The sequence below is a fragment of the Aliiglaciecola sp. SL4 genome (assembly GCF_041538045.1).
GTDB lineage: Bacteria > Pseudomonadota > Gammaproteobacteria > Enterobacterales > Alteromonadaceae > Aliiglaciecola.
This window is the reverse complement of record NZ_JBGOSE010000009.1, coordinates 1-168310: the sequence shown is the minus strand read 5'-3', so window position 1 is coordinate 168310 and position 168310 is coordinate 1. Positions and strand designations below refer to the sequence as shown.

The window sequence follows — 168310 nt, the reverse complement described above, 5'->3', positions numbered from 1 at the left end:
GCTAATACATCCCATGTAGCACGGGCTTTAGCCCGTGGGGAAAGAGCTTAAGGCAAATAACCAAGGCATAAATGCCGAGCTACAGGTTTTATCATCCATGGAAAACCTAATATACCCCCTGTAGCACGGGCTTTAGCCCGTGGACAATAGTCCGTGGAAAATAGCCTGCGACAAAATATTGTATCTAATCGGCAATCAACGTAAACTGCGCGCCAGAGCTGGTCAAGACAATCGCCGCTTTGTTACCTTTTAGGTTTTCAAAGGGGAGGAAAGTCCGGGCTCCAATGGGCAGGGTGCCAGATAACGTCTGGGCGGCGTGAGCCGACGACAAGTGCAGCAGAGAGGATACCGCCTAAGCGCGTAAGCGCCGGTAAGGGTGAAAGGGTGCGGTAAGAGCGCACCGGGCCACTGGTAACAGTTGGTTGCAAGGTAAACTCCACCCGGAGCAAGACCAAATAGGGTTCCTTATGGTGCGGCCCGCATCGGAACCGGGTAGGTTGCTTGAGCCAGTGAGCGATTACTGGCCTAGATGAATGATTGTTAATCTCTTTGAGAAATACAGAACCCGGCTTAATGACCAGCTCTAACTCTTCCTACTAATTCCTATTCTCGGTAAATTCACTTTTCTAAGTATATAAAAATTATAGAGTTAATCTAAATAATGGGGTAAATTCAATTAATCGGATTGATTTTAAACCTGTACCATTAACTCGTTGTATATTAGGAAGCTAAATGAAAGGAACCATTCTGGATTTTGAGCCCAACTCGAAAGAAGGGGTCATCTGCGCTGACAATAAACGTTTTACCTTTAATATGGCTGAATGGAAATACAGTCAGTCTGCGCGGCCGGGACAACATGTTGAATTTACTGGGCACTTGGGTAAAGCCAAAGATATTAAGGCACTATATAAAGCGCCTAATGCCATTGTTTTAGTGTCTGAAACTAACGCCCTAATTAAGCGATCTAAATGTGCTGTGGCATCGTTAATATTTGGTATTTTTTCGCTATTTTTGTTTAGTTCTTTGTTGGCGATAATTTTTGGTCATATTGCACGTTCTAAAATACGTCATAGTCATGGCAAATTAATCGGCAATAAAATGACAATCTGGGGATTATCTCTAGGCTACATAGGGCTGTTCATTAACATTATTTACTTTCTTATTCTTGCCGCAGAATCAACTCCTGGTTATTAGAATAAGGCAAGACATTGCCGCAATGTCTTGCCGATAGTGTTTTTTAGTGAGCACTCTGTGCCCTTATTCACCAGTTAAAACTATAACTAATAAATTATCACCAGTTAACATCCAGTTTTATTTCTTAATTCATTGATATTAATGAGTTAAATTGAATTCTATACCACTCTGGCGCTGATAATTAAAATACTTTCCTGTAAGCCTCAAAGTTATTTCAGTTGGCATTAATTCTGCTAAACCCATTAGTAATGCAATCCGTTTTGAAATGGTAATTAACATGGAAATTAACTCTCAACCTCTGTCTTTATTTGATTACATAGGTAACCAAGCTCAAGGAAATCAGGACCTAGAAAATATTGCGATCTCCGCCAAGCAAGACATTAAAGGTGGGTTGGCAGTATTAGACAGTGGGTTAGTCAATCAAGAATTCGAAGAGACACTGAGGTTGCTAGAAAAAGGCGAAATTGATTTAGACTTGAACACCGTTGAAAACTACTATCAATTCAATCAGGAAAGACTCAATAAAGAAGTCGAACAATTACTTGCACAATTTGACTCTGTTGATAGCCTTGAAATAAGCATTGAAAATGACAAGCTGACGGTGACAGGAGACGAGCAGTCAGCTCAGACACTGCAAAAGTATCTTGATCGTGATAATCGCCTCAACAGTTTAGTGCAACAAACTGCAAAACTTTCTCAATTTGTTGAGTGGGGAAAAGCTAAGGAGCAAGCGGCGGTTTATCAACAAGAAAATATGCCGGAAGAAACACTGATTGATTATTTAAAAGATGCTAGGGAAGTTATAAATAATACCAATGAGTGGGTCATCTCGCCTAAAGGCGGTTATTTTACATCCCATGGTCAAACTGACCTGTTAACTAAAAAATACTCCGGCACTGAAGATTAAGTGGGGTTGAGCAGGTTCACTTCATTTTTTGTCTCGCTTCTAACTTTCCTTGTTATTTATTTAATCAGAAGTTAACGTTTTTGATATAAGTTAATGTTAACGACAGATTAGTAGATTATTATGTGTCTTATTCTTTAGTCTAATTGTTAATCAATTATCAAGTAAGGTAAATTGATTAAAATATATACTTGCTCATTAGTGTTTATTTAAAGTCAGTCAGAGGTTGTTATTAACAAGACGATTATTCCTACAATTCTCGATATAGAGGCAAGTGGTTTTGGAAGCCACAGTTATCCAATTGAAGTGGGTGTTGTGACCTATTTGTCCCAACGTTACTGTCGATTGATACAACCTGAATCGAATTGGCAGCATTGGACCCAAGAAGCTGAAGACTTACATGGCATATCCCGTGACGTTTTGCTTCAAAAAGGTATTGCTGCATCTAAGGTATGTGAAGACTTGAATAACCTTTTAAGCGGTCAAACCGTTTATTCAGATGGTTGGGTCGTCGATTATCCCTGGTTAATAAAACTATTTAGCGCGGGTAAACAGGACATGAGGTTTAGGCTGAGTCCTTTGGAGAATATTCTATCTGAAAAACAGATGGAGCTTTGGCATGACACTCAAGAAAACTTGGCTAGAAGTATGGATTGTACAAGGCATAGAGCCAGTTGTGATGCAGAGTTAGTGCAGAATGTGTATGTACAAACCCAACACGATTCTGAATTGACTAACCCTGCAGCTTTTCATTTTTAGTGTTTTGCTGCGTACTCTTCTACTTCACTCCAAACTCGCAGTAAATTTGTACCAAGAATTTTAGCGATATCTGTTTCGCTGTACCCTTTATCCAATAGACCTTGTACTAAGTTAGGATAAGCGGATACATCTTTTAAGCCAATGGGCAACGAATCGCCAACACCATCGTAATCTGAACCAATTCCTACATGGTCAATTCCCACTAAATTCACCACATGATCGACGTGTTCAACAACGGTATCGACATTGGCATAGGGAAACGGGTTATTGGTTGAGTATTCTTCATCAAAGGCGGCTAATTGAGGGCTGTCGGCTCCAAATTCCTCTTCTACGGCTTTGCGTTTCTCACCCATAGTAATACGCCAGCCCCTAGATACTTGATCAACAAAAGTAGAGCCAAAGTTAATCATTACAACACCACCATTTTCGGCTAATGCGACTAGCATTTCATCGGTCATATTGCGTTCGAATCCGGGAGTGAATCGACGTAATGACGAGTGAGAAGCAATAACGGGTGCTTTACTTAGTTCTATGACTTGGTAAAAGGCATCATCAGAGACATGGGAGATATCTATCATAATACCGATATTGTTCATTTCGCCTACCAACTCTTTACCAAAAGGGCTTAGACCTTTCCATTTTTTTCGGAGATCGTATGAAGAATCGGAAATATGATTGGCTAATGAATGGGCCAAAGTGATGTAGCGAATACCACGGTCATAAAAGGTTTTAAGGTTGTCCATATCACCTTGTAGGGGAGAACCATTTTCCATTCCCATAGGCAGCGAAATCAAACCTTGCTCAAATTGCTTTTTAACATCATCGGGGGATTTAGCTATGGCAAACTTATCAGGGGCTCTGCCTACTATGGCTTCAACGTAATCAATTAATTTGTGCGCTAATTCCGTTGATTTAGGTGAGTCATCTAACGACGCGGGAATATAAATTGACATGAATGGTGCATTGAGTCCGCCGGCTTTCGCTCTAGGATAATCAAAATCGCCACTATCAGTAGCAAGGGTGACATCTTCCCACTTTTGCTGAAGACGATATGGCACGTCAATATGACCATCCACTAAAATATATTTTTGGCTTATTTCTGTAGCCTTCTGTGATGCATGGTATTCACCGTCAGAGGCAGTAACACAGCCGCTCAATGCCATTGCTGTGCAAATCCATAAACTCTTTTTCATACAATTTATCCTTATTATTCTGTGTATAAATGATTAACCAATTATGACTCTGATTTAAATGCCTAAGGTGATAAAGGGTATTTTGTCATGGTTAATATGCTAAACGAGTAGGCAAAACCTTTGTTTTGTTTATTGTGGCTGTGAATACGCGCCTCATTTTCGTTCCATTTGATTTCGCACATCAAACATAATGTTGTGTAACGAACCGCTAGTTTATCACTTTCTGCGGTATCAAATAATGGATTTTTTAAATCAAGATACTCTAATATTTGCTATAAAGGGGAAGTTTTCATTAATAAGTAAACTCGAAGAATACAATCGCTTAGTTGGCAATTTATTATTGGAATTATTCGCGTCCCTTTGCATACTGTTGGAATAACTGGAAACCATGAATTTACGTAAAAGTAATATTGCTAAGCTTCCTCAACATACTTTTGATGTGCTCATTGTTGGTGGTGGGATAAATGGAGCTGTGTCAGCGGCTGCACTATCAGCAAAAGGTGCTAGAGTGCGCTCATTGATAAAGGGGACTTTGCTGGCTTTACCAGCTCAAATTCATCCAATTTAGCTTGGGGAGGAATTAAATACCTAGAGACCTTTGAATTTGGAATAGTTAACAAGCTCTGTAAAAGCCGCAATCATTTAATGCGTCATTATCCGTCTACGGTTCAAGAGATTCGTTTCTTTACCAGTATTCAGCGTGGTTTTCGTTTTACGCCTGCGTTTATTTACATGGGTACCCTAGTTTATTGGTTGATGGGTCGGTTTTTCACAAAGATGCCTAAGTACTTATCCTCTGAAAAAATCAAACAAATGGAAGCAATTGTTAATACCGAGCATATCTCCGGTGGTTTTGAATACTCAGATGCCTATTTGCATGATAATGATGCTCGGTTCGTCTTTAATTTTGTGCGCTCTAGCATGAGTTATGGGTGTATCGCAGCTAACTATGTGGGCTTAGATCATTCTAAAAAGGTCGGGGAGGAATGGGTTAGCCAAGTCACGGATCAAATGAGTGGCGAAACCTTCAATATTCGCTCCAAAGCAATCATTAACGCAACCGGCCCTTTTGTCGATCAAGTGAATCAAATCAATCAACAAACAACCGAGCATCGTCATGTCTTTTCCAAAGGTGTACATTTAATCGTCGATAAAATCACCGACACTGAGAAGGTATTAACCTTTTTTGCTGATGATGGCCGCCTATTTTTTGTTATCCCCATGGGCCCTAAAACTTGTATTGGCACCACAGATAGCCAAGTCCCCAGTCCAGATGCTCAGGTAACCGATGAAGACAGAGAGTTTATTCTATCCAACGTTAATAAGCTTTTGGTCTTGCCTAAACCGTTGACGAAAAAAGACATTATCGCTGAACGCTGTGGGGTCAGACCCTTGGCGATAAAAGGCCATGAAGACAAAGCCGATTGGGTACAACTGTCGCGAAAACATGCCATTGATGTAGACAAAGACAGCCAATATTTATCAATATTTGGTGGCAAGTTAACCGATTGTATTAATGTTGGGGAGGAAGTCTGTCAGTGGATAGAAACCTTTGGCATTCCATTAACCTACCCTGACCACAAATGGTATGGCGAACCTGGGAAGGCAGTAAAACGAGAGTTTTTTCATCGCGCTAAACTGATGAGACTTGACGATCTTACTCCTGCAAGCTCTTCGGAACCTTTGACTCAACGATTTTGGCGAAGGTACGGACGCAACGCTATCAATATGTTGGAGAGTATTCGTGAAAATCCAGCAATGGGGAACTTATTGATTGAAAACAGTAAATACCTTCGGGTTGAAGTGGAACATGCGGCCAATCGTGAAATGATAACAACCCTAGATGATTTTCTGCGGCGACGCTCAAAAATCGCCTTAGTGGTTCCAAAACAAGATATTCTTCATGCTCCAGGATTAAAACAAGCCTGTGACATTTTATTTGCAGACGAGGCCGAGGCGAAGTTAGCTGAATATATCGCCACTGTCACCAATTCGCTTTAATTTCAGTGTGATGTGTATTTTTTAGCAAAGTATTTCTAATTTAACCAGCTAGGGTGGTGACTTCCCACGCCAAATAAAACATACTTGCACACTTTCTGGCACAAGCTGACTTATATTTTACCGTGCTCAGGTAGTGCAAAGAGCAAGTAAAGTGTTTGAAAGTGATTTTAATCTCCGTCGTGTTTTTTCCCACGGAGCATCATTTAAAAGAGAACAAGAAGTAATGAAAACGAATTATATTCCACTGGATAAAAATAAACATAGTGCGTTAAAAGTAAAAACGCAGCATAACTTTGAATTTGCCAAAGAAACCCATTTAGCATCCGCGACTCTTCGTGAGTTCGCTCAAATTGCTAGCTGTATGCCTATTGCTTTTATCAAGGATCAAGCTTCAGGTAACTTCCACTCAATAGCGATGTTAGGTTTGGAGCAAGGCACCAACTTATACTTCAAAGATGACAAATGGTTAGGCCATGTTATGCCTTTGAATATTCAACGTTACCCTTTTGATGTTCGCCCTGATGGTGACAAGTTAGGTGTTTACATCGACGAAAACAGTGCGTTGGTAGGTGAAGAAGAAGGTGAAAGTTTATTCACTGCAGAAGGCGAACCAACGGATTACTTAAAAAACCGTCAGGACCTTTTAGGCGATATTACTAACAGCGAATTGGCAACCCAGCGTTTTATCAAACGAATTGTAGAATTAGAATTGTTTGATGCTGTGCAACTTAATGTTCAGTACGCAAATGGCGAAAAGCGCAATGTGACTGGTATTTACGGTATCAACGAAAAACGCGTAAATGAATTATCTGACGAAATTATTATTGAGTTGAAAAACAATGGTTACCTTGGTGCTATTTACACTGCAATGTTGTCACTTACTCAATTGAATCGTTTAGTTCAACTGTCTGCCAATACGGATAAACCCATTCGCGCTATCCAAATTAGTTTAGTGGAAGATACGCAGCAAGAAGCGGCTAAAAACGAAGACCCAAGCGCTTAATTCTTAGCAACTTAGTTAGCTAAATAAACTAAAGCCAGCAGTGTGTTATTGCTGGCTTTTTTGTTTAATTTGGTAACTTGTTTTTGACACGAAAGGCGTGTTGGCAGGTAAAGTAGCACTCGGAAATTCTGCTTGATTTGGACTATTTGGGTAAAATTGCGATTCAATACAAAAGCCGTGATAAGGCGCGTATTTTATATTGTTTTTACCTAGGGTAGCCTCCCCAATGAAATTACCAGTATATATTTGTACACCAGGCATGGTAGTGTGAGTAATCAATATTCGCCCAGACTTTGGCTCAATCACATCGGCAACCCATTGCAGTTTATCCTGTGCTGCTGAAAATCCTTCTACACACCAATTATGATCAAGTCCATTAGCCGCTTTTATTGCTTGGTCTTGTCGATTAATTGCTTGTCCAAAAGAGGTTGGTTGGCGTAAATCGAACGCCGTTTCGTTTACAGGTTTGATTTCACCCGTGGGAATTGCATTTTCATCGGCTGGCGTATAGTTGTTCGCGGATAACTGAATTTGCTGATCAAAAATTGTTCCCGAATTGTGCCCTGCTAAATTGAAGTAGCTATGTTGGGTAGGATTGAAAACCGTATCTTGGTTACTGAGGGCATGATACTCAATGGTTAAGCGATCTTCCTGATCAAGGCTGAACGTCACATCAAGATTTAAGGTTCCTGGAAAACCTTGATCACCATCCTCACTGGTCAAGTTTAAGGTAATACTTGGATATAAATCGTCCTCTGTGTTAACCACAGACCAAAGCCGATTGTGAAAACCCTCAACGCCACCATGTAAGCAGTTTCCTTGTAAGTTGGTACTTACCGAATAGCTTTTATCAGCAATTTTAAATTCACCATCTTTAATGCGATTCGCATAACGTCCTACGGTTCTGCCCAAATAACTTTGATCGGACAAATAATCTGTCGCATTATCGAAGCCTAAAACAATATCTACACTGGGATCTGTCGCTAACCTCCACGAGCGAATAATTGCTCCTAAAGTCAATATCTCAACGGACATGCCATTATTATTGGTCAAAATATAACTATCTATTATTTGGCCGTCGGGCATTTGTCCAAATTGACTTTTATCGATCATAGTTCATCTCTCCATTGCATAGATTGATTGTTTATAGGCTCATCTTTGTCAGCCAATCATTAACATTAGGCTATGAAAACCTCAATAATCGGCGTGCTAGAGAGTATCTTATTATAAGTTGACGACCAGCTTATTATAAAAACTACTATCCTCATGATTATTTTGCGTTTTTAAGTATAAGGGAGGGCGCTTTAGTTTAGATTTTTTAGCTTATTTTGAGCTTCATCGAACCCCGATTTTCACTGTATATAAAAACAGCTTTGAAAGCTTTCTTTATATATATCAGCCGCTTTCGTCTAGCCCTTAATTTAGTTGGCATTCATGGCTTCTGTTTAACCCGTTTTTTGTCCTTGACAATGGGGTTAGTGGAAACCTAAACTCTCATTTGTGGGTAATTGTGGCAGAAAGTGGATCAAAGTGATCTTAATGTGTTGCAAACTGATGCTACCAAAACAATAAAAGCAAACTAATAAAAAAGGCTAGGGGATATGTTCCGCGGCGCTAATGCAATCAATCTAGACGTAAAGGGCAGGGTGGCGATACCAACACGGTATCGACAGTTGTTGCTAGATGATTGTCAGGGACAACTGGTTTGCACAATCGATACACAGCAAAGCTGTCTGCTACTTTACCCACTTCCTGAATGGGAAGAGATTGAACTTAAACTTAGTAAACTTTCTAGCATGATACCTCAAGAACGCCGCTTACAGCGACTTCTTTTAGGATATGCCATGGAAGGTGATATGGACAAAAATGGTCGCTTCTTATTGTCAGCACCACTTCGTCAACATGCCAACTTAAATAAAGAAATAATGTTAGTTGGGCAACTCAATCGCTTCGAAATTTGGGATGCAGAAACATGGCAGCAACAGGTTCATCAAGATATTGAAACTGAGAAAGGCGGCGAATTTGAATTAACTGAGCGTTTACAGGACTTCTCACTTTGATAACTGAAAATCCATCGTCCCAGGAATTGCACCGCTCAGTGCTGTTAGAAGAGTCCATAGTAGGGCTAGATATTAAACCCGATGGTGTTTATATGGATGCGACCTTCGGGCGTGGTGGGCATACAGAAAAAGTGTTGCAGAAGTTATCAGCTAAAGGTCGTTTGATTGCTTTAGATCGCGACCCATATGCCATAGAAGCGGCTAAAAGATTTGCTGATGATGAGCGTTTTTGTATTGAACACGAGGCATTTTCGAATATTGAAGAGGTGGCTCAAAAGCATCAAGTATTCGGCAAAGTCGACGGTATTTTAATGGATCTTGGTGTGTCGTCACCTCAATTAGATGATGCCGAACGAGGATTTAGTTTCATGCGTGAAGGTCCATTGGATATGCGCATGGACACCAGTAAGGGAATCAGTGCAGCCCAATGGCTGGCAAAAGCCGATGAAGATGACATCACTCAGGTGATTAAAGAGTTTGGTGAAGAAAAATTCGGCAAGCGCATAGCCCATGCAATTGTGAATAGTCGCGATGAATTTCCTCTGACGACAACATTGCAATTAGCAAAGTTAGTGGATGAAGCAGTGCCGGTTAAAGATAAATTTAAACATCCTGCTACACGGACTTTTCAGGCAATTCGTATTTATATTAATAGCGAATTAGATGAAGTTCGTGACGGACTTAAAGGAGCATTAGCGTGCCTTTCTTCAGGAGGGCGACTGGCAGTGATCAGTTTTCACTCCCTAGAAGATCGATTGGTAAAACGCTTTATGCGCGAACAAAGCCGCGGAATGCAGGTGCCAGCCCGAATGGCAATTACTCAGGCACAAATAGATGCAACCCGAGCAATGAAGTTAATAGGAAAGGCGACTAAGCCTAGTGAGTATGAAATTAAAGTGAATGCGAGGTCGCGAAGTTCAGTGTTAAGGGTGGCTCAGAAGCTGTGACAGATACTAGGACCAACTTTAATTTGGTCAACTTAATCTTCACCGAACTAGCCCGTCATCCGATACGGGTTTTGTTGTTTTTAATGGTATTGATAAGTGCGTTCGCGGTGATCATGAGTGCGCACCATAATCGACAGATGTCGATGGCCTTAGAGCAACTAATGCAAGAACAAGATCAGCTAGATATTCAGTGGCGTCACTTAATCCTAGAACAAGGGGCGTTAACTGATCATAACCGTATTGAAGTTGCTGTGAAGAAGCAACTTAATATGCATAGACCAAGACCAGAAAATGAAATTGTGGTGCGTTTGAAATGACCAAGGTTAGAACTAAACAAGCTAAGAAAAACATTGCTCCAAGTTTGGTGCAGTGGCGTTTCATAGTGGTTGTTGGTGCTATTCTCGCGGTGTTTTCCGTACTCACGGTCAGAGCTGCCTATATTCAAGTCATCAACCCCGATCAGCTGATCGAAGAAGGTGATAACCGTACTTTAAGAGTGCGCAATAATGAAGTTTATCGTGGTTTGATCACCGATAGAAATGGAGAGCAACTAGCGGTAAGCGTTCCTGCAAAAGCTATCTGGGCCCATCCGCCAACGGTTACAGATCCTGAAAAAGGTGCGTTATCTGACACCCGCAGATGGCAAGCCCTTGCCGAAGTCTTAGGTCAAGACGTTGATAAACTAATTAAAAAAGCGAGTAACGAAAATAGTAAGTTTGTTTATTTGCAACGCCAAGTGTCGCCGGCCATGGCAACCTTTGTGAAGAATCTGAAAATTCCAGGGGTTTATTTGGTGAATGAATCTCGCCGTTATTATCCAGCGGGTGAGGCTTCGGCTCATGTGGTTGGTTTTACCAATGTGGATGATCAGGGAATCGAAGGGATTGAAAAGTTATATGACGAATATTTGTCTGCGACACCTGACTCTAGAACCATTCGTCGCGATGCAAAAGGCCGTCAAGTTGAAATATTAGAGCAGGAAGAAGGTAAAGATCCGCAAAATATTCAATTGACCATAGACCAACGAATCCAAGCTCTTGCCTACCGAGAATTAAAGTCTGCGGTACATTTTTACCGTGCAACATCAGGCTCAGTTGTCGTGGCAGATGTGAATACTGGGGAAATATTGGCGATGGTGAATAGCCCGTCATTTAATCCAAATAACCGTAAAGGTGTCTCTCCTCGTAAAATTAGAAATAGAGCGATTACAGATACCTTTGAACCGGGCTCTTCGGTCAAACCTCTGGCAGTGGTAAGTGCTCTAGAATTTGGCTCTGCAGATACAGAAACCATTATAGATACTTCGCCGGGTTGGCGACGTTTAGGTGGAAGTATTGTTCGTGATTCCCGCAATTACGGTAAATTAACGTTGCAGCAAATCATCAAAAAATCCAGCAATATTGGTACTTCAAAGTTGGCTTTGTCTGTTCCTAAAGAGTTTCTGCTCGACACCTATTACAACATGGGATTGATGAGTGAAACCGGAACTAATTTGATTGGCGAACAAGGCGGACTTTTCAACGAACAACGAAGATGGTCGAAATTTGAATTATCTACCTTGTCCTTTGGTTATGGTTTATCTGTTACTACCATGCAATTAGCGCGGATGTACTCCATTTTAGGTAATGGCGGTATTAAACAACCCCTTAGTATTGTCATGTCAGATGAGCAAAAAATAACCGAAAGGGTTATTAGCGAAGAAAATGCTCACCGTGTATTGAATATGATGGAAAGTGTACTTGAAGATGGTGGTTCAGGCCGTAAAGCGCGGGTGCCAGGATATCGTGTTGCAGGTAAGACCGGTACCAGCCGTAAAGCCATCAAAGGTGGCTACGGTGAGCAGTATGTGAACATCTTTGCCGGTGTAGCGCCAGTCTCGGACCCGCAACTGGCAGTAGTTGTACTGATCAATGAGCCAAAGGGTGATTTATACTATGGCGGTGATACAGCCGCTCCAGTTTTTAGCTCGGTTATGGCCAACACCCTGCAATTATTGAATGTTCCGCCTGATGCTAAAAATGTCTCCTCAATCGCTAAACGAGGAGAGCAATAATGCCGCATTCCCAAAACAGCATTAATATCAAAACCATATTGGCGCAATTTAAGATTGATGCTCCCGATGTAGAAGTTAGTGAGTTGGTTTTAGACAGCCGAGAAGTCGCTGTTCATAGTGTGTTTGTGGCAATAAAAGGCCATCAGTTAGATGGTCGTGACTTTATTCCTCAAGCGATTAGCCTTGGCGCGAAACTAATATTGCAAGAAGTTGAACAACCACAATGCCATGGCGAAATTGAAATGCGCGAACAAAGTATTTTGATCTCGTTTTATCGGTTGGGGCAAAAACTATCTCAGTTAGCCGCTGCATTTTATGGTTTGCCGGCACAACATTTAGATGTGATTGGCGTAACCGGTACAAACGGCAAAACCTCAGTAGTGCAACTGAGTAGTCAACTTCGCTTTTTATGTGGCGATAAATCGGCATCAATTGGTACCCTAGGTGCAGGACTATTTAGTGCGGATATCAGCCAATTAGAGAAAACCCTAAATACCACTCCAGACGCTTGCCAGGTACAAAAGTTACTAGGAAAATTTGTGGCCTCCGGTGCTAAACAAGTCGCCCTAGAAGCATCCTCCCATGCATTGGTTCAGGATCGTATTCAAGGGCTTAAAATGGACGTGGCGGTATTCACTAACCTAACTCGTGATCATTTGGATTATCACGGGGATATGCTTGAATATGCTAAAGCAAAGCGGCAATTATTAAATCAGCCAGAGCTGAATCAGGTGGTCTTAAATGCAGATGATCCAGAAACTATAAACTGGATAACAGCGGCATCAAGACAACAAAAAATTACCTTGTTTTCCACTCAGTTGGATGCCCGACAACTACCCGAACATCAACACTTTTGTTTGGCAAGCAATATTCAATATGACCATAGTGGCTTGTCATTTGATCTGCAATCTTCATGGGGCAGTGCGGCCATAAAATGTGGTTTATTCGGCCAGTTCAATGTTTCTAACTTACTGGCGGCTCTAGCCAGTTTACTCGTAATAGGTTTACCACTAAATGAATTAGCCAAGTCGTGCAATAAATTGAAACCCGTTGCAGGACGAATGGAGTTATTTGAACACCCCAGTGCGGGAAATTTGATTGTTGATTTTGCCCATACGCCAGATGCTTTAGGGAAGGCACTCCAGTCAGCAAGAGTGCATAGTCAAAAACAAGTTATTTGTGTATTTGGCTGTGGTGGCGACAGAGATAAAGGTAAGCGTCCATTAATGGGGGCGGCAGCTGAGCAATATAGTGATCAAATTATTCTTACTTCAGACAATAGTCGCTCTGAACCTTCTTCGACTATTGTTGCCGATATACTCGCCGGCATAAAAGATCAATCTAAGGTCAAAATTGAAACTAATCGTAGAAAAGCGATTCAACTTGCTATTGCGCAAAGTCAGAAAGGAGATCTGATCTTGGTTGCAGGTAAAGGACATGAGACCGAGCAAATTATCGGTGATCAAATTCTACCGTACGATGAAAGAAATTATGTAAACACGCTGAGTGTAGGGAAAATGCAATGATTGAAGTCTCTCTAGATTGGATAGCAGAACAAACAAGTGGGGAGTTGTTTGGTACCAATGGCAATGTCACTGGCGTTAGCACAGACACACGAAGTTTGAGTCAAGGGGATGTTTTCATTGCATTAGAGGGGCCTAATTTCGATGGTCATAAATTTATTAATGACGCCGCCAACAGGGGGGCTGTGGCATTCATTGTGTCGCGTAAAATCGATACCTTATTACCCTATATTTTAGTTGAAGACACAAAGCTTGCATTAGGAGCCTTAGGCGCAGCGGTAAAACAAAGAGTAGCTCCGAAAACCGTTGGCATAACCGGAAGTAGTGGTAAAACTACCGTGAAAGAAATGGTCGCTAGCATTTTATCTCGTATCGGCAATGTTTTGGCTACTGACGGCAATTTTAATAATGAGATTGGCGTACCTTTAACCTTATTAAGGCTTCAACAAGATCACGATTTTGCGGTCATTGAAATGGGCGCGAATCACTTAGGTGAGATTGCTTACACCACAAATTTAGTGAAACCTGATGTTGCCACTATCGTTAATGCAGCCGCCGCGCACCTTGAGGGTTTCGGAAGTTTACTAGGTGTAGCGCGGGCAAAAAGTGAGATTTTTAGAGGTTTAAGTAAATCAGGTACGGCAATTATTAACAAAGATAGCCAATTTAACGATTTTTGGTTGGGTAAATTGAAAGAGTGCCATGTTCAAGGATTTTCAGAAAGCAAAGAAACCGAGTTTTATGCTCAAGAAATCAGCCTTGGTATTGATGGATGCGCGCAATTCTTGATGTGCACACCAAAGGGCAATGTACAGCTTACATTGTCATTACCCGGTGCTCACAATGTGAGTAATGCCTTAGTTGCCGCAGCCTTGGCCATGAACGTTGGCGCTAACTTAGAAGATATTAAATTTGGTTTGCAAAACATGCAGCAAGTGAGTGGCCGACTGCAAGTCAAACAGCTAACCAATCAAGTTAAAATTTTAGATGATACCTATAACGCAAATGTTGCCTCTGTAAACGCTGCAATTGATCTACTAAGTAGTTTTAGTGGTCACCGTATTTTGGTGTTGGGTGATATGGGTGAGCTAGGTGAAAAAGCTCGCTATTACCATGAAATGGTTGGTGAGCATGCTAAACAAAAAGGTATAGATAACTTAATGACGCTTGGGGTGTTAAGTCAGGCGGCCAGCGATATTTTTGGTGGTAAACACTTCAGTGATATTGAGTTGTTAATTGAATATATTAACGACCATTTAGCCTCTGAGCAGCGCGACATTACTATTTTAGTGAAAGGATCGAGAAGCGCACGTATGGAGAATGTGGTTAAAGCGTTGGAGGAATCTCCTGTGGGAAAGTTTGAACGAGTTAGGGAGCGAATCGCATGCTAATTTGGTTGGCGGAGTGGTTGCAGCAATATGATGCTGGGTTCAATGTGTTCTCATATCTTACCCTGCGCGCAATCCTTAGCACACTTACAGCGTTGTTGATGGCCGTTCTTATTGGTCCAGGTATGATTCGCTGGTTGCAAACTATGCAAATAGGTCAAACCGTGCGCGATGATGGCCCGCAAAGTCATTTATCTAAGTCAGGCACGCCGACTATGGGCGGTTTGTTAATTTTAGCCGCGATTCTAACAAGTGCTTTGTTGTGGGCAGATTTAAGAAATCGTTACGTGTGGGTTGTGTTGTCTATCGTTGTTGGCTACGGATTGATTGGCTTTGTTGATGACTATCGTAAAGTGGTACGTAAAGATCCCAAGGGGTTAATAGCCAAATGGAAGTACTTCTGGCAGTCGATTATCGCCATCGCAGTGGCGATTTATTTGTATGCTAGCAGTCAAGATCCAGCTGAAACCGCCCTCCTAGTACCATTTTTCAAAGAAGTGATGCCGCAACTTGGGATGTTTTTCATGGTCGTGGTGTATTTCACTGTAGTGGGTACCAGTAATGCGGTGAACCTTACTGATGGTTTAGATGGATTGGCAATCGTCCCTACTATTTTAGTGGCCGGTGCATTGGCTATCTTTGCTTATACCACCGGAAATATTAACTTTTCGGCGTATCTAAACATTCCCTATATTCCTGAAACCAGTGAATTAGTGATTGTTTGTACAGCTATTATCGGCGCCGGATTAGGCTTCTTGTGGTTTAACACTTATCCCGCGCAAGTGTTTATGGGAGATGTTGGCTCATTGGCGTTAGGCGGTACCTTGGGAATTATGGCGGTCCTTGTTCGCCAAGAAATTGTATTAATTATTATGGGTGGGGTTTTTGTAGTTGAGACCTTATCGGTGATTTTGCAGGTGGGGTCTTATAAGTTGCGTGGCAAACGCATATTTAGAATGGCACCCATACACCATCATTTTGAACTTAAAGGCTGGCCAGAACCTAGAGTAATCGTAAGGTTTTGGATTATTTCATTAATTTTAGTGCTAATTGGTTTAGCTACATTGAAGTTGAGATAAATAAACGCAATGCAAACCCCTGATTTAAAAGACATGCAGGTTGTTGTGGTTGGTTTAGGACTGACTGGCAAGTCGTGCGTGTCATTTCTACAAGATCAAGGGGCTAACGTTATTGGCATGGATCGCAATGCAGTTGAATTACCTAGTGGGATCCAAACCCTCAGTGGTGACTTCAACCTAGAGGTATTATTAAACGCCGACTTAGTCGTGTTAAGCCCAGGTGTCAATCCACATGGGACTGAAATTCAAAATGCCGTTAAGGCTGGAGTAGAGGTAATTGGCGATGTGGAGTTATTTGCTCGCTTTAATACTCTTCCTGTCATAGCTATCACCGGATCAAACGGTAAATCTACGGTGACTTGTTTAGTCACTGAGATGCTCAATTGCGCAGGTATGAAAGCACAAATGGGCGGAAACATAGGTACTCCTGTGTTGGATTTACTCCAGTGTGATGCCGAGTATTTAGTGCTGGAGTTATCGAGTTTTCAGCTTGAATTACTGCATTCGTTAAAACCTGTTTGTGCGACTATTTTGAATGTCAGTGAAGATCACATTGACCGTCATCTAACTTTCATGGCGTATGCTGATGCGAAAAAACGTGTTTTTCAAAATGCCAAACATACTATTGCCAACCGAGATGACGTAAAAACTTGGCCACAAAATTATCTACCTAAATATAGCTTTGGCTTTAGCAACTCGCCTGTGGGTATAAGTTGGGATGCCCAAACAAAGACCATTTTAGCCGATGGTGAAGAGTTTATCTCTGCGCAACAATGTGCTCTGCAAGGGTTGCATAACATTTTAAATATTCAAGCAGCTATTGCTTGTGTTTTGCCGCTGGGAGTCAAACAGCCTGCTATTGCCCGAGCGGTTAGCCTATTTACAGGTCTACCCCATAGATTTCAATTAGTCAGCGATCACCAAAACGTGCGTTGGATTAATGACTCAAAGGCTACCAATATTGGCGCTACTATCGCGGCGCTACAAAGCCTCAAAAATAGAGGATCCAGCAAGCTCATTTTAATTGCTGGTGGTGACGGTAAAAAGGCTAATTTCACTGAACTACAACCTATGTTGTTAAGTGATGTGGATTTATTAATTACCTTGGGGAAAGATGGCAGAGAAATCGCGTCTTTAAAACCAGGTAGCATCGAAGTGGCCGATTTATTGGAAGCGGTGACCTTTGCAAATAATATTGTAGAAAGTGGCGATATAGTTTTATTGTCTCCGGCTTGTGCAAGTTTGGACATGTTTGATAACTATCAACATCGCGGCGAAGTGTTTAAACAAAGTGTTCTGGAGGTCACCCAATGAGTGATAGCAGAACCACCACGATGAATACAGAAAACGACTCAATGTTGCGTAGAATGTTTTCTCAACGCCATGATAGAAACCACACTAACGGTAGTGCTTTTGATGTTAACTTCATTCTAATTAGTATTGCCTTGATGGCGATTGGCTTAGTTATTGTGACGTCAGCCTCAATGCCTGTGGCTGCTCGTTTATTTGATAACCCTTTCCATTTTGCCATTCGCCACGGTATCTATTTGTGTTTGGCTGGTGTAGCTGCCTGTATTGTAATGCAAATACCCATGCAGTGGTGGCGGGTGAGTAACCCCTGGTTGCTGTTATTAGCGGTTATTTTGTTATTGTTGGTGTTGTTTGTTGGGCGCACGGTAAACGGTAGCCGTCGTTGGTTGGTAGTTGGCCCTATTACCATTCAAGTAGCTGAGTTAGCAAAGTTATTTTTCTTTTGTTATCTGGCTGGTTACATGGTCCGCAGGTATGAAGAAGTTACGGAAAACCTGAAAGGATTTATAAAACCGCTAGTGGTATTTTTTGTATTGGCGCTTTTAATCCTTATGCAACCAGATTTAGGCACAGTTGTAGTGATGTTTGCCACCACGGTAGGTCTATTGTTTTTAGCTGGTGCGAAATTATGGCAGTTCTTTGCGCTGGTGTTTACAGGTCTTACTTTGATTACCGTACTTATTTTAAGCGCTGATTATCGAATGGAACGAATGAGCTCTTTCTTAAAGCCTTGGGAAGATCCCTTCGGTGCCGGTTATCAATTAACTCAGTCTTTAATGGCTTATGGACGTGGTGATTGGTTTGGTCAAGGCTTGGGCAACAGTTTGCAAAAACTAGAATTTTTGCCTGAAGCCCATACCGATTTTATTGTTGCTATTTTAGCCGAAGAGTTCGGTTTTATGGGCGTGATATGCGTACTACTGTTGTTATTTGTGCTGGTATTCAAGGCATTAAAGCTAGGTAATTTAGCCTTAATCGCTGAGCGTCCCTTTGATGGATACCTTGCTTACGCCATCGGCATTTGGTTTAGTTTTCAAACTGCTGTTAATGTCGGCGCTAGTGCAGGCATTTTGCCCACAAAAGGGTTAACACTTCCGTTAGTGAGTTACGGTGGTTCAAGTCTTATCGTCATGGCCGTTGCTGTCGCCATTTTAATTCGAATTGATTTTGAAATTCGGGTCGATGGTGTTCAAGCCATGAGTAAAGGAACAAAGAAAAAAGCTAATAAAGCAAAGTCCAAAGTCAAAAAATTGCTTGCTGAAACGGCCCCACAAAGTAATGAAGGGGTAGCAGAATGAATGACATAAACAAAACCATTTTGATTATGGCTGGCGGTACTGGCGGACACGTTTTCCCAGGCATTGCGGTGGCAAAAGAACTGCAACAACGCAATTGGCGAATCCATTGGTTAGGAACAGCCGCGCGTATGGAAGCGGATATCGTGCCTAAAGCAGGGTTTGAGATTAGTTTTATCGACGTTGCTGGTGTACGTGGTAATGGCATCGTGCGTTTACTCAAAGCACCTTTTCAAATTATTCATTCTGTTTATCAAGCTTTGCAAGTGATCAAACAAACCAAGCCCGATGTGGTTTTGGGAATGGGGGGATTTGCCAGTGGACCGGGCGGCGTCGCAGCTTGGTTACGCGGTATACCTCTGGTTGTTCATGAACAAAATGCGCTACCGGGATTAACCAATAAGGTATTGGCTAAACTCGCTAAGCGAGTATTGACTGGTTTTAATCAGGCATTTGGTGAGCAGTCGGAAAAGAAATACAACTGGGTAGGTAATCCAGTTAGAAGTGATTTTGCTAATTTGCCTGAAAAACAAACTAGCGATGATACATGTAACATTCTTATTGTTGGCGGTTCCTTAGGCGCAAGTGCACTTAATACCTATGTTCCACCTGCCTTAGCTGGCATTGATAATGTGCAAGTACGTCATCAAACGGGTAAAGGACATCAACAAGCAGTGGCTGATACTTATCAACAAGTTTGGTCAAACAGTGCTAATTGGCAGGTCAGTGAGTTTATCGATGATATGGCAGAAGCCTATGCTTGGGCCGATGTGGTTATTTGCCGAGCGGGTGCATTAACGGTTGCTGAAGTTGCTATGGTTGGTGTGGCAGCGATATTTGTTCCTCTTCCCCATGCTGTGGATGACCACCAGACAATGAATGCAAGAGCTTTAGTGGATCATCATGCAGCGGTTTTATTACCTCAACCTCAATTAGAAGAAGGTGGTTTGAAAGTCATTATTCAACAACTTGTCAACGATGGAAAAAGTCGAATGATTATGGGCCAACAGGCCAAAGCCCTAGCGAAACCTCAAGCTACTAAAACAGTGAGTGATATCTGTGCTACGTTGGGAGGGATTGCATCATGATTAAGCCAGATAAAGCGAATTATCATGTACCAGAAATGCGTCGCATCAAGCAGATTCACTTTATTGGAATTGGCGGTGCTGGCATGGGCGGCATTGCCGAAGTTCTTCTTAATGAAGGTTACGCAATTTCTGGTTCAGACCAACAAACTAACGGCATGACCCTGAGGTTAGAGGGCAAAGGCGCTAAAGTGTTTATTGGCCACCGTCAGGAAAACATTAACAATGCCAATGTGGTCGTTGTATCCAGTGCCATTGATCATGCAAATCCAGAAATTATTGCAGCCAAAGAAGCGCGGATCCCAGTGATTCGCCGAGCGGAAATGTTGGCCGAGTTGATGCGTTTCCGCCATGGAATTGCGGTTGCCGGTACCCATGGGAAAACCACAACAACAAGCTTATTGGCGACTATATTTGCCCAAGCTGAACTTGATCCTACTTTTGTCATTGGTGGTTTGCTCAATAGCGCCGGTACCAATGCCAAATTAGGCAGCAGTCGATACTTAATCGCTGAAGCCGATGAAAGTGACGCATCCTTTGTGCACCTACAACCCATGGTGTCCATAGTCACTAATATTGAAGCTGATCATATGGAAACCTACGATGGTGATTTCCAACGAATGCAGGACACGTACTTAGACTTCCTGCATAACTTACCTTTCTATGGTTTAGCCGTGATGTGTGTTGACGACCCCGTTGTGCGCGCACTATTGCCCAGAGTGGGTCGTAAAGTGATGACTTACGGTATTGAAGAGCAAGCCGATGTGCGTGCTGTCGATATTGAAATGGGATTTAATCAGAGCCGTTTTGTCGCCCAACGAGCAGGCCGTTCCGATTTACAAGTGACCTTAAATATTGCTGGCAAACATAACATTTTAAATGCTTTATCTGCTATTGCTGTGGCCACCGATGAAGGGGTTGACGATCAAGCTATTGTTGATGCCTTAGGTGCCTTTGAAGGCATTGGCCGCCGTTTCGAGCAGCTGGGTTGTTTCGATACTGGTGAAGGCGAAGTTATTTTGGTTGATGATTATGGCCATCACCCCACGGAAGTGGCAGCAACCATTGCTGTTGCACGCAATAACTGGCCAGATAAACGGTTAGTCATGGCTTATCAACCTCATAGATTTACCCGTACTCGAGACTTATACGAAGATTTTGTACGTGTGCTATCTCAGGTTGACTGTCTTTTATTACTTGAAGTGTACTCTGCCGGTGAAGCCGCCATTGAAGGGGCTGACAGTAAGGCTTTGTGCCGCTCCATTAGACAACGTGGTCAAATTGAACCCATTTACGTTGCCAACAAAGACGAACTTCCAAAATTATTGTCAGAGGCATTAAGAGATCAAGACGTATTAATGACTCAAGGCGCAGGAAACATTGGCCAGATTGCTAAGTATTTGCAATCGGTTGAACTAAATAAAGAAAAAATGAATGTTGGATGTGCCGAATGACTGATGAACTAAACATTGATGTGAAACAGTTTGGTAAAGTGGCCGTATTATTTGGTGGTCATTCAGCGGAGCGCAAAGTGTCTTTGTTGTCCGGCAATGCTGTTCTTAGAGCCTTACAAAGTGCTGGCGTCGATGCCCATAAATTTGATCCTGCAGAACACCCGATTACCGAACTTGTTGAACAAGGTTTTCAGCGAGTTCTCATTATGCTGCATGGTCGCGGTGGCGAAGATGGCAGTATGCAAGGTGCATTACAAGTTCTCAATTTACCCTATACCGGTAGTGGTGTTCTAGGTTCCGCATTGGCCATGGATAAAATTAAAACCAAACAAATTTGGCAAACTTTAGGATTACCTACTGCAAATTATCAAATTGCAGAGAAAAGTAGCTTTGATGCCAGATCCTGCAAGGTTATAATGGAAGAGTTGGGGGACACAGTCATGGTTAAGCCTGCGCAGGAAGGTTCCAGCATAGGTATGACCAAAGTGACGAATGCTGCGCAATTAGAAGCGGCCATTCAAGACGCATTTAATTACGATAATACTGTCTTGTTAGAGCGCTTTATCCATGGTTCAGAATACACAGTGACAATTTTAAATGGTAGCGCTTTACCCTCTATTCGTATGTCTACGCCCCATACTTTTTATGATTACGATGCAAAGTACCTTTCTGATTCGACAGAATATTTTTGTCCTAGTGGTTTATCTGCTGAGGATGAAACTAGGCTTGGTAAGTTAGCGCTTCAAGCCTTTAATACTGTATCGGGTATGGGCTGGGGACGGATTGATTTTATGCGTGATCAAAGTGGCCAGTTCTATTTATTAGAGGCCAATACTGTTCCTGGCATGACTGAGAAGAGTTTAGTACCTATGGCGGCAAAGCAGGCCGGTATGACATTTGAAGAATTAGTGTTAGCCATATTAAAAACGGCGGATGAGCACTAATGCAACAATTAGCAGTGACAAACCAGCCCAATACCCGCTATCAAATAGTGGGAATGGTGTTTTTGGCCATTGTTCTGCTAAGTCTAGTGTATGCCATTTGGTGGTTGGATGATTGGTTGGAAGATGCTCAGCGAGCACCCATTCAGAAAGTTGTTGTTAGTGGAACGCGAGTTAATATTGAAGATGCATTGATCGAAAGTACTATTCGTTCAAAACATCCAGAGAGTTTTTTTGAAGTTGATGTTGATCGGCTGCACCGGGAGATTGAGGCGTTGCCTTGGGTTCACCGAGCCTCAGTACGAAAACGTTGGCCTAATAGCTTAAACATTCATGTAGTGGAAGAAATTGCCAGTGCAAGATGGAATAAGGATTCGTTGTTGAATCAATACGGCGAAATGTTTGAAGCGCAGTTGCCCAATGAAATATTGCCAGACTTGTTCGGACCAGGTGGCAGTGAGGAAACTGCGTTAAATGGATATCGTGATATGCAAACGTTACTGAATTCAGCCAGTTTACGTATCGATGAGTTATATCTCAGTGAACGTTTTGCTTGGAATTTACGACTTGAAAATGGCATTCGACTCAATCTCGGACGCTCGGAGTATGTCGATAGATTGCAACGTTTTGTAGACGTTTATCCGTTGTTAATGAAGCAGGATAAACAAGTAGATTACATTGATTTGCGTTACGACACGGGATTGGCCGTGGGTTGGAAAAACGCATCAACAAATGAACAAGAGAGTTAGTTAAAGTGGGTAGCAAATAATATGTCTAAGGTAACAGAAAGAAATCTAATCGTTGGCTTAGACATGGGCACAAGTAAAGTGAAAGCTGTGGTTGGGGAAATTCTCGACGACGGTGATATCAGCATTGTTGGTGTTGGCACTCATTCAGCCAAAGGCATGGATAAAGGTGGCGTTAATGATTTGAATTTACTTGTGCAGTCTGTGCAAAGAGCCGTTGGCGAAATGGAATTAATGGCAGATTGTCGAGTATCGTCAGTATTTATGTCGATCTCGGGGCGTCACGTGAAGTGTCAAAACGAGAGCGGTATGGTGCCAATTAATAATCAAGAAGTGACACAAGATGATGTGGACAATGTGGTTCATGCTGCTCGTTCAGTACCCATTGCGTTAGAACGTCGGTTATTACATGTGCTTCCTCAGGAATACACAATTGATGTGCAAGAAGGGATAAAAAACCCAATCGGTATGTCAGGGGTGCGAATGGAAGCCAGAGCACACATTATTACTTGCGCCGATGATATGGCTAAAAATTTAGTGAAATGTGTAGAGCGTTGTGAACTCAACGCCGACCAAATGATATTTTCCGCCCTCGCATCAAGTTATGCGGTATTAACCGATGATGAAAAAGAGTTGGGTGTATGTGTTGTTGATATCGGCGGTGGCACCATAGATATGGTGGTGTACACCGATGGTGCGATTCGTCATACCGCTGTAATTCCAGTAGCTGGCAACCAAATAACGAGCGATATCGCTAAGATATTTAGAACTCCAATAAATCATGCTGAAGAAATAAAAATTAACTATGCCTGTGCCCTTCGTGACATGGTTAGTATGGAAGAACAAATACAAGTGCCGAGTGTCGGAGGACGTCCCGCTAGGATGATGTCTCGACATACATTGGCTGAGGTGATTGAGCCTCGTTATCAGGAATTGTTTGAATTGATCCATGAAGAGGTCAAATCCAGTGGATTGGAAGAGCAAATTGCTGCGGGAATCGTCTTAACCGGTGGTTCGGCAAAAATGGAAGGAGCCGTAGAGTTTGCTGAAGAGTTATTTCAAATGCCTGTTCGAGTTGGAGAACCAATAGGCATGAAAGGTTTATCTGAATACGTTGAGGATGCGAGTTTCGCAACCGCCGTAGGACTTTTGCAATATGGTAAAGAATCCATGCAATCGAAATCTGCACAAAAAGCCGGAGCCAGTGAAGGTTTATGGCATCGTATTCAAAGTTGGTTTAAGGGGGAATTCTGAGGATGGAGAAATCTCGGGATCTTAAAAAATTGGAGCTGGGTTTTAACCGCCTATGTTCTATCGCGCAAAAATCGGAGAAAAATAATGTTTGAATTAATGGATAGTCACAGCGAAGAAGCTGTCATAAAAGTCATCGGCGTCGGCGGTGGCGGCGGTAACGCAATTGAGCATATGGTTGCACAAAGTATTGAAGGTGTAGAGTTTATCGCCGTCAATACCGATGCCCAAGTATTGCGTAGTTCTTCTGCTAATCTGACCTTGCAAATTGGCTCGGGTGTTACTAAAGGCCTAGGAGCTGGTGCTAACCCTAATATTGGCCGTCAAGCGGCTGAAGAAGATCGTGAAACCATTCGTCAAGCCCTAGAAGGTGCAGACATGGTTTTCATTACTGCCGGCATGGGTGGTGGAACTGGAACAGGTGCAGCACCTGAAGTGGCTAAAGTAGCAAAAGAGTTAGGTATTCTGACTGTCGCTGTTGTTACTAAACCTTTCCCATTTGAAGGCAAAAAGCGTACTGAATTTGCAGACCAAGGTATTGAAGAGTTGTCCAAGTATGTTGACTCATTGATTACCATTCCTAATGAAAAACTATTGAAGGTTATGGGACGCGGTACACCGCTACTTAAAGCGTTCAGTGAAGCCAACGACGTATTACGTGGTGCGGTTCAAGGTATTGCCGAGCTAATTACTCGCCCTGGTTTGATCAACGTTGACTTCGCAGACGTTAAAACAGTGATGTCTGAAATGGGGACAGCGATGATGGGAAGTGGTTCTGCCAGCGGTGAAGATCGTGCAGAAGAAGCCTCTGAAGCAGCGATTGCATGTCCATTGTTGGAAGATATCGATCTTTCTGGTGCACGCGGTATTTTGGTAAATATCACTGCTGGACCTGACTTTGCCATCGATGAGTTTGAAACAGTTGGTAACGCCGTTAAGGCCTTTGCTTCTGAGAATGCAACTGTCGTTGTGGGGACCGTAATTGATATGGAAATGAGTGATGAATTACGTGTGACCGTGGTAGCGACAGGCATTGGAGCAGAACGTAAACCTGATATTTCATTAGTTAGTAGCCAAGGTTCACGAGTCTCTGCTGAAGCTAAGCAATTCAAATTGCAACCTGATGGTGGTGATCGCATTGGCAATACAGCTACTGATATGAATAAGGCTGTTGCAACCGAAGAAAAAACGGAAGCAAATACAGATTATGAGTATTTGGATATTCCTGCGTTTTTACGTAAGCAGGCAGACTGATTTTTCAGCGAATGTGAATTATTCACTGAGTTTTAGGTCACAGTAAGATGGGTAATAGCGAATTTTGAGAGCGTAAAAACGCGAGGGGTTATACTGTGCTTGATCACTTATTGGGTGATACAGGTTTAATTTGAGATTGCGTGAGTAATTGATAAATTAACAAAGTGATTGGTTAGATTGAAAAAGCATGGCATAACAAATATGACAGTTTTTTGACATTAGACCAGCTGGTCAGTATAATACGCGCCGGTTTTTAGCTGATAATGTTTTTGGATAGGCAACGTTTAGATGATAAAACAACGCACAATCAAACATGCTGTGCAAGAAACAGGGATAGGTCTGCACAAAGGTGAAAAGGTCTCCATGACTCTCCGGCCTGCGCCGGCGAATACAGGTATTGTATTTCGCCGCATAGATCTTGAGCCCCATGTGGATATTCCTGCCAAAGCTAACGCTGTTGGCGATACAGTGTTGTGTACCTGTTTGAGTAATGAAGACGGGGTTTCTATCTATACGGTTGAGCATTTGTCTTCGGCATTAGCGGGTTTAGGTATCGATAACATTATTGTTGAAGTTGATAGCAATGAACTTCCGATTATGGATGGCAGCGCGAGTCCGTTCATTTTCTTATTGCAATCGGCTGGTATTGAAGAGCTAAATGCACCTAAAAAATTCATTCGTATTATCAAACACATACGTGTTGAAGACGGTGACAAATGGGCTGAATTCCATCCTTATGATGGCTTTAAAGTTGATTTTAAAATCGATTTTGAACACCCTGTAATTAGTCAAACTCGTCAACACATTGTGTTGGATTTTGATGCATCCTCTTACGTTGATCAGGTTAGTCGAGCAAGAACCTTTGGTTTCATGCGCGACTTCGAATATATGAATGCTAACAACTTGGCGCTAGGGGGCAGCATGGAAAATGCCGTTGCTCTCGATGAATATCGCGTATTAAACCCAGAAGGTTTGCGCTACCAAGATGAGTTTTTGAAACATAAAATTCTCGATGCGGTAGGTGATTTGTATCTAGGAGCCCACAGTATTGTTGGTGAGCTTAGAGCCTATAAATCTGGTCACGGTCTGAATAACAAATTGCTTAACGCGATGTTAAATGACCAGACTTGTTGGGAATACGTCACTTATGAAAGTCAAGATGAAGTCCCCATTCATTTTGCACCTGCAGTGTTAGCAAATTAGCTATCGAACATGAAAATGCCGCATTTGCGGCATTTTTTAGTTTGGCATCTAGCAAAAAGATAAAACACTTCATATAAATACCTTGATAACCTTATGTTCTACAAGGTATTGTTTGGGGTTAGAAAAAACGATACAAATGTTGGCAAAAAATAACTAACTAAAAGCCAATTATGACTGTATGAAAAGTAATCGGTTGGGTTGATTCTAGATACCTAATATAGCTGTCAACATAAGGCTATCAGGTTTAGAATCCAATGCAGCTAAAAAATCACGAGAATACCTTACATGAGTTTAACACTACATTATAAAGGCAAATCAACGGAGTTTTCCTATCAAATAGGTAAACAACGATTGGTTGTCGGCTTTGTTTTGGTATGCGGGCTGGTTATGCTATCAAGCCGGACTGATCATAAAATTGATGAGTCTCATGCTCGTATAGAGTATGCAAAAAGTGGCTTTATCGAGCAACAACGAGACGTAACAGAACTAAAATCTGCAACACAACAACAACTGGCTGGTATCATGCTTAACTTAGCTGATGTGCAAAGCCAGATTCAACGAATCAATGCTCTGGGCGCTAAATTAGTTGAGCAAGCCGGCTTAAATCAAGATGAATTTGGGTTTCAGGATTTGGACAACTTAGGTGGTCCAATGACAGATTCGGTTATTACTATTGAAGGTAGTAACGAGCTTCTAGCGCGAATGGATGCAATGCTTGAGAGCTTAGATAGTAAAACTCAGCAACTCAAAGCCCTTGAATCTATCATGATGAATCACCATATAGACGAACAGACTAGATTGGAAGGTCGTCCGATTACCACTGGCTGGTTGTCTTCTTATTATGGTGTAAGAAAAGACCCTTTTAGCGGCTTACCTACCATGCATAAAGGTTTAGACTTTGCAGGTAAACAAGGTGACTCGGTTGTGGCTACTGGCGCAGGCTTAGTGACTTGGGCTGGTGAACGTTATGGCTACGGTCATTTAGTTGAAATTGATCACGGCAATGGATTAATTACTCGTTATGGTCACAATCAAGGCATCAGTGTTAAGATTGGGGATGTGGTCACCAAAGGCCAAAAAATAGCCCTTATGGGTAGCACCGGGCGTTCAACAGGCGTTCATGTGCATTACGAAGTGATTAAAAATGGTAAGCAGCAAGACCCGTTGCCCTATGTTTATCGAAAGTGATAAGTAATTTAACCACGTAAATTTGAAAATCGGCTCCATTGGGAGCCGATTGTTTTATCTCTCTATTAGATTGGAAGCTTTAAAGCGATGTTTTCGAGTATATTCAGAAAAATTTTCGGTAGTCGTAATGACCGCCTGCTAAAAAAACTTAACAAACATGTTGTCGAAATTAACGCTCTAGAGCCTGAACTCGAAGCCTTAGACGATGAGCAACTTAAAGGGAAAACGGTTGAGTTTAAGCAACGTATTGAAGACGGCGCAAGTTTAGATGATATCTTGGTTGAAGCTTTTGCGGTTGTCAGAGAAGCCAGTAAACGTGTTTTCTCCATGCGTCACTTCGATGTGCAAATGGTTGGTGGACAGGTGTTGCATGAAGGCAAAATAGCCGAAATGCGCACTGGTGAAGGTAAAACCCTTACCTCAACTTTGCCTGCTTATTTAAATGGTCTATCCGGTAAAGGTGTGCATGTTATTACCGTTAACGACTATCTTGCTAAACGTGATGCTGACTGGAGTCGCCCATTATTTGAATTCTTAGGAATGACGGTTGGCTGTAATGTTCCTGGTATGTCTCATGCTGAGAAAAAAGAAGCTTACGCTGCTGATATTACCTATGGTACTAACAATGAATTCGGTTTCGATTACTTGCGCGACAACATGGCTTTCAGCCCTAATGACCGAGTTCAGAAGAAATTATATTTCGCGGTAATTGATGAAGTGGATTCCATCCTCATTGATGAAGCAAGAACGCCACTAATTATTTCTGGTCAAGCAGAAGATAGCTCAGAGCTTTACCGCCAAATTAATTTGATTATTCCTGAATTAATTCAACAGGCAGACGAAGATAAAGAAGGTGATGAAGCCGGACGTGAAGGTGAAGGTGATTTCACCATAGATGAAAAGGGTAAACAAATTCACCTTACTGAGCGTGGTCAAGTTCATGTGGAAGAAATTTTACAACGCAATGGAATTTTACCTGAAGACGAATCTTTGTTTGCCGCGTCGAATATTTCCTTATTGCATCACGTTAACGCGGCTTTAAGAGCTCATAAATTATTTAGTAAAGATGTCGACTATATTGTTAATGGCGATGAGATCGTTATCGTTGATGAGCATACTGGTCGTACAATGGAAGGACGTCGCTGGTCGGAAGGTTTACACCAAGCTGTTGAAGCCAAAGAAGGTGTAAAAATTCAAAATGAGAACCAAACACTTGCTTCCATTACGTTTCAGAATTACTTCCGCCTTTATGAAAAACTAGCCGGTATGACGGGTACTGCCGATACAGAAGCATTTGAATTTAATCATATTTATGGTTTAGAAACAGTAGTAATACCTACCAATAAGCCTATGCTGCGCGATGATAAAGCAGATTTAATCTACTTAACTGCCGAAGAAAAGTATGAAGCTATCGTCGAAGACATAAAAGAATGTGTTAAACGTGGTCAACCTACCTTAGTGGGTACAGTGTCTATTGAAAATTCTGAGCTTCTGTCTCGAGTTCTGAAAAAAGCTAAGATTCCCCATGAAGTATTGAATGCCAAACAGCATTTACGGGAAGCCGATATTGTTGCACAAGCCGGTCGTCCGGGTGCTGTGACTATCGCTACCAACATGGCGGGACGTGGAACAGATATCGTATTGGGTGGTAATTGGCAATCCGAAGTGGCTAAAATTCACGATCCTAAACCTGAGAAAGTGGCAAAGATTAAAGCTCAGTGGGAAGAAGATCATAAAAAAGTCCTTGAAGCGGGTGGACTACATATTATCGGTACAGAGCGTCATGAATCACGCCGTATAGATAACCAGTTACGTGGTCGTTCTGGTCGTCAAGGTGACCCAGGTTCTTCACGTTTTTACCTATCCTTAGAAGATGCATTGATGCGTATCTTTGCCTCCGAAAAAATGGGCAATATGATGAAGCGTCTAGGCATGGAACATGGCGAAGCCATTGAACATCCATGGGTTACACGTGCCATCGAAAATGCCCAACGCAAAGTTGAAGGACGTAACTTCGATATGCGTAAACAGCTGCTAGAATACGATGATGTCGCCAATGACCAACGTAAAGTAATTTACGAGCAACGTAATGAATTGTTAGATGAAGGGGATATCAGTGAAACCATTCAGGCTATCCGTGAAGATGTTGTTAGTAGTGTGATTGACGAGTACATCCCACCACAATCTCTTGAAGAAATGTGGGATGTTGCCGGCTTAGAAGAGCGTATTCAAGGGGATTTCTTATTAGAATTGCCAATCCAAAAATGGTTGGATGAAGACGACAAGTTATTTGAAGAAAAACTTCGTGAGCGTATCCACACCGGCGTAAATGATGCGTATAAAGAAAAAGAAGACGCGGTAGGTGCAGATGTTATGCGCCAATTTGAAAAAGCGGTCATGTTACAAAACCTCGATAGCTCTTGGAAAGAACATTTGGCCGCGATGGATCATTTGCGTCAAGGTATTCATTTACGAGGCTATGCTCAGAAGAATCCTAAACAAGAATATAAGCGTGAATCCTTCCAACTGTTTTCTGAAATGCTAGAAAATCTGAAAGTAGAAGTGATTAATATACTGAGTAAAGTTCGGGTTAAAGCCGAGTCAGATGTTGAAGCTGTTGAAGAGCAGCGCAGACAAGCAGATGAAGTGCAAAAGAGCTATGAGCACGATTCGGTAAATGAACCAGAGCAACGCGCAGATGCTGGACCAACCACGACTGTACGTGAAGGTGCCAAAGTGGGTCGTAATGACCCTTGTCCTTGTGGCTCAGGTAAAAAATACAAACAGTGCTGTGGTAAATTAAGTTAAGCACAAATAAATAAACAAAAAGGGCACTAGTGCCCTTTTTTTGTGGAAATTAGCAAATGAAAATTGTAGATGTAGCGGTTGGTGTAATTAAGCGCGATAACCTTATCTTTATCAGCAAACGAGCTGATGATTTGCATCAAGGCGGATTATGGGAGTTTCCAGGCGGAAAAATTGAAGCTTATGAGACAGTTGAGCAGGCAACGTCTAGAGAGTTACTTGAAGAGGTTGGCATAGACGTTATTTCGCAGTCTGAGTATATGTTCATTGAGCACGACTATGGCGATAAGCAGGTACGACTACATATCCAGCTAATTGAAAAATTTAACCATGAACCATCAGGAAAAGAAGGGCAACTCACCCAGTGGATTGCCATTAACAACCTTAGCAGTTTGACGTTTCCCGCAGCAAATCAAGCTATTATTGAGAGGCTTGAATCTGATTTTTAAGTGCGACATCGTAGCCTTTTTGTTTAATGACTTTAGCTAACTCTTGATTAATCGAACGAATTAAAATGATTAATTCTCTGTGTTCCTTAGTTTTACTTTTGAGTAATTGATCTATTTGCGAAAGTTGAGTTAAGCAACAATCCTTCACATCTTGGTTATATTGCTTTCCAAGAAACTCGACTAATTGTGCTGTATCATTTCCCCTTGCGCTATAAGGTTGGTTTTTCGCTTCTTCAATTTGCTTACGCAGTTCAATCGTGCGGTCTATGGTTTGATTCAACAATGTTTTAGCCTGAGTAACGAGTTCAGGTTCAAGTGCGCTAATTACCTCATCTAACTCTGTCAGCTTATTATCTTGGTAATGAGTTATATTATTATTTTTATAAACATGGCGGGCATCACGTAAGCCTTGATTAACAACAATCAAGGTGTCGAGGTTGGCCATAGGTAAGTTTCGTACTTCTGGAGTGAGTAAGCCTAAAGCCTTATCTAGGGGAACTTGAGCTTTAGCGATGGTGGTTTCTCTGAACAACATGGCATCTGTTTTAGCTGGCTCTTGCTGACAACCCATTAAACCTTGTGCAACACATACTAAAATTAGATTACAGCAGACTGTTTTAACCACTTTAAAGCCTTAAAAATACTTTGTTTTTATGAAGCTGAAGTATATCAAAGGCCTCTCTTTAGTCATACATATCAAATTAACTAAAGACCTAGGATGGAGACAAGCTAAGTTTACGATTAACTATGAACTAGCTTGTTTTTTAAGACCGTCAGTGGCTGTTTTTTTACCAGAACAGACTTTATTCCGTCCACTATTTTTGGCTTCGTATAAAGCCGCATCAGCGTTATTGATCAATTGGCTCAAATTTGACTTACCGGTATCTGCACTAACGCCAAAGCTTGCAGTGATTTGTATCACTTTATTATTGGCAACAAAAATATGTTTAGCAATAACCTGTCGAGCTCTGTCGGCAATACGATTGGCAATCACAATATCAGCCGCGGGCAGCAGAATAACAAACTCTTCTCCTCCCCACCTAGCGACAATATCAATATCTCTAAGTAGTGATTTAAGTAAGTTTGCAACTTCACACAATGCTTTATCACCGGTGTTGTGACCGTATGTGTCGTTTATTGCTTTAAAATGATCTAAGTCCACCATTATTACTGCAATGGACTTGTTCATTCGAGCAAATTTTTCATAGTGCCGAGCTAAATGAGCTCTATTGGGCAGTTGTGTTAATGGATCTTTTAGGTGTCGTCTTGCAAATTCGCCCTGCAAAGACTTACCGATTAACCAGATAATCAGAATGGCAGTAAATATTGCGACGGTTATATAGGTAGTTTGAATGGCAAAGTCATGATTAGCCGCGGTTTGACGCACTTTTAATGGATTGATTAAAAACATCTTCCAATTTAAAGGTTCAAAGTTTGCTTGTGCAATAAGAAGATCTTCTCCTTCCACATCAACTAAGAAATTATGATTTTGTTCAGTATCATGATACTTGGAAATATAAGGTGCATACCAAGGAAGTTGCTTCAGTTGTAAAATACGTTTTCCATCGGCCACTAAATTTGTATCAGAAGACAAAACAACGTTGTTATTATGATCAACAAAAACAAAATCATAGCCAAACTCTTTCTTAAAGTTATCGAAGGCTTTGAGAAAAGTGGTGAGCTTTTTATTTAAGCCGATAAACCCAAGAAACACTCCTTTATCGTTGTAGATTTTTACATCATAATAGATACGGATGTCTTCCCTATTGCCTAAAACACCAACGATATCCTGATTTGTATACATGGCACGAAAATACCATTCAACTTTATTGATATCTAAAGCCAAAGAAGAACCGTCCGAATTATATTGTGTACGATCACTTTCATTGGCGACAAAAAACTCTACTTGAAACTCTTTTCCGAGCTCATGCAATGTTTGTTTGATAGCCACTTCATCGGGCACTGGACTATTCATCAAATTTTTGAGGTTTGATGCGCGCGCTATGGTTTCAGCGACATATAGGGGTTTTATGATTTCTTGTGAAATTAAATTGAAGGCAGGGGTGAGGCTTTCTTGTTCTAATAAACTTTGTGTTTCCACTGATTTTAAAAGAGAAATAGTTGCACTTAGCGCCACCGCAAAAATGAATGCAACAATGGCGACTATAAACTTATTCTTGAAGTATCTACGCCACTTATGAAACATTACTTTAGCCTTCGTTTAGAGAGCCGCGATACTAGCAAATCTCAGTTTAAGCACCATTCAACTTTAGTCTGAAAATTATGCAGTTGTTATTAGGGAAAGTACTCACAGATGAGTTTTAAGGGCTAACTAGTAAGGATATCTTTGGCTTTTAGTTGTCTTTATCGGCGACCGCGATGTTAATTAGGCCTAAACACTAGATTACCTGCCTAGCAAGTGGCGATTGAGTAATATTGCCCATTTTTACACGGTAAATGTTATTATAGAGACGCTGCAACCACAGAAGGGGCGAGTAAAGGGGTAATATTTCGCCTTGAGTACATTTACTTAGCTTTGGTTTCCTTTATTTACCTTAAACATTTAGACTAAGAAGATTATGGCCAAATCCAACATTTCCAAGCTACTGGATAAACATGATAATTTGATTCATTCCGAGATGATGAAAGTAGTTTCTCATGTACAACGCAAAGATGAAGACTGGATCATGAATACAGTAATGGTTGAAGGACAAGATGTGCCTTTTAAATTCCGGCGAAAAAAACAATACAAAAATCTTAACGGTTGTCAGGTGAACCTAACCTATTACCCAATAGTGGAAACTGTTGCTGGAATAGAATTTGAAGCGATGAAAGTAGTTCGAATTAAAATAGCTTAGGAATTTTGGCGATGGCTGAGCCAAATGCAATGCTCAACGGGTTAGTACTTCATCGACGAGAGTATCGAGAGACGAGTTTTATTGTCGATTTTTTTACTAAACAACAGGGACGCATCTCAGCAGTTTGTCGTGGAGTAAGAGGCGGCAAGAGTACCAAGTCGAATGAAAAAAAGAGCCTACTACAGCCATTCCAACCTCTACTCATTTCGTTTAGCGGAAGACAAGAGTTAAAAAATCTCGCTCAAGTTGAAGGTGACGCCCGTGCTTTTTTAATGCAAGGTCCGGTTTTATTTTCCGCCATGTACTTAAATGAATTACTGAATCGGGTTTTACCAAAAGAAGTTTCATACCCTGAAGTATATGATCTCTACATGGCTAGCCTCCTTCGTTTAAATGAGCATGAACCCATTGAAGTTGTTTTACGTGAATTTGAAATTAGTCTGATTCACAACATTGGTTATGGTTTTGATTGGCAAACAGACTGCCTAACCGGCGACAAATTAGAAGCAAATGGCTATTATAGTTTTATAAATGACCAAGGATTTCAGCGACTCGGTCATGGTGAACAAACTGCGAACTGTTTTTTAGGAACAGATTTAAAAAATGTGGCAAGTTTCACTTGGGACAAACGAAGTTTATTAACTGCCAAACGTGTAACACGGATGGCATTTAAATCTATACTCGGTGATAAACCGTTAAAAAGCAGAGAATTATTTATTAAATTGGAGCGTACTGAATGAGTGATATCTTTTTGGGTGTGAATATTGATCACATCGCCACATTGCGAAATGCGCGAGGAACCCAATACCCTGACCCAGTGCATGCCGCTGATATTGCTGAACGAGCAGGCGCCGATGGGATCACTGTTCATTTGCGTGAAGACCGCAGACACATTAAAGATCGCGATGTCAGATTACTGCGAGAAACCATCAATACCCGCTTAAATCTTGAAATGGCGATGACGGAAGAAATGCTTGAAATTGCGATTCAGACACAACCTGAGTTTTGTTGTTTAGTACCTGAAAAAAGACAAGAACTAACCACTGAAGGCGGTTTAGATGTAGCAGGTAATCTTAGTAAACTTACCGACGCATGTGGGCGGCTAGCTGAACAAAATATTCAAGTTTCGCTGTTTATTGATGCAGAAAAGACGCAAATTGATGCCGCGTTAAAAGCGGGGGCTCCGTACATTGAAATACATACTGGTCAATATGCTGAGGCGAAAAGCGAGGAGCAAATGCTAGTTGAGTTGGAAAAGCTTAAAACCGGCATCAGTTACGCCCATTCTTTGGGACTAAAAGTTAATGCCGGTCATGGCTTGCATTACCACAACGTAAAACCTATTGCTGCACTTGATGAAATTATTGAATTGAATATTGGTCATGCAATTATTGCTCGGGCTGCATTCGATGGTCTTGCCGCTGCTGTCACAGATATGAAACGATTAATGTTAGAGGCGAGGGGATAAGTTGGCCGTTCTAGGTCTGGGTACAGACATCATTGAAATTGCACGATTAGAGAAGTTACTGGAAAAGTCTGACCGTCTGCCTTTGCGTATTTTAACCAGTAATGAAATGCAGATTTATCGAGAGCATCCTTTTCCACCTCGCTATTTGGCTAAACGTTTTGCAGCCAAAGAAGCAGCCGTTAAAGCCTTAGGTACAGGGATTGGCAATGGCGTGGGTTGGCAACAAATCGAAATTACTAATAGTGAGTTCGGGCAGCCGGAAATTCATTTTAGCGGACACTTCGCAAAATTGTGTGAACAGCGCGGTATTAATAATGCGTTGCTGTCAATTTCAGATGAAAAACACTATGCAATGGCCACAGTGATTTTGGAGCAAAGTAATTAATCATGGTTAACTTCTATTCACCAAAAAAGAATAAAAAAAGCGCTGCAGCCAATAGTCAATTAATTGGTCAACGAGTGACTGTGATGATTTCCCACCTTGATCATTTGGCTCAAGGGGTTAGTAAAGATCATGAGCCACTTATTTTTGTTGAAGGGGTCTTGCCCAATGAGGTCGTTGAAGTAGAAATAACAGAACATCGAGGCAAGGTTTGTCATGGGCGGTTATTAAACGTTGTCGAGGCCTCAGAACATCGACATCAGCCCTTTTGCCCACATATAAATATCTGTGGTGGATGCCAAACCCAACATTGTCAAACCGAAGCTATGTTGCAGTTCAAGCAGGCGGCCATTGAAAATCTTATATTGCATACAGCCTTAGAATCCAATCAATCTGTGGCTCAGCCTAAACGGGTACTTAGCAAAGCATCTCGCGGTGGAAGAAATAAAAAGTTACGCAAATTTAGCGATAAACAAGGCGAGTTAAATTGGCAGTCCGCGCTGTACTCTACTCCTACAGGCTATAGACGCAAAACCCGCTTGTCTGTGGATGCGAGAAACCCCGATGCCCTAAAATTAGGCTTTCGAAGCAAGGCAAGCAATAAAATATTTAGCTTGCAACAATGTCCAGTACTTAACCAAGATCTTGAGCAACTAATTGAGCCATTGCAGAGTATGTTTGGTAAATTTCAAACGCCGTCCAATATCGGTCATATTAGTTTGCTCAACGGCGATAATGGTGTACAAGTTAGTATTCGCACTATCCATACTTTGAGTCAGCATGACCGAGAGTTATGTACTGAATTTGCTAAAAAAAATGACTTACAGCTGATTATAGAAGACAAACAAAGTGGCTCAGACTTAGCCACTCAAGCTGATAAACAATTAGTTTATGAATTGAATGACTCGTTGAGTTTGCAAATTCATAACGATGACTTTGTGCAGGTTAACCCCGAAGTTAATCAACAAATGATTAAGCAGGCAGTGGACTGGCTAGGATTAAATAAAACCGATGTGGTTTTGGATTTATTCTGTGGAATTGGTAATTTTAGTTTACCCATTGCTGAACAATGTAAAACCCTAGTCGGTGTCGAAGGTGTACCTAAAATGGTGCATAGAGCCCAACATAATGCAAGCATCAACAAACTTAGCAATTGTCACTTTATCCATTCTGATTTGAATTGCACTAAATTGTCTGATGATATTCAAATGAAAAGCTGCAATAAAGTGTTACTTGATCCTGCTAGAGAAGGTGCCTTAGCGGTGGTTAAACAGCTAGCAGATTTGAAGCCATCGCACATTTTATATGTTTCCTGTAACCCCGCTACTTTTGCTCGGGATGCGGCACAATTAATTGAAAAAAACTATAGACTAGATAAATTATGTGTCATGGATATGTTTCCACAAACGGCACACACTGAATTGATGGCATTATTTGTGCCTCTGAATAAACGAAAGTAACGTTACTGGGCTATTATTATGGTTTCTATCCGAACAGTTCATCAACCCAAAAGACCTACATTTGATAAATGGCTTGATTGCCTGAACTTGTCAGAGAATACCAAACAAAAACTGCGAGATACTTCTGAGTCACCAGAAATTTTACTGGTGGGGCAAGAAATGGTGGAAATTCTCCATGAATTGAACATGGACGATGAAACTTTGCAGGCATCTTTGGTTTATCCATACTGTGAGATGCATGGTTTAGACGATGATCAGATAGAGGAAGAATTTGGCAAAGGCGTTCGCCAACTTATCACTGGTGTACGCAGAATGGATGCAATTAAAACCCTACATAGTCGCAGTAGTAAAAAGCCTGATGAAACACAAATAGATAACATTCGACGTATGTTATTAGCCATGGTTGAAGACGTCCGTACGGTGTTAATTAAGTTGGCTGAGCGTATTTGTACCTTGCAGAAAATGAAAAACGCCGACGAAGAAACTCGTGTCATTGTTGCTAGGGAATGTTCAACTATCTATGCTCCCCTTGCCAATCGGTTAGGGATCGGTCAGCTAAAATGGGAAATTGAAGATCTATCTTTTCGGTATTTGCATCCCGAGACCTATAAAAAAATCGCTAATTTATTAGATGAGAAGCGCACCGATAGACAGCAGTATATCGAAGCGTTTGTTAATAATTTACAAACTGAAATGGATAATGCGAATATCAAGGTAAAAGTCTACGGACGGCCTAAGCATATCTATAGTATTTGGAAAAAAATGCAGAAAAAGCATTTGTCTTTTGAGCAACTTTTTGACATTCGAGCGGTGCGCATCATCGCGGAGAGATTACAAGATTGTTATAGCGCATTGGGTATTGTGCATTCACTTTTTAAGCATATTCCTAATGAATTCGATGACTATATTGCCACGCCAAAACCTAACGGATACCAATCCATCCATACCGTAGTGCGAGGCCCTGAAGAACGACCTGTCGAAATTCAAATTCGTACCCAGCAAATGCATCAGGACGCGGAGTTGGGGATTGCCGCTCACTGGAAATATAAAGAAGGGGGGAGTACAGAGCGTTCTGCTTATGAAGACAAAATTAATTGGTTGCGTAAAATCTTGTTGTGGCAAGAGGAAGTGGCCGAATCAGGGGACTTGGTTGAAGAGTTACGTAGCCAAGTCTTCGATGATAGGGTTTATGTTTTTACGCCTAAAGGCGACGTTATCGACTTGCCCCTTGGCTCAACCCCCTTAGATTTTGCTTACTATATTCATAGTAATGTGGGGCACCGCTGTAACGGAGCCAAAGTCAATGGACGTATTGTGACCTTTACTTATCAGTTGCAAACCGGCGATCAGGTTGAAGTCTTAACCGGTAAAAATCTCAATCCTAGTCGTGATTGGATGCATCCTAGTTTAGGTTATGTGCACTCTTCTCGGGCTAGGGCAAAAATTCACACTTGGTTTAAAAAACAAGATAAAGAGAAGAACCTGCAAGCAGGAAAAGAACTGTTAGAACGGGAGCTCTCCAAAGCGAATTTAGTATTAAAAGATGCTTCAAAAGCCTGCGAACGCTTTAACATGAATCAGGTTGATGATTTGTATGCTGCTATAGGTGGCGGCGATCTACGTATTATGCAGGTGGTTAACTATTTACAACAACTTGATGCACCTCCTCCAGAAATCGACCCTAGAGTTAAAACGACTCAAAGTAAACCGGCCAAAGGGACGACAGATAGCATAGTCGTAGAAGGGGTAGGTAATCTCATGAGTCAGATTGCTAAGTGTTGCCAGCCATTACCCGGTGATGCAATACAAGGTTACATCACTATGGGAAGGGGGATAAGTGTACATCGGGAAAACTGCGATCAATTAAATCACTTGTTGGAACAACATCCAGAGCGAGAAATTGAGGTAAACTGGGCGAATGATTTAAGAGCCAGTTTCCAAACTGATTTAGACGTTTACACCTCAGACAGAGATGGAATATTACGTGATATCACTACAGTGCTGGCTAACGACAAGGTAACTTTGTTAGGTGTAAATAGCTTAAGTAATACCAAAGATCAAACCGCTAAGATTAAGGTGTCATTGGAAATCAAAGATCTGGCTAGTTTGTCTAGAACCATAGCCAGATTACAACAGGTTAAAGGAGTCACTGATGTCATCAGACTCGACAAATGAGTTGGATGACCTGGAGCAGGGGCGCTACCCACAAGTAGAGCGCTTGCTTAATATTATGGCGAAATTGCGTGATCCCGACACGGGCTGCCCGTGGGACAAACAACAGAACTTCGCATCAATAGTGCCATATACTATCGAAGAAGCTTATGAAGTTGCTGATGCCATTGAAAATGGCAGTATGCTGGATATTCAAGACGAGCTAGGCGATCTGTTGTTCCAAGTAGTGTTTTATGCCCAGCTAGGAAAAGAACAACAGGCCTTTGATTTTGAAAAAATTGCGCAAACTATTAGCGATAAACTCGAGCGTCGCCACCCCCATATATTCAGCAAACAAAGTGATCTCAGTGTTGAGCAGGTAAAGCTTAATTGGGATGCTATTAAACAACAAGAAAGGGTGCAAAAGGGCATTCCCGCTGCAATGAGTATTTTGCAAAATATTCCCCAGGGTATGTCACCTCTGATGGTCGCTGATAAGATTCAAAAAGCCTGCGCAAAAGTGGGGTTTGATTGGCCTAATGTTATTCCAGTGGTTGATAAAGTTGAGGAAGAAATCGCTGAAGTGATGGAGGAGGTGAAGCAACAGCCCCAAAATCAACAGCGCATTGAAGAGGAAATGGGCGATTTACTATTTGCTGTGGTGAATTTATCGAGGCACCTTAATGTGAACCCAGAAACGGCACTTAGAAAAGCCAACCATAAGTTCACCGCGCGCTTCACAAAGGTAGAGCAACATTTTGCTGAGCAAAACCGCGAAATTTCTGAGGCCACCCTTGGCCAGATGGAAGCCATCTGGCAAAAGGTAAAGCAATTAGAAAGCTAGTTTTCGCATACCTAAGCCAGAAAACATCAGTAAAAGTAACCAAGTCATAGTGCCTCCACCACCTGAACTGTTGTCAGTTGGTTGGCTTATTGGATTGGCAGCAGTAAATGTTAAGTTACGCACTTTGCCCTGATCATCACCGTCTGAGACATTGACGTCTTTGCGATAAGAGATTTCCACAAGGTTAGTCCCTTCACTAAGTGAGATGCTTTGTTCGGTGTAATCCACCTCTCCAGAAATAAATTCTATTTCTTCACCATTTATCAATAAATAAAGGGCGTCAAAGGGTTCGCTTGGTTCATCTTCGTTTTCTTCTGATGAAACTGCCCATTCAAACTCTAGTGTACCAGCGCCTTCAATACTGGCAATTAATATGCTTTCTTCGTTACCTGATATGTTGCCGCTGACTACCCCACCTAGAGAATTACTACGCCAAGACACGTCGCCTCCACTATATAAGCTTATGGCTGAACTTTGCGTGCCTATGGAACTGGCTAAATCAGAGGCTGCGCCAACAGCATAACCTTGAATGCTAATATTGCCAGTGGGTATACCTTGCACATCAGAGGTGATTGAGATGGTCGCGGATTTTAGTCCTTGGTTTTGTGCATTAAAGGTAACGAGTAGCTGACAGCTTTGTTGTGGGGTTAAAGTTGTACATTGTGAACTGTCGATACTAAAGTCACTGTTATTCGATAGGCTGATGGTTGGCACTATGGTGCTGGTGGAATTATTGGTAACTGTAAACTCTTGCTGGAAAGCAACATCAACCGGGGTGTTGGTGATTTTTGAATTGCCGGTGATACCCACACCTGAGCGGGTAGCATCAATAAAATCGAGTAACGCACCTACTCTGGCATATACGCCAGGGTAACCTTCAGCCGCGCAACCGATGCCCCAACTGGTAATACCCAGTTGCATGGGACCAGAATTGGTTTCAACAAATAAAGGACCGCCACTATCTCCTTGGCAGGCACTTGCTCCGCCAGAGTCTAGTGCGGCACAAATCATTTGTTCAGAAATACCCGTATTGGCTTGATTGATCCCTTGTGAACTGGCTAATTCATTGCGACATTGGCTATTGGTGAGTAGAGGAAGCTCGACTTCTTGTAATATATCTGGGAAGTTGCCTGTAGGACCTTCATTTGGCAAATAGCCGGTGCGTCCACCCCAACCAATTGAGGTGGCGATAGTATTTTCAATAGCTAATTGGTCAGTGGTGCTAGCATCTGCAAGCTGAATCGCCGTACCTTCGACACTTTCTACCAGCTCAATCAGCGCCACATCATTGTCTAATGAGTCTGAATCAAAGTTAGGGTGAGAATAAATACGTTTAATGGCGATGGCTTGTTCAGCGCCATCTCTGAGATCATATTCCCCTACGTTAACCTGATACTGATCTGCAATTTCAGAATCTACACAGTGAGCAGCGGTTAATATCCACTGTTCACCTAAAAAGGTTGCGCCACAAACGACATCTTGGGCAGTAGCTGCTAGAGTCGTTGAAGTGATGCTGGCTGTGGCATTTTGCAAGTCGATTAATGCTTGTCCATCTTGTTGTGAAATTCCTACAACCGGAATACTGCCGCTAAAGTCGTCCCCTAATGTACCTGAGTCTAAAGGGCCATCCACGTTGTTATAGATAATGGCACCAATGCCACCGCCGGATTCACAATTGAGCGCTTTTTCAGAGAAGTTAATCTCTCCACGTTCAATCAAACAAATGTTATTGCTGACTCCTTGGCACTGCGAATCACCAATTCCACAGTCAACTAACGAACCTGTTGCTTCGCCGTCTGGACCAAAACCGAATGAATTGGACTCGTAATCGCTACTATTTACCGAAACCGTGGTTTCTATTTCCGTGCCCACCACAACCAGTGCCGACATAAAGGGGTATTCTCCCTCATCTGCCGATGCACCTCCGACAATAAGAGGGGTGATAACCGAACTTTTCGAATCACTATTTTGCTTGCTTAATTGGATCTGCTCTGAGCGTAGGCTAGTCGCCATGGCAATATTTACTTGAGTGGCGGCAATGGCCAACAAAACCCACTTACTGTAATTCATCTAACGGACTCCATAGAAAAGTTGTAATAACTCAAAACACATATTCTAAATAGTGCAAGTTATGACCCTAGAATTTACCTAAGGTTTAATCATCTAGCGCAATATATCTTAAACAAGGTTATTTCCCTAATTCCGAGTAAATTTATGAGCTGGGTATGCATCGGCTGTTGTGCGCCCATTAGTGTTATTTTCAGAATTTATTTAATGTTATTGCAACGAGATTAGGGCATACAATGGATCAGATTAAATGAATAGAATATGAATTGATTACCATTATTGGCTAAAAAACTTGCAATACCCCCTCGCGTTTTATGAAAACTTCTGTATAATTCGCGCCCTGCCCAGTTACGCCCACTTTGGGAAAGTGGAAGAATCAATCGACTCGAAGGGGTCAAAATATTGATTTAAGAGGTTTTCTGGATGGCGAAATATCGATGCAATGCACTTGATATTTAACCAAAGCAGAAAATTAACCAGTAACAATTTATATATTTCGGGTATTTTAAAATGAAAACTTTTGTTGCAAAACCAGAGACGGTAAAACGCGACTGGTATGTGGTTGACGCCGCAGACAAAACACTAGGCCGTTTGGCCACAGAAATCGCGATACGTTTACGCGGTAAGCATAAGCCAGAGTACACTCCTCATGTTGACACTGGTGATTACATTATCGTAATCAATGCTGATAAAGTGACTGTTACTGGCCGTAAGGCACAGAACAAAATCTATTATTCCTACACTGGTTACCCAGGTGGATTGAAAGATACAACATTTGAGAAACTTCAAGCTCACAAGCCTGAAATGATCATCGAGAAAGCGGTAAAAGGTATGTTGCCTAAAGGTCCTCTTGGACGTGCTATGTTCCGCAAAATGAAAGTGTACGCTGGTACTGAGCATTCACATGCTGCTCAACAGCCTCAAGTTCTAGACATTTAAGGAGCAGAAAAATGGCAGATACTCAATACTACGGCACAGGCCGTCGCAAAAGCTCTACCGCTCGTGTTTTTCTACGTCCAGGTAGTGGTAACATTGTAGTTAACAAGCGTCCTTTGGATGTTTTCTTCGGTCGTGAAACAGCACGCATGGTTGTTCGTCAGCCACTTGAGCTAGTTGAAATGACTGATAAATTTGACCTATACGTCACCGTAGCCGGTGGTGGTATTAGTGGTCAAGCTGGTGCAATCCGTCACGGTATTACTCGTGCATTGATGGAATATGACGAAGCACTTCGTCCAGCGCTACGTAAAGCCGGGTTTGTAACTCGTGATGCACGTAAAGTTGAGCGTAAGAAAGTGGGTCTTCATAAAGCACGTAAGCGTCCTCAATACTCAAAACGTTAATTTTTACGTTACGAATATTTCAAAAAACCCAGCAACGCTGGGTTTTTTATTGTTAAAAATTTGTGTTTTTATGTCTATTACATTTAATTCAATTGCCTCAGAGTAGATTAATCCTATAAAACTTAGGAATATTTACTTAATTCCTTGTCTTTATTAGGGGTTTTCTTTTATCATTTCATGTTAATAGATAAATTCAACAAAACCGTAATTTCTTGTGCGAGTTACCTGTTAGCAAATCGCTATCGGAACCAACTTTTTATGTTCAAGAAGTATCACTAAATCCGAACTTGGAGAAGAGTGGATGAGCAATGTGTCTGTCGATACAAATGATTCGTCAAATAATGACAATCAGCCTCAAGACAACCCTAGGCGCCGTTTCCTTACCGTAGCAACTTCAGTTGTTGGCGCTGCTGGTGTCGTTGGTGTAGCTGTACCTTTTATTGGTTCATGGAGCCCTAGCGAAAGAGCTAAGGCCGCTGGTGCCGATGTGCAAATTGACATTGGCAAGATTCAGCCTGGGCAAATGATTCGCGTTATCTGGCGAAGCAAACCAGTTTGGGTTGTAAGGCGTACGCCAGAATTACTAGCTTCATTAGCTAAACATGAAGATATTCTTAAGGACCCTGATTCTGAGCAAGAGCAGCAGCCAGCATTTGCTAAAAACCGCTATCGTTCTTTAAAAGAAGAGTATTTGATTCTAGTGGGAATTTGTACTCACCTAGGGTGCTCTCCTCAGCATTTAACTGATGGCGCATTTGCTGAATACGTTGAAGGCGTCGACGAAGGATTCTTCTGTCCTTGTCACGGCTCTAAATTTGATATGGCTGGTCGTGTTTTCGACGGTGTACCTGCACCTTTGAATCTGGTTGTACCGCCTTATCAATATGTTGATGATAATACCGTAATTATCGGTTCAGAAGCCGAGGGGGCAGCATAAGATGTTTAAAGGTCTTTTAGATTGGATTGAATATCGTATTCCAATGATGCGCGTTGCAAATATGCACGCTATTCAATACCCCGCACCTAAAAATATGAATTTTTGGTACATCTTTGGTTTCTTAGCCACAATTGTACTAATCAACCAAATCGTTACCGGTGTATGGTTAACTATGAACTTTGTCCCTTCTTCTGAAGGTGCATTCGCTTCCGTAGAATACATCATGCGTGACGTGCCTTATGGAGACGTACTTAGGTATATGCACTCCACAGGGGCATCTGCATTCTTTATCGTGGTATATTTACATATGTTCCGCGGCATGATGTACGGCTCTTACCAAAAGCCTCGTGAGTTATTGTGGTTATTTGGTATGTTTATCTATCTAGCGCTTATGGCTGAAGCCTTCATGGGGTATGTATTACCTTGGGGACAAATGTCTTATTGGGGAGCGCAAGTAATTGTTTCCCTGTTCAGTGCTATTCCTGTGATTGGACCTGATTTAGTTGAGTGGATTCAGGGTGACTACGTTATCTCTGGCGCTACCCTAAACCGTTTCTTTGCCTTACACGTTATCGCTTTACCATTGGTTATTGTCATACTCGTTTTCTTGCACATTGTTGCATTGCACGAAGTGGGCTCAAATAACCCTGATGGTGTTGAAGTTAAGCGTAAAAAAGGTTCGTTGACTGAAGATCAAAAAACCAAGTTTGAAATGCATGAGTACTACACTAAAAAATACGACATCATTGATGATGTAGTGCCTTTCTTCCCGCATATAGTGTTGAAAGACATGGTTGCATTCGCGGCATTCTTATTTATCTTCTGTTACGTCATGTTCTTTGCTCCAGGTATGGGCGGCTATTTCTTAGAGCACCCTAACTTTGAAATTGCTAACCCATTGAAAACACCTGAGCATATTTTCCCTGTTTGGTACTTCACACCGTTTTACGCAATCTTAAAAGCGGTACCTGATAAGTTACTTGGTGTAATAGCCATGTTCGCTGCAATCGTTGCGTTGTTCTTATTACCATGGATTGACCGCGGCAAAGTGAAATCTTGGCGTTACCGTTGTGGTTTGCACCGTTGGAATCTACTGGTGTTTGCTGCAGTCTTTATTTTCCTAGGTTATCTAGGTGGCACACCGCAAGAGAACTGGAAGATTATTGCGTCTCGAATCGCTACTATTATGTACTTTGGATTCTTCGTTTTGATGTTCATATACAGCAGAAATGAGAATACTAAGCCGGTACCAGAGAGGATCACGAAATGAAAAAGTTTGTATTAGTGTTAACTTTATTGTTTTCGGGACTTGCTGGTGCAGCCAGTGGTGGAATCGAAAACGACCACATCGATATTGATTTGAACGATAAAGCTGCCTTACAAAACGGTGCTAAATTGTTTAATAACTACTGCTTGGGTTGCCATAACATGCAGTATCAGCGCTATGAGCGTAGTTTCAAAGATTTAGGTATTCCTAATGAATTGGGACAGGAATACTTGCAGTTTACGGGTGAGAAAGTATCTGACCACATTAAAAGTGCTATTCCTGCTGAGAATGCGGCTAAATGGTTTGGTGCTCCACCTCCAGATTTAACCTTGGTTGCTCGCGTGCGTGGTGCTGATTGGTTATATACTTATCTACGTACTTTTTATGTAGACGAGAGTAAAACCTTTGGGGTGAACAACAAACGCTTCCCTGATGTCGGTATGCCTCACGTGCTTCAAGAGTTGCAAGGTACTCCTCGCGAAACTCATGAAGAAAGAATGATCGACGGTGAAATGAAAGAAGTTTACGTTGGCATTAAAACTGACGGTAACGGTGAGTTAAATTCTGAAGAGTATGATAAAGCTGTGGGTGACCTTGTTCACTACCTTGTTTATGTAGGTGAACCAGGTCGTTTGAATTTGGAATCTACTGGACGATGGGTTTTAGCCTTCATCGTTGTACTGTTTATTTTCGTTTACCTACTTAAGAAAGAATATTGGCGTGATGTTCACTAATTCACCCAAAATTAAGGTATAATCAAAAAAGGGGCGGAATTGCCCCTTTTTTTAATCAGTCTAATTCCAAACTGGGGTTAGACAACCAATCAATCTGGTGGTTTTTAATCCTTGTATTGGTTGGCCTGTTTTGTTGATTCTGGAGGATAGTTAATGGCTGTAGCCGCGAATAAACGTTCAATCATGACGTTGTTCTCTGACACAAGTGATATTTACAGTCACCAAGTACGCATAGTACTTGCGGAAAAAGGAGTGGGCGTTGAAATCAGCTATACTGATCCAACCAACCTTCCTGAAGATTTACTTGATTTAAATCCCTATGGCACAGTGCCTACACTGGTCGATAGAGAACTAGTTTTATACAAGTCCCATATCATTATGGAGTACTTGGATGAGCGTTTTCCACATCCTCCTCTAATGCCTGTTTATCCTGTATCTCGCGGTCAAAGCCGTTTAATGATGCACCGTATAGAACAAGATTGGTATTCAGTTGCTGATAAGATTGTTGCAGGTAAAGGTGATGTGGATGCAGCGCGTAACGAGTTACGTGAAGCATTACTTAGTTTAGCGCCATTATTTGCTGAAACGCCATTCTTTATGAGTGAAGAGTTTAGCTTAGTTGATTGTTACTTAGCACCCCTATTGTGGAGATTGCCTGCACTTGGCATCGAACTAACCGGGGCAGGCAGTAAGGAAGTATTAGCATATATGAATCGCATATTTGCTCGTAGTTCTTTTAAAGCTTCGTTGACGGATCAAGAAAGAGAAATACACGATCCACTTTAAGTGGTTTAGGTAGCCTATTATGATGACTTCAAATCAGCCCTACTTGTTAAGAGCATTTTACGAATGGATCATAGACAACGATTTAACACCTTATTTAGTTGTTGATGCAACGGTTGCTGGTACTAATGTGCCGCAAGAGCATGTCCGAGATGGACAGATTGTTCTTAATGTGTCGCCAAGTGCATGTGTAAAATTAAACATTGGTGATGCAGATGTCAGTTTTGAAGCTCGCTTTGGCGGGGTGCCACGGCAATTAGTGGTTCCCACTCAGGCTGTTTTAGCTATCTATGCGAAGGAAAATGGTGCCGGTACCGTCTTTACGCCAGACGAAAGTCTAGCCGCAGACGGAGATAAGGAAGGGACTGCTGCTACACCTAAAGCAACCCCTAAGCCTGAACGAAAAGGACCTCCGAACCTTACGGTCGTTAAGTAATTTATGAGAGGCGCTATTTAGCGCCTTTTTTATCATCAAATAAAAGTACCATAAAATTCAATATTTCTAGGAAATCATATATGCGTTATTGGTTGATTTGGGTAAGCATTTTGATTGCTGGTTGTGACAACGATGGTGTCGCTGACGACTCTATGTGGCAAATTTGTGATACTTATCAAGATATCTGCGACAACACCCACTCAGGGGCGTTGTGTACGTTGCCACGAAGTGAAGTTATTCGAGACCTAGCCCGCCAACGGGAACAATTGAGTTCAATTAATACCTATGTGGCACTTAGAACCCTAGATGCTTATCGAAGTTGCTTAGAAGATGCATTTGTATCTGAAGCGGTTCGAAACAAAAGTGACAAACAGTCACAAATGACAACCATTAGAAAAATTCCTGAACTACAAAAAGAGTTAATCGCTAGTACACGATCAATTTTAAGACCAGAAGTGAACCTTTGGCTTTGGACAAATTCTCAGAATCAAGATAATTGGGAATCCATGGTAAATGGCTTTGAGACGGCCAAAGAAGTGCACGTTGATGTATATGTGGCTTTAATGACCCACTACGCTAAAAATAACCAAGAACAAGGTTTGAAGTACGCTCGCCAAGCACTTGAAAAAGCCGAAGTGATTAAAGATATACAGCCTTCTGTATATGAGTTTTACGTTGGTTATTATTTGCAAAAAAATGCTCTTGAGAAGGCTGCAATTTGGCAGGGTTTATACAGTGCTCTTGATGAAAATAAAGCACAAGTAAATGCCCATTACTTCAAGTTGCACGAAAAAATGACACCATCGCAAATACGCAGGGCTCAGAACAAAGTGAATGACTTACTGTTTGATGCTAAATGGTTGAATAAAGATATGGGGTCGTTTCCAAAAAGTTTGCAATAACTTGGAGCGGACCCTTTTCAGCTAGCGACATGGCTAGGACGTGTAACAGTTAGAAGTTCCTAGTTGTTTTCAAATGCTTTAATAACTCGGGCCACTCCATTAACGTTTCGTGCAACTTCAACGGCAACATCAGCTTCACTGCTGCTAACTAGTCCCATCAAAAATACTTCTGAGTCTTCGACTTCTACAATTATATTTAAGCCATCCACTCGTTTATCACCAATTAGCGCGGTTTTTACTTTGCTCGCTAACCACGTGTCATTAGCGATAACCGTGGCAGGAATAGGTTCGGCAATACGCATTTGATTGTGGATCTTACGCAGATTTTCAACGTTCTGGGCGGTAGTAGACACTTCCTCCTTAATCGACTCTGAAGGTGCTTGGCCAACTAATAATACTATGCCATTGAATACAGTGATATCGATTCTGGCAACGTCTAGGTTTGCGTTATTGGCAAACTTAGCCGCCAATCGAGCAGTCGCCGTTTTGTCATCTAGTTGTGTACCTAAAGTTCGTCTATCATGAGCGGCTGAAGCGGCACCGACACCAGCACCAACGACCAGGGCAGCACAACCTTGTAAAAACAAGGTGATAACAGCGATAAAAATAAGAGAGCGAGGCGTTGTAAACAACATGCTTTAATCTGCTCCTTGTTCTGGGAATAAACTATCATCGATACATTCACATAAATTGTGAATAACCAATAAATGGACTTCTTGAATACGCGCAGTACGGCTGGATGGAACACGAATTTCAACATCATTCGGACCCAATAAACCTGCCATCTCACCTCCGTCTTTTCCGGTAAGCGCCACTATGGTCATGTCCCTGCTTAACGCAGCTTCCATAGCATTAATCACATTTCTAGAGTTACCACTAGTGGAAATAGCTAACAATATGTCGCCGGCTTGTCCTAATGCTCGAACTTGCTTAGAAAAAACTTCATCATAACTGTAATCATTAGCTATTGAAGTGATAGTCGATGAATCAGTTGTTAAAGCCATGGCAGGTAAACTGGGGCGGTCCCGCTCATAACGATTAAGAAGTTCTGAAGAAAAGTGTTGTGCGTCTCCTGCTGAGCCTCCATTCCCGCATGATAAAATTTTATTGCCGTGAATAAGTGCATCAACCATCATCTGTGATGCTTTAAAAATCGACTCTGGAAGTACTTCTCCAGCGGCTATTTTAGTCTGGATACTTTCAGTGAAATTAGCTTTTATTTGTTCAATCATGACAATCTCAATTGTGTTTTAAATAGAATTCCAATGGCACTTTTTAGACCGACTTGAACCATTGAATTTGATCACCGTCAATTGCAACTAAATCAATCCTATGCGCTACCATTGCGGGGTTTAGATGGTGAAAGTGCATAAAATGTTTCACCGCCTGAGTAAATTTTTTTCGTTTGGCTGCATGAAAATATTCTGCTGCCGTACCATAATCAGAATTGCTGCGATATTTGACTTCAACAAATACCCATTCTTGGCCGTCTCGCATAACTAAATCAATTTCACCTGAGCGACAATGATAATTGCTCTGATGAAAATCCAGTCCATTTTCTTGCAAGTAATGGCGAGCTTTTATCTCTGATTGTTGCCCAGTTTCCCTGGCAAAGCGTTGCTTAATCCATTGCAAGCAAAATAACCTCTCTTTCAGTAATCTTACCAAAGGGTAGGACACGAATAACATTGCCGCTTTGGTCAACAGAAAGGGTGCCTGTTAGGCCCTTAACCGAAACCTGAGGCAAAGCTTCTAGACTCGCCAGTACAGGTACCAGAGTATAGGCATCAAAACCTAAAGCAAACAAACGTTTTAAGGTATCGTCTTGTTTCGGCCAAATCGCTTCAATCTCACTTTTCAAAGACTGATGCTCCCCATCTGGTAACATCCAAGGCATATCTGTAAAGGTGATGTTACGTAGGTCTCGTAGGGTATTGTTGCTGAAATTCTTACTGTAGCTTCGTGAAGAAGCGTAAACAGGAACAGCTTTGTCGTTAAAGGGGCTTAAACTGGTTTCAACGATGGGGTTAAGTAATTCCGTCTGCTCCGGTGAGGCAAATAACACTATTGCATCAATATCTCGGCGATTTCGAGGTACTGAATAAATTTTTTCGCTAGTGATACTTTCTAATTGGTTAATACGAGTTTTACTCTGAGAAACATCCAGTAACGTGGTTAGGCTGGTACGCATGCTCTTATTATCGGTAAAGGTAGCTACCCCAGGAGCTACACCATCACCGTCAGTTAATAGTTGCCAAGTTTGTAAAAAGGCATTCGCCATTCGTTTAGGTGCACCGCTTTGTTGGGTAACGACAATAGGGCTGAGTGCTCCAGTTTTGAATACTTTGTTAGCTAATTGCACGGCTTCGTCTTCTGGTGATAATGCAAAATATATGCGAATACCAGATTCATTTACGTCGTTAACCTGTTCTGTTTCTTCTGACTCTGCGTTGGCTAGTTCTGTACTTTGTTTATCATCAAGGAAGGACGGTTCTATAGTGCCGGGTTCAGATACAAGTTTGCTGTTATCGAGTCGATTTAAGCCGATGATATTTAGCTCTGGAGGAGCTAATTGAGTAAATTCTGCCAACTTGTCTTTTACCAAAGGACCTATCACCACATCATATTCTGATACTTCTGCTACCAGTTCCGTCATTGGTTTATTTTCAATATCGAAAAAATGCAGTGCAGGGAAGTCATCTTTTGCATCACTTGTTATGGATGTTTGATTTCCATAGTAGGCAGCCAAAAGACCTTGTTTTATGGCTAAACCTTGTTGAGATAGTCGGCCAGAAAGCGGTAAGAGTACCGCTATCTTTTGCATTTTTAACGGGCGTATATCTATCGCTCGCTGAATTTCTTCTGGTAAGTTAACACTCAAGGGGTGTGACTCGAAACGAGTTTGCCATTCATCCACTGCAACTTGCAATTGTTGTGGTTGCAGGCCAAAACGTTTAACAATTAAGCTCAATTGTAACCACGGAGATAATTCTGAATAGGAACGAAGTGCATTCTCTAACTCTTGTTCGTTCAACCGTTGTAGCAAATACCATATGTTTTGCTCTTGCAGATTTTCGGCGGGTTCAATTTTGTTCAAGGCCAGTGCTGCATTGAGCCACTGCTTTAAGTGCACGTATTGTCTATGCTGAATGTGAAACACGCGGTTCTTATGATTAATATTAGGGTTTATTTGCCCTAGCAGCGTGGCAACTTTTTCCCAATTAGTGGGGGTTTTAGTCAATTCACATTCAGCTAATAGAATCTGTGCTTGATTATGCAACGCCGGATCTGAGATTTCAGCCATAGTGAGCAGCACCACTTTTTCGCTTTGCAGGCATTGTTCGTGTTGCTTATATGACTCTGCTGCTTGCAATATCCATTGGTTACGCTGAGTTTTGTCTCCGCTTTCCGCATAAATGCGTTTTGCTTCATTTAAGTAAAAAATAGGATCTTTGGGTAACGCTTTTATTTGTTGCGTCGTTTGTTCTTTGGACTTATTGCTACTAGTCGTTTTGGTTGTTTCAGGTGTAGAGCCACAACCAATTAATGCCGCGGCAGCACTATAAACAACTAACCATTTTAACTTGCCCATTGATACTCTCAAAATTTTCCAACCCATTTATCTTCAGGTAGTTTAAAATGCCTAATGATGTAAAACAATCAAAGGCTGATTATAAGTGGCAAAAACTGGCACATTGTTCATTGTTTCAACACCCATTGGTAATTTGGACGATATTACGCACCGCGCAATCAAAATATTAAATGAAGTTGATTTGATTGCCGCTGAAGATACACGGCATAGTCAAAAGCTGTTACAACATTGGGGAGTAAACACCCGAATGACGGCAGTCCATGATCACAATGAGAAACAAATATCCGATCGTTTAATTGACCAGTTGAAAGGGGGAATGGATATCGCATTAATTTCTGATGCCGGCACACCTTTAATAAGTGATCCTGGTTATAATTTAGTGAATCGTTGTACAGAGAAAGAGGTAACTGTGGTGCCAGTACCTGGTGTTTGCGCTGCAATTGCCGCTTTAAGTGCATCTGGATTGCCGACCGATCAGTTTCTATTCTATGGCTTTTTGCCAGTTAAACAGGTGGCTAAACACAGTGTGTTAGAGCGTTTAAATAACGAAACTGCTACCACTGTGTTTTACGAATCGCCCCGCCGTATAGCCGATACCGTTAAGGCTATCATTGAGGTATTAGGCGAGGAACGTAAAATAACCATCGCCAAAGAAATCACTAAAGCATTTGAAACGTTTTATTCGGCATCGGCGGTTGAGGTGCTAGCCTGGCTTTTAGATGATGCCAACCATCAGCGTGGAGAATTTGTATTGATGGTTGCTGGAGCGCCAAAAAATGATACTGAGATGCCTCCCGAAAGTCTGCAATTACTGAAAACCTTGATTGCCGAGCTACCATTGAAAAAGGCCGCAGCCATTACAGCCTCCCATTATGGCCTTAAAAAGAATGCACTCTATCAGTATGGTTTAACCTTGAATGAATAATTTGAAGGCCATCTTTTTCGCGCTGCTGTTTGTGTGTGCGGGTATCAACTTTTCGGTTGTTAATTATGCTTATGGAGCGTCAGAAAAATCCTTACCTCACACTGAAAGTGAGGATAAAAGCGAGCACGGCGCTTGGTATTCCGATAGTCGCGGCATTATGGGTACCAATATCCACACCGAAATTTGGGCCCAATCCCCGCAATTAGGTCGCGCAGCTGTAGAAGCCGTTATGCAGGAAATGCAGCGCATAAATCAGCTCATGAGCCCCTATATCGACAGCAGTGAATTGTCCAAGTTGAATCGTTTGGCCGCACACTCGGAGGTGCCTGTTTCTAGTGAATTGTTTGAGTTATTGCAATTGTCTGTGGGCCTATCAGAAGAAACTCAAGGGGCATTCGATATTACCTTTGCCAGTGTCGGTTACCTGTACGACTATCGACAAAAGCAACGTCCCGACTCGCAAACTATTCAAAGTTTGTTAGATGCGATTAATTATCGGCATCTACAGTTAAATCCAAACTCCCAATCGGTGGCTTTTACTCACCCAAAAGTGAAAATTGATTTAGGTGGCATTGCCAAAGGGCACGCTGTTGATAACGCCTTATCTATTCTCAAAAACATGGGAATTGAGCATGCTTTGGTGACAGCTGGCGGAGATACAGGGTTGTTAGGGGATCGTAATGGCCGTCCATGGAAGGTGGGGATCCGCGATCCGCGAAATCATCAAAAACAAGCGGTGGTTTTACCCCTTGAAAACACAGCTATGTCCACTTCTGGAGATTATGAGCGTTACTTCGAAGAAGATGGCAAACGTTACCATCATATTCTGTCACCCAAAAGTGGTGAATCCAGCTATGAAGTGCAAAGTGTGACTATTATTGGCCCTAGAAGCACCTTGAATGATGGTTTATCCACCGCGGTGTTTGTATTAGGGGTGAAAAAAGGCATAAATTTAATTAACCGCACCCGCGGTTATGAAGCCATTATTTTGGATAATCAACGCCGTCTCCATTATTCCCGTTCATTTGAGGCCGTCAATGTCCAGAATTAATCCTGGCATATTCCTAGTAGTACTAGGTACTGTCCTATTTTCCAGTAAAGCGATCATGATCAAATACCTCTATCAGTTAGGTATAGGGCCATTGGAATTGCAAACACTGCGTATGTTGTTTGTTTTACCTTTCTATTTACTGATTTTAATCTGGTCGTTACAACGAACAGGTTGGGGAACCCTAAATGCAAAGGAGTTATTAGGGTGCTGCGCAGCGGGTATTGCTTGTTATCATTTAGGCAGCTACTTTGATTTACTCGGCTTGCAATACATTACTGCAGGACTAGAGAGAATTATTCTATTTTGTTATCCGGCGGTGGCTATCTTATTTGGTTGGTGGTTTTTGCAAGAAAAACCGGTGCCTAAAGTCTGGTTAGCACTAATATTATCTTATGCTGGCATTTTTGTGTTCTTCTATGCCGACCTTTCTTTTGGCGGTGAAAACCTCTTTTTAGGCAGTTTTTTGGTGTTTATTGCTAGTATTTTGACTGCCTGGTATTTGGTGGCGACCCAACGTTTTTCCCGTCAAATTGGTAGCCAACGTTTTGTCTGTTTAGCCATGATATCAGCCTGTATTACCCTGCTCATACACTCCTATGCCGCAGGTGTTGAAGACTTACTGGATTACTCAAATGAACTTTATATAGGTGGTTTGATTGTGGCCATCTTTATGACCTTGATCCCTTCCTTTATGATCAGTGCCGGGGTAAAACGAATAGGCGCAAGTAAAGCCTCTATTGTTGGGGCAGTAGGACCTTTATTTACCATTATTTTATCTAATCAGTTGCTGGATGAGCCTGTCACTCTTTTGCATATAACTGGATTATTGTTGGTAATTTTAGGTATGCGGCAACTAAAAAATTAATACCGCTTAAGGATATAAGTAAAGTGGGGATGAGGTTTAGTCGAGTTGCAAGGACTAAGAAAGCCGATTTTTGAAGTCTTGATAATTGAACTGACGAATGAGCTTAAATTCCCCGTTTTTTCCAATGATCCCAATGGCTGGGTGTTCAACACCGTTGAAGAACGTGGTTTTGACCATGGTGTAATGGATCATATCTTCAAACACAATCCGTTCGCCTACTGTTAATTGATGGTCAAAGCTATAAGTATCAATAACGTCACCGGCTAAACAGGAGTTGCCGCCAAGTTTATAATCAAAAGCTTTTTCACCTGGTTCCCCTGCGTCTGTCACCTCAGGCCGATAGGGCATTTCCAGCACATCGGGCATGTGACCGGTGGCAGAGATATCCAAAATGGCAATATGCCCGTCATTTTCCACTATATCTACTACTTCAGATACTAAACAGCCCGTTTGCCACGCCACTGCGGAGCCTGGCTCAAGAATAATATGAATATGTGGATGGCGTTGTTTGAATTGCATCAAGGTGTCAATTAGGTGCTCTAGGTTATAACCCTGTTTAGTCATCAAGTGACCGCCACCTAAATTTAACCATTTAATCTCTGGCAGCCATTTTGTGAAGCGTTTTTCTACTGCGAGTAAGGTTCGTTCTGTGGCATAGGAATCACACTCACATAAATTGTGCACGTGAAAACCCTCGATACCCGTTAAATCAGCCCCTTCTAAATCCGCCACTCGAATGCCTAAACGTGAGCCAGGTGCACTGGGATCATAGAGTTCAGTTTCCGCTTCGCGGTGTTCAGGGTTCAAGCGTATGCCAGCAGATATCCCGGCAGCCAAAACTTGCTCTTTATAACGCTGCCACTGAGTTAAACTATTAAATGAAATGTGATTCACTAACTGTAATAACTCGTGCATATCTGCCGGTTTATAGGCCGGTGAAAAAGCATGGACTTCTTGACCCATTTCATACTTGGCAAGTTTGGCTTCCCAAACTGAACTGGCGGTGCAACCTTTTAAATATTTACCCACCAGATCAAAGGTAGACCACATGGCAAAACCTTTGAGGGCAAGAATAATGTCTACCCCAGCTTCTCGCTGTACTCGTTCCATTATTTGTAAATTGTGTTCGAGTTTAGACTCTTCACACACATAACATGGTGAAGGGACTGTTGGGTCTAACATTTGCTCGCTCAAGGTGTGACTCCCAATTAGCGTTTAAACGGGCTTTGCTCGCACTCTAACACCTGCCAAGGCAGTCCGTGTTGATTAAGCATTTCCATAAACGGGTCTGGATCGAATTGTTCCATGTTCCATACCCCTTCACCTTTCCAGGTACCGTTTAACATAAGCGCCGCACCAATCATTGCCGGTACACCGGTAGTGTAGGAAACGGCTTGTGCGCCCACTTCCTCAAAACAGGCTGCGTGATCACAGTTGTTGTATATAAAAATGGTTTTTTCTTTGCCATCTTTAATACCTGTGATGTAAGTACCGATACAGGTCATGCCGGTGTACCCTTCGGCAAGTGAACCTGGATTTGGTAGCACGGCTTTTAAGAATTCAAGGGGCACAATTTGTTGGCCTTGGAAATCAATGGGTTCAATGCTGGTCATGCCAATACCTTCAAGCACCTTAAGGTGGTTCAAGTAGGCATCACCAAAGGTCATCCAAAAACGAGCACGTTTTAAACTCGGGAAATGTTTAACAATAGACTCTAACTCTTCATGGAACATCAAATATGATGCTCTGACCCCAATGTTTTGGTAATCCAGATCTTCTCTGACACTCAATGGATCCGTTTCTTTCCATTGACCATTCTCCCAAAAACGTCCTCGTTGCGTGATTTCGCGGATATTGATCTCTGGGTTGAAGTTAGTGGCAAAAGCTTGACCATGGTCGCCGCCATTACAATCGACAATATCCAAATAATGAATTTCATCGAAATAATGTTTAGCTGCATAGGCGGTGTAAACATTAGTTACACCGGGATCAAACCCACTTCCTAAAAGGGCCATTATGCCTTTTTGTTTAAATCTGTCTTGGTAGGCCCATTGCCATGAATATTCAAATTTGGCTTCATCTTTAGGTTCGTAGTTGGCGGTATCTAAGTAGTTCGTTCCCGTCGCAAGACAAGCATCCATAATAGGAAGATCTTGATAGGGCAGCGCTAAGTTAATAAGCAAATCAGGTTTTACTTTATTAATTAACGCTTCAACTTCTGCGGCATTATCAGCATCAATGGCAAAAACTGCTTTTACGCGATCTGCGCCAACTTCAGCTTGTAGCGCTTCGCATTTTGATACTGTTCTGCTGGCCAAATAGATTTCATCGAAATGCTCAGGCATACGGGCACATTTTTTAATGGTGACTGCAGCAACGCCGCCAGCACCGATGATCAAAACACGAGACATATTTGCTTCCTTTTATCCAAGCTGAAAATTTTGCGCATGCTAACACTGCTAGCAAAAGACGCAATAGGCGAATGCAAAAATATAGACACTTTATTCATCTAATCTAAGTTACTTAGACGAACTGTGCGGTATTTTTTTGATAAATCCGCCACCATTGATATTGACCAATACAAGCCATCACTAAAAAGCATAAATAGAGAACGGAGGTTGGGTACAAACCCTTTTGCCAATATACCCAGATGGCAACGACATCCACCACAATCCAAAAGCTCCAATTATATAGCTTCTTATGGGACATTAACCACTGAGCCATTAAACTGACGCAAGTGGTAAATGCATCGAAGTAGGGTAAGCTGGCATCGGTGTTGCTGGCCATAAACCAGCCCCAGAGCCCGGTTGCAACAATCGCCAAGGCTACGGCTAGCAGATACAACTGCCTACTGCCGTGATGGACAACCACATGACCACCATCATCTAAATTTTTAGACCAAATCCAATAACCATAGATTTGAAAGCCTACGTAAATCAGGTGCAGAATCATATCTGAGTAGAGTTTGACGTCGTAAAAAATATAACTGTATAAACTGACTTGGATAAAACCAAAGAAAAAACACCAAATACTGCGTTTTATGATCAGGAATACACACAAAAAGCCGCTGACGGTGGCTATCCATTCTATGGGAGACGCGCCTGCGAAACCTGCTAGCCATTCAGTCCACTGCATCTTGATTCCTTATTATCTTTGCGGGTTGTTGAACTCGTTTACCTTGCAGCCCACCGGTATGTAAGGCAAGGATTTTACAGCCTGGTGGAAAACTCTTATTTTCGATTAATTGGCGTAAACCCCAAAACAATTTGCCCGAATAAATGGGTTCGATGGGGATCTGGTAATCTTGCTCAAATTGTTCACAAAAAGTGACCAGTTCGGGTGTTTTCTTGGCGTATCCACCAAAGTGAAAGTCTGAATTGATTTGCCAGTTTTTTTGTTCTGTTGGTTCTTGTGCTGAAGAACCTAGTTGATGTATCTCACTGGGTAGAAGTCTAGTGACCAATTCTTGTAAATAGTCATGGCCTTTTAATACACCTAGGCCTAATACATCGCAGCGACTGTTGTGCGTACCTTGGATTAAACCAGCCATAGTGCCGCCACTGGCAACAGGTGTCACTATGATGTCATAGGGCCGGGTTAATTCTGCAACAATAGAGGCTACGCCGTTCAAGGCGTCAAGCTGTGAGCCACCTTCTGGAATAATCAAGGAATTGGGATGCTCTGCGTTAAGCTGATCTAAGTAGCTAGCGTCAGCCCGTTTCGCGTAAGTGATTTTATTCACCCATTCAATTTCTGCGCCCCAGTGTTTAATATCGCTGAGCATAGGGGTCATATGTTGTGAATAATCTCCCCTAACAATGGCCAATAACGGGATCGCTAATCTTTGGCAACTATAAGCTAATGCATGCAAATGATTTGAATGGCCGCCCCCAAAACTGATGATTTTAGACGGTGGTGAGTGTGCCGCGCGCAATAAGGTTTGGCTCAGTTTCCGCCATTTATTACCGGATATGACCGGATGCACCAAGTCGTCGCGCTTCACCCAAACACGCACATCATTCTCATTGCGCCAAGTAAGGTTTAATGGCTGCTCCGCAGAGGGCAGCTGAATACCGAGCTGCTGGGTTAAATCCCCTAATGTTAACTGGGTTAGATTCACTGGATGCTTACACTCGCTTGAAACGCAGTTCAGGACTATAAGGTGTGAAGTGCTGGACTGTCCCAGTTGCGGCTTTTTTTTGAGCTTCAACCCAGTATTTTGCCGTCATTAGGTCAGGGTGTAATTTTTTAAGGAGATCCTTTAAATGACGCTTTCCTACAATAAAATGTTCGAACTGCTCAGGAAAAACATCCTCCGGTGATACCGAAAGTGTATCCATGGCAAAAGGATCATCTGATTTTGGCAGTTCCCTAAAAGTGCGCTGATGCATCAAGCAAATTTCATCATAATCATAGAAAATGACGCGACCATTGCGAGTCACCCCGAAATTTTTGTGTAACATATCTCCAGGAAAGATATTTGCCGCGGCTATTTGTTTAATACAAAAGCCTAGATCATTAATTGCATTGTGGATTTTATTTTCATCGGTTTCTGTTTGTAAAAATATGTTCAACGGCGTCATTTTTCTTTCGATATAAACATGTTTAATGATAATTTCGTTTTCATTAACCTCGATGTTTTTACTTGCAACGTCCAGTAACTCTTCCAATAGCTCTGGCTCTACGCGGTCTTTGGGGAGCCGGAAGTTTACATACTCATGGGTATCTGCCATGCGACCAACACGATCCGTGGTTTTCACTAAACGATAGCACTCTCGTACCTGTTCACGAGTGACCCTTTTGCTTTCGGGAAATTCATCTTTGATTATTTTAAAGACCACTCCGTAGGAAGGTAAATGGAAAACGGCCATTACCAGCCCTCGAATTCCCGGGGCGATGGTAAATTTATCATCTGTATTGTCTAAATGTTGTAGGAAGTTTCGATAGAAGACGGTTTTACCGTGTTTGTAATGACCGATGGACATATACAATTCGAAGTTTTTTTTGTTTGGCATTAATTCTTGTAAAAATGCAACGATTTCAGCTGGATATAATGTATCGGCCATGAAATAGGCGCGGGCAAAACCAAAAATAACAGTCAAGTCTTTATTGCTGGTTAGCAGCGCATCGACTTGCAATTGCTTTTCGTCGTTAATTAATAACGCAATGACAAATGGGAGAGTTTCTTCCGGCATGCAGATACGGCCTACCAAATATGCCGCTTTGCCTCGGAAAAAGACCGGTTTTAGAATCTCTACAGTATGTACTGATGCCAGTTGAGCTTTATTTAGCCGCGCTCTTAGTGCTCGATCAAGTTGCTCTATATCACTTTGTTTATTTTCATAGGGAATGGAAAAGCGGTAGATAGCGAGAATTGCTTCCATCATTGAGCCAACAGTGCCGCTAGTGTCGAAGCTATTCACCACTTTTTGCTTGTCTTGTCCCGGGATATAACAACGGCTAGGCAGGACGAACATGATTTGGTCATCAATTTTATTGTGTTTATACAATCTGCCTATCACTGAGTTGTAAAAGGTTTCGGCTAGTTCGTATTGGGGGTGTTGTTCCAATTGCAACGCAAATAGATGTTTTACTTGGTGCCAGAATGCATGGCTTTGTTGGCGCGGATTTATAAGTGCATAGACTTCGGATATGGTATCCGCCAAACTTTGTTCGTAAATAGATATGCGTTCTTTTACTGCAAGTTGAGTTGCTTGCCACTGTGCTTGCTCAAACCGCTGTTTTGCTCCTGAGGTAATTCGACAAAACCAACGATAGTTTTTCTCAAATCCATAAAGTATCTGATAGGCGACTTTTTCTTGAATGCTTGGCATAACTTCGGTCACAGTATAATGTTGAAGAAAACACTATTGAAACATAAAACTATCCAATAATAATAACAAAAGGTGAGATGGTGAGCCTTCCGGTATTAATTTGTGAAGATTAGTGCGTTAGTGCGTAAAATGGTGGAGCGTTGCCTTCCTAATAACTTTGCCAGTGAATTCGAACTAGTCAGTAATGGCTAAGAAACCACCAATACGCTAATCGAGGGATCATTTGCATTAGTCATTCTTGACTTAGTCATGCCTAATATGAATGATATTGAGGTATTAGAGGCGTTAAATGAACAATGTATAGACGTTTTTGTAATTATTGTTTCAGGTGTGGTATTCAGTCTGAAATGAAATCGAGAGTGGCTAGATTTGGGACACTCGATTTTATCGAAAAACCGATAGATCAAACCAAATAGCAAAATGTATTGACGCGGTTTGGATTATTATTAATTAGAAAACGGTTTTCAAATGAGACTGAGGCTGTTTAGCACAATTGAATAAAAACCTAATGAATATATTCAAGGTCAAGAAAAAACTAAGCCACTATTATTCGCTGGTGGATGTCGCCACTTGTAGCCTGGCAACATCCTGACCGCAATTGTTTATTTTGCTAAGGCTTCAAGCTCATTAAAAACTAGCACGAAGGCCAAGGTTAATCGAGCGACCTTTACCTGCTAGCTGGGCAAAATCGGAGCTTTCACCCATTCTTATATCTGCTACGCTGACGCCACCTAGTGGCAATTCATAGTATTCATCCAGAAGATTATTGATACTCACACTTAAGGTCATATGTTGCCAATGATACTGACTTGCGATATCTACTAATGTGTAATTTACGGTGGTATTTTCGAGTCGACGAGAGTCAACACGCTCTTTGCTGTCTACCCACTGAACACTTAAGCTATTTTGCCAGTTAGCTAACTTGTGCTGCAAACTCAGTTTCGCTTCGATGGGGTTAATTTGATAAAGACTTTCGCCACTGTCGTCGCGAGAACCGCGCACACTGCTAATATCGGCTTGTAAGCTCCACTGGCCCAATTGCGCATCGTCTACAATTTGTTTACGTGCCTGGATATCCACACCATACAGAGTGGCGTCTTCGTTAATGAACTCAAGTAGGTTACGGGTGGCATCAGGGTTATCTGTTTGGCCAAATGCGCTAAAGCTACCGATAACTTGCGCATCAATATAGTCGTTTATTTTGGTGTAATAAGGGGTTATGGAAAACTGCCAACTTTCATCTGTACTAGCATATTGGTATCCGGCACTGATGGTTACTGCCGTTTCAGGGTCCAAATTAATGTCTCCCACATAGCCGTTACCATCGCCAAACCAGCCAATCATGGTCATAGCCATATTACCGCGGCCCCAACTATATCGTTCGTATAAGTTTGGTGCGCGGTTTTTGCGTGCGATACCCAGTTCTAAAGTTTGCTGGCTATTGAGGGGAATAGATGCAAGCAAGGATATGTCCACTAATGTATCTGAACGATCTCGTTCTGCTGCATTGAATGTCAGGCTGGCGGCATAGTCCTCATTCGGCATGCCCATCATCGACATAGAATTGTATGACTGCACTTCACCGGTATCGGTTGACACATTTTCAACCCGCACGCCTGCTGAGATTGTCCATTGGTTGGCTAACTGGGAAATGCTTTCTGCATAGATAGCCAAGCGGTCGCGCTCACCATCATGTATATTGTAGTAATCATTTGGTCCCATCATTGCAGAATCTGCGACGGCCGGCCACCAATCTTCAAGTCGATAAGCAAACCATTCTGCACCCAATAACCAAGTTTGGTTATCGGAGGTAGGGAGACGCCAGCGTAATTTCGCACTGTAGTCATCAGATTCAGTATTCATCGGCATCATGCCAGTTTTTTCTGGTGTAAAAAAGCCCATGCGATGTTCAACTTGGTGCCAATTGAATTGTGCCTGGAAATCGCCATTTTGTAACTCACGCAAATATTGTGTGGTTAGCCCATAACTTTGGTTGTAAGTCATATCCATGTATTGATTTGCAAAGCCCTGAAAAGGGATATATTGATGGGTTAGTTTAACTGCCAGTTGCTGTTGCTGATCTTTAAATGCGGCAGTTAGGGCATGGTTTTGTGCACGGTAAAGCGTATCGCGCACTTGCTCACCATTGCCATCATCATAACTTGATGCATCTTCATAGGCACCTTGATAATCCAGACTGATTGAATCACTTGACAAGTGTACGCCTAAACCAATTAGCATGGCGTCGTTAACACTGCGGTACTCCGCCGAAGCATAGCCTGATTGCCAGCCTATATTTTCACTGTCGCTATACTGAGGGTTTATGGTGTTCACTTCTATTACACCGGCAATATTGTCTCCTGCCGAACTTACCGGTGAAATGCCGGCAATTACTGAAATTGTCTTAATTTGATTGGCAGAAATATAGGATAGCGGTGGATTCATATGATTTGCACAGGCAGCGGTAACATCGGCACCATCTACCAACACCTTAACGCGATCCCCCATCATACCGTTAAGTACTGGTAAGCTGGACATCCCACCGGCTGCCGAAAAACTCACACCTTGTTGTTCTAGTAGCGCTTCTGGCGAACCCAAAAGCACTTTATCTTGGGGTTTATAGCCTATAACTTCTACGACTTCGGTTTCATCATTTGCATATACAGGGGAATTTAAAAAACATGTGCAGATGACTAAGGCAATAGGGGAAAGTTTCTGGAAATTGTTTAGATTACTGGTTGTTACTGACACTAATTTGAACCTTTTGAGTATAAAATAGTAGCAGTATAGCGGGGCAGTTCGCTCTCGAGAATGCGACATATTGTCGCACCTTTGTGTAATTCGAGCACCCCTGTAGCTCGGGATTTAATCTGAGCTACAGGTTCTGTGACTGTAGTGAGATAAGCGAATAGGTCTGTAGGCTGGACTTTAGTCCAGTGAAATGGTGAATTATCCCGGTGATAGCCAACAATCAATCCATGGCAACAAGTGTTTTTTCAATTTCAAACACATGTTCGTCCACTTCGTCTTGCTCTCTTAATGCTGCCGCGAGTTCATACACATAATCACGATTCAATCCACTTGGTCCAGATGAGTTGAAGATTTGCGTTGCAATGTCTTTTATACTTGCCTCCCCTAAGTAAGCTGCATTGTCTGGACTGGCGAGGTATATCAAACCTTTAACCGTTCGATTATCTGATAGATGGATAGGAATTTCATGGCGCAGGTAACCATTTTTCTCACGGTGATCTAAGTGCTCGAAAACCTCATGATTGACTTTAAATGCTCGACCAAAACACCTTTCACCAGAAGAAGGAGTTAAGGTTAGCACTCTTCCTGGGTATTCTGGTGTGCCTCGGTGATCATGACTGCCTTGCCAAAAACGCCGTGAAAATCCAGTAATATAAGCATATTCACTGGCAATAAACTCGAAGTCTACCTTATATATAAGGGAGCCATAACCGAACAGCCATATTTCATCATAGTCGGTTAAATTCTGGCGTGATTTATTGATTGCTTGGGTATCGAAAGCCATTTAAAAAGTACTTTCCTGTTATTCTGATTTGGATGTTAGCTGACACTTTACACCAGTTTTATGATTCACCGTACCCAATGTCTAGCGCATTACTTTTTCTGATTCCAGTAGGCGCTAGCGTACAGCTTTTGTTTGTCATATTGGCAATGTGCATTTAAATACGATTTGAATTGTCTGACTATGCCAGCTTCGGCAGCAATAAAAATAGCGGCGTTTCGCAGATCTGTCGGTTGTGACGACAGCGCTAATAAGAAGTCTTTAGTTAACTTATTAGGAGTGATTTGCCAGTTAATGCTAATACCGTCAGGGCCATGTAACACTTGTTTATCTGATTGTTCAGGCACTTGAGTCCAAGCAGAGCCTTGGGCATTTGAGGGCAATTTTTTCAATGTGCCGGCGATGGCGGGTAGGGCGGTTATATCACCGAAAAAAAGATGCCTAGGAGCATTTAAGTCAGCATGCTTAGTCTCTCCTGGTCCAGCAATCCCTAAAAAATCACCAGGTATTGCTGAGGCGGCCCAATTGCAGGCTAGCCCTTGGTGGTCATGTACAGCAAAATCTATAGTCAGTTGATTATTCCGTTTATCAAATTCCCGCACAGTGTATGAATGCATCCATTTTTTGAATCCAATATACATACCTAGTTTAGGCAATTTCTCAGTAGAGTTAGGATTTGGAAAAATAGCTTTCACGTGAGCACTTTTTTTATCATTAGGGAAGTCTTTAAGTTCCTCACCACTTAAAATTATCCGTCTCATGTGCGGAGATAAGTCAATAACTGAATGTACCGTCGTCCTGCGCATTCTAGGTTCCATAATTTTCTCCTCTTATTAAAGGTTATTGGTTGTTGGTTGAGCTAAAAATCGTTGCAGTTTGGGGCGGATCACAAACACCATTAAACATGAGAATCCTAATCCTATGGGCAAGGCATACAAAAAACTGCTGAACATTAAACGGCTATATTGTGCAAAGGTGACATATTCGTGATTGACCACAGTAGTTACTATTGCCATTACAGATTCCATGACTACCGCCATAAAAACACCATGGAGCAGCTTTTGCTGTATATTTGTGAGGGTTGAAAAAAGCAATTCGACCAATTTGTTCATGACAATAAAGATTAAACCACTAGTTGGCAGCATCACCACTAAGGCAAATATATAGGAGTTGAGCCAGCTGTTTAAAAAACTTTGTGTTGGCTGCAAATTTGCGTATGTCATAATAGCTGTAATTGCAGCAACTAAAGTGCTGAGAATTGTGAATATCACCAGCACATTTTTTAACTTAAGTTGCATTTTAGTATCCAATTAAATAAAGTTGATAAAGTCTACCATATTGATGTTGGTTGATAATATCAATTAATTTGCTGGTGGGTTTCTAGATGTGGAGAAATAATGGAATTAAATGAAGCGTTGTTTAGCCTTTTTCATACTGTACGCAATAAGATTATTGAGCAGGTTAAACAATTAGATTCAGACTTATCACCTATGCATTTAAAGTCATTAAAGGTGATCTCTAAGATTGAAAATTGCACGGGACAGAAACTGGCTACTTTTATGGCACGGGATAAAGCTCAAATTAATCGTTTGATTAAAGAGCTCGTCAATCAAGAGTTAGTCATTAAAACCAGTAATAAAAACGATGGCCGTAGTCAAATTTTGTCGTTATCTGGCAAGGGAACACAATATCTCGACAAATTTAACAAAATTGAAAAACAAGTTTTCAACACTATGCTCAAAGATATTGAACCGCAAAAGGTAGAACTCTTTATTCAACTGGCAAACGAGTTCAAAGGTAATTTGCACTAAATAACGTCAGATTTGAGTTTCGGGAAAAACTTAAACCCAGTTTGGTTGAATAGAAAGTTAGGGGCCGAAGAGACATTTCAACGTATCTGACCCCTTTGATTTTTTTATTTTTTCAATGTTTATTTGCTAGACTTTGCAATTCTTACTAATGAAACATCACAGTCTGCATAGTTTGCTACGCCATTCGCGGTAGAACCGATTAATGCCTGAATGCCTTTTTTAGAGTGTGTGCCTAGCATTATCAAGTCAGCTTTTCGTTTAATCCCTTCATTGCATATTAGCTCATAAGGTTTACCAACCTTAATGATTCGGTTCTTTTTAGGGACATTGAAGCCTGCGCACAATTCTTCAATTTTAGGAGATATCTTGTCTTTCAGTTCTTTTTGATAATCCTTAGGCAGTAACTTGTAGGGTAAAACATGCATAACAATTAACTTACTGCCATACAACTCTGCCATTTCAGCAGCTTTAGCGAGAACTTGTTTCCCTTCTGTAGACGCCTCAATTGCACACAGGATTGTTTTATACATAATTGCTCCTTAATCATTATCAATCTGAAGTTTTTATCAATTCTTATACTACCCATAAAATAGTGGCAAATATATGATTCACATCAATATTAGCTGAAATTTACCACCCCTAACCGGCTTCAGACAGCATGGGGAATAGAGTGAAGTCTTATTTTCAGATTCTAAACTCCTCAATAATAGATTAATCTGTTTGCTCGGACCCAGTCATTCGTTAACGAAGGATTCATTACAAAGTAAATTGCAGTAAAGGTTGAAAATTTACTCGTGTGAAGATGTGAAATACCTATTCAATCCATTAAATTCTACCTTAGAGTTATTAGAACAGCATAAATGATCATAAATCGCCAACAAATCACCCTTTGATGGTTGACATATAGACGTCTATACGGCAAATTGAAGCCCATGAAAATAATAATAAGCACCATCGGCATGATTATGATTACCACCTCAAACGAGTTGGTCGCTGGCTAGTGCTTAAAGAAATTTAAAAAAGCCCGCGACTCAAGCGGGCTTTTTGTTATTTACAGTAAAATTATTTGCCTACTTTATTTGGCTACACAACAAATAGTTGGCTTTAGAGTTGGGTTAAATTGCGAAATTAGAATGCGAATCTCAAGCAGCGGAACAGAAGTAAACAGGAGCAATAAATGAAGGTGTTGAAATTTGGTGGATCTTCAATGGCCGATGCTAAACGTTATTTGTCGGTTAAAGACATCAGTTTAGCTAGCCATGAAGAAAATGGTGCAGCAGTGGTTTTATCAGCTCCAAAGGGAGTGACAAATGCATTGTCGTTGTTATGTGAACAAGCGAGTGCGGGAAATGACTTTGGCGAATTGTATGCAAAATTAGACATGACGTTAAATGGTATTACTAGCGACCTAGCTGAGCAATTGCCTGCTTTCCGCAAAGCCCGTTTAAGTAGCTTTATAGATACAATTTTAGTTGAATTGAAGCAGCATTTAAATGGCATTCAGTTACTGCGTTGTGCTCCCGACCAAATTACCGCCAAAATTTTAAGTATGGGCGAATATGTCAGCGTCAATATTTTCAGTGAAATACTGAGCGCACTAGGCCAAAAAAATCACATTATTGATCCGGTTAATTATATCGTTGCCGAGGGTGAATACTTAGATAGCATTGCCGATGTTGCAGTGAGCAAAGCACGCTTTTCGGAGTTTGTTTACGATGAATCTGAAATATTAATTATGCCGGGTTTTGTTGCAGTAAACGCCGAAGGCGAGAAAGTGACCCTCGGACGTAACGGTTCCGACTATTCCGCGGCCATTCTTGCTGCGTGTTTAGACGCAGAATGTTGTGAGATTTGGACGGATGTGGATGGAGTTTACAATGCTGATCCTAACCAAGTGGATGGCGCAGTACTTCTCGACAAGCTCACTTATCAAGAAGCCATGGAGCTGTCTTACTTCGGTGCGAAAGTGTTGCATCCTAAAACTATTGGTCCTATCGCTCAACACCATATTCCCTGTTTGATTCGTAATACCTTAAATCCTGCTGCTCCTGGAACTTTAATTGGTAAAGAATCGAGTGATATTTGGACCAGCGTTAAAGGCATCTCTCATCTTGATGACATGACTATGTTTAATGTTGCCGGCCCTGGTATGAAAGGTATGGTAGGCATGGCGAGTCGTGTGTTTGAAGTGATGTCTAACGCGAATATCTCCATTAGCTTAATTACTCAGTCTTCTTCTGAATATAGCATTAGTTTCTGTATCCACAGCAAAGACGCCGAAAAAGCACAGAATCTGTTAGAAGATGCGTTTGCCCTTGAGCTTGCCAATAACCTATTGGATCCCATTGAAGTACGCCATGAATTGGCCATTGTAACTCTTGTGGGTGATGGTATGCGTCATTCTAAGGGCTTGGCTGCGAAGTTCTTTAGCTCTTTGGCGCAAGCTAGAGTGAATAACGTTGCGATTGCGCAAGGGTCATCTGAGCGTTCAATTTCCACAGTTATTGAGAGTAACCGTGCAAAAGAGGCAGTGAAGGTTGTGCATCAGAATTTTTTCTCGAATACCCACTCCATTGATATTTTCCTCGTGGGGTGCGGCAACGTAGGAAAAGAGTTACTGGAACAAATGGCTCGTCAACAACAACCGTTATTCGAGCGTGGTATTAGTTTAAAAGTATACGGAGTTGCCAATAGTCGTAAGTTATTATTACAAACTGGTGGTATTGACCTGCAAAGTGAATGGCAAGCAGATCTAGATAACTCAGAGAAAACTCTTTCGGTAGAGAATTTGAGCGAATTTGTTAAGCAAAACAGCCTAATTAACCCGGTCGTTGTTGACTGTACGAGTAATGAAGACATTGCTGGCCAATATGCTGATTTTATGTCTGCCGGTTTCCATGTAGTAACGCCAAACAAAAAAGCCAATACCCGCGAAATTGCTTATTACAAAAAACTGCGTTCCATGGCACAGCAAACCAACCGTCAGTTTTTATATGAAACCACTGTAGGTGCTGGACTGCCAGTCATCGATAATTTACAAAAATTGATTTACGCAGGTGATGAATTAAAACGTTTCGAAGGTATTTTATCGGGTTCCTTATCATTCGTATTCGGTAAGTTAGATGAAGGCCATAGTTTGTCAGAGGCCACTCAAATCGCTAAACAGAATGGTTTTACAGAGCCTGATCCGCGGGATGATTTGTCGGGTATGGATGTGGCTAGAAAACTGTTAATAATGGCTCGCGAATCCGACCTTGAGTTAGAGTTAAGTGATATTGAAATAGAATCTGTTTTGCCTGACTCTTTTGATGCAAGTGGCAGCATTGACGACTTTATGGCCAATCTACCAAGCTTGGATGGCCATTATTTAAAACTTGTCGAAGAGGCTAAAAACAAAGGGCAAGTGTTACGTTATGTTGGCTCAATTGAAAATGGCCAGTGTAAGGTTGCCCTAAAAGCCGTTGATAATACTCACCCTTTATATGCAATTAAAGAAGGTGAGAATGCCTTAGCAATCCATAGTCATTATTATCAGCCGATTCCTTATGTGATTCGCGGTTACGGCGCTGGCGCAACGGTAACAGCAGCTGGTGTATTTGCCGATGTACTTCGTACTATGCCATGGAAACAGGATATCTAATCGATGAATAAAAGCATTTCAGCTTACGCGCCTGCATCAATTGGCAATGTTAGTCTTGGTTTTGACTTACTAGGTGCTGCATTAACCCCTATCGATGGTAGCCCATTGGGTGATCAAGTGGATGTTAGCTCTGCTGATACCTTTAGTTTAAAGGTTGAAGGACGCTTTGCAGATAAGTTACCTGCAGATCCGCAATCAAATATTGTTTTTCACTGCTACACTTTATTCACTAAAAAATTGCTTGAGCGTGGCTTACCCACTGCGGAAGTGGCAATGGTTTTGTACAAAAACTTACCCATAGGTAGTGGGCTGGGTTCAAGTGCGAGTTCGATAGTGGCTGCGTTACATGGTTTAAATCAATTTTTTGATGAACCCTTTGAAGCAAACGAGTTACTATTGATGATGGGTGAATTGGAAGGACAAATCAGTGGTAGTGTGCATTACGATAATGTCGCGCCATGTTTTGTGGGTGGTTTAACGTTGATGAATAGCCAATCAGACAAAATCGTTTTGTCTTTACCGGTATTTGAGAACTGGTATTGGGTGGCATGTTTTTCAGGTATCAGTGTTTCGACGGCAGCAGCCCGAGACATTTTGCCTAAGCAGATCCCAATGGCACAAACCATCACCTTTGGACAACAACTTGCTGTATTTGTAGATGCAAGTTATCGAAAAGATGAAGCCCTTGCAGCCGCAGTAATGAAGGATGTAATAGCTGAGCCCTATCGTAAATCTTTGCTACCGAAGTTTGATGAAAGCAGAGACTATGTAATGAATAATGGTGGTCTAGCCTTTGGTATTTCTGGTTCGGGCCCAACCGTATTTGCAGTTTGTAATAATTTAGAGCAAGCACAAGGTATTCAAAATTGGTTATCTGAAAACTATATTCAGAATGACACTGGTTTTAGTCATATTTGCCAGATTGATACACAAGGTGCTGTGGTCTCTTAAACCGGCCCCAAGATGCTGGTAAACCGATAAAATAAAGGTAGTAATTAAGTGGAATTGTTTAATTTAAAAGATGACAGCGACCAAGTAAATTTCGCTGAAGCAGTAAAAAAAGGCTTAGGTAAAAACCAAGGGCTGTATTTTCCGAAGGAATTTCCTAAATTCGAAAATATTCAGGCAATTTTGGATATGCCATTCGTACCTCGTTCGGTGGAAATATTGTCCCAATTGATTGGTGATGAACTGCCAAAAGCAGAGATTCAAGGCATTGTTGAAAAAGCCTTTGCTTTTGGAGCCCCTTTAGCAAAAGTGACCGACGGTATTTACAGTCTAGAATTGTTCCACGGTCCGACGCTGGCGTTTAAAGACTTTGGTGGCCGTTTTATGGCCCATGTACTGTCAGTTATCGCTAAAGGTGAACCCATAACTATCTTAACCGCTACCTCAGGTGATACAGGTGCTGCAGTAGCTCATGCATTCCATGGTTTAGATAATATCAATGTGGTTATTTTGTATCCGAAAGGCAAAATTAGTCTTCTACAGGAAAAACTCTTCACAACATTGGGTGATAACATCCACACTGTGGCTATCGAAGATGACTTTGATGCTTGCCAACAGTTGGTGAAATCATCATTTGATGATGTTGATGTACGTCAAGGGTTGCACCTTAACTCGGCTAACTCTATTAATATAAGTCGTTTGCTAGCTCAAGTTTGTTATTACTTTGAAGCAGTTTCTCAATTATCAGCAGAAGAACGTGAAAACGTAGTGATTTCTGTACCAAGTGGTAATTTTGGTAATTTGACCGCAGGTATGATTGCTAAGGTGATGGGCTTACCTATCAAACGTTTTGTAGCGGCAACTAACTCAAATGATACAGTTCCCCGTTATCTTAGAACCGGCGAGTGGGATCCTAAAGCCACAGTCGCTACCTTATCCAATGCAATGGACGTAAGCCAACCCAATAACTGGCCAAGAATTGAAGCACTTATTGAACGTGGTTTAATTGATAAAGAGATGTTGCAAGGTGACGCCGTTGATGAAGACTACACTCAGGTTGCCATGAAACAGCTGGCTCAACTTGGTTATGTGAGTGAACCCCATGCAGCAATCGCCTATAAGTCGTTGACCCGTTTCATTGAGCCAGGTGAAACTGGTATTTTCTTAGGGACTGCTCACCCTGCGAAATTCAGAGAAAGTGTGGAAAATGTATTAGGCCAGCCTATTAGTTTGCCACAACCTTTAGCTGACTGTGCAGGTAAAGAAAGCTACTCAGTAGAGTTGCCAAATGACTATGAGCAACTTAAGGCTCATTTATTCAAGACTCTGCAAGCATAAATGCTGACTTGGAAAAAGATTATTGAGGCTGATAAAAAACAGCCTTATTTCCAACAGATTGAACAATATATAGCTAACGAACGTGGTGCGGGTAAAGTCATTTATCCGCCTACTGAGAGTGTTTTTAACGCATTCAAGATGACTCCCTTTGCCGATGTTAAAGTCGTTATTTTAGGGCAAGACCCCTATCATGGTCCTGATCAGGCACATGGCTTAAGTTTTTCGGTGGAATCAGCGGTTAAAATTCCACCATCCTTAAGGAATATATACAAAGAGTTGGCCCAGGATATCCCAGGTTTTGTTATTCCCTCCCATGGCAGTTTACAACAATGGGCAGAACAAGGTGTGTTACTGCTTAATTCGGTGTTAACGGTGGAGCAGGGGAAAGCCAATTCCCATGCAAAAATTGGTTGGGAAATATTCACAGATAAAGTGATTAGCGAACTAAACCAACACCGTGATGGTCTGGTTTTTTTACTGTGGGGCAGCCACAGCCAAAAGAAAGGTCAGTTAGTTGACCAAAATCGCCATCATGTGCTCAAGGCACCACACCCATCACCTTTGTCAGCACACCGGGGATTCCTAGGATGCAAACACTTCTCTCAGGCCAATCAACTGCTGAAAGAGCAAGGCCAATCACCAATAAATTGGCAAATTGACTAGTTTTTTAAGAGATAAAAAAAGCCCCACAATGTGAGGCTTTGATTTATCGATTATAGGTTAGCTAGTTCGGCTTCTAAAGACATGTCCATATCTTCGAGCTCTTTTCTTAGTTTGTAGCGATCTTGAATCGCTTCTATTTCTCTCCACTTACGCTTTTTGCTTTTAGTTTTAGATGGGCGGGATTCGGTGTCAATCATTGACATTAATTTTTTTGTATCCACTTTACGTCTCCATTTATTGTTTTTGGCGCAAATAAGGCTAGCCAGTCAATCAACATTTCCTACTTTGATTCTCCTGACCGAGTATTTTTTTATCACAGGCGCTATCAAAATAAAACTATTAGTTTTAGTTTTTGTTAATAAAGTATGAAATTTTGATGACAAAAAAGCCGAAATTAGACGGTTAAACAAGCAAATTGAGCTGAATATAAACAGATCTTAAACCCGTGGGGTATAAGAACAGAAAAAGATTTGCTACTTGGATTAACAAGCAGCAAATCGAATTTATTGAAGGGTGAAGTTATTTACTATTGGCCGCTCTAAAAGCAGAAATTAAATGATTGGTTGAGCTGTCAAAGTCCAATTGAGCGTCGCTATTCACCAATTTATCTAACACTTGGTTACCTAATACTTTTCCAAGTTCAACACCCCATTGATCAAACGAGTTAACCCCCCAAATAGCCCCTTGTACAAACACTTTGTGTTCATACATGCAAACTAATGCCCCTAAGGTCTTAGGATCTAGTTGATCAAATAACAAGGTATTACTCGGCTTGTTGCCGGGCATGGTTTTATGGGTGGCCAAAGATTGGCGAGTTTCTTCGTCTAAATTGGCACCTTCTAAATCGGCGTAACACTCTTCATAGGTTTTACCTTGCATCAATGCTTGGGTTTGACCAAAACAATTAGAGGCCAGCATTGCGTGGTGGGTGTTATCTTGATTGTTGACGTTCAATGGGAACATGAAATCAGCAGGAATAAGTACTTTTCCCTGATGGATCAATTGATGGAACGAGTGTTGACCATTGGTTCCCTCACTGCCCCAAATAACAGGCCCGGTGGCATAGTCGATTTTATCGTTTAAGCCAGCTACACCCTTACCATTACTTTCCATGTCCAATTGTTGAACATAGGCAGGAAAACCCCGCAGATAATGATAGTAAGGCAGCAGAACATGGCTTTGTGCACCGTGAAAGTTGGTGTACCACACCCCAAGAAGACCTAATAACATGGGAAGGTTTTGCTCTGCTGGTGCCTCTTTGAAGTGGCAATCCATTTCATAAGCACCCTCAAGTAACTCACGGTAATGTTGGTATCCAATAGTCAATGCAATAGGTAAACCTATAGCTGACCACAGTGAATAGCGGCCACCAACCCAATCCCACATAGGAAAGATGTTATTTTCATCCATACCAAATTCAACGGCTGCTTTGACGTTAGATGAAACCGCTACAAAGTGCTTAGCAATATCTTTTTGACTGCCACCTTGGTCAAGGAACCATTGTTTTGCTGTCAGGGTGTTTTGCAGTGTTTCTTGAGTAGTAAACGACTTAGATGACATCACAATCAAGGTATCAGTATGGTCAAGCTCAGCCAACACATCGTGAATATGACATCCATCTATATTGGCCACATAGTGGACCGAAATGCCTTTATGCCAATAAGGTTTTAACGCCTCTGACATGATTTTAGGACCTAAAAATGAACCACCAATGCCGATAGCAACAATGTGTTTAATTGTTTTACCGGTATAACCTAGGTGCTCGCCGGAATGAATCGAATGAACAAAGTTTTTAATTTTATCTTGAGTGGCTAACACCTCCGGCATGACATCTTCGCCGTCAACCAATACAGGTTCACCAGAAAAGTTACGCAAGGCAGTATGTAGTACTGCTCTTTTTTCGGTGTGATTAACAATGTTACCTGCGAACATAGCATCGCGCTTTTCGGCGACTTTTTGACTATCCGCCAAACTATACAGTGCTTGCAGTATTTCTTGGTTTATTAAGTTTTTGGAATAATCTAGCTTGATCCCGCAACTTTCAAGAAAGTACCTGGAAGCTCTGGTGTTGTCTGCGTCAAACCAATCGCGCATATGTTGACCAGCGATACCCTTTGCTAAGTTCTCAAGGGTTATCCATTGTTCACTTTGATTTACTAAAGACATTTATCAATTCTCTTCTTTTATCGGCGATTAAAGATTGCTGTATTATCTAATTTTTAGATTAACCATTAGATACGCGTTGTTAAGTATGTAAGTGTTCTAAAGTTCAGGTTAAATCAAATTACAAAAGGTCTTTCAACATAACTTCTAGTTTGTCTTGGTCTTTGGCAAAGTTGCGAATACCTTCGGCAAGCTTTTCTGTGGCCATCGCATCTTGGTTATGTTCCCATCTAAATTGACTTTCAGTTAGCTTTTCGCCAGCAGTTTTGCTTGCGCCTTTATCAACTAACTTAGTGTCCAAACCACCTTCGGTTTGTGAAAGCTCTTCTAAAAGATTTGGGCTGATGGTTAATCTATCGCAGCCTGCTAACTCAATGATTTCACCGGTATTACGGAAACTGGCGCCCATAACAACAGTCTTGTAGCCGTGTTCTTTGTAATATTGATAAATATTACTCACAGACACTACACCTGGATCTTCATCGGCTGGGTAGCTGTCTTTGCCGGTATTAGCTTTATACCAGTCCAGAATTCGGCCCACAAAAGGAGAAATTAAGAATACGCCAGCTTCGGCACAGGCTCTGGCTTGAGCGAAACTAAACAACAAAGTTAAGTTACAGTTAATTCCTTCTTTTTCCAGAATCTCAGCAGCTCGGATCCCTTCCCAAGTGGAAGCTAGCTTAATTAACACTCTATCTTTACTCACACCTGCTTGGTCATATAAGGAGATAAGTTTTTTGGCTTTAGCAATGCTACCCTGAGTATCGAAAGATAGACGAGCATCTACTTCTGTTGAAATACGCCCAGGTACGATATTGACAATTTCTTTACCAATTTTAACCGCTAACATGTCACCAGCATCTTCGATTTGCTGTAATTCATCATTAGACTGTTCTTTTGCCCAAGCAACAGACTCTTCAATCAATGTGCGGTATTGTGGGAGCTCTGCAGCTTTAAGTAACAAAGATGGGTTAGTAGTAGCATCAACAGGTTGATACTTTTTAATGGCTTCGATGTCACCGGTGTCTGCCACAACTGTGGTGATTTCCCGCAAAGCTGCTAATTGATTTGTCATAAAAACCTCTTTAGAAATAATTAATTTTACAATCATCGATAGTTATTACTTGTCGAGATTGCCTGATAAAAATAGTAAACCTTAGGAATGTCCCACAGGGTATAACTGTTAACGCTTGGTTTCTACTTTATCGACCCCTGAACTATTAAAAATAATAGGCTTATTATAATAAATAAAAGTGAGCAATTATATGCATTGTGAGTAATTGCTCAAAATTGTCGCATTTATTTGTCACTTTTTGCTGCTTTAATTCCATTTAAATATAAATTGAACTGTTAAATATGTAACTGTCCAAATGTTTAGTATTTACAATTAATGGTATAGTGATGACGAGTTTATACCCCGTCATTAATACTAATTTACGAAAGGATATTTGATGCTAGTTGTTGTATCACCTGCAAAGAATTTAGACTATGAAACACCGCCCACGACACCACTTTTCTCCGAACCTGATTATTTGGCTGATTCTGAGCTGCTAATTAAAGAGTGTGTCAAATTATCACCTGCTCAATTATCTAGTCTGATGCATATTAGTGATAAATTAGCTGGTCTAAACGCTGCTCGGTTCAGTAGTTGGTCTTTACCCTTTACTTCTGACAATGCCAAACAAGCCATTTTAGCGTTCAACGGCGATGTTTATTCAGGTATTCAAGCCGAGCAATTTAGTCAAGAGGATCTTGAATATGCACAACAACATATGCGTATTTTATCGGGTTTGTATGGATTGCTGAAACCTTTAGACCTAATGCAACCGTATCGGTTAGAGATGGGGACTAAATTGAATAATCAGCGCGGTAAGAATCTGTACGAATTTTGGGGTGATAAAATAACCCAAGGTATTAATGATTCCTTGCAGCAACAAGGTGACGACGTGCTGGTGAATTTAGCATCGAATGAGTACTTTAAGTCGGTCAAGGTTAAAAACCTAAAGGCGACTGTTATCACCCCAGTGTTCAAGGACAAAAAGAACGGTGAATACAAAGTCATCAGTTTTTTTGCTAAAAAAGCGCGCGGGTTAATGGCGCGCTATATTATTGAGAAGCGTTTATCTAAGCCTGAACAAGTTAAACAATTTGATGGTGCTGGGTATCAATTTAGTGCTTCTTTAAGTAATGACAAACAATGGGTTTTTACCCGCGAAGAACAATAGTAGTGATGGGGCAGGGCGGAAATTGAACCTAAGCTTTTCCAATGCCATTATCCAGTTAAGCTAATATGAGAATTATTCTAGCCGAGGAATTATATGATTTCTGTTAAGACCAAAAGCACCTTGATTGCCGCCAATTTACTGTTTTCAGCTACTTTGATGGCACAAGAAGTGCCTGTGCAAACAACGTCAGAATCTGGGGAACAGGTTTTTGCTAGCTGCATCTCTAATATTCAGAAAAAAGCTGAAACGGCAGGTATTGATAAATCGGTCATCTCTTATGCTTTAGATGATGTGAAACAGATTGATAAAGTGCTCGAATACGACCGTAATCAACCTGAGTTTGTGCAAACTTTCCCCACCTATTTAAACAAACGTGTAACCCAGTGGCGCATTGATAAAGGTCGAGAAATGTTACGTAAGCATAAAGACTTACTAAACGACCTAACAAAAGAGTATGGCGTTCCAGCCCACTACTTAATTTCATTCTGGGGATTGGAAACAAACTTTGGCAGTTATAAAGGTAAAATGCCGATTATCGACTCCTTAGCGACCCTAGCTTGTGACGAACGTCGCAGTCGATTCTTTACCCAAGAGTTACTAACCGCTCTGAAGCTGATGCAACGCGAAAATCTGAAAAAAGATAAGATGCTAGGGTCTTGGGCTGGTGCAATGGGGCATACGCAGTTTATGCCGTCTGCTTATATTAATTATGCTGTAGACGGTGACAATGATGGGTTAGTTGATTTATGGGATAGTGAACCTGATGCTTTGTCTTCCGCGGCTAATTTTTTGAATAAGTTAGGTTGGGAAAAAGGCTTTATCTGGGGAAGAGAGGTTAATTTACCTGACAACTTTGATTACAGTCATTCTGGAAAAGACAGCCGTAAACAGTTAACTCAATGGTCTGAATTCGGTATTCGCAAAGTCAATGATGATAAAATTCCCAAAAGCGAAATTGATGCCTCATTAATTTTACCCACAGGCGCTAAAGGGCCTGCATTTTTGGTATACCGAAACTTTGATGTGATTATGCGTTGGAATAACTCTGAGTCTTACGCTCTCGCAGTTGGTTATTTGGCGGATCGGATTATCGGTAAACCCGAGTGGGCGAAGTCGTTACCTGATCTTCCCAATTACCCCATTAGTCAAATGGTTGAATTGCAAGATGGCTTGAACGATCTGGGCTTTGATGTAGGAAAAGCCGATGGGATTATGGGACCCGCTACACGCAAAGGCATTCGTCAATTCCAGTTGTCCCGAAATATGTTAGCTGACGGTTATCCAGATGACAGTGTATTTAGTGGTGTGCAAGAAGCTGTGCGCTCAAATTTAAGCGGTAGCTAACCAGCAAGAGGCGTTTACCCTTATGCAGCTAAACAGCTTTAGTAAACACTAGGTAGTTGATTCATTTTCGATTTGAAGTGTGAAATCACCTTTTACTAAGCTGTTTTTAGGTTCTGAAGGAAGATATTTACCTAGTACATGATTTAACATCTGAGGCTTGATGGGTTTAGTTATATAATCATTCATGCCAGCAGCATAGGCTAATTCAAAATCTGAATTCATTGCGTTGGCAGATAACCCACATATAACTAAATCTTTGAAACCTTGCTTCCTGAGCTGCTTAGTTGCTTCATAACCATCCATAATAGGCATTTGGATGTCCATCAGAACAATGTCGTATTGAGGAGAGTTGACTATTTTTGTCACGGCTTGATGCCCATCCTCAGCCACGTCAAAGGTAAGGCCCAGGTTGGTTAACATCTCGCAAGCCACGATTTGGTTAATATGGTTATCTTCTACTAATAAAACATGCCCACTAAGACGTTCAGAAACAGTATCAATCTGACCTAACTCTTGCTGATTATATTGTAATTCCACCCCTAAAGTCTGCAACATAAACAGGGTAAACTGCCTAGGTGTAAAGGGGTGAGAAAGCACGGGAAGATCCCACTTTTTGTGTAATAAGGAAGGCAGTGTACTAGGTTGAGTATTAGTCACTAAGCCAATATTCATTCCTTTTTCTTTTGCAGTGGCAATGTGTTGGTTTAAAGCTTTATGGGTTTTAATATCATCAATATCCAACAATAACAGGGATTTTTCGTTATTTTGAAACTCGAAGTCATCTAAATCTGCTAACTCTAAGGATATATAATCCTGATCTAAGCTGTTTAGGTAAGTGAGTGGAGTTAACCCCGAATCATTGATGGAAACATGTCCAATATTAACGTCAAACCCTAAGTCCATAATTCGGGTATGAGAATTACCAGTACCTACAACAAACTCTACTTGAAAATGACTGCCACTATTAACTTTAGACTCAACGGATATTTTTCCGTGCATTAATTCAACCAGTTGCTTAACAATAGTTAAGCCCAAGCCTGTACCACCAAACTTTCTGCTTGTAGACTCATCTGCTTGGGTAAATGGATTAAAAATACTGGTCAGTTGAGTCTCATCCATGCCTATACCGGTATCTTTCACCGATATCTTTAAACAGATTTCCTGGTTATCTAATTGGGTAAAGTCGATATTAATAAACACAGAACCATTACGCGTAAATTTAACCGCATTGGTACACAAATTAAGTAGAATTTGATTTATCCTCATGGGATCACCAATAAGCTCTACAGGTAAAAGTGGGTTGACAATAAATTGTATATTTAGGTTTTTCTCGTTTCCTTTGGTCGAGATATTTGCCAATAAATTTTCGAACATAGAGCGAGGAGAAAATTTGATTTTTTCTATATCAAGTTTGCCAGCTTCTATTTTTGAAAAGTCGAGAATACCATTGATTAAATTCAGTAGAATATGGGTTGAGTAGGTAACCTTCTCTAAGTTAGCTCTTTGTTTGTCATCGAGTTTCGATTTTAAAACGATATCAACTAATCCGATAATGCCGTTCATTGGGGTGCGGATTTCATGACTCATATTGGCCAGAAAAATACTCTTAGTAGCTAAAGCTTCTTCCGCTTTCTTTTTAGAGATTGCCAATTCTTGGTTCAAAACTTCCTGCTGGGCATTCAGATTTTTGGAATGTTCCAAAAGTTCTTGGGTCTGTTTATTCTTCTCATGAAACACTTGTGCCGCTACAGCCAATTCTCCAATTTCGTTATTTCTGCGTTTCTTAATGGCTTTATTTATGCCTTTACCGCTGGCTAACGTTTTGAATAACTCAGTCATTTCAGATATTGGCATCATTACTCGATACGTAAAGAACAATGCAGTTAAGACTGCTAGAGCAACGCTAATGACTGCGAATAGACTATTGCGGTTTTGTGCATCTTTACCACTTTGGATAATTTCAGCGTTTATCCGTTGCTGGTTTTCAGTAACGAGCTGATTCAGCTCTCTAGTTAAATATAAAAACTCGTTTGCTGACCCTGCCATTACAACGTTGATTAAGAATAAATAGCCCCGAGTAATCTGTGTGAGTTGTTTGAAATCGGTACTTAGCTTACTTAAATTGGTGTCCATCATAATTAGTGACGGGGTATCTTGAAGTGAGTTATTCAAAATCTCTTTTGACTGTAATAGCAAGCTATCAAATTCATTAATTATACTTGGATCTGGGGTCAACAAATATTCTAAAGAGTGACTATGTGCTTCAGATAATAGCAAGCTAATTGCCAATACCGCTCTGCTTTCTTCCTCTGATAGGTTTTTATTACTTTGGTACGCTTCTAATTTGGCAAGGTTCTTTTCGAATTGGATTTCTATGTTATCTTCAAATAACCGCTCCCTGCGGCTTCGCCCTTGAATCACGCTTTCAAAGTTATTTCTATATTCATCCAGGTGGGCGCGCATTCTGGTTATTCTATCGATATATACCGTGGCTTGTTCATCAGACTCTACAGAGGTATGTAGCAATGACAGATTGGTATTAATTTTGTCTTGAATTAAGTTAAAGCGTTCAATAACTGAGTCACTGGCGGTTTGTTTAAAAATTAGTACGTATCGCTGAATATCGAGCAAGTCTTTTTCAAGATCTTGCACAAGCCCAACCTTATCCATTGTTTGTTGAGATAAGGTAATACCCGCCAAAAACGTTTCTTGGTTTTTTGTCGACAAATACGATTGAGCGCTTAAAAAAAGAATAAGCGCAGTTAACACTATCGTTATTTGAGTTTTTAACGAATTAAACAATTCCTTTAGATCTCCAAGACTCTTACGAGCTAATAAATTCGTACCATTTTTGTAAACTATAATCGTAAGTTGGCATCACTGTATTCCATACTGCTACATTTGAGAATCGAGTTTCGTAGCTTCCACCAGAACGAATATTACCTTTGCGAACTGATATTTTACCATCAGTTCCTTGTAGATCGTGACTTGCTGCTAAACCTCTATACCAATAGTCCCATTCTGCCTGATTCAAGTATTTTGCTGAACGTTTAGGATTAGAAATATAATAACCTTGTTTGGCGATGAAGGCCCCAGGCCATCCTGATAACCACCAATTCATGTAGTCATAGGCAGCGTCTTTTTTGCTGTTAGAAATTGCAGATGACAGACACATTACGCCATGCCAACCTCGATAGCCTTCTTTAGGAGCTGCAAATGTAACAGGGACATTTTGGCCATTTAATGCAGATACAGCAGGGGAGAACATACTTTCAATATGCACGCGGTTTGAGCGCATAAAGTCAACGGATTCAGGTACTGAGGTCCAAAACCCACTAAAGTGATTTTTGTGTTTCAGTTCAATAAGATAATCGAACATGATATCTAATTCTCGCTTAGACATAGCGCCGATATTATCGAACGTTAATACACCTTGAGCTTGGGTCGCTAAGGCTAAATCAAAAATCCCAATTGTTGGAGCATTAACAATCCCCACCTTTCCTCGATTTTTCTGATCTAATAACCAACCCCAGCTTTCTGTTTTATAGGGAATACCTTTGGCAACTTTTTCAGTGTTATAACCAAACGAATCAACATTATGTACATAAGGTAAAAAGCTGACTTTATCTGTATGTTCAGTTCCTAGTTGGCCATTGTCTTGAACGTGTAAAATTTTATATGGCGCGTCTCCTGCACCAAATTTAGCATTGTCGGTTATTTTGCCAGTTTTGGTTAAAGAGTTAATTTCATCCCAATAGGTTAGCCGCTTTTTGTCGATTGCTTGAATTGAACCTGATGCCCAAAGCACGTTAATACTATTTGACCACTGTTCGTATACATCAAACGAAGTTGGATCAACAGATGCCTTTTGCAATATGGAAGCACTACCTCCGGCTTCAAATATCAAATCTATCCCTAGATCTTGCATAGCTTGCTTGCGCAATTCCTCTTGCAAGGTAACGTGAGTGCCAAGAACTTTAAGTACCGTTTTGGTCCGGGCAAAGACATAGGGCGCCTTACCAATAAGCATTGCAGTAGCGCCGCTCTTTGCTAACGTTTTTAGGGTTTTGCGTTTGGTATTATCCAACGGTTTGGAATTATTTGTCATGAATTTGGGTTATTAGTAATTAATAACCCAACGTTAGAGCAATTTGACAAGTTTATCTATTAAACAATGGTATAAAAAAGAAGCTAATTTAACCCAATTGTACTATTCTTCTCGATAAAGCTTTTGTTCAAACTTTAATGTTTGACTGATCTTATTTTGTTTTAAAGATATGCTGAAACGGTAATGTTCTTCATGTTCAAAGGGCATAGAAGCCAAATAATAAATGGCTTCCCCTTCTATTACCGGTATAAAAGTTAATGCGGTGGTTGAACCAATTAGGTTTCTGGCAGTGCCACTAATATCGACTTTTTGAGCTTGTTTAGTTTTGCGGTCAATCACTGAAATATTAATCAGGGTGTTATTGGGACTACGAACAATCCCATTTGCCTTAGCAATTTCGGGCGTTAAGAATGTGGTATTAAAGGCAATGTAATGAACATCCCAGTCTCCCAACACCCTTTTTTGTTCTGCAGAGGATACACTCGCAAGTAATAATAGAGATAAACAGATAGCCCGATAAAACATTTAAAGCTCCTAAAAAAGTCGCATAATAAAAAGCAAAAAGATGATTAGTATCATGGGAGATAAATCAAGACCACCGATGGGAGGAATGATTCTTCTAATAGGAGCTATCATTGGCTCAGTTAGCTGGTGGAATAAAAATTCCAAAGGATTATTGCCTTGGCTTACCCAACTTAAAATAGCGCGTATAATTAGCACGTAAACGATTAATTGCACGCCTTCGACTACTAGCATCAAGAGTGCGCTTTTTAGTAACCATAATATATCTAGAATCATGAAACCTTTTAGCCAGGCTATCACCCAGACGTTTGCTAGGGCTATAACCAGAGCAAACACAAAGGTTGCAGTATCAAACTTGCCTATTGAAGGGATTATTCTGCGCAGCGGGCCAACAACAGGATGGGTCACTTTGACCACAAACTGACTCAAAGGGTTATAAAAATCAGCTTGGGCAAGTTGCAGCCAAAGTCGTAACATGACGACCATTAGATAAAGCTTAAAAATTGTTTCAACTAAAAAAGCCACGGCTTCCATATACTTTGATACCTTAAAATTGTTTAGACATTTGTTGGGCTCTACTAATTGCAGCATCCATCGCTTTAGCGACTATTGCTGGCAAATCACTTTCTTGAAAACTTTCTATCGCTTGATTAGTAGTACCGCCTTTTGAAGTAACTTGGGCTCTAAGTTCACCAATTTCAAGGTGATCATTGTGACAAACCATTTCTGCAGCGCCTAACATGGCTTGTTGAACTAACTTTCTGCTGTCGGATTGGCTCATTCCTAACGACATAGCGTGATTCTGCATGGATTCTAAGAATAAGAAAAAATAGGCAGGACTACTTCCAGCTGTTGCAATAACAATATCGATGTCAGATTCTTTAGTAACCCAAAGGGTCTCACCAACACTGGACATCATTTGATCAACAAAATCTCTCAATTCATCGGCTAAGGTGCTAGGAGCAAATAAACCTGTCATACCCTTACTCAACAAGCTTGGCGTATTTGGCATTGTTCTTACCAAATCGTAATCACCTCCAAGCATTGCTAGTAAGCGTGCGTGACTGATACCGGCGGCGATGGATACGAAAAGTTTGCCGTCTAAGTTTTGTTTGCTGGCTAGATCTTGGCAAACACCTTCCATAAGTTGGGGTTTTACAGCAAGCACGATTACATCAGCTCGTTGGGCTGCTTCTTGGTTGTCTTGAGTGGTGTTAACACCTAACTCAGACGCTAAAGCTTCTAATTTACCGACAGAGGGGTTGCTGGCAATAATTTTTTGGGGGGCATACCCAGAGTTTACCAGACCTGAGATAATCGAACGTGTCATGTTACCTGCGCCAATAAACGCGATGGTTTTTTCACTCATAAATTCTTGTCTCTTAATTTGTGTAATTGCGGGCACCAAAAATGGCTGTTCCTACCCGTACCATTGTGCTTCCGCACAGCACTGCTGGTTCAATATCTGCGCTCATGCCCATTGATAAAGTGTCAACTGATTCATAAGTTTGTTGCAAGTCGACGAAAAGTTGGTGCATGTGTTGATAGGTGTTAACCAATTCTTGTGCAGATTGTGAAGCTTTTGGAATCGTCATCAATCCCCTAAGCCTTAAGTTGGGTAGTGTAGCAATATGCGCGGCAAGTGTCTCAACTTCATTGGCTAAAACCCCTGCTTTACTTTCTTCGGCGTTAATATTGACTTGAATTAAAACATTTAATTTCTTGTGTGGACTGCGATGATTATTAAGGCGCGTGGCAATTTTTTCCCTATCGACACTTTGTACCCAATCAAAATTTTCAGCAACAGGCTTGGTTTTATTTGACTGAATGGGTCCGATAAAATGCCACTCAATATCTTTAAGTTCTTGCAATTCTTGGACTTTTTCTACACCCTCTTGGACATAGTTTTCACCAAAAGATCGGTGTCCAGCTTCATACGCAAGAACGATATCAGATACCGGTTTTGTTTTACTCACTGCTAGTAATTGGACTGAATTTGGCGCACGATTAGCTTTATTTACTGCCATCGACAGGCTTTTAAGTGCGCTTTTTAAACGTTCTGCTATTGTTTCCATGAGCCACTATTTAGACGGAGAATTATATTTTGGATATTACCGAACTTTTAGCTTTTAGTGTTAAGAATAATGCATCAGATTTACATCTATCAGCGGGTTTGCCTCCGATTATTCGTGTTGATGGTGAAATTCGTCGCTTAAATGTGCCGGAATTGGATCACAAACAAGTGCATGCGTTGGTTTACGAAATCATGAACGATAAACAGCGCAAAGAATACGAAGAAAACCTCGAAGTCGACTTTTCATTTGAAGTGAAAGACTTATCGCGATTCAGGGTAAATGCGTTTATGCAAAATAGAGGTGCTGCAGCGGTTTTGCGTACCATTCCAAGCAAAGTATTGACGCTAGACGATTTAGGTGCGCCAGCTATCTTTAAAGATATTATTAATCAGCCTACAGGTATTGTGCTAGTCACAGGGGCTACGGGTTCAGGTAAAAGTACCACTTTGGCTGCGATGATCGATCACATCAACACCAGTAAACGGGAACATATACTTACCATAGAAGATCCCATTGAATTTGTACATGACAACAAACTCTGCGTACTCAACCAACGGGAAGTGCACCGTGACACTCATAGTTTCAACAATGCACTTCGCTCAGCTTTACGTGAAGACCCTGATGTTATTTTAGTGGGGGAGTTACGTGATTTAGAAACGATTCGCTTAGCTATTTCTGCTGCTGAAACCGGGCATTTGGTTTTTGCTACCTTACACACCAACTCAGCACCTAAGACTATTGATAGAATCATTGATGTCTTTCCAGCGGAAGAGAAATCAATGGTGCGTTCTATGCTTTCAGAATCGTTACGAGCGGTTATTTCTCAGACCTTACTGAAAAAGGTGGGCGGAGGACGTATTGCAGCCCATGAAATTATGGTTGGGATTCCAGCGATTCGTAATTTAATCCGCGAAGATAAAGTGCCACAAATGTATTCAGTTATTCAAACTGGTCAGTCCCATGGCATGCAAACTATGGATCAATGTTTACAACGCTTAGTCGCGCAGGGTGTAATTACAGCACAAGACGCAGCAGCGAAATCTGTTGATAAACAACCAAAAATTGGTTTTTAGGAGTATCCAATGGATTTGACCCCCTATCTTCGAAAAATGGCAGAACAAGGTGCTTCTGACTTGTTTATTACGGTTGGTTTTCCCATTAGTGCGAAAATAAACGGACAAATGACTCCCCTTAACGACGAACGTTTAACAGAAGAAGCTGCACTTGCGTTAGTAAATAACGTTATGAGTGAAAAACAACAAGATGAGTTTAGTGACAGTAAAGAGTGTAATTTTGCGATTGCTAGAGACGGTATAGGCCGTTTTCGTTGCAGTGCGTTTTGGCAACGGGATATGGCCGGCATGGTGGTACGTCGTATTGTTACGCAAATTCCTAAAGCCGATGATCTAGGCTTACCGGAGATTCTTAAAGACGTCATAATGTCTAAACGTGGACTGTTACTGTTTGTGGGGGCTACTGGTACGGGTAAATCCACTTCATTGGCTGCTTTGATGGGGCACCGCAATCAAAATTCTCGTGGTCATATATTAACCATAGAAGATCCCATTGAATTTGTTCACGAGCATGCAGGTTGTGTGGTGACTCAACGGGAAGTTGGTATTGATACTCGTTCATTCGATGATGCGTTGAAAAGTTCGTTGCGACAAGCGCCTGATGTGATCTTGATTGGTGAGATCCGCTCCATGGAGACGATGGAATATGCAATGTCTTTTGCCGATACCGGTCATTTATGTGTGGCGACTTTGCACGCTAACAATGCCAACCAAGCGATTGAGCGGATTATGCACTTAGCACCGCCGGAACAGCACGAGAAATTACGCTTCGACTTGAGTTTAAATTTACGCGCTATCGTTGCTCAACAATTAGTGCCGACTATAGATGGTAAGGGACGTGTGGCAGCAATTGAGATTTTACTCAATTCACCTTTGGTGACAGATCTGATTCAACGTAATGAGATAGGCTCCCTTAAAGAAGCCATGAAAAAAGGCAAAGAAATGGGCATGCAAAGCTTTGACATGGCGTTGTATGAATTATACAAACAAGAACGGATTAGCCTGGAGCAGGCCATCCACCATGCGGATTCTCCCAATGATCTACGCTTAATGATTAAATTGGATACAGAAGAGGGAACAAGCTTAGGTTCGTTGTCGAATGTTTCAATTGATATGGATTAGCCTTAATGAAGAAAATCTATTGGCACCATGAACGTTTTCGAATTTATCAAATTAAGCAGTTATTAGATGATCATCAGATCCCAAACTTTATCAAAAATGAGTTTGCCATTGGGGCAATTGGTGAATTATCACCATTAGATGCCATGCCCGAAGTGTGGTTAACCGATGACGCATGGCAAGATAAGGCCTCTAAATTGATAGACCAATTCAACCTTGAACCTAAAAATACCCAGAGTTGGGTGTGTGATAAATGCCATGAAGAAAATGAAGGAAGTTTTGCGCTGTGCTGGAATTGCGGCAATAGTGTTAGCACCATTGCCAGCGAGAACTGAAGCTACTGATACATAAAGCTTTCTAAGATTAAACATGCCGAAGCGCTATCCACTTTGCCTTTGCTGAGCTTTTTAAATCCGCCCATCTCAAAAAGTCGAGCTTTGGCATCCACAGTGGTTAATCGCTCGTCTAGGGTTTGCACCGGAACTTTAAATTTAGCATGCAACCTGTTGGCAAACTTTTGCGCTTTAAAGGTCATTTCCTGTTTACTGCCATCCATATTTAGCGGCAAACCAACCACCACCAAGTGGGGTTGCCATTGTTCATAGACGTTTTTAACCAAATCCCAATCTGGAATCCCATCTCGAGCTTGAATTGCCTCTAAAGGCGAGGCTGTGCCGGTAATTTCTTGGCCAATTGCAACACCAATACTTTTAGTGCCAAAGTCAAATCCCAACAAAGTTTTAGATGTGACTGTCATAATGTTATACGCCTTTTAAGCATGGCCAGCATCCGGCCCAAGTTGCCACACATCAATACCAAGTCGACGTACAGCTTTTTCCCATTTTTTATGGATAGGAACATCAAATAACAACTCCTCATCGGCTTCCACTATTAACCATGAGTTGTTTTGCACTTCCTCTTCAAGTTGACCAGCAGACCACCCAGCGTAACCTAAAGTCACTAATGATTTCGCCGGTGCTTGTTCGTTACCAAGGGCTGATAATATATCTTTGGAGGTAGTGATCATTATCTTAGATGTAAGTTGTAAACTTGAACTCCACCCTGGTTGAGTAGTATGTAAAATAAAGCCTCTGTCTTGACTCACAGGTCCGCCAGCCAAGACGATTTCATCGGCTTTTTCTTCCAATACTATCGCATCTTTATCAGCTTGATTAATCAACTCTTGTAAACTCATACCAATGGGCTGATTAATTACCAAGCCCATAGCGCCTTTGTCATTATGCTCGCAAATATACGTAAGCGAGCGGGCAAAGTAGGGGTCATCAAGACTTGGCATGGCAACTAATAAATGATGTTCAAAGCTCTGCATTTCTATCACCTAAACGTTTCTCTATGGCATCAAATAACATACCTGTGATATTAACGTCGTATGCAGCTTCAATTTCTTGAACACAGGTAGGGCTGGTAACATTAATTTCGGTAATTCTGTCGCCAATCACATCTAAACCAACAAAAATTAACCCTTTTTCCACTAATAGAGGCGCAATTTTTTCGGCAATTTGTCGATCAGAATCAGATAAAGGTTGGGGTCTTCCTGTGCCGCCTGCTGCCAAGTTGCCGCGGGTTTCACCTTTGCTAGGTAAGCGCGCGAGGCAGTAGGGGACGACTTGTCCATCAATGATTAGAATACGTTTGTCGCCATCTTTAATTTCCGGCATATAACGTTGGAACATGGCATAAGTAGAACCATTATCAGTCAACGTTTCCATGATCACACCTAAGTTGGTGCCTTCTGGAGTGACGCGAAAAATAGATGTACCACCCATTCCATCTAAGGGTTTGCAAATAATGTCTTGGTGTTTTTTGTGAAATTCGCGGATTAAGGCTGAATTGCGGGTAACTAAGGTATCTGGGATTAGATCTGGGAACCAAGAAGTAAATAACTTTTCGTTAAAGTCTCGTAGGCTAGAGGAGCGATTTACGATTAACGTACCGGCTTGTTCAGCTAATGAAAAGATATGTGTGGAGTATAGAAACTCACTGTCAAAAGGAGGATCTTTGCGCATCAAAATAACATCAAGCTCAGCTAAGTTGCGGTTCTTTGATTCACCTAGCTCAAACCATTTTTGTGGATCTTTGATAACTTTTAAAGGCCGCATTTGCGCCATAGGAGCGCCGTTATCAATATAGAGATCAGACATTTCCATATAGGTAATGTCATACCCACGTTGCTGGGCATCCAATAACATCGCAAAACTGGTGTCTTTTTTGATATTTATGCTTTCAATAGGATCCATGACGATCCCGAGTTTAATAGCCAATATTGATCCTTGCTGGTTGATAATAATTCATCATACCTAAGATCTTGTGCTACGACTAAAAATTTCAAGGGAAAGCCAGCGCAAAAATTACTGACTTATCTGAAAATCGCGATTTTTTAACCGGCAAGAAGCTTTTTTGCAACATATTGTATTTTTGTTTAAACCCGCATAGTAAGCTAATCTAATCTGAATTTACTGGCAGTGAGAAAACAAATCAGTGCTAAAATAACGTTCCGCTGTATCAGCAAATAAGGTCACGATTCTTTTGCCTTTATTCTCCGGCAAATTAGCTAAACGCATACTTGCACACACAGCTGCGCCGGATGAAATACCCACTGGAATACCCTCTACTCTGGCCAACATTCTCGCGTACTCAACGGCATCCGCATCGCTCACTGTTTCAATTTTATCTATGACACTGACGTCTAGAATATCAGGAACATGGCCAGAGCTGAGCCCTTGAATTTTATGTACTCCACTTTTTCCTTCGCTTAATACTGGGCACGCACTGGGTTCAACGGCAACAATTTGGATATTGGGATTTAGTTGCTTCAAGGCTTTAGCAATACCAGTAATAGTGCCACCAGTGCCAACACCTGCGACAAAAATATCGACATTGCCACCGCTGTCCCGCCAAATCTCTTGGGCGGTGGAATTGAAGTGGGTGTCCACATTAGCTTGATTAGAAAATTGATCTAACGAAACGGCATTAGGTTGCTGGCTAACCAATAACGCCGCGTGGTCAATCGCCCCTTTAGTGCCTAAGGCTTTGGGTGTGGTAATCACTTGTGCACCATATAAACGGATTAACTTTCTGCGTTCAATTGACATATGTTCAGGAATAACAATGGTTAAGGGGATTTTTCTAATGGCACATATCCACGCACAAGCGACCCCATTGTTACCAGATGTAGGTTCGATGATATGGGTGTCTGGGGTGTATTCTTCAGACGCCATCAGCGCATCGATCATCGCTAAGGCTGGGCGATCTTTTACCGAGCCCGCAGGATTAAAATATTCCACTTTGGCAACAAGATCACATTCGAGTCCAGTATTTTCGATTAATCGTGACAATCTAACCAATGGCGTATTGCCAATTGTTTGAGTGATGTTGTCATGTATTTTTTCGTTTAACGCTGCTTGAGGTTGAATGGTGTTTTGCCTTGCCAACATATAATTTGTATCCATTGTTGTTTTTTATTAAGTGTGCCACAGAAAAAAAGCAAAAAATTCTAAACTGTTTTACATTTTTGATTTATATTAGAATTTTATTCTAATATGTTTGGATATATACATTATGGATGCTATTGATAAGGCAATTTTACGGTTAATGCAGCAAGATGTAACACTTTCGGTTAGTCAAATTGCCGAGCAGGTAGGGCTGAGCAACACACCTTGCTGGAGGCGTATTCAACTCCTTGAAAAACATGGGATTATAAATCGTCGAGTGGCCTTGTTGAACAGTGAAAAAGTCGGCTTAAATGTAACTGCATTTGTACAAGTCAAAGCGGGCAAACATGATGATAAATGGTTAAAAATGTTTGCTGTGCATGCTAGTAACTTAGAAGAGGTCGTTGAATTTTACCGCATGAGCGGAGACTACGACTATATGCTTAAAGTGATGGTCGCAGATCTTAAAGCCTTTGATGTATTTTATAAAAAATTAGTATCGGGCATTGATTTGTCGGATGTAACCTCTAGTTTTGCCATGGAACAAATTAAATATACAACTACCTTACCTATTGTCTGAGCCGTTAGTCATTCTTCTGCTAAAGCATTTAGTAGTGGCGCTTACTAAGCCCTGCTGTTGATCTCATTCATTAATCTAGTATTGGGTTTATTTTAATTATTTTTTGTTTCCAAAATTAGAGTGTTCTCTATATTCTACCTGTTAACAATTCTTTAACAGTATTATGTGATTGAAAGGCAATGGAAATTTTTCGGCTGCCAGTTAAAAATCAAATACAACATTTAGGGGCGTCCGTTGATACAAGAAAAAGAAAATATGCTGTTCATCATTTTGGTGAGTTGTGTAGCAACAATTGGTGGTTTTTTATTTGGTTTCGACAGTGGGGTTATTAACGGTACGGTTGACGGTTTACAAGCCGCATTCAAATCAGACAGTGTTGGTACGGGGTTTAACGTCGCCAGCATGTTGTTGGGCTGTGCAGTCGGCGCATTTTGTGCTGGACGATTAGCCGATCTATTTGGTCGAAAAACAATTCTGATTATAGCAGCCATATTTTTTATTATCAGTGCTTGGGGATCTGGTATTGCTGATACGTCTGGCGAGTTTATTCTTTATCGCATTTTGGGTGGTCTAGCTGTGGGAGCAGCATCAGTTATGGCCCCGGCTTACATAAGTGAAATCGCACCCGCAAGATTACGCGGTATGCTGACAACAATTCAGCAGGTCGCTATTATTTGCGGCTTATTTGCAGCCTTTGTTAGTAACTACTTCCTTGCTGATTTAGCTGGTGTCTCAACGGCTGATTTATGGATGGGATTTAGCGCTTGGCGTTGGATGTTTTGGATTGAGCTAGTACCTGCATGCTTATTTCTCGGCAGTTTGTTGTTTATTCCAGAAAGCCCACGCTTTTTAGTCATAAAAAACAAACTTCCTCAAGCTGAAGAGGTGCTTATTCGTTTATATGGTGTTAGGGCAGGAGAGCTTAAATTAACAGATATCAAAGCTTCGTTAGCAGATGACCATCAACCTAAATTATCTGACTTGAAAGATAAGCAATCTGGAAAAGTAAGAAAAATCGTCTGGGTAGGTATTGGTTTAGCGGTGTTCCAACAACTAGTCGGCATCAATGTCGTTTTTTATTATGGCGCAGTGTTGTGGCAGGCCGTTGGGTTTTCCGAGTCAGACGCGTTACTGATTAATATTATCAGTGGAGCTGTGAGTATTGCAGCTTGTATTATTACCATGGTGTTAATTGATAAAATTGGACGTAAGCCTTTATTAACCCTAGGTTCGATAGGCATGACATTGACTTTAGGGCTGATGGTCTTTTGTTTTGCAACGTCCGATTTTGATAGCAGTGGTAATTTAGATCTAGGCAGTTTAGGCACCTTGGCTTTGGTATCTGCTAATGCCTATGTATTTTTCTTTAACCTCTCTTGGGGACCTGTAATGTGGGTGATGTTGGGAGAAATGTTTCCTAATCAAATTCGTGGTTCCGGTTTGGCGGTAGCCGGGTTATTTCAGTGGGGAGCGAACTTCGCTATTACCATGACCTTCCCAATTATGCTGACTAGCATTGGCTTAGCAGGAGCTTACGGTTTTTATGCACTTAGCGCACTATTGTCGGTGTTGTTCGTCGTGAAGTTAGTGCATGAAACTAAAGGGACTGAATTAGAAGATATGATTGGTTAAGAGCTGATTAATAATAAATAAGGGTGCAATTTCTTTGCACCCTTTTTCGTTTTAAATACTTTGTAAAAGGAAAGGTATTATGTGCATAAAAAATGGCTTAAACCTATTTGCTATATTGGTTGTAACCTTATTAATCAGTACGTCAGTGCAGGCTAAACAGTTTAAGCTTTTAGTATTCAGCAAAACTGTTGGTTTTCATCATACTTCAGTGAATCAAGCAATAAACGCACTCACTAAGATGTCGGAAAAACATCATTTTGATATGGATTGGCACGAAGATGCGAACATATTCAATCAAAAGGATCTCGCCCAGTACGACGTCGTTATGTTTTTACTTACCACTGGGGACATTTTAAATCAGTCACAGCAAACCGCATTTGAACAATTTATCGAATCTGGAAAGGGCTTTGTAGGCGTGCATAGCGCAAGTGATACTGAATACGATTGGCCATGGTATGGAAAGTTAGTGGGAAGACAATTTGTCATTCATCCGGTAATTCAGACCGCAGAGTTGTCAGTTATTGACCGGACTTTCCCAGGATTGGAATTGCTACCTGATGTGTCACTGTGGACCGATGAATGGTATCAGTATGGCCCAGAATTAAGTACTAACTTAAATTATATTTTGAGTGTTGATGAATCAACTTACGCCCCCCAAGCCGATTGGGGAAGAGTTAAAGGCCAGGGAATGGGAGAGTTTCATCCCATTGCTTGGTATCAAGAGATTCATGGTGGTCGTGCTTTTTATACGGGGTTGGGCCATTTACCTGCAGTCTATGAAAATAGTGCTTTTGTGGAGCACTTATTTGGCGGAATATACTGGGCATATAGCGGTAAAGGGTTGCGTGAATAAGTCACATTTTTCGTCTAAAGTCAAAAATTCACCGATAGCTTTCGTCACCCTTTAAACTCAAAAAAGGCCTCGTATTAAGAGGCCTTTCAATTTTTAATGTAAAATCAGTAACCCTAGTGATTAACCATAAAGTACACGGTTTACTTTATTTTCCAACAATTCTTGTTGTCCGCTTTGATGTTTCGGATCTAATGAGTTATCCACCGTAAATTTGGCCAATGATTCCAAAGAATGTTCACCACCGATAATCTCTTTACCTAGATTTTTGTTCCAGCCGGCATAACGTTCTTTAACTTTGGCTGATAAGAAGTCATTGTTTATGATCTCTGCGGCTTTTTTCAAACCTAATGCCATGTGATCCATACCACCGATATGGCCGTGGAATAAGTCTGTAGGATCAGAACTTTGTCTACGTAATTTAGTATCGAAATTAAGTCCACCTGTGGTAAAACCGCCAGCTTTAAGTACTTCATACATAATCAAAGATAACTCTTCTACGGCATTAGGAAACTGATCTGTATCCCAACCATTTTGAGCATCGCCGCGGTTTGCATCAATACTACCAAAAATACCTAAAGAAACAGCAGTAGCAATTTCGTGATGGAATGAATGGCCAGCTAAGGTTGCATGGTTAGCTTCAATATTCATTTTAAATTCTTGTTCTAAACCATATTGCTTTAAGAAACCGTATACGGTGGCACTGTCGTAATCGTACTGGTGCTTAGTAGGCTCTTGAGGTTTTGGCTCTATAAGTAACGTACCTTTGAATCCGATTTTATGTTTATGCTCAACGACCATGTGCATAAAACGAGCAAGTTGCTCACGTTCTTGACGCAAATCTGTATTTAACAGGGTTTCGTAACCTTCACGACCACCCCATAAAACGTAGTTTTCACCACCAAGACGTTTAGTGGCATTCATTGCATGGAATACTTGAGTGGCACCGTAGGAAAATACCTCTGGGTTAGGGTTAGTTGCGCCACCGGCTGCATATCTAGGATTGCTAAATAAGTTGGCAGTACCCCATAATAACTTCACTCCAGACTCTTCCTGCTTTGCTTCTAACACATCTACCATCTGTGCAAAGTTTTCTGTGTATTCTTTGATGGAGTTGCCTTCCGGAGAAACGTCTATATCGTGAAAGCAATAAAAAGGGATGTTTAGTTTGTTAAAAAACTCAAATGCTACGTCCGCTTTCTGTTTTGCTCGTTGCATAGGGTCACCAGGTTTCAACCATGGGCGACCAAAGGTACCTTGACCAAATACATCAGCACCGTCCCAACAGAAGTTGTGCCAGTAGCACGCTGCGAAACGTAAGTGCTCTTTCATACTTTTGCCAAGAATGATTTGCTCTGGATTATAATGATGAAACGCCAATGGATTTTCTGAATCCACACCTTCATATTGGATCTTTTCAATGTTTTCGAAATATTGGGACATGTTGGTCTCCTGCTACTAATTAATGACTGCTGTGAATATAAAATGAATAGTGAGTGTTTATTGCAAAGCTAACAATTACGATTTGTGCTTAGACTCTTGTGCTTTTTGTTCAAGACAAGTTAAAAAATTGCAACAAGAGTTAGCGCCTAAAATAGCTCCACTAGAGCTGGGTATAATTTTCTAAATTTATCTCGTCGTGATTTATAAATGGCGACCATTTGGGGGTTGGGTTGATGGACCTCTACAATCTCAGGTTCTGGGCACACCTCTTCTAGACTTAGTTCAGGGTGAACCGCCATTTTAGCGAGCCTTGCAGCACCTAACGCTGGCCCTACATCTCCGCCTTTACGAAAGGTAATTTTTGTATTTAACACATCGGCCAATAGTTGACGCCAATAGGGACTTCTGGCTCCGCCACCAATTAAGGTGATTTCGGTTGCTTGAGAACCAGAATCGTGGACGGCATCGACACCATCTGCAAACGCAAAACTCACCCCTTCCATAATCGCGTGGGTAAAACTAGCTTGATGATTTTCATTGGTTATGCCAAAAAAGTTACCTTTGGCATGGGGGTTATTGTGTGGCGTTCTTTCTCCACTCAAATAAGGAAGAAAAATCGGTGCTTGACTGATGTCTAACGTGGCTGACTTAGACTCTAACTCTGCTAATAAGTCGGTTACCTTTGTTTTGACAACGTCTTCGGCAAACCATTGCAAACAATTCGCCGCACTGAGCATCACAGACATTAAATGCCAAGTATTGGGCACCGCATGGCAAAAGCTATGTACTGCCATTTTAGGATTGGCTTTGAATCCCTCTGAAGCTAGGAAATACACCCCCGATGTTCCCAAAGAAATCATTGCTTGGCCGGGTTTAACTAAACCTACTCCAATGGCTCCGGCTGCGTTATCGCCTCCGCCAGCGACAACGGGAACGGACTGCATCTTCCAACGTTCAGCCAATTCTTTGTTTAAATGGCCGCTTATTTCGTTTCCTTCAAATAACTTAGGCATCTGTTCAATAGTCAAGCCACAAGCAGATAGCATATCTTTGTGCCAGTCTCGAGCTTCTACATCGAGCCACATGGTGCCGGCTGCATCAGACATGTCAGAGGCAAAATCACCCGTTAATAGGAAACGTAAATAGTCTTTTGGTAACAAAACTTTGGCAATTTTTTCAAAGTTTTCTGGTTCATTTTGTTGAACCCACAAAATTTTCGGTGCGGTAAAGCCGGGCATAATCAAATTGCCAGTAATTTGATGGCAATTTTCTACTCGCTGTTCCAGCTCTGCGCATTGGGCTTGACTGCGCCCGTCATTCCATAAAATGGCCGGTCGAATAATTTTGTTTTGCTTGTCTAACAGGGTAGCACCATGCATTTGTCCAGACAGGCCAATACTTTTAACTTGCTGTAATTGGTTTCGTTTTGCCAATTTTTGCATAACGGTGTCACATGCAGACCACCAGTGCTGAGGGTCTTGTTCTGACCATAATGGTTTTGGACGAGAAACCTGCAGCGCTTCTGTTTCGCTATCTACAATATTGCCTGTTTCGTCCATCAAAATAATTTTAATGCCTGAAGTGCCTAAATCAACGCCAAGGTACATGTTGGTCTCAGTATGTGAAAAAATGTCTGTGCATCTTTTACGAGAGGCCATTTTGTATCAATTATGTTATTTAATTATTAAATTTCGTAATTTATTGTCTGGGTTCTTTTTACTAGATTTGGTATTAGTATACGTTGACTTAAAAAAACGTAATTTTGCTAATACGTAAAAGAGGTGTTGCATGTTTAAGGCAAAGCACAGTATTTCGTTACTTTTCAATGCAAATAAAGTTTATGATCGGCAAGTAATTGAAGGGATTGGGCACTATTTACAATCTTCCAAAGTGGATTGGGATGTGTACTTAGAGGAAGACTTTTTAGCTAGGATAGATAATATCAATGACTGGGTCGGAGACGGCATCATTGCGGATTTTGATGCGCCATCTATTCAAAAAGCAGTAGAGCATATTGATCTTCCTATTATCGGAGTAGGTGGCTCTTACGAAAATCTCGATGATTACCCCAAAGTTCCATATGTAGCCACCGATAACGTCGCTGTGGTGAAATGCGCCTACGAACACCTAAAACATAAAGGTTTAGAGCGCTTTGCGTTTTATGGGTTTCCGCCAGATGATAATCATCGTTGGGCAACCGAGCGTGAAAAAGCCATTATCAAATTATGCAAGGAAGATGGCTACGATTGTGCTGTGTATCGAGGCCATCCCACGCGTCCAGAAACCTGGCAATATTCAATGAACCGTTTATCCGATTGGTTGCAAAGTTTGCCTAATCCAGTAGGGGTTATTTCAGTCACTGACGCACGTGCTCGTCATTTGCTGCAAGCATGTGATCATACCGGTAAACTCGTGCCTGATCAGATTTCCATCGTCGGAATCGATGATGACGATATTGCCCGAAATTTGAGTCGAATCAGTTTGAGTTCTGTTACTCAAGGTGGGTTTGAAATGGGCTATCAAGCTGCTAAGTTACTTCACCGTCGTTTAGAAAATCCAAACCTAAAAAATAAAATTGTGACGGTTCCTCCTGTAGGCGTTGCCCAGCGACAATCTACAGACTTTAAAGCCTTAAAAGACCCTCATGTGATACAAGCCATGCACTTTATTCGTCAAAATGCCTGTAAAGGCATAAAAGTCGATCAAGTTTTAGATTATGTTGGTATTTCAAGATCCAATCTAGAGTCTCGCTTTCATGAAGAAAGAGGTCACAGTATTCACAATGAAATTCATAATGAGAAACTCTCGAAAGCTTGTAATATGCTTACCACTAGTGAACAGCAAACATCGGAAATTGCGTTAGTGTGTGGTTATCCCTCATTACAATATATGTATGCTGTGTTTCGCAAACACTTTGATCAAACTCCCAAGGAATACCGTGAGCAACACTTTCAGCAAAATCAAGATTAGTTTTTTAGCCAACCCTTAGTGGCATAAACTTTTAAAATTAAAAATATTGTTATGCCGCTAATTATACCAGGGGAGAACCAGAATATAATTTCTGCATCGCCAATGTTTGCAAACAACTTGCCGCCGCCAAAGACGCTAAAAACGGTGAAGGCAACAATTGCTGAGGCGATGATTGAGTGTCGATATTTAGTGACAATTGGCTTCAGCCTATATACTCGCTTCATGGAAAAAAGCAGCATCATAATACCGAATAGCACGCTTAAGATGCTAAAAATGACTTGTAAACTTATAATGAAACGTTGCGGTTCGATGGCCGTGGACAGCAATTTTTCTTCTAATCGCATCGGAAAGTATAAAGTCATAAGTGCTGTGAGCATACCGAAACAGACCATTGAGTATATGGTCGCAGTATAATAACCACCAAACTTTTTAGGCTTGAATTTACTTTTTGTGGCTTTGAACGGGAGCCTGAATAGAATAAACGCTAAGGTTCCTGTAATAAATGGCGCAAAGAATAAACTAGCAAGTAAGGTTGTCATTTTTATCTCCAGTTATCCACTATCTTAAATTCAAACAATAATTAAGTTCATCACTTTGATTTGAGTCCAGTTTAAATAATCTAGTGATAATGTTTAGTGCCAAAAGTCACTATTTAAAACGTGACTTTTGACCTATAGCGTTCAATTCTAAAATTGTTCATACTGGGTCTTCGTTGAGCGGCAGTTTCTGGCATAGGGGTAATTTTATCGTGGTTCTTAAATGCAGATTTTGAAAAGCTTGTTTAGAAAAGAAAACCTTTCAGCTATTTTCCCTTGGGCAGTAGTAAGCAGCATAGCGCTGTCTTTGATGGTGAGCTCTGATAACTACTCTGGAGAAAAAGTGGCTGCAGCCGGTTTTGCATTATTGGTTTATATAGTGTTCTTTTTGCTTGCCATATCAGACCACGAATACAGAAATAACTTGCAAACTCGGCTGCTATTCATTGTCATTCAATATACAGCAATTATGAGTTTAGGGTTTCTCAGCCCTTTTACCTTTCTGGCCATTCTTGTCACGATTTGGAGTGCACAACTGCCTTATCTTATGTCGTTTAAGCAGGCCGTTTTCACGTCACCCATTTGGTCCGCGCCATTTTGGCTAATAATGTATTTTTATTGGCAGTCTGATACATCACTGCTATCCGCGTTACTGTTTTGGACCTTTAATATTTTTGCCTTACATATGGTGCATACAAATATTAAAGAAAAGCGCGCAACTGAGAAGGCAATGGAGCTTAATCGTGAATTAATGGCTACTCAAACCTTGCTAGGCGAAGCATCTAAGCAAGCAGAAAGAGTTAGAATTGCGCGCAATATCCATGATTTGTTGGGCCATCATTTAACCGCATTAACTATCAATTTGCAGGTGGCTTCTCGGATTTCCGACGGAGAAGCACAGATCAAAATTCAGCAGTGTCATGAATTAGCTAAGTTATTATTAAGTGATGTGCGTGAAGCTGTTTCTGAGATTCGGGAAAAGTCTCATATTGAATTGAGTCAGGCGCTGCATGCACTATTAGACGATGTTCCTAACTTGTCTATCTCATTAGATATTGAGGAAGATTTGACTATAACCAATGTTGATGTAGCCGAAGCGATTTTGCGATGCGTTCAGGAGTCTATTACTAACACTCTGCGTCACAGTAATGCCTCCAATTTTAATATTCATTTGTGCCAGAAAAAAGACTCAGTGCAACTTAAAATGTATGATGATGGCCGTCAAAAACAGCAAAATAATATTCAGGAAGGGAATGGTTTGACCGGAATGCGAGAAAGGATCGCTCACTTAGGTGGTGTTTTAGATACAAAAATAACAAACGCAGGCTTTCAAATACAAATAGAATTACCGGAGTCATCATGAGTGTTAATGTGATGGTAGTCGACGATCAAACCTTGGTTCGCGAAGGGATTAAAAGTTTGTTGTCGTTAGCACCTGAAATCAACATTGTTGCTGAAGCAGCGGATGGAAAAAGTGCACTGGAGGTTATTTCTACGCAGAAACCAGATGTTGTTTTGATGGATATTCGCATGCCCGTTATGAACGGGATTGAAGCGGTTGAGGCCCTTAATAGCCTCAATAAAATTGATATCTCTCCGGTCATAATGTTGACTACTTTTGATGATCACCAATTGGTTATTCAAGCCATTCAGGCGGGGGCAAAAGGATTTTTATTAAAAGATGTATCGCTAGAAACATTAGTTGAAGCCATTATAAAAGTAAGCAATGGGGAAACCTTAATTCAACCTAGTATTACTCAGCGTGTAGTGTCGAGTTTGCAAAGTAAACAGAGTACATTTGAAAGTTCTGATGTGCCTATTCCTCTCACTGCCAAAGAGATTGAGATATTACGCTTAATTGCTGCTGGGTGTAGTAACCGTGAAATTTCACAGGCGGTATTTAAATCTGAAGGTACGGTCAAAAATCAGGTATCAAATGTCTTGGATAAACTGGGGGTTCGGGATCGTACTCGTGCGGTTTTAAAAGCTATCGAACTCGGGGTTATCTAAACTCACAGGAAAGGTGACTGTAAACTCGACACCTTTTCCAATTTTTGATTTACAATCAATGTGTCCAGCCAATACTTTAACCACGATGTCGTAACATATGTGCATACCCAACCCTGAACCGCCATTTTGACGGGCACTGGTGAAAAATGGTTTGTATAAATTTTCAATTGTATGTTCAGACATACCACAACCATTATCCCTATAAATCACCTTTAACATAGGATGGCCTGGAATAGTTAGGTCAATTCTTATCTTAAAAAAGATATGCCCCATCTGATTAATTGTAAATGCGTGTTGGACCGAGTTCATAATCAGGTTAATCAGCAATTGACTCAAGGCGCCGGGATTACTATAGACTTCTAAATCGGGGTCTATATCAAAACAAAACTGTTGATTTGAACGTTTTAATCTAGGTTTTAAGGTCAATAAAACCTCATTGACGTAACTCATAAGGTTAATTTTTCGAACTTCTTGACTGTGCTGATCTAACGAAAGTTGTTTAAAGGTTTTAATTAACTGGGTAGACCGAAACAAATTGCGTTCAATAATATCAACACTTTCTTCGGTTTTTGAGAAAAATGTAGCTAATTGAGAGCGTCTAAGCTGTTCTTCTTTAAAGGATTGGGTTGTTTTACTCAGAATATTACGCAAATAAGAAATAGCCGTTATCGCAACACCTGTAGGTGTATTAATTTCGTGGGTTAGACTCGACATCATGGTACCCAAGGCTGCCATATTTTCTTGTTCTACTAATTGGGTTTGCACTTCGTTACGTTGCTCTAATGCTTTTTTCAACATTAAATTAGCATTAGTCAATTCCTCTGTTCGCTCTTCTACTCGTCTTTCTAATTCAGCATTTGTTTCTTCTAATTGCTTAATATTATTGGCGCGTTCAAGAATAATAGACACAATTTGAGACTCGTAAAGCAAGGAGTCAATATCATCTTGTTCGGGAGCTCCGCAGGTTGGAAAATACATGGTAAACGTACCTAATACCTCACCATTAGGTGAAATAATAGGCTGAGACCAACACGAAAGAATACCGCAGGTAACGGCAATATCGCGCATATTATGCCAGTGTGGATCTAGAGTAATATCTTCACTTACAGTTAAATTTCTATTGGCTATAGCAAAGGCGCAGGTGGTTGATGGAGGTATCACTTTTTGGTTTTTCAATGCGTCTATAAGTAGCAACGGAAGGCTAGGGGAAACAAAAGGGCTTAGGACGAAGCCTGTGCTATCGATTAAATTTATTGAACATTTAAGTCCAGAGGTTGCAGATTCTAGGCTGGCGATTATCTCCTTTAGAACCTCGACAAGGGGATCCCCATTTACCAACATAGCAAACGCGTTTATTCGACCTGCTTCAATGGCATTATGGCGTTTCAGGTGCGTGTAATTGCTTGTACCTTGAGTATTTATGGCATTAACAGGTTTCATTGTTAGGGTACTAAAGTTAATAAATTAAGGGATGCTTTACAGATCAATGTAACATGAAACTAGCGGCTGTCTAGATTAAATTATTTGACTATAAATCTCCATGAATAGCCTGCAAAGCTGCAATGGCTGCAATGGCTGCAGTTTCTGTTCTTAATACCCGAGGGCCCATTTGAACAGTTTGAAATCCAACTTGTTCGGTGGCATAGATTTCAGCATCGCTAAACCCACCTTCTGGACCAATTAGTAACCTAACGCCACTGGCTGGAATCGTTAGGTGTTTTATACTTTTTTCGGCTTTAGGATGCAGTGTCAGGCGAAGTTCAGAGGTGGACTGTTTTGTCCATTCATGGATCGAAGTGCATGGATGTAATCTTGGTATTTGATTTCTGCCACATTGTTCGCAAGCAGAAATAATTAACTTTTGCCATTGTTGACATTTTTTCTGCCAACGTTCAGCGGATAATTTAACCCCACATCTTTCAGTGATTAATGGAGTAATTTCAGTCACGCCTAGCTCAACCGCTTTTTGAATCGCCATATCCATTCTATCGCCACGGGATACGCCTTGACCAAGGTGGACCTTTAAAGTGGATTCAACATTAATCGATAATTTTGCGTCTATCAACACACTAACTTGGCGCTTTTTGGCAGTAACCAGTTCGGCGCTATATTCGTTACCATCACCATTAAACAGTACCAATGGGTGCCCTTCATTTAAACGGAGAACGTTAGCAATGTGGTTTGCTGCATCGGCTGTGAGATCAATCGTCTGATCAACAATGAGTAAGTCTGGGTGATAAATTCTTGGAATTCGCATGCTATTAAACTGGCAGGTTACAATTTGCTACATGGTATATTAAGTAGAAGGTATCTCAACTAAAGAATTTCACTAATTGGCAAACTGAGTTAACAATTTACTATTTAATAATAATTGGAGCTTGCGAGATTTTCACATCAAACGCGGCTTTAATATGACCGCGTTTGATGCAATGAGTGATATTAAAAATTAGTTACTACTAGTTGGCATTCAATGTTTTAGTTGATGTTATTCTATCGTGAGATACATCAATAGATTCCTGCTGACTATTAATCTGGGCATCTTTGCGGGCAAACGCAGTATGTTCGCCAGTGTCTTTAGCCAAGCAAAAGACCAATAGAATTATCAAACTAACGAAGATAAGAGAGAGAATTAACATTTTCAATTCCTTTAAAAATATTACTGTTCCCCTGAAATTAGGGGCAGATAGCATAGCACTTCTTAACAGCAAAGTAGAGGCAAAAAATGTTTAAAAAAACAACATTTGTAAAACCCTAACAAATTCAGATGTTTGTAATAAAACAACATTTTGAAAAGAAGATTTGCTAGCTGTTTGTAATATCAAACAGTGATAAAAACTTTTGTTTTAATACAAAATATGATGAATAAATTTTGAATAACAAACTACGTTAATTCCGAAATTCCATCCTAACTTTCAAATGTCGTCAACTGTATAACTGAGAAGTAATATACGTTGTGTTTCTGACAATCCGATGACACATATCTTAAAACATTGAATAATTTAAACGAATTAAACTTTAGTCTATGACGCTAAATTGCGACATATACATTAGTCTAATTTGGAAAAAAAAGAGTGCATATCTTGTTGTTTCCTTTATTATTTCAGCGTCCAAGAAATTGCCAAGTAGTGATGTTAGCCAAGTAAATGAAAAGGCTTTCTTTTGGTGTGGACTATCGCTATATAAAGAATTAAAAATGTTTGGGAGAAACAAAATGCTTGAAGATATAAATGTTGCAGAGTTAGTCGAAACTTATGTAATTCCATGGGGACTGAACATATTGTTCGCCATAATCATTTACATTATTGGTAAAATGGTTGTTGGAATTCTTATCAATGTATTTGGTAAGGTAATGGCTCGCTCTAAATATGACGATATGTTGGTGGACTTTTTAAAGGCCATTCTGAATGCTGTATTGATGTTGTTTGTTATCGTTGCATCGTTAGATCAACTTGGCGTAGATACTACATCACTAGTCGCTATTTTGGGTGCTGCAGGCTTGGCAATTGGTTTGTCACTTCAAGGTTCTCTACAGAATTTTGCTGCCGGCGTAATGTTGTTAGTTTTCCGTCCGTTTACACGCGGAAACTTCATCGAAGCTGCTGGTACAGCAGGTGTAGTTAAAGATATCACGATCTTCACTACTGTGATGATAACACCTGATAACAAAGAGATCATTGTGCCAAATGGTGCTATTTACAGCGGCAACATCGTAAACGTTTCAGCAAAAGATACTCGTCGAGTAGATATGGTTGTTGGTATTGGCTATGATGCTGATCTTAAGAAAGCGAAAGAAGTGTTACTTGAGATGGTAAATGCTGATGAGCGTATTCTTAAAGATCCTGAGCCTACGGTTGCTGTTTCAGAATTGGCTGATAGCAGTGTGAACTTTATTGTTCGTCCTTGGGTTGCTTCTGCAGATTACTGGGCAGTTAAATTTGACTTCACTGAAGCGGTTAAACTTCGCTTTGACCAAGAAGGCATTAGCATTCCATTCCCACAAATGGATGTTCACTTGCATAAAACAGAAGAGTCATAATCTGTTAATTTGAAAGAAAATGCCGCAATTAGCGGCATTTTTTTTGTTCAAAATTTAGCGTTCTGTCTACATTATATTGAACAGTTTGGATTGTCACTTGCTTGATTTGCCAATGATTGTGCAGCCGACATATTAACGCTCAAGGTTTCAATGCGTGTAGCAGGAGACGGGTGAGTTGACATAAACTCGGAGGTTCGTTGTCCTTTACTTGCTTTGTCCATATTCTTCCACAACTCAACTGATTGGGTGGGGTCGAAACCAGCTCTAGCCATTAATTCTAACCCTATCAGATCAGCCTCTGTTTCATGAGTACGGCTGAAAGGTAATTGCACTCCAACCTGCAGACCTAAACCTATACCTGCCATAATCATGTTGCTGTTTGTCACTTGTTTCGCATTAAGAATTTGATTTGTCGCTTCTAGACCTAAGCCGATGAGGGTTGTATTCGACATTCTTTCATTTCCGTGCTCAGCAATAACATGACCTACTTCGTGGCCGATTACGGCAGCTAATTGATCTTGGTTTTGTGCAACTTTAAGTAGTCCGGTGTACACACCAATTTTTCCGCCAGGTAATGCAAACGCATTCACTTGATCATCTTCAAAAACCACCAACTCCCACTGACCATCAAACACACTATTGGGCACGTGTTTGGTGATGAAACTGGCTACGCAAGAAACGTATTGATTATCGACCCCTTGCTGGGATACTTTTTGTTCTATTTTCATGCCATCGAAAGCCTGAGTACCCATATTGGCTAACTGATCTTTAGAATACAGTTTTAATTGCGATCTTCCGGTTGGAGAGGTGGAACACGCCGCAAGAAAAACGGCACTAATAGTGACCGCAAGGCATGACTTGGTAATACTTTTAAACATAAATTATTTCCGGTTAGCTGTTAACTATGCTATTTCTATTTATTGTTAAGCTTAAATTCAGTTTTGGATCATTATTCTATTTATCGTTACCTAACAAGATATTTATCTATGCGAACATTTTCCCAAAGAACTATTAGCCCATGAAAACAACGTACATAAAGTTGACGGTTATAAGTTGGTTTTGTGTACTCTCATCTTGTGCATCTAATCATACGCGAAATACTGAGCGCAACCAATTTGTCACTGAGTTGTACGCAAACGTTGAGCAAATATACGATGTTAAATTTGACTCTCATGCGGGCGAGGCCGCAGCGACAGGCAGATTATAGCGGGGGCATTAATTTGGGCGTTTTTGGGCGGTTTACTTACTACTATTGAGGAAGGTCCCAACCGCGGTTATGAATGCCATTTAACTGCATCTGATGGCGAGTACCTTATTGTAGTCTTAGACTATTTTCCTGCAGTAGAAGGTGACAGTGTCAGAGTTAGAATGGCCAACAAGGTAGGGGTAAGTTTAGCGAATACAGGTTATTGCCAAAACAAAGATTAAGTTTTTAACCTTTGCATACAAAAATAGCGTCTTACTAGACGCTATTTTTAATTTACCTAATCATTTTTAATTGAATGGTATGTTTACAAGGCCGCTTTTAGCTGTTCAGCCTTGTCGGTTGCTTCCCATGGAAACTCTTCGCGACCAAAATGACCATAAGCAGCAGTACCTTGGTAGATTGGACGTTCAAGATCAAGCATCTTAATTAGACCATAGGGACGAAGGTCAAAGTTGGCTCTAACTAACTCAGTCAGTTTTTGATCTGAAATCACACCAGTACCGAAGGTTTCAATACTAATTGAAGTAGGCTCAGCCACGCCTATAGCATAAGAAACTTGGATTTCACAGCGTTTAGCTAACCCCGCCGCTACAATATTCTTAGCCACATAACGACCGGCATAGGCTGCTGAACGATCAACTTTCGAAGGATCTTTACCAGAGAAACATCCACCACCGTGACGTGCCATACCACCGTAGGTATCTACTATGATTTTACGACCGGTTAAACCACAGTCTCCCATAGGTCCACCAATTACAAATCGTCCAGTAGGGTTAATTAAAAACTTGGTTTTTGCAGATAACCATTTTGCAGGCAACACAGGTTTGATAATTTCTTCCATCACTGCTTCTTGTAAATCGGCAGTACTGATTGAATCACAATGTTGTGTGGATAGCACAACGGCATCTATGCCAACAGGTTGATTATCTTCATAAACAAAGGTGACTTGGCTTTTGGCATCAGGGCGTAACCAAGGTAGTGTATTGTTTTTTCTTACTTCTGCTTGGCGTTTAACCAGACGGTGAGAATAAGTAATAGGCGCAGGCATAAGTACATCGGTTTCATCACTAGCGTAACCAAACATTAATCCTTGGTCACCGGCCCCTTGCTCTTCTGGACGACTGCGATCAACACCTTGGTTTATATCTGGTGATTGTTTACCAATGGCATTCAGTACCGCACATGAATCGGCATCAAAACCCATATCAGAATGAGTATAACCAATTTCGCGTACAGTTTTTCTGGTTAAATCTTCAATATCAACCCAAGCTGACGTAGTCACTTCTCCACCAACCAAGACCATTCCTGTTTTGACGAAGGTCTCGCAAGCTACTCGAGCTTTAGGATCCTGAGTTAAAATAGCGTCCAACACTGCATCAGATATTTGATCTGCAATTTTATCCGGATGCCCCTCAGAAACTGATTCTGAAGTAAAAAGATGTGATGTCATGTTTTAATCCTTTCTTGAATGCGTGTAATAAATTCACACCAAAACTGGTTCGTTATCATTAATAGCTACATTTTAATCAATATTTTCGAAAATACCAGTCTTTCCGTCTAGACGTCCAAATGGCTATATGTTCAGAATGCTTTCCACTTTAAATACGTAAAAAAACAGAAAAGGAATAGAACATAACCAAAAAAAGTATAATCAATAATGAATAAGCGTTGCAGTTCGTCCATGGCTGATGGAAAATGTTGCACCCAACATGAATACAAGCAAATCAATCAATGTCTTAGCCAAGTTAATTAGACGTTGAGCATGCTTTTAGGCACTTATTTACAGCAGGAGACACCATGCCTTCACGTCGAGAACTAGCCAACGCCATTCGCGCTTTATCAATGGATGCAGTACAACAAGCTAATTCAGGTCACCCCGGAGCACCAATGGGAATGGCTGATATCGCGCAAGTATTGTGGAGTGACTTTATGCACCACAATCCAGCAAACCCCAAATGGGCTAACCGTGATAGGTTTGTTTTGTCCAATGGTCATGGCTCGATGCTGATCTATTCGTTGTTACACCTAACCGGATATGACTTACCTATTGAGGAGTTGAAAAACTTCCGCCAATTGCATTCAAGAACTCCAGGTCACCCAGAGTATGGTTACGCACCTGGTGTTGAAACTACTACTGGACCTTTAGGTCAAGGTATTAGTAACGCTGTAGGCATGGCAATTGCTGAAAAAATGTTAGCAGCCCAATTTAATCAACCTGAATTCAATATCGTTGATCATTTTACCTATTGCTTCTTAGGTGATGGTTGTTTGATGGAAGGAATTTCCCATGAAACCTGTTCTCTTGCTGGCACCTTAGGGTTAGGCAAGCTGATTGCGTTTTGGGATGACAATGGCATTTCCATTGATGGAGAAGTTGAAGGTTGGTTTACTGACGATACCCCAGCACGTTTTGAATCCTATGGATGGCAGGTGATCGCTGATGTAGATGGTCATGATCCTGAAGCGATTAAAGCGGCTATTGAAACCGCTAAAGCAGAAACCACAAAACCTACCATGATTTGCTGTAAAACAGTGATTGGTTTTGGATCTCCAAACAAATCAGGTAGCCATGATAGCCATGGTTCGCCACTGGGTCTGGATGAAGTTGAAGCTACGCGTAAAGAGCTAAACTGGAGTCACGCACCTTTTGTTGTTCCTGAAGATATCTATGCACAATGGGATGCAAAGAAAAGCGGACTTGAGTTAGAACAGCAGTGGAATGATAAGTTTGCTCAATATGCAGATGCTCACCCACAGTTAGCAAGTGAATTTACCCGTCGTATAAACGGTGAGCTACCTGCCGATTTCAGTGAAAAAGCTGCCGCTTACATCAAACAAACCCAAGAAAAAGCAGAAAATGTGGCGAGTCGTAAATCTTCGCAAAATGCCATTGAAGCTTTTGCTAGCATTTTGCCTGAAGTGGTAGGCGGTTCTGCTGACTTAGCTGGTTCAAACTTGACATTATGGTCGGGTTCAAAGGGAATCACTGCAGATGATGCCAGTGGTAACTATATTTTCTATGGCGTGCGTGAGTTTGGAATGAGCGCGATCATGAACGGTATCGGACTGCATGGTGGCTTCAGAACCTACGGTGCAACCTTTTTAATGTTTATGGAATATGCGCGTAATGCTGTGCGTATGTCTGCATTAATGGGCGTGCCTAATATTTTTGTTTATACCCATGACTCTATTGGTCAAGGTGAAGATGGTCCAACCCATCAGCCTATTGAGCAAGTAGCCAATTTACGTTTGACGCCAAACCTTGCTACTTGGAGACCTTGTGATGGGGCTGAAACAGCAGTGGCTTGGAAAGCGGCAATTGAACGCACTGAAGGTCCAAGTGCCCTAGTATTTAGTCGCCAAGGATTGCCGGCACAATCTCGAAATGAGCAGCAACTTACGGATATTGCTAAAGGTGGATATGTATTAATTGATAGCGAAGCAACACCTGAAATCATCCTAATTGCAACGGGATCAGAAATGGCTATTACTGTTGAAGCTGCGGAAAAATTAACCGCTCAAGGTAAAGCAGTACGTGTTGTTTCTATGCCAAGCACCAATCTATTTGATGCTCAAGATGCGGATTATCGTGAGTCTGTGTTACCTCGCAGTGTCACTAAACGTGTGGCTGTTGAAGCTGCTCACGTAGATTTTTGGTACAAATATGTTGGATTTGATGGCAAAGTTGTCGGTATGACGACTTTTGGTGAGTCTGCGCCTGGCGGAGCTTTGCTGAAATACTTTGGGTTTACTGCCGATGCTATTGTCGAGGCAGCTAATTCACTATAAACATCAATAACTAAACTAGGGTGGCCCATAACCTTTTAGGTGTGGGTTACCACTTAACTAAAAAAGAGCACACTTATAAAAGAGTGTGCTCGTTTATGTATTAAGAGTGACATGATACGAATTGCCATAAATGGTTTTGGACGCATAGGTCGAAATGTATTGCGAGCACTGTACGAAACCGCTCGGCACGAACAAATTAAAATTGTTGCAATAAATGAGATTGCCAACCCTGAAGGTATTGCTCATTTATTAAAGTATGATACCGCCCATGGTCGATTTGGCTTCCCAGTTTCCCTAAATGGAGATTGCTTAAATGTGGCCAACGACTCGATTCAATTATTGCAGTTTCCCACATTAGACAAGTTACCTTGGGCTGAGCTCGACATTGATTTAGTATTGGAATGCACAGGTGTGCATAATGATCGAGCTGATGCTGAAATTCATATTGCTCAAGGCGCTAAAAAAGTCCTCTTTTCCCATCCATCTGCCCCTGATATGGATGCGACTGTCATTTACGGTATCAATGATGATTTGTTGCAAAATGACGACCGTATTGTTTCTAATGGTTCTTGTACCACAAATTGTATCGTGCCTGTGATCCAAGTGCTGGATAAAGCGTTTGATGTTCTTAGTGGCACAGTAACAACAATTCACTCCTCAATGCACGATCAACAAGTTATTGATGCTTATCATCCGGATTTACGCAGGACTCGTGCTGCTAGCCAGTCAATTATTCCCGTTGATACTCGCTTAGCCGCAGGTATTGAGCGTATCTTGCCTAAATTTGCCGGAAAGTTTGAAGCCATCGCGGTAAGAGTGCCTACAATTAATGTGACGGCGATGGACTTAAGTGTAACTGTTGATAAAAAAGTATCGATAGATGAGATTAACCAAGTGTTGAAACAAGCAGGTCAGGGCAGATTAAACGGAATATTGAGTTACACTGAGGAACCTTTGGTATCAATAGACTTCAATCATGATCCGCACTCTTGTATCGTAGACGGCACGCAAACCAGAGTAAGCCACATGCAGTTAGTGAAAACATTGGTTTGGTGTGACAACGAATGGGGTTTTGCAAATCGAATGTTAGATACTGCGCAAGCAATGTTTCGTGACTAAACAATAAATGTAATTATTAACAAATATACTTAATAGTTTTGTAGATAAACAATCCATAATAGCAAGATTAAAGGAAGCAATATGTCGATACTAAGTATGGCTGATTTAACTCTCACAGATAAAAGAGTGTTAATACGCGAAGATCTCAACGTGCCAGTAAAAGATGGCAAAGTGACCTCAGATGCGCGAATCAAAGCGGCCTTGCCAACGATTAAATTAGCTCTTGAGAAAGGCGCGAAGGTAATAGTGATGTCTCACTTAGGCAGACCTACCGAAGGCGAATTTGATGCTCAGTATTCCATGCGACCTGTTGTCAACTATTTGAGTGATCATCTTGAATGCCCAGTAAGTTTAGCAACTGATTATCTTAATGGGGTTGACGTGGCACAAGGCGAAGTTGTTGTGTTAGAGAACGTTCGCTTCAATGTGGGTGAGAAAAAAGACGATGAAACTTTATCAAAGCAATATGCAGCCTTGTGTGATGTTTATGTAATGGATGCCTTTGGCACTTCACATCGTGCACAAGCATCTACCCATGGTGCTGGTAAATTTGCCCCCGTTGCCTGTGCGGGACCTTTGTTGGTCAATGAGTTAGACGCACTAGGTAAAGCCTTAGACAACCCAGCCCGTCCATTACTGGCAATTGTAGGTGGTTCTAAAGTATCAACAAAATTAACGGTTTTAGAGTCACTTTCTGGTAAGGTTGATCAATTAATCGTCGGTGGTGGTATTGCCAATACCTTTATTGCCGCACAAGGACATAATGTTGGCAAATCTTTGTACGAAGAAGATTTAATCCCTGAAGCTAAGCGTTTAATGCAGACAGCAGCGGATAATGGTGGCAATATTCCAGTGCCAGTTGATGTGGTAACGGGGATTGAGTTTTCTGAATCAGCCTCATCAAGCTTAAAAGCGGTCACTCAGGTCAGTGATGAAGATATGATTTTTGATGTTGGACCTCAAACCTCCAATCAACTAGCTGCCTTAATCAGACAGGCTGGTACTATTGTTTGGAATGGCCCAGTAGGTGTTTTTGAATTTGACCAATTCGGTGAAGGAACAAAAGCAATTTCACTGGCAATTGCACAAAGCAGTGCTTTTTCAATTGCTGGTGGTGGCGATACTTTGGCAGCTGTAGACAAATATGGTATATCTGACAAGGTTTCGTATATATCAACGGGCGGTGGTGCTTTCTTGGAGTTCTTAGAAGGCAAAACTTTACCTGCTGTAGCGATGTTGGAAGCAAGGGCAAAAGAGTAACTATCGAAAGATTTTGTACTCCAAAAATAAGAAGTGTAATGAAGCACTCAAGATTAGTTTTGTATTCTACTCAAATAAAAAGGAGTGTTGCGAATGGCATCACAAGCACAACTAGACATGCTTAAAAAAATAGAGTCCGATAATGGATTTATCGCGGCTTTGGATCAAAGTGGTGGTAGTACCCCAAAAGCATTAAAGCTGTATGGCGTAACTGAAGATGAGTATAACGGTGACGAAGAGATGTTCGGTAAAGTGCATGAAATGCGCACTCGAATTATCACTAATAAAGCGTTTAATGGAAAGCGCGTGTTAGGCGCTATTTTGTTCGAAAACACCTTAGATAGGGATATTGAAGGTAAAGCTAGTTCTCACTATTTGTGGCAAGAAAAGCAAGTTGTCCCTTTTCTGAAAGTGGATAAAGGTTTAGAAGCTGAAGAAAATGGCGTGCAACTAATGAAAGCTATGCCTGGCTTAGATGAGGTTCTCGATAAAGCCAATGCCAAAGATGTATTTGGTACTAAAATGCGTTCAGTAGTTAAATCTGCTAATCCAGCTGGAATTAAAGCTGTAGTTGAACAGCAGTTTTTAGTTGGAAAACAAATCTTGGCTAAGGGATTAGTGCCTATTATAGAACCTGAAGTGGATATTCATGCGCCTGATAAAGAAGCCGCTGAAGGGATACTAAAATCTGAAATTTTAGCTCAATTAGATGCCTTACCTGACACTCAAAGTGTGATGTTAAAGCTTACTTTGCCTGAAGTGAATGGTTTTTATTCTGAGCTAATTGAGCATCCTCGAGTACTTAAAGTTGTTGCCCTTTCTGGTGGTTATTCTAGAGAAGAAGCCAATAGTCGCTTAACTGCTAATAAAGGTATTATTGCCAGCTTTTCTCGAGCTTTATCTGAAGGTCTATTTGCACAACTTTCTGATCAAGAGTTTGGAGAAACACTAGATGCTTCTATTGAAAGTATCTATCAAGCTTCAATTACCTAATTTGACTGTTTAGAAAGTGATAAGCCGGACTTTAGTCCGGCTTTTTTATTGTTTTTTAGGGCTTTCGAGATTCTTCAGGTGTTTAATTACGAATAGGATAGCTTGTAGTTTAAAACACTAAGGTAATCAGCTTCCCTGGCTAAATCTGCACTGATAATTGGCTTGTTTGATAACCACTGTTCAGGGAAAATAATCTGTAGTTTTTTCTCTTCTATTAGCACTTTGAATTCCGGCAAAAAATCATCTTGGCGTTTAATATTTAACAGTACACCCAAACGCAAAATTATAATTAATTTGTTCACTAAGTCTGAATCAAATTGCCAAAACTCAGGTATTTCGTCAGGACGCAGTTTTTTACGGTGAAAGCGCGCTAATACAGAAAGTAAAATTTGTTGTTCTTGGTTGAAGCCGTGTAAATCTACATTCTGTAATATGTAACCAGAATGACGTTGTACACCTCGCGAATTTATTTGCAGTCCAATCTCATGTAATAACGCAGCCCAACTCAATAGATTACGATATTGTTGACCGCCAATCTTCCACCCTTTTTTGCATTGGTTATACAGCTCTAGAGTTGTAAGATGCACTCGTTTTGCTTGGTCAACATCTACGTCGTAGCGTGTGGCTAAACTCTGTGCTGTGCGTTCTCGGATATCGTGATGGGCCAAGTGCTCTTCCATCTCGTACAACACACCTTCCCGTAACGCCGCCGCAGAATACTCCATTGTGGTGATCTTAAGGCTTTTGAATACGCCGATTAAGATTGAAATACCCGCTGCTAATACCGGAATACGGTCTTCGGTGACCGCTAGTTTTAAGTCTTTAATATGGCCAGCAGATATGCATTTATCGCGCAAAGTCTTGAGGTTATCAAGTGACACAAACCCTTCTGGGTTGGTTTCATTCAAGGATTGAGCGAGAAAAACAATTGCTTTGATGGTGCCTGAGGTACCAATACAATGCCGCCAACCAAGTTTTAAATACTTTGCATCGATTAACTCAAGTTCTTGTTGTGCTGCGGTAACGGCTTTTTTAAAAGCGCCAGAGGTAAGAATACCATCTGCGAAAAAACGTTTTGTGTAACTTACACAGCCCATTTGCAAGCTGCGCATCATTTTACTCTCAAAGCCCTCACCGATGATAAATTCAGTGGAACCGCCACCAATATCGACTACTAATCGCTGACCGTTATTTTGTACTGTATGGGCAACACCTGAGTAAATTAAGCGAGCTTCTTCAATTCCAGAAATAACTTCAATTGGATAAGGCAAAATTTGCTTAGCTGCTTGAATAAAGTCTTTGGCATTTTTTGCTTTTCGTAGAGTATAAGTGGCTACTATTCTAACGGTGTCAGGCTCAAAACCTTTAATACTTTGCGCAATAATTTGCAGGGTGTCTAAGCCTCTTTGCATTGCCTCATCAGACAAGCGATTATGCTTGTCTAAGCCATCAGCTAAACGTACTTTTTGCTTAACTCTATGTAGGATTTGGACGCTACCGGCAACAATCCGCGCGACGACTAAATGAAAACTATTTGAGCCAATATCAAGAGCCGCGACCTGAGTTGTGGGTCTTGCATCAATTTTACTAAAAGCTTCACTTAACTCAGTCATCTATTTCATATTTCCTCAACGCGGCTGGTTACACAATATAGTGTATTATTCTAGTGATTTAAGATAGTGATATATTTCCACCTGTGAGCGCAATTTTTTTCGATTTCCACGTTTCACATAGTTATTGCTTTGTTCAGCATCAATGACTCGAGCTTTAATCGTATCTTTGAGTTGCAGTTCTAAAATATGAATAATTTGCTGTTTTAGATCATCATCATAAATTGGGCAGCCCACTTCAATACGGTTATCCATATTTCTAGCCATCCAATCGGCAGACGAGATAAACACTTTTGGATTCCCAGCGTTAGTAAACACCATCACTCTAGGGTGCTCTAAAAAACGATCGACAATACTGATTATCGTAATGTTTTCACTTACCCCTGGAATATTAGGAATTAGAGAACACATTCCCCGCACTATGGCTTTCACCTTTACACCTGCTTGACCTGCTCGATAAAGATCATCAATCAATTGTTGGTCAACAAGGTTATTCACCTTCAAGGTGATACCCGATGGCAATCCCTCATTGGCATTTTGGATTTCTTGGCGTACTAGAATTTGAATTTTGGTACGTGCATTTAAAGGCGATACCTGCAGATGCTGAAACTTATTCCGTCGGTAAGGTAATTGAATCAAATCAAATACCCAAATCGCTTCTTGGGCTAATTCTTGGTTACGGGTAAAGAGGCTAAAGTCGGTATAAATTTTGGCGGTTTTTTCATTAAAGTTGCCCGTACCGAAATGAGAATAATGAACAAGCTCACCTTTTTCTTCACGACTGACCACGCATAACTTACTGTGGATCTTGAACGAAGGAGAGCCTAATACTACTCTGATCCCAGCATCTGTCATGGTTTTAGACCATTCGATGTTCGCTTCTTCATCAAAACGGGCTCGTAGTTCAACCACAACGGTCACTGTTTTACCGTTATCCACAGCATCGATAAGTGAGTTCACAATGCGCGACTTATTCGCTACCCGATAAATATTTAGACGAATATGTTTAACACTCGGGTCAAATGCCGCTTGGCGAACAAATTCGGTAAAATGTAAAAAACGATGATACGGATAGTAAAGTAAAATATCTTTGTGTTTTATGGCATCAAAAGCGGTGTCGAAATCAGTAAATAAACGCGTATTTATTGCCGGTAAAGGTGGATTCTCTAAATAGTTTCTACCCACATTCGGAAAGCCGATAAAATCTTTGAAATTCCGATAGGCTCCGCCAGCAATCAAACTATCAAAAGAACTTATTTTAAGTCGCTTTTTCAGGTTTTTAAGCATTTCTTCGGGCATATCAGCATCGTAGATAACCCTGACAGGCTCAGCGATTAAGCGTTGCTTCATACTTTCAGACATTTTCTCAACGAAACTTTCATCTATCTCATCATTGATTGAGTACTCTGAGTCTCGGGTAACTTTAAAAGAATAGGCTTCCAACTCATCAAATTCAATAAAGCCTTTGAACACAATGGTTAAGCACAGCTGAATCACATCATCAATTAATATGATGTGCTTCTTTTTGCGGCTTTTTTCTGGTGGAATTTGAATGAAGCGGGACATAGCTTCTGTCGGTAACTCGATGGTTGCATATTTGGTTGCCCGATCTTTTTTATAAATGGCTACATACAAATAAGTACCAAAGTCATTCAGGCGGTCTACAAGATTTACTTTTTTGTGAAGTAAGATAGGTGCAATATGGCGTAAAATCTTGTTTTTAAAATAGTTGGTTAGCCATTGGTGTTGGTATGGTGTGAGTTGATTTTTGTCTACAATATAAATGTTGTAGCGTTTAAGACCTTGTACAACATCATCGTATACTTTTTCAAAGTTATCCGTTAAATCTACCACTTTGTTTTGAATTTTTTCCATTAACAACTTGGTGTTTTCTGCCGCTTTTTCATTTCCTTCTTCTAGATGGATATAAATTAAGCGCTTTACTTCTGCTACTCTGACCCGATAAAACTCATCCATATTGCTGGAGTAAATGCCTAAGAATCGAATTCTTTCAACTATCGGATTATGTTGATCAGCGGCTTCTTGCAACACACGTTCGTTAAATGAAAGCCAGCTGAGTTCTTTGGGATAATAGATTTGTTCTGGATACATTAGTTACCTGATTTTTCTTGCTCGATTTCAATAGGATGGAATGTTCCATTGTTTGTATGACAGTTTTGTTAATTTGCGTAATTTCATTGGAAATTATTACCTTAAATCAACATCAACAATTAAATCGTTGGCAATATCTTCTAGGGCTTCAGACAGTTCATCAAGTTGAAACCCCTCTGGAATAGCCACAACTGCATGGGCCTTAAACAATAAACTGCCCCAATTAGGCGCACTTTGGCAACTGGATTCAAATTTGATGATATTGATATTAAAGCGGTTCAAGGTTGCTGTGAGTTCTTGCACTATGCCGGGTTTGTCATTACCCATAATATCAATCTCTACGATATCAGGTTTATCATTTGATTCATTGTCAGCACTGACAGAGTGGATAGTTAAATCTGGATGCTTTTGTAAAAAATCCATCAAAGTGTCATGGTTTTCAACCGGAATATCCACCTCAACAAACCCTGCAAAATGCCCCCCCATATATGAAAAGTTACTCGCTAACCAGTTTCCCCCTAAGGAATAGACTTTTTGCGCGAGTGACACGACAAGTCCAGGTTTATCTTTTCCGATTAAAGTTAAAATTATCGGTTTCATTGGAACACCCCTTCGACTTAACTAATTAGAGTTATACCTACAGAGCCATTTCTGATAGGTTTAATTTTCACCTGAGTTAATATCATAGCCTAATCATATGATAATTCGTAAATTAATCAGTGTTTTGATTGAGCTTATTAAAATCATGAGTTGATCAAACTGAGGTGTGCTGACTGAAAAGATTGTCACTTGCCTGTTGGGATATATCCATTACACTAAGCACAATTTTAAAAGCAGGGTTAGTTTTGTGGGTCAGTCACCAATTGATGAATCATCGTCTAGCAATACCCAAACGGTGAAAGTCGCGCGCTTAAGGAAAGCAAAAAATCGTTTAGTCGCTGGCGCAATCGCAACGTCTGGGTGGTTGGTTTTGCTGACTCTGGGACTATTGCTTTGGCAATTGGTAATTCAAGTATTGCCATTGGCTGGCAATGTGAGTATTAGCCCTAAAAACCAACTTTCTATTTTCCCCGATGAGAGTATTTTATACCTTGGTGATGTAATTAATTCCGTACCTTTAGTTACCTTGGATGAAGATTGTCGCTTAAATTTTTACGCTTTATCAGAACAAAAGGCAGATCCTAGTCTGATTAAAAGTAAAATTGTGCCATTGCTTTGCACCGATCAAATAAAGGTAAAAGCTTACGATGGCCAATTGTATCTGGCTATATTGAGTCACTCTGGCATCTTGCGTATTGAAAAGCTGAGCCAAGTTAATAAAGACTTATTCCCAGAACTAGAGATGACACTGGCTGTTACTGAAGTGGATCATTTTGTTGAAATTGATGAGTTTGACTTCCAACTGTCTCTCAACACTATCATGTTATCGGTCCAACAAGGACAAGCATACAAAGTGTATAGCATTGATAGACGCAGCAAAAATGAAATCGATGTTGTTGCGATTAAACGAGCTAGCCAGCTCTTATTGCTGCCGCGAATTGGTCAGTTTGTATATGTGACCGATAGCAAACTCTCTACTCATGACATCAGCAGCGGTAGGGTAAATAATATTGCTTTTGATCAAACCATCAGTAGCTTAAATGTATTTCCCAGCCAACGTTCATTGTTTGTGGGATTGCAAGACAAAACGCTGCAAAAATGGAGTATAGCTAACACCCAAGGGCAGTTAGTATTTCAGCCCATGTATTCTATTGTTAGTGAACAGCAGCCGCAAAATATTCTAATTCACCAATCCGAAAATGCCGCTTTTATTGTTGATATCAAAAATCAGTTGAAGGTGATCAATTATGTGACTGGGGAACAAGTAAGCGAGCTATTCACTCAGAACATCAGTAATCAAGTCTTATTAAGTCAAAACCTTTTCTATTCGGCGCTTGGTAATAACCTTTATGTTTGGGACGTTGAGTCAATTTCCGCTGTGAACACCATGCAATCTTTGTGGGGGGCAAATAGTTATGAAGGTTATCCTCAATCCGATTATGTTTGGCAAACCACTTCCGCGGCGGACTATCATGAAACTAAATTTAGCTTAGTCCCCTTAGTGATTGGTAGTTTAAAGGCGTCTTTTCTAGCCCTTTTAATTGCTGTTCCATTAGCGGTCTGTGCAGCCATTTATACCGGCTTCTTTGCTCCGCAAAGGTTACGTAACTGGATTAAACCTAGCATCGAAGTACTGGAAGCAATTCCATCTGTTGTTCTAGGTTTTATTGCCGCAATTTGGTTAGCCCCTTTAGCAGAGCAATTTATCCTTTCCCTATTGTTGTTTGTATTGCTGCTCCCTCTTGTTTTATTGCTGTTTGCTCTTTTGCATCAACCTATGGTGGAGCGTTTGCCGCAGCGCTTCAAGCAAGGGTGGGAGCTACCTATCGCCAGTATTTTACTGATTGGTTTAGGATTGTTTGTTTATTCGGTTAGCGATGCTATGTCGTTGGCAAGCGCAAATTTACATGGACATTGGTTATTGCCAATAGATGCCTTGGAAAATATTAACAAAAATACACTCGTCGTCGCCTTGGCGTTGGGAATAGCCATAGTACCCAGCATTTATTCACTTGCTGAAGATGCTATTTATGAAGTGCCTAATAGCTTAAAACAAGCTTCTTCTGCGTTAGGGGCAACCCATTTACAAACCTTACGCAAAGTGGTGTTGATTTTGGCTTATCCAGGGATTTTAAGCGCCATTGCTTTAGGGTTAGGACGAGCATTCGGCGAAACCATGATCGTGTTGATGGTGACCGGTAACACGCCTGTTGCAGATTGGAATTTGTTGTCTGGTTTACGCACCTTAACCGCAAACCTAGCCATTGAAATGCCAGAAGCCGAAGTCGGCAGTAGCCATTACCAAATTTTGTTCTTAACCGGCTTAGTTTTATTTTTATTTACCTTTGTTTTAAATACTTTTGCTGAGTTACTCCGTCAGTGGTTAAGGAAAAACTATCAACATGGTTAATGGTAAGTTTAATCACGAACAAAAACAGTCCATGGTCACCAGTTTAACCGCTGCGGTGGCTGGCTTTTTAGTGTTGGTTTTAATCGCCCTTTCATTTTTCATCCTAGTCCGTGGAGGCACTTTTTTCTGGCCACAAAGCATACAGACTATTATTTTTCAGCAACCAAATGGTAGTTATCAGACCCAATATGTAAAGCTAGATGCAAAGACAATGCGTGTTGGCGAAGAAATAATGCATTACCGTTTTTCATCTGCGCAACAACTCTTTAGTGGTCAACTTACCCTCAAACAATCGAGCATTATCAGCACTGAAATTAGTCCGGATGTTGCCATTATTGAATTAAATAATGGCGGGACCGTCATTGCTAAAGTGGCTTCAATTAACGATGCCACTGGAAATACCTTAGGTATGCACGCGTTTGAGGCAGTCCAAGGCAACATTGTTAAATTAATTGCATCCACCGAATTAATTCGTAAAGGCGAATTGGCTGATATTCACCGCGCACTGGCGAGTTTGGACCGAAGAGGCGTTAAAGCCGATGCTCCTGCCCGAGTTAAGTTATCAAAACGTTTTTATGAATTACAGAATAGGTTAGAAGAAGTAGAGCAAGAACTCGCGGGCTTTGCGCTTAATGTAGCATTTGCCGATGGTAGTATTTATTCGTTGAATATGCGCGAAATTAGTGAGGTGAGTTTTCCAAACTCCATGGGATTAACAGATAAAATGCTCTCCGCAATATCTGCATTTGCTGTTTTTATTAGCGACTCTCCTAAGTTAAATAATACCTCAGGTGGGGTTTTTCCTGCGCTATTTGGCACCATCGTAATGGTGTTGTTGATGACTATATTCGTGACGCCATTTGGCGTGTTAGCGGCAGTGTATTTGCACGAATATGCGCCGCGAAATAAGATGACAGCGCTTATCCGGATTTCAGTAAATAACTTAGCTGGCGTGCCATCTATAGTTTATGGGGTTTTTGGTTTAGGCTTTTTTGTTTACGTGGTTGGTGCAAATATTGACAAGCTATTGTTTTCTGATGACTTGCCTGCCGCCACATTCGGGGCTCCAGGAATATTTTGGGCATCATTAACCATGGCTATTTTGACCTTGCCTGTTGTTATTGTGGCAACAGAAGAAGGGTTACGCAGGGTACCCCAATCTCTTCGTGATGGTAGTTATGCCCTTGGCGCAACTCAAGCAGAAACTATCTTTAAGATGATTCTACCCATAGCCAGTCCTGGCATCATGACTGGTGTTATATTAGCCATTGCTCGCGGAGCAGGGGAAGTTGCGCCATTAATGTTAATTGGTGCGGTTAAATTTGCGCCAGCGTTACCCATTGACGCAGAATTTCCCTTTGTGCATTTGCAGCGCCAGTTTATGCATTTAGGGGTATTAATATATGATGGTGCATTCCACAGTCAGAATATCGGCAATGGTTCTTCATTTATATTTGCCTGTTGTATGTTGCTACTATTGATGGTGCTGAGTTTAAACTTAATCGCGATCTTTATTCGTAATCGACTGCGTAAACAATATGCGCAAAATTAGAGTATAGGAATTCATGTTAAAACTATTTGAACATGACAAATTAGATGTCAATAATCTAGCGCCAGAGCAAACCGCGATTGAAGTGAGAAAGCTCAATTTGCATTTTGGTGAAAAACAAGTACTTGAAGACATTAATATGCTGATCCCTAAAAATCAGGTGACAGCACTGATTGGTCAAAGTGGCTGTGGTAAATCAAGTTTAATTAGCTGTTTTAATCGTATGAATGACCTGTTGCATGGCTGTGAAGTGTCTGGCCAGGTGTTGATTTCAGGTAATGATATTTATCATCGTAAACAAAATGTCGCCACATTGCGCACACGGGTTGGAATGGTTTTTCAAAAGCCAAATCCATTTCCTATGTCAGTTTTTGAGAATGTTGCCTATGGGTTAAAACTTCAAGGTGTTCAGCAACGAAGAAAATTAGATGACGCGGTTGAGCAAGCTTTGCGTGAAACTGGACTGTGGAAAGAGGTTCGGGATAGATTATTCGAGTCAGCATTGACCCTCTCTGGCGGTCAACAACAGCGTATGGTGATTGCTCGAGCTTTGGCTTTAAAGCCTGAGATATTGTTACTTGACGAACCCACCTCAGCATTAGATCCTTTGGCCACGTTGCATATCGAAGAGCTATTGAATCAATTGAAAAAGCAGCATACCGTTATCATAGTGACACACAACATGCAGCAAGCAGCAAGGGTTTCTGACTATACTGCATTTATACATGAAGGTAAGATTATAGAATATTCTGACAGTGATAGTTTGTTCACAATGCCGAAACGCAAGCAAACTGAATCTTACATAACCGGACGATACGGGTAGGAACACCGAGCAATGGCTTACATAGAAATTAATACCCACATTTCAGTCGGTTTTAATAAAGAACTTGAAGATCTTAAAAACTCGGTCTTAACTATGGGGGGCTTGCTAGAGCAACAACTTAGCGATACCTTGCACGCGTTAAAAACAAATAATGCGGGTTTAGCTGAAAAAGTGGTCATTAATGATAGAGAAATTAATTCCATGGAAATTCAGATTAATGAAGAGTGCATGCGAATTATTGCTCGGCGTCATCCAACCGCTAGTGATTTACGTTTAATTATGACAATTGCCAAGGCGACTGCAGATATTGAACGCATGGGAGATGAAATAGAGCGCGTCGCTAAACTTATCTCTCATTCCAATGTACCGGATTCTGAATCCCTTAAATCCAGTATGCTAGTCATAGGTGAGCATGTACTAGACATGCTTAAAGATACCCTAGATGCATTTGCTAGGCTCGATTTAGAAGCGGCCCAGCAAACCTATCAAAATGACGAGACAATTGATGCACAATATAAAGATTTATTGAGTATTACTATTTTAGAAATGCAGCAGCATTCTGATGAGTTAGAAAATTGGTTAGAAGTACTTTGGGCGTTGCGTTCTTTTGAACGTATTGGCGATAGATGTAAGAATGTATGCGAATACGTCATATTTTTAGTTGAAGGTTCTGATAATCGAGAAATTTAGCCATAAATTTAGTGAGAGTATTTTTATCGTCAATTGAGTTATTTTTAAGCGCTTTCGATTTTATGATTTTTCTATAAACCCCTTTTATTCAAAGGGTTTCAGAGTCGTCATAAAAATGTCATATAAACGGGTTAGTCTTTCGCGTATGATTCAGGCTTCTGGATTGACTAATCGATTATTTTAGAGATATATAATGTCAACAAACTCATTTCTTGGTGTATTTGCCAAATCACCACTGAAGCCGATTGAAGATCATATTGATCTGGTCGATCAGTGTACTCAATTACTCGCTGTATTCTTTACTCATGTTTACCAAAGCGAATGGACTCGTGCAGAGGAAGTGCAACAACAAATATCTCAACTGGAAAAACAAGCCGATAAGGTTAAACGTGAATTAAGGACTAACTTACCTACGGGTTTGTTTATGCCTATTCAACGTCAAGACATTCTCGCCTTGATAACTCAGCAAGATAAATTAGCCAATAAAGCGAAAGATATTTCTGGTCGTATAATTGGTCGTCAATTACAGATTCCCGAATCATTGCAGGAGTCATTTAATGCTTATTTGCTTAGATGTCTGGATGCTTCATCTCAAGCTAAAAACGTCATCAATGAATTAGATGAATTGTTGGAAGCAGGCTTTAAAGGTAGAGAAGTTGATCTGGTTGAGAGAATGATAGCTCAACTAGATGAGATTGAAGATGAGACAGATAGCATGCAAATAAACATGCGCAGTTCTCTAATGAAATTGGAATCTGGAATGAATCCTGTAGATGTTATGTTCTTATACAACATCATTGAATTAGTCGGTGGGTTAGCCGACACAGCTGAACGAGTCGGTGCTCGACTTGAATTGATGTTAGCAGGATAAAAAGGCGTACCTCTATGGAAATTATTAATGACTACGGGTTTATCCTGATTGTTATTGCGGCCGTTGTTGGGTTTTTGATGGCTTGGGGGGTTGGCGCTAATGATGTGGCTAATGCGATGGGAACATCCGTTGGGTCTAAAGCGTTAACCATTAAACAAGCAGTATTTATTGCCATGGTATTTGAATTTGCCGGGGCGTATTTAGCGGGTGGCGAGGTTACCTCGACCATTCGCAAAGGTATTATCGATACTAGTTTTTTCATCGATTCACCTGAATTACTTGTCTTTGGTATGATCGCTGCGTTGTTTTCAGCGGGAATATGGTTAGCTGTAGCGTCTTATCTAGGATGGCCTGTATCCACTACTCACTCTATTATTGGGGCTATCGTTGGTTTCGCAGCCGTTGGTGTAGGTTCTGAGTCAGTTGAATGGGCTAAAGTGGGTGGAATTGTCGGCAGTTGGGTTGTCACACCTGCTATTTCAGGTTTTATCGCATTTTTAATCTTTATGAGTGCACAACGCCTTATCTTTGATACCGATAATCCATTTAGAAATGCCAAACGTTATGTGCCCTTTTACATGGCTTTTGCAGGCTTTGTTATGTCTTTGGTGACCATAACTAAAGGTCTGAAGCATGTGGGATTACATTTTACAACTTTCGAAGCTTGTATTATTTCTATCGTCATTGCAGCCATTGTGTCTGTGATTGGTCGTTTGTACATAAATCGCCTTAAGTTTGATGAAAGTCTAGATAGATCAATGCACTTTACCAATGTTGAAAAAGTGTTTGCCATTTTGATGATTGTCACCGCTTGTTGTATGGCGTTTGCCCATGGTTCAAATGATGTGGCAAATGCAATAGGACCCTTGGCCGCGGTGGTTTCAGTGGTCAATAGCCATGGTGAAATTACTGCCAAAGCGACATTGGATTGGTGGATATTACCCTTAGGAGCGCTAGGTATTGTCTCTGGTTTAGCTTTATTCGGTCATCGAGTGATTCGTACCATAGGTAACGGTATCACGCATTTAACTCCAAGCCGTGGTTTTGCGGCTGAGTTAGCTGCTGCTTCCACAGTGGTACTGGCCTCTGGTACTGGCTTGCCAATCTCTACCACCCAAACCCTTGTGGGGGCGGTGCTAGGAGTTGGAATGGCCCGTGGTATCGCCGCACTTAATCTTGGTGTAGTACGTAATATCGTAATCTCTTGGGTGGTTACCTTGCCAGCAGGCGCAGCCTTATCAATCGTATTCTTCTTTATGCTTAAAGGAATTTTTGCGAGCTAATCTAGATTGCGTTTCAAGTAGAGTTAATTGAGAAATAATCGGCACCTTAGGGTGCCGTTTTTATTTGATTTGAATATTTAAAAATCTGATTTAAACTAATAAACTTAATCAGTTTTTTAGAAGATAAATCATGAAGTGGCCTAATTTAAAACATTTGCATTATCTGGTTGTATTGCACGAAGTACAGCATTTTAATAAGGCTGCTCAATTATGTTGTGTCAGTCAATCCACCCTTAGTACTGCCATTCAAAACCTTGAAGAACAATTCTCATGCCAGCTACTGGAGCGGGATCATAAAACGTTCGTATTTACTCCTTTTGGCTTAGAGTTAGTCGAGCGGAGTAAAAAACTATTAAACGATGCCACAGAATTGGTGGATTTTGCCCATTCAGCTGGTAATTGGCAGGCGGGTAGTTTGAAGTTAGGGGTTATTCCTACCATTGCACCATTCATCTTCGAAGGTATTTTGTCGGTGGTAAATACGAACTTTGCTGAGTTGCAATTAAAACTGCAAGAGGACACCACCGAAAACCTTTTGCGCCAATTAAACGATGGTATCTTAGATCTACTGATTTTAGCTTTGCCTATGGAAACCCCTGGCTGCAAACAACTGGTGATTGGCCATGATCCTTTTCATTTAGTGGCCCACGAAGATTTGATAGATTCCTTACCAGAGCCAATGGATATGTCTGCATTACCTAAAGACAGCGTATTTTTACTACAACGGGAACATTGTATGACCGGACATGCGGTCAGTGCCTGTCGGTTAAAACACTCTGAGCAGGTTAGTTCCCTGGCTGCATCGAGCCTTCATACACTGGTTGAATTGGCAAATAGCAAATTGGGGTATACCTTTATGCCAGAACTGGCCATTAACCATCATATTTTAAATAGCTCTCAACTCGTGTCTATGCCGGCTGAAGATAATGCTTATCGCGAAATTGGCTTAGTATGGCGATCAGGCACCACTCGTGTCCGTCTATTCCGGATGTTGGCAGAGCTGCTCTCAGCACTGATGCCTATCCCTACCTTAAAAAAATAATTTCACTTGTTTCAAACTATTTGAAACTTGGTCTCGACTATATCAACAAGCAGACTAATGGAACTATCTAAGTGTTTGAAAAAAGCGACCAACAGTTAATAACCAAAGCGCAAAGTGGCAATAAGCGCGCTTGGTTGAGTCTGATAAAACGCTACGAAAGCCAAGTTTACAATTATGGTATTCGAATGACAGGAACGCGTGAAGATGCGTTAGATTTGATGCAAGAAGTGTTTATTTCAGTATTTCGTAATTTAAGTAATTATCGAGGAGAGGGGAGCTTTAGAGGGTGGGTTTTCAAAATTGCTCATTACCGATGTATTGAATTTTACCGACGTAAAAAGCCTCATCAAGCCCTTGATGACAGCCCTGAAATTGAAAGTAAAGAACCTTGCCTAGAAACGTCGATGGTATCTTCACAAAATGCCAATCAATTAGTTAGTGCGATGCAGCAACTTCCGCTATCGCAAAAAGCCGTCATCGAACTAAAGTTTTTTGGCCAATTTACATTTGAGGAAATCGCTGAACAACTTGGTATTTCAGCAAACACTGCAAAATCCCGAATGTACAGCGCATTATCAAAGTTAAAAACGTTATTGGAGGTTGAATATGCCTAATATAAATCAATCTGAGCTACTCGCTGCTTGGATAGAAGGGGAATTGAGCCCAGAGCAACAGCAACAGTTTGAGAAGTTATGCATTGAAAACGAAGACTTTTCTAAGCAAATAGAAATGGCCAACCAAGCCTCTTTATTTGCCCAAGATTATCGTTCTCAAGAGGTACCTAAATGGAACCAAGAGGCAAGTTTTGACTATCAGGCACCAATTAAATGGTGGCAATGGCAAGGTTTCTCTGTGTTCTCAAGTGCGCTGTCAATTGTTGCTATTGTCTTGGTATTTAGTGGATTTGAAACCAGCATTGAAAATGGCAAGGTGATATTCGGGTTTCAAGATTCAGATCAGCGTATAGAACAAAGGGTAGCCCAGCAATTAAACGAATTCAAAGCGCAACAAAATGAGGCACTAAATAGTTATGTTGCTTCGTTACGAGAGCAGCAATTAGATGCGAGCACGCAATTGACTCAGTATCTATTAGCGTCAAGTAGACAAGAGCGTAAAGAAGACTTCGGAGAATTAATTAAGTTTATTAATGAGCAGCGAAATGACGATCAATTGTTTTATGCACGGCAACTTAATCAACTCCAAAACGCGATTTACGATAATCCGACAGGCAAACCATAAACGCGAAGTAAGTGTATCTAATTTTAAGAATTAAAGAGGTGAAAAATGACAACCTATCGTAAATTTAAAAAGCTAACCCTAGCCACTAGTCTAACTGCTGCGCTGCTAAGTTTAAGTTCGAGCCTTGTTTGGGCGAAAACAAATTTGCCCGACTTGAAGAGCGAACTGCAGATTATGAGCGGCATTATTAAAACTGCTATGACCCAAGGGGAGAGTAAGAACGGAATTCGGTTAAGGGGCTTAGATGTTACCTATTTATCTGACCAAGGCGTGGTGTTCGAATTAACCAGTCGCGCTCAAACTCGACACTTGTCGTTTTCTTTCGATGGTAATAATGAGTTTGTAGTCGCTCCTGAATTGCCACCGATACCGCCAATACAAAAAATGGGTGACGACGAACATAATGTATTTATCGAGCTAGATGAAGAGCATTGGAGCGAAGAAGTGGAAGAGGCTATGCGATTAGCTAGCGGAGCGATGAACGAAGCGAGAGAAAAACTGCGAGATCTAAATCAACAAGAGCGCGAAATAGCTTGGGAGCAGCGAGAATTTAAACGCCGTTTGCGAGATATTGAGTTTGAAATGCGCAGTGCAGATAGTCAGAGAAAATCACAGTTAGAGAAAGAAAAAAGTGAGCTTGAAGGCGAAATAGCGGAATTAAAAAAACGCGGTTCGAACTTGGATAAATACAGCAAACAATTAGAAGCAGAGCAAAAACAACAAGCAGAACAAAAATTGGCGCAAAGAAAACAGCAATACAGTGAATTCTTATCTCGTTTTGAAGACAATATTGCCACCACCTTGTGTAAATACGGAAATGGCTTTAAAGCACTTCCCTCTGAAGAAAATGTCACTTTTGTGTTGTCGAATTTGGGTTCTGCACAAAATAGAGGATCTGAGGATCGTATTTATGTTTTTAAAAATAAGGATATTCAATCTTGCGTAAAAGACAAAATAACGCTTAAACAATTACTATCCAACGCTGATGCTTACATGTTTTAAAGTTAATCCAACTACTGCTGAGCCTAGTAAAATACCGTGAAACTTCACGGTATTTTTGTTTTTAAAGGCGTTACATTTAAATTGCTTGTGTATGGTCAATGACTTTTGACTACGAAAACGCTAAGCTTAGACAGTTTAATTTTGCAGTGACAAATGATTGGATTTTAATACATGACTAAACAGATTGTGATCAGTGGTTCAGGAATGTGGACGCCAGCTAACAGTATTTCTAATAGTGAACTGGTCGACAGCTATAACGCATATGCGGAAAAGTTTAATTTGGAAAACGCCGAAGCGATTGCAGCGGATGAGGTAAAAGCTAAGCCATTATCAAGTGCTGAGTTTGTAGAAAAAGCCTCAGGAATAAAGAGTCGATACGCTTATGTAAAAGACGGTGTATTAGATATTGAACGTATGCGCCCAGATATTCCAGAGCGCAGTGACGATGAACTATCCCACCAAGCGGAAGTGGCTTTGGATGCCGCGAAAAAAGCTTTAAAAGCTGCAAATAAAGCAGCTGCAGATATTGATGCGGTCATCGTATCTTGTGCCTATACCCAGCGTTCATATCCCGCAATAGCCATTGAAGTTCAAGGTGTTTTAGGTATTAAAGGCTTTGGATTTGATATGTTAGTAGCTTGTTCTGCCGCAACTTTTGGGGTGCATCGAGCCTATGAAATGATTGCCGCTGAAACCGCAAAATGTGTACTTGTCATTAACCCAGAATTAATTTCACCGCAAATTAATTACAAAGACCGAGACAGCCATTTTATATTTGGTGACGTGGCCACAGCAATGGTTATTGAGCATCAAGATACCGCGACCAGTGAGAATCAATTCGAAATTCTGAGTACCAAAGCGGTGACTGATTTTTCTAACAATATCCGTTCAAATTTCGGCTATATGAGTAGAGTGTTTGATGCAGACCCTTACGGAGCTGATAAATTATTCCATCAAGAAGGGCGTAAAGTATTCAAAGAAGTGTGTCCTATGGCCGCTGCTCACATTGCTGATCATTTAGCAAAACACAATTTAACACCCGTAGACGTCAAACGCTGGTGGTTGCATCAAGCAAATATCAATATGAACACCTTAATCACTAAAAAGTTATTAGGTAGAGTGGCCGAGTTTGATGAAGCGCCCATCGTCCTTGACCGTTTCGCAAATACTGCATCGGCAGGCTCAATTATTGCGTTTCATTTATATCATCAAGATTTACAATCAGGAGATTATGGTCTGATCTGCTCCTTCGGCGCAGGTTACTCGATTGGCAGTTTAGTGATTCAAAAGAAGTAGGTTTGTGCCATTAAAAGGCTAGTTGGTGCACACAAAAATTAGTTTTGTTCAAGGAAGTCAATAAATCATGATAGCTGATCTTGGGTTTGGGTTAGGTGTAATCAGTTACAGCCTATTGCTATTGTTGCTTTTTACCGTAAGAAAAGCTGGATTGGTCAAGTATTTATTGATTTTAGCCACTGCCGGGACTGCTGTGTGGTGCTTACTGCATATCAACTTTTTGTTTGGACCGGTAGAAATTAAAAACTTATTTCTTTGGGATGCAATCAAACAAAGTGTCTGGTTAATTTTCTTGCTGGCCTGCATTAAAGATGACTTCCGAAGTCTTAAGGACGTGTTAATACGTCCCTTTTCGATTGTCATGTTATCTATTCCTGTTGCCTCAATTATAGTGCCTTTTTTTGTGCCAATTGATGTTAGTTGGCAATTTCTGTCCCTTACAATTATTTCGTTGGAAGTGTTGGTCATACTGGAGTTACTTTACAGGCAAGCCGGTGAAAACAAGTGGGCTTATAAGCCTTTAGTCTTGTTCCTCGGAGCCACGAATTTATTTGAATTTGTAACCTTTGCCAATGCCACAATGGTAGGTGGGCTAGAAGTTACTTATATTGCCGCTAGGGGCTATGTATATACGGGGTTGTTGCCATTCTTAGTGTTGGCAATCCGGCGCATCAAACATTGGGGAGTGGATATTTTTATCTCCCGAGATATCGTCCTGCATAGTTCGTTATTAATGGTGGCAGGTATTTATCTGTTTATCATGGCGATGATAGGGTATTTCGTCAAATATGTCGGTGGAGAGTGGGGCGGCACCATTCAGATAATACTTATTGTTTTGTCGACCGCATTATTAATGACACTGTTTTTGTCAAATAGCTTAAGGGTGAAAATACGGGTATTCATTACCAAACACTTTTTTGTGAACCAATTCGACTATCGCATTGAGTGGTTAAAATTAACCGATGCATTGTCCTCCAATGAAGCTACTATTTCTCAAGTTTATGAAAACGCCCTCAACGGCTGGATTCAAGCAATAGAATATGATTCAGGCTATTTATTGAAAAAGGAAGGACATAATCTCACGCCTAAAGCACAAATAAACCACCAAGAGCTAACCGCTCGGGAAATTCAATTGTTGAATGAATTGGCGGTGTATTGTCAGCAAAAAGATTGGGTTATTGATATAGAAGAATTGCGCTACCAGCCTTTTATCTATGAAGGCTTAAAATTAAATCATGCATTGTTAAATGAATGTTCGTTCCAAATTGTGCTACCCATATATAAGGCTGAAGCTTTATGGGGTTTGGCTATTATGAATGGTGATAGGTCAGTTCGTAAATTAAATTGGGAGCTTAGAGACTATCTGACAGCCGTTACCGCACAAATATCCAGTTATGTTTTCCATCACGAAGCCAGTAAAGAAGTCGCTGAAAATGCGCAATTTGCAGCATTTAACCGAATGTCGGCTTTTGTACTACATGATTTAAAGAACGTTTTAGCACAAATCGACTTGATTTTAGCCAATGCTGAACAACATAAAGACAATCCAGAGTTTATTGACGATACATTTGAAACCCTGACCCATACAAAAGCGCGTATGGATAAAATGTTGCGTCAACTTACCGATAAAAAAGAAGCTCAAAGAAGCAACGAAAAACTATGTGACGTTTCAGTGAGTATTCAATCAGTAATTGATAAAAAATGCGCAGGAAATTTACCCATTCCCAGTTTAATTGTAAATGATGAAAAACAACTGGTGATAGATGAAGAAAAATTCTGTAATGTTATGTATCACCTGATCAGTAATGCACAACAAGCCACTGATGATGAGGGGAAAGTGGAAATTAGCATTGATATGAGCGTTGACCAACGTTTCCTCATTGTTACCATTAAAGATAGCGGTGAAGGGATGAGTCCAGATTTTATTGAACATCGCTTATTTAAGCCATTTGATACCACTAAAGGTAACGCTGGAATGGGAATTGGTGCGTATGATGCGAAAAATTTCGTTGAAAGATTGGGCGGCAGTATCAACGTCCAAAGTGAAGAGCAAAAAGGGTCAGTGTTTACACTGAATTTTCCTGCAGAATAATAATCTTTAAAGAGGGACCCAAAAGACGTGGATAGAATATTAGTAGTTGATGATGACTTAGGAATCCAAAAACAACTTAAATGGAGCTTAAGCGAATACGAAGTCGTTTTCGCAGAAGATCGTCAATCTGCAATCAACCAGTTGCGCAGATATGAACCTAAAGTTGTAACCCTCGATTTAGGTTTACCTCCTGATCCTGCCAATGCTTCTGAGGGACTCGCTGCTCTTGAAGAAATTTTAGCTTTATCACCACAAACCAAAGTGATAGTGGTTACCGGCAATAATGATAAAGAAAATGCTTTAAAAGCTATTGCCCTAGGCGCGTACGATTTTTATCAAAAGCCCATAGATTCAGACACTATCCAGATTCTGATTAATCGCGCTGCAAATCTATTTGATCTTGAACTTGAAAATAGACAACTCGCTAAAAACTCCTCATCTATGAGCAAAATTATCGGTAATAGTGAATCTATTCAGTTAGTCAGTCGCAAAGCTGAAAAGATTGCACAAACCGATATTAGTACTTTATTGCTGGGTGAAAGTGGTACAGGTAAAGAAGTTTTTGCCCGCAGTATTCATGATCACAGTCTGCGCAAAGATAAACCTTTTGTTGCCATCAACTGTGCTTCAATTCCTGAAAACCTATTAGAAAGCGAACTTTTTGGTTATGAAAAAGGGGCCTTTACCGGCGCTAATAAAACGACTTTAGGTAAAATTGAAACAGCCCAAGGCGGCACCGTATTTTTAGATGAAATTGGTGACATGCCCCTTGGTTTACAAGCTAAAATGCTACGTTTTTTGCAAGAACGAGTGATTGAGCGTGTAGGGGGAAGAAGCGAAATTCCTGTAGATATTCGGGTTATTTGTGCAACCCACAGAAACTTACAAGACATGGTCACCGAGCAAACTTTCCGTGAAGATTTGTTCTACCGTGTGGGTGAAATTATTATTAGTATTCCGCCTTTAAGAGAGCGGGAGAACGACGTTATTCTATTAGCGAAAACCTTCTTAAATCAGTATAACGAAGAGTTTGGGACCAAAGTAAAAGGACTCAGCGATGGCGCAGTAAAAGCGATGTTACAACATCGTTGGAACGGGAATATTCGCGAGCTGCAAAATAAACTAAAATCAGCGGTTATTTTAGCCGAAGGCAGTACTATTCAGGCTGACGACTTAGGCTTAATTGTACGTGAAGATGGTGATGAACGCGTTGAGAGTCTCAATTTACGTGAGGTCAGAGAATTAGCCGAAAGTCGTGCTATTCGGCGAGCTTATTATCAATCTGAGAAGAATATGTCGAGAACCGCCGAATTGCTAGGAGTGACACGTCCAACGCTGTATTCACTAATTGATAAGTATCACTTGGATGACATTAAAACCGGTGCCTAATCGGTTAATGCTAACCTGAAAGATAACAATGCCTTAGGATATCAACCCTAAGGTATTTTAGGTTTACGGGCGCGCGTTTTAATATATTGTTATCCGGTCCGTTAACCGAACTGCTGTCCGAGCTAATAAATGCTGATTCAAGTACAGATTGTTCGTCTGATTGGTATTATCCAACCAATTCGGTAAAGTGCTTACGACACATGGATTCATAAGTATCGTTACCGCCTACTTGTACCTGTGCTCCGTGTTTTACTGGTTTCCCAGTTTCGTCCCAACGTACAACGAAATTGGCTTTTTTACCGCAATGACAGACGGTTTTTAATTCAATCATTTTGTCCGCCCAGGCCAATAAATAATGACTGCCCTCGAAGGTTTCCCCGAGAAAGTCAGTGCGCAGACCATAGGCTAAGACTGGAACATGGAGTTGGTCAACAATCCTAGTTAATTGTTTGACCTGCTGCTTGTTTAAAAACTGCGCTTCATCAATAAAGATACAATCAATTGTCCCACTTTTTTGTAACTCTTTTGTATTTTTGTACAAGTCAGTATCTCGATTGAACAGGTGAGAATCTGATTTTAAGCCTATACGAGAGGTGACTTTTCCAATACCGTAACGGTCATCTAGGGCGGCTGTGAATATTTCTGCTCGCATGCCGCGTTCTTGATAATTGTATGCTGATTGTAATAGTGAGGTGGATTTACCTGCATTCATTGCAGAATAGTAGAAATAAAGTTGGGCCATATAGCTGCTCTAAAAACTGGGTTATACAACACAGTTGTGTTTTATAAGTTGAAATAAAGGTGTGTAATTAATCGAGTAAAATGTTGTCTAAGTTAAGTTTCAATATTTTCGACCCAGCGGCGTAGTTTATCGTTTATTATCGGTTTAGAAAATAAGAACCCTTGTAAGTAATCCACACCCATCTCAGACAGTTTGAGTGCTTCCTGTTCGGTTTCTATACCTTCAGCTACGGTTTTGCAACCAAACTGTTTGGCAATAAACAGGGTTGCTTTGATTATTGCTTCTCCACCTTGATGCATATTCAATACAAAAGAGCGGTCTATTTTTATGGTGTCGAAATTGAGGGTTTGTAATTGACTCAACGACGAATAGCCTGTCCCAAAATCGTCAATTGAAACTTGTACATTTCTATCTTTGATAGCGTTTATTTTGGCTTTAACTTTCTCTTTATTATCAGCAAACATAGACTCTGTTATTTCTAAATGAAGACGCTCTGGTTGTAATTTACTGGTTTTTAGTGCTTTATCTAAAATCCAAATAAAATCCGAATCTAATAACTGGGTGATTGAAACGTTTACTGAAACCGATGCATTAGGGCTATGCTGCCACTGACTTGCATCAATACAGGCTCGATTGAGTACCCAAGCCCCAATTTCGTGAATTAACCCTGTTTGTTCTGCTAAGGGGATAAAAGTATCAGGGCCAACTAGATTATCATTGAAGTTCCAGCGTAATAACGCTTCAAATGACCATGGCTCCTTGGTCTTACACTTCACAATAGGCTGGTAACACAAATATAATTGCTTGCGGCTAATGGCTTCTTGTAAACCGTTACGTAGGTTTTCGATTTGTTTGAGGTTTTCAAATAAATCTTGGGTAAACATTCTTGGTTCAGATAAATGTAATTTCTTTTGCTCGAACATGGCAAAATCGGCTAGTTGTACCAATTCAGTTTCGCTCGAAGTATGCTCAGGTAACATAGCTATGCCAATGGTTGCACTGACACAAAGTTGATTTGACATAACATCAAGGGGTTGGGAAATGCGCGCTAACAACGCATTAGCCACAGATATAGCTGTTTCATGGTCCGCATAAGGTAATAACATTAAAAACTCATCGCCACCCCAGCGTCCAGCTTGGTAATCGTTGGCAAATGCACCAATTCGGCCTGCTATTTCTACTAATACCGCGTCGCCCACTTTGTGGCCCAGTGTATCATTGATCTTTTTGAAGCCGTTTAAATCGATGAAAAGTAATGCTACTGAATGGCCGCTTTTAATGCTCTTAGTTGCAGTTACAGATAATTGATGGATAAAAGCTTCGCGGTTGTAAAGTTGAGTTAGAGGATCCAAACTAGACAGCATTCTAATTTCATCGGTCCGTCTCTCCACTTCTTTTTCTAAGGATTCTTTGGTTGCAATGACTTGACTGTAAGCTTGGCTCAACTCGTCGTGAACGGCATCATTTTCGGCTATTTCTTGATGCATTTTCTCTAACATATGCGTATTTTCGTTGCGTAGTTTGACCGTCTCTTCGGTTAAATCAGCCGCTCGAGCTGCCGAGAAAGTGATGGAAATATTGTATAGAATTCCCAAACAGCCAATGAATACATGAACGGTAACCCCTGAAAACAACGCCATGCAGGATGCGGGTGTGAGTAAAAGGACGGTATACAGAATAGCGGTCTTTTTGTGACCTGAGAGCGCGGAATTAGCGCCACTAGACAGAGTACAAAGCATGGCAAAGGTCAATGCCAGCTCAGTTAAATCCATACTTTCGTAAAAAACTACGGAATAAATACACCACATCAACGACAGTGAAATAACCCCCAAGACTACACGATTTCTCGCCCCTAGCGCTTGGTATTTTGTTCGCCGTAATTTAATTAGCCAATACAACCAATCAAAGAATCTGAAGGCAGTAATAAGAGCAACTACACTGAGCCAGGTTAGCTTTAAGCTGTGGGTATTTGGCGTATCTAACGCAAAAACAAGAAAAACAGCCGCCACTAAGCTGCCGATTAATCCGAAAAGTACATTTTCATATATAGAGTTGGTTTTATCTCGTAAATTTGCCTGATTGATTTCAAAAACGTTGTTAATGGCAGAACCCCTTCTAAAAATCAGCCAAATTAATTAACCAGCGTAAATTACACACTCCAACATCATACAACTTTTAGATAAACAGGACTATTAAACTATCCAAAAAAAACTCACCCCAAAAAATAGATTATTAAGCTAACGTTTGCTGGCCAAACTAACTAGCACAGCTAGTTAGTCATCAGGTTTTAGTTAAAGGCGTGTAGCGACCTTGGGGGGCAATTATCTAATTTTACTTTTTTTTCTTTGGACGCTTAATTTTCTTCTTTGCAGATTTAGGTTTTTTCTTTTTAACTGGAGCTTTAGCCTCTTTATTTTTTGGTCGCAAATCGTCTATTACGCGGCGTTTTAAACGTTGTTGAGTATAACGTTCAATTTTCGCAATGATTCCCATTTCGTGGGCTTCTGCAATGGATATTGCTGTTCCTTTTTTCCCAGCTCTGCCTGTTCGTCCGATACGATGAACATAAATGTCAGCTGTTCTAGGGAGATCGTAATTAATAACATGGCTAATGTTATCTACATCAATACCTCTTGAGGCAACGTCGGTTGCCAGCAGGATATTGATTTCACCGTCTTTAAATCGTTGCAAGGCACTATTACGTTTGTCTTGGGGCATCTCACCTTGTAACCAAGAAATGGTAAACCCGTCTCGTTCGAGCATTTGTTTAAGCTGATTTAGTCGGTCGCGGGTTTTCACAAAAACCACTGCAGATTGAATCTGATTACTCAGGATACTTTTTAGTAAATTATATTTGTGGGCTGCGTCATCGGCTAAATGGATCCACTGCAAAATTTTAGCATGTTCTTTGCGACTCGGATTTGCCTCTAAAGATACCGGGTTGGTTAATAAATCTTTAGCAAAACGAGCAATTCCTGCTCCCTCTAGGGTGGCAGAAAACAGCATGGATTGTTTACGCCAGCGAGCTTCAGCAGCAATTTGGTTTACAATAGCCGAAAAGCCCATGTCTAACATGCGATCTGCTTCGTCTAACACTAAGCTTTCAATGTCACGGCAATCAAAACTTTCTTTTTCAATATGTTCGAATAATCTACCTGGGGTGGCGACTAAAATATCCAGATTTTTTTCTAAGGTTTCGCGATCAGTTCCATAATTAATGCCGCCGGTAATTACCCCACACTCCAAATCAGTATACTTGGTGATTTGTAATGCTTGCTCGTAAACTTGCAACGCGAGTTCGCGGGTAGGAGTCAAAATAAGAATTCGACATGAACCAGGCTGTTGTCGAGGAAAATCGAGTAGAAACTGACATGCTGGTAAAAGAAATGCAGCGGTTTTACCGGTCCCCGTAGGTGCATTGGCTAAAATGTCTTGTCCTTCCATTGCTGGCGGGATCACCAAAGATTGGATACTGGTTGGGGAGGTATACCCCATATCGGCTACGGCTTGACATAACTTTTCGTCAAGATCTAATTCATCAAACATATTTTTCCATGGATTCTAGTCGCTTTTACATAATTGCCGCAATTATAAAGTAGTTAGACAATTTAGGGCAGCCTTAATTGATTTAACGATCCTTATGGATCTAAGCGGCTATTTTCCAGTATATCTTTGCTTAAAGTCTCGAATGGCGTGGATGCGTTTTTCGTTTAATCGCAATTTAATATTTTTACCCACAGCACCAGCTTCAATAATAGATTTCACCGCGACAGCATTTGCCGCTTCAAAGGCTTCCCACATAAAATTAGCTTGGGGATAATCCCTGTCCTCAAGGCCCGCTCGCCCTTTTGCATCTGCGGTGCAAGTTGTCAGTAGATCTTTGAATCGTTCAGGCTTTCGCCAAGCATCACATTGATTCAAAACCTTTAATATAGTCGCGGGTCTCAATTCTAAGGCTCGATGAACGTGAGTATGGTACTCACTGGTCATAATCGCTAACTCTTTACAATCGTTAGGTACTTTTAAACGTTCGCTTAGTGCACGGATTGGCGCAACACCTAATTCTTCATGTTCTCGGTGGGAAGGCCATTGGGCGGGGTCGGTAAGACCTTTACCCAAGTCATGAACTAGAGCTGCGTAACGTATGGCTAAGTTATCAGTGAGTTTTGCCGCTTGTTGAATCACCATCATCGTATGGATACCGCTATCTATCTCAGGGTGCCACTGCACAGGGTTTGGAATACCCCATAATATATCCAATTCAGGGAACCACACTTTGAGAGCGCCACAAGCTCTAAGTGTTTCAAAAAATATATCAGGATCATTTTCTAGCAAAGCTCGAGAGGTTTCTTTCCATACACGTTCAGGTACTAGGTGATCTAACTCTCCTTGCGCTACCATTTGTTTCATTAACAGTGCGGTTTCCGGCGCAATCTGAAAACCGTATTGATGATAACGTGCAGCGAACCTAGCGACTCTAAGTACCCTGAGTGGATCTTCTGCAAACGCAGGGGAGACATGACGCAAAACACGATTGTCTAAATCTTTTTGACCGTTGAACGGGTCAAACAGTTGTTGATTTTGATCCAAGGCCATCGCATTGATGGTTAAATCTCTGCGCTCTAGGTCCTCTTCAAGGGTGACATTGGGGTTACTATTGACGACAAAACCGGTATATCCTTTACCACTTTTTCGTTCCGTACGCGCCAAAGCATATTCTTCTTTGCTTTTGGGGTGCAAAAATACCGGGAAATCACTCCCGACCTGAGTGAAACCTGCTGCCAACATTGAATCAACGGTTTCACCAACCACCACCCAATCTCGGTCATGGACTTCTCTTTCGAGTAGTTTGTCACGCACAGCGCCACCGACTAAAAAACTCTGCATTAATTCATAACTCCCTTTATGGTTTATAGGATAGATACCATAGTAAGCAGTCTTTGAGTTAACCTCAAATAGTGTTACCTTATTCGTCGCAAATTTAGATTGGTTTTTATAAGCACATATGTACCTAAATTATTTTGGATTGTCCGATAACCCGTTTTCCATAGCCCCTAACCCAGATTATCTTTATATGAGTCCGCGTCATAAAGAAGCCTTAGCTCATTTGATTTTCGGGTTACGTGAAAGTGGCGGCTTCGTCATGCTTACTGGTGAGGTTGGCACAGGGAAAACCACCGTCTCGCGAAAACTATTGCAGCAATTGCCCGATAATACCCAAGTGGCTATGATTCTAAACCCGACGCTTTCAGCAATAGAGTTGTTGGCAACGATATGCGATGAATTGAAAATTCGTTATCTTAAAAAGCAAGCGAGTTTGAAATACTTTACCGATAAAATCTTAGACAAACTCACAACAAACCACTCTAACGGTATCAATACCGTACTGATTGTTGATGAGGCGCAACATTTATTACCAGAAGTGTTAGAGCAACTGCGACTATTAACTAATTTGGAAACCAACCGGGAAAAACTGCTAAAAGTAGTATTAATTGGCCAGCCTGAGTTACAACAGTTATTAAAACGTAATGAATTAAGGCAACTAGCTCAACGTATTACCGCCAGATACCATTTACTTCCCCTTTCATCACTGGAAGTAAAAAACTATATATCACATCGACTTTCTGTGGCTGGCGGACACGAACGCATATTCAGTCAACCTACGTTACGAGCGATTTATAAAATAACTGGCGGCATCCCCAGGGTCATTAACCTGCTATGTGACCGGGCTTTAACCCTTACATTTACCAAGCAGCATCCCATTGTTCGTCGTCATATTTTTATTGCCGCAGCAAGACAAATTTTAGGTGATGATGTGGTGAAGCAGCGACAGGGAAAACAATGGACGCTGATCTTAGCTGCAAGTTTTCTAGCCGCTGCCTGTGTTGGCTATATGGTAGGGGCCTAAAATGACTCAAAAAATCAGTGTCGAGCAACTTAAAGTCGGTATGGTGATTATTAAAGTCACCGCTCAAAATGGCCCAGTAAAGATTAAAAAATCAGGTCTTGTTAGCAGCACAGATATGGTCAATGCGTTAGCTGAAATGGGCGTACAGGAAGTTGAAATCGATCCCGATATGACGGTGGAAGTGAAAAAGCCTAAAATTGCGAAATCGAAAACTCAAAAACTGGTTGAAGATACCACTACTGTTACCCAAAATATTGACCAAGGGATTTCCGAGCAGTTTAATCGCAGCTTATTTTTACCCTCGGTACAAGAGTTACCAGAGGCATGGCAGTATTATGGGAAAAAATCGCTGATCGCATCTGTGGTTATCGCTGGCGGTTTTTGTTTTGGTCTGATTCTGGCAAATCTAACAGTTCTTACCCATTTATTTCATTCCTCACCTGACATTGTGCAAACTCAACCCCCAGTGGCGAATGACAACCTTGAGCTCGTCGACTCAGAGGTTTCTCATGATGAAGTCGACCCCAAGGCCGAATCCAATATTGAGCGGGCCAATACTGATGTCCCCAAGCCGCAGCAAGTGATACCAGAACCCCTTGATGAAAAACCGACAGAGCAGAAGCAAATCTCTGAACAGAGTGATTCTATTGAAGAAACGGCGCGACTGTTGGCAGAACAGCAAGCTGAAGAAGAGCAAATACAAGCCGCTGAAGAAAGTAATATTCCGCCTGAGCTGTTACAGCGTTTTCGTAATGCCTTAGCGTCGTTAGGCGAAGAGACACCAGTTGATCCGACAGACAACTCGCAATCTATTAGAGATGTCCCCGCTGTTAGCGAACTTCCAGCTTGGGTCTTGTTGGAGTTACCGAGTTTAGCATTCTCTGCTCATATGTACGTTTCAGCACCCGAGGAACGATGGGTTAGAGTTAATGGTAAAAAGGCTGTTGAAGGACAGGAGATTGACGACGGACTTATTTTACAGGGAATAGAGCCACAACATGTGATCATGACATTTAAAGGACAAGAGTTTAGTATGGAAGCCTTATCAGATTGGTAGATATTGTTGCTGTTCCGTGGGCATTTAACTACAACTTAAATGCCCTTAGGATAAGTTTATAAAGCAGTTATTAAAATCTCTTTTAAAAACTTGGTTAGATTTAAACCAAATTCTTCCGGTCGAACTGCACTGACAATTTTCATGTTTACCTGGCTTAAATCAAGCTTTTTTACTTCAGAATAGCTAGAGGTTTTTATATTGTAAAAAGCAGCTACGACAGGTTTCATGGGAGCATCCTTATTGCCGCGCATTATTATTGCCAACCTATCATTATCCAGCTTTACCAAAGAGCCCATAGGATGCACGCCTAAGCATTTGATAAATTGGGCAACTAAAACCTGATCATAACTTTCATCGCTTAGAAGCTTAACCAGCGCTTTGGAAGGTGTCACCGCCTTACGAAATGGTCGGTCATTAATCATCGCATCGTAGCTGTCGACAATGCCAGCCATTCTGACGTATTCACTTAAATCATGCTCACTTTGTGCATCGGGGTAGCCAGTGCCATCAATACGTTCGTGGTGGTTAAATATAATCTCTTGTACTGATGCTGCTACATCACCACAACGATCGACTAAATCCAGACCAATATCGACGTGAGTGGTAATAATATCTTTTTGTTGCAGTGTTAGTCGTTCAGAGGATTGTGTAATGTCTTTTGGCATATTAGTCATGCCTACATCCATTAACAATCCGGCTAAACTTAACTCTTCAATAGCTTGTTGTCCCATATCGCGGTACTTTGCAAACATCGTTAACAAAATGGAACAGTTTAGGGAGTGTTCTAATAAATATTTACCTGATTTATTGAGCAAAGTTAAACAACTAAGCCCGCTTGGCATATTTATTACTGATTCGATTATATTTGCGCTTAAATCCTTCACATCAGAAAGTGATGGTGTATCGTTGGCAGCTAAACGCTTAAAAAAACGACTTTGAATAATCAACGCTTCGTCGTAAAGCTTAGTCGCAGCCTCAAGCTGTTCACTATCGCTATAGTGTTTAATTTTGGTGTCGGCTGGGGAAGGTGTTTCTAAAACATCGTTTTGCTCTACTTCTGGAGCCGCAGCTGGTGGAGGTAGGTTACTTCGGGATAAATCAACTTCTACTTTGGTTACTCCCTTGCTTTTTAACATATCGATTGATTTAACTGACTTAACTAGGCCTTTTGTTTTTATTTTTAATTTGCCTTTTTGTTCGATAACTTCATTAACAAACATGCCTGGCTTTAAATCTTCGATTTTGATCGCTTCAAGCATTACTTCCCTGAACTCCCAACAGACTTTTTAAAATTTTAAATTGCACTGCATTTTATCCCAATAGCAATGTCAAATCTTCATTTAAATGGTGCTTTCTAACTTAAAAAAAGCATCTAGGTAAAGATTTCACTCCATTAAACCAAGATGCTTTGATTGCATGAGAACTATCTTAACCAAGCTAGTGCATTATTTTCGTAATCTAAAATTTTATCGTCAAGCTCTAACGTTTGACCGATAGCATCAAGTCCCTTAATCAAATTGGTTTTATGATGTTCAGGGATATCAAAGTGATATTCCTGTTCAGCTACTTTGACTGTTTGATTAGGTAAGTCAATGAAAATTTGTGTATCAGGCTTGTCTTTAACCAAAGCAAAAAGGTTGTTCATTTCCTCATTGCTAAGGCTGATTGGCAACAGTTGGTTATTGATACAGTTTCCATAAAAAATGTCTGCGAAACTGGTGGCTATAATCACGCTATAACCAAAATCAGCAAGTGCCCAAGGCGCATGTTCACGACTTGAACCGCAGCCAAAATTCTCACGAGCAAGGAGAATGCTAGCACCCTGATATTCAGGTTTTGTTAGGGCGAACTCTGGGTTGACTTCTTTTTCGTGTAAATCTAAATAGCGCCAGTCGTGAAACAAATGTTTGCCGTAACCTGTACGAGTTACTCCAGTCAAAAATTGCTTTGGAATAATTTGATCTGTATCTACATTGGCTTGATCAAGTGGGGCTGCGGTACCTAAATGGGTTGTGAATCCTGTCATCATTTACTCCTACAAATCTCGTACATCAGTGAAGTGACCAGTGATCGCAGCTGCCGCTGCCATTGCTGGAGAAACTAGGTGGGTTCTAGCCCCACGGCCTTGGCGACCTTCAAAATTTCGATTACTGGTTGAGGCACATCTATCGCCTGCTTTGAGAATGTCATCATTCATACCCAAACACATTGAGCATCCTGGTAAACGCCATTCAAAACCTGCATCAATGAAAATCTTGTCGAGTTTTTCTTCTTCTGCTTGTTGTTTCACGGAAACTGAGCCTGGAACAACTATGGCAGTCACACCATCGGCTACTTTACCCTTTTTAGCAATTTGGGCGGCAGAGCGCAAATCTTCGATTCGACTATTAGTACAAGAACCGATAAATACATTATTGATGGCTACCTCGGTCAGCTTAGTACCTGCTTTTAAATCCATATAAGCTAAAGCTTTGCTAGCTGACTCACGTTCAATTGGATCGCTGTAGTCTTCTGGTGTTGGAACCGTGTTGGTAATACCCGTTACTTGACCGGGATTGGTTCCCCAAGTTACCTGTGGAGCAATATCTTTTGCCTGTAATTCAACTACTTTATCAAAGTGCGCGCCATCATCTGAATGTAAGGTTTTCCAGTAGGCAACTGCATTATCCCAGGTTTCACCTGTTGGCGCATATTCGCGGCCTTTAATGTACTCAAAAGTCGTCTCATCAGGGGCAATAAAACCTGCTTTTGCGCCCGCTTCAATGGTCATGTTACAGACGGTCATGCGCTCTTCCATGGATAAACCACGAATAGCTTCTCCGGCATATTCGATAACATAACCAGTTGCTCCAGCATGGCTAATTTCACCGATAATGGCGAGAATTATGTCCTTTGCGGTAATGCCAATGGGTAACTTGCCATTCACATTAATTAGCATACTCTTAGCTTTGCTCTGCTTTAATGTTTGGGTAGACAATACATGCTCAACTTGTGAGGTACCAATACCAAATGCAAGTGCGCCAAAGGCTCCGTGAGTTGCAGTATGTGAATCACCACAGACCACGGTCATACCGGGTAGAATTAAGCCAAGTTCAGGGCCCATTACATGGACGATACCTTGCTTTTGATGTCCTACAGGGAATAATTCAATACCGTGTTCTTTACAGTTATTGGCAAGGGTCTGTAGCTGCAATTGATTTTCTGGTCCGCAAGCATCTATTGCTAAGGAGCGAGTCGAAATACTATGGTCCATAGTTGCAAAGGTTTTTTGGGGACATCTAACTTTACGTCCTTTTTCATTTAACCCTGCAAATGCTTGTGGCGTGGTGACTTCGTGGATCAAGTGACGATCGATATAAATAAGATTATCTTCACCCAATTGATCGACAATATGGGACTCCCAAATTTTGTCATATAATGATTTTGTCATTTTTAGTTCCTAAATTAAAATCTCAGCCTTACGGTCAATTTTTTAGCTATTTTGTGCTGCTAATAAGATGTGCTGACAAATAGCATCACCCACTTGTGATGTCGTTTTTGCTAGGTGACGTTGTTCTGGGGGAAGTAGCTCTCCAGTTAATACACCCTCAGCTAATGTTTTTCGTACCGCATTATCAATTTGATCTGCAGCGTCGCCTTGATTCAAGCTATAACGCAGCATCATTGAAGCAGACAATATTTGCGCAATAGGGTTTGCAATGCCTTTACCGGCGATGTCCGGTGCTGAGCCGCCAGCAGGTTCAAACATACCAAACCCGCTCTCGTTGACACTCGCCGAAGGCAGTAGCCCCATGGAGCCGGTAATCATCGCGCACTCATCAGAAATGATGTCACCGAACAAATTAGAACACAGCATCACATCAAATTCGTTAGGGTAACGCAGCAATTGCATGGTGGCGTTATCAATGTAGATATGTTCCAGTTGCACTTCTGGGTAGTCTTTTGCTACTTCTTCGGTTACTTCACGCCATAATCGTGAACAAACAAGCACATTTGCTTTGTCGACTGAGGTCACTTTTTTGCCGCGTTTCATCGCTGCTTCAAAGGCACTTTTAGCAATACGACGTATTTCACGTTTTGAGTAACGCATGGTGTCATAAGCAAACTGCTCTTCACCTTCGCCTTCTAACCCCTTAGGTTGACCAAAATAAATGCCGCTGGTGAGTTCTCTGATAACTAAGACATCAAACCCGCTTGCGGCGATGTCTGCGCGAAGGGGAGATAATGACTCTAAGCCAGCGTATATTTTTGCAGGTCGTAAATTACTGAATAAATCGAAATGACCACGCAACGCAAGTAGAGCTGCTCTTTCTGGACGTTGTTCTAGAGGTAAACTGTCCCACTTTGGGCCGCCAATAGAGCCAAACAAAATTGCGTCTGCCTGTTCGCAGCCCTTCAACGTATACTCAGGTAGTGCTGTGCCATGATTATCGATGGCTAATCCACCCACATCATACTCGTTCAGAGTAAATGACAATCCACAGGTTTTTTCAACTGCACTGAGTACTTTTCTAGCCTCAGCCATGATTTCTGGACCTATACCGTCTCCTGGTAAAACGGCAACTTCATAATTAGACATGTACTTATTAAACCCCTGCAATTTTTATTTGTTGTTTCTTTTGTTGATCAATTTGATCAGCTAAATGTGTGTTGTTCAACACATAAATTAGAGCTTTGACGCCTGATTCCACTATATCTGTGGCAAGGCCGATACCGTTGAAACGGCGACCGTTATATTCAGCAATTAGGCTTACTTGCGCTAATGCATCAGCCCCTTCACCTTTGGAATCTAATTTGAAATCAACCACCTCGACTCGGCTGTGACCAATGGCTTTTGTAATGGCATTAAACGCCGCATCTACAGGTCCATTTCCGACGGCCGACTCGGTGATTTCTGTGTCACCAACACGCATTTTTACGGTGGCGCTAGGAATAATCTCCCGCCCTGAATTCGCTTGTAAATACAGCAATTCGAAATGCGCTTGGTCTTGCTTTTGTTGATCAAAAAACAATAGAGCTTCTAAATCGTAATCAAATACCTGACCTTTTTTATCTGCCAATTTCAAAAATGCGCCGTAAATAGCTTCCAAGTCATAATCGCTTTGTTTATAACCTAACTCAGTCAATCGATGCTTAATCACATGTCGACCTGAACGAGAGGTTAGGTTCAAGTTGTTTTTGTTAATCCCGACACTCTCAGGGGTCATGATTTCATAAGTGTTTTGTGCTTTAAGTACACCATCTTGGTGAATACCAGAGGAGTGACTAAATGCATTAGCGCCAACGATAGCTTTGTTGGCCTGTACTGGCATGTTACACAACTGGCTAACTAATTTTGAGGTGCGGGAAATTTCATTGGAATTGATATTAGTTTGTAATCCCAACATGGCTTTGCGGGTTTGCAAAATCATAGAAATTTCTTCAAGTGAGCAGTTACCTGCTCGTTCTCCTATGCCGTTTATGGTCGCTTCAACTTGTCGAGCGCCATTTTCAACGGCAGCTAAGGAGTTGGCCACAGCTAAACCCAAATCATTGTGACAATGTACTGAGATAATCGCTTTATCGATATTTGGGACACGGTTAAATAGGTTTTGAATGATTCCGCCAAACTCAGTAGGTGTTGTATAACCAACTGTATCTGGGATATTAACGGTTGTTGCACCAGCGTTGATAGCCGCTTCGACCATACTGCACAAGTAATCGATATGTGTGCGGCCTGCATCTTCGCAAGAAAATTCTACGTCGTCGGTATAGCGGCGAGCGTGTTTTATGGCGTGCACGGCCATTTCAACTACTTCGTCCTGGGATTTTTTAAGCTTTGCCCCAACATGGATATCAGAGGTAGCGATAAAGGTATGAATCCGAAATTGATCGGCAACCTTTAAGGCTTCGCCGCAGGCGTCAATATCTTTTTCAAGGGCTCTAGATAAACCGCAAACAGTGGCGTTTTTGATTTCTCTGGCAATACTTTGTACCGATGCAAAATCACCAGGTGAAGATACTGGAAAGCCAGCTTCAATAATATCGACGCCTAAACGTTCAATGGCAAATGCTATTTGCAGCTTTTCTTTAACAGTGAGACTTGCGGGCAGTGCTTGTTCGCCATCACGCAAGGTTGTATCAAATATTTTCACTTGATTAGACATATTTTTTCTCCTGTTAAGTATATTGCCCATACAAAAAACCCGTGCGTTGCACGGGTTTTAAAATCAGTTGTGACATTTACAACCTACCCGTGCAGTCTCGCTGCCAGAAGTAGTAGGATGTTTAGTAACGCTATTTTATGTAAAGCCACATTGCTCTCAATTAATCAAATTTAGAGTAAATTCTCTAGTGATGTATTTGTATCCTTTATCAGCCTATGCGTCAAGCTTAGTTAATAAATCCTTATATATCGCTTTGGAATAACTAACCTTAACTAGGGATAAGCAACGGAATATTATGCATTTTTATGGCAAAAAGTAACTAAAATGGAAATTTGTTTACTTATTGAACGGGTTTTTGGGGTGTATTGATTTGAGGTTGTTTATGCCGACCTCAAGTTAATTATTTATACGTTTTCCAATTGATGGTTGTGGATAATAATAATTCTCTTAAGCTGAGGGTTCGAGGAATGGTTTTTCCTTTGTGATTCCAGCTATGCCCACAACATGCTGCAGTGATATTACTTTTATTTGGGATCAACAAGGTTTTGCTTTGCAGTGAATGTTCACACTTATCTAAATAAGTTCCATTGAAATCAAACCAGCCATGTTTATTGAAGTGCAGTTTATGCTGCTCTTTATCGATTCTATCCACAGAATCTAGCTCAATGGTTTCAATTCCCATGTCATTGATACATATCGGCGAGGGTAGACCCATACGCGCATAATTGCTGAACCAAACAAATGATTTTTCCTCATCATATTTGCTACTTACACATTTAGCCGATTGTTTGGCCTGCCAACTACCATTGTGGATGTCCACTTGGATTGGATAGTCTTGAGCGAGTAGGTACTCGGCGGCATTTTTAATATGGTAGGGTAAACCTGACAAACGACGCTGTAACAAACGTATATTATTCGGCGCATTTTTGCTTAGTGAATGCAATTCTCTTTCATACAGGGCATTACACAGCTCGGCAAAATGGCGCTGTCTTTGATCTGAGGCGAATATATCAACTTGTTGTTGATGATTGGTATCGGACATTATCTGATTTATATCAGACAATTAGAGTAGTTGTAAGCATGTACCAGATAAAACTGAAGCTGGTACATGCTCATTAGACTTTATTGACCTTTAATTTCAGCGCGACCGCCGTAACTAACTGAGTCACCTAAAGCTTCTTCAATGCGTAGCAATTGATTGTACTTAGCTACACGATCAGAACGGCAAAGTGAGCCAGTTTTGATTTGTCCAGCCGCTGTACCTACTGCTAAATCAGCAATGGTTGCGTCTTCAGTTTCACCACTACGGTGAGAGATAACGGCTGTAAAACCAGCATCTTTAGCCATCTTGATGGCGTCTAATGTCTCAGAAAGTGAACCGATTTGGTTAAACTTAATAAGAATAGAGTTACCTACACCGTTATCGATACCGCGTTTTAGGATTTTGGTGTTTGTTACAAACAAGTCATCACCGACAAGTTGGATTTTATCGCCAACTTTGCCAGTTAGGTAAGCCCAACCATCCCAATCGCTTTCATCCAAACCATCTTCAATAGAGATAATTGGATATTTAGCAGATAGGTCGGCTAAATAGTCACTGAACTCTTCAGAACTGAATACTTTACCTTCGCCTTTCATGTTGTACTGGTCATCAACATAAAACTCAGATGATGCACAATCTAGGGCTAGAGTGACGTCTTTATCCATCACGTAACCAGCAGCTTCAACGGCTTGAATAATAACCTTAAGGGCTTCTTCGTTAGAGCTTAAGTTTGGTGCAAAACCACCTTCATCGCCTACCGCAGTGTTCAAGCCTTTAGCAGACAACACTTTTTTCAAGCTATGAAATATTTCAGCGCCCATACGTAACGCTTCACGGAAGTTAGGTGCGCCTACCGGCTGAACCATAAATTCTTGAATATCGACGTTATTATCAGCGTGCTCGCCACCATTGATGATATTCATCATTGGAACTGGCATTGAGTACTGGCCAGGTGTGCCGTTAAGCTCAGAGATGTGTTGATATAAAGGAACTTTTTTCTCCATTGCCGCAGCTTTCGCTACTGCCAATGAAACTGCTAGAATAGCATTAGCCCCAAATTTTTCTTTGTTTTCGGTTCCATCTAAGTCGATCATCACTTGATCAACTGCGCGTTGCTCAAGTGCATCTTGACCAAGCAATGCTGCTTGAATGTCACCATTGATAGCAGCAACGGCTTTAAGTACACCTTTACCTAAGTATCTGGATTTATCGCCATCACGCAGTTCCAATGCTTCACGAGAACCGGTAGATGCACCAGAAGGTGCACAAGCTCGTCCCCAAGCTCCACTGTCTAAATAAACGTCTGCCTCTACAGTTGGGTTACCACGCGAGTCCATTACCTCACGGCCAATAATCTTGCTGATTTTTGCCATTCTTGTTGCCTTATAAAAATGTTTAATTTACGTTCTAAGCACTCCGCATAATAATGCCTCAGATAAGGCTAATAGTTATTATGCGAATAGGCGCTTGGTTTTTCTTTTAATTATTATTTTTATGGTATTCACCAGCGGCGTGCACAAACCCAGTAAATAATGGGTGGCCGTCACGGGGTGTAGAGTTAAATTCTGGGTGGAACTGGCCTGCAATAAACCATGGGTGATCAGGTAGTTCAATTACCTCAACCAAACGTTTATCAGTAGATAAACCAGATACAACTAAACCAGATGCTTCGATTTCACTACGAAGATTGTTATTCACTTCATAACGATGTCTATGGCGTTCGTAAATTTCCGTATTGCCATAGGTTTGGTGAACCTTTGTATCTGGAATTAAATGACACAGTTGACTCCCCAAACGCATTGTACCACCAAGGTCAGAGCTTTCATCTCTGACCTCTGTACTGCCGTCTGAGTCTTGCCACTCAGTAATTAAGCCAACCACTGGGAAAGGTGTCTCTGGGTTAAATTCAGTACTGTTGGCATCGGTCATGCCTGTCACGTTTCTGGCGTACTCGATGAGTGCCACTTGCATGCCTAAGCATATGCCTAAATAAGGTATTTGGTTTTCACGAGCATATTTTGCTGCAGCAATTTTGCCTTCAATGCCACGTTCGCCAAAACCGCCAGGAACCAATATCGCATCCAAATCTTGCAGTACGCTTTCGCCTTTGCTCTCAATATCTTGAGAATCGATATAACGAATGTTAACTGAAAGACGATTTTTTAAGCCAGCATGTTTTAGTGCTTCATTAACGGATTTGTATGCATCGGGCAATTCTACATATTTGCCGATCATGCCAATATTGACTTCGTCATTTGGATTAGATTCTGCATATAGAACTTGTTCCCATTCGGTCAGATCGGCTTCAGGGCATTCTAGACCAAAACGTTGAACGACTAATTCATCCATACCTTGGGCTTTCAATCCGGCGGGTATACGGTAAATACTATCTACATCTTTTAAACCGATAACTGCTTTATCGGGGACGTTAGTGAACAATGCAATCTTTTGACGCTCGTTTGAAGGAAGGGCGCTTTCTGAACGGCAAACCAAAATATCTGGTTGAATACCGATAGAACGTAATTCTTTCACGGAATGCTGAGTGGGTTTAGTTTTCACTTCACCAGAGGCTGCCATGTAAGGAACTAGGGTAAGATGCATATACATGGCACGTTCGCGCCCAAGTTCTGCACCTAATTGGCGAATGGCTTCAAGAAACGGTTGAGATTCAATATCACCCACTGTCCCGCCAATTTCAACAATCGCTACATCTACACCTTCTGCTCCTTCTATTACTCGACGTTTTATTTCGTTGGTAATATGGGGAATAACCTGAATGGTTGCGCCTAGGTAGTCACCACGTCTTTCACGTTTTAACACTTCTTCGTAAACGCGACCCGTGGTGAAGTTATTACGTTTGGTCATACGGGTACGAATAAATCGTTCGTAGTGGCCTAAATCTAAATCTGTTTCTGCACCGTCATCGGTAACAAATACTTCGCCGTGCTGAATGGGGCTCATGGTGCCCGGATCCACGTTAATGTATGGGTCCAGTTTGAGCATCGTAACTTTCAATCCTCTAGCTTCGAGGATTGCAGCTAACGAAGCTGCGGCAATACCTTTTCCAAGTGATGAAACCACACCACCTGTGACGAAAATATAATGTGTCATGTGTAACCTAAGACGTTTGGAGTTGATAAGAATACTTGACCAAGGAACCGACAAAAAGATCGGCATATGGACGGCTCAACAGTATACGGAAAGCTGCGTTTCCATACAACGAACTTTTTCATTTAAGGGTGACAAATTTTGATTTGAAATAATCTGAATTTTGCCAGCTACATAAACTTTCAATATCTCAGGATTGCTTACTCATTTCTTTCAATGAATATACCAGTGCGAGAGCTTCTTTAGGTGTCAATTCATCGGGTTCAATTTGATTCAATTTAATTCGCAAATCATCCACTGAATCTAACAGGTCAAGTTGTTGTGAGTGATCACTTACAGCCAGCTCACTACTATCAATGCTGGGTTGTTTCTCCAAAATGGCGAGTTTCGTTTTGGCTGAACGAATCACGCTTTTAGGCACGCCAGCCAATTGCGCCACTTGTAAACCATAACTGCGGTTCGCTGGACCTTCTTGAACAGCATGCATAAAACGAATTTCGTCGTTGTGTTCAATGGCATCAAGGTGCACATTGGCTAGGTTATCAAGTTCGGTTGCTAATTGGGTTAGCTCAAAATAATGGGTGGCAAAAAGTGTGTAGGCGTTAATCTTTGATGCAAGATATTCGGCACATGCCCAAGCTAAGGATAGACCATCATATGTACTGGTGCCGCGACCTATTTCGTCCATTAACACTAGGCTGTTCGCCGTTGCATTATTTAAAATATTCGCCGTTTCTGTCATTTCTACCATAAAGGTAGAACGTCCAGAAGCGAGGTCATCAGAAGCTCCTATGCGGGTGAAAATTCGGTCGATTGGTCCAATAGTCGCTTGCTGGGCAGGTACAAATGAGCCTATATAGGCCATCAGCACAATTAATGCGGTTTGCCGCATGTATGTTGATTTTCCGCCCATGTTTGGTCCAGTAATAATCAACATTCGTCTTGATGGTGTCATAGCTAAGGGATTAGCGATAAAAGGGCTTTTCATCACACTTTCAACCACTGGGTGGCGACCTTGCTCATAAAAAATCCCGGTCTGTTCACTCATCTCTGGGCAGTGCAAATCTAGGGCTTCCGCTCGTTGGGCTAAATTACAAATCACATCTAGCTCGGCAAGGCCCATGGCACTTAGCATAAGTTCATTTAATTGGGGTAATAGTAAATCGAACAACTGATCATACAATTGTTTTTCTAACGCCAGGGCACGTCCCTGGCTGGTAAGCACTTTGTCTTCGTGTTCTTTAAGCTCAGGAATTATATAACGCTCGTTATTTTTTAGGGTTTGCCGACGGACATAATCTGCAGGGACTTGATCAGCAAAACTGCGACTAACTTCAATATAATAGCCGTGAACTTTATTGTAATTTACTTTGAGGGAAGGGATGCCTGTACGTTCTTTTTCGCGGATTTCTAACTGCTCTAGATAGTCTGTTGCGCCTTTGGCTAAGTTTCGCAGTTCATCCAACTCTTCATTGTAACCCGGAGCAATGACCCCGCCATCGCGAATTAATACCGGCGGGTTAGGGATGATGGCCTTAGATAAAAGTTCGCCAAGTTCAGGGAAGTTGTTGATATCTGCACTCAAGTTAGCAAAGTAGGGTCCTAAATTTACTAACTTTTGTTGTATATCTGGCAGCATGACGAATGCATTAGCCAACCTTGAAAAATCTCTAGGTCGTGCTGAACGTAAGGCTAACCTGGCTAAACAACGTTCCATATCCCCGACGGATTTAAGCATGTCGCGTAAATCTTCGTGTTCGTCTGCGTGTAGGGCCTTTATTTGTTGTTGGCGGCTATTTATGACCTGTAAATCGCGCACTGGGGTTTGGATCCAGCGTTTTAATAACCGACTTCCCATTGGGGTGACTGTGAAATCTAGAATACTCGCTAATGTATGCTCTACGCCGCCAGATAAATTTAAGGTTAATTCTAGATTGCGCCTTGTGGCTGCATCCATGAGCACGGTATCGTCATTGTTTTGCAACTGAATATTGCGTATGTGTGGTAAAGCTGAGCGTTGTGTGTCTTTAACATATTGAACAATGCATCCCGCAGCACAAATGGCAATTTTTGCATTTTGAATACCAAAACCATTGAGCTCCTTGGTACCAAACTGTTGGTTTAACTGTTTGTTGGCGGTTTGGAAATCAAACTCCCACACAGGGCGGCGGCGTAAGCCTACGCGATCGTCGATTAAATGAAGGTGGCTAAACCCTTCAGGATATAGCAACTCGGCAGGATTGCAGCGCTGCAATTCCGCTAATAAGGCTTCTTCACCGGCCAGTTCAGAGATACTAAAACGGCCGCTGGTAATGTCGATTATGGCAAACCCGAATGTCTCTTTTTGGACAAAAACTGAGGCCAATAAATTATCTTGTTTATCTTCTAATAAAGCTTCGTCTGTAACCGTACCGGGAGTTACAATGCGCTGAACTTGTCGCTCAACAGGACCTTTGCTGGTGGCGGGATCACCTACTTGCTCCACAATCGCCACCGATTGCCCCATTTTAACTAAGCGAGCGAGATAACTTTCTACTGCATGATAGGGCACGCCGGCCATTGGAATGGCATTACCACCTGACTTACCTCTAGCAGTTAAGGATATATCTAATAGCTCAGAGGCTTTTTTCGCGTCATCAAAAAATAGCTCGTAAAAATCCCCCATACGATAAAATAACAGAATATCTGGATGTTCAGCTTTTATAGTTAAGTACTGACGCATCATGGGAGTGTGGCTATCTAGATCTGACTGTTTAACGCTATTACTCATTGAGGTTGGGATCTCTTTGCAGGTTGAGGTTATGCTTGAATAAATGCCTTATCTAAATAAGACGTTAAAAACAATTGGGCATTATAAGAAGTATGGGTTTTTTTTCTAGCAGTTGTTAGTACAATCTGCCATATAAAAAATTTAATGGAGCATATTCGTTCTATGTTAACCGAATCTATTGATTTATTAGCCCATCAACTGGGTCAACAGTTAACCCAAAAGGGATGGACAATTAGTTGTGCTGAATCTTGTACCGGTGGTGGTGTTGCTTTTGCAATAACCAGTATTGCTGGAAGTTCTCAGTGGTTTAAACAATCATTTGTGACCTATTCTAACGAAGCGAAACAATCTTTATTGGGGGTTAGGCAAGAAGTCTTGATTTCATTTGGCGCTGTGTCGGCTCAAACTGTGGAACAGATGGCATCTGGATGTGCACAAAAATCCCAGGCCAAAGTAGGCGTTTCCGTTAGTGGGATTGCTGGTCCCGATGGTGGTTCAGAAGATAAACCAGTCGGCTTAGTTTGGTTTGGATTTTACATCAATGGCGAAATTTTTACTGAAAAACAGATTTTTTCTGGCGATCGTCATCAAGTTAGATTGCAAGCTATTGAGTTTGCTTTGCAACAGACCAGTCACAGAATTGGTTAAGCAATACATGGTTTTGGTCAGTTAATCCTTGTAACTTTAGCGCTGATTTTTAACGCTCTTGGTCAGAAAATCACAAAACAAGTAAAACTGTACTTGCAACTGTATAATCATACAGTATACTTCTCAGCATAAAGTTTAGGTTAAATAACAAATAAACAAGTTCGTTGAAGCTTTGTTTAATTTATCACGCTATTTTCGAAGGATATTCCGATGGACGATAATAAATCTCGCGCATTATCAGCTGCTCTTGGGCAGATTGAAAAACAATTTGGTAAAGGGGCGATTATGCGCCTTGGAGACAACCAAGCTTTAGATATTGAAGCGGTTTCAACCGGTTCTTTGACTATTGATATTGCGTTGGGAATAGGCGGCTTGCCTTGTGGCAGAGTGGTCGAAATTTATGGTCCTGAATCATCGGGTAAAACCACCCTAACTTTACAAGCTATCGCTGAAGCACAAAAAATGGGTAAAACCTGTGCTTTCGTTGATGCTGAACATGCCCTTGATCCAGTCTACGCGGCAAAGCTAGGTGTTAATATCGATGATCTTTTAGTGTCGCAGCCAGATACCGGTGAACAAGCATTGGAAATCTGCGATATGTTAGTACGCTCTGGTGCAGTGGATGTTGTGGTTGTCGATTCCGTGGCAGCGCTTACCCCTAAAGCTGAAATTGAAGGTGATATGGGGGATTCCCACGTTGGTTTACAAGCGCGTTTGATGTCACAAGCGCTACGTAAATTAACCGGTAATATTAAGCGTTCAAATACCTTAGTTATTTTCATCAACCAAATTCGTATGAAAATTGGGGTGATGTTTGGTAGTCCTGAAACCACCACTGGTGGTAATGCGCTTAAGTTCTATGCTTCTGTAAGATTGGACATACGTCGTATTGGTGCGATTAAAGACGGGGATGAAGTTGTTGGTAACGAAACTCGAGTTAAAGTGGTGAAAAACAAAGTAGCACCGCCATTTAAACAAGCTGAATTCCAAATTTTATATGGCCAAGGTATTTGTAAAGAAGCGGAGTTGATTGACTTAGGTGTTAAGCAGAAGTTTGTTGAAAAGGCTGGAGCTTGGTATAGCTACAATGGCGAACGTATCGGTCAAGGTAAAGCGAATGTGGTTAAATACCTTAGAGAACATACAGATATGGCCGATGATATTGAAAAGCGTCTTAGAGCGGAGTTATTACTGTCTAAAACAGTCAAACCAGAAGATCCTGTAGCTTCTGAGGATGTGTTGTAACCCTAACCTTATACACATCCCTTAAGCGTGAGTTCCCCGCTAACAAAGTTGGCGGGGTTTTTTATGTTTTTTAATAGCTACCTGTCTTTGTAAACTTTCCATTCCCAGAGTAAAATTTTTACAGTTATACACCTTTACCTTTCTTTCTAATTCTTTATTTCCCTTCTTATTACTATTTCATTCATTTTCTTTTTTTAATTTAAGTTATTGAAATATTTAAATAATATTTAATCATTCAGTTTGTTTAAGTGTTTATTTCCAGAGTTTTTTCACTATGGTGTGCTTTCTGCACCATCTTTAACCGAGTAACGACACAATCAAAGAGCAATTTTGATTATTTATTTTCGATCATTAAAAGGAGATTTTTATGAGTAATGAAGTGAAACAAGTAAACAAAGTAACTGACGTGATTGAAGTCCTAAGAGCGGGCGCAGACTTTTACGAAGAAAGCATTGATAAAGCTACGCATCAATCTGTAAAACAAGTTTTTGCGCGAATGATGTTTGAGAAAAAAGCTGCAATTGAAGCTCTTCAGCCTTTCGCTATCGCCGAAAAAGGCGAGAAGGAAAAGGGGGAGTCTATCACTGTGAATGTCCGCAATATGTACACAAAATTAGTAGGTGCATTATCGTTTGACAAAGAACATACCTATGTCAGCCAGCTCGAAGAAGTGGAAGATAAAACCTTAGAGGTAATCGATGAGGCTCTTGAAGAAAAGCAGCCTGATACATGTGCATTAGCACTTCGTGAAATTCGAGGCACAATGCAAGCATGTCATGATGAGATGAAAGCATTGCAGGAAATTACTGCTTAGCCGCTCACAGCGCGGCTTATAGATAAAAAATGTTTAATAAATATTGAGGTAAAACATGGATATCATCAGACTAATACTAGCAATTCTACTTCCGCCTGTTGGTGTATTTCTTCAAGTCGGATTTAGTGGCGCGTTTTTCTTAAACATACTACTAACCATTCTTGGTTATTTGCCAGGTATAATTCACGCAGTTTGGATTATTGCCAAAAGATAAGACGAGCTTTGAATAGTGTAAAGTCCGCTACGCATGGTTAAAGTTTGCGAGCGGACTTCCTTAATTATTAAAACCATTAGCAGTTAATCCATATGACTTTTTACCATCAACTCTGTGTACAGAGGAAAGTGGTCAGAATCTATTGACGGTAGCCTTTTGATATCTACCAACATAAAGTGTTGTGAATGAAAAAGGTGATCGAGAGGCCACCTAATCACTGGGTAATCTGCATGAAAGGTATTAAAAAATCCCCTCCCAATTCTAGGGTCTTTTAGACCACTCAAGTGACGAAAGTGTCGTGTGGTGGGCGACCAGGCAACATCATTTAAATCACCCGTTACTATCGTTGGCTGCTGGGTGTGTTTCACTTCATCGGCAATCAAAATCAACTCTTTGTCTCTTGGATTCGCAGTTTCATTTTCTGTTGGAGATGGTGGAGCTGGATGCATAAAATGAAACTTCACTTTGACGTTCTGTGGGAATTGAATACGACAATGAACTGATGGAATATCCTTCTCAATTAATTCTAGAACCTGCAAATCCGAAATTTCATATTTACTATAAACATGCATTCCATATAAATTTTCTAAGGGTTTATTAACTCGATAAGGAAAGCTTTCATGAATGGGGATTAACGCATCTTGCCACCATTTGTTGGTTTCTAAAGTTACTAAAATATCTGGTTTATATTCAGTCACTATATCTATTAGTTTTTGTACCGATTTATTCGGCATTAATACGTTTGCCGTAATAACTTTAATGGTTACATTGGATTCTACTTGTGAATTTTCTGCCTGTTCTACTTCTTTTGGATATAAAAATGTATAAGGGAATATCCAAATGGACTGATATATTAAACTCGCTAGGTTTAACAAAAGTAGACAATACATCAAAGTCGTTTCCGTGAAAGAGACTGTCAGTAGAATATTCACTAAGATCAAGAAGACTATCTGAACTCTGGGAAATTCCCAACTGCGACATAACCAATGATTACTAGGTAATAGTGGAAGTAACGTTATGGCCACTAGAAAGCCGGTTGTGCAAATTAGACTTGTTTCCAACATATTTTTTTACGTTTTGATGTAATTGTTGCAAAGAGTATCAGAAGTATTTACAAGGTGAACCCTATAATTATAAGTTGAGTCTAACCGAAACACTTTAATTGACTGTTTTAACTGCATTAATTCATATTTTTTTAAATGGCATATTCGTTGCTCTTTAACCATTACTATCTATCCATAATTGATTGATAGTCCGTTAACCTAAAAGGAGAATGACATGTCAAATCAAACACAATCAGCTACCAATATTCCTAAGCAGGGCACTGATAATTCAGAGACACCAATTTCTGATAAGGTAACCGATGCTCTTCACCATTCAGTTGATTCTTTGTCGAAACAAGCGGCTAAAACTGAAGAAAAAGTAAGACACTCAGCTACGGCTTCTGCTGAAACATTGTCTGCAAAGCAGCAAGAAGCTTTGGACTACTGGAATTCGTCATCAATTGGTAAATTTACTAAAGAAAATCCAGTCGCTACAGCTGGTATTGCATTTGCCGCAGGTATGGCTCTGACTGCACTACTAAAAAGAAAGTAATCACCCATGATTGATGGCGACACTCACCAAACTCAAGAATCTGCAGCGCCTGAAAACGACGTTGCAGATTTGGCTGACCTACAGGCTTGTTGGGCAAGAGTTTGGGCGTCCCAGAAAGACCAAGTCAGTAAAGCGAAAAGCCTAGCGGCCCAAGAGTTTAAACTTAGCATAAAAGCGTTTTTGTTGAGCATGGTTTGTATTCTATTGTTAGTAGGCGTCAGTTTAATAATCTGGGTAGCTTTACTCTTAACCGTTGGCTATGCTGCATTCAACTACGGTATTCATTGGTTGCTCATCGCAACATTTTTCATTTCACTAAACCTGTTGATGTTTTGGCTTATTCACCGAGTATTTAAGAATGCCGCTCGTTCAATGGGATTTTCTACAACAATCAATGCGGTTTTTGGTAAATCAAACAAAAACGCACCAGACACCGCAAAGTGAGGCTTAGTATGTTTGACTTATTAGCAGAACAAAAAGCTCGCGTTGCAAATGAAGCCGTCTTATATAACGTGACAAGAGAGGTAAAACAGCAAACTTTAGACAATGCAACGCAGCAGTCTAAACAGTGGTTGAGCTCTCCCAAAGGAATATTTACCTCATTTGTAGCAGGCTCTTGTTACGAATTGCAATCGAGCTCAGATTCAAGCTCAAGCAAAACCATCGTAAGTATTTTACTCAGACTTATTTAATAATGAGGCGATATTCTGTATCGCCTTCAAAAAATCAAGTGTAAGTAATTTTTACACGTCTTCAGAAAAAGCTTTCCATTTCTAGTTTTAAAATCCTCAGTTATCTGCAAACAATGAAAATGCACCTGGAGGTGTTTTTATCTAATTGTTTTTAAAGAATAAATATCTCTAATTTATTGTTGGTTGATACCTGTTTTTGGTATCAAACCTGCAGTGTTTAAGGTTAATAAACATAAGGTATTTAAGCAAAATCTATTAATAAGGAAAGGCAATGAAGAAGCTAATTTTAAGTTCAGTGATCATCATCGCGATTCTAAGTTCAGCCATGGTTGATGGACAGACTGAGGTGGCTACTATAGATAATTCTGATCCTGTGCACCTTCTGTTGAAACGTTTTGAGAGCAGGTTACAAGAAGCAGATAAAACCTTAGGGGATCGCGATAGCCGACTTCGCTTGGAGCGAGCTATATATTACTACCAATCCTCTAAACGTTTATATCAGGCCAACTGGAAGGAAAAAGCTTTGGAACATGCAGACCGCGGCCTGAAGTTGCTAGTTCTTAGAGAGCAAGGAAGTACTGATTTTGTACAGCATTCAAGGGCTAATTTTGCAAAACCATTGTCAGACTCTCAAGGAATATAACCTCAAATTGAGTTGCTACATTACTTTGGAGGTTTGGTAAGTGGGTGGCTGAATGTGTCTTGCGGACGAGATTGCTAATCGTCCGCGCCAATGTGATAACGCTTGTTCACTAGCCGTTACCGTTTTTATGACGTTCAACATTTGAATTGAAGCATCAGATATACGCATACCCTTGTTGGTGGTTGCTAACACCATCCTGGTCATTTCAGGCTGTTCGATTTTTAGGGCTTTAACCACTTTACTTTCCTCTAAGTGGTACATTGCCGAGGAAGGTAATATCATTAATCCTTCACCTTGAATAACTTGTCTAAGTCCTGTCATTAATTGCCCTGAGTAGGCTTTGTCATGTTTTAGAGCAACGCCAGTTTTTTGCTCATAATTATTTATTAGTTGGCCTAAGGCGTCTTTCAGACCCGGAGTCAAAAGCTCAAATTGACTCAGCTCCCAGAAATTTACCGTATCTCGGTTTAGCAATTGTCTATAATTTTTTGCACTGTCACTGCTGCCGACTATCAAATACATGTATTCTTCAATAAGCGGATAGGCGCTCATGAAGCTCTGTTCAATTTCTTGTTCATAGGTTAATGCAATGTCGAGTTGATTTGTTTTAAGCCACTCTTTTACTGCATAAGATGGCCCCGTACTAATTTCTAGTTTGATGTGGGGGTGAAAGTGATTAATTTCAGCAATCAATGGCATTGATAAAACGTTACCAATTGACGGAAGCATGCCTACTCGAACGGTTCCAGAGCGATTGTTTGTTAGCTTCTGAAGTTCGATTTTCGAATCATTGATGGTTTTAGTAATAGCTTCGGCGTGGTTTATAAATATTTTTCCGGCTTGGGTTAGGGTCACTCCTCGAAAACTGCGCTCAAGTAAAGCCGTTCCCATTTCTCTTTCTAGATTAGCAAGTTGTTGACTGATGGCTGGTTGAGCAATGTCTAATTCTCTAGCTGCAGCCGCAATACTGCCTTTTTGCACGGTTATTAAAAAATACTCCAGCTGTTTAGAATTCATACTACAGAATGCTCCTAACACGTCTATTTATTCGATGATGTTTTGTGCCTCCCTTGCACTAATTTAGTTACATTTCATTTCAAAACTTATTTTTTGCACTATCTAATGTAATTGCTTGTAAATTAAGCATTTTTTGTACCATGGTGGTGCTTTGGGAAGTGTAATATTGTAAAAAATATGTTTTTTCGAACTTATTTAAATTCTTTTTGAGCTAAGAAATAATCTTATCTTATTGTTATTTATGTATAAATAATTAGGGTCAATATTTTCCTTATAACCCTCAATAATCTTTTTTCTTCCGCCTTGCCATTACATTTCTTAGTCTCTTCTGGGGTTGTTGATAGGACGAATGGGATACAAAAATACATTCTTGCCTGAAATTGGTGCTTAGTTGCTCACATCAAGGGCACTCCCTTAACTAAAAACATATTTAAGTATTTTTTATCAAAAAAATAAAAAACATTAATTAAGGATAAAAGATAAAGCATAAAAAGTAAGGGATGAAAGTATTTAGAACACACACTTTATAGAGGAACACTCAATGAAATTAAATAAAATCAATGCTGCAATATTAATGGGTTTATCTAGTTGTACTATTTCTTTGCTGAGTGCACCTTTGGCATATGCGCAAGAAGCCGCCGCAGAAGACGATAATCTGGAAAAAATAGCAATAGTAGGAGCCCGTGGAGCCCCTAGAACAGTCACCAGTTCACCAGTACCTGTAGATGTACTCAGTGCTGACGACTTAAATGCCGTAGCGTTTTCAGATATGAATGATGTATTAAAAACCTTAGTGCCATCTTATTCAGTTTCTCGCCAACCTATCTCAGATGGTGGTACCTTTATTCGCCCAGCACAACTACGTGGATTACCTACCGACAAAACCTTAGTTTTAGTGAATTCGAAACGACGCCACCGTGCTTCTTTAGTATCTATTGGCGGTTCAGGTACTCAAGGACCCGATTTAGCAACAATTCCTACCGCAGCGATAGCGAGTGTGGAAGTACTGCGTGATGGAGCTGCAGCACAATATGGTTCTGATGCCATTGCTGGTGTAATCAACTTTCAGCTAAAAAATAATACTGAAGGGGGCATGTTTTCTGCTGAAATGGGGCAATATTTTGAAGGCGATGGAGACCAATTAGTCATAGCTGGTAACAAAGGTTTTGCCTTAGGTGATGACGGTTTTTTAAGTATCTCAGCTGAATATTCAGATTCAGAAGCGACATTCAGAGGAACCCAGTATTGTGAGGCATGGTTCTGTGTTGACGATCAATCTGCAGAGTTTATTGCTGCTGCAGAATTGCAAGGTCAAACAGTTCATGGTTCGTCACAAGTGCAACCTTGGGGACAGCCTAATTCAAGCGGTACTCGTATATTTGTAAACACAGGTTATGCACTTTCAGATGATATTGAACTTTATGGATTCGGTAACTATTCAGAAAGTGAAGGGGACGGTTCATTCTTTTATCGTTATCCAGGAAATGGCACCATTGAAGATCTGCGTTTAGAAGATGGTTCTATCTGGAGTCCTATTGAAATATTTCCAGGTGGCTTCACACCGCGTTTCTTTGGTGATGTAACAGATTACTCTCTGGTTGGCGGCATAAAAGGAATGAGTGGTGCTTTGGGTTATGATTTAAGTGCCCGTTACGGTTACAACGAAATTTCTTATACCTTAAGCAATACCGTTAACCCTTCTATGGGGAATTTATCACCTATCTCCTTTAAACCTGGTGACTTAAGTAATGAAGAGACTCAAATTCAAGCTGACTTCACCTATGACATGGATGAATATATTTTCGCCTTTGGTTTGAGTTACATGGATGAATCTTACGAAATTTCTGAAGGTGAAGAGGACTCGTACTTTGCTGGTCCTTATGCCTCTGCTGATCCTTGGGAGTTTTGTACCGATGCTTATATGCCTACAGAAGCAGGTGAAGCTGTGATCGCCAACGGTTCAACCTTGGATTGTGCGAACTATACTACTAATGACGTGGACGGTGATGGTTTTGAAGATGATGGCATTGAAGGTCTTGATCCGGTTTACCGTGTAGTGGGTGTGGGTTCCAATGGTTTCCCTGGTTATTCCCCTGAATTCTCGGGCAAATACTCTCGAGATTCTTATGCTGCCTATGTGGATGTTTCAGGTGATATCACCGATAAACTATTTGCTCAAGGTGCACTACGTTACGAAGATTATTCAGATTTCGGTTCAGAGCTTGTTTATAAAGTTGCGGCAATCTATCAATTTACCGATGAATTTGCGGTAAGAAGTTCATACGGAACTGGATTCCGTGCGCCAACCCCTGGTCAACAAGGTACAACCAATGTTTCCACTCGTTTACCTAATGGATTTCCTGTTGCAACGGGGTTGTTTCCAGCTGGTGGTTCAGTTGCCCAAGCACTTGGTGCCGAAGAGCTTAGTCCAGAGTTATCCACTAACTTTACACTAGGTTTGACCGCAGCACTTGGTGATTTCAGCTTAACTGTAGACTATTACCACATATTATTGGAAGACAGAGTGTATGCTGTTTCAACAATGGATGTGTCTACCGATCCTTCAAGCGGTGAAGATTACACCAATTATTTAAGCCTAGCTGATGCAGGTGTGGTAGGTGCTGAGTCTATTGGTGGTGTTTTCTTCTTCCAAAATGCCTTTGACACGGTCACTGAAGGCCTTGATATTGTTGCTACCTACGCTCTGAAATCGGATTACGGCGAAACAATGTTTACCGCTTCGATCAACTATAACGCTCAAGAGTTTGATTCAGATCCTAGCGAATACCTAAATGCAGAAGACCAGTTAGATTTTGAGAACGGTGTACCTGAAATGCGCGGTGTGTTCTCTATTAATCATAGCTACGAAGATTGGCTGGTAACGACTCGGTTCAGTTATTACGGCGAGTATGAAAATGCCAACGATAGCTCAGCTGATACTGAGATCCAAACTTTCGGTTCAGAGTTAATGGTTGATTTGGAAGGTACTTATCATATCAATGATATGTATACCGTTTCTTTGGGTGTCCGTAACATCTTCGATAACTATCCTGATGTAGCCACTATGGGGGATTCTTGTTGTGGACGAGTATACCGCTCAGATTCAGTGGTTGATTGGCAAGGTGGTTATTATTACGCCAAGTTTATCGCTAACTTCTAAACCCTAAGTTCTAGAACACAACAGCAATAGCAGAAGGGGCGTAAGCCCCCTGCTCATTTTAACAGAACTTTTTTATTTAAGTTGGGAAAGTATTTTGATAACAATTTTTAGTGGAGCGATGTTGTGATGGAGATAGAGTTACTCTGGTTCGTTCTAACCTTATGTTGCGCTGGCGCTGTAGCTGGTATTACCGCTGGTTTATTTGGCAATGGTGGGGGATTTGTTGTAGTACCGGCTTTATTGGCGGTTTTCCCGTTTTTCACTCCCAACTCTGAACAGTTGGTGAAAGTAGCTATTGGCACCTCACTGGCTTCCATCGTGGTGTCTAGTGCCCGTTCGGTGATGGCTCACCGTCGCCGAGGTGCTGTTGATTTTGATGTGCTCAAGTCGTGGTCAATTTGGATTATTTTGGGGGTATTGGGTGGCTTAGCTATTGCTAATCATACTAGCAGCGTGGGGTTAACCATTGTGTTTGCTGCTGGGGTGTTACTGTATTCAATTTATTTCCTTTTTCCAGATTTTGTTGTTCGTCCAGGTATGTCGTTTTCGATGCCTTCTGGTATGGGCAAAGCCACTTTAGCATTTGTACTGGGAGGGTTTTCAGCGCTATTAGGCATAGGTGGCGGAACGCCAACGGTTATCACTATGGTGATGTGTAAACGCACCATACAACAGGCCGTGGCAACAGCCGCAGGTGTGGGCTGTTTAATTGGTCTGCCAGGAGCCATCGGATTTTTATTTATGGAAAATACTAGTCCTGAAAGCATGCCATTTGGGACGGTTGGTTATATTAATCTACCGGCATTAATTGCCATCAGTGTTGGTTCCATTCTTACTGCACCATATGGTGCCTCACTGGCCCATAGCTTCAGTGAGAAAAAACTCAAACGCTTGTTCGGTATTTACTTAGTGATTGTATCAACAGCGATGTTTATCAAAGTTTTGTCGTAGACATATTTTAAGAACAAAAGGAAAATAATAATGACTTATAATCCATCTAGACGCTTATTTTTAGGGGGTAGCATTGCTGCTTCTGCTGCCGGAGCTTCAGGTCTAATCGTACCTGCAAGTATGGCATCTGCCGCTGCAATACCGGCACCAAAGGTTAGTTACGGACCTGCTGAAGGTATTGCTAAATTGAATGCGAATGAAAATCCCTATGGTCCTAGCCCTGAAGCTCTAAAAGCTATTTCTCAGGCGAGTAGTCAAGGCGGCGCTTATTATGCCTATAATGCAGGTATGTATCTGCGAGATATGATTGCAGAAAACTACAGCCTAAAACCGGGTAATATTTCTATTACTGCTGGTTCGTCCTTAATTCTGGCCTTTGCTGCTCTGGCGGCGACAACTAAAGGTGTTATTTTAGGGCCGGATTTATTTTGGGATACCACGTCTAAAGCGCCTATTAGCCAAGGTGGTCCAGAAATTCGTCGGGTAGCTAATACCGCCGATTTAGAAATTGATCTGGATGCCCTTTATGATGCTATTGATGATGACGTAGCTATGGTACATGTATGTAATCCAAACAACCCCACTGGGCGAATTCTTGATCCGATGAAGCTTAAAGAGTTTTGTATTAAGGCATCTAAGAAAACTTTGGTTTTGGTGGATGAAGCCTACAATGAACTCATTGAAGATGGTCCAAAACATTCGATGATCCCGCTTATTAACCAAGGTCACAATATCATCGTAGCCCGTACATTTTCTAAAATTTATGGTCTTGCGGGTATGCGTGTGGGGTATATGTTGGGTTCTGAAGAAAACATCGAATTTATCAACAGATACGGATTGGGAGGCTACTCTATTAACCAAGCTGGTTTAGCTGCTGCTATTGCTAGTTATCATGATGAAGGTTTTAAAACTTTCTCTAGAGAAAAAGTAATGGAAGCCAAAGGTATTATCCAGTCGGCGGTAAAAGCGAATGGTTTGACAGCTTTACCTTCGAGCACCAACTTTGTGTTTGTAAATTTGGGTGAAAATGGTGATGCCAATTCATTTCGAAAAGCGATGGAAAAACAGAACGTGTTGATCCGCGGCCAATACCGTACTTACCAACCTTGGTCACGAGTCAGTACTGGGATAATCAAAGATGTACAAATGTATGCTGATGCTATGCCTAAAGCATTAGAGGACATGCATAAAATGCTGAAGCCTTAGTATTAGATAGCAGTTTTAGTGAAATCGAAAAATTGCGATTTAAAAATAACCCCATTATTTAATGGGAAATGTCTGCAGCAGACTTAGAAAGCAGAGACTTAGAGGACATCCATAAAATGCTGAAGTCTTAATATCAGACAACAGTTTTAGTTAAATCGAAAAAAGAGTTACAGAAAAGAGTTACAGGACATGCATAAAACGAAGAGTTAGATAGCATTGTGCCAGCTCGAGGCTAAATTTCTCGAGCTGGAACTTCTGGTTTGAGGGAATCTGGTTGAACTCTGACACATCATGTTGTTTGCTAAGATGTCAGAGTTGCAACATTGATTATGCTAAAACTGTCTTTAATGCTTTAACACAAGCATCGGTCTCTTCCGGTGTTCCAATACTGATGCGAGACCAGGTGTCGTAACCAGGCCATGTTCTGCCCACCACCTTGATACCTTCGGCTTTCATTTTTTCCGAAAACTGATCGTGGGGCATACCAGTATCCATATAGATAAAATTCCCTTGGGGGTTTTTAGCATATGGACGTCCTAGCTCTAGTGCAGCAGTGGTTAACTTTGCGCGCTCGGTTTGCACACGTTTGCGCATTGTAGTTAAGTTTGCGTGATCATCCATACTCGCCATACCGGCAACCAAACCGAGATAGTTCACACCACCCATTCTTAACATACGACCAATGACTTTGGCCTGCTCAACAGGCATGATGGCGTAACCTAAACGTTGGCCAGCCATTGCATGTATTTTTGAGAATGTGCGACAAATAACCACGTTGTATCCGTCGGCTGCTAACTTTGATTGAACGTTGGTTGGATATGCGTCTGACATCTCAATGTAGGCTTCATCGATGAAAACTTGGGCTTTCTGTGACACTCGTTTTGCAAATTCGGTTAGCTTAACAGGATCTACTACGCACCCAGTTGGGTTATTTGGGTTACAGATATACACCGCTGTGGTGTCATCTGTGACTGCTGCTTCAATAGCGTCTAAATCAAAATTCATATCGGCGTCTAATGGAACATAAGTTACATCTGCGCCCATAAATTCTGCGCCACGAGGCACGCCTTCGTAGGTGGCCATGGAAGTGACTAACTTATTGCCGTTTTTGGTTATCCAGTCTGCGTATCCAAATAGGATAGGAGAAGAGCCATTTGTTACGACAATCTGCTCTTCGGATACACCCTCTTGGGCTGCAATTTTCTTTTTCAGAACGTCGACAGTTGCATCAGCGTATCTTCCAAGATTGAACAACTCAGATTGCATGGCTTCCACCGCTTTTGCTGAAGGTCCAAATGCGTTTTCATTTGAGGATAATCGAATAAGTCCATCATTCACATTTGGTGTAGCTGATGGAAAGTGATCAGTTTTCATGCCTGCGGCATTTAGCTCTTTTACACTTGAATCTACGCATGCAGAAAGTGCAACTGCTCCTGTACCTAGTCCAACGGATTTTAGCCATTTGCGGCGTGAAGAATCAATTATTTTAGTGTTTGTTATATCTTGTTTCATTTGCCACTCTGTCTAAAAATTACTGGGATTTTAGATTAAATCCTATCGTCCATCGATGCAATGGTAAATGCAGGGTAAGTAGATGAAATGGATAAAGTTTTTTAATTTTCAATATGCGTGTTTAACTAGTGTAAATTAAGTTAAAACCTTGCTGGTTATTTTACAAAATAATAACTTGGACAGGCATAGATTTGAGACTAGTTATTAAAAATAGTTTTAAATCTATTTTAAGAATGCTGCCTAACTTATAGGATTATTTGCAAATTTGGCAGTGTGAAAAATAACTTGGCATTGAGTTTTAATGCAAAAACAACAATGACACGCCGTGGAAGTATTCCATTGTTAACGAGTATTGATTCGCATTAAATCTTGATTTAATTAAACTGCTAGATAATTCAACAAACTAAC

Annotated in this window: 148 protein-coding genes, 1 other RNA gene and 1 pseudogene; 91 read left to right on the top strand and 59 right to left on the bottom strand. The window is 41.0% G+C overall.

Translation table 11 applies throughout. The features are described 5' to 3' along the window. Nucleotides 1–214: 214 nt before the first annotated feature. The 4 genes from rnpB to AB6T38_RS14030 all read left to right on the top strand — a co-directional run bounded on the left by rnpB (nucleotide 215) and on the right by AB6T38_RS14030 (nucleotide 2857). Nucleotides 215–589: RNase P RNA component class A (rnpB, locus tag AB6T38_RS14045), an RNA gene on the top strand. Nucleotides 590–732: 143 nt separating this feature from the next. Beyond that, on the top strand, nucleotides 733–1194 hold the full coding sequence (locus AB6T38_RS14040; RefSeq protein WP_372547900.1) for a DUF4190 domain-containing protein: 462 nt from the start codon (nucleotides 733–735) through the stop codon (nucleotides 1192–1194). A gap of 277 nt (nucleotides 1195–1471) precedes the next feature. Further along, entirely contained in the window at nucleotides 1472–2101 is a 630-nt protein-coding gene (locus tag AB6T38_RS14035; protein WP_372547899.1) for a hypothetical protein, read from the top strand. A gap of 228 nt (nucleotides 2102–2329) precedes the next feature. Further along, entirely contained in the window at nucleotides 2330–2857 is a 528-nt protein-coding gene (locus AB6T38_RS14030) for a hypothetical protein (protein ID WP_372547909.1), read from the top strand. On the opposite strand, the gene AB6T38_RS14025 is transcribed toward AB6T38_RS14030, so the two are convergent. After that, nucleotides 2854–4020 (bottom strand): dipeptidase, encoded by a 1167-nt coding sequence (locus AB6T38_RS14025; protein ID WP_372547908.1) that lies wholly within the window; start codon nucleotides 4018–4020, stop codon nucleotides 2854–2856. The two genes, AB6T38_RS14030 and AB6T38_RS14025, sit on opposite strands and share 4 nt — an antisense overlap. A gap of 418 nt (nucleotides 4021–4438) precedes the next feature. Between AB6T38_RS14025 and AB6T38_RS14020 the strand changes: the two are divergent. Next, nucleotides 4439–6051 (top strand): annotated as a pseudogene (locus AB6T38_RS14020) (FAD-dependent oxidoreductase). A 223-nt stretch (nucleotides 6052–6274) separates the two neighbouring features. Beyond that, nucleotides 6275–7054: a SapC family protein gene (locus AB6T38_RS14015; RefSeq protein ID WP_372547898.1), complete on the top strand. Its 780-nt coding sequence runs from the start codon at nucleotides 6275–6277 to the stop codon at nucleotides 7052–7054. A gap of 45 nt (nucleotides 7055–7099) precedes the next feature. Here the strand turns inward: AB6T38_RS14015 and AB6T38_RS14010 are convergent, their stop codons facing one another. Next, nucleotides 7100–8167 carry an aldose epimerase family protein gene (locus AB6T38_RS14010; protein WP_372547897.1) on the bottom strand — a complete coding sequence of 356 codons (1068 nt, stop codon included), beginning with the start codon at nucleotides 8165–8167 and terminating at the stop codon, nucleotides 7100–7102. 488 nt (nucleotides 8168–8655) lie between these two features. Here AB6T38_RS14010 and mraZ point away from each other — a divergent pair, with 488 nt between their 5' ends. The 19 genes from mraZ to mutT all read left to right on the top strand — a co-directional run bounded on the left by mraZ (nucleotide 8656) and on the right by mutT (nucleotide 31086). Further along, nucleotides 8656–9114 carry a division/cell wall cluster transcriptional repressor MraZ gene (mraZ, locus tag AB6T38_RS14005; protein WP_348489167.1) on the top strand — a complete coding sequence of 153 codons (459 nt, stop codon included), beginning with the start codon at nucleotides 8656–8658 and terminating at the stop codon, nucleotides 9112–9114. Continuing rightward, entirely contained in the window at nucleotides 9111–10061 is a 951-nt protein-coding gene (gene rsmH / locus AB6T38_RS14000; RefSeq protein WP_372547896.1) for a 16S rRNA (cytosine(1402)-N(4))-methyltransferase RsmH, read from the top strand. The genes mraZ and rsmH overlap by 4 nt, the downstream gene beginning before the upstream one ends. Beyond that, entirely contained in the window at nucleotides 10058–10378 is a 321-nt protein-coding gene (ftsL, locus tag AB6T38_RS13995) for a cell division protein FtsL (protein WP_372547895.1), read from the top strand. The genes rsmH and ftsL overlap by 4 nt, the downstream gene beginning before the upstream one ends. Continuing rightward, the gene (locus tag AB6T38_RS13990) at nucleotides 10375–12114 is read left to right on the top strand and encodes a peptidoglycan D,D-transpeptidase FtsI family protein (RefSeq protein ID WP_372547894.1); all 1740 of its coding nucleotides are present in this window, start codon (nucleotides 10375–10377) and stop codon (nucleotides 12112–12114) included. The genes ftsL and AB6T38_RS13990 overlap by 4 nt, the downstream gene beginning before the upstream one ends. Continuing rightward, nucleotides 12114–13640 (top strand): UDP-N-acetylmuramoyl-L-alanyl-D-glutamate--2,6-diaminopimelate ligase, encoded by a 1527-nt coding sequence (gene murE, locus AB6T38_RS13985; protein WP_372547893.1) that lies wholly within the window; start codon nucleotides 12114–12116, stop codon nucleotides 13638–13640. The genes AB6T38_RS13990 and murE overlap by 1 nt, the downstream gene beginning before the upstream one ends. Then, on the top strand, nucleotides 13637–15028 hold the full coding sequence (gene murF, locus AB6T38_RS13980; RefSeq protein WP_372547892.1) for a UDP-N-acetylmuramoyl-tripeptide--D-alanyl-D-alanine ligase: 1392 nt from the start codon (nucleotides 13637–13639) through the stop codon (nucleotides 15026–15028). The genes murE and murF overlap by 4 nt, the downstream gene beginning before the upstream one ends. Further along, the gene (mraY, locus tag AB6T38_RS13975) at nucleotides 15022–16104 is read left to right on the top strand and encodes a phospho-N-acetylmuramoyl-pentapeptide-transferase (protein WP_372547891.1); all 1083 of its coding nucleotides are present in this window, start codon (nucleotides 15022–15024) and stop codon (nucleotides 16102–16104) included. Before murF ends, mraY begins: the two co-directional genes overlap by 7 nt. 9 nt (nucleotides 16105–16113) lie before the next feature. Continuing rightward, the gene (gene murD / locus AB6T38_RS13970) at nucleotides 16114–17418 is read left to right on the top strand and encodes a UDP-N-acetylmuramoyl-L-alanine--D-glutamate ligase (protein ID WP_372547890.1); all 1305 of its coding nucleotides are present in this window, start codon (nucleotides 16114–16116) and stop codon (nucleotides 17416–17418) included. A 20-nt stretch (nucleotides 17419–17438) separates the two neighbouring features. After that, entirely contained in the window at nucleotides 17439–18713 is a 1275-nt protein-coding gene (gene ftsW / locus AB6T38_RS13965; RefSeq protein ID WP_372547907.1) for a cell division protein FtsW, read from the top strand. Continuing rightward, nucleotides 18710–19798 carry an undecaprenyldiphospho-muramoylpentapeptide beta-N-acetylglucosaminyltransferase gene (gene murG / locus AB6T38_RS13960; protein WP_372547889.1) on the top strand — a complete coding sequence of 363 codons (1089 nt, stop codon included), beginning with the start codon at nucleotides 18710–18712 and terminating at the stop codon, nucleotides 19796–19798. The genes ftsW and murG overlap by 4 nt, the downstream gene beginning before the upstream one ends. Beyond that, nucleotides 19795–21249 carry a UDP-N-acetylmuramate--L-alanine ligase gene (gene murC, locus AB6T38_RS13955; protein WP_372547888.1) on the top strand — a complete coding sequence of 485 codons (1455 nt, stop codon included), beginning with the start codon at nucleotides 19795–19797 and terminating at the stop codon, nucleotides 21247–21249. Before murG ends, murC begins: the two co-directional genes overlap by 4 nt. Beyond that, complete coding sequence (locus AB6T38_RS13950; RefSeq protein WP_372547887.1) at nucleotides 21246–22193, top strand: D-alanine--D-alanine ligase; 948 nt, start codon at nucleotides 21246–21248, stop codon at nucleotides 22191–22193. The genes murC and AB6T38_RS13950 overlap by 4 nt, the downstream gene beginning before the upstream one ends. Beyond that, complete coding sequence (locus AB6T38_RS13945) at nucleotides 22193–22939, top strand: cell division protein FtsQ/DivIB (protein ID WP_372547886.1); 747 nt, start codon at nucleotides 22193–22195, stop codon at nucleotides 22937–22939. The genes AB6T38_RS13950 and AB6T38_RS13945 overlap by 1 nt, the downstream gene beginning before the upstream one ends. A 21-nt stretch (nucleotides 22940–22960) precedes the next feature. Continuing rightward, the gene (ftsA, locus tag AB6T38_RS13940) at nucleotides 22961–24190 is read left to right on the top strand and encodes a cell division protein FtsA (RefSeq protein WP_372547885.1); all 1230 of its coding nucleotides are present in this window, start codon (nucleotides 22961–22963) and stop codon (nucleotides 24188–24190) included. 84 nt (nucleotides 24191–24274) lie between these two features. Next, on the top strand, nucleotides 24275–25441 hold the full coding sequence (gene ftsZ / locus AB6T38_RS13935) for a cell division protein FtsZ (RefSeq protein ID WP_372547884.1): 1167 nt from the start codon (nucleotides 24275–24277) through the stop codon (nucleotides 25439–25441). 288 nt (nucleotides 25442–25729) lie between these two features. Further along, nucleotides 25730–26644 carry a UDP-3-O-acyl-N-acetylglucosamine deacetylase gene (gene lpxC / locus AB6T38_RS13930; RefSeq protein WP_372547883.1) on the top strand — a complete coding sequence of 305 codons (915 nt, stop codon included), beginning with the start codon at nucleotides 25730–25732 and terminating at the stop codon, nucleotides 26642–26644. A 285-nt stretch (nucleotides 26645–26929) separates the two neighbouring features. Continuing rightward, a complete protein-coding gene (locus AB6T38_RS13925) occupies nucleotides 26930–27832 on the top strand; it encodes a M23 family metallopeptidase (RefSeq protein ID WP_372547882.1) in 903 nt (300 codons plus the stop codon). A gap of 87 nt (nucleotides 27833–27919) precedes the next feature. Then, nucleotides 27920–30640, top strand: coding sequence for a preprotein translocase subunit SecA (gene secA / locus AB6T38_RS13920; RefSeq protein ID WP_372547881.1), 2721 nt, complete (start codon nucleotides 27920–27922; stop codon nucleotides 30638–30640). Nucleotides 30641–30696: 56 nt separating this feature from the next. Continuing rightward, nucleotides 30697–31086 carry an 8-oxo-dGTP diphosphatase MutT gene (gene mutT / locus AB6T38_RS13915; RefSeq protein WP_372547880.1) on the top strand — a complete coding sequence of 130 codons (390 nt, stop codon included), beginning with the start codon at nucleotides 30697–30699 and terminating at the stop codon, nucleotides 31084–31086. On the opposite strand, the gene AB6T38_RS13910 is transcribed toward mutT, so the two are convergent. Together AB6T38_RS13910 and AB6T38_RS13905 are read right to left on the bottom strand one after the other, a co-directional pair. Next, on the bottom strand, nucleotides 31058–31711 hold the full coding sequence (locus AB6T38_RS13910; RefSeq protein WP_372547879.1) for a hypothetical protein: 654 nt from the start codon (nucleotides 31709–31711) through the stop codon (nucleotides 31058–31060). The two genes, mutT and AB6T38_RS13910, sit on opposite strands and share 29 nt — an antisense overlap. A gap of 120 nt (nucleotides 31712–31831) precedes the next feature. After that, nucleotides 31832–33292 carry a sensor domain-containing diguanylate cyclase gene (locus AB6T38_RS13905; protein ID WP_372547878.1) on the bottom strand — a complete coding sequence of 487 codons (1461 nt, stop codon included), beginning with the start codon at nucleotides 33290–33292 and terminating at the stop codon, nucleotides 31832–31834. Between the two features lie 373 nt (nucleotides 33293–33665). On the opposite strand from AB6T38_RS13905, the gene AB6T38_RS13900 reads away from it, so the two are divergent. Genes AB6T38_RS13900 through mazG form a run of 7 tightly spaced genes read left to right on the top strand, consistent with a single transcriptional unit; the run spans nucleotide 33666 to nucleotide 40249 of the window. Further along, nucleotides 33666–33944 carry a hypothetical protein gene (locus AB6T38_RS13900; protein WP_252728775.1) on the top strand — a complete coding sequence of 93 codons (279 nt, stop codon included), beginning with the start codon at nucleotides 33666–33668 and terminating at the stop codon, nucleotides 33942–33944. An 11-nt stretch (nucleotides 33945–33955) separates the two neighbouring features. Next, a complete protein-coding gene (gene recO, locus AB6T38_RS13895; protein WP_372547877.1) occupies nucleotides 33956–34684 on the top strand; it encodes a DNA repair protein RecO in 729 nt (242 codons plus the stop codon). Beyond that, complete coding sequence (gene pdxJ, locus AB6T38_RS13890; protein ID WP_372547876.1) at nucleotides 34681–35412, top strand: pyridoxine 5'-phosphate synthase; 732 nt, start codon at nucleotides 34681–34683, stop codon at nucleotides 35410–35412. The genes recO and pdxJ overlap by 4 nt, the downstream gene beginning before the upstream one ends. Before the next feature lies 1 nt (nucleotide 35413). Next, a complete protein-coding gene (gene acpS, locus AB6T38_RS13885; protein ID WP_372547875.1) occupies nucleotides 35414–35797 on the top strand; it encodes a holo-ACP synthase in 384 nt (127 codons plus the stop codon). 2 nt (nucleotides 35798–35799) lie between these two features. Further along, the gene (gene rlmD, locus AB6T38_RS13880) at nucleotides 35800–37254 is read left to right on the top strand and encodes a 23S rRNA (uracil(1939)-C(5))-methyltransferase RlmD (protein ID WP_372547874.1); all 1455 of its coding nucleotides are present in this window, start codon (nucleotides 35800–35802) and stop codon (nucleotides 37252–37254) included. Nucleotides 37255–37272: 18 nt separating this feature from the next. Continuing rightward, nucleotides 37273–39429: a GTP diphosphokinase gene (relA, locus tag AB6T38_RS13875; protein ID WP_372547873.1), complete on the top strand. Its 2157-nt coding sequence runs from the start codon at nucleotides 37273–37275 to the stop codon at nucleotides 39427–39429. Continuing rightward, nucleotides 39407–40249: a nucleoside triphosphate pyrophosphohydrolase gene (gene mazG / locus AB6T38_RS13870; protein WP_372547872.1), complete on the top strand. Its 843-nt coding sequence runs from the start codon at nucleotides 39407–39409 to the stop codon at nucleotides 40247–40249. Before relA ends, mazG begins: the two co-directional genes overlap by 23 nt. Here mazG and AB6T38_RS13865 read toward each other — a convergent pair. Further along, nucleotides 40238–42319, bottom strand: a complete 2082-nt coding sequence (locus AB6T38_RS13865; protein WP_372547871.1) for a trypsin-like serine protease — start codon at nucleotides 42317–42319, stop codon at nucleotides 40238–40240. The genes mazG and AB6T38_RS13865 overlap by 12 nt on opposite strands. A gap of 507 nt (nucleotides 42320–42826) precedes the next feature. Between AB6T38_RS13865 and rplM the strand changes: the two genes are divergently transcribed. From rplM to AB6T38_RS13825, 8 genes are all read left to right on the top strand, one after another. Next, nucleotides 42827–43255, top strand: coding sequence for a 50S ribosomal protein L13 (rplM, locus tag AB6T38_RS13860; RefSeq protein WP_348489194.1), 429 nt, complete (start codon nucleotides 42827–42829; stop codon nucleotides 43253–43255). A gap of 11 nt (nucleotides 43256–43266) precedes the next feature. Then, the gene (gene rpsI / locus AB6T38_RS13855; RefSeq protein ID WP_303472592.1) at nucleotides 43267–43659 is read left to right on the top strand and encodes a 30S ribosomal protein S9; all 393 of its coding nucleotides are present in this window, start codon (nucleotides 43267–43269) and stop codon (nucleotides 43657–43659) included. Nucleotides 43660–43960: 301 nt separating this feature from the next. Then, nucleotides 43961–44596 (top strand): ubiquinol-cytochrome c reductase iron-sulfur subunit, encoded by a 636-nt coding sequence (gene petA / locus AB6T38_RS13850; protein WP_303472590.1) that lies wholly within the window; start codon nucleotides 43961–43963, stop codon nucleotides 44594–44596. A gap of 1 nt (nucleotide 44597) precedes the next feature. Next, the gene (locus AB6T38_RS13845) at nucleotides 44598–45866 is read left to right on the top strand and encodes a cytochrome bc complex cytochrome b subunit (protein ID WP_372547870.1); all 1269 of its coding nucleotides are present in this window, start codon (nucleotides 44598–44600) and stop codon (nucleotides 45864–45866) included. Continuing rightward, nucleotides 45863–46597, top strand: a complete 735-nt coding sequence (locus AB6T38_RS13840) for a cytochrome c1 (RefSeq protein ID WP_372547869.1) — start codon at nucleotides 45863–45865, stop codon at nucleotides 46595–46597. Before AB6T38_RS13845 ends, AB6T38_RS13840 begins: the two co-directional genes overlap by 4 nt. A 153-nt stretch (nucleotides 46598–46750) precedes the next feature. Continuing rightward, on the top strand, nucleotides 46751–47383 hold the full coding sequence (gene sspA / locus AB6T38_RS13835) for a stringent starvation protein SspA (RefSeq protein WP_372547868.1): 633 nt from the start codon (nucleotides 46751–46753) through the stop codon (nucleotides 47381–47383). A gap of 22 nt (nucleotides 47384–47405) precedes the next feature. Next, nucleotides 47406–47816: a ClpXP protease specificity-enhancing factor gene (locus AB6T38_RS13830; RefSeq protein ID WP_372547906.1), complete on the top strand. Its 411-nt coding sequence runs from the start codon at nucleotides 47406–47408 to the stop codon at nucleotides 47814–47816. An 80-nt stretch (nucleotides 47817–47896) separates the two neighbouring features. Beyond that, nucleotides 47897–48718, top strand: a complete 822-nt coding sequence (locus AB6T38_RS13825) for a DUF2989 domain-containing protein (protein ID WP_372547867.1) — start codon at nucleotides 47897–47899, stop codon at nucleotides 48716–48718. 59 nt (nucleotides 48719–48777) lie between these two features. Here AB6T38_RS13825 and AB6T38_RS13820 read toward each other — a convergent pair whose 3' ends face one another. From AB6T38_RS13820 to AB6T38_RS13805, 4 genes are read right to left on the bottom strand one after another with little or no spacing between them, the layout of a single operon-like run. Then, a complete protein-coding gene (locus AB6T38_RS13820) occupies nucleotides 48778–49353 on the bottom strand; it encodes a BON domain-containing protein (RefSeq protein ID WP_372547866.1) in 576 nt (191 codons plus the stop codon). Nucleotides 49354–49356: 3 nt separating this feature from the next. Beyond that, nucleotides 49357–49950 carry a phosphoheptose isomerase gene (locus AB6T38_RS13815; RefSeq protein ID WP_348489199.1) on the bottom strand — a complete coding sequence of 198 codons (594 nt, stop codon included), beginning with the start codon at nucleotides 49948–49950 and terminating at the stop codon, nucleotides 49357–49359. A 43-nt stretch (nucleotides 49951–49993) separates the two neighbouring features. After that, entirely contained in the window at nucleotides 49994–50353 is a 360-nt protein-coding gene (locus tag AB6T38_RS13810) for a YraN family protein (RefSeq protein ID WP_372547865.1), read from the bottom strand. Further along, nucleotides 50340–52310, bottom strand: coding sequence for a penicillin-binding protein activator (locus AB6T38_RS13805; RefSeq protein ID WP_372547864.1), 1971 nt, complete (start codon nucleotides 52308–52310; stop codon nucleotides 50340–50342). The genes AB6T38_RS13810 and AB6T38_RS13805 overlap by 14 nt, the downstream gene beginning before the upstream one ends. A gap of 85 nt (nucleotides 52311–52395) precedes the next feature. Between AB6T38_RS13805 and rsmI the strand changes: the two genes are divergently transcribed. Genes rsmI through AB6T38_RS13790 form a run of 3 tightly spaced genes read left to right on the top strand, consistent with a single transcriptional unit; the run spans nucleotide 52396 to nucleotide 55151 of the window. Next, the gene (gene rsmI / locus AB6T38_RS13800) at nucleotides 52396–53235 is read left to right on the top strand and encodes a 16S rRNA (cytidine(1402)-2'-O)-methyltransferase (RefSeq protein ID WP_372547863.1); all 840 of its coding nucleotides are present in this window, start codon (nucleotides 52396–52398) and stop codon (nucleotides 53233–53235) included. Next, on the top strand, nucleotides 53228–54286 hold the full coding sequence (locus AB6T38_RS13795; protein ID WP_372547862.1) for an FAD:protein FMN transferase: 1059 nt from the start codon (nucleotides 53228–53230) through the stop codon (nucleotides 54284–54286). Before rsmI ends, AB6T38_RS13795 begins: the two co-directional genes overlap by 8 nt. Next, complete coding sequence (locus AB6T38_RS13790; RefSeq protein WP_372547861.1) at nucleotides 54273–55151, top strand: DMT family transporter; 879 nt, start codon at nucleotides 54273–54275, stop codon at nucleotides 55149–55151. Before AB6T38_RS13795 ends, AB6T38_RS13790 begins: the two co-directional genes overlap by 14 nt. 54 nt (nucleotides 55152–55205) lie before the next feature. Here the strand turns inward: AB6T38_RS13790 and nspC are convergent, their stop codons facing one another. The 9 genes from nspC to AB6T38_RS13745 form a co-directional block, all read right to left on the bottom strand. Then, a complete protein-coding gene (gene nspC / locus AB6T38_RS13785; protein WP_372547905.1) occupies nucleotides 55206–56333 on the bottom strand; it encodes a carboxynorspermidine decarboxylase in 1128 nt (375 codons plus the stop codon). A 26-nt stretch (nucleotides 56334–56359) separates the two neighbouring features. Then, on the bottom strand, nucleotides 56360–57562 hold the full coding sequence (locus AB6T38_RS13780; protein ID WP_348489205.1) for a saccharopine dehydrogenase family protein: 1203 nt from the start codon (nucleotides 57560–57562) through the stop codon (nucleotides 56360–56362). A 112-nt stretch (nucleotides 57563–57674) separates the two neighbouring features. After that, a complete protein-coding gene (gene pnuC / locus AB6T38_RS13775; RefSeq protein WP_372547860.1) occupies nucleotides 57675–58286 on the bottom strand; it encodes a nicotinamide riboside transporter PnuC in 612 nt (203 codons plus the stop codon). Beyond that, nucleotides 58273–59271 (bottom strand): 1-aminocyclopropane-1-carboxylate deaminase/D-cysteine desulfhydrase, encoded by a 999-nt coding sequence (locus AB6T38_RS13770; protein ID WP_372547859.1) that lies wholly within the window; start codon nucleotides 59269–59271, stop codon nucleotides 58273–58275. Before AB6T38_RS13770 ends, pnuC begins: the two co-directional genes overlap by 14 nt. Before the next feature lie 7 nt (nucleotides 59272–59278). Next, the gene (aceK, locus tag AB6T38_RS13765; RefSeq protein WP_372547858.1) at nucleotides 59279–60985 is read right to left on the bottom strand and encodes a bifunctional isocitrate dehydrogenase kinase/phosphatase; all 1707 of its coding nucleotides are present in this window, start codon (nucleotides 60983–60985) and stop codon (nucleotides 59279–59281) included. Between the two features lie 627 nt (nucleotides 60986–61612). Next, nucleotides 61613–63736 (bottom strand): TonB-dependent receptor plug domain-containing protein, encoded by a 2124-nt coding sequence (locus AB6T38_RS13760; protein ID WP_372547857.1) that lies wholly within the window; start codon nucleotides 63734–63736, stop codon nucleotides 61613–61615. Between the two features lie 220 nt (nucleotides 63737–63956). Next, nucleotides 63957–64520, bottom strand: coding sequence for a gamma-glutamylcyclotransferase (locus AB6T38_RS13755; protein WP_372547856.1), 564 nt, complete (start codon nucleotides 64518–64520; stop codon nucleotides 63957–63959). Between the two features lie 89 nt (nucleotides 64521–64609). Next, nucleotides 64610–65335 (bottom strand): siderophore-interacting protein, encoded by a 726-nt coding sequence (locus tag AB6T38_RS13750; protein WP_372547855.1) that lies wholly within the window; start codon nucleotides 65333–65335, stop codon nucleotides 64610–64612. 15 nt (nucleotides 65336–65350) lie between these two features. Beyond that, nucleotides 65351–65815 carry a DUF2798 domain-containing protein gene (locus AB6T38_RS13745; protein WP_372547854.1) on the bottom strand — a complete coding sequence of 155 codons (465 nt, stop codon included), beginning with the start codon at nucleotides 65813–65815 and terminating at the stop codon, nucleotides 65351–65353. 99 nt (nucleotides 65816–65914) lie between these two features. Between AB6T38_RS13745 and AB6T38_RS13740 the strand changes: the two genes are divergently transcribed. Continuing rightward, nucleotides 65915–66328 (top strand): MarR family winged helix-turn-helix transcriptional regulator, encoded by a 414-nt coding sequence (locus AB6T38_RS13740; protein ID WP_372547853.1) that lies wholly within the window; start codon nucleotides 65915–65917, stop codon nucleotides 66326–66328. A gap of 119 nt (nucleotides 66329–66447) precedes the next feature. Here AB6T38_RS13740 and AB6T38_RS13735 read toward each other — a convergent pair whose 3' ends face one another. Next, nucleotides 66448–66858 carry a universal stress protein gene (locus AB6T38_RS13735; protein WP_372547852.1) on the bottom strand — a complete coding sequence of 137 codons (411 nt, stop codon included), beginning with the start codon at nucleotides 66856–66858 and terminating at the stop codon, nucleotides 66448–66450. A 647-nt stretch (nucleotides 66859–67505) separates the two neighbouring features. On the opposite strand from AB6T38_RS13735, the gene thrA reads away from it, so the two are divergent. Genes thrA through ung form a run of 4 tightly spaced genes read left to right on the top strand, consistent with a single transcriptional unit; the run spans nucleotide 67506 to nucleotide 72917 of the window. Then, nucleotides 67506–69968, top strand: a complete 2463-nt coding sequence (gene thrA, locus AB6T38_RS13730; RefSeq protein ID WP_372547851.1) for a bifunctional aspartate kinase/homoserine dehydrogenase I — start codon at nucleotides 67506–67508, stop codon at nucleotides 69966–69968. Nucleotides 69969–69971: 3 nt separating this feature from the next. After that, on the top strand, nucleotides 69972–70919 hold the full coding sequence (gene thrB, locus AB6T38_RS13725; protein ID WP_372547850.1) for a homoserine kinase: 948 nt from the start codon (nucleotides 69972–69974) through the stop codon (nucleotides 70917–70919). Between the two features lie 48 nt (nucleotides 70920–70967). Further along, nucleotides 70968–72254 (top strand): threonine synthase, encoded by a 1287-nt coding sequence (gene thrC, locus AB6T38_RS13720; protein WP_372547849.1) that lies wholly within the window; start codon nucleotides 70968–70970, stop codon nucleotides 72252–72254. Further along, nucleotides 72255–72917: a uracil-DNA glycosylase gene (gene ung / locus AB6T38_RS13715; RefSeq protein ID WP_372547848.1), complete on the top strand. Its 663-nt coding sequence runs from the start codon at nucleotides 72255–72257 to the stop codon at nucleotides 72915–72917. A 50-nt stretch (nucleotides 72918–72967) separates the two neighbouring features. Here the strand turns inward: ung and AB6T38_RS13710 are convergent, their stop codons facing one another. The 3 genes from AB6T38_RS13710 to tal form a co-directional block, all read right to left on the bottom strand. Continuing rightward, the gene (locus tag AB6T38_RS13710; RefSeq protein WP_348489220.1) at nucleotides 72968–73138 is read right to left on the bottom strand and encodes a DUF3545 family protein; all 171 of its coding nucleotides are present in this window, start codon (nucleotides 73136–73138) and stop codon (nucleotides 72968–72970) included. Nucleotides 73139–73436: 298 nt separating this feature from the next. Further along, nucleotides 73437–75083 (bottom strand): glucose-6-phosphate isomerase, encoded by a 1647-nt coding sequence (pgi, locus tag AB6T38_RS13705; RefSeq protein ID WP_372547847.1) that lies wholly within the window; start codon nucleotides 75081–75083, stop codon nucleotides 73437–73439. A 118-nt stretch (nucleotides 75084–75201) separates the two neighbouring features. Continuing rightward, on the bottom strand, nucleotides 75202–76155 hold the full coding sequence (gene tal, locus AB6T38_RS13700; protein WP_372547846.1) for a transaldolase: 954 nt from the start codon (nucleotides 76153–76155) through the stop codon (nucleotides 75202–75204). Nucleotides 76156–76531: 376 nt separating this feature from the next. Here tal and yaaA point away from each other — a divergent pair, with 376 nt between their 5' ends. Then, on the top strand, nucleotides 76532–77305 hold the full coding sequence (gene yaaA / locus AB6T38_RS13695; RefSeq protein ID WP_372547845.1) for a peroxide stress protein YaaA: 774 nt from the start codon (nucleotides 76532–76534) through the stop codon (nucleotides 77303–77305). Nucleotides 77306–77398: 93 nt separating this feature from the next. Continuing rightward, nucleotides 77399–78649, top strand: a complete 1251-nt coding sequence (locus AB6T38_RS13690; protein ID WP_372547844.1) for a lytic murein transglycosylase — start codon at nucleotides 77399–77401, stop codon at nucleotides 78647–78649. Between the two features lie 48 nt (nucleotides 78650–78697). On the opposite strand, the gene AB6T38_RS13685 is transcribed toward AB6T38_RS13690, so the two are convergent. The 6 genes from AB6T38_RS13685 to AB6T38_RS13660 all read right to left on the bottom strand — a co-directional run bounded on the left by AB6T38_RS13685 (nucleotide 78698) and on the right by AB6T38_RS13660 (nucleotide 85354). Beyond that, a complete protein-coding gene (locus AB6T38_RS13685; RefSeq protein ID WP_372547843.1) occupies nucleotides 78698–81376 on the bottom strand; it encodes an ATP-binding protein in 2679 nt (892 codons plus the stop codon). Nucleotides 81377–81473: 97 nt separating this feature from the next. After that, nucleotides 81474–82757, bottom strand: coding sequence for a PotD/PotF family extracellular solute-binding protein (locus AB6T38_RS13680; protein WP_372547842.1), 1284 nt, complete (start codon nucleotides 82755–82757; stop codon nucleotides 81474–81476). 102 nt (nucleotides 82758–82859) lie between these two features. After that, nucleotides 82860–83282 (bottom strand): DUF4426 domain-containing protein, encoded by a 423-nt coding sequence (locus tag AB6T38_RS13675; RefSeq protein WP_372547841.1) that lies wholly within the window; start codon nucleotides 83280–83282, stop codon nucleotides 82860–82862. A 9-nt stretch (nucleotides 83283–83291) separates the two neighbouring features. Beyond that, complete coding sequence (locus AB6T38_RS13670) at nucleotides 83292–83813, bottom strand: YggT family protein (RefSeq protein ID WP_372547840.1); 522 nt, start codon at nucleotides 83811–83813, stop codon at nucleotides 83292–83294. Nucleotides 83814–83826: 13 nt separating this feature from the next. Next, nucleotides 83827–84648, bottom strand: coding sequence for a pyrroline-5-carboxylate reductase (gene proC / locus AB6T38_RS13665; protein WP_372547839.1), 822 nt, complete (start codon nucleotides 84646–84648; stop codon nucleotides 83827–83829). Nucleotides 84649–84661: 13 nt separating this feature from the next. Further along, a complete protein-coding gene (locus AB6T38_RS13660; RefSeq protein ID WP_372547838.1) occupies nucleotides 84662–85354 on the bottom strand; it encodes a YggS family pyridoxal phosphate-dependent enzyme in 693 nt (230 codons plus the stop codon). A 29-nt stretch (nucleotides 85355–85383) separates the two neighbouring features. Here AB6T38_RS13660 and AB6T38_RS13655 point away from each other — a divergent pair, with 29 nt between their 5' ends. From AB6T38_RS13655 to AB6T38_RS13645, 3 genes are read left to right on the top strand one after another with little or no spacing between them, the layout of a single operon-like run. Beyond that, nucleotides 85384–86427: a type IV pilus twitching motility protein PilT gene (locus tag AB6T38_RS13655; protein WP_348489231.1), complete on the top strand. Its 1044-nt coding sequence runs from the start codon at nucleotides 85384–85386 to the stop codon at nucleotides 86425–86427. A 9-nt stretch (nucleotides 86428–86436) separates the two neighbouring features. After that, the gene (locus AB6T38_RS13650) at nucleotides 86437–87549 is read left to right on the top strand and encodes a PilT/PilU family type 4a pilus ATPase (RefSeq protein WP_348489232.1); all 1113 of its coding nucleotides are present in this window, start codon (nucleotides 86437–86439) and stop codon (nucleotides 87547–87549) included. A gap of 5 nt (nucleotides 87550–87554) precedes the next feature. Further along, nucleotides 87555–87881 (top strand): DUF2007 domain-containing protein, encoded by a 327-nt coding sequence (locus AB6T38_RS13645; protein WP_372547837.1) that lies wholly within the window; start codon nucleotides 87555–87557, stop codon nucleotides 87879–87881. A 2-nt stretch (nucleotides 87882–87883) separates the two neighbouring features. Here AB6T38_RS13645 and ruvX read toward each other — a convergent pair whose 3' ends face one another. From ruvX to cysK, 4 genes are all read right to left on the bottom strand, one after another. Continuing rightward, complete coding sequence (gene ruvX, locus AB6T38_RS13640) at nucleotides 87884–88303, bottom strand: Holliday junction resolvase RuvX (RefSeq protein ID WP_372547836.1); 420 nt, start codon at nucleotides 88301–88303, stop codon at nucleotides 87884–87886. Between the two features lie 15 nt (nucleotides 88304–88318). Then, nucleotides 88319–88876, bottom strand: a complete 558-nt coding sequence (locus AB6T38_RS13635) for a YqgE/AlgH family protein (RefSeq protein WP_372547835.1) — start codon at nucleotides 88874–88876, stop codon at nucleotides 88319–88321. Continuing rightward, entirely contained in the window at nucleotides 88863–89828 is a 966-nt protein-coding gene (gene gshB, locus AB6T38_RS13630) for a glutathione synthase (RefSeq protein WP_372547834.1), read from the bottom strand. The genes AB6T38_RS13635 and gshB overlap by 14 nt, the downstream gene beginning before the upstream one ends. 192 nt (nucleotides 89829–90020) lie before the next feature. Beyond that, complete coding sequence (gene cysK, locus AB6T38_RS13625; protein ID WP_372547904.1) at nucleotides 90021–91001, bottom strand: cysteine synthase A; 981 nt, start codon at nucleotides 90999–91001, stop codon at nucleotides 90021–90023. A 124-nt stretch (nucleotides 91002–91125) separates the two neighbouring features. Between cysK and AB6T38_RS13620 the strand changes: the two genes are divergently transcribed. From AB6T38_RS13620 to AB6T38_RS13610, 3 genes are all read left to right on the top strand, one after another. Beyond that, entirely contained in the window at nucleotides 91126–91578 is a 453-nt protein-coding gene (locus tag AB6T38_RS13620; protein ID WP_372547833.1) for an Lrp/AsnC family transcriptional regulator, read from the top strand. Nucleotides 91579–91833: 255 nt separating this feature from the next. Further along, complete coding sequence (locus AB6T38_RS13615) at nucleotides 91834–93210, top strand: sugar porter family MFS transporter (protein WP_372547903.1); 1377 nt, start codon at nucleotides 91834–91836, stop codon at nucleotides 93208–93210. Nucleotides 93211–93289: 79 nt separating this feature from the next. After that, on the top strand, nucleotides 93290–94063 hold the full coding sequence (locus tag AB6T38_RS13610; RefSeq protein WP_372547832.1) for a ThuA domain-containing protein: 774 nt from the start codon (nucleotides 93290–93292) through the stop codon (nucleotides 94061–94063). Nucleotides 94064–94183: 120 nt separating this feature from the next. Here AB6T38_RS13610 and xylA read toward each other — a convergent pair whose 3' ends face one another. Further along, the gene (gene xylA, locus AB6T38_RS13605) at nucleotides 94184–95503 is read right to left on the bottom strand and encodes a xylose isomerase (RefSeq protein WP_372547831.1); all 1320 of its coding nucleotides are present in this window, start codon (nucleotides 95501–95503) and stop codon (nucleotides 94184–94186) included. A 146-nt stretch (nucleotides 95504–95649) separates the two neighbouring features. Next, nucleotides 95650–97110, bottom strand: a complete 1461-nt coding sequence (gene xylB, locus AB6T38_RS13600) for a xylulokinase (protein WP_372547902.1) — start codon at nucleotides 97108–97110, stop codon at nucleotides 95650–95652. A gap of 181 nt (nucleotides 97111–97291) precedes the next feature. Between xylB and AB6T38_RS13595 the strand changes: the two genes are divergently transcribed. Continuing rightward, on the top strand, nucleotides 97292–98473 hold the full coding sequence (locus AB6T38_RS13595) for a XylR family transcriptional regulator (protein WP_372547830.1): 1182 nt from the start codon (nucleotides 97292–97294) through the stop codon (nucleotides 98471–98473). Here AB6T38_RS13595 and AB6T38_RS13590 read toward each other — a convergent pair. Then, nucleotides 98470–99012 (bottom strand): hypothetical protein, encoded by a 543-nt coding sequence (locus AB6T38_RS13590; RefSeq protein ID WP_372547829.1) that lies wholly within the window; start codon nucleotides 99010–99012, stop codon nucleotides 98470–98472. The two genes, AB6T38_RS13595 and AB6T38_RS13590, sit on opposite strands and share 4 nt — an antisense overlap. Nucleotides 99013–99232: 220 nt before the next feature. On the opposite strand from AB6T38_RS13590, the gene AB6T38_RS13585 reads away from it, so the two are divergent. Further along, a complete protein-coding gene (locus AB6T38_RS13585; protein WP_372547828.1) occupies nucleotides 99233–100372 on the top strand; it encodes a sensor histidine kinase in 1140 nt (379 codons plus the stop codon). Continuing rightward, on the top strand, nucleotides 100369–101019 hold the full coding sequence (locus AB6T38_RS13580) for a response regulator (protein ID WP_372547827.1): 651 nt from the start codon (nucleotides 100369–100371) through the stop codon (nucleotides 101017–101019). Before AB6T38_RS13585 ends, AB6T38_RS13580 begins: the two co-directional genes overlap by 4 nt. Here the strand turns inward: AB6T38_RS13580 and AB6T38_RS13575 are convergent. The 3 genes from AB6T38_RS13575 to AB6T38_RS13565 form a co-directional block, all read right to left on the bottom strand. After that, the gene (locus AB6T38_RS13575) at nucleotides 100990–102459 is read right to left on the bottom strand and encodes an ATP-binding protein (RefSeq protein WP_372547826.1); all 1470 of its coding nucleotides are present in this window, start codon (nucleotides 102457–102459) and stop codon (nucleotides 100990–100992) included. The genes AB6T38_RS13580 and AB6T38_RS13575 overlap by 30 nt on opposite strands. 88 nt (nucleotides 102460–102547) lie before the next feature. Then, on the bottom strand, nucleotides 102548–103276 hold the full coding sequence (gene rsmE, locus AB6T38_RS13570; RefSeq protein WP_372547825.1) for a 16S rRNA (uracil(1498)-N(3))-methyltransferase: 729 nt from the start codon (nucleotides 103274–103276) through the stop codon (nucleotides 102548–102550). Nucleotides 103277–103475: 199 nt separating this feature from the next. Continuing rightward, nucleotides 103476–103655 carry a hypothetical protein gene (locus AB6T38_RS13565; protein ID WP_372547824.1) on the bottom strand — a complete coding sequence of 60 codons (180 nt, stop codon included), beginning with the start codon at nucleotides 103653–103655 and terminating at the stop codon, nucleotides 103476–103478. A 575-nt stretch (nucleotides 103656–104230) separates the two neighbouring features. Here AB6T38_RS13565 and AB6T38_RS13560 point away from each other — a divergent pair. Beyond that, nucleotides 104231–105055, top strand: coding sequence for a mechanosensitive ion channel family protein (locus tag AB6T38_RS13560; protein ID WP_372547823.1), 825 nt, complete (start codon nucleotides 104231–104233; stop codon nucleotides 105053–105055). Between the two features lie 71 nt (nucleotides 105056–105126). Here the strand turns inward: AB6T38_RS13560 and AB6T38_RS13555 are convergent, their stop codons facing one another. Continuing rightward, complete coding sequence (locus AB6T38_RS13555; protein WP_372547822.1) at nucleotides 105127–105933, bottom strand: M48 family metallopeptidase; 807 nt, start codon at nucleotides 105931–105933, stop codon at nucleotides 105127–105129. A gap of 352 nt (nucleotides 105934–106285) precedes the next feature. Between AB6T38_RS13555 and AB6T38_RS13550 the strand changes: the two genes are divergently transcribed. After that, nucleotides 106286–106483 (top strand): hypothetical protein, encoded by a 198-nt coding sequence (locus tag AB6T38_RS13550; RefSeq protein WP_372547821.1) that lies wholly within the window; start codon nucleotides 106286–106288, stop codon nucleotides 106481–106483. 83 nt (nucleotides 106484–106566) lie between these two features. Here the strand turns inward: AB6T38_RS13550 and metK are convergent, their stop codons facing one another. After that, complete coding sequence (gene metK, locus AB6T38_RS13545) at nucleotides 106567–107712, bottom strand: methionine adenosyltransferase (RefSeq protein WP_372547820.1); 1146 nt, start codon at nucleotides 107710–107712, stop codon at nucleotides 106567–106569. Nucleotides 107713–108059: 347 nt separating this feature from the next. On the opposite strand from metK, the gene tkt reads away from it, so the two are divergent. From tkt to AB6T38_RS13525, 4 genes are all read left to right on the top strand, one after another. Continuing rightward, a complete protein-coding gene (gene tkt, locus AB6T38_RS13540; RefSeq protein WP_372547819.1) occupies nucleotides 108060–110051 on the top strand; it encodes a transketolase in 1992 nt (663 codons plus the stop codon). A 111-nt stretch (nucleotides 110052–110162) separates the two neighbouring features. After that, nucleotides 110163–111170 (top strand): erythrose-4-phosphate dehydrogenase, encoded by a 1008-nt coding sequence (epd, locus tag AB6T38_RS13535; RefSeq protein WP_372547818.1) that lies wholly within the window; start codon nucleotides 110163–110165, stop codon nucleotides 111168–111170. Between the two features lie 81 nt (nucleotides 111171–111251). Continuing rightward, a complete protein-coding gene (locus AB6T38_RS13530) occupies nucleotides 111252–112430 on the top strand; it encodes a phosphoglycerate kinase (RefSeq protein WP_372547817.1) in 1179 nt (392 codons plus the stop codon). A 93-nt stretch (nucleotides 112431–112523) separates the two neighbouring features. Then, entirely contained in the window at nucleotides 112524–113423 is a 900-nt protein-coding gene (locus AB6T38_RS13525; RefSeq protein ID WP_372547816.1) for a fructose bisphosphate aldolase, read from the top strand. 86 nt (nucleotides 113424–113509) lie between these two features. Here the strand turns inward: AB6T38_RS13525 and ppx are convergent, their stop codons facing one another. The 3 genes from ppx to AB6T38_RS13510 form a co-directional block, all read right to left on the bottom strand. Then, nucleotides 113510–115036 carry an exopolyphosphatase gene (ppx, locus tag AB6T38_RS13520; RefSeq protein ID WP_372547815.1) on the bottom strand — a complete coding sequence of 509 codons (1527 nt, stop codon included), beginning with the start codon at nucleotides 115034–115036 and terminating at the stop codon, nucleotides 113510–113512. Nucleotides 115037–115081: 45 nt separating this feature from the next. Beyond that, nucleotides 115082–117145: a polyphosphate kinase 1 gene (ppk1, locus tag AB6T38_RS13515; RefSeq protein WP_372547814.1), complete on the bottom strand. Its 2064-nt coding sequence runs from the start codon at nucleotides 117143–117145 to the stop codon at nucleotides 115082–115084. A gap of 96 nt (nucleotides 117146–117241) precedes the next feature. Further along, nucleotides 117242–117745, bottom strand: a complete 504-nt coding sequence (locus AB6T38_RS13510) for an ACT domain-containing protein (RefSeq protein ID WP_348489257.1) — start codon at nucleotides 117743–117745, stop codon at nucleotides 117242–117244. A gap of 247 nt (nucleotides 117746–117992) precedes the next feature. On the opposite strand from AB6T38_RS13510, the gene AB6T38_RS13505 reads away from it, so the two are divergent. The 13 genes from AB6T38_RS13505 to prsR all read left to right on the top strand — a co-directional run bounded on the left by AB6T38_RS13505 (nucleotide 117993) and on the right by prsR (nucleotide 133431). Then, nucleotides 117993–120155 (top strand): ABC transporter permease subunit, encoded by a 2163-nt coding sequence (locus tag AB6T38_RS13505; protein ID WP_372547813.1) that lies wholly within the window; start codon nucleotides 117993–117995, stop codon nucleotides 120153–120155. After that, nucleotides 120148–121707: a phosphate ABC transporter permease PstA gene (gene pstA / locus AB6T38_RS13500; protein WP_372547812.1), complete on the top strand. Its 1560-nt coding sequence runs from the start codon at nucleotides 120148–120150 to the stop codon at nucleotides 121705–121707. Before AB6T38_RS13505 ends, pstA begins: the two co-directional genes overlap by 8 nt. Before the next feature lie 13 nt (nucleotides 121708–121720). After that, nucleotides 121721–122527, top strand: a complete 807-nt coding sequence (gene pstB, locus AB6T38_RS13495) for a phosphate ABC transporter ATP-binding protein PstB (RefSeq protein WP_372547811.1) — start codon at nucleotides 121721–121723, stop codon at nucleotides 122525–122527. Between the two features lie 12 nt (nucleotides 122528–122539). After that, a complete protein-coding gene (phoU, locus tag AB6T38_RS13490) occupies nucleotides 122540–123217 on the top strand; it encodes a phosphate signaling complex protein PhoU (RefSeq protein WP_372547810.1) in 678 nt (225 codons plus the stop codon). Nucleotides 123218–123410: 193 nt separating this feature from the next. Beyond that, complete coding sequence (locus AB6T38_RS13485; protein ID WP_372547809.1) at nucleotides 123411–124088, top strand: TIGR00153 family protein; 678 nt, start codon at nucleotides 123411–123413, stop codon at nucleotides 124086–124088. A 14-nt stretch (nucleotides 124089–124102) separates the two neighbouring features. Continuing rightward, complete coding sequence (locus AB6T38_RS13480; RefSeq protein ID WP_372547808.1) at nucleotides 124103–125371, top strand: inorganic phosphate transporter; 1269 nt, start codon at nucleotides 124103–124105, stop codon at nucleotides 125369–125371. Between the two features lie 130 nt (nucleotides 125372–125501). Further along, the gene (locus AB6T38_RS13475) at nucleotides 125502–126413 is read left to right on the top strand and encodes a hydrogen peroxide-inducible genes activator (protein WP_372547807.1); all 912 of its coding nucleotides are present in this window, start codon (nucleotides 125502–125504) and stop codon (nucleotides 126411–126413) included. Between the two features lie 71 nt (nucleotides 126414–126484). Beyond that, a complete protein-coding gene (locus tag AB6T38_RS13470) occupies nucleotides 126485–127027 on the top strand; it encodes an RNA polymerase sigma factor (protein WP_372547806.1) in 543 nt (180 codons plus the stop codon). After that, nucleotides 127020–127652: a hypothetical protein gene (locus AB6T38_RS13465; protein WP_372547805.1), complete on the top strand. Its 633-nt coding sequence runs from the start codon at nucleotides 127020–127022 to the stop codon at nucleotides 127650–127652. Before AB6T38_RS13470 ends, AB6T38_RS13465 begins: the two co-directional genes overlap by 8 nt. A gap of 45 nt (nucleotides 127653–127697) precedes the next feature. Next, on the top strand, nucleotides 127698–128654 hold the full coding sequence (locus tag AB6T38_RS13460; protein ID WP_372547804.1) for a hypothetical protein: 957 nt from the start codon (nucleotides 127698–127700) through the stop codon (nucleotides 128652–128654). Between the two features lie 171 nt (nucleotides 128655–128825). Continuing rightward, a complete protein-coding gene (locus AB6T38_RS13455) occupies nucleotides 128826–129950 on the top strand; it encodes a beta-ketoacyl-ACP synthase III (protein ID WP_372547803.1) in 1125 nt (374 codons plus the stop codon). Nucleotides 129951–130017: 67 nt separating this feature from the next. Continuing rightward, the gene (gene prsK / locus AB6T38_RS13450) at nucleotides 130018–132042 is read left to right on the top strand and encodes an XrtA/PEP-CTERM system histidine kinase PrsK (RefSeq protein WP_372547802.1); all 2025 of its coding nucleotides are present in this window, start codon (nucleotides 130018–130020) and stop codon (nucleotides 132040–132042) included. A 27-nt stretch (nucleotides 132043–132069) separates the two neighbouring features. Beyond that, nucleotides 132070–133431 carry a PEP-CTERM-box response regulator transcription factor gene (prsR, locus tag AB6T38_RS13445; RefSeq protein WP_372547801.1) on the top strand — a complete coding sequence of 454 codons (1362 nt, stop codon included), beginning with the start codon at nucleotides 132070–132072 and terminating at the stop codon, nucleotides 133429–133431. Between the two features lie 166 nt (nucleotides 133432–133597). Here prsR and AB6T38_RS13440 read toward each other — a convergent pair whose 3' ends face one another. The 4 genes from AB6T38_RS13440 to AB6T38_RS13425 form a co-directional block, all read right to left on the bottom strand. Continuing rightward, nucleotides 133598–134173: a thymidine kinase gene (locus tag AB6T38_RS13440; RefSeq protein WP_372547800.1), complete on the bottom strand. Its 576-nt coding sequence runs from the start codon at nucleotides 134171–134173 to the stop codon at nucleotides 133598–133600. Between the two features lie 92 nt (nucleotides 134174–134265). After that, nucleotides 134266–136182: a putative bifunctional diguanylate cyclase/phosphodiesterase gene (locus AB6T38_RS13435; RefSeq protein WP_372547799.1), complete on the bottom strand. Its 1917-nt coding sequence runs from the start codon at nucleotides 136180–136182 to the stop codon at nucleotides 134266–134268. A 322-nt stretch (nucleotides 136183–136504) separates the two neighbouring features. Continuing rightward, complete coding sequence (gene srmB, locus AB6T38_RS13430) at nucleotides 136505–137719, bottom strand: ATP-dependent RNA helicase SrmB (protein ID WP_372547798.1); 1215 nt, start codon at nucleotides 137717–137719, stop codon at nucleotides 136505–136507. Nucleotides 137720–137827: 108 nt separating this feature from the next. After that, nucleotides 137828–139060: a multifunctional CCA addition/repair protein gene (locus AB6T38_RS13425; RefSeq protein ID WP_372547797.1), complete on the bottom strand. Its 1233-nt coding sequence runs from the start codon at nucleotides 139058–139060 to the stop codon at nucleotides 137828–137830. A gap of 118 nt (nucleotides 139061–139178) precedes the next feature. On the opposite strand from AB6T38_RS13425, the gene AB6T38_RS13420 reads away from it, so the two are divergent. After that, nucleotides 139179–140081, top strand: a complete 903-nt coding sequence (locus AB6T38_RS13420) for an ExeA family protein (RefSeq protein ID WP_372547796.1) — start codon at nucleotides 139179–139181, stop codon at nucleotides 140079–140081. Nucleotide 140082: 1 nt separating this feature from the next. Further along, complete coding sequence (locus AB6T38_RS13415) at nucleotides 140083–141138, top strand: general secretion pathway protein GspB (RefSeq protein ID WP_372547795.1); 1056 nt, start codon at nucleotides 140083–140085, stop codon at nucleotides 141136–141138. A gap of 56 nt (nucleotides 141139–141194) precedes the next feature. Here the strand turns inward: AB6T38_RS13415 and AB6T38_RS13410 are convergent, their stop codons facing one another. The 9 genes from AB6T38_RS13410 to mutS form a co-directional block, all read right to left on the bottom strand. Beyond that, the gene (locus tag AB6T38_RS13410; protein WP_372547794.1) at nucleotides 141195–142397 is read right to left on the bottom strand and encodes an HD-GYP domain-containing protein; all 1203 of its coding nucleotides are present in this window, start codon (nucleotides 142395–142397) and stop codon (nucleotides 141195–141197) included. A 164-nt stretch (nucleotides 142398–142561) separates the two neighbouring features. Continuing rightward, nucleotides 142562–143164, bottom strand: coding sequence for a 3-isopropylmalate dehydratase small subunit (gene leuD / locus AB6T38_RS13405; RefSeq protein ID WP_372547793.1), 603 nt, complete (start codon nucleotides 143162–143164; stop codon nucleotides 142562–142564). A 9-nt stretch (nucleotides 143165–143173) separates the two neighbouring features. After that, entirely contained in the window at nucleotides 143174–144568 is a 1395-nt protein-coding gene (gene leuC / locus AB6T38_RS13400) for a 3-isopropylmalate dehydratase large subunit (RefSeq protein WP_372547792.1), read from the bottom strand. A 42-nt stretch (nucleotides 144569–144610) separates the two neighbouring features. Then, a complete protein-coding gene (gene leuB / locus AB6T38_RS13395; RefSeq protein ID WP_372547791.1) occupies nucleotides 144611–145717 on the bottom strand; it encodes a 3-isopropylmalate dehydrogenase in 1107 nt (368 codons plus the stop codon). Nucleotides 145718–145724: 7 nt separating this feature from the next. Beyond that, complete coding sequence (gene leuA / locus AB6T38_RS13390; RefSeq protein ID WP_372547790.1) at nucleotides 145725–147284, bottom strand: 2-isopropylmalate synthase; 1560 nt, start codon at nucleotides 147282–147284, stop codon at nucleotides 145725–145727. Nucleotides 147285–147684: 400 nt separating this feature from the next. Further along, nucleotides 147685–148326, bottom strand: a complete 642-nt coding sequence (locus AB6T38_RS13385; protein WP_372547789.1) for a hypothetical protein — start codon at nucleotides 148324–148326, stop codon at nucleotides 147685–147687. 80 nt (nucleotides 148327–148406) lie between these two features. Continuing rightward, nucleotides 148407–149699 carry a phosphopyruvate hydratase gene (gene eno, locus AB6T38_RS13380; protein ID WP_372547788.1) on the bottom strand — a complete coding sequence of 431 codons (1293 nt, stop codon included), beginning with the start codon at nucleotides 149697–149699 and terminating at the stop codon, nucleotides 148407–148409. 106 nt (nucleotides 149700–149805) lie between these two features. After that, nucleotides 149806–151437, bottom strand: coding sequence for a CTP synthase (locus tag AB6T38_RS13375; RefSeq protein WP_348489285.1), 1632 nt, complete (start codon nucleotides 151435–151437; stop codon nucleotides 149806–149808). Nucleotides 151438–151624: 187 nt separating this feature from the next. Then, nucleotides 151625–154204 (bottom strand): DNA mismatch repair protein MutS, encoded by a 2580-nt coding sequence (gene mutS, locus AB6T38_RS13370; protein ID WP_372547787.1) that lies wholly within the window; start codon nucleotides 154202–154204, stop codon nucleotides 151625–151627. Nucleotides 154205–154366: 162 nt separating this feature from the next. Between mutS and pncC the strand changes: the two genes are divergently transcribed. The 4 genes from pncC (at nucleotide 154367) to AB6T38_RS13350 (ending at nucleotide 157125) form a co-directional block, all read left to right on the top strand. After that, nucleotides 154367–154852, top strand: coding sequence for a nicotinamide-nucleotide amidase (gene pncC / locus AB6T38_RS13365; protein ID WP_372547786.1), 486 nt, complete (start codon nucleotides 154367–154369; stop codon nucleotides 154850–154852). Between the two features lie 210 nt (nucleotides 154853–155062). Beyond that, a complete protein-coding gene (recA, locus tag AB6T38_RS13360; protein WP_348489288.1) occupies nucleotides 155063–156097 on the top strand; it encodes a recombinase RecA in 1035 nt (344 codons plus the stop codon). 367 nt (nucleotides 156098–156464) lie between these two features. After that, nucleotides 156465–156911, top strand: coding sequence for a PA2169 family four-helix-bundle protein (locus tag AB6T38_RS13355; RefSeq protein WP_372547785.1), 447 nt, complete (start codon nucleotides 156465–156467; stop codon nucleotides 156909–156911). 55 nt (nucleotides 156912–156966) lie between these two features. Continuing rightward, nucleotides 156967–157125 carry a YqaE/Pmp3 family membrane protein gene (locus tag AB6T38_RS13350; protein ID WP_216046824.1) on the top strand — a complete coding sequence of 53 codons (159 nt, stop codon included), beginning with the start codon at nucleotides 156967–156969 and terminating at the stop codon, nucleotides 157123–157125. An 83-nt stretch (nucleotides 157126–157208) separates the two neighbouring features. Here the strand turns inward: AB6T38_RS13350 and AB6T38_RS13345 are convergent, their stop codons facing one another. Beyond that, nucleotides 157209–158189: an endonuclease/exonuclease/phosphatase family protein gene (locus AB6T38_RS13345; protein ID WP_372547784.1), complete on the bottom strand. Its 981-nt coding sequence runs from the start codon at nucleotides 158187–158189 to the stop codon at nucleotides 157209–157211. Between the two features lie 214 nt (nucleotides 158190–158403). Here AB6T38_RS13345 and AB6T38_RS13340 point away from each other — a divergent pair, with 214 nt between their 5' ends. The 4 genes from AB6T38_RS13340 to AB6T38_RS13325 all read left to right on the top strand — a co-directional run bounded on the left by AB6T38_RS13340 (nucleotide 158404) and on the right by AB6T38_RS13325 (nucleotide 160056). Continuing rightward, on the top strand, nucleotides 158404–158721 hold the full coding sequence (locus AB6T38_RS13340) for a DUF883 domain-containing protein (protein ID WP_372547783.1): 318 nt from the start codon (nucleotides 158404–158406) through the stop codon (nucleotides 158719–158721). A gap of 6 nt (nucleotides 158722–158727) precedes the next feature. Next, nucleotides 158728–159165, top strand: a complete 438-nt coding sequence (locus AB6T38_RS13335) for a hypothetical protein (RefSeq protein ID WP_372547782.1) — start codon at nucleotides 158728–158730, stop codon at nucleotides 159163–159165. An 8-nt stretch (nucleotides 159166–159173) separates the two neighbouring features. Continuing rightward, the gene (locus tag AB6T38_RS13330) at nucleotides 159174–159413 is read left to right on the top strand and encodes a hypothetical protein (RefSeq protein ID WP_372547781.1); all 240 of its coding nucleotides are present in this window, start codon (nucleotides 159174–159176) and stop codon (nucleotides 159411–159413) included. A gap of 271 nt (nucleotides 159414–159684) precedes the next feature. Further along, complete coding sequence (locus AB6T38_RS13325) at nucleotides 159685–160056, top strand: hypothetical protein (RefSeq protein WP_372547780.1); 372 nt, start codon at nucleotides 159685–159687, stop codon at nucleotides 160054–160056. 15 nt (nucleotides 160057–160071) lie between these two features. Here the strand turns inward: AB6T38_RS13325 and AB6T38_RS13320 are convergent, their stop codons facing one another. After that, nucleotides 160072–161073, bottom strand: coding sequence for a LysR family transcriptional regulator (locus AB6T38_RS13320; protein WP_372547779.1), 1002 nt, complete (start codon nucleotides 161071–161073; stop codon nucleotides 160072–160074). A gap of 541 nt (nucleotides 161074–161614) precedes the next feature. Between AB6T38_RS13320 and AB6T38_RS13315 the strand changes: the two genes are divergently transcribed. The 3 genes from AB6T38_RS13315 (at nucleotide 161615) to AB6T38_RS13305 (ending at nucleotide 166390) form a co-directional block, all read left to right on the top strand. Then, the gene (locus AB6T38_RS13315; RefSeq protein ID WP_372547778.1) at nucleotides 161615–164233 is read left to right on the top strand and encodes a TonB-dependent receptor plug domain-containing protein; all 2619 of its coding nucleotides are present in this window, start codon (nucleotides 161615–161617) and stop codon (nucleotides 164231–164233) included. A gap of 126 nt (nucleotides 164234–164359) precedes the next feature. Further along, nucleotides 164360–165184, top strand: a complete 825-nt coding sequence (locus AB6T38_RS13310; protein ID WP_372547901.1) for a sulfite exporter TauE/SafE family protein — start codon at nucleotides 164360–164362, stop codon at nucleotides 165182–165184. Nucleotides 165185–165214: 30 nt separating this feature from the next. Continuing rightward, entirely contained in the window at nucleotides 165215–166390 is a 1176-nt protein-coding gene (locus AB6T38_RS13305) for a histidinol-phosphate transaminase (RefSeq protein ID WP_372547777.1), read from the top strand. Between the two features lie 327 nt (nucleotides 166391–166717). On the opposite strand, the gene AB6T38_RS13300 is transcribed toward AB6T38_RS13305, so the two are convergent. Next, entirely contained in the window at nucleotides 166718–167902 is a 1185-nt protein-coding gene (locus AB6T38_RS13300) for a histidinol-phosphate transaminase (protein ID WP_372547776.1), read from the bottom strand. Between the last annotated feature and the right edge of the window lie 408 nt (nucleotides 167903–168310).

Bases quoted from the DNA above. Each gene is read 5' to 3' on its own strand.
- AB6T38_RS13735 (WP_372547852.1), bottom strand. From the start codon at position 66,858: ATGTATAAAACAATCCTGTGTGCAATTGAGGCGTCTACAGAAGGGAAA.
- ppk1 (WP_372547814.1), bottom strand. From the start codon at position 117,145: ATGTATCCAGAACAAATCTATTATCCCAAAGAACTCAGCTGGCTTTCA.
- petA (WP_303472590.1), top strand. From the start codon at position 43,961: ATGAGCAATGTGTCTGTCGATACAAATGATTCGTCAAATAATGACAAT.
- AB6T38_RS13990 (WP_372547894.1), top strand. From the start codon at position 10,375: ATGACCAAGGTTAGAACTAAACAAGCTAAGAAAAACATTGCTCCAAGT.
- leuC (WP_372547792.1), bottom strand. From the start codon at position 144,568: ATGACAAAATCATTATATGACAAAATTTGGGAGTCCCATATTGTCGAT.
- AB6T38_RS13660 (WP_372547838.1), bottom strand. From the start codon at position 85,354: ATGGAAACAATAGCAGAACGTTTAAAAAGCGCACTTAAAAGCCTGTCG.
- AB6T38_RS13475 (WP_372547807.1), top strand. From the start codon at position 125,502: ATGAAGTGGCCTAATTTAAAACATTTGCATTATCTGGTTGTATTGCAC.
- AB6T38_RS13845 (WP_372547870.1), top strand. From the start codon at position 44,598: ATGTTTAAAGGTCTTTTAGATTGGATTGAATATCGTATTCCAATGATG.
- rsmE (WP_372547825.1), bottom strand. From the start codon at position 103,276: ATGCGAATTCCAAGAATTTATCACCCAGACTTACTCATTGTTGATCAG.
- AB6T38_RS13465 (WP_372547805.1), top strand. From the start codon at position 127,020: ATGCCTAATATAAATCAATCTGAGCTACTCGCTGCTTGGATAGAAGGG.
- AB6T38_RS13780 (WP_348489205.1), bottom strand. From the start codon at position 57,562: ATGTCTCGTGTTTTGATCATCGGTGCTGGCGGCGTTGCTGCAGTCACC.
- AB6T38_RS13815 (WP_348489199.1), bottom strand. From the start codon at position 49,950: ATGATTGAACAAATAAAAGCTAATTTCACTGAAAGTATCCAGACTAAA.
- rplM (WP_348489194.1), top strand. From the start codon at position 42,827: ATGAAAACTTTTGTTGCAAAACCAGAGACGGTAAAACGCGACTGGTAT.
- AB6T38_RS13460 (WP_372547804.1), top strand. From the start codon at position 127,698: ATGACAACCTATCGTAAATTTAAAAAGCTAACCCTAGCCACTAGTCTA.
- murG (WP_372547889.1), top strand. From the start codon at position 18,710: ATGAATGACATAAACAAAACCATTTTGATTATGGCTGGCGGTACTGGC.
- mutS (WP_372547787.1), bottom strand. From the start codon at position 154,204: ATGAGTAATAGCGTTAAACAGTCAGATCTAGATAGCCACACTCCCATG.
- AB6T38_RS13575 (WP_372547826.1), bottom strand. From the start codon at position 102,459: ATGAAACCTGTTAATGCCATAAATACTCAAGGTACAAGCAATTACACG.
- AB6T38_RS13480 (WP_372547808.1), top strand. From the start codon at position 124,103: ATGGAAATTATTAATGACTACGGGTTTATCCTGATTGTTATTGCGGCC.
- pstB (WP_372547811.1), top strand. From the start codon at position 121,721: ATGTTAAAACTATTTGAACATGACAAATTAGATGTCAATAATCTAGCG.
- ftsA (WP_372547885.1), top strand. From the start codon at position 22,961: ATGTCTAAGGTAACAGAAAGAAATCTAATCGTTGGCTTAGACATGGGC.
- AB6T38_RS13620 (WP_372547833.1), top strand. From the start codon at position 91,126: ATGGATGCTATTGATAAGGCAATTTTACGGTTAATGCAGCAAGATGTA.
- thrB (WP_372547850.1), top strand. From the start codon at position 69,972: ATGAATAAAAGCATTTCAGCTTACGCGCCTGCATCAATTGGCAATGTT.
- AB6T38_RS13315 (WP_372547778.1), top strand. From the start codon at position 161,615: ATGAAATTAAATAAAATCAATGCTGCAATATTAATGGGTTTATCTAGT.
- AB6T38_RS13340 (WP_372547783.1), top strand. From the start codon at position 158,404: ATGTCAAATCAAACACAATCAGCTACCAATATTCCTAAGCAGGGCACT.
- AB6T38_RS13375 (WP_348489285.1), bottom strand. From the start codon at position 151,437: ATGACACATTATATTTTCGTCACAGGTGGTGTGGTTTCATCACTTGGA.
- mraY (WP_372547891.1), top strand. From the start codon at position 15,022: ATGCTAATTTGGTTGGCGGAGTGGTTGCAGCAATATGATGCTGGGTTC.
- AB6T38_RS13805 (WP_372547864.1), bottom strand. From the start codon at position 52,310: ATGGGCAAGTTAAAATGGTTAGTTGTTTATAGTGCTGCCGCGGCATTA.
- AB6T38_RS13635 (WP_372547835.1), bottom strand. From the start codon at position 88,876: ATGCAGAGCTTTGAACATCATTTATTAGTTGCCATGCCAAGTCTTGAT.
- leuB (WP_372547791.1), bottom strand. From the start codon at position 145,717: ATGTCTAATTATGAAGTTGCCGTTTTACCAGGAGACGGTATAGGTCCA.
- prsK (WP_372547802.1), top strand. From the start codon at position 130,018: ATGATAGCTGATCTTGGGTTTGGGTTAGGTGTAATCAGTTACAGCCTA.
- tkt (WP_372547819.1), top strand. From the start codon at position 108,060: ATGCCTTCACGTCGAGAACTAGCCAACGCCATTCGCGCTTTATCAATG.
- AB6T38_RS13420 (WP_372547796.1), top strand. From the start codon at position 139,179: ATGTACCTAAATTATTTTGGATTGTCCGATAACCCGTTTTCCATAGCC.
- xylA (WP_372547831.1), bottom strand. From the start codon at position 95,503: ATGTCCCAATATTTCGAAAACATTGAAAAGATCCAATATGAAGGTGTG.
- mraZ (WP_348489167.1), top strand. From the start codon at position 8,656: ATGTTCCGCGGCGCTAATGCAATCAATCTAGACGTAAAGGGCAGGGTG.
- AB6T38_RS13755 (WP_372547856.1), bottom strand. From the start codon at position 64,520: ATGGCTTTCGATACCCAAGCAATCAATAAATCACGCCAGAATTTAACC.
- AB6T38_RS13745 (WP_372547854.1), bottom strand. From the start codon at position 65,815: ATGCAACTTAAGTTAAAAAATGTGCTGGTGATATTCACAATTCTCAGC.
- ung (WP_372547848.1), top strand. From the start codon at position 72,255: ATGCTGACTTGGAAAAAGATTATTGAGGCTGATAAAAAACAGCCTTAT.
- AB6T38_RS13865 (WP_372547871.1), bottom strand. From the start codon at position 42,319: ATGAATTACAGTAAGTGGGTTTTGTTGGCCATTGCCGCCACTCAAGTA.
- tal (WP_372547846.1), bottom strand. From the start codon at position 76,155: ATGACAAATCAATTAGCAGCTTTGCGGGAAATCACCACAGTTGTGGCA.
- AB6T38_RS13925 (WP_372547882.1), top strand. From the start codon at position 26,930: ATGAGTTTAACACTACATTATAAAGGCAAATCAACGGAGTTTTCCTAT.
- pncC (WP_372547786.1), top strand. From the start codon at position 154,367: ATGTTAACCGAATCTATTGATTTATTAGCCCATCAACTGGGTCAACAG.
- aceK (WP_372547858.1), bottom strand. From the start codon at position 60,985: ATGCCAAGCATTCAAGAAAAAGTCGCCTATCAGATACTTTATGGATTT.
- cysK (WP_372547904.1), bottom strand. From the start codon at position 91,001: ATGTTGGCAAGGCAAAACACCATTCAACCTCAAGCAGCGTTAAACGAA.
- metK (WP_372547820.1), bottom strand. From the start codon at position 107,712: ATGACATCACATCTTTTTACTTCAGAATCAGTTTCTGAGGGGCATCCG.
- proC (WP_372547839.1), bottom strand. From the start codon at position 84,648: ATGAGTGAAAAAACCATCGCGTTTATTGGCGCAGGTAACATGACACGT.
- AB6T38_RS14015 (WP_372547898.1), top strand. From the start codon at position 6,275: ATGAAAACGAATTATATTCCACTGGATAAAAATAAACATAGTGCGTTA.
- AB6T38_RS13615 (WP_372547903.1), top strand. From the start codon at position 91,834: ATGCTGTTCATCATTTTGGTGAGTTGTGTAGCAACAATTGGTGGTTTT.
- AB6T38_RS13565 (WP_372547824.1), bottom strand. From the start codon at position 103,655: ATGTTAATTCTCTCTCTTATCTTCGTTAGTTTGATAATTCTATTGGTC.
- AB6T38_RS14040 (WP_372547900.1), top strand. From the start codon at position 733: ATGAAAGGAACCATTCTGGATTTTGAGCCCAACTCGAAAGAAGGGGTC.
- pnuC (WP_372547860.1), bottom strand. From the start codon at position 58,286: ATGCAGTGGACTGAATGGCTAGCAGGTTTCGCAGGCGCGTCTCCCATA.
- ruvX (WP_372547836.1), bottom strand. From the start codon at position 88,303: ATGACAGTCACATCTAAAACTTTGTTGGGATTTGACTTTGGCACTAAA.
- AB6T38_RS13455 (WP_372547803.1), top strand. From the start codon at position 128,826: ATGACTAAACAGATTGTGATCAGTGGTTCAGGAATGTGGACGCCAGCT.
- relA (WP_372547873.1), top strand. From the start codon at position 37,273: ATGGTTTCTATCCGAACAGTTCATCAACCCAAAAGACCTACATTTGAT.
- AB6T38_RS13580 (WP_372547827.1), top strand. From the start codon at position 100,369: ATGAGTGTTAATGTGATGGTAGTCGACGATCAAACCTTGGTTCGCGAA.
- pdxJ (WP_372547876.1), top strand. From the start codon at position 34,681: ATGAGTGATATCTTTTTGGGTGTGAATATTGATCACATCGCCACATTG.
- AB6T38_RS14010 (WP_372547897.1), bottom strand. From the start codon at position 8,167: ATGATCGATAAAAGTCAATTTGGACAAATGCCCGACGGCCAAATAATA.
- AB6T38_RS13825 (WP_372547867.1), top strand. From the start codon at position 47,897: ATGCGTTATTGGTTGATTTGGGTAAGCATTTTGATTGCTGGTTGTGAC.
- recO (WP_372547877.1), top strand. From the start codon at position 33,956: ATGGCTGAGCCAAATGCAATGCTCAACGGGTTAGTACTTCATCGACGA.
- AB6T38_RS13530 (WP_372547817.1), top strand. From the start codon at position 111,252: ATGTCGATACTAAGTATGGCTGATTTAACTCTCACAGATAAAAGAGTG.
- nspC (WP_372547905.1), bottom strand. From the start codon at position 56,333: ATGTTAGACCCAACAGTCCCTTCACCATGTTATGTGTGTGAAGAGTCT.
- rlmD (WP_372547874.1), top strand. From the start codon at position 35,800: ATGGTTAACTTCTATTCACCAAAAAAGAATAAAAAAAGCGCTGCAGCC.
- AB6T38_RS13590 (WP_372547829.1), bottom strand. From the start codon at position 99,012: ATGACAACCTTACTTGCTAGTTTATTCTTTGCGCCATTTATTACAGGA.
- AB6T38_RS14025 (WP_372547908.1), bottom strand. From the start codon at position 4,020: ATGGCATTGAGCGGCTGTGTTACTGCCTCTGACGGTGAATACCATGCA.
- AB6T38_RS13670 (WP_372547840.1), bottom strand. From the start codon at position 83,813: ATGGAAGCCGTGGCTTTTTTAGTTGAAACAATTTTTAAGCTTTATCTA.
- AB6T38_RS13330 (WP_372547781.1), top strand. From the start codon at position 159,174: ATGTTTGACTTATTAGCAGAACAAAAAGCTCGCGTTGCAAATGAAGCC.
- recA (WP_348489288.1), top strand. From the start codon at position 155,063: ATGGACGATAATAAATCTCGCGCATTATCAGCTGCTCTTGGGCAGATT.
- murC (WP_372547888.1), top strand. From the start codon at position 19,795: ATGATTAAGCCAGATAAAGCGAATTATCATGTACCAGAAATGCGTCGC.
- AB6T38_RS13905 (WP_372547878.1), bottom strand. From the start codon at position 33,292: ATGTTTCATAAGTGGCGTAGATACTTCAAGAATAAGTTTATAGTCGCC.
- AB6T38_RS13690 (WP_372547844.1), top strand. From the start codon at position 77,399: ATGATTTCTGTTAAGACCAAAAGCACCTTGATTGCCGCCAATTTACTG.
- ftsW (WP_372547907.1), top strand. From the start codon at position 17,439: ATGAATACAGAAAACGACTCAATGTTGCGTAGAATGTTTTCTCAACGC.
- AB6T38_RS13740 (WP_372547853.1), top strand. From the start codon at position 65,915: ATGGAATTAAATGAAGCGTTGTTTAGCCTTTTTCATACTGTACGCAAT.
- AB6T38_RS13355 (WP_372547785.1), top strand. From the start codon at position 156,465: ATGAGTAATGAAGTGAAACAAGTAAACAAAGTAACTGACGTGATTGAA.
- AB6T38_RS13485 (WP_372547809.1), top strand. From the start codon at position 123,411: ATGTCAACAAACTCATTTCTTGGTGTATTTGCCAAATCACCACTGAAG.
- AB6T38_RS13415 (WP_372547795.1), top strand. From the start codon at position 140,083: ATGACTCAAAAAATCAGTGTCGAGCAACTTAAAGTCGGTATGGTGATT.
- mutT (WP_372547880.1), top strand. From the start codon at position 30,697: ATGAAAATTGTAGATGTAGCGGTTGGTGTAATTAAGCGCGATAACCTT.
- AB6T38_RS13325 (WP_372547780.1), top strand. From the start codon at position 159,685: ATGAAGAAGCTAATTTTAAGTTCAGTGATCATCATCGCGATTCTAAGT.
- AB6T38_RS13795 (WP_372547862.1), top strand. From the start codon at position 53,228: ATGAATAATTTGAAGGCCATCTTTTTCGCGCTGCTGTTTGTGTGTGCG.
- AB6T38_RS13595 (WP_372547830.1), top strand. From the start codon at position 97,292: ATGTTTAAGGCAAAGCACAGTATTTCGTTACTTTTCAATGCAAATAAA.
- AB6T38_RS13385 (WP_372547789.1), bottom strand. From the start codon at position 148,326: ATGTCCGATACCAATCATCAACAACAAGTTGATATATTCGCCTCAGAT.
- AB6T38_RS13900 (WP_252728775.1), top strand. From the start codon at position 33,666: ATGGCCAAATCCAACATTTCCAAGCTACTGGATAAACATGATAATTTG.
- AB6T38_RS13585 (WP_372547828.1), top strand. From the start codon at position 99,233: ATGCAGATTTTGAAAAGCTTGTTTAGAAAAGAAAACCTTTCAGCTATT.
- lpxC (WP_372547883.1), top strand. From the start codon at position 25,730: ATGATAAAACAACGCACAATCAAACATGCTGTGCAAGAAACAGGGATA.
- AB6T38_RS13320 (WP_372547779.1), bottom strand. From the start codon at position 161,073: ATGAATTCTAAACAGCTGGAGTATTTTTTAATAACCGTGCAAAAAGGC.
- murF (WP_372547892.1), top strand. From the start codon at position 13,637: ATGATTGAAGTCTCTCTAGATTGGATAGCAGAACAAACAAGTGGGGAG.
- leuD (WP_372547793.1), bottom strand. From the start codon at position 143,164: ATGACAGGATTCACAACCCATTTAGGTACCGCAGCCCCACTTGATCAA.
- AB6T38_RS13510 (WP_348489257.1), bottom strand. From the start codon at position 117,745: ATGAAACCGATAATTTTAACTTTAATCGGAAAAGATAAACCTGGACTT.
- rpsI (WP_303472592.1), top strand. From the start codon at position 43,267: ATGGCAGATACTCAATACTACGGCACAGGCCGTCGCAAAAGCTCTACC.
- eno (WP_372547788.1), bottom strand. From the start codon at position 149,699: ATGGCAAAAATCAGCAAGATTATTGGCCGTGAGGTAATGGACTCGCGT.
- sspA (WP_372547868.1), top strand. From the start codon at position 46,751: ATGGCTGTAGCCGCGAATAAACGTTCAATCATGACGTTGTTCTCTGAC.
- AB6T38_RS13335 (WP_372547782.1), top strand. From the start codon at position 158,728: ATGATTGATGGCGACACTCACCAAACTCAAGAATCTGCAGCGCCTGAA.
- mazG (WP_372547872.1), top strand. From the start codon at position 39,407: ATGTCATCAGACTCGACAAATGAGTTGGATGACCTGGAGCAGGGGCGC.
- pgi (WP_372547847.1), bottom strand. From the start codon at position 75,083: ATGTCTTTAGTAAATCAAAGTGAACAATGGATAACCCTTGAGAACTTA.
- AB6T38_RS13830 (WP_372547906.1), top strand. From the start codon at position 47,406: ATGACTTCAAATCAGCCCTACTTGTTAAGAGCATTTTACGAATGGATC.
- AB6T38_RS13410 (WP_372547794.1), bottom strand. From the start codon at position 142,397: ATGCTTGAAGCGATCAAAATCGAAGATTTAAAGCCAGGCATGTTTGTT.
- AB6T38_RS14035 (WP_372547899.1), top strand. From the start codon at position 1,472: ATGGAAATTAACTCTCAACCTCTGTCTTTATTTGATTACATAGGTAAC.
- AB6T38_RS13300 (WP_372547776.1), bottom strand. From the start codon at position 167,902: ATGAAACAAGATATAACAAACACTAAAATAATTGATTCTTCACGCCGC.
- secA (WP_372547881.1), top strand. From the start codon at position 27,920: ATGTTTTCGAGTATATTCAGAAAAATTTTCGGTAGTCGTAATGACCGC.
- AB6T38_RS13555 (WP_372547822.1), bottom strand. From the start codon at position 105,933: ATGTTTAAAAGTATTACCAAGTCATGCCTTGCGGTCACTATTAGTGCC.
- AB6T38_RS13525 (WP_372547816.1), top strand. From the start codon at position 112,524: ATGGCATCACAAGCACAACTAGACATGCTTAAAAAAATAGAGTCCGAT.
- AB6T38_RS13310 (WP_372547901.1), top strand. From the start codon at position 164,360: ATGGAGATAGAGTTACTCTGGTTCGTTCTAACCTTATGTTGCGCTGGC.
- leuA (WP_372547790.1), bottom strand. From the start codon at position 147,284: ATGTCTAATCAAGTGAAAATATTTGATACAACCTTGCGTGATGGCGAA.
- AB6T38_RS13790 (WP_372547861.1), top strand. From the start codon at position 54,273: ATGTCCAGAATTAATCCTGGCATATTCCTAGTAGTACTAGGTACTGTC.
- AB6T38_RS13560 (WP_372547823.1), top strand. From the start codon at position 104,231: ATGCTTGAAGATATAAATGTTGCAGAGTTAGTCGAAACTTATGTAATT.
- yaaA (WP_372547845.1), top strand. From the start codon at position 76,532: ATGCTAGTTGTTGTATCACCTGCAAAGAATTTAGACTATGAAACACCG.
- AB6T38_RS13610 (WP_372547832.1), top strand. From the start codon at position 93,290: ATGTGCATAAAAAATGGCTTAAACCTATTTGCTATATTGGTTGTAACC.
- AB6T38_RS13650 (WP_348489232.1), top strand. From the start codon at position 86,437: ATGGATTTGACCCCCTATCTTCGAAAAATGGCAGAACAAGGTGCTTCT.
- thrA (WP_372547851.1), top strand. From the start codon at position 67,506: ATGAAGGTGTTGAAATTTGGTGGATCTTCAATGGCCGATGCTAAACGT.
- AB6T38_RS13675 (WP_372547841.1), bottom strand. From the start codon at position 83,282: ATGTTTTATCGGGCTATCTGTTTATCTCTATTATTACTTGCGAGTGTA.
- AB6T38_RS13680 (WP_372547842.1), bottom strand. From the start codon at position 82,757: ATGACAAATAATTCCAAACCGTTGGATAATACCAAACGCAAAACCCTA.
- ppx (WP_372547815.1), bottom strand. From the start codon at position 115,036: ATGACTGAGTTAAGTGAAGCTTTTAGTAAAATTGATGCAAGACCCACA.
- srmB (WP_372547798.1), bottom strand. From the start codon at position 137,719: ATGTTTGATGAATTAGATCTTGACGAAAAGTTATGTCAAGCCGTAGCC.
- AB6T38_RS13750 (WP_372547855.1), bottom strand. From the start codon at position 65,335: ATGGAACCTAGAATGCGCAGGACGACGGTACATTCAGTTATTGACTTA.
- murD (WP_372547890.1), top strand. From the start codon at position 16,114: ATGCAAACCCCTGATTTAAAAGACATGCAGGTTGTTGTGGTTGGTTTA.
- AB6T38_RS13820 (WP_372547866.1), bottom strand. From the start codon at position 49,353: ATGTTGTTTACAACGCCTCGCTCTCTTATTTTTATCGCTGTTATCACC.
- ftsZ (WP_372547884.1), top strand. From the start codon at position 24,275: ATGTTTGAATTAATGGATAGTCACAGCGAAGAAGCTGTCATAAAAGTC.
- pstA (WP_372547812.1), top strand. From the start codon at position 120,148: ATGGTTAATGGTAAGTTTAATCACGAACAAAAACAGTCCATGGTCACC.
- phoU (WP_372547810.1), top strand. From the start codon at position 122,540: ATGGCTTACATAGAAATTAATACCCACATTTCAGTCGGTTTTAATAAA.
- AB6T38_RS13305 (WP_372547777.1), top strand. From the start codon at position 165,215: ATGACTTATAATCCATCTAGACGCTTATTTTTAGGGGGTAGCATTGCT.
- murE (WP_372547893.1), top strand. From the start codon at position 12,114: ATGCCGCATTCCCAAAACAGCATTAATATCAAAACCATATTGGCGCAA.
- xylB (WP_372547902.1), bottom strand. From the start codon at position 97,110: ATGTACCTTGGCGTTGATTTAGGCACTTCAGGCATTAAAATTATTTTG.
- epd (WP_372547818.1), top strand. From the start codon at position 110,163: ATGATACGAATTGCCATAAATGGTTTTGGACGCATAGGTCGAAATGTA.
- AB6T38_RS13345 (WP_372547784.1), bottom strand. From the start codon at position 158,189: ATGTTGGAAACAAGTCTAATTTGCACAACCGGCTTTCTAGTGGCCATA.
- AB6T38_RS13440 (WP_372547800.1), bottom strand. From the start codon at position 134,173: ATGGCCCAACTTTATTTCTACTATTCTGCAATGAATGCAGGTAAATCC.
- AB6T38_RS13945 (WP_372547886.1), top strand. From the start codon at position 22,193: ATGCAACAATTAGCAGTGACAAACCAGCCCAATACCCGCTATCAAATA.
- AB6T38_RS13350 (WP_216046824.1), top strand. From the start codon at position 156,967: ATGGATATCATCAGACTAATACTAGCAATTCTACTTCCGCCTGTTGGT.
- AB6T38_RS13840 (WP_372547869.1), top strand. From the start codon at position 45,863: ATGAAAAAGTTTGTATTAGTGTTAACTTTATTGTTTTCGGGACTTGCT.
- AB6T38_RS13950 (WP_372547887.1), top strand. From the start codon at position 21,246: ATGACTGATGAACTAAACATTGATGTGAAACAGTTTGGTAAAGTGGCC.
- AB6T38_RS13425 (WP_372547797.1), bottom strand. From the start codon at position 139,060: ATGCAGAGTTTTTTAGTCGGTGGCGCTGTGCGTGACAAACTACTCGAA.
- AB6T38_RS13645 (WP_372547837.1), top strand. From the start codon at position 87,555: ATGAAGAAAATCTATTGGCACCATGAACGTTTTCGAATTTATCAAATT.